Annotated in this window: 213 protein-coding genes, 4 tRNA genes, 1 other RNA gene and 3 pseudogenes (1 of these 221 running past the window's edge); 106 read left to right on the forward strand and 115 right to left on the reverse strand. The window is 59.1% G+C overall.

The genetic code is table 11. The features are described from left to right. Positions 1-29: 29 nt before the first annotated feature. Positions 30-698, reverse strand: a complete 669-nt coding sequence (locus FHL07_RS16895) for a phasin family protein (RefSeq protein ID WP_095000838.1) — start codon at positions 696-698, stop codon at positions 30-32. 144 nt (positions 699-842) lie between these two features. Continuing rightward, positions 843-1,118, reverse strand: a complete 276-nt coding sequence (locus FHL07_RS16900; RefSeq protein ID WP_095000837.1) for a polyhydroxyalkanoic acid system family protein — start codon at positions 1,116-1,118, stop codon at positions 843-845. Between the two features lie 106 nt (positions 1,119-1,224). Between FHL07_RS16900 and ubiE the strand changes: the two genes are divergently transcribed. The 12 genes and pseudogenes from ubiE (at position 1,225) to FHL07_RS16955 (ending at position 11,025) form a co-directional block, all read left to right on the forward strand. Continuing rightward, on the forward strand, positions 1,225-1,995 hold the full coding sequence (gene ubiE, locus FHL07_RS16905) for a bifunctional demethylmenaquinone methyltransferase/2-methoxy-6-polyprenyl-1,4-benzoquinol methylase UbiE (RefSeq protein ID WP_095000836.1): 771 nt from the start codon (positions 1,225-1,227) through the stop codon (positions 1,993-1,995). Then, positions 1,995-2,618: a ubiquinone biosynthesis accessory factor UbiJ gene (locus FHL07_RS16910; RefSeq protein WP_095000835.1), complete on the forward strand. Its 624-nt coding sequence runs from the start codon at positions 1,995-1,997 to the stop codon at positions 2,616-2,618. Before ubiE ends, FHL07_RS16910 begins: the two co-directional genes overlap by 1 nt. Then, on the forward strand, positions 2,615-4,219 hold the full coding sequence (ubiB, locus tag FHL07_RS16915; RefSeq protein ID WP_095000834.1) for a ubiquinone biosynthesis regulatory protein kinase UbiB: 1,605 nt from the start codon (positions 2,615-2,617) through the stop codon (positions 4,217-4,219). The genes FHL07_RS16910 and ubiB overlap by 4 nt, the downstream gene beginning before the upstream one ends. 79 nt (positions 4,220-4,298) lie before the next feature. Continuing rightward, entirely contained in the window at positions 4,299-4,700 is a 402-nt protein-coding gene (hisI, locus tag FHL07_RS16920) for a phosphoribosyl-AMP cyclohydrolase (protein WP_095000833.1), read from the forward strand. Then, positions 4,693-5,025 carry a phosphoribosyl-ATP diphosphatase gene (locus FHL07_RS16925; RefSeq protein WP_095000832.1) on the forward strand — a complete coding sequence of 111 codons (333 nt, stop codon included), beginning with the start codon at positions 4,693-4,695 and terminating at the stop codon, positions 5,023-5,025. The genes hisI and FHL07_RS16925 overlap by 8 nt, the downstream gene beginning before the upstream one ends. Positions 5,026-5,049: 24 nt before the next feature. Next, positions 5,050-5,328 carry a twin-arginine translocase TatA/TatE family subunit gene (locus FHL07_RS16930; RefSeq protein WP_019825245.1) on the forward strand — a complete coding sequence of 93 codons (279 nt, stop codon included), beginning with the start codon at positions 5,050-5,052 and terminating at the stop codon, positions 5,326-5,328. A gap of 10 nt (positions 5,329-5,338) precedes the next feature. Continuing rightward, positions 5,339-5,755: a Sec-independent protein translocase protein TatB gene (tatB, locus tag FHL07_RS16935; RefSeq protein WP_095000831.1), complete on the forward strand. Its 417-nt coding sequence runs from the start codon at positions 5,339-5,341 to the stop codon at positions 5,753-5,755. A gap of 4 nt (positions 5,756-5,759) precedes the next feature. Beyond that, entirely contained in the window at positions 5,760-6,557 is a 798-nt protein-coding gene (gene tatC, locus FHL07_RS16940; RefSeq protein WP_095000830.1) for a twin-arginine translocase subunit TatC, read from the forward strand. Further along, positions 6,554-7,264 carry a 16S rRNA (uracil(1498)-N(3))-methyltransferase gene (locus FHL07_RS16945; protein ID WP_095000829.1) on the forward strand — a complete coding sequence of 237 codons (711 nt, stop codon included), beginning with the start codon at positions 6,554-6,556 and terminating at the stop codon, positions 7,262-7,264. The genes tatC and FHL07_RS16945 overlap by 4 nt, the downstream gene beginning before the upstream one ends. Positions 7,265-7,443: 179 nt before the next feature. Then, a pseudogene (locus tag FHL07_RS24050) lies at positions 7,444-8,505 on the forward strand (methyl-accepting chemotaxis protein); the annotation flags it as partial. A gap of 141 nt (positions 8,506-8,646) precedes the next feature. Continuing rightward, positions 8,647-9,360: a methyl-accepting chemotaxis protein gene (locus tag FHL07_RS24055; protein ID WP_370688615.1), complete on the forward strand. Its 714-nt coding sequence runs from the start codon at positions 8,647-8,649 to the stop codon at positions 9,358-9,360. Positions 9,361-9,456: 96 nt separating this feature from the next. After that, complete coding sequence (locus tag FHL07_RS16955) at positions 9,457-11,025, forward strand: methyl-accepting chemotaxis protein (protein WP_095000827.1); 1,569 nt, start codon at positions 9,457-9,459, stop codon at positions 11,023-11,025. 61 nt (positions 11,026-11,086) lie between these two features. Here FHL07_RS16955 and FHL07_RS16960 read toward each other — a convergent pair whose 3' ends face one another. The 14 genes from FHL07_RS16960 to hutC form a co-directional block, all read right to left on the reverse strand. Beyond that, positions 11,087-11,821, reverse strand: a complete 735-nt coding sequence (locus FHL07_RS16960; RefSeq protein ID WP_095000826.1) for an amino acid ABC transporter ATP-binding protein — start codon at positions 11,819-11,821, stop codon at positions 11,087-11,089. Then, positions 11,814-12,773 (reverse strand): amino acid ABC transporter permease, encoded by a 960-nt coding sequence (locus FHL07_RS16965; protein ID WP_370688616.1) that lies wholly within the window; start codon positions 12,771-12,773, stop codon positions 11,814-11,816. Before FHL07_RS16965 ends, FHL07_RS16960 begins: the two co-directional genes overlap by 8 nt. 74 nt (positions 12,774-12,847) lie before the next feature. After that, positions 12,848-13,645 (reverse strand): transporter substrate-binding domain-containing protein, encoded by a 798-nt coding sequence (locus FHL07_RS16970; RefSeq protein WP_016783160.1) that lies wholly within the window; start codon positions 13,643-13,645, stop codon positions 12,848-12,850. Between the two features lie 284 nt (positions 13,646-13,929). Next, on the reverse strand, positions 13,930-16,482 hold the full coding sequence (mdoH, locus tag FHL07_RS16975; protein ID WP_095017735.1) for a glucans biosynthesis glucosyltransferase MdoH: 2,553 nt from the start codon (positions 16,480-16,482) through the stop codon (positions 13,930-13,932). Continuing rightward, the gene (locus FHL07_RS16980; RefSeq protein ID WP_138738719.1) at positions 16,475-18,205 is read right to left on the reverse strand and encodes a glucan biosynthesis protein; all 1,731 of its coding nucleotides are present in this window, start codon (positions 18,203-18,205) and stop codon (positions 16,475-16,477) included. The genes mdoH and FHL07_RS16980 overlap by 8 nt, the downstream gene beginning before the upstream one ends. Positions 18,206-18,436: 231 nt before the next feature. Continuing rightward, positions 18,437-18,874 (reverse strand): D-aminoacyl-tRNA deacylase, encoded by a 438-nt coding sequence (gene dtd / locus FHL07_RS16985; RefSeq protein ID WP_095000823.1) that lies wholly within the window; start codon positions 18,872-18,874, stop codon positions 18,437-18,439. After that, a complete protein-coding gene (pip, locus tag FHL07_RS16990) occupies positions 18,871-19,842 on the reverse strand; it encodes a prolyl aminopeptidase (RefSeq protein WP_095000822.1) in 972 nt (323 codons plus the stop codon). Before pip ends, dtd begins: the two co-directional genes overlap by 4 nt. A 220-nt stretch (positions 19,843-20,062) precedes the next feature. Then, on the reverse strand, positions 20,063-20,857 hold the full coding sequence (hutG, locus tag FHL07_RS16995; RefSeq protein ID WP_138738720.1) for an N-formylglutamate deformylase: 795 nt from the start codon (positions 20,855-20,857) through the stop codon (positions 20,063-20,065). Between the two features lie 10 nt (positions 20,858-20,867). Further along, positions 20,868-22,073 (reverse strand): imidazolonepropionase, encoded by a 1,206-nt coding sequence (hutI, locus tag FHL07_RS17000; protein ID WP_138738721.1) that lies wholly within the window; start codon positions 22,071-22,073, stop codon positions 20,868-20,870. 27 nt (positions 22,074-22,100) lie between these two features. Next, on the reverse strand, positions 22,101-23,504 hold the full coding sequence (locus tag FHL07_RS17005) for an amino acid permease (protein ID WP_095017738.1): 1,404 nt from the start codon (positions 23,502-23,504) through the stop codon (positions 22,101-22,103). A 74-nt stretch (positions 23,505-23,578) separates the two neighbouring features. Then, complete coding sequence (hutH, locus tag FHL07_RS17010) at positions 23,579-25,111, reverse strand: histidine ammonia-lyase (protein WP_138738722.1); 1,533 nt, start codon at positions 25,109-25,111, stop codon at positions 23,579-23,581. A gap of 117 nt (positions 25,112-25,228) precedes the next feature. Beyond that, entirely contained in the window at positions 25,229-26,926 is a 1,698-nt protein-coding gene (hutU, locus tag FHL07_RS17015) for a urocanate hydratase (protein WP_138738723.1), read from the reverse strand. Positions 26,927-27,280: 354 nt separating this feature from the next. Then, a complete protein-coding gene (locus FHL07_RS17020; protein WP_095000816.1) occupies positions 27,281-27,859 on the reverse strand; it encodes a HutD/Ves family protein in 579 nt (192 codons plus the stop codon). Continuing rightward, complete coding sequence (gene hutC, locus FHL07_RS17025; RefSeq protein WP_153326946.1) at positions 27,856-28,566, reverse strand: histidine utilization repressor; 711 nt, start codon at positions 28,564-28,566, stop codon at positions 27,856-27,858. The genes FHL07_RS17020 and hutC overlap by 4 nt, the downstream gene beginning before the upstream one ends. A 145-nt stretch (positions 28,567-28,711) precedes the next feature. Between hutC and FHL07_RS17030 the strand changes: the two genes are divergently transcribed. Then, positions 28,712-30,076, forward strand: coding sequence for a formimidoylglutamate deiminase (locus FHL07_RS17030; protein ID WP_095031392.1), 1,365 nt, complete (start codon positions 28,712-28,714; stop codon positions 30,074-30,076). A 119-nt stretch (positions 30,077-30,195) separates the two neighbouring features. Here FHL07_RS17030 and FHL07_RS17035 read toward each other — a convergent pair whose 3' ends face one another. The 3 genes from FHL07_RS17035 to FHL07_RS17045 all read right to left on the reverse strand — a co-directional run bounded on the left by FHL07_RS17035 (position 30,196) and on the right by FHL07_RS17045 (position 32,835). After that, a complete protein-coding gene (locus tag FHL07_RS17035; protein ID WP_138738724.1) occupies positions 30,196-32,133 on the reverse strand; it encodes a RecQ family ATP-dependent DNA helicase in 1,938 nt (645 codons plus the stop codon). Positions 32,134-32,258: 125 nt separating this feature from the next. Continuing rightward, positions 32,259-32,597 carry a type II toxin-antitoxin system RelE family toxin gene (locus tag FHL07_RS17040; RefSeq protein WP_095038729.1) on the reverse strand — a complete coding sequence of 113 codons (339 nt, stop codon included), beginning with the start codon at positions 32,595-32,597 and terminating at the stop codon, positions 32,259-32,261. Further along, complete coding sequence (locus FHL07_RS17045) at positions 32,566-32,835, reverse strand: type II toxin-antitoxin system Phd/YefM family antitoxin (protein WP_169916159.1); 270 nt, start codon at positions 32,833-32,835, stop codon at positions 32,566-32,568. The genes FHL07_RS17040 and FHL07_RS17045 overlap by 32 nt, the downstream gene beginning before the upstream one ends. Before the next feature lie 153 nt (positions 32,836-32,988). Between FHL07_RS17045 and FHL07_RS17050 the strand changes: the two genes are divergently transcribed. After that, positions 32,989-33,339 (forward strand): DUF1493 family protein, encoded by a 351-nt coding sequence (locus FHL07_RS17050; protein WP_095017744.1) that lies wholly within the window; start codon positions 32,989-32,991, stop codon positions 33,337-33,339. 176 nt (positions 33,340-33,515) lie between these two features. Here FHL07_RS17050 and FHL07_RS17060 read toward each other — a convergent pair whose 3' ends face one another. From FHL07_RS17060 to FHL07_RS17070, 3 genes are all read right to left on the reverse strand, one after another. Then, on the reverse strand, positions 33,516-35,057 hold the full coding sequence (locus FHL07_RS17060) for a phosphoenolpyruvate carboxykinase (protein ID WP_095017745.1): 1,542 nt from the start codon (positions 35,055-35,057) through the stop codon (positions 33,516-33,518). A 179-nt stretch (positions 35,058-35,236) separates the two neighbouring features. Next, a complete protein-coding gene (gene hslO, locus FHL07_RS17065; protein ID WP_095000809.1) occupies positions 35,237-36,139 on the reverse strand; it encodes an Hsp33 family molecular chaperone HslO in 903 nt (300 codons plus the stop codon). Positions 36,140-36,284: 145 nt separating this feature from the next. Continuing rightward, on the reverse strand, positions 36,285-36,692 hold the full coding sequence (locus tag FHL07_RS17070; protein ID WP_095000808.1) for an RNA-binding S4 domain-containing protein: 408 nt from the start codon (positions 36,690-36,692) through the stop codon (positions 36,285-36,287). Between the two features lie 235 nt (positions 36,693-36,927). On the opposite strand from FHL07_RS17070, the gene rimB reads away from it, so the two are divergent. Together rimB and rimK are read left to right on the forward strand one after the other, a co-directional pair. Further along, on the forward strand, positions 36,928-37,410 hold the full coding sequence (gene rimB, locus FHL07_RS17075) for a retropepsin-like aspartic endopeptidase RimB (RefSeq protein WP_095000807.1): 483 nt from the start codon (positions 36,928-36,930) through the stop codon (positions 37,408-37,410). Beyond that, positions 37,407-38,312 carry a 30S ribosomal protein S6--L-glutamate ligase gene (gene rimK, locus FHL07_RS17080; RefSeq protein ID WP_016783140.1) on the forward strand — a complete coding sequence of 302 codons (906 nt, stop codon included), beginning with the start codon at positions 37,407-37,409 and terminating at the stop codon, positions 38,310-38,312. The genes rimB and rimK overlap by 4 nt, the downstream gene beginning before the upstream one ends. A gap of 69 nt (positions 38,313-38,381) precedes the next feature. Here rimK and FHL07_RS17085 read toward each other — a convergent pair whose 3' ends face one another. Both FHL07_RS17085 and ompR read right to left on the reverse strand, forming a co-directional pair. After that, a complete protein-coding gene (locus FHL07_RS17085) occupies positions 38,382-39,695 on the reverse strand; it encodes an ATP-binding protein (protein ID WP_016783139.1) in 1,314 nt (437 codons plus the stop codon). 114 nt (positions 39,696-39,809) lie between these two features. Beyond that, on the reverse strand, positions 39,810-40,550 hold the full coding sequence (gene ompR, locus FHL07_RS17090; RefSeq protein WP_095000806.1) for an osmolarity response regulator transcription factor OmpR: 741 nt from the start codon (positions 40,548-40,550) through the stop codon (positions 39,810-39,812). 359 nt (positions 40,551-40,909) lie between these two features. On the opposite strand from ompR, the gene FHL07_RS17095 reads away from it, so the two are divergent. The 4 genes from FHL07_RS17095 to FHL07_RS17110 all read left to right on the forward strand — a co-directional run bounded on the left by FHL07_RS17095 (position 40,910) and on the right by FHL07_RS17110 (position 46,019). Beyond that, positions 40,910-43,231 carry a Tex family protein gene (locus FHL07_RS17095; protein ID WP_095026355.1) on the forward strand — a complete coding sequence of 774 codons (2,322 nt, stop codon included), beginning with the start codon at positions 40,910-40,912 and terminating at the stop codon, positions 43,229-43,231. Continuing rightward, positions 43,231-43,614 carry a PaaI family thioesterase gene (locus FHL07_RS17100; protein ID WP_095031396.1) on the forward strand — a complete coding sequence of 128 codons (384 nt, stop codon included), beginning with the start codon at positions 43,231-43,233 and terminating at the stop codon, positions 43,612-43,614. The genes FHL07_RS17095 and FHL07_RS17100 overlap by 1 nt, the downstream gene beginning before the upstream one ends. 198 nt (positions 43,615-43,812) lie before the next feature. Next, on the forward strand, positions 43,813-45,396 hold the full coding sequence (gene gshA / locus FHL07_RS17105; protein ID WP_095000803.1) for a glutamate--cysteine ligase: 1,584 nt from the start codon (positions 43,813-43,815) through the stop codon (positions 45,394-45,396). Positions 45,397-45,755: 359 nt separating this feature from the next. Beyond that, positions 45,756-46,019, forward strand: a complete 264-nt coding sequence (locus FHL07_RS17110) for a DUF3077 domain-containing protein (RefSeq protein WP_095000802.1) — start codon at positions 45,756-45,758, stop codon at positions 46,017-46,019. Positions 46,020-46,237: 218 nt separating this feature from the next. Here FHL07_RS17110 and argA read toward each other — a convergent pair whose 3' ends face one another. Both argA and argE read right to left on the reverse strand, forming a co-directional pair. Then, positions 46,238-47,536 (reverse strand): amino-acid N-acetyltransferase, encoded by a 1,299-nt coding sequence (gene argA / locus FHL07_RS17115; RefSeq protein WP_095017751.1) that lies wholly within the window; start codon positions 47,534-47,536, stop codon positions 46,238-46,240. 133 nt (positions 47,537-47,669) lie between these two features. Next, positions 47,670-48,812, reverse strand: coding sequence for an acetylornithine deacetylase (gene argE / locus FHL07_RS17120; protein ID WP_133143896.1), 1,143 nt, complete (start codon positions 48,810-48,812; stop codon positions 47,670-47,672). A 158-nt stretch (positions 48,813-48,970) separates the two neighbouring features. On the opposite strand from argE, the gene FHL07_RS17125 reads away from it, so the two are divergent. Then, on the forward strand, positions 48,971-50,359 hold the full coding sequence (locus FHL07_RS17125) for a CYTH domain-containing protein (protein WP_095023770.1): 1,389 nt from the start codon (positions 48,971-48,973) through the stop codon (positions 50,357-50,359). Between the two features lie 46 nt (positions 50,360-50,405). On the opposite strand, the gene FHL07_RS17130 is transcribed toward FHL07_RS17125, so the two are convergent. The 4 genes from FHL07_RS17130 to FHL07_RS17145 form a co-directional block, all read right to left on the reverse strand. Continuing rightward, on the reverse strand, positions 50,406-50,975 hold the full coding sequence (locus tag FHL07_RS17130) for a lipocalin family protein (protein WP_095000798.1): 570 nt from the start codon (positions 50,973-50,975) through the stop codon (positions 50,406-50,408). A gap of 21 nt (positions 50,976-50,996) precedes the next feature. Continuing rightward, on the reverse strand, positions 50,997-51,251 hold the full coding sequence (gene bamE / locus FHL07_RS17135) for an outer membrane protein assembly factor BamE domain-containing protein (RefSeq protein ID WP_016783130.1): 255 nt from the start codon (positions 51,249-51,251) through the stop codon (positions 50,997-50,999). A gap of 204 nt (positions 51,252-51,455) precedes the next feature. After that, on the reverse strand, positions 51,456-52,466 hold the full coding sequence (locus tag FHL07_RS17140) for a class 1 fructose-bisphosphatase (protein WP_016783129.1): 1,011 nt from the start codon (positions 52,464-52,466) through the stop codon (positions 51,456-51,458). Between the two features lie 223 nt (positions 52,467-52,689). Further along, positions 52,690-55,137: a glycogen/starch/alpha-glucan phosphorylase gene (locus tag FHL07_RS17145; protein ID WP_095000797.1), complete on the reverse strand. Its 2,448-nt coding sequence runs from the start codon at positions 55,135-55,137 to the stop codon at positions 52,690-52,692. A gap of 265 nt (positions 55,138-55,402) precedes the next feature. Here FHL07_RS17145 and FHL07_RS17150 point away from each other — a divergent pair, with 265 nt between their 5' ends. Beyond that, the gene (locus FHL07_RS17150) at positions 55,403-55,840 is read left to right on the forward strand and encodes a YkgJ family cysteine cluster protein (protein WP_095001087.1); all 438 of its coding nucleotides are present in this window, start codon (positions 55,403-55,405) and stop codon (positions 55,838-55,840) included. 228 nt (positions 55,841-56,068) lie between these two features. On the opposite strand, the gene typA is transcribed toward FHL07_RS17150, so the two are convergent. Both typA and thiI read right to left on the reverse strand, forming a co-directional pair. After that, positions 56,069-57,889: a translational GTPase TypA gene (gene typA, locus FHL07_RS17155; protein WP_016783126.1), complete on the reverse strand. Its 1,821-nt coding sequence runs from the start codon at positions 57,887-57,889 to the stop codon at positions 56,069-56,071. Positions 57,890-58,029: 140 nt separating this feature from the next. Continuing rightward, positions 58,030-59,484 carry a tRNA uracil 4-sulfurtransferase ThiI gene (gene thiI / locus FHL07_RS17160; RefSeq protein ID WP_095000796.1) on the reverse strand — a complete coding sequence of 485 codons (1,455 nt, stop codon included), beginning with the start codon at positions 59,482-59,484 and terminating at the stop codon, positions 58,030-58,032. Between the two features lie 332 nt (positions 59,485-59,816). Between thiI and glnA the strand changes: the two genes are divergently transcribed. The 4 genes from glnA to ntrC all read left to right on the forward strand — a co-directional run bounded on the left by glnA (position 59,817) and on the right by ntrC (position 64,739). Further along, on the forward strand, positions 59,817-61,223 hold the full coding sequence (gene glnA, locus FHL07_RS17170; RefSeq protein WP_138738725.1) for a glutamate--ammonia ligase: 1,407 nt from the start codon (positions 59,817-59,819) through the stop codon (positions 61,221-61,223). A gap of 174 nt (positions 61,224-61,397) precedes the next feature. Then, positions 61,398-61,814 carry a cupin domain-containing protein gene (locus FHL07_RS17175; protein ID WP_095023767.1) on the forward strand — a complete coding sequence of 139 codons (417 nt, stop codon included), beginning with the start codon at positions 61,398-61,400 and terminating at the stop codon, positions 61,812-61,814. Positions 61,815-62,223: 409 nt separating this feature from the next. Continuing rightward, positions 62,224-63,309 carry a nitrogen regulation protein NR(II) gene (gene glnL, locus FHL07_RS17180; protein WP_095000793.1) on the forward strand — a complete coding sequence of 362 codons (1,086 nt, stop codon included), beginning with the start codon at positions 62,224-62,226 and terminating at the stop codon, positions 63,307-63,309. After that, a complete protein-coding gene (gene ntrC, locus FHL07_RS17185) occupies positions 63,306-64,739 on the forward strand; it encodes a nitrogen regulation protein NR(I) (protein WP_088378458.1) in 1,434 nt (477 codons plus the stop codon). The genes glnL and ntrC overlap by 4 nt, the downstream gene beginning before the upstream one ends. A gap of 452 nt (positions 64,740-65,191) precedes the next feature. On the opposite strand, the gene FHL07_RS17190 is transcribed toward ntrC, so the two are convergent. Then, a complete protein-coding gene (locus FHL07_RS17190; protein ID WP_095017754.1) occupies positions 65,192-65,629 on the reverse strand; it encodes a hypothetical protein in 438 nt (145 codons plus the stop codon). Between FHL07_RS17190 and trmL the strand changes: the two genes are divergently transcribed. After that, positions 65,628-66,083, forward strand: a complete 456-nt coding sequence (gene trmL / locus FHL07_RS17195) for a tRNA (uridine(34)/cytosine(34)/5-carboxymethylaminomethyluridine(34)-2'-O)-methyltransferase TrmL (RefSeq protein ID WP_095000791.1) — start codon at positions 65,628-65,630, stop codon at positions 66,081-66,083. The two genes, FHL07_RS17190 and trmL, sit on opposite strands and share 2 nt — an antisense overlap. Before the next feature lie 142 nt (positions 66,084-66,225). Here the strand turns inward: trmL and secB are convergent, their stop codons facing one another. The 3 genes from secB to FHL07_RS17210 are packed head-to-tail and all read right to left on the reverse strand — an operon-like array spanning position 66,226 to position 67,423. Then, positions 66,226-66,711: a protein-export chaperone SecB gene (gene secB, locus FHL07_RS17200; protein WP_003438592.1), complete on the reverse strand. Its 486-nt coding sequence runs from the start codon at positions 66,709-66,711 to the stop codon at positions 66,226-66,228. A gap of 41 nt (positions 66,712-66,752) precedes the next feature. Then, positions 66,753-67,007, reverse strand: a complete 255-nt coding sequence (grxC, locus tag FHL07_RS17205) for a glutaredoxin 3 (protein WP_095000790.1) — start codon at positions 67,005-67,007, stop codon at positions 66,753-66,755. A gap of 2 nt (positions 67,008-67,009) precedes the next feature. Continuing rightward, entirely contained in the window at positions 67,010-67,423 is a 414-nt protein-coding gene (locus FHL07_RS17210) for a rhodanese-like domain-containing protein (RefSeq protein ID WP_086799305.1), read from the reverse strand. A 148-nt stretch (positions 67,424-67,571) separates the two neighbouring features. On the opposite strand from FHL07_RS17210, the gene gpmI reads away from it, so the two are divergent. The 4 genes from gpmI to FHL07_RS17230 all read left to right on the forward strand — a co-directional run bounded on the left by gpmI (position 67,572) and on the right by FHL07_RS17230 (position 72,725). Next, positions 67,572-69,107, forward strand: a complete 1,536-nt coding sequence (gene gpmI / locus FHL07_RS17215) for a 2,3-bisphosphoglycerate-independent phosphoglycerate mutase (RefSeq protein ID WP_095017755.1) — start codon at positions 67,572-67,574, stop codon at positions 69,105-69,107. A gap of 195 nt (positions 69,108-69,302) precedes the next feature. Beyond that, positions 69,303-70,589 carry a murein hydrolase activator EnvC family protein gene (locus FHL07_RS17220; protein WP_095000788.1) on the forward strand — a complete coding sequence of 429 codons (1,287 nt, stop codon included), beginning with the start codon at positions 69,303-69,305 and terminating at the stop codon, positions 70,587-70,589. Positions 70,590-70,624: 35 nt separating this feature from the next. After that, the gene (locus tag FHL07_RS17225) at positions 70,625-71,941 is read left to right on the forward strand and encodes a S41 family peptidase (protein WP_138738726.1); all 1,317 of its coding nucleotides are present in this window, start codon (positions 70,625-70,627) and stop codon (positions 71,939-71,941) included. 1 nt (position 71,942) lies between these two features. After that, a complete protein-coding gene (locus tag FHL07_RS17230; RefSeq protein WP_095017756.1) occupies positions 71,943-72,725 on the forward strand; it encodes a divergent polysaccharide deacetylase family protein in 783 nt (260 codons plus the stop codon). A gap of 70 nt (positions 72,726-72,795) precedes the next feature. On the opposite strand, the gene FHL07_RS17235 is transcribed toward FHL07_RS17230, so the two are convergent. From FHL07_RS17235 to FHL07_RS17265, 7 genes are all read right to left on the reverse strand, one after another. Further along, entirely contained in the window at positions 72,796-73,551 is a 756-nt protein-coding gene (locus FHL07_RS17235) for a substrate-binding periplasmic protein (protein ID WP_095000785.1), read from the reverse strand. Positions 73,552-73,623: 72 nt separating this feature from the next. After that, positions 73,624-74,394, reverse strand: a complete 771-nt coding sequence (gene hisF / locus FHL07_RS17240; protein ID WP_048383956.1) for an imidazole glycerol phosphate synthase subunit HisF — start codon at positions 74,392-74,394, stop codon at positions 73,624-73,626. A 10-nt stretch (positions 74,395-74,404) separates the two neighbouring features. Beyond that, on the reverse strand, positions 74,405-75,142 hold the full coding sequence (gene hisA / locus FHL07_RS17245; protein WP_088378464.1) for a 1-(5-phosphoribosyl)-5-[(5-phosphoribosylamino)methylideneamino]imidazole-4-carboxamide isomerase: 738 nt from the start codon (positions 75,140-75,142) through the stop codon (positions 74,405-74,407). A 39-nt stretch (positions 75,143-75,181) separates the two neighbouring features. Further along, positions 75,182-75,439 carry a DUF2164 domain-containing protein gene (locus tag FHL07_RS17250; protein WP_016783110.1) on the reverse strand — a complete coding sequence of 86 codons (258 nt, stop codon included), beginning with the start codon at positions 75,437-75,439 and terminating at the stop codon, positions 75,182-75,184. After that, positions 75,439-76,077 carry an imidazole glycerol phosphate synthase subunit HisH gene (gene hisH / locus FHL07_RS17255; RefSeq protein ID WP_016783109.1) on the reverse strand — a complete coding sequence of 213 codons (639 nt, stop codon included), beginning with the start codon at positions 76,075-76,077 and terminating at the stop codon, positions 75,439-75,441. The genes FHL07_RS17250 and hisH overlap by 1 nt, the downstream gene beginning before the upstream one ends. Continuing rightward, positions 76,077-76,670 (reverse strand): imidazoleglycerol-phosphate dehydratase HisB, encoded by a 594-nt coding sequence (gene hisB / locus FHL07_RS17260; RefSeq protein ID WP_016783108.1) that lies wholly within the window; start codon positions 76,668-76,670, stop codon positions 76,077-76,079. Before hisB ends, hisH begins: the two co-directional genes overlap by 1 nt. 214 nt (positions 76,671-76,884) lie before the next feature. After that, positions 76,885-78,546: an OFA family MFS transporter gene (locus FHL07_RS17265; protein WP_095023763.1), complete on the reverse strand. Its 1,662-nt coding sequence runs from the start codon at positions 78,544-78,546 to the stop codon at positions 76,885-76,887. A 291-nt stretch (positions 78,547-78,837) separates the two neighbouring features. Here FHL07_RS17265 and FHL07_RS17270 point away from each other — a divergent pair, with 291 nt between their 5' ends. The 6 genes from FHL07_RS17270 to FHL07_RS17295 all read left to right on the forward strand — a co-directional run bounded on the left by FHL07_RS17270 (position 78,838) and on the right by FHL07_RS17295 (position 84,148). Next, positions 78,838-81,045, forward strand: a complete 2,208-nt coding sequence (locus tag FHL07_RS17270; protein ID WP_138738727.1) for an AsmA family protein — start codon at positions 78,838-78,840, stop codon at positions 81,043-81,045. Then, positions 81,042-82,109: an A/G-specific adenine glycosylase gene (mutY, locus tag FHL07_RS17275; protein WP_095017761.1), complete on the forward strand. Its 1,068-nt coding sequence runs from the start codon at positions 81,042-81,044 to the stop codon at positions 82,107-82,109. The genes FHL07_RS17270 and mutY overlap by 4 nt, the downstream gene beginning before the upstream one ends. Further along, the gene (locus FHL07_RS17280; protein WP_003438557.1) at positions 82,106-82,378 is read left to right on the forward strand and encodes an oxidative damage protection protein; all 273 of its coding nucleotides are present in this window, start codon (positions 82,106-82,108) and stop codon (positions 82,376-82,378) included. Before mutY ends, FHL07_RS17280 begins: the two co-directional genes overlap by 4 nt. 104 nt (positions 82,379-82,482) lie before the next feature. Beyond that, positions 82,483-82,558, forward strand: a tRNA-Phe gene (locus tag FHL07_RS17285). A gap of 163 nt (positions 82,559-82,721) precedes the next feature. After that, positions 82,722-83,192 (forward strand): hypothetical protein, encoded by a 471-nt coding sequence (locus FHL07_RS17290; protein ID WP_095000780.1) that lies wholly within the window; start codon positions 82,722-82,724, stop codon positions 83,190-83,192. Between the two features lie 59 nt (positions 83,193-83,251). Next, a complete protein-coding gene (locus FHL07_RS17295) occupies positions 83,252-84,148 on the forward strand; it encodes an alpha/beta fold hydrolase (protein ID WP_138738728.1) in 897 nt (298 codons plus the stop codon). A 2-nt stretch (positions 84,149-84,150) separates the two neighbouring features. Here FHL07_RS17295 and FHL07_RS17300 read toward each other — a convergent pair whose 3' ends face one another. Beyond that, complete coding sequence (locus FHL07_RS17300) at positions 84,151-84,396, reverse strand: DUF1272 domain-containing protein (protein WP_095000778.1); 246 nt, start codon at positions 84,394-84,396, stop codon at positions 84,151-84,153. Positions 84,397-84,747: 351 nt separating this feature from the next. Here FHL07_RS17300 and FHL07_RS17305 point away from each other — a divergent pair, with 351 nt between their 5' ends. Then, complete coding sequence (locus tag FHL07_RS17305) at positions 84,748-85,353, forward strand: biliverdin-producing heme oxygenase (protein ID WP_095017762.1); 606 nt, start codon at positions 84,748-84,750, stop codon at positions 85,351-85,353. After that, the gene (locus tag FHL07_RS17310; RefSeq protein WP_095000776.1) at positions 85,350-87,587 is read left to right on the forward strand and encodes an ATP-binding protein; all 2,238 of its coding nucleotides are present in this window, start codon (positions 85,350-85,352) and stop codon (positions 87,585-87,587) included. Before FHL07_RS17305 ends, FHL07_RS17310 begins: the two co-directional genes overlap by 4 nt. Before the next feature lie 97 nt (positions 87,588-87,684). Here FHL07_RS17310 and gltS read toward each other — a convergent pair whose 3' ends face one another. The 4 genes from gltS to gabP all read right to left on the reverse strand — a co-directional run bounded on the left by gltS (position 87,685) and on the right by gabP (position 92,220). Further along, a complete protein-coding gene (gene gltS / locus FHL07_RS17315; RefSeq protein WP_095020136.1) occupies positions 87,685-88,893 on the reverse strand; it encodes a sodium/glutamate symporter in 1,209 nt (402 codons plus the stop codon). A gap of 57 nt (positions 88,894-88,950) precedes the next feature. Next, positions 88,951-89,889, reverse strand: coding sequence for a formimidoylglutamase (gene hutG, locus FHL07_RS17320; RefSeq protein WP_095000774.1), 939 nt, complete (start codon positions 89,887-89,889; stop codon positions 88,951-88,953). Positions 89,890-89,909: 20 nt separating this feature from the next. Beyond that, positions 89,910-90,635, reverse strand: a complete 726-nt coding sequence (locus FHL07_RS17325; protein WP_095000773.1) for an IclR family transcriptional regulator — start codon at positions 90,633-90,635, stop codon at positions 89,910-89,912. A 193-nt stretch (positions 90,636-90,828) separates the two neighbouring features. Beyond that, positions 90,829-92,220, reverse strand: a complete 1,392-nt coding sequence (gene gabP / locus FHL07_RS17330; protein WP_095017765.1) for a GABA permease — start codon at positions 92,218-92,220, stop codon at positions 90,829-90,831. A gap of 543 nt (positions 92,221-92,763) precedes the next feature. On the opposite strand from gabP, the gene FHL07_RS17335 reads away from it, so the two are divergent. The 5 genes from FHL07_RS17335 to FHL07_RS17355 are packed head-to-tail and all read left to right on the forward strand — an operon-like array spanning position 92,764 to position 96,934. Then, the gene (locus tag FHL07_RS17335; protein WP_088378475.1) at positions 92,764-93,537 is read left to right on the forward strand and encodes an ABC transporter ATP-binding protein; all 774 of its coding nucleotides are present in this window, start codon (positions 92,764-92,766) and stop codon (positions 93,535-93,537) included. Between the two features lie 13 nt (positions 93,538-93,550). Beyond that, a complete protein-coding gene (locus FHL07_RS17340; RefSeq protein WP_095000771.1) occupies positions 93,551-94,306 on the forward strand; it encodes an ABC transporter substrate-binding protein in 756 nt (251 codons plus the stop codon). Between the two features lie 57 nt (positions 94,307-94,363). Then, positions 94,364-95,056, forward strand: a complete 693-nt coding sequence (locus tag FHL07_RS17345) for an ABC transporter permease (RefSeq protein WP_095000770.1) — start codon at positions 94,364-94,366, stop codon at positions 95,054-95,056. After that, complete coding sequence (locus tag FHL07_RS17350) at positions 95,056-95,745, forward strand: ABC transporter permease (protein ID WP_095000769.1); 690 nt, start codon at positions 95,056-95,058, stop codon at positions 95,743-95,745. The genes FHL07_RS17345 and FHL07_RS17350 overlap by 1 nt, the downstream gene beginning before the upstream one ends. Further along, the gene (locus FHL07_RS17355) at positions 95,726-96,934 is read left to right on the forward strand and encodes a methyltransferase (RefSeq protein WP_138738729.1); all 1,209 of its coding nucleotides are present in this window, start codon (positions 95,726-95,728) and stop codon (positions 96,932-96,934) included. The genes FHL07_RS17350 and FHL07_RS17355 overlap by 20 nt, the downstream gene beginning before the upstream one ends. A 105-nt stretch (positions 96,935-97,039) precedes the next feature. Here FHL07_RS17355 and uraH read toward each other — a convergent pair whose 3' ends face one another. Both uraH and FHL07_RS17365 read right to left on the reverse strand, forming a co-directional pair. Further along, positions 97,040-97,450, reverse strand: a complete 411-nt coding sequence (gene uraH, locus FHL07_RS17360; protein WP_095017768.1) for a hydroxyisourate hydrolase — start codon at positions 97,448-97,450, stop codon at positions 97,040-97,042. Between the two features lie 27 nt (positions 97,451-97,477). Further along, positions 97,478-97,957 carry a GlcG/HbpS family heme-binding protein gene (locus tag FHL07_RS17365; protein ID WP_095000766.1) on the reverse strand — a complete coding sequence of 160 codons (480 nt, stop codon included), beginning with the start codon at positions 97,955-97,957 and terminating at the stop codon, positions 97,478-97,480. Positions 97,958-98,092: 135 nt separating this feature from the next. On the opposite strand from FHL07_RS17365, the gene FHL07_RS17370 reads away from it, so the two are divergent. From FHL07_RS17370 to FHL07_RS17380, 3 genes are all read left to right on the forward strand, one after another. Beyond that, complete coding sequence (locus tag FHL07_RS17370) at positions 98,093-98,767, forward strand: heavy metal response regulator transcription factor (RefSeq protein ID WP_138738730.1); 675 nt, start codon at positions 98,093-98,095, stop codon at positions 98,765-98,767. After that, positions 98,760-100,124: a heavy metal sensor histidine kinase gene (locus FHL07_RS17375; RefSeq protein ID WP_138738731.1), complete on the forward strand. Its 1,365-nt coding sequence runs from the start codon at positions 98,760-98,762 to the stop codon at positions 100,122-100,124. The genes FHL07_RS17370 and FHL07_RS17375 overlap by 8 nt, the downstream gene beginning before the upstream one ends. 186 nt (positions 100,125-100,310) lie before the next feature. Further along, positions 100,311-100,386: transfer RNA gene (locus tag FHL07_RS17380), tRNA-Thr, on the forward strand. Positions 100,387-100,485: 99 nt separating this feature from the next. Here FHL07_RS17380 and FHL07_RS17385 read toward each other — a convergent pair. After that, a complete protein-coding gene (locus FHL07_RS17385; protein ID WP_095025194.1) occupies positions 100,486-100,896 on the reverse strand; it encodes a type II toxin-antitoxin system HicB family antitoxin in 411 nt (136 codons plus the stop codon). Then, positions 100,893-101,090, reverse strand: coding sequence for a type II toxin-antitoxin system HicA family toxin (locus FHL07_RS17390; RefSeq protein ID WP_095017820.1), 198 nt, complete (start codon positions 101,088-101,090; stop codon positions 100,893-100,895). Before FHL07_RS17390 ends, FHL07_RS17385 begins: the two co-directional genes overlap by 4 nt. Positions 101,091-101,338: 248 nt before the next feature. Here FHL07_RS17390 and FHL07_RS17395 point away from each other — a divergent pair, with 248 nt between their 5' ends. The 3 genes from FHL07_RS17395 (at position 101,339) to FHL07_RS17405 (ending at position 105,337) form a co-directional block, all read left to right on the forward strand. Next, positions 101,339-101,839: a sigma-70 family RNA polymerase sigma factor gene (locus tag FHL07_RS17395; RefSeq protein WP_095000762.1), complete on the forward strand. Its 501-nt coding sequence runs from the start codon at positions 101,339-101,341 to the stop codon at positions 101,837-101,839. Next, the gene (locus FHL07_RS17400; protein ID WP_138738732.1) at positions 101,839-102,786 is read left to right on the forward strand and encodes a FecR domain-containing protein; all 948 of its coding nucleotides are present in this window, start codon (positions 101,839-101,841) and stop codon (positions 102,784-102,786) included. Before FHL07_RS17395 ends, FHL07_RS17400 begins: the two co-directional genes overlap by 1 nt. Before the next feature lie 112 nt (positions 102,787-102,898). After that, complete coding sequence (locus tag FHL07_RS17405) at positions 102,899-105,337, forward strand: TonB-dependent siderophore receptor (RefSeq protein ID WP_095000760.1); 2,439 nt, start codon at positions 102,899-102,901, stop codon at positions 105,335-105,337. A 109-nt stretch (positions 105,338-105,446) separates the two neighbouring features. Here the strand turns inward: FHL07_RS17405 and FHL07_RS17410 are convergent, their stop codons facing one another. Next, positions 105,447-105,854 carry a type II toxin-antitoxin system HicB family antitoxin gene (locus FHL07_RS17410; protein ID WP_138738733.1) on the reverse strand — a complete coding sequence of 136 codons (408 nt, stop codon included), beginning with the start codon at positions 105,852-105,854 and terminating at the stop codon, positions 105,447-105,449. A gap of 40 nt (positions 105,855-105,894) precedes the next feature. After that, positions 105,895-106,074, reverse strand: coding sequence for a type II toxin-antitoxin system HicA family toxin (locus FHL07_RS17415; RefSeq protein ID WP_095001085.1), 180 nt, complete (start codon positions 106,072-106,074; stop codon positions 105,895-105,897). A 233-nt stretch (positions 106,075-106,307) separates the two neighbouring features. On the opposite strand from FHL07_RS17415, the gene FHL07_RS17420 reads away from it, so the two are divergent. From FHL07_RS17420 to dsdC, 3 genes are all read left to right on the forward strand, one after another. Next, positions 106,308-107,648 carry a GntT/GntP/DsdX family permease gene (locus FHL07_RS17420; protein ID WP_138738734.1) on the forward strand — a complete coding sequence of 447 codons (1,341 nt, stop codon included), beginning with the start codon at positions 106,308-106,310 and terminating at the stop codon, positions 107,646-107,648. Positions 107,649-107,690: 42 nt separating this feature from the next. Beyond that, entirely contained in the window at positions 107,691-109,037 is a 1,347-nt protein-coding gene (dsdA, locus tag FHL07_RS17425; protein ID WP_133143910.1) for a D-serine ammonia-lyase, read from the forward strand. A gap of 83 nt (positions 109,038-109,120) precedes the next feature. Continuing rightward, entirely contained in the window at positions 109,121-110,080 is a 960-nt protein-coding gene (gene dsdC, locus FHL07_RS17430; protein WP_095038713.1) for a DNA-binding transcriptional regulator DsdC, read from the forward strand. On the opposite strand, the gene FHL07_RS17435 is transcribed toward dsdC, so the two are convergent. Both FHL07_RS17435 and FHL07_RS17440 read right to left on the reverse strand, forming a co-directional pair. Continuing rightward, positions 110,022-111,383, reverse strand: coding sequence for a sensor histidine kinase (locus tag FHL07_RS17435; protein ID WP_138738735.1), 1,362 nt, complete (start codon positions 111,381-111,383; stop codon positions 110,022-110,024). The genes dsdC and FHL07_RS17435 overlap by 59 nt on opposite strands. Next, on the reverse strand, positions 111,376-112,071 hold the full coding sequence (locus tag FHL07_RS17440) for a response regulator transcription factor (RefSeq protein ID WP_138738736.1): 696 nt from the start codon (positions 112,069-112,071) through the stop codon (positions 111,376-111,378). The genes FHL07_RS17435 and FHL07_RS17440 overlap by 8 nt, the downstream gene beginning before the upstream one ends. A 177-nt stretch (positions 112,072-112,248) precedes the next feature. Between FHL07_RS17440 and FHL07_RS17445 the strand changes: the two genes are divergently transcribed. Genes FHL07_RS17445 through FHL07_RS17460 form a run of 4 tightly spaced genes read left to right on the forward strand, consistent with a single transcriptional unit; the run spans position 112,249 to position 116,614 of the window. After that, positions 112,249-114,351, forward strand: a complete 2,103-nt coding sequence (locus FHL07_RS17445) for a TonB-dependent receptor domain-containing protein (protein WP_138738737.1) — start codon at positions 112,249-112,251, stop codon at positions 114,349-114,351. Positions 114,352-114,384: 33 nt separating this feature from the next. After that, positions 114,385-114,687 (forward strand): hypothetical protein, encoded by a 303-nt coding sequence (locus FHL07_RS17450; RefSeq protein ID WP_095000752.1) that lies wholly within the window; start codon positions 114,385-114,387, stop codon positions 114,685-114,687. Then, entirely contained in the window at positions 114,684-116,294 is a 1,611-nt protein-coding gene (locus tag FHL07_RS17455; RefSeq protein ID WP_138738738.1) for a PepSY-associated TM helix domain-containing protein, read from the forward strand. Before FHL07_RS17450 ends, FHL07_RS17455 begins: the two co-directional genes overlap by 4 nt. Continuing rightward, positions 116,291-116,614, forward strand: a complete 324-nt coding sequence (locus FHL07_RS17460) for a DUF3325 domain-containing protein (RefSeq protein WP_095031414.1) — start codon at positions 116,291-116,293, stop codon at positions 116,612-116,614. Before FHL07_RS17455 ends, FHL07_RS17460 begins: the two co-directional genes overlap by 4 nt. 6 nt (positions 116,615-116,620) lie before the next feature. Here the strand turns inward: FHL07_RS17460 and FHL07_RS17465 are convergent, their stop codons facing one another. From FHL07_RS17465 to FHL07_RS17480, 4 genes are all read right to left on the reverse strand, one after another. After that, entirely contained in the window at positions 116,621-116,929 is a 309-nt protein-coding gene (locus FHL07_RS17465) for an XRE family transcriptional regulator (protein ID WP_095017778.1), read from the reverse strand. Then, positions 116,922-117,287 (reverse strand): type II toxin-antitoxin system RelE/ParE family toxin, encoded by a 366-nt coding sequence (locus tag FHL07_RS17470; RefSeq protein ID WP_130872324.1) that lies wholly within the window; start codon positions 117,285-117,287, stop codon positions 116,922-116,924. Before FHL07_RS17470 ends, FHL07_RS17465 begins: the two co-directional genes overlap by 8 nt. Positions 117,288-117,503: 216 nt before the next feature. Further along, complete coding sequence (locus FHL07_RS17475; RefSeq protein ID WP_138738739.1) at positions 117,504-118,787, reverse strand: OprD family porin; 1,284 nt, start codon at positions 118,785-118,787, stop codon at positions 117,504-117,506. Positions 118,788-119,037: 250 nt separating this feature from the next. Then, positions 119,038-119,733 carry a DsbA family protein gene (locus FHL07_RS17480; RefSeq protein ID WP_095000746.1) on the reverse strand — a complete coding sequence of 232 codons (696 nt, stop codon included), beginning with the start codon at positions 119,731-119,733 and terminating at the stop codon, positions 119,038-119,040. Between the two features lie 257 nt (positions 119,734-119,990). Here FHL07_RS17480 and FHL07_RS17485 point away from each other — a divergent pair, with 257 nt between their 5' ends. Next, positions 119,991-122,069: a TonB-dependent receptor gene (locus FHL07_RS17485; RefSeq protein ID WP_095000745.1), complete on the forward strand. Its 2,079-nt coding sequence runs from the start codon at positions 119,991-119,993 to the stop codon at positions 122,067-122,069. A gap of 105 nt (positions 122,070-122,174) precedes the next feature. Here the strand turns inward: FHL07_RS17485 and aguA are convergent, their stop codons facing one another. Continuing rightward, positions 122,175-123,281, reverse strand: coding sequence for an agmatine deiminase (aguA, locus tag FHL07_RS17490; RefSeq protein ID WP_095024213.1), 1,107 nt, complete (start codon positions 123,279-123,281; stop codon positions 122,175-122,177). A 284-nt stretch (positions 123,282-123,565) separates the two neighbouring features. On the opposite strand from aguA, the gene rfbB reads away from it, so the two are divergent. The 5 genes from rfbB to FHL07_RS17515 all read left to right on the forward strand — a co-directional run bounded on the left by rfbB (position 123,566) and on the right by FHL07_RS17515 (position 129,355). Then, positions 123,566-124,648: a dTDP-glucose 4,6-dehydratase gene (rfbB, locus tag FHL07_RS17495; RefSeq protein WP_095000743.1), complete on the forward strand. Its 1,083-nt coding sequence runs from the start codon at positions 123,566-123,568 to the stop codon at positions 124,646-124,648. A 17-nt stretch (positions 124,649-124,665) separates the two neighbouring features. Next, on the forward strand, positions 124,666-125,538 hold the full coding sequence (gene rfbD, locus FHL07_RS17500; RefSeq protein WP_138738754.1) for a dTDP-4-dehydrorhamnose reductase: 873 nt from the start codon (positions 124,666-124,668) through the stop codon (positions 125,536-125,538). A 146-nt stretch (positions 125,539-125,684) separates the two neighbouring features. Continuing rightward, complete coding sequence (locus tag FHL07_RS17505; protein ID WP_095017781.1) at positions 125,685-127,499, forward strand: sensor histidine kinase; 1,815 nt, start codon at positions 125,685-125,687, stop codon at positions 127,497-127,499. Then, complete coding sequence (locus FHL07_RS17510; RefSeq protein WP_095000741.1) at positions 127,496-128,887, forward strand: sigma-54-dependent transcriptional regulator; 1,392 nt, start codon at positions 127,496-127,498, stop codon at positions 128,885-128,887. Before FHL07_RS17505 ends, FHL07_RS17510 begins: the two co-directional genes overlap by 4 nt. Positions 128,888-128,899: 12 nt before the next feature. Beyond that, positions 128,900-129,355 (forward strand): thioesterase domain-containing protein, encoded by a 456-nt coding sequence (locus FHL07_RS17515; RefSeq protein ID WP_095000740.1) that lies wholly within the window; start codon positions 128,900-128,902, stop codon positions 129,353-129,355. Positions 129,356-129,459: 104 nt separating this feature from the next. Here FHL07_RS17515 and cysQ read toward each other — a convergent pair whose 3' ends face one another. Both cysQ and nudE read right to left on the reverse strand, forming a co-directional pair. Then, positions 129,460-130,287: a 3'(2'),5'-bisphosphate nucleotidase CysQ gene (cysQ, locus tag FHL07_RS17520; RefSeq protein WP_095000739.1), complete on the reverse strand. Its 828-nt coding sequence runs from the start codon at positions 130,285-130,287 to the stop codon at positions 129,460-129,462. Then, positions 130,284-130,850: an ADP compounds hydrolase NudE gene (nudE, locus tag FHL07_RS17525; protein WP_095000738.1), complete on the reverse strand. Its 567-nt coding sequence runs from the start codon at positions 130,848-130,850 to the stop codon at positions 130,284-130,286. Before nudE ends, cysQ begins: the two co-directional genes overlap by 4 nt. Positions 130,851-130,937: 87 nt before the next feature. On the opposite strand from nudE, the gene yrfG reads away from it, so the two are divergent. After that, a complete protein-coding gene (gene yrfG / locus FHL07_RS17530) occupies positions 130,938-131,600 on the forward strand; it encodes a GMP/IMP nucleotidase (RefSeq protein WP_095000737.1) in 663 nt (220 codons plus the stop codon). Between the two features lie 76 nt (positions 131,601-131,676). On the opposite strand, the gene lysM is transcribed toward yrfG, so the two are convergent. Beyond that, positions 131,677-132,117: a peptidoglycan-binding protein LysM gene (lysM, locus tag FHL07_RS17535; RefSeq protein WP_095000736.1), complete on the reverse strand. Its 441-nt coding sequence runs from the start codon at positions 132,115-132,117 to the stop codon at positions 131,677-131,679. 103 nt (positions 132,118-132,220) lie between these two features. Between lysM and FHL07_RS17540 the strand changes: the two genes are divergently transcribed. From FHL07_RS17540 to FHL07_RS17560, 5 genes are all read left to right on the forward strand, one after another. Further along, positions 132,221-133,108, forward strand: coding sequence for a LysR family transcriptional regulator (locus FHL07_RS17540; RefSeq protein ID WP_095000735.1), 888 nt, complete (start codon positions 132,221-132,223; stop codon positions 133,106-133,108). Between the two features lie 94 nt (positions 133,109-133,202). Beyond that, positions 133,203-134,042 (forward strand): formate dehydrogenase accessory sulfurtransferase FdhD, encoded by an 840-nt coding sequence (gene fdhD / locus FHL07_RS17545; protein ID WP_138738740.1) that lies wholly within the window; start codon positions 133,203-133,205, stop codon positions 134,040-134,042. Further along, positions 134,039-136,387 (forward strand): FdhF/YdeP family oxidoreductase, encoded by a 2,349-nt coding sequence (locus FHL07_RS17550; protein ID WP_133143915.1) that lies wholly within the window; start codon positions 134,039-134,041, stop codon positions 136,385-136,387. The genes fdhD and FHL07_RS17550 overlap by 4 nt, the downstream gene beginning before the upstream one ends. 283 nt (positions 136,388-136,670) lie before the next feature. Further along, positions 136,671-137,144: a glycine zipper domain-containing protein gene (locus FHL07_RS17555; protein WP_095000732.1), complete on the forward strand. Its 474-nt coding sequence runs from the start codon at positions 136,671-136,673 to the stop codon at positions 137,142-137,144. A 240-nt stretch (positions 137,145-137,384) separates the two neighbouring features. Beyond that, positions 137,385-138,308, forward strand: coding sequence for a hypothetical protein (locus FHL07_RS17560; RefSeq protein WP_095000731.1), 924 nt, complete (start codon positions 137,385-137,387; stop codon positions 138,306-138,308). 164 nt (positions 138,309-138,472) lie between these two features. Here FHL07_RS17560 and FHL07_RS17565 read toward each other — a convergent pair whose 3' ends face one another. After that, positions 138,473-138,937: an Lrp/AsnC family transcriptional regulator gene (locus FHL07_RS17565; RefSeq protein ID WP_095000730.1), complete on the reverse strand. Its 465-nt coding sequence runs from the start codon at positions 138,935-138,937 to the stop codon at positions 138,473-138,475. A 127-nt stretch (positions 138,938-139,064) separates the two neighbouring features. Between FHL07_RS17565 and FHL07_RS17570 the strand changes: the two genes are divergently transcribed. The 6 genes from FHL07_RS17570 to FHL07_RS17595 all read left to right on the forward strand — a co-directional run bounded on the left by FHL07_RS17570 (position 139,065) and on the right by FHL07_RS17595 (position 144,540). After that, on the forward strand, positions 139,065-139,400 hold the full coding sequence (locus FHL07_RS17570) for a hypothetical protein (protein WP_095000729.1): 336 nt from the start codon (positions 139,065-139,067) through the stop codon (positions 139,398-139,400). A gap of 106 nt (positions 139,401-139,506) precedes the next feature. Further along, positions 139,507-141,276, forward strand: a complete 1,770-nt coding sequence (locus FHL07_RS17575) for a GspE/PulE family protein (RefSeq protein WP_138738741.1) — start codon at positions 139,507-139,509, stop codon at positions 141,274-141,276. Between the two features lie 95 nt (positions 141,277-141,371). Next, positions 141,372-142,292, forward strand: coding sequence for an SPFH domain-containing protein (locus FHL07_RS17580; RefSeq protein WP_095000727.1), 921 nt, complete (start codon positions 141,372-141,374; stop codon positions 142,290-142,292). Positions 142,293-142,295: 3 nt separating this feature from the next. After that, positions 142,296-142,745 carry an NfeD family protein gene (locus tag FHL07_RS17585; protein WP_095017786.1) on the forward strand — a complete coding sequence of 150 codons (450 nt, stop codon included), beginning with the start codon at positions 142,296-142,298 and terminating at the stop codon, positions 142,743-142,745. A gap of 66 nt (positions 142,746-142,811) precedes the next feature. Then, the gene (locus FHL07_RS17590) at positions 142,812-143,126 is read left to right on the forward strand and encodes a DUF2388 domain-containing protein (protein ID WP_095000725.1); all 315 of its coding nucleotides are present in this window, start codon (positions 142,812-142,814) and stop codon (positions 143,124-143,126) included. Positions 143,127-143,397: 271 nt separating this feature from the next. Then, positions 143,398-144,540 (forward strand): DegT/DnrJ/EryC1/StrS family aminotransferase, encoded by a 1,143-nt coding sequence (locus tag FHL07_RS17595; protein WP_095017787.1) that lies wholly within the window; start codon positions 143,398-143,400, stop codon positions 144,538-144,540. Positions 144,541-144,618: 78 nt separating this feature from the next. On the opposite strand, the gene gcvH is transcribed toward FHL07_RS17595, so the two are convergent. From gcvH to FHL07_RS17635, 8 genes are all read right to left on the reverse strand, one after another. After that, on the reverse strand, positions 144,619-145,002 hold the full coding sequence (gene gcvH / locus FHL07_RS17600) for a glycine cleavage system protein GcvH (protein WP_095000723.1): 384 nt from the start codon (positions 145,000-145,002) through the stop codon (positions 144,619-144,621). A gap of 62 nt (positions 145,003-145,064) precedes the next feature. Continuing rightward, positions 145,065-146,147: a glycine cleavage system aminomethyltransferase GcvT gene (gene gcvT, locus FHL07_RS17605; RefSeq protein ID WP_095000722.1), complete on the reverse strand. Its 1,083-nt coding sequence runs from the start codon at positions 146,145-146,147 to the stop codon at positions 145,065-145,067. Between the two features lie 153 nt (positions 146,148-146,300). Then, entirely contained in the window at positions 146,301-147,917 is a 1,617-nt protein-coding gene (locus FHL07_RS17610; RefSeq protein ID WP_138738742.1) for an ABC transporter permease, read from the reverse strand. A gap of 146 nt (positions 147,918-148,063) precedes the next feature. Further along, positions 148,064-149,065, reverse strand: coding sequence for an extracellular solute-binding protein (locus FHL07_RS17615; RefSeq protein WP_095024220.1), 1,002 nt, complete (start codon positions 149,063-149,065; stop codon positions 148,064-148,066). 94 nt (positions 149,066-149,159) lie between these two features. After that, a complete protein-coding gene (locus FHL07_RS17620; protein ID WP_169916203.1) occupies positions 149,160-150,377 on the reverse strand; it encodes a 2-octaprenyl-3-methyl-6-methoxy-1,4-benzoquinol hydroxylase in 1,218 nt (405 codons plus the stop codon). An 86-nt stretch (positions 150,378-150,463) separates the two neighbouring features. After that, a complete protein-coding gene (gene ubiH, locus FHL07_RS17625) occupies positions 150,464-151,651 on the reverse strand; it encodes a 2-octaprenyl-6-methoxyphenyl hydroxylase (RefSeq protein WP_138738743.1) in 1,188 nt (395 codons plus the stop codon). Continuing rightward, positions 151,648-152,970, reverse strand: a complete 1,323-nt coding sequence (gene pepP, locus FHL07_RS17630) for a Xaa-Pro aminopeptidase (protein WP_095000717.1) — start codon at positions 152,968-152,970, stop codon at positions 151,648-151,650. The genes ubiH and pepP overlap by 4 nt, the downstream gene beginning before the upstream one ends. A 29-nt stretch (positions 152,971-152,999) precedes the next feature. Beyond that, positions 153,000-153,557 carry a YecA/YgfB family protein gene (locus FHL07_RS17635; protein WP_095017790.1) on the reverse strand — a complete coding sequence of 186 codons (558 nt, stop codon included), beginning with the start codon at positions 153,555-153,557 and terminating at the stop codon, positions 153,000-153,002. 134 nt (positions 153,558-153,691) lie between these two features. On the opposite strand from FHL07_RS17635, the gene FHL07_RS17640 reads away from it, so the two are divergent. From FHL07_RS17640 to FHL07_RS17655, 4 genes are all read left to right on the forward strand, one after another. Then, entirely contained in the window at positions 153,692-153,901 is a 210-nt protein-coding gene (locus FHL07_RS17640; RefSeq protein WP_095000715.1) for a TIGR02449 family protein, read from the forward strand. Further along, on the forward strand, positions 153,898-154,215 hold the full coding sequence (locus FHL07_RS17645) for a cell division protein ZapA (protein ID WP_095000714.1): 318 nt from the start codon (positions 153,898-153,900) through the stop codon (positions 154,213-154,215). The genes FHL07_RS17640 and FHL07_RS17645 overlap by 4 nt, the downstream gene beginning before the upstream one ends. Before the next feature lie 31 nt (positions 154,216-154,246). Continuing rightward, positions 154,247-154,424: non-coding RNA, 6S RNA (ssrS, locus tag FHL07_RS17650), on the forward strand. A gap of 85 nt (positions 154,425-154,509) precedes the next feature. Continuing rightward, on the forward strand, positions 154,510-155,115 hold the full coding sequence (locus FHL07_RS17655) for a 5-formyltetrahydrofolate cyclo-ligase (RefSeq protein ID WP_095017791.1): 606 nt from the start codon (positions 154,510-154,512) through the stop codon (positions 155,113-155,115). A gap of 43 nt (positions 155,116-155,158) precedes the next feature. Here FHL07_RS17655 and FHL07_RS23695 read toward each other — a convergent pair whose 3' ends face one another. Then, positions 155,159-155,308, reverse strand: a complete 150-nt coding sequence (locus FHL07_RS23695) for a hypothetical protein (protein ID WP_095000712.1) — start codon at positions 155,306-155,308, stop codon at positions 155,159-155,161. Between the two features lie 196 nt (positions 155,309-155,504). On the opposite strand from FHL07_RS23695, the gene FHL07_RS17660 reads away from it, so the two are divergent. From FHL07_RS17660 to FHL07_RS17675, 4 genes are all read left to right on the forward strand, one after another. Beyond that, on the forward strand, positions 155,505-155,954 hold the full coding sequence (locus tag FHL07_RS17660; RefSeq protein WP_095000711.1) for an EVE domain-containing protein: 450 nt from the start codon (positions 155,505-155,507) through the stop codon (positions 155,952-155,954). Positions 155,955-156,200: 246 nt separating this feature from the next. After that, positions 156,201-157,166, forward strand: coding sequence for an HlyD family secretion protein (locus tag FHL07_RS17665; protein ID WP_095000710.1), 966 nt, complete (start codon positions 156,201-156,203; stop codon positions 157,164-157,166). After that, positions 157,163-159,895: a ribosome-associated ATPase/putative transporter RbbA gene (gene rbbA, locus FHL07_RS17670; RefSeq protein WP_095025177.1), complete on the forward strand. Its 2,733-nt coding sequence runs from the start codon at positions 157,163-157,165 to the stop codon at positions 159,893-159,895. Before FHL07_RS17665 ends, rbbA begins: the two co-directional genes overlap by 4 nt. After that, complete coding sequence (locus FHL07_RS17675; protein WP_095000708.1) at positions 159,895-161,013, forward strand: ABC transporter permease; 1,119 nt, start codon at positions 159,895-159,897, stop codon at positions 161,011-161,013. The genes rbbA and FHL07_RS17675 overlap by 1 nt, the downstream gene beginning before the upstream one ends. Positions 161,014-161,142: 129 nt before the next feature. Here FHL07_RS17675 and FHL07_RS17680 read toward each other — a convergent pair whose 3' ends face one another. After that, positions 161,143-161,547, reverse strand: coding sequence for a flagellar basal body-associated protein FliL (locus FHL07_RS17680; protein WP_138738744.1), 405 nt, complete (start codon positions 161,545-161,547; stop codon positions 161,143-161,145). Between the two features lie 62 nt (positions 161,548-161,609). Further along, positions 161,610-161,981, reverse strand: coding sequence for a hypothetical protein (locus tag FHL07_RS17685; RefSeq protein WP_095017821.1), 372 nt, complete (start codon positions 161,979-161,981; stop codon positions 161,610-161,612). Between the two features lie 359 nt (positions 161,982-162,340). Between FHL07_RS17685 and glpT the strand changes: the two genes are divergently transcribed. Then, the gene (gene glpT / locus FHL07_RS17690; RefSeq protein ID WP_095020106.1) at positions 162,341-163,696 is read left to right on the forward strand and encodes a glycerol-3-phosphate transporter; all 1,356 of its coding nucleotides are present in this window, start codon (positions 162,341-162,343) and stop codon (positions 163,694-163,696) included. Here the strand turns inward: glpT and FHL07_RS17695 are convergent. Beyond that, the gene (locus FHL07_RS17695) at positions 163,693-164,340 is read right to left on the reverse strand and encodes a gamma-glutamylcyclotransferase (protein WP_138738745.1); all 648 of its coding nucleotides are present in this window, start codon (positions 164,338-164,340) and stop codon (positions 163,693-163,695) included. The genes glpT and FHL07_RS17695 overlap by 4 nt on opposite strands. Before the next feature lie 314 nt (positions 164,341-164,654). Between FHL07_RS17695 and FHL07_RS17700 the strand changes: the two genes are divergently transcribed. Further along, complete coding sequence (locus FHL07_RS17700) at positions 164,655-165,137, forward strand: sn-glycerol-3-phosphate transporter (protein ID WP_095025175.1); 483 nt, start codon at positions 164,655-164,657, stop codon at positions 165,135-165,137. Here the strand turns inward: FHL07_RS17700 and FHL07_RS17705 are convergent. From FHL07_RS17705 to FHL07_RS17730, 6 genes are all read right to left on the reverse strand, one after another. After that, positions 165,134-166,102, reverse strand: a complete 969-nt coding sequence (locus FHL07_RS17705; protein ID WP_095000702.1) for a CDP-6-deoxy-delta-3,4-glucoseen reductase — start codon at positions 166,100-166,102, stop codon at positions 165,134-165,136. The genes FHL07_RS17700 and FHL07_RS17705 overlap by 4 nt on opposite strands. Then, positions 166,102-167,568 (reverse strand): 4-hydroxy-3-polyprenylbenzoate decarboxylase, encoded by a 1,467-nt coding sequence (gene ubiD / locus FHL07_RS17710; protein WP_095000701.1) that lies wholly within the window; start codon positions 167,566-167,568, stop codon positions 166,102-166,104. The genes FHL07_RS17705 and ubiD overlap by 1 nt, the downstream gene beginning before the upstream one ends. 69 nt (positions 167,569-167,637) lie before the next feature. Then, on the reverse strand, positions 167,638-169,632 hold the full coding sequence (locus tag FHL07_RS17715; protein WP_138738746.1) for an acyltransferase family protein: 1,995 nt from the start codon (positions 169,630-169,632) through the stop codon (positions 167,638-167,640). A 121-nt stretch (positions 169,633-169,753) separates the two neighbouring features. Beyond that, positions 169,754-171,013 carry a transcription termination factor Rho gene (gene rho / locus FHL07_RS17720; RefSeq protein ID WP_016783019.1) on the reverse strand — a complete coding sequence of 420 codons (1,260 nt, stop codon included), beginning with the start codon at positions 171,011-171,013 and terminating at the stop codon, positions 169,754-169,756. 233 nt (positions 171,014-171,246) lie between these two features. Beyond that, entirely contained in the window at positions 171,247-171,576 is a 330-nt protein-coding gene (gene trxA, locus FHL07_RS17725; RefSeq protein ID WP_016783018.1) for a thioredoxin TrxA, read from the reverse strand. A 120-nt stretch (positions 171,577-171,696) separates the two neighbouring features. After that, positions 171,697-172,404, reverse strand: a complete 708-nt coding sequence (locus tag FHL07_RS17730) for a FadR/GntR family transcriptional regulator (protein ID WP_095031426.1) — start codon at positions 172,402-172,404, stop codon at positions 171,697-171,699. Positions 172,405-172,661: 257 nt separating this feature from the next. Between FHL07_RS17730 and FHL07_RS17735 the strand changes: the two genes are divergently transcribed. The 5 genes from FHL07_RS17735 to ppx all read left to right on the forward strand — a co-directional run bounded on the left by FHL07_RS17735 (position 172,662) and on the right by ppx (position 177,168). Then, a complete protein-coding gene (locus FHL07_RS17735; RefSeq protein WP_095000698.1) occupies positions 172,662-173,447 on the forward strand; it encodes a transporter substrate-binding domain-containing protein in 786 nt (261 codons plus the stop codon). 21 nt (positions 173,448-173,468) lie between these two features. Next, entirely contained in the window at positions 173,469-174,134 is a 666-nt protein-coding gene (locus FHL07_RS17740) for an amino acid ABC transporter permease (RefSeq protein ID WP_138738747.1), read from the forward strand. Continuing rightward, positions 174,131-174,781 carry an amino acid ABC transporter permease gene (locus tag FHL07_RS17745; protein ID WP_169916205.1) on the forward strand — a complete coding sequence of 217 codons (651 nt, stop codon included), beginning with the start codon at positions 174,131-174,133 and terminating at the stop codon, positions 174,779-174,781. The genes FHL07_RS17740 and FHL07_RS17745 overlap by 4 nt, the downstream gene beginning before the upstream one ends. Continuing rightward, on the forward strand, positions 174,768-175,493 hold the full coding sequence (locus tag FHL07_RS17750; protein ID WP_095000695.1) for an amino acid ABC transporter ATP-binding protein: 726 nt from the start codon (positions 174,768-174,770) through the stop codon (positions 175,491-175,493). The genes FHL07_RS17745 and FHL07_RS17750 overlap by 14 nt, the downstream gene beginning before the upstream one ends. 172 nt (positions 175,494-175,665) lie before the next feature. Beyond that, entirely contained in the window at positions 175,666-177,168 is a 1,503-nt protein-coding gene (ppx, locus tag FHL07_RS17755) for an exopolyphosphatase (protein WP_095000694.1), read from the forward strand. Positions 177,169-177,229: 61 nt separating this feature from the next. On the opposite strand, the gene ppk1 is transcribed toward ppx, so the two are convergent. Further along, positions 177,230-179,467 carry a polyphosphate kinase 1 gene (ppk1, locus tag FHL07_RS17760; RefSeq protein ID WP_095000693.1) on the reverse strand — a complete coding sequence of 746 codons (2,238 nt, stop codon included), beginning with the start codon at positions 179,465-179,467 and terminating at the stop codon, positions 177,230-177,232. 454 nt (positions 179,468-179,921) lie between these two features. Here ppk1 and FHL07_RS17765 point away from each other — a divergent pair, with 454 nt between their 5' ends. Next, on the forward strand, positions 179,922-180,542 hold the full coding sequence (locus tag FHL07_RS17765; RefSeq protein ID WP_086799407.1) for a DedA family protein: 621 nt from the start codon (positions 179,922-179,924) through the stop codon (positions 180,540-180,542). Here FHL07_RS17765 and FHL07_RS17770 read toward each other — a convergent pair. Beyond that, entirely contained in the window at positions 180,520-181,758 is a 1,239-nt protein-coding gene (locus FHL07_RS17770) for a sterol desaturase family protein (protein WP_095020099.1), read from the reverse strand. The two genes, FHL07_RS17765 and FHL07_RS17770, sit on opposite strands and share 23 nt — an antisense overlap. 108 nt (positions 181,759-181,866) lie before the next feature. On the opposite strand from FHL07_RS17770, the gene elbB reads away from it, so the two are divergent. After that, positions 181,867-182,532: an isoprenoid biosynthesis glyoxalase ElbB gene (elbB, locus tag FHL07_RS17775; RefSeq protein ID WP_095017800.1), complete on the forward strand. Its 666-nt coding sequence runs from the start codon at positions 181,867-181,869 to the stop codon at positions 182,530-182,532. Here elbB and FHL07_RS17780 read toward each other — a convergent pair whose 3' ends face one another. Both FHL07_RS17780 and FHL07_RS17785 read right to left on the reverse strand, forming a co-directional pair. After that, positions 182,533-182,985, reverse strand: a complete 453-nt coding sequence (locus FHL07_RS17780; RefSeq protein WP_016783011.1) for a YaiI/YqxD family protein — start codon at positions 182,983-182,985, stop codon at positions 182,533-182,535. It abuts the gene before it with no gap. Positions 182,986-183,038: 53 nt separating this feature from the next. Then, entirely contained in the window at positions 183,039-184,937 is a 1,899-nt protein-coding gene (locus FHL07_RS17785) for a cytochrome c/FTR1 family iron permease (protein ID WP_095000690.1), read from the reverse strand. Positions 184,938-185,309: 372 nt separating this feature from the next. Between FHL07_RS17785 and FHL07_RS17790 the strand changes: the two genes are divergently transcribed. From FHL07_RS17790 to FHL07_RS17805, 4 genes and pseudogenes are all read left to right on the forward strand, one after another. Beyond that, entirely contained in the window at positions 185,310-186,707 is a 1,398-nt protein-coding gene (locus FHL07_RS17790; protein ID WP_095017802.1) for a COG3014 family protein, read from the forward strand. A 10-nt stretch (positions 186,708-186,717) separates the two neighbouring features. Further along, positions 186,718-187,089 (forward strand): YcfL family protein, encoded by a 372-nt coding sequence (locus FHL07_RS17795; protein ID WP_095000688.1) that lies wholly within the window; start codon positions 186,718-186,720, stop codon positions 187,087-187,089. 35 nt (positions 187,090-187,124) lie between these two features. Continuing rightward, positions 187,125-187,711, forward strand: a pseudogene (lpoB, locus tag FHL07_RS17800) (penicillin-binding protein activator LpoB). Positions 187,712-187,714: 3 nt separating this feature from the next. Then, positions 187,715-188,461: a penicillin-binding protein activator LpoB gene (locus FHL07_RS17805; protein WP_095024230.1), complete on the forward strand. Its 747-nt coding sequence runs from the start codon at positions 187,715-187,717 to the stop codon at positions 188,459-188,461. A gap of 38 nt (positions 188,462-188,499) precedes the next feature. Here the strand turns inward: FHL07_RS17805 and FHL07_RS17810 are convergent, their stop codons facing one another. The 5 genes from FHL07_RS17810 to FHL07_RS17830 all read right to left on the reverse strand — a co-directional run bounded on the left by FHL07_RS17810 (position 188,500) and on the right by FHL07_RS17830 (position 193,406). Next, positions 188,500-189,384 carry a LysR family transcriptional regulator gene (locus FHL07_RS17810; RefSeq protein ID WP_138738748.1) on the reverse strand — a complete coding sequence of 295 codons (885 nt, stop codon included), beginning with the start codon at positions 189,382-189,384 and terminating at the stop codon, positions 188,500-188,502. A 10-nt stretch (positions 189,385-189,394) separates the two neighbouring features. Further along, positions 189,395-190,084 carry a cysteine hydrolase family protein gene (locus FHL07_RS17815; protein ID WP_238705562.1) on the reverse strand — a complete coding sequence of 230 codons (690 nt, stop codon included), beginning with the start codon at positions 190,082-190,084 and terminating at the stop codon, positions 189,395-189,397. A 121-nt stretch (positions 190,085-190,205) separates the two neighbouring features. Then, on the reverse strand, positions 190,206-190,838 hold the full coding sequence (locus FHL07_RS17820) for a LysE family transporter (protein WP_095000684.1): 633 nt from the start codon (positions 190,836-190,838) through the stop codon (positions 190,206-190,208). Positions 190,839-190,938: 100 nt separating this feature from the next. Then, positions 190,939-191,496 carry a mechanosensitive ion channel family protein gene (locus FHL07_RS17825; protein ID WP_095000683.1) on the reverse strand — a complete coding sequence of 186 codons (558 nt, stop codon included), beginning with the start codon at positions 191,494-191,496 and terminating at the stop codon, positions 190,939-190,941. After that, positions 191,496-193,406 carry an ATP-binding cassette domain-containing protein gene (locus FHL07_RS17830; RefSeq protein WP_095000682.1) on the reverse strand — a complete coding sequence of 637 codons (1,911 nt, stop codon included), beginning with the start codon at positions 193,404-193,406 and terminating at the stop codon, positions 191,496-191,498. Before FHL07_RS17830 ends, FHL07_RS17825 begins: the two co-directional genes overlap by 1 nt. 50 nt (positions 193,407-193,456) lie before the next feature. Here FHL07_RS17830 and FHL07_RS17835 point away from each other — a divergent pair, with 50 nt between their 5' ends. Then, positions 193,457-193,921 carry a TIGR02444 family protein gene (locus tag FHL07_RS17835; RefSeq protein WP_138738749.1) on the forward strand — a complete coding sequence of 155 codons (465 nt, stop codon included), beginning with the start codon at positions 193,457-193,459 and terminating at the stop codon, positions 193,919-193,921. On the opposite strand, the gene FHL07_RS17840 is transcribed toward FHL07_RS17835, so the two are convergent. Next, entirely contained in the window at positions 193,918-194,874 is a 957-nt protein-coding gene (locus FHL07_RS17840) for an AlgP family protein (protein WP_138738750.1), read from the reverse strand. The genes FHL07_RS17835 and FHL07_RS17840 overlap by 4 nt on opposite strands. Before the next feature lie 248 nt (positions 194,875-195,122). On the opposite strand from FHL07_RS17840, the gene FHL07_RS17850 reads away from it, so the two are divergent. After that, entirely contained in the window at positions 195,123-195,788 is a 666-nt protein-coding gene (locus FHL07_RS17850) for an FKBP-type peptidyl-prolyl cis-trans isomerase (RefSeq protein ID WP_130872338.1), read from the forward strand. Positions 195,789-195,847: 59 nt separating this feature from the next. On the opposite strand, the gene rsd is transcribed toward FHL07_RS17850, so the two are convergent. The 8 genes and pseudogenes from rsd to FHL07_RS17890 all read right to left on the reverse strand — a co-directional run. Further along, on the reverse strand, positions 195,848-196,318 hold the full coding sequence (rsd, locus tag FHL07_RS17855) for a sigma D regulator (RefSeq protein ID WP_095017807.1): 471 nt from the start codon (positions 196,316-196,318) through the stop codon (positions 195,848-195,850). Positions 196,319-196,508: 190 nt separating this feature from the next. After that, positions 196,509-197,036, reverse strand: a complete 528-nt coding sequence (locus tag FHL07_RS17860; RefSeq protein WP_095017808.1) for a disulfide bond formation protein B — start codon at positions 197,034-197,036, stop codon at positions 196,509-196,511. A 220-nt stretch (positions 197,037-197,256) separates the two neighbouring features. Then, positions 197,257-198,498, reverse strand: a complete 1,242-nt coding sequence (locus tag FHL07_RS17865; RefSeq protein WP_095000675.1) for a heme biosynthesis protein HemY — start codon at positions 198,496-198,498, stop codon at positions 197,257-197,259. Further along, on the reverse strand, positions 198,495-199,622 hold the full coding sequence (locus FHL07_RS17870) for a uroporphyrinogen-III C-methyltransferase (RefSeq protein ID WP_095000674.1): 1,128 nt from the start codon (positions 199,620-199,622) through the stop codon (positions 198,495-198,497). The genes FHL07_RS17865 and FHL07_RS17870 overlap by 4 nt, the downstream gene beginning before the upstream one ends. 16 nt (positions 199,623-199,638) lie before the next feature. Beyond that, the gene (locus FHL07_RS17875) at positions 199,639-200,406 is read right to left on the reverse strand and encodes a uroporphyrinogen-III synthase (protein ID WP_133143929.1); all 768 of its coding nucleotides are present in this window, start codon (positions 200,404-200,406) and stop codon (positions 199,639-199,641) included. Further along, a complete protein-coding gene (gene hemC, locus FHL07_RS17880) occupies positions 200,403-201,344 on the reverse strand; it encodes a hydroxymethylbilane synthase (RefSeq protein ID WP_095000672.1) in 942 nt (313 codons plus the stop codon). The genes FHL07_RS17875 and hemC overlap by 4 nt, the downstream gene beginning before the upstream one ends. A gap of 126 nt (positions 201,345-201,470) precedes the next feature. Beyond that, on the reverse strand, positions 201,471-202,217 hold the full coding sequence (locus tag FHL07_RS17885; protein ID WP_095000671.1) for a LytR/AlgR family response regulator transcription factor: 747 nt from the start codon (positions 202,215-202,217) through the stop codon (positions 201,471-201,473). Further along, positions 202,214-202,345, reverse strand: a pseudogene (locus FHL07_RS17890) (sensor histidine kinase); the annotation flags it as partial. The gene FHL07_RS17885 and the pseudogene FHL07_RS17890, both read right to left, overlap by 4 nt. 257 nt (positions 202,346-202,602) lie before the next feature. On the opposite strand from FHL07_RS17890, the gene argH reads away from it, so the two are divergent. Beyond that, entirely contained in the window at positions 202,603-203,997 is a 1,395-nt protein-coding gene (gene argH, locus FHL07_RS17895; protein ID WP_095000670.1) for an argininosuccinate lyase, read from the forward strand. Positions 203,998-204,140: 143 nt separating this feature from the next. On the opposite strand, the gene FHL07_RS17900 is transcribed toward argH, so the two are convergent. Then, the gene (locus FHL07_RS17900; RefSeq protein WP_095000669.1) at positions 204,141-204,800 is read right to left on the reverse strand and encodes a glutathione S-transferase family protein; all 660 of its coding nucleotides are present in this window, start codon (positions 204,798-204,800) and stop codon (positions 204,141-204,143) included. 125 nt (positions 204,801-204,925) lie between these two features. Between FHL07_RS17900 and FHL07_RS17905 the strand changes: the two genes are divergently transcribed. Continuing rightward, positions 204,926-205,210: a hypothetical protein gene (locus tag FHL07_RS17905; protein WP_016782995.1), complete on the forward strand. Its 285-nt coding sequence runs from the start codon at positions 204,926-204,928 to the stop codon at positions 205,208-205,210. Between the two features lie 7 nt (positions 205,211-205,217). Here the strand turns inward: FHL07_RS17905 and dibA are convergent, their stop codons facing one another. Next, on the reverse strand, positions 205,218-207,140 hold the full coding sequence (gene dibA / locus FHL07_RS17910; protein ID WP_095017810.1) for a phosphodiesterase DibA: 1,923 nt from the start codon (positions 207,138-207,140) through the stop codon (positions 205,218-205,220). Positions 207,141-207,289: 149 nt separating this feature from the next. Here dibA and desA point away from each other — a divergent pair, with 149 nt between their 5' ends. Further along, a complete protein-coding gene (desA, locus tag FHL07_RS17915) occupies positions 207,290-208,474 on the forward strand; it encodes a delta-9 fatty acid desaturase DesA (RefSeq protein ID WP_178084395.1) in 1,185 nt (394 codons plus the stop codon). 73 nt (positions 208,475-208,547) lie between these two features. On the opposite strand, the gene FHL07_RS17920 is transcribed toward desA, so the two are convergent. The 3 genes from FHL07_RS17920 to gabD form a co-directional block, all read right to left on the reverse strand. Further along, positions 208,548-209,789, reverse strand: a complete 1,242-nt coding sequence (locus tag FHL07_RS17920; protein WP_095027099.1) for an HDOD domain-containing protein — start codon at positions 209,787-209,789, stop codon at positions 208,548-208,550. Between the two features lie 145 nt (positions 209,790-209,934). Then, positions 209,935-211,218, reverse strand: coding sequence for a 4-aminobutyrate--2-oxoglutarate transaminase (gabT, locus tag FHL07_RS17925; protein WP_095000665.1), 1,284 nt, complete (start codon positions 211,216-211,218; stop codon positions 209,935-209,937). A 177-nt stretch (positions 211,219-211,395) separates the two neighbouring features. After that, a complete protein-coding gene (gabD, locus tag FHL07_RS17930) occupies positions 211,396-212,838 on the reverse strand; it encodes an NADP-dependent succinate-semialdehyde dehydrogenase (RefSeq protein ID WP_095000664.1) in 1,443 nt (480 codons plus the stop codon). Positions 212,839-213,185: 347 nt separating this feature from the next. Between gabD and FHL07_RS17935 the strand changes: the two genes are divergently transcribed. The 5 genes from FHL07_RS17935 to FHL07_RS17955 all read left to right on the forward strand — a co-directional run bounded on the left by FHL07_RS17935 (position 213,186) and on the right by FHL07_RS17955 (position 217,869). After that, a tRNA-Arg gene (locus FHL07_RS17935) sits at positions 213,186-213,262 on the forward strand. 184 nt (positions 213,263-213,446) lie between these two features. Next, a tRNA-Ser gene (locus FHL07_RS17940) sits at positions 213,447-213,537 on the forward strand. A gap of 306 nt (positions 213,538-213,843) precedes the next feature. After that, on the forward strand, positions 213,844-214,362 hold the full coding sequence (locus tag FHL07_RS17945; RefSeq protein WP_095017812.1) for an RNA polymerase sigma factor: 519 nt from the start codon (positions 213,844-213,846) through the stop codon (positions 214,360-214,362). Further along, complete coding sequence (locus tag FHL07_RS17950) at positions 214,355-215,299, forward strand: FecR family protein (RefSeq protein ID WP_238705563.1); 945 nt, start codon at positions 214,355-214,357, stop codon at positions 215,297-215,299. The genes FHL07_RS17945 and FHL07_RS17950 overlap by 8 nt, the downstream gene beginning before the upstream one ends. 116 nt (positions 215,300-215,415) lie before the next feature. Then, a complete protein-coding gene (locus tag FHL07_RS17955; protein ID WP_232527666.1) occupies positions 215,416-217,869 on the forward strand; it encodes a TonB-dependent siderophore receptor in 2,454 nt (817 codons plus the stop codon). Between the two features lie 80 nt (positions 217,870-217,949). Here the strand turns inward: FHL07_RS17955 and FHL07_RS17960 are convergent, their stop codons facing one another. From FHL07_RS17960 to FHL07_RS18000, 9 genes are all read right to left on the reverse strand, one after another. Then, the gene (locus tag FHL07_RS17960; RefSeq protein WP_138738752.1) at positions 217,950-219,431 is read right to left on the reverse strand and encodes a YdgA family protein; all 1,482 of its coding nucleotides are present in this window, start codon (positions 219,429-219,431) and stop codon (positions 217,950-217,952) included. Between the two features lie 129 nt (positions 219,432-219,560). Continuing rightward, positions 219,561-220,205, reverse strand: a complete 645-nt coding sequence (locus FHL07_RS17965; RefSeq protein ID WP_095000661.1) for an NADH:ubiquinone oxidoreductase subunit N — start codon at positions 220,203-220,205, stop codon at positions 219,561-219,563. Between the two features lie 106 nt (positions 220,206-220,311). Then, a complete protein-coding gene (locus tag FHL07_RS17970; RefSeq protein ID WP_138738753.1) occupies positions 220,312-221,757 on the reverse strand; it encodes an efflux transporter outer membrane subunit in 1,446 nt (481 codons plus the stop codon). Beyond that, positions 221,754-222,656 carry an efflux RND transporter periplasmic adaptor subunit gene (locus FHL07_RS17975; protein ID WP_095000659.1) on the reverse strand — a complete coding sequence of 301 codons (903 nt, stop codon included), beginning with the start codon at positions 222,654-222,656 and terminating at the stop codon, positions 221,754-221,756. The genes FHL07_RS17970 and FHL07_RS17975 overlap by 4 nt, the downstream gene beginning before the upstream one ends. Then, entirely contained in the window at positions 222,653-222,862 is a 210-nt protein-coding gene (locus FHL07_RS17980; RefSeq protein ID WP_016782973.1) for a DUF1656 domain-containing protein, read from the reverse strand. The genes FHL07_RS17975 and FHL07_RS17980 overlap by 4 nt, the downstream gene beginning before the upstream one ends. Then, positions 222,859-224,946: an FUSC family protein gene (locus FHL07_RS17985; protein ID WP_095000658.1), complete on the reverse strand. Its 2,088-nt coding sequence runs from the start codon at positions 224,944-224,946 to the stop codon at positions 222,859-222,861. Before FHL07_RS17985 ends, FHL07_RS17980 begins: the two co-directional genes overlap by 4 nt. Continuing rightward, complete coding sequence (locus FHL07_RS17990) at positions 224,943-225,374, reverse strand: MarR family winged helix-turn-helix transcriptional regulator (protein WP_016782970.1); 432 nt, start codon at positions 225,372-225,374, stop codon at positions 224,943-224,945. The genes FHL07_RS17985 and FHL07_RS17990 overlap by 4 nt, the downstream gene beginning before the upstream one ends. Positions 225,375-225,474: 100 nt before the next feature. After that, the gene (locus FHL07_RS17995; RefSeq protein WP_095000657.1) at positions 225,475-225,732 is read right to left on the reverse strand and encodes a DUF2789 domain-containing protein; all 258 of its coding nucleotides are present in this window, start codon (positions 225,730-225,732) and stop codon (positions 225,475-225,477) included. After that, positions 225,713-225,743, reverse strand: partial view of a glycosyltransferase family 39 protein gene (locus FHL07_RS18000; RefSeq protein WP_095020085.1) — the 3' end only. 1,586 nt of this gene lie beyond the right edge of the window; only the last 31 of its 1,617 coding nucleotides appear in the window; the start codon falls outside the window, past its right edge — the gene reads right to left on this strand; its stop codon occupies positions 225,713-225,715. Before FHL07_RS18000 ends, FHL07_RS17995 begins: the two co-directional genes overlap by 20 nt.

The raw sequence follows: 225,743 nt of genomic DNA on the forward strand, positions 1-225,743 counted from the left end.
GGGCGCAGCCTCGCGCGGCTCGTCAGCGGCTACAAAGTGGAAGTCGTTCCCTTGGCATCAACCGCTGGCGCTTTAGGCGCTACTGGTTTCTTGGCCGCAGGTTTTTTGGCGGCCGGTTTGGCGGCTGCTGGCTTGCTCGCGGCCGCAGGAGCTTTAACAGCAGCGGGCTTGGCTGCAGGTTTGGCCGCAGGCTTGGCAGCCGCTTTGGCAACCGCAGGTTTTGCCGCAGCCTTGGCCGGTGCCGCCTTGCTCGCAACCGGCGCCTTGCTGGCCGCAACTTTGGCAGCCGCCGCAGTCAGCTTCTCGATATGCTTGGTCAGGGTCTCGACCTTGGCATGCAACGCCTTGACCTCATCACGGCTGGGGACACCCAAGCGGGTAATGGCGCTATTAAGGCGCTTGTCGAAAGCCTCTTCGAACTCGCCCCACTTTTCCAGGGCCAGATCCTTGACATCTTCAACCCGCGAGCGCGCGGACGATGTCGACGATTTAACGCCCTCGGCCACTTTGTGCCCGGCATCCTTGGCCAGTTTTTCGGCCTTTTCGCCATCCTTGACCAGGGTATCGAAGAGCTTGCTGCCATCGGTATCAATTTTCGAGTACACACCCAAACCAGCCAGCCAGATTTTTCGTGAGTACTCTTCCACCTTGCCTACCCAGGTGTTGCTGTCTTTAGCAGTCGGTTTTTTCGCAGCCATCGTGTTCCCCTCAATGTCATGTCGCGACGCCGGTGAGCAGGATCGTCGAATCATCAAGATGAACAAAGGTGCTCACCTGCATCAGGTTTAGACGTTAAACCGCCTTGTATCAAGGGCACGGCCGCTATTAGACCGGCAACACGACTACGCCAGCGCCTTATCCAGCGAGCGTTCGATTTCCGACTGGATCATGCCGCTCATCGCCGACATCAACAGGCCCAGTTCCACATCGACCTTGACGTTGTTGTCGCTGATTAGCAGGGTGCCATTCACTCCCGAGCGCTTCAGTTTTACCGTGTCGCCCGCCCAGGTAGGGGTCAGGCCATACTGGCTGGCCAGTTTCTCGACCAAAGGACGGGCTTTCTCACGTGCGGCCTCAAGGCCCAGACTGTGGGTACGTTCAACGCTGATACGCGCCATGGCGTGGCTCCTGATAAATAAAGCCGCCACTATACATTCACCCTCGCCAAGACAAAGCCGGCCACCGGGATTAGAATGGCCAGCATTCTCTTTTGGTGACAGCGATATGACTGATCAGCGCAAAGGCAGCGATGCCGAACCCACCACTCACTTCGGCTTCAAAAACGTACCGGAAAGCCAGAAGGCCGAGAAAGTCGCCGAGGTTTTCCACTCTGTAGCCGGCAAATATGACCTGATGAACGACGTTCTGTCAGGCGGCATGCACCGTCTGTGGAAGCGTTTTACCATCGAGCTGTCCGGCGTACGCCCGGGCAACAAGGTGCTGGACATCGCTGGCGGTACCGGCGATCTGGCCCGCAAGTTCTCCCATCTGGTTGGCCCTACCGGCCAGGTCGTGCTGGCTGATATCAACGCGTCCATGCTTAAAGTCGGCCGTGACCGCCTGCTGGACAAGGGCGTAGCCGGCAATATCGAGTTCGTTCAGGCCGACGCTGAAAAGCTGCCGTTCCCGGACAACTATTTCGATTGCGTGACCATCGCTTTCGGCCTGCGCAACGTGACCCACAAGGAAGACGCCCTGCGCTCCATGCTGCGCGTGCTGAAGCCGGGCGGCCGCCTGTTGGTACTGGAGTTCTCCAAGCCGACCAACGCGCTGATGTCCAAGGTCTACGACACCTACTCGTTCGCTTTCATGCCGATGGTGGGCAAGCTGATCCTCAACGACCCGGAAAGCTATCGCTACCTGGCAGAATCGATCCGCATGCACCCGGACCAGGAAACCCTGAAGTCGATGATGGTCGAGGCCGGTTTTGACCGCGTGACCTATCACAACATGACCTCAGGTATCGTCGCCCTGCATCGCGGCATCAAGCCCTGATGTTGCTGCGCGGCCTTCTCGCCAGCGTCGAACACGGCGTCAACCGCGTATTGCGGCTGGACAGCACGGCCCTGGCGCGTTTGCGCCCCTTGACCGGCAAGTTGATTGCCGTCGATTGCGCCAGCCCTTCGCTGCACCTGTTTATTCTGCCCAGCGAAGAAGGCCTGATGCTGGCGAGCCAATGGGCAGCCGAGCCTGACTGCACCCTGCGCGCGCCTGCCTCCAGCCTGTTGCGCCTTGCTCTGAGCAAGGACAAGAGCGCCATCCTGCACAGCCCTGAAGTCGAACTCGAAGGCGACAGCGCTGTGTTGATGGAATTGGCGGCGGTGCTGCAAGACCTGGAACTGGATTGGGAGTATGAACTTTCGAACTGGATCGGGCCTGTGGCAACGGCATTGATCGGTGGCCATGTACGCAGCCGCGCCAACTGGTATCAACAAGGTTTCGCCAGCATCAACCAGAACCTGGCCGAATACCTGAGCGAAGAAGCCCGCACTTTGGTCGGAGAACGTGAGGCGCAAGCGCGCTTTGACGAGCTGGACCAACTCAAACTCGACCTGGATCGCCTTGAGGCGCGCTTCGAGCGCCTTTGCCGATCCCTCAATTCCAGCGATAACGCATGAAGCTGCTTGCCATACGCCGTTTGTTCCGCATCCAGCGCGTCGTCATTCGCTACCGGCTCGATGACCTGCTGTTCGCCCTGCCCTTGCCGTGGTGGATGTTGTCCCTGCGCTATGCACTGCCGTGGCGCTGGTTCCCGCGCAAAAAACTGGAGCTGAGCCGCGGTGCCGCCCTGCGCCTGGCGTTGCAGGATCTGGGGCCGATTTTCATCAAGTTCGGCCAGATCCTTTCGACCCGCCGCGACCTGCTGCCCGCCGATATCGCCGATGAGCTGATGCTGCTGCAAGACCGCGTACCGCCGTTTGACCCGCAGTTGGCAGTCAAGCTGATCGAAGAACAGCTCGGCGCCCGGATCAGTGAAGTGTTCAGCCGTTTTGATATCGAACCACTGGCCTCGGCCTCGGTGGCCCAGGTTCACTCGGCCAAACTCAAGACCGGCGAAGAAGTGGTGGTCAAGGTTGTACGCCCGGGCCTCAAGCCGATCATCGGCTCCGACCTGGCCTGGCTGTTTATCCTCGCCCGCACTGCCGAGCGTTTGAGCGCAGACGCCCGCCTGCTGCATCCGGTGGATGTGGTCAGTGACTACGAAAAAACCATTTACGACGAACTCGATCTGTTGCGTGAAGCGGCCAATGCCAGCCAGCTCAAGCGCAACTTCGAAGGCTCGCCGCTGATGTATGTGCCGCAAGTCTACTGGGACTGGTGCCGCCCGAAAGTGTTGGTGATGGAGCGCATCTACGGGATCCAGGTCACCGACCTTGCGGCCCTGGCCGATCAGCGCACCGACATGAAAATGCTGGCCGAACGTGGCGTGGAGATTTTCTTCACCCAGGTGTTCCGCGACAGCTTCTTTCATGCCGACATGCACCCCGGCAACATTTTTGTCAGCACCGTGAACCCGTGGGCCCCGCAATACATCGCCATCGACTGCGGCATTGTCGGCAGCCTGACCCCCGAGGACCAGGACTATCTGGCGCGCAACCTGTTCGCCTTTTTCAAGCGCGATTACCGGCGCGTGGCGCAGTTGCACATCGATTCAGGCTGGGTACCGGCGCACACCAAGCTCAACGAGTTTGAAGCGGCGATCCGCACCGTCTGTGAGCCGATCTTCGAAAAGCCGCTGAAGGAGATTTCCTTTGGCCAGGTGCTTATGCGCCTGTTCCAAACTGCGCGACGCTTCAATATGGAAGTTCAGCCACAGTTGGTGCTGCTGCAAAAAACCCTGCTCAATATCGAAGGCCTGGGCCGCCAGCTGTACCCCGACCTGGATTTGTGGAGTACCGCCCAGCCGTTCCTTGAGCGCTGGATGCGTGAGCGCGTCAGCCCCAAGACCCTGCTGCGCAACCTGCACAGCCAGGTCGAGCAGATCCCGCATCTGGCCGGCATGACCCGCGACTTGCTCGAACGCATGTCGCAGCCCCATGCCCATAACAAACAATTGGTCGTGCGCGAACCCCGTGACAGCTGGTTCCTGCGCCTGATCGGTGCCGGGCATCTGGCCGCTGGCGCATTACTGGCCAGTATTGGCCCGCTACACACTGCAGGCTATTGGCCTGCCGGCATAATGCTGGCCGTGGGCTTGTATCTGATCGTGCGCCGATAGCCAGCCCCGGTCGAGGCTGGCAAACTGTTAATTCACCAGGCCTCAGCCACAGGGCTGAGGCAGGTTGTCGGAGTCGAACATGAAAGACTGGCTGGACGAGATCAAATGGGACAACGACGGCCTGGTGCCGGCGATTGCCCAGGACCACAAAACCGGGCGCGTACTGATGATGGCCTGGATGAACCGCGAGGCACTGAGCCTGACGGCAACCGAGAACCGTGCCATCTACTGGTCACGTTCCCGTGGCAAGCTGTGGCGCAAGGGCGAAGAGTCCGGCCATGTGCAAAAGCTGCATGAAATGCGCCTGGACTGCGACGCCGACGTGATCATCCTGATGGTCGAACAAATCGGTGATATCGCCTGCCATACCGGCCGTCAGAGCTGCTTCTACCGCGTGTACGAAAACGCCGAGTGGAAGATCGTCGACCCGGTACTTAAAGATCCGCACGCCATTTACCAAGCAGGGCACTCCCATGACTGACACTCTGAGCCGCGTAGCCCAAGTGCTCGAAGCGCGCAAAGGCGCAACCCCGGACAGCTCCTATGTGGCCAGTCTGTACCACAAGGGCCTGAACAAGATTCTGGAAAAGGTCGGCGAAGAGTCGATCGAGACCATCATCGCCGCCAAGGACGCTGCCATCAGCGGTGATTGCAGCGATGTCATCTACGAAACAGCCGATCTGTGGTTCCATAGCATGATCATGCTGGCCCAGCTGGGGCAGCATCCTCAGGCCGTACTGGATGAACTGGAACGTCGTATCGGCACCTCCGGCCATGTGGAAAAAGCCTCGCGGCCGTCCACCTAACCCTTATTTGCAAAGGAACAGATCATGGGCATTTTTGACTGGAAACACTGGATCGTCATTCTGGTAGTCGTAGTCCTTGTCTTCGGCACCAAAAAACTGAAAAACCTGGGCACGGATGTCGGCGAATCGATCAAGGGCTTTCGCAAGGCCATGAACGACGACGAAAAGCCTGCCGAGCCCGTGGTTCCACCTGCGCAGCCAACCGCCGCGCCGCAGCCGCACACCACTTCGACCCTGAACGAGCCGCACACCATCGACGTGCAGGCGCAAAAAGTCGAAGAGCCGACCCGCAAAGACGTGTGAGCCAAAACTAATGTTCGGTATCAGCTTCAGTGAACTGCTGCTCGTCGGCCTGGTGGCCCTGCTGGTGCTCGGCCCCGAGCGCTTGCCGGGTGCTGCACGCACGGCGGGCCTGTGGATCGGGCGCCTGAAACGCAGCTTTAATGCGATCAAACAGGAAGTTGAACGGGAAATCGGCGCGGACGAAATACGTCGGCAGCTGCACAACGAACATATCCTGTCGATGGAAGAGGAAGCCAAGAAAATTCTGGCTCCGCTGCAGGACGCTGTGAAGCCGTTAACGCCCACCGAGCCACCTGTCAGTACCGCTCCCGTCGCACACCCAGAGTCTGCGAGCGCTGCGCCCGTGACCCTGAGCAAAACCGCGTCCGCCCCTGCGCCGCAACCGGCAGCGCCACATGACCCCACCCTGCCACCGCGAGCCCCTTAAGCGCATGAGCGATAAGCCTGAACACGACCAGCCAATGCCGCTGGTTTCGCACCTGACCGAGTTGCGTACCCGCCTGTTGCGCTGCATCGCGGCGATTTTCATCATTTTTGCCGGGCTGTTTGCCTTTACCCAGCAGATCTACACCCTGGTCTCCACGCCGCTGCGTGAATACCTGCCGGTGGGTGCAACGATGATCGCCACCGACGTGGCCTCGCCGTTCCTGACCCCGCTCAAGCTGACCATGATGGTCTCGCTGTTTATCGCCATTCCGGTGATCCTGCATCAGATCTGGGGGTTTATTGCACCGGGCCTGTACAAGCATGAAAAACGCATCGCCGTGCCCCTGCTGGTGTCGAGCATTTTCCTGTTTTACGCCGGCATGGCCTTTGCCTACTTCCTGGTATTCCCGCTGGTGTTCAAGTTCTTCGCCGCTGCCACCCCGGAAGGGGTTGCGATGATGACCGATATCAGCAGCTACCTTGATTTCGTCATGACCCTGTTCTTTGCTTTTGGCGTGGCCTTTGAAATCCCCGTAGCCGTAGTGCTGCTGGTGTGGATCGGCATCGTCGATGTGCAATACCTGCGCAAGATCCGCCCCTACGTGATTATCGGCTGCTTCGTGGTCGGCATGATCCTGACCCCGCCCGACATTTTCTCGCAAACCTTGCTGGCGATCCCGATGTGGATGCTGTTTGAAATCGGCATCCTGTTTGGCAGCCTGGTCAGCAAAAACAAGCGTGGCGATGACGCAGACGAGCAACCGGCCGATAACGACGCCCAACCGCCAGCACCACAAGCGTGAACCTGCTGCTCCTCGAAGAGGCTGATTTCATTGCCGCCGACCGCGTGATCCTGCGTGACCGGCGCCTGACGCATATGCAGGAAGTTCACCGTGCTGCAGTGGGCGACAGCCTGCGCGTGGGGCGCATTGGCGGGCTGATGGGCAGCGCCGAACTGGTGCGTCTGGAGGCCAAAGAGGCTGAGCTGGTTATCCACAGCCTGGACCTGCCGCCACCCGCCAAACTGCCACTGACCCTGCTGCTGGCGCTGCCGCGCCCGAAAATGCTGCGCCGGGTGCTGCAAACCGTAGCCTCGATGGGTGTGCCCAAGATCATTCTGGTCAACAGCTACCGGGTTGAAAAAAGCTTCTGGCAGACACCGTTTCTGGAGCCCGAAGCCATCCGCGAACAGTTGATCCTGGGGCTGGAGCAGTCCCGTGACAGCGTGTTGCCCGAGGTCATCATCGAAAAACGCTTCAAGCCGTTTGTCGAAGACCGCCTGCCGGCGCTGGTGGAAGGCACCCTGGGCCTGGTGGGCCACCCGGGGGATTACCCGGCCTGCCCGCGCGGGCTGGATGAGGCCGTAACCCTGGCCATCGGTCCTGAGGGTGGCTGGATCCCCTACGAGATCGACTTGCTGGCCAAGGCGGGCTTGCAGCCAGTGCAACTGGGCGCACGCATCCTGCGGGTCGAAACCGCCGTCACGGCGCTGCTCGCCCGCCTGTTCTAGACCGCTCTGCAGGGCGCTGCGGGCGCATTCCAGCCCCGCAGCAGCCCCTGACATTTGTGTAGCCTCTTTTCCTCCTTAAGATTTGCTCGCTCGAGCCGATGCAGTAGCACTTCAATATCACTCAAGAAGCCATGGACGGCTGTTATCGATGCCAATCGATCAAAAAAAGGAACTCGTCCATGAACCATTGGTTGACTGCCACACTAGGCAATATCAGTGTCAATCGTAAGCTCGGCCTGGGCTTCGGCCTTGTGTTGCTGCTGACCCTGCTCATCACCATCACCGGCTGGAAGGGGCTGACCAGCGTGATTGAGCGGGGCGACAAGCTGGCCAATATTTCCCAGGTCATCGCCCTGATCAAGGATTTGCGCATTGCCCGCGTCACCTACGACAAGAACAACGGTGAAAACGGCCCGGGCGAGGTCAATGACCTGCTCAACAAGATCGGTAACCAGCTGGTCGCCGCCAACAAGCTGATGGTCCAGGCCAATGACCTGAGCATGAGCAAGGACGAAATCAGGGCCGTCGAGCAGTACAAGAGCATCTTCGCCACTATCGATGAGGCGACCCGGGCACGCGAAGTCAGCAGGGCCAAGCTCGGTGCAACATCCGTCGCCGCCCTCAGCCAGATTGCCGGGATCGAAAAGGACGTGCTCCAGAGTGAAAACCTGGCCGAGTTCAACAGCGTCAACCAGGTCAACCGGTCGCTGTTGCAGGCCCGCTTCGAGGTGCGCGGCTACACCCACACCGGCGACATCGATGCCGCGGTGCCTGCCGTGGAAGCCATCGATCAAGCGCTGGCAGAACTGGCCAGCCTCAGTAAGCGACTGCCCGCTACCTATGCCCCTCAATTCGAGCAGGCCATCGCTTCACTGAAGAACTACCGCGCTGCCTTTATCGACTTTCGCGATTCCCAAGTGAATAGCGACAAGCAATTATCACAACTGCAAGTACTGGGCGATGCACTGGTCGACCTGAGCAACAAACTGTCCCTGTCACAACTTGACCAACGGGATATCGATACCCGACACGCCAAAACCGCGCTGCTGGTCTGCGCATCATTGGCACTGGTGCTGGGCATTATCGCGGCCTGGATCATCACCTGGCAGATCGTTACGCCCTTGCGCGACACGCTCAATATTGTCCGGGCCGTGGCAGCCGGTGACCTCAGCCAGAGCCGCCCGACAACCCGCCGTGACGAACCCGGCCAGCTGCAGCAGGCCATTGAAGTCATGCGCGGGGGCTTGCACGAACTGATCTGCGGGATCGGCGAAGGCGTTAGCCAAATTGCCAGCGCAGCGGAGCAGCTGTCTGCCGTTACCGGGCAAACCAGCGCAGGGGTCAACAGCCAGCGCATCGAAACCGATCAGGTCGCCACTGCCATGAATGAAATGGCCGCCACCGTGCATGAAGTCGCGCGCAATGCCCAGGAAGCGTCCAAAGCCGCGATCACCGCCGACCTGCAAGCTCAGGAGGGTGACACCGTGGTGGCCCAGGCCATTGAGCAGATTGGCCGCCTGGTGGCGGAAGTGCAGCTATCCACTGATGCAATGGCACATCTGAAGCACGAAAGTGACAAGATCGGTAGCGTACTGGATGTCATCAAGGCTGTTTCGCAACAAACCAACTTGCTGGCCCTCAACGCCGCAATTGAAGCCGCCCGTGCCGGAGAGGCAGGTCGTGGTTTTGCCGTGGTGGCCGACGAGGTACGCAGCCTGGCGCAGCGCACGCAGAAGTCCACGGAAGAGATTGAAGTGCTGATCACGGGCCTGCAAACCGGTACGCAACAAGTATCCAGCAGCATGGACAGCAGCCGGTTGCTGACGGACAGCAGTGTCGAGTTGACCCGGCGGGCGGGTGACTCTTTGAGCACCATTACCCGTACGGTATCGACCATTCAAGGTATGAATCAGCAGATTGCGGCCGCGGCCGAGCAACAAAGCGCGGTGGCCGAAGAGATCAACCGCAGTGTGGTGAATGTGCGCGACGTGTCAGAGCAAACTGCCACCGCCAGCAAGCAGACCGCCGCCTCCAGCATTGAACTCGCACGGCTAGGCACACAGCTGCAAACCCTGGTGGCCCGTTTCAAGGTCTGACCAGGAGCGGTGCGACTTTCGTCACACTAACGGCAACTGTCCTTCAGTTCCGGGCCACGACGCCGATGACCTGATACCCCTCCAAGGAGTATCACCATGTACCGTCAGCTGGCCCAACTGCTGGGCAATATCAGCGTCAACCGCAAACTCTGCCTGGGCTTCGGCCTGGTGCTGGTGCTGACCCTGCTGATTGCCGGCACGGGCTGGAACGGCCTGGTCTCGGTGATCGACCGGGGCGACAAGCTGGCCAACATTTCGAAAATCATCAGCCTGACCAAAGACCTGCGTATTGCCCGCCTCGAATATGAACGCCAGCCCGGGGAAAGCGCACTTGCCGGCGTTACCAACCAACTGAGCGAACTGGACAACGCACTGGCGTTGTCGCGCAAACAACTGACCTCTCCCGACGACCTGGCCCTGGTTGAGCAGCAGCTCAACGCCGTGGCGGAGTACAAACGTGCCTTCGCCGACCTGATCCAGGGTACGCAGGCCAGTGATCAAGCCGTTGAACGCATGCACCAGCAGGGCAATGTCCTGATCGAGCAAAGCCAGAAGCTCTCGACCCTGCAGGCCACCAAACGCAACAACGAAAGCCGCCAGGCTACCAACCTGCTGATCGGCTGCACACTGCTGGCACTGGTACTGGGCATCATTGCTGCCTGGGTTATTACCCGCCAGATAGTCATACCGCTGCAACGCACCCTCAAAACCGTTGAGCGCATTGCAGCAGGCGACCTGACCCACGACCACCCGACCGACCGCCGCGACGAGCTGGGCCAGCTACAGCAAGCCATACAGCGCATGACTGCCGGCCTGCGGGAATTGATTGGCGGTATCAGCGACGGCATAACGCAAATCGCCAGTGCCGCCGAAGAACTCTCGGCGGTCACCGAGCAAACCAGCGCCGGGGTCAACAACCAGAAGGTCGAGACCGATCAGGTCGCTACCGCCATGCACGAAATGGCGGCAACCGTGCAGGAAGTGGCGCGTAATGCCGAAGAAGCTTCCGAGGCTGCGCTCGCGGCCGACCAGCAGGCGCGTGAAGGCGACACAGTGGTCGCGCAGGCCCTGGCCCAGATCGAGAAGCTGGCCATCGAAGTCGGCCATTCCACCGACGCCATGGGCCATCTCAAGCGCGAGAGCGACAAGATCGGCAGTGTGCTTGACGTGATCAAGTCCGTGGCTCAGCAAACCAACCTGCTGGCGCTCAACGCGGCGATTGAAGCGGCACGGGCGGGTGAAGCCGGTCGCGGCTTTGCCGTGGTGGCCGATGAGGTACGCAGCCTGGCGCAGCGCACGCAAAAATCCACGGAGGAGATCGAAGAGCTGATTGCCGGGCTGCAAAGCGGCACCCAGCAGGTCTCCAGCAGCATGGACAGCAGCCGCGCCCTGACTGACAACAGCGTTGAGCTGACCCGTCGAGCAGGCGAATCACTGGGCAATATTACCCGCACGGTGTCTACGATTCAGGGCATGAACCAGCAGATTGCCGCAGCCGCCGAGCAGCAGAGCGCGGTGGCGGAGGAAATCAACCGCAGTGTATTGAATGTGCGTGATGTGTCTGAGCAAACCGCCGCCGCCAGCGAAGAGACAGCAGCCTCCAGCGTTGAACTGGCGCGCCTGGGTACGCATTTGCAGACATTGGTGGGGCGGTTCAAGGTTTAGAAACCTCTGCCCCTGTGGGAGCGGGCAAGCCCGCTCCCACAAAAGCAGGCAGGCCCTGCTCTTAAAGCACCTGACGCAAAAACGCCTGGGCGCGCAGGTCTTTGGGCGAGGTGAAGAAATCTTCCGGGGCGGAATCTTCCAGTAACTTGCCGTGGTCGAAGAACAGCACGCGGTTCGCCACTTCACGGGCAAAGCCCATTTCGTGGGTCACGCAGACCATGGTCATGCCTTCGCGGGCCAGGGTCTTCATCACGTCCAGCACTTCGCCGACCATCTCCGGGTCGAGCGCCGAAGTCGGCTCGTCAAACAACATCACCTTGGGTTCCATCGCCAGCGCACGGGCAATTGCCACACGCTGTTGCTGGCCACCCGAGAGACGTGACGGGTACTCATTGGCTTTTTGCCCGATCCCGACCTTGTCCAGCAATGCCCGGGCCTTGGCTTCGCGCTCGGTCTTGCCGCGCTTGCGCACAACCTTCTGCGCCAAGCACAGGTTTTCCAGCACGGTCATATGCGGAAACAGGTTGAAATGCTGGAACACCATGCCGACTTCACGCCGGTAGGCGTTCACGTCGGTCTTGGGGTTGGCCAGATCCAGGCCGTCGATGCTGACGGATCCCGAGTCGAAGTCTTCCAGGCCGTTGAGGCAGCGCAGGAAAGTCGACTTGCCGGAACCCGACGGGCCAATCACCACCAGCACTTCGCCCTGGGCGACGGTGGTGCTGACGTTGTCCACGGCGCGCACGATATGGCCGCGGGTGTCGAAGACTTTTACCAGTTCGCGAACTTCAATCACTTTGCGCGAGCCTCCGCTCAAGCCGGCTGGCGAAATGCGACAGCGGCAGGTTGATCAACAGGTACAGGCCCGCTACGCAGAACAGGATTTCGAACGGCGAAAACGAGGTAGTGATGACTTCCCGACCGCTTTTGAGCAGTTCGGTAATGGCAATCACCGACACCAGCGAAGTGTCCTTGACCAGGCTGATAAATTGCCCGGCCAATGGCGGCAGCACCCGCTTGAACGCCTGCGGCAACACCACATAGCGCATCGACTGGCTGCCGTTGAGGCCCAGCGAGCGGGCCGCTTCGTTTTGCCCGCGAGCAATGGACTGCACGCCCGAGCGGATGATTTCAGCCACATACGCACCGGTGAACAGCGACAGCGCGGCAATACCGGCAAATTCGCGGGACAGGTTGAGTACGGTGCCGATAAAGAAGTAGAAGATAAAAATCTGCACCAGCAACGGCGTGCCACGGACCAGTTCGACGTACAGTGTCGAGAGGTCGCGCAGGGTCGGGTTGTTCGATAGCCGGCACAGGCCCGTAACCAGCCCGATAATCAAGCCCAGTACGCCAGACACCAGCGACAGCCAGACGGTCGTCCACAGGCCCCACAGCAGCGGCCCCGCAGCCCAGTGGCGGTTGACGCCGATCACATCGCCTTCGTCGACTTCGTCACCTTCGGCCAGTTGCAGGCTATTGCCGGCAACGCTCACCCGTTGTTCATTGCCATCATCACCGCGCAGCAGCACTTCGGCAGTGTCGCCCTTGCGTACCAGTTCGATGATGGTCGAGTGCTCAGCAGCCCGCTGGGCTTCTTCGGCCTGATAAGCGAAATACTGGGGGACGCGGTTCCAGCGCCATTCGTAAGACATCAGCGAGGTGGCGTAATACAAAGCCCCCGCCAGGCCGATGAGCACCAGCACGGTCAATACGTGCCAGGGCCACTGGGCTTTTTTTTGTTTGATCACTTTCAGGTTCCACGTCTTGTATCGCTAGGGAGGCCGTCATCGCGGGCAAGCCCGCGATGATTCAATCAGCCTTATTCCATGTCCTTGAGCCAGGCGGTGTCTTTGAACCACTTGTCATGGATGCGATCGTAAGTGCCGTCTTCGTGGATCTGGTGCAGGAAGTTGTTGATGAAGTTGATGCTGTCGTAGTCACCCTTCTTCAGACCGAAGGCCAGTGGCTCGTAGGTGAATGGCTGGTCAAGGAACACCAGTTTGCCGTTACCGAACTTGTTGACGGCTACAACGTTGTAAGGCGCGTCGTATACAAAGGCATCAGCCTTACCGTTAACCACGTCCAGCACACCTTCAGGCTCGTTGTCGTAGCCGTGGTACTGGGCTTTGGACATCAGCTTGCGGGCGATCATTTCGCCGGTGGTGCCGATTTTCGAGGTCAGGCGGTATTGCGGGTCGTTGAGATCTTTGTAGGACTTGATCTTGTCAGCCAGTTCCTTGCGTACCAGCAGGGTTTGGCCCACAACAATGAAGGGTTCGCTGAAGTTCAGGCGCAAGTTGCGTTCCTGGGTCAGGGTCATGCCGCTGCCGATCATGTCGAACTTGTTGGTCATCAGGGCCGGGATGATGCCGTCGTAACCGGTAGACACCAGCTCCAGCTTGACACCCATGGACTTGGCCATCGCTTTGAGCAGGTCAACTTCGAAGCCAATGATCTGGCCACGCTTGTTGGTCATTTCAAAGGGCATGTAGGTAGGGTCCATGCCCACCTTTAAGGTGCCACGCTTGACCGCATCATCAATTGCGCCTGCATGGGCTGCGCTGATCGCCAGCAGTGCAGTGACACCGCACAGCAGTTTCGAGACAAACTTCTTCATCATCAACTCCCCCTCACCTACTCAATTAAGGTGTTGGCCTGCGGCTGGCTTGAAGCAAAAAGCCAATAAAGCCGGGCGCTCACCCATTCGAAAACGGATGCTAACTCACTGAGGGTTGTGAGACGAGTTTTGAAACAGAAAAGGCCAATGGCCGGGGGATACAGTCACTGTGGGAGCGGGCTTGCTCGCGATACAAGCGACGCGGTGCAACAGGTATTACGAGGTGATGCAATCGCGAGCAAGCCCGCTCCCACTTAAAGCGGAAACGGGTTGCTCACGAAGGATCAAGCTGCAGGCTGCAACGGCAACAGCGGTGCGTGAGGGTCGGCAGCAACCGACTCACGCCAGGCGTTCAGCCAGCCTTCGTGCCCCTCGCTCCACACCAGCGCATGCAGGCGTGCAAGGGCAACCGGGTCGCTCAACAACTGCATGCGCTCGTTGTTGGTAACGCCCTCTGGACCGACTTTGAGTGCATGACGCACACGCTCGGTACGCAACCACTCAATCGGCTCGGCTTCCCGGTGACGCGAGGTCGCCAAAGCACAGGCCAATGCGTTCTGCTGCGGATCAACCACGGCCCGGACAAAACCGTCATGCAGCGCATGGTAGCGATTTTCATGGGTGTATTCGGCGGTAGCCGACAACTCACGGGGCGGCGCATATTCCTCAGGAATCAGGAACAGGCTTTCGTCACGGGTCTTGAGGCCCAGTTTCACCCGACTGGAGATCACGGAAACCGGGATCGACAACATCAGTGAACCGACAATCGGTACCAGCCACCACAAAAAGCTCGGGTTCAACCACAGCACCAATGCAGCCCATGCAGCACCCAGCAGGGTTTGCGGGCCATGACGGCGTACGGCTTCGCTCCACGGCGTGGAGTCGTCGTCACGCTGTGGCGAGTTCCAGGTCGCCGCCCAGCCCAGAAACGCGGCCAGTACAAAGCGGGTGTGGAAGATCATGCGCACCGGTGCCAGCAGCACCGAGAAGAGCATCTCAAGCAGCATCGACAGCGTTACTTTGAACTTGCCACCGAACTCTTTGGCACCCTTGGCCCAGATCAGAATGATGCTCAGCAGCTTGGGCAGGAACAACAAGACGATGGTGGTGGAAAACAGCGCCACGGCTTTTTCCGGGTGCCACTGTGGCCACAACGGGTACAACTGCCGTGGTTCCAGGAAGTACTGTGGCTCCATCAGCGTGTTGACCGCCAGCAGGGCCGTCGACAACAGCAGGAAGAAGAACCACAACGGTGCCGACAGGTACGACATCACCCCGGTCAGAAACACCGCACGGTGCACCGGGTGCATACCCTTGACCAGAAACAGGCGGAAGTTCATCAGGTTACCGTGGCACCAGCGACGGTCACGCTTGAGTTCATCCAGCAGGTTAGGCGGCAATTCTTCATAGCTGCCCGGCAAGTCGTAGGCAATCCACACCCCCCAACCGGCACGTCGCATCAACGCGGCTTCCACGAAGTCGTGGGACAGGATCGCGCCCGCAAAAGCGCCTTTGCCCGGCAGCGGCGCCAGGGCGCAGTGCTCGATAAACGGCTTCATGCGGATAATTGCGTTGTGACCCCAGTAGTGGGATTCACCCAACTGCCAGAAGTGCAAGCCGGCGGTAAACAGCGGGCCGTACACACGGGTGGCGAACTGCTGCATGCGCGCATACAGCGTGTCCATGCCCGAGGCTCGTGGCGCGGTCTGGATGATACCGGCGTCCGGCGTAGCTTCCATCAGGCGTACCAGGCTGGTCAGGCACTCACCGCTCATCACGCTGTCTGCGTCGAGCACCACCATGTACTTGTAATCACCGCCCCAGCGACGGCAGAAGTCGTCGAGGTTGCCGCTTTTACGTTTTACACGGCGGCGGCGACGGCGGTAGAAGATCCGCCCGAAGCCTTCGGTTTCGCGGCATACATCCAGCCACGCCTGTTGCTCGGCAACGCAGATATCGGGGTCGTTGCTGTCACTGAGGACGAAGAAGTCGAAGCGGTCCAGGTCGCCGGTAGCGGCCACCGACTCGTAAGTCGCGCGCAAACCCGCGAATACACGGGTGACGTCTTCGTTGCAGATCGGCATCACCAGCGCGGTACGCGCTTGTTCCGGGATCGGTTCATTACCGGCGCTGGCGCCGGAAATACGGTATTTGTCGTGCCCGGTCAGCAGTTCCAGAAAGCCCATCAGGGCGGTCCAGAAACCCGCCGACACCCAACAGAACAGAATCCCGAACAGGATCAGGATGCTGGTTTGCAGGGCATAGGGCAGCACTTGCTGGGCCGTTTGCATCAACGGCTGGTGCAATACTTCTTCAAGGTCAACGAACGACCAGCCCTGGTACGGCATGATGCCTTTCATGTACCAGCCCGCAACGATGGTCTGGCCGAGCATCAATACCAGCAGGATGTAGCGGCGGATCGAACCCACCGTACGCCAGCGGGCCTTGGGCAGGACGCGTTCGTCGATTTCCGGCTTGGGCGGGTTGCTGCGCCCGGTCAGGCGCCGCCAGCCACGCACCAGGATATTGGTGCGCCATGGCTCTGGCACTACCTTGGTACGGCGAATCGGCGGCGTAGCCTTGAGCATGACCCGGCCGCTGGCGTCGAGGGCGAGCATTTCTGCTTCCTCAAGTTCAGCCGCCGAAGTCAGGTTCAGACGCGTGCCCACCGAAGCCTGAGCGGCCTCGGCAGCATCCACGTCGCTCTGCGCCGACAAGCGCGCATGCAACTCGGCGAACGAGGTGCAGTTCGCCAGTTCCGCGCGCTGCTCATCGCTCAGTGGTAAATGCGCCAGGTACTCGCTGAGCGAGGCCGGGTGGGGCTGAGCATTACTCATCGGCTGGCAACTGGTAGCTCCAGGTCTCGGTCAGCACTTTTTCAGTCTTGACCGGCTCCGGAGTGGCTGGGGTCGCTTCAGGCGCCTTGGCGTCCTTGGCTGCGTGGTCTTTCTTGTCCTGTGCCTTGGCCGCAGCTTTCTCGGCTTTGGTCTCAGGTGCCTTATCCGCTTTGGCGGCCGCAGCCGGCTCAACGTCCTGGACCAGCGCTGCACGCATTTCCGTGGCCTTGCTCGGGTCTTTGATTTTCAACCGCAGGGTCAAACGCCAGCCCTTGGTTTCAGGGTTGTAACGCACGTTGTTTTCAACCAGTTCGGCGTTGTCACCCACACTGACCTGGCTGCGTACAGCAGAATTTTCCGGCAGAGCCTTGAGGGACGGGCCTTCGAAGTCCACCAGATACGCCACACTGCCGTCTGGTTGGCGGATCAGGTTGGATTGCTTGACGTCACCGGTCGAACGCAGGGTCTGTTGTGCCCAGGCGCTGTCGGCCGGGTGCAGAGCTGCTTCATCCATGGTCCAGTGCAGGCGATAAGCGAAATCAAACGGCTTGAGCGGCTCCGGCAGGGTGTCCGGGCTCCAGAAAGCAACAATGTTGTCGTTGGTTTCGTCAGCGGTTGGAATTTCTACCAGGTCAACCGAGCCTTTGCCCCAGTCGCCCTGTGGTTCGATCCAGGCGCTTGGACGCTTATGGTAGTTGTCATCCAGGTCTTCGTAGTGGCTGAAATCACGGCCACGTTGCAGCAAGCCGAAACCACGCGGGTTTTCAACGGCGAAGTTGCTTACCGACAAGTGTTTCGGATTGTTCAGCGGACGCCAGATCCACTCGCCGTTACCGGCGTGAATGGCCAGGCCCGACGAATCGTGCAGTTCGCGACGGTAGTTGAGGACCTTGGACGGCTGGTTGGCGCCAAACAGGTACATGCTGGTCAGCGGAGCGATGCCAAGCTTGCCGACCTTGTCACGCAGGAACATCTGCGCTTTGACGTCCACTACCGTATCCACGCCCGGGCGCAGGGTAAAGCGGTAAGCACCGGTAGCCCGTGGCGAGTCCAGCAGGGCGAAGATCACCAGATGCTTGTCGTTAGGCTTGGGTTTTTCGATCCAGAATTCGGTGAAGCGCGGGAACTCTTCGCCCGACGGCAATGCCGTGTCGATCGCCATACCACGGGCCGACAGACCATAGATCTGGCCCTTGCCCACAACGCGGAAGTAACTCGCGCCGAGCATGGTCATGATCTCGTCCTGTTTGTCCGCCTTGTTGATCGGATACAGCACGCGGAAACCCGCCCAACCGAGGTTTTCGGTGGCTTTAGGATCGAACTTGACGTCACCGAAGTCGAAACGGCTCGGGTCGTACTTGATCTCTTCAACCGTGGTGGCGGTCACTTCGTTGATTTTCACCGGCGTGTCGAAATGCATGCCCTGGTGATAGAAGGACAGTTTGAACGGGGTTTTGTCACCCGCCCACTGGGCCTTGTCACGGTTGAACTGGATTTTCTGGTAGTCCGCGAACTTCATGTCGCGGAATTCCTTTGGCAAATTGCTGCGCGGCGCTTGGTACTTCTGCTCGGCGAGGGTTTTAGCCTCAGCCGCCACGTCATCCAGACTGAATGCCCACAGTTGACCCGCACCGAACAAGCAAAAGAGCGCAGAGCCCGTCACCAGTGCGTTACGCAACCGCTTGGCAGACATTTTTGGTGCATTTAATGGACTAACAATCACGAGCAAACCTCGCCGAAAACAGATGATGAAACCAACGGCCAGCGATCTAAATGCCAGGTTGGCGAGCACTGTTCCGACCGTCAAAGGAATAAATGATTCCCCGGACGTGTCGGATTAGTCTCTGTGTAGCGCAGGATTATCTAGTAGCCCGCGTTACAACGCATCTACTGTCAGCAAGTATTTCTCGCTAAAACCCCCTGTTTTCAGACGAAAACACGGTTTTTCAGGGTTTTAGGTTTGTAACAAAAATGTCACAGGGCCATCATTGATCAAATGCACCTGCATATCAGCGCCAAAACGCCCCGATTCGACGCTGGGGTGAAGTCGTTTTGCCGCTTCAAGCAGCTGATTGAACAACGCCTCGGCCAATGCCGGTGGTGCTGCCGTGGAAAAGCTCGGACGCAGGCCGCTCTTGGTGTCTGCCGCCAGGGTAAATTGCGAAACCAGCAGCAAGCCGCCGCCGATATCGGCCAGTGACAGGTTCATTTTGCCTTCGGCATCGCTGAATACTCGATAGTTGAGCAGCTTATGCAGCAACTTGGCGGCGCTGGCTTCGGTATCCCCGGGCTCGACGGCAACCAGCACCAGCAAGCCCTGATCGATTGAACCGACAATCTCCCCCGCTACCTCTACCCGCGCGCCACTGACGCGCTGCAACAGCCCCTTCATGCTTCGTCAGGCTGCAAGTTGAGCAGACGACGGGCCATTTGCTCGGTGGCGCGCACCAGGGCGTCGGTAATGCCGGGCTCGGAAGCGACGTGCCCGGCTTCACGGATGATTTGCAGCTCACTGCCCGGCCAGGCCTGGTGCAGCTCCCAGGCGTTATCCAGCGGGCAGATCATGTCGTAGCGGCCATGCACGATCACGGCCGGCAGGTGGGCAATCTTGTGCATGTCCCGCAGCAGCTGATTGGGCTCAAGGAACGCATTGTTCATAAAGTAGTGGCATTCGATACGGGCAATGGACAATGCCCGGTGCGGGTCGCAGAAGCGCTCGACCACCTGCGGGTTGGGCCGCAGGGTGGCGGCGCGGCCTTCCCAGGTCGACCATGCCTTGGCCACATGCATCTGGGCAATCTGGTCGTTGCCCGTGAGGCGCTTGTGAAAGGCACTCATCAGGTCGTCACGCTCTTCCTCAGGGATCGGCGCGATATAGTCCTGCCAGTAGTCGGGGAAAATCCGGCTGGCCCCTGCCTGATAGAACCATTCGATTTCCTGCGGCCGCGCCAGAAAGATCCCACGCAAAATCAGGCCATGTACTTGCGCTGGATGGCTTTGCGCGTACGCCAGTGACAGGGTCGAGCCCCACGAACCGCCGAACAACACCCACTTGTCGATGCCCAGGTACAGGCGAATCCGCTCCATATCGGCGACAAGATCCCACGTGGTGTTGCTGTCCAGGCTGGCGTGCGGTGTCGAGCGACCACAGCCGCGCTGATCAAAGGTGATGATGCGATACAGGCCCGGATCGAAATAGCAGCGGCTGTTGGCATCGCAACCCGACCCCGGCCCGCCGTGGACAAACACCACCGGCAGGCCGTCTGGCGAACCGCTCTCGTCAACGTAGAGCACATGCGGGCCATCGACCGCCAGTTCATGCCGGGCGTAGGGTTTGATCTGCGGGAACAAGGTCTGCATTACGCACTCCAGGGAGGGGTCGAAAGAGATTGCCGTCAGGCATCATAAACCCGATTGGAGGTATTGAGCATGCCCTTACTAAAAGGATGGGGTTTGGATCGGTGGCGCGCCTCCAACCCTCTCCTGTAGGGCGAGGAGGGCTGATTGTCGGTGTTCTTGAGGCCGCGCGCACTCTGTCCCCTCTCCCTCCGGGAGAGGGCTAGGGTGAGGGGCTTTTGACTTAACGTTCCCGGCCCCACTCAATAATCCGCGCCAACAATTGCTTGAGTACCACCCGGGTCGGTGCCGCAAGGTCTTCGCGATAGTTGAACGGCTCGAACTCTTCCATATAGGTGCACTGCGCCAGTTCCAGTTGCACAGCATGGATGTTGTCCACCGGACTGCCGTAATGACGGGTGATATGGCCACCCTTGAAGCGTCCGTTCAGTACATGACTGTAGGCTGGATGCTCGGCACAAATGGCTTCAAGATCGCGGGCCAGCGTCGGATCGCAACTGGCACCATTGAAGGTGCCCAGATTGAAGTCCGGCAGACGGCCGTCAAACAGATGAGGGATTTGCGAACGAATGGAATGCGCATCAAACAGCAGCGCATAGCCAAACTCGTCTTTCATGCGTTTGAGTTCCTGTTGCAAGGTCTGGTGATAGGGTTTCCAGATCTGCTCCAGGTACGTCGCACGCTCCTCTTTCGTAGGCACCAGCCCTTCACGAAACAATGGCACGCCATCAAATAGCGTGGCCGGGAACAAACCTGTGGTGGCGCTCACATACATCGGCGCATCGTCCTGCGGGCGATTGAGGTCAATCACAAACCGCGAATACTCGGCTGCCAGGGTGCTGGCACCCAGCTCGCTGGCAAAGTCGTACAGCTGCGGGATATGCCAGTCGGTGTCCGGCAGGCTTTGCGCCTCAGGGATCAGCCCGGCCTTGACTGCCGGAGTCAGTTTCAGACCAGCATGGGGCATGCTGATCAGCAACGGCACGCGGCCTTGTTTGAATGTCAGAACCTTGTCCACAAGCTTTCTCCTAAAGCGTTACGTCAACGCCGCTACGCACGACGCGTTTGTCCAGATCACCGCCCAGCCAATAAGCCAGGTCTGCCGGACGATCAATGTTCCAGGCGACAAAGTCGGCCACCTTGCCGGGCTCAAGCGAGCCGTGGGTCTCGCCCATGCCCAATGCCGTTGCCGCGTGCAGGGTGACCCCGGCCAGGGCTTCTTCGGGGGTCATACGGAACAGGGTGCAGGCCATGTTCAGCATCAGGCGCAACGACAGTCCCGGCGAGGTTCCCGGGTTGAGGTCACTGGCAATGACGATTTTTACCCCGTGCTTGCGCAGGGCCTCCATCGGCGGCAACTGGGTTTCACGCAAGAAGTAAAACGCACCAGGCAAGAGCACGGCCACGGTGCCGGAGGCGGCCATGGCAATGGCGTCTTCTTCGGTCATGAATTCCAGATGATCGGCCGACAGCGCCTGATAGCGCGCCGCCAAGCTGGAGCCATGCAATGAAGACAGCTGCTCGGCGTGCAATTTGACCGGCAGGCCCAATTGCTGCGCTACCTTGAACACCCGCTCGACCTGGGCCGGTGAGAACGCCAGGTATTCGCAGAACGCATCCACAGCGTCCACCAGCCCTTCGGCTGCCAGCGCGGGTAGCATCTCGTTGCAGATATGCTCGATATAGTCATCGGCGCGATCCTTGAACTCCGGCGGCAAGGCATGGGCGGCCAGGCAGGTGCTGCGCACCGTGACCGGCAATGCTTCGCCAAGACGGCGGATCACCCGCAAAATTTTGCGTTCACTCTCCAGGCTCAGGCCATAACCAGACTTGATCTCGACACTGGTCACGCCATCGCGCAGCAAACACCGCAAACGCTGACGGGCACTGTCGAACAACTCGTCCTCGCTGGCCGCGCGGGTCGCACGCACAGTGCTGGCAATACCGCCTCCGGCCGCGGCGATTTCGGCATAGCTCACGCCTTGCAGACGCTGCTCGAACTCACCGCTGCGGTTGCCGCCAAACACCGTGTGCGTATGGCAATCGATAAGCCCCGGCGTTACCCACGCGCCTTCAAGGCCGTGGGTTTGCCCATATTCGCCCGTCGGCAACTGCTGACGCGGGCCAAGCCACTCAATGTAGCCGTCACGGGTGACGAGGGCGGCATCCTCGATGATCGAGTACGTGCCGTTGGCCATTGTTGCGACATTGCAGTGCTGCCAAAGGGTTTTCATCGCGTCACTCCGTCAATGATCAAAAACTCAGGAAAGCTCGGGAGCCACTTCAATTGCCCGACCCGCTGCAGGTTTTACCCACAGCAGATAAGCCACAACCAGCATGAGAATCCAGACCACACCTACCATTAGCGCGGCTTGTGTCTCAGGGAAGTAACCCAGTACGCCGAAGATAAACACCATGAACACAATGGCGGCAATCGGCGCATACGGCCAGAACGGCACCGGGAACTTGAGTTCGGCCACTTGTTCACGGGTCATGGAACGACGCATGGCCACCTGGGTGACCAGAATCATCAGCCATACCCATACCGTGGCAAAGGTCGCAATCGAGGCGATTACCAAAAAGATGTTTTCCGGGATCAGGTAGTTAAGCACCACACCCACCAGCAAGGTGGCGCCCATTACCAGCACGGTCATCCACGGCACGCCGTGTCTGGAAATTTTGGCAAAGCCCTTGGGCGCCTGCCCTTGCTGGGCCAGCCCGTACATCATGCGGCCTGCACCGAAGATGTCGCTGTTGATCGCCGACACTGCCGCCGAGATCACCACAATATTGAGGATGGTGGCCGCCGAGCTGATACCCAGACTGTCAAAGATCTGCACAAACGGGCTGCCCTGGCTGCCGATCTGAGTCCACGGGTAAATGGCCATCAGTACAAACAGAGTCAGTACATAGAACAGCAGAATGCGCAGCGGCACCGCGTTGATCGCTTTAGGGATCACACGCTGCGGGTCTTTGGCTTCGCCAGCGGTGATACCAATGATTTCAATGCCGCCAAAGGCAAACATCACCACGGCAAACGAGGCGATCAAACCGCCCACGCCATTGGGCATGAAGCCGCCGAAGGACCACAGGTTGCTGATGCCGGTCGCCACCGCATCGGAGCTGCCCGAGGTGCCAATACCAAACAGCATGATGCCGAAGCCGGCCAGGATCATCGCCACGATGGCAGCAACCTTGAGCAGCGACAGCCAGAACTCCATTTCACCGAAGACTTTAACGCTGCACAGGTTCAGGCCGCCAATCAGCAGCACGATACCCAGCACCCAGATCCAGCGCGCCACTTCCGGGAACCAGAAGCCCATGTAAATACCGAACGCGGTGACATCGGCCAGACACACGATGATCATCTCGAAGGCATAGGTCCAGCCGAGAATAAAGCCCGACATGGGCCCCAGATAGGTGCTGGCGTAGTGACCGAAGGAACCGGACACCGGATTGTGCACGGCCATTTCGCCCAGTGCGCGCATGACCATGAAGACCGCCGCGCCACCAATCAGGTAAGCCAGCAGCACAGCAGGTCCAGCCATCTGGATGGCAGCAGCTGAACCATAGAAAAGACCCGTCCCGATCGCTGAACCCAGCGCCATGAAACGGATGTGGCGAGCGGAAAGCCCGCGTTTCAAACCTTGAGTCTGGTTTTGCATTTCGCGTCCTTGATTATTTTTGTCGGCGAAAACAGAGACGCAGAGAGCCCGTAGGCCCTCTGCGTTTTTTTGGATTACAGGCTTGGCAGAACGTGTGCAGGCAGCAGTGCGTTCAGGCAACGGGACGCCAGCAGTTGCATGGCGATTTCGATGTCCGGCGCGAAGAAACGGTCTTTTTCATAATGCGCGACTTTGCTGCGCAGGGTGGTGCGAGCGATTTCCAGCTTGGCGGACGTTTTCAGGCCATCACGCAGATCCAGGCCCTGGCACGCGGCCAGCCATTCAATGGCCAGAACACCGCGAACGTTTTCGGCCATTTCCCACAGACGCTTGCCCGCAGAAGGCGCCATCGATACGTGGTCTTCCTGGTTGGCCGAGGTAGGAATGCTGTCCACGCTATGCGGGTGGGACAACGCCTTGTTCTCGCTGGCCAGGGCCGCAGCCGTCACCTGGGCGATCATGAAACCGGAGTTGACGCCGCCATTGGCCACCAGGAACGGCGGCAGTTGCGACATGTGCTTGTCCATCATCAACGAGATGCGACGCTCACTCAGCGAACCGATTTCGGCAATGGCCAGGGCCATGTTGTCGGCTGCCATCGCCACTGGTTCGGCGTGGAAGTTACCGCCAGAGATCACGTCGCCCTGTTCGGCAAATACCAGCGGGTTATCCGACACTGCGTTGGCTTCAATGCCCAGCACTTCGGCGGCCTGACGGAACTGGGTCAGGCAGGCGCCCATGACTTGTGGCTGGCAGCGCAAGGAGTACGGGTCTTGTACCTTGTCGCAGTTTTTGTGCGACTCGGACACTGCGCTGCTGGTGCCCAGCAGATCGCGATAAATCGCCGCCGCGTCGATTTGACCGCGTTGGCCGCGGGCAGCATGAATGCGTGGGTCGAACGGCGAGCGCGAACCCAGAACGGCTTCAACGGTCAGGCCGCCACAGGCCATCGCAGCGGCAAACAGGTCTTCGCCTTCAAACAGACCGCGCAGAGCGTAGGCCGTCGATACTTGAGTACCGTTAAGCAGGGCCAGGCCTTCCTTGGCAGCCAGGGTCAGCGGCTCAAGACCGGCTTGTTTCAAGGCAGTGACGGCATCCAGCCACTCGCCTTTGTAACGGGCCTTGCCTTCACCCAGCAGCACCAGGGACATATGCGCCAGGGGTGCCAGATCGCCCGATGCGCCCACCGAACCTTTGAGCGGAATATGCGGGTAAACCTCGGCATTGATCAGGGCGATCAATGCGTCGATGACCACGCGACGAATCCCGGAGAAACCACGGCTCAGGCTGTTGACCTTGAGCACCATGATCAGGCGCACCAGGTCATCGCTGATCGGTTCGCCGATACCGGCGGCGTGGGACAGCACCAGCGAACGCTGGAGGTTTTCCAGGTCTTCACTGGCGATTTTGGTCGAAGCCAACAAGCCAAAACCTGTATTGATACCGTAGGTGGTGCGGTTATCGGCAAGGATCTGCTCAACGCACGCCACGCTGGCATCGATCTGCGCCGAGGCGCTCGCGTCCAGGCTGAGGGTAACCGGCTGCTGATAAATGTCACGCAGTTGGGCAAGGCTCAGTTGGCCGGGGATCAGGTTTAACTCAAGCACGTTAATACTCCTTCACGCGTGTTACCGAAATTATAGAAATCTTTAACAACCATGTGGGAGCGAGCCTGCTCGCGAAGGCCGTTCGCGAGCAGGCTCGCTCCCACGGGAGACCAGAGGTCAGCCGTTGATCATCGGCAGGTTCAGGCCCTGCTCGTTGGCGCAATCGATGGCGATGTCGTAACCGGCATCGGCGTGACGCATTACACCGGTGGCCGGGTCGTTGTGCAGGACACGGGCGATGCGCTCAGCCGCTTCGTCGGTACCGTCACACACGATCACCATGCCCGAATGCTGGGAGAAGCCCATGCCGACGCCGCCGCCGTGGTGCAGCGACACCCAGGTCGCGCCGCTGGCAGTATTGAGCAAGGCATTGAGCAGTGGCCAGTCGGACACGGCATCCGAACCGTCCTGCATGGCTTCGGTTTCGCGGTTCGGGCTGGATACCGAGCCGGAGTCCAGGTGGTCGCGGCCGATCACGATCGGGGCCTTCAGCTCGCCGCTGCGCACCATTTCGTTGAACGCCAGGCCCAGCTTGGCACGCTGGCCCAGGCCGACCCAGCAGATACGTGCCGGCAGCCCCTGGAAGCTGATGCGCTCGCGCGCCATGTCCAGCCAGTTGTGCAGGTGAGCGTCGTCGGCGATCAGCTCCTTGACCTTGGCATCGGTCTTGTAGATATCTTCGGCATCCCCCGACAGCGCGACCCAGCGGAACGGCCCTACACCACGGCAGAACAGTGGGCGGATATAAGCAGGGACAAAACCCGGGAAGTCGAAGGCGTTTTCTACGCCAACTTCTTTAGCCATCTGACGGATGTTGTTGCCGTAGTCGAAGGTCGGCACGCCAGCTTTCTGGAATGCCAGCATCGCTTCAACGTGCTCACCCATTGACGCTTTGGCAGCTTTGATCACAGCAGCCGGATCGGTCACGGCGCGGTCGCGGTACTGCTCCCAGGTCCAGCCTTTTGGCAGGTAGCCATTCAGCGGGTCGTGGGCGCTGGTCTGGTCGGTGACCATGTCCGGGCGCACACCACGGCGAACCATTTCTGGCAGCAGTTCAGCAGCGTTGCCGCACAGGGCAATGGAAATCGCTTTGCCTTCAGCGGTGTATTTGGCAATACGCGCCAGTGCGTCATCCAGGTCCGCGGCTTGCTCGTCGACATAACGGGTGGCCAGACGGAAATCGATACGGCTTTGCTGGCATTCGATGTTCAGCGAGCAGGCACCGGCCAGAGTTGCTGCCAGTGGTTGGGCGCCGCCCATGCCGCCCAGGCCTGCGGTCAGTACCCACTTGCCGACCAGGCTGCCGTTGTAGTGCTGGCGACCGGCCTCGACGAAGGTTTCGTAGGTGCCCTGGACGATGCCCTGGCTGCCGATGTAGATCCAGCTGCCGGCGGTCATCTGGCCGTACATGGCCAGGCCCTTGGCGTCGAGTTCGTTGAAGTGCTCCCAGGTGGCCCAGTGCGGTACCAGGTTGGAGTTGGCGATCAGTACCCGTGGCGCGTTGCTGTGGGTTTTGAACACGCCGACCGGCTTGCCCGATTGCACCAGCAGGGTTTCGTCATCGTTTAGGTTGGTCAGGCTTTCGACGATTTTGTCGTAGCACTCCCAGTTGCGCGCTGCCCGGCCAATACCGCCATACACCACCAGTTCAGTCGGGTTCTCGGCCACTTGCGGGTCGAGGTTGTTCATCAGCATCCGCAGGGGTGCTTCGGTCATCCAGCTTTTGGCAGTGAGCTGGGTGCCGCGGGCGGCGCGGATCTCACCATCACGGTGACGGGTGAACTCGGCAGGCGATTTTGGGGTAGTTGAAGTCACGGGTAACTCCTCAGCGTTGGGCAGATGCGTCGGGTGTGAGAAGAGGATCGACGCACACTTATGTACTTGTACATACAAGCATATGCAAGTTAGCGGCCAATCTGAAAATTTTCCTGATGAAAAAGCTGCAAGCCACGGAAATAAAGGTGCGCAACCGCAAGAGAAGGTTCTTGGTGAAGAGGGAGAAATTAGCGAGGGGTGTTACTGAAGTAGATGTGTGCGCTGATTTGGGGCGTTTGGTAACGCATGTGTTCTGTGGGAGCGGGCTTGCTCGCGATCGCATCACTGCGACCCGCCAATAAACCGAGTCACCTGCATCGCGAGCAAGCCCGCCCCCACCTGATCAGGACGGTGTCAGACCGCGCTCAACTCAATCACGCAACACAGCCCGGTTAGCGTGATTTCCAGCAACTCGCGATTGCCGCTTAGTTGCAGGCAGTCGTAGCGGCCCAGGTGTTCATGGCAGGTGTTACCCAGGCCAACATGCACCTGCTCGCCCGCACTGAACACCAATACGGTCTGCGCCGAACTGAACAGGCGTTGCGGCACGGTTGCATCCAGCCATTGCAGACGTGCTGCGTAGCGCTGCGGGGCGTAGATCAGGTTGAAGTCACGGATCGGCCCATCAATCAGGGTGCAGGAGACGGTGCTTTCACCCTTGAACGCAAATGCATCAAAGGGTAACAGTGCCCGCGTGCTCGCCCCGTCAACTTGCAAGTTCATGCCCGCGCCTTGCAGCACGCTGATAATCCGCTGATAACCCTCAAAACGCGAAAAGCCGCCTGATTCGCCAATATCGGCAATCGACAGGCGCCAGCCAAAACCGACAAGGCCTTCACCTGCGTCACGGGTGATTTCTTCAGTGCTGCCGCCGCCGTTTTTCCACGGCATGCGTGGATAATCGACGGCACGTAAAACAACGGGCTGGCTCATTTATTGAAGCGTCCTTCAAGACGATGACGGGAACCGGGGTGGATCAGCCGGGCGGCGGTCACAGGCTGACGGCCCGACCAGGTGCGGCGGCGAATCAGCAGGCACGGCTCGCCTGGCTCGATTTGCAGCAACTTGCACTCTTTGGGGTCAGCCAGAATCGCTTCGACCACATGCTCGCCTTCGGTCAGCGGTGCGACCTGAGACAAATAGGCATACGGTGTTTGCAGGGTGAAATCCTGCTTGAGGTAGTCCGGCGCCACCTGTGCATTCACGAAACGGTCTTCAATTTGCACGGCAATCCCGTTTTCGTAATGCACGATCAGGGAATGAAAGACCTTTTGCCCTTCACGCATATCGAGCACGGCGGCGCGTTCCGAGCCGGCCATTTCTTCACCCAGGCTGATGACCTTGCAGGTGTGAGTGTGCCCGCGGGCAGCAATTTCATCAGCGATGTTGTTGACTTCAAACAGCGCGGACTGTGTCTTGGGCTCGGCCACAAAGGTACCGACACCCTGCATGCGCACCAGCAAGCCGTCGGCGGTCATTTCACGCAGCGCACGGTTGATGGTCATGCGGCTGAAACCCAGCTGGGTCACCAGTTCGCTTTCAGATGGCACACGGTAATGCGGCGGCCAGTTTCCACTCTGGATCTGTTGAGTGATCATTTGCTTTACGCGGGCGTAAAGCGGGGCCGGGCTGTCGCCCATGTGGGCGGCCAGCGGGGACACGACAGGCGGAGTCGACACAGGCAATCCTTGTTCATGAGTAAAGGGCGTAGCTTGCCGGAGTTTACCGGGCAGGCAAACGTCTGTATATGTATATACAAATAACAAGCTTTGGGGTACCGAACCGATGTCTGTCTTCTTTGCCGAGCGCGCCCTGCTACCGACTGGCTGGTCTGCCAATGTCCGAATCGAGGTGGGTGCCGATGGTCGCCTGACACAAATTACAGCCAATGCCGACGCGCACGGGGCAGAACGTTTGAGCGGCCCGCTGTTGCCGGGCATGCCGAACCTGCACTCTCACGCGTTCCAGCGGGCCATGGCCGGTTTGGCCGAAGTGGCGGGCAACCCCAATGACAGCTTCTGGACGTGGCGCGACTTGATGTATCGGCTCGTCGGAAAAATCAGGCCTGAACAACTCGGCGTCATTGCCCGTCAGTTGTACATCGAGATGCTCAAGGCCGGTTACACCTCGGTGGCGGAATTCCATTATGTCCATCACGATCTGTCAGGGCAGCCCTATACCAACCCGGCTGAGCTGGCACTGCGAATTAGCGAAGCTGCACGCTCCACCGGCATTGGCCTGACGTTGCTGCCGGTACTTTATAGCCACTCGGGTTTTGGCGGCCAGGCACCCAACGACGGTCAGCGGCGGTTTATCAACAGCACCGAGCAATACCTCAAATTGCAGCAACAGCTCAAGCCGCTACTGGCGCAACAGCCAGCGCAGACCCTGGGGCTGTGTTTTCACTCGTTACGCGCCGTTACTCCCGGGCAAATAAACGCAGTGCTGGGCGCCAGCGACACAACCTGCCCGGTGCATATCCATATTGCCGAGCAACAAAAGGAAGTCGACGACTGCCTGAGCTGGAGCGGCAAGCGTCCGATCCAGTGGCTATATGACAATGTCGAAGTCGATTCGCGCTGGTGCCTGGTGCATGCCACCCACGCCAACGCAGACGAAGTTCAACTGATGGCGCAGAGCAAGGCCGTCGCCGGATTGTGCCTGACCACTGAAGCCAATCTGGGTGACGGTATTTTCCCGGCGGTGGATTACCTCGCTCAAGGCGGGCGCATGGGCATCGGTTCGGACAGCCATGTGTCACTGAGCGTGGTCGAGGAACTGCGCTGGCTGGAGTACGGCCAACGTTTGCGCGACCAACGCCGCAACCGGATGTATCGCAGTGATCAGCCGATGGTCGGGCGTACGCTGTACGACGCCGCCCTGGCGGGTGGTGCACAAGCGATGGGGCAAGCAGTCGCTGGCTTGGCCGTTGGTCAACGCGCCGACTGGCTGGTGCTTGACGGCAACGACCCGTACCTGGCCACCGCACAGGACGACGCCATTCTAAACCGCTGGTTGTTTGCCGGCGGCGACCGCCAGATACGCAACGTGATGGTTAACGGCCAATGGGTAGTTCGCGACGGGCATCATGCCGATGAAGAGGCCAGCTGCCGCAACTTCACCCGTGTGCTACGCGAGTTGTTGGGGTAGGTGCATAACACCTTGTGGGAGCGGGCTTGCTCGCGATGGCTACGACGCGGTCTATCTGTCAAACCACGGCGATCCAATCGCGAGCAAGCCCGCTCCCACAACACCCACAGGTAGTTGGATTACAGACCGTTCAGATGCTTCGCAGCCCAATCGCGAACCTCGGCATAGGGATAATTTTCCAACGCTGCAAACCCCGGAATGGCCCGCGCTTTCATCTTGGTGAACATCGGCACACTGATCCCGCATAAAAACCGGGTCAGGCGTTCTGCCGGGGGATAACTTCCTGCGTATTCCTGATGCCTGTGGATAAATACGCCACACAGTACTTCAACGTTTTTATCCACAAGCGGCGCCAGCGCGGGGGCCTCCGGTAAACGCGCCACCTGCCCTGCGCATACCGAGCAATGCCCGCACTGCCGAGGTGCCTGGTCATCGCCAAAATACCGGGCCAGTCGGTAGCTCAGACAGGTATCACTGGCAAACAGCGCCAGCATTGCGTGAATCCGCTTGATCTCGCCGCTCTCGTGGGCACAGAAGTAAGCATGCAGCTCCTGGCTTAATGCCTCGGCATCAAAATCGCTCACCAGCAGGCTGTAGACCTCGCTCATCTGCTTGCTTTCAAGCTCGATCCAACCCTTCTCCTGAAAATAATCCAGCGCCTTGACCACCCGATTGCGATCGGCCTGATGCTGCCCGTACAGGGTGTCGAAATTTACCGTGGCCCAGGTTCTGGCGCGGGTGGAGGTCTGAATGATGGCCGAGACAAATTGCTGACGTTCACCTTCGAATTTGGCCAGTAATACCTCGGGCTCGATCAGGAATTTGAAACGATACTCGGCAAAGTAGGCATAGCGCGGTGCTATCAAGCCGCGCAACTCCAGCTGCACCAGCAAGGTTTTAAGTGGTAGCTGACGAATATTGCTCTGATCGGACAACGGCAGCAGCATAAATTCCCACTGCCCTTCAGGTATTGCCCCACGCAACTCCTCAAGTACACAGCGAATACCCGCAAGCTCGGGCGTGTCGCCATACACAAAGTTTTCCAGCACGTTAAGGCTGTCGCGGTTGGCCAGCACCAGACAGTCGGAGGGCTGGCCATCACGCCCGGCGCGACCGATTTCCTGGCTATAGTTTTCAATCGATTTGGGCAGGTCGAAATGCACCACATTGCGGATATCGCTTTTATCGATACCCATCCCGAAGGCGATGGTGGCGACGATGCAGTTCAGCTGCCCGCCCATGAACTGGCGCTGAATGCCCTCGCGCTGCTCATGGGGCAAACCGGCGTGATAAGCATTGGCACTGATACCGTGCTGGCTGAGGTGCTCGGCAATCTGCTCGGCGGTCCGTTGCAATGTGACATAGACGATGCTCGGCTGGCCGATGCGCCCGTTCATCCACTGCACCAGGCGCTGGCGCTTTGCCGCGCCGCTGACCGGCTCAACCCACAGGTTGAGGTTGGCGCGATAGAAGCCGGTGGTGATCACATCCGTCTCGGCAATCGCGAACTTGGCCTGCATGTCCGCGATCACATTGGGCGTGGCGGTCGCTGTAAGCAGCAAGGCTTGGGGGATATTGAACTGGCGCTGGTAGTCTGGAAGTTTCAGATAATCAGGGCGAAAGTTATGCCCCCATTCAGAAATACAGTGGGCTTCATCCACCACCAGCAGTGAAATCGGTACTTGCTGCAAAAAGTTACGGAAGCGCTCGTTTTTCAAGCGCTCGACCGAAATCATCAGGATCTTCAATTCGCCCGCTTTGGCCCGGGCCATCACGGCACTGGCGTCCTCACGACTTTGCGCGGAATCAATACTGGCGGCGGCAATGCCGTGGCGCTGCAAAAAAGCCAGTTGGTCCTGCATAAGAGCCAACAGCGGCGAAACCACCAGCGTCAGGTGGGGCAACAGCAGCGCCGGCAGTTGATAACACAACGACTTGCCCGAGCCCGTGGGGAAAATCGCTGCCGCCGAACGCCCGGCCAAAACAGCACTGACCACCGCCTCTTGCCCGGCACGAAATTGTGGATAACCGAAAACCTGTTCCAGGGTGTTGTACATCACTGTCACTCCATTGACCGCCACACGCGCAAAACTTTAACGCCAAGTTTGCAGACGATCGAGAAAAGGTTGGGGGCAAATTGAGAGAGGATGATACAGGTGTGTTTTGAAATTACCCGATATCACTAGTGCAGACGCTTCTTCGCGGCGATATAGACAGCATTGTCATCACGACGACCGACACCAAGCACCAGAACTATCAGACGGTTATCAATCACTTCATACACCAGCCTCACCCCGCTGGCACGCAGCTTTATTTTGTAACAGTTCGGCATATTCCTGAGCCCGGCGGCTGGAACCTTTGGGGACAACAAACGGCACTTGAGCTTCTTTAGTAGCTGGATCTGGAGCACCTTATCCAGCTTTTCCAGCTCCTTTTTTGCTTCAATTTCGAACTCAAGGGTATAAGTCTTGATTGCATCTGCCTGCGACTCAGTTTTTCTCGGCAGTTGCGATGAGCTCATCAATTTCGACCTTGATTGTAGGATTGCCACGCCGCTCTTTGACCAACCTGGCCAATTCAGCGTCGTCGATCATCTCCAGCAACAGCTCGTAGCGCTCAGGGGAAAGAATATAAAACGCAGGTTCGTTACGATTGAGAATGACCATTGGGTCACCACCGCTTTCACGATAAGTACCCATAGGGTCTTTTTTCAGATCTGTTACTGACGCAGCGACTTTAGCGAGCATGGCGAATGTCATGATATGGCCTCATGCCTATGTATACGGAAAGACTCATCTGCTAAATCTGTAAGCTGCTGAGCCAACACAATCAAGCACTAAAAATAGCACTTTTAACAGCGCCATAAAAGACACTCCAACAAACGCTCACACTGAAAATCGGGACAATGAATAATGAACCTCGCCCCAGACCTCCCGGATACCCCAACCCTGCGTGAGCTGCTGCAGCTGCTGCACGAAGAAATCGGCTTGCCGGAACACAAGACCATCAGCCTCAAGACCGCGATCAATGCTGATTTGGGCTGCAATGGCGCGGATGCCCAGCATTTGATAGAAGCCCTGGAAGAACGTTTTGGCCTGGAACTGGCGGACTACGATGCCTATCGCTATTTCCAGCCCGCCGGTAATGACCCGCACCTCAAGCGCAAGGCCAAGGGTCGGGAAAGCAAAGTACCGCTGACCATCGGTATGCTCTACGCGGCGATCTGCAGCGGACAGTGGGATACCCAAGGCCTGGAGGCCTAGGCATGTGGGAGCAGGCTTGCTCGCGATGCAGACGCTGCGGTTTTGTCTGATTCACCGCCGCGATGCCATCGCGAGCAAGCCCGCTCCCACAGGATGTATACCCACAGAAAAATTCAGGCACAAAAAAGCCGCCTTTTCAGGCGGCTTTTTTGTGGATCAACACACTGACCGAATACTTACGCCTTCGGGCCGGCTGCCTTGATCGCGTCGCTGACGTCGAACTTCTTGAAGTTCTCTACGAACAGGCCAGCCAATGCTTTGGCAGCTTCGTCGTAGGCAGTTTTGTCAGCCCAGGTGTTGCGCGGGTTGAGCAGAACAGTCTCAACGCCCGGTACGGCTTTAGGCACGTCCAGGTTGATGATGTCCAGGTGCTCGGTTTCAGCGCCGATCAGAGCACCGCTCTGGATCGCAGCAATCACCGCACGGGTGGTCGGGATGTTGAAGCGCTTGCCAACGCCGTAGCCACCGCCGGTCCAGCCGGTGTTAACCAGGTACACCTTGGAGCCGAAGCCACGGATGCGCTTGATCAGCAGCTCTGCGTATTCACCGGCCGGACGCGGGAAGAACGGTGCGCCAAAGCAGGTGGAAAAAGTCGACTTGATGCCGCTGCCTGAACCCATTTCAGTCGAGCCCACCAGTGCGGTGTAGCCAGACAGGAAGTGGTAGGCCGCTTGCTCTTCGCTGAGGATCGACACAGGTGGCAGTACGCCTGTCAGGTCGCAGGTCAGGAAGATCACAGCGTTTGGTTCGCCGCCCAGGTTCTTCTCGGAACGCTTGGCAACGTGCTCCAGCGGGTAAGCGGCGCGGCTGTTCTGGGTCAGGCTGACATCGGCATAGTCAGGGTGACCGGCAGCGTCGAGCACAACGTTTTCCAGAACAGCGCCGTGCTTGATGGCTTTCCAGATAACCGGCTCGTTCTTCTCCGACAGGTCGATGCACTTGGCATAGCAACCGCCTTCGATGTTGAACACCACACCCTCGCCCCAGCCGTGTTCGTCGTCACCGATCAGGTAACGGCTTTCATCGGCGGACAGGGTGGTTTTACCGGTGCCGGACAGACCGAAGAACAGGGTCACGTCGCCTTCTTCGCCAATGTTGGCAGCGCAGTGCATCGGCAGTACGTCAGCAGCAGGCAGCAGGAAGTTCTGTACCGAGAACATGGCTTTTTTCATTTCACCGGCGTAACGCATGCCGGCGATCAGCACTTTTTTCTGGGCGAAGTTGATGATCACGCAACCGTCAGAGTTGGTGCCATCACGCTCAGGCACGCACTCGAAGTTGGCCACGTTAAGCACTTGCCACTCATCACGACCGGCTGGGTTGTATTTAGCCGGGTTGATGAACAGGCAACGACCGAACAGGTTCTGCCAGGCAGTCTGGGTGGTCATTTTCACGGCCAGGTAGTGGTCTTCGGAAGCACCTACATGCACGTGGGAAACGAAATGCTCTTGCGCGTTGTTGAACGCCTCGACGCGGTCCCACAGGGCATCGAACTTGTCGGCCGGGAACTTGCGGTTGATCGGGCCCCAGGCAATGGCAGCCTGAGTGGACGGTTCTTCAACAATGAAGCGGTCAGCCGGCGAACGGCCTGTACGGTGGCCAGTTTCGACAACCAGTGCGCCATTGTCGGCAAGCACGCCTTCACCACGGTTCAGGGCTTCTTTGACCAGATCGTCGATGCTCAGATCGGTGTACACGGCGTTATTAGCTTGCGTCATGAGGTTCCCCGTCGGCCATTGGCCGAGTGCGCCAAACGTTTTGTAGTAGAAAAGTTTGCACTACTACCGCGAAAAAAGTGGGCCGGATTATGCCAGAAAACCCCAAAAAGAGTAGGCCCCACCTGTCAGAACCGCGCAAGAACGGGCTTTGACAGGTGTTTTACCTGAGCTGAAACGTTTTAGTGATGAGTGCCTGAAGGGGATTCAACACCTGCGCCAGCGAACAATTGATCGACATCTGCTGCATCAAACAGGTAACGCTCGTTGCAGAACTGGCAATCGATTTCGATATGACCGCCATGCTCGGTCACCAGATTGAGCGCATCGGCATGACCCAGGCTGGTCAGGGCATTGCCCGAACGCTCACGGGAGCAACTGCACTTGAATTCAATGGCCTGATTATCAAACAGGCGCACGGTTTCTTCGTGATACAAACGGTGCAGGATGGTCTCGTTATCCAGCCCCAGCAGCTCTTCTGATTTGAGCGTATCGCCCAGCATCAGCAGGCGGTCCCAGCTGTCGACGCGCTCGTCTTCATCCTTGACCACATCGGCAGGCAACTGCTGCAGGAACATGCCCCGCGCACGCTGGCCATCAGCAACCAGCCAGAAGCGGGTCGGCACTTGCTCGGACATCACGAAGTAATTGGTGAAGCAGTCAGCCAGGGTTTCGCCGTTCAGGTCCACGATGCCCTGGTAGCGCTTGCCGACCACCGGATCGATGGTAATGGCCAGTACGCCGTTGGGCAGCAGGTCAGCCAGCGTGGCATCGGCAGCAATTTGGTCGGCGTCAAAACGGGCCAGGCCGCGTATTTCCCGGTCGCTGGTGCATTCGATCATCAGCAGCGGCACCGGGCCTTCGGAACGGGCCTGCAGGCTCAGCAAGCCATCGATTTTCTGGTTGCCCACCAGCAACGCAGCCGCAGCCATCAGCTCGCCCAGCAATTGCTGGACCGGCTGTGGATAAGCGTGCTTGGCCAACACGTCAGCGTAGCTGTGCTCCAACGAGGCCAGTTCGCCGCGGGCGTCGCTGGTATCGAACATAAAGCGTTGTGTGGCATCGGTTTTGTGTAAGTCGGACATAAGAATAGAGTTCTGAATTGGTGACAAAATGTGTAAGCGCCATTAAATATCGTGCAGGTCTGATGACCCTATATGGCGCCATACCTGAATGATTACAAGCTATGCAGCCACGGACTCGACGTACGGCTTGCGGGCCCTGGCCAGCTCACTCGCCCCCACTGGCGTCATGAAACTGATGCAGTTGGCGCCGCTGCTTCTTGGTCGGTTTGCCATCAGTCGTGATGCCCATGGCCCCGGATTTGCGCATGGCAGCCGCGTTTTCGCGCTTGGCGATGCTTTGTTCGGTTTCGGCGTACAGCAATTGGGCTTCAGGGGCGCCACGGCGGACCACAGACAGCGCTTTGACTTCGACAGTGCGCTCTTCAAGGCCAACACGAATTTGCAGTTCATCGCCCAGGCGAGGTTCTTTGCTCGGCTTGCAGCGCTCACCCCGGCAATGCACCTTGCCGCTTTCAATCGCGGCCTTGGCCAGTGCCCGGGTCTTGTAAAAACGCGCCGCCCAGAGCCACTTATCCAGGCGAACCTTGTCGTCCTCTTCCTGCTTTTGCGCCACTGGAATTCCTCTTCACTTGAATAGTCAGAACTGTACTACTACTTGCAATGAACAACTGAAGCATTCGCCCCGATAGAATGCCTGCCTGCCGAGTAGCGGACACGCAGATAACTGTCGCCATTTGCTGAATATTCTGCGTGAATGCTCTTTGTACATTGCCAAATCGGCATCGCCGATTGCTTTACCTGCAGGGTTCCTCCTGCGGCCTGAATACGTTAATCGCTGGTTACTTATATTGAAGACTTTTGATCACTTGACCGTTGTCGGTCTGCGCGAGTGGGTGGCGCTTCCCGATTTGGGAGTCGCCGGCCTGCGCGCGAAAATCGACACCGGTGCCAGTACTTCCAGCCTGCACGCTACCGAAATCGAGCCTTTTGTGCGCGACGGTGTCGAGTGGGTACGTTTCAATGCCCACCTGGGCACCCTGGTACAACTGCGTCACCGTCACTGTGAAGCGCCTTTGGTGGCAATTAAAACCATTAAAAGCTCCAATGGCCACACCCAGGTTCGCTATGTGATCCGCACCGGCCTGGCGCTGGGTGATAGGGTCTGGCCGGTCGAGTTCACCCTCGCCTGCCGCAAATCGATGCGTTATCGCTTGTTGCTGGGCTCAAAAGCGTTGATCGACGGCCAATTGGTCGTCAACCCTGCACTAAAATATGTACAAGACAAGCCGGAATTCCCGGTCACTACTACCTCTGCCACAGGTGTTGCATGAAGATCGCTGTGCTGTCGCGTAACCCGCGTCTGTATTCCACTCGTCGTCTGGTTGAAGCCGGTACCGAACGAGGCCATGAGATGGTAGTGATCGATACCCTGCGCGCCTATATGAACATAGCCAGTCATAAGCCGCAGATTCACTATCGCGGCAAGCCGCTGGAAGGCTTTGATGCTGTGATCCCGCGCATTGGCGCGTCAGTCACGTTCTATGGCTGCGCAGTGCTGCGCCAGTTTGAAATGATGGGCGTGTTTCCGCTCAACGAATCGGTGGCAATTGCTCGCTCGCGGGACAAATTACGTTCGTTGCAGCTGTTGTCCCGGCGTGGCCTGGGTTTGCCGGTAACCGGTTTTGCCCACTCGCCGGATGATATTCCCGACCTCATCGAAATGGTCAACGGCGCCCCGCTGGTCATCAAGGTGCTGGAAGGCACCCAGGGCATCGGCGTGGTGCTGTGTGAAACCGCTACCGCCGCCGAGTCGGTGATTGAGGCCTTTATGGGCCTCAAGCAAAACATCATGGTGCAGGAATACATCAAGGAGGCCGGGGGTGCCGATATTCGCTGCTTCGTGGTCGGTGACAAGGTGATCGCGGCCATGAAACGCCAGGCCAAACCTGGAGAGTTCCGCTCCAACCTTCACCGGGGCGGCAGCGCCAGCCTGATCAAGATCACCCCCGAAGAGCGCATGACCGCCATTCGTGCGGCCAAGGTCATGGGGCTGAGTGTGGCGGGTGTCGATATCCTGCGCTCCAACCACGGCCCGCTGGTGCTGGAGGTCAACTCATCGCCAGGCCTGGAAGGCATTGAAACCACCACCGGCAAGGATGTGGCCGGGATTATCATCCAGCACCTGGAAAAAAACAGCAGCCCGCATATGACCCGGACCAAGGGCAAAGGCTGACAGCGCATCAACCCTTGGGTGAGCAGACTTGTTGTGGGAGCGGGCAAGCCCGCTCCCACAGGGTCAAAGCTATACCGCCCCTCTTGGCAACATAAGCCCCAGCGGCAAACGTACACGGGCTTCAAGCCCTCCGCCGCTGCGGTTACGCAGCTCGACATTGCCACCATGCATGGAGGCAATCCGCTTGACGATCGCCAGCCCCAGCCCCGTACCTTTACCGCCACGGGCACGGTCACCGCGGATAAACGGGTTGAAGATATCTTCCAGCTCCGCAGGATCAATCCCTGCCCCCCGGTCCATCACGCTCAGCACCACATACGGCGCGCTGACATCACCCGATACGTAAGCCGCAACCTCCACGTCTTCGCCAGCATGGTGCAAGGCATTGCCGATCAGGTTGTTGAGCAAACGCTTCATCGATACCCGACGTAGCGCAAACGGCTGAATCGGCTGCAGACGCAGGCGCACCTGCTCTCCGTTCTGGTTATAGGGTGCCACCACTTCACGGATCAATTCACACAGATCAACCTCTTCAACCGGCTCGTCACGGCCGTCACGGATAAAGGCCAGGAACTGGTCGAGAATCGCGTCCATGTCCTCAATATCACGCACCATGTCGTCGGTCAGGTCGTTGTGGTTGCCCATCAGCTCCAGAGACAGACGCAAACGGGTCAGCGGGGTGCGCAGGTCATGGGACACGCCTGCAAGCATCAGTTCTCGCTCGCGGCCCGCCTGTTCGACGTCTTCAGCCATCTGATTGAAGGCGCTGTACACCTCCGTCATTTCGCTGGGCGTGTCGCCGACAGGCAAGCGCACGCTGCGCCCCTGCCCCAACTGGCGAGCTGCATACACCAGACGCTTGAGGGGCTGATTGAGCTGGCTGACGAAGATCCACGCCGAAGCAGTGGACAACAAGCCGATGGCTAAAAACCAGCCCAGTACATTCCAGATTTTTTGCCCACGCAGCGGGTGCGGATACAACGGCACTTTCAACCAGCCATCCCCCAGGCTCGGGGCACGCACCCACAGCGCAGGGGATGTGTGCATACGCAAGCGCACCTCTGTATCGGGGCCAAGCTCGGCCTGCATCTGACGCTGATAAATCTCGCTGTAAGGCCAGTGCTGTTCACCCTCGGGTACACCTCCGCCCACGACGCGAACCAAATCAACGGCATCGATGATCTTATTGCGGTTTTCCTCATCGGCGGCCCAATAGGCACGCAGGGTCAGCGCCACGCCGTGGCTGTACTGGCGGTCAACCAGCACGTCCTCGTTCATAAGCAGATAAACCAGCGTCAGGGCCTTGGAAAACAGCACAACAATCAGGACAAGCCAGAGTGTGCGCGAGAAGAAACTTTGGGGGAACCAGACAGGGGTTTTCATAGACAGCCGCTTTTATACTTTGCAGGAGCGAGCCCCGAGGCCCGAAAAAAAGATAAATCGCGAGCCACACGGTACCAGACAGCACCAGTGCGACTCGCTCCTACAAATGATCTGTCATTTGGTTGCGTTGCCATCCGGCACGAACACATAACCCACGCCCCAGACGGTCTGGATATAGCGGGGCTTGGACGGATCCGGCTCGATCATGCGGCGCAAACGGGAAATCTGGACATCGATTGAACGCTCCAGCGCATCCCACTCACGACCACGGGCCAGGTTCATCAGCTTGTCGCGGGTCAATGGCTCGCGGGCATGCATGACCAGGGCTTTAAGTACCGCAAACTCACCCGTGGTGAGCATGTGAACTTCGTCGCCACGTTTGAGTTCGCGGGTTGCCAGGGACAACTCGTAATCACCGAATGTCACGCTTTCGTCTTCGCTACCCGGCGCACCCGGCACCGGCGGCGCCTGACGACGCAATACCGCACGCACACGGGCCATCAGCTCATCGGGGTTGAAAGGCTTGGCCAGATAATCGTCGGCACCCAGTTCCAGGCCCTTGATACGGCTAAGTTCATCACCTTTGGCTGTCAGCATGATGATCGGCACGCGATTGCCCGCTGCACGCAAACGGCGACAGGCTGACAGGCCGTCTTCGCCGGGCAGCATCAGATCCAGCACCACAAGGTGGTACATTTCGCGGGCCAGCCGACGATCCATGTCCGCTGCATTGGTCACGGAAGTGGCGCGATAACCCTTGCTGGAAAAGAAACGTACCAGCAAGTTGCTCAGCCCAGGATCATCATCAACGATAAGGATTTTTTCGCCTTCAGACGTTTGTGCAGTGCTGCTCATTAGGATGCTCCTGTGATCTCGGCGCGCATTATGGCTCAGCCGCTGCGATACGCATTGTGTGCATTGTTAGCAGATTTTTCTTCCTTAAACATTAGACCAGGTAATGAGACCACCGCGCGCAATCCCCTGAATCCGGGAACGCTGGTTATAATGCGCGGCCTTTTGTGTCGGGCAATCTCGAACTTTCAATGGTTGTGCCAGTATTTATTTTTTCAACATCTGGCGTAATCAGCTGACTTCACGGGTCAACAGGCTGCCCTTTTGGCCCAGGCAGCGGCCCCTTCCGGGCTGCTCAACCAGCCTCGCAAGCCTTCAAGCCCGGGCCTGCGAGCCTGCATCACATTTTGTCAGGTGGTTTTATGGACAGCATCAACAGCCGCATCGCCGAAGAACTCGGCGTGCGCCCGCAGCAGGTCGAAGCGGCCGTCGCTCTTCTGGATGAGGGCTCCACCGTACCCTTCATCTCTCGGTATCGTAAGGAAGTGACCGGCAGCCTGGATGACACCCAGTTGCGTCACCTCGAAGAGCGCCTGCGCTACCTGCGCGAACTCGACGAGCGGCGCGTCAGTATCCTCGCCAGCATCGAAGAACAAGGCAAGTTGACCCCCGAACTGGCCCGCGACATCAAACTCGCCGACACCAAGACCCGCCTTGAAGACTTGTACCTGCCGTACAAGCAAAAGCGCCGCACCAAGGGCCAGATCGCCCTGGAAGCCGGCCTCGGCGAGCTGGCAGACGGCCTGTTCAACGACCCGACACTCACGCCAGATGCCGAAGCTGCCCGTTTTGTCGACACTGAAAAAGGTGTGGCTGACGTCAAGGCAGCCCTTGATGGCGCCAAGTACATCCTCATGGAGCGCTTCGCCGAAGACGCCAGCCTGCTGGACAAGCTGCGCAGCTTCCTCAAACAGGAAGCCATCCTCAGCGCCCGCGTAATTGCCGGCAAGGAAGAGGAAGGCGCCAAGTTCCGCGATTACTTCGAGCACGATGAACCGCTCAAAAGCATGCCATCGCACCGCGCACTGGCGATTTTCCGCGGTCGCAACGAAGGCATTCTGAGCTCGTCGCTCAAAGTCGGTGAAGAATTGCCCGGCACGATGCACCCTGGCGAAATGATGATTGCCCAGCGCTTCGGTCTGGAAAATCAAAACCGCCCGGCTGATAAATGGTTGAGCGAAGTGGTGCGCTGGACCTGGAAGGTCAAGCTCTACACCCACCTCGAAACCGACCTGCTGGGTGAATTGCGCGACGCCGCTGAAACCGAAGCCATCAATGTATTCGCCCACAACCTGCACGACCTGCTGCTGGCCGCGCCGGCTGGCCCGCGCGCCACCCTGGGCCTGGACCCGGGCCTGCGCACCGGTTGCAAGATTGCCGTGGTCGATGCCACCGGCAAGCTGCTGGAGTACGCCACCGTGTACCCGCACGTGCCGCACAACAAGTGGGACCAGACCATTTCGGTCATGGCCGCCCTGTGTGCCAAGCATTCGGTCGATCTGATTGCCATTGGCAACGGCACTGCCAGCCGCGAAAGCGACAAGCTGGTGATCGATCTGATGAAAAAATACCCGGCCCTGAAAGTCACCAAAGTGATGGTGTCCGAGGCCGGTGCTTCGGTGTACTCGGCATCGGAACTGGCAGCCAAGGAATTCCCGGATCTGGACGTTTCGATCCGTGGCGCCGTATCGATCGCCCGCCGCCTGCAAGACCCGCTGGCCGAACTGGTGAAAATCGACCCTAAATCCATCGGTGTCGGCCAGTACCAGCACGACGTGTCCCAGCTCAAGCTGGCACGCGGCCTGGACGCTGTGGTTGAAGACTGCGTGAACGCCGTGGGCGTGGACGTGAACACGGCTTCGGTAGCACTGCTCGCGCGAATTTCGGGCCTCAATGCCACACTGGCGCAAAATATCGTGGCTCACCGCGACGAAAACGGTGCATTCAAAACCCGTGCAGCGCTGAAAAAAGTCAGCCGTCTGGGCGAAAAAACCTTCGAGCAGGCGGCAGGTTTCTTGCGCGTGATGAATGGCGACAATCCGCTGGACAGCTCGGCGGTTCACCCCGAAGCCTACCCGCTGGTCAAACGCATCGCTACGGACACCGAGCGGGACATCCGCTCGCTGATCGGCGACGCCGGGTTCCTCAAGCGTCTTGATCCGAAGAAATTCACCGACGAGACCTTCGGCCTGCCGACGGTGACCGATATTCTCCAGGAGCTGGAGAAACCAGGCCGCGACCCGCGCCCGGAGTTCAAGACCGCCGAGTTTCAGGAAGGTGTCGAAGACCTCAAAGACCTGCAACTGGGAATGATCCTGGAAGGCGTGGTGACCAACGTGACCAACTTCGGGGCTTTCGTCGATATCGGCGTGCACCAGGACGGTCTGGTGCATATCTCGGCCTTGTCCGAGAAATTCATCAAAGACCCGCGCGAAGCCGTTAAAGCCGGTGATGTGGTCAAGGTCAAGGTCATGGAAGTCGACATCCCGCGCAAACGCGTAGGCCTGTCGATGCGCATGAGCGACACCCCGGGCGAGAAAATCGACGGTGCTCGCGGCGCACGTCCGGGCTCGGCCCCGCGCCAGCAAAGCTCGGCACCGCGCAAGGAGAGCGTTGCCGCCGCACCGACCAATAACGCCATGGCCTCGTTGTTCGCCAACGCCAAACAGTTGAAGAAACGCTGATGGCCCTCCCGGACGGCCTGACCCAAAGCGCCTTCAGCCAGTTGCTCGGCTGCCGCGTGCAATCGCTGGAAGACGGTGTGGCGCATGTTGCGCTGAGCCTGGAGCCGCAATTGCGCAACCGGGCAGGCAAGTTGCACGGTGGTGTGTTGTTCAGCCTGGTGGACATCAGCATGGGCCTGGCCTGTTCCAGCACCCATGGCTTCGATCAGCAGAGCGCGACCATTGAGTGCAAAATCAACTACATTCGCGCGGTGGCTGAAGGCGAAGTGCTATGTATCGCCAAGGTCATCCACCCCGGGCGACGCACGCTGGTCGTCGAAGCGGATGTTATGCAGGGCGACAAGCTGGTCGCAAAAGCACAAGGCACGTTCGCTGTCCTGTAGCGGCCAACGGCTGATTTGAGTTAATTTCGGCACTGCCAATGCAGTGCCGAAATGCGCTTGGAGCGCCGCGGCGCCGAATCAGGGACGGAACTGAGCGATGCCAACAAAACCAGGCGACCACGCCAGTTTCAACTTCACCCTTGTAGACCGTCCTGACCACCCCCATATTGGGGCGACTGACGCGTGAAGGAATCCAACTTGAGCCAACTTCTCAACCGCCGCCTGGCTCTGCTCAGCGAGCGCGCCAACCTCTCTCTTCTGGAGCAGTGCCTGCACGGCATCGAGCGCGAATGCCTGCGCGTCACGGCCGATGCTCGCCTGGCGCAAACCCCGCACCCGGAAGAACTGGGCTCGGCCCTGACCAACGATCAAATCACCACCGACTATTCCGAGTCGCTGCTGGAGTTCATCACCCCGGCCCTGCCTGATCCGGCGCAGACGCTGGCCAGCCTCGACAAGATCCACCGCTTTGCCTACAGCAAGCTCGGTAACGAGTTCCTGTGGAGCCCTTCGATGCCGTGCCCGTTGCCGGCCGAAGAAGATATTCCGATTGCCTACTACGGCACGTCCAATATCGGACAGCTCAAGTACGTTTACCGCAAGGGCCTGGCCCTGCGCTACGGCAAGACCATGCAGTGCATTGCCGGCATCCACTACAACTTCTCCCTGCCAGAGGCCCTGTGGCCAGTGCTGATGCAGGCAGAGGGTTTTGTCGGAACCGAGCGCGATTATCAGTCCGACGCCTATATCGCCCTGATTCGTAACTTCCGTCGCTACAGCTGGCTGCTGATGTACCTGTTCGGTGCTTCGCCTGCGCTGGATGCGGGCTTTTTGCGCGGTCGTTCGCACCAGTTGGAGCAACTGGACGCCGACACGCTCTACCTGCCCTATGCCACCAGCCTGCGCATGAGCGACCTGGGCTATCAGAGCAACGCCCAGGCAGGCCTGACGCCGTGCTACAACAACCTCGACAGCTACACCGACAGCCTGCGCAAGGCAGTGGCCACACCTTATCCGCCGTATGTAGAAATCGGTACGCACAAGGATGGCGAGTGGGTGCAGTTGAACACCAACATCCTGCAGATCGAAAACGAGTACTACTCCAACATTCGCCCCAAGCGCGTGACCTACACCGGCGAGCGGCCGATCCAGGCCCTGGTGTCCCGTGGCGTGCAGTACGTTGAAGTGCGCCTGCTGGATATCAACCCGTTTCTGCCGGTGGGCATCGATTTGCCTGAAGCGCGTTTTCTGGACGCCTTCCTGCTGTATTGCGCGCTGCAAGACAGCCCGCAGTTCGACAGCGCAGGCTGTGGCAGCTGCTCTTCCAACTTCCTCAGCGTAGTCAAGGAAGGTCGCCGTCCGGGCCTGCAATTGCAGCGTGATGGCGCAGCCGTTGACATGAAGGAATGGGCTACCGAGCTGCTGGAAAAAATCGCGCCGCTGGCCGCCTTGCTCGACCAGAGCCAGGGTGGCGATAACCACAGCAAGGCAGTCGACGAACAGCTGGCGAAGATCAAGGACGTGTCGCTGACGCCGTCTGCCAAAGTGCTGGCCAGCATGGCCGAGCACAAGGAGAGCTTCGCTCAGTTCTCGATGCGCCAGAGCCTGGCCCATGCCGAGTTCTTCCGCAGTGAACCGTTGAGTGCTGAAGATCAGGCTGCGTTTGAAGAGAAAGCGCGCAAGTCACTGCTCGAGCAGGCCGAGACCGAACAAACGGAAGAAGGCGACTTCGACCTGTTTGTGGCTTCGTACCAGGCGAGTATTTTGGCGATCAGTAACTAGGCAGATCAAAAGCCCCTCACCCTAGCCCTCTCCCGGAGGGAGAGGGGACAGACCGGTGGTGTTCGTGCGAGCGCGGGCGGTCAGTTCCTACGCCCACTGAGGCAAGGGACGGCTTACGGGTTTTACAGCAAAGCGTACTGTGCACCGTCACTGAAAAAACAGTGACCGGGCCTGGAAACCCGGGTAACAATATTCGCCTTAATGCCATCAATCCCTGTTTTTATGTGCTATGGCGGCTGTACGCGGGAGGTCTTCGGACCTGCCGGGTTCCTATTGTCCCGGTTTCCAGCCTGCGTACAGCTGCCACCTTCGCCTGGAAACGAAAGTGACAGCTCTTAAGTACTTTAGGAGCGCGCTAAATGGCTGATCATCCCCCAATCAAAACTCTCGGCACTGTCACCTTCGGCCCCTGCGGCCAGGACAACCACGAGCTGTTCCGCGTCAACCCCGACATACCGCTGCGCCAGGCGCTGGAGCAGGTGTCGGCGTTGCTTTATTGCGCAAAAAAACTGGCGCTGGATGCCGCGCTGGACAAGAACTGCGAGCGCCATGCCTGGGCTTCACATTACTTGTGCGACATGGGCAAGGCGGTAATAGATGATGTGTGTTTGCGGGAGTTTTGACGGGGCTTGTTGAGCACCGCAGTTGCAGTTATCCGTAGCAGCTGACGAGTGGAACGAGGCTGCGTTCGGTTGCGCAGCGACCGTAAAACCAGAGTTCCAAGTTTAACTGGCACACCACGGTGTTTGACTTTACGACGGCTTCGCCGCCGAACGCAGCCTCGTTCCACTCGTCAGCTGCTACGAATCTTCTCCAGCCCAGAGCCTGAACAGCTGGCGCCTTACAGCGCTTTCTCAAAGATCTTCGAGTTACGCTGGTAGTTGTACAGCGACGCCCGCGCCGCCGGCAGGCGCTCTACACCGCTAGGCTCAAACCCGCGCTCACGGAACCAGTGAGCAGTGCGCGTGGTTAACACGAACAAGGTTTTCAGCCCCTGGGCACGGGCGCGGTTTTCAATACGTTCGAGCAACTCATCGCCACGACGGCCATGACGGTACTCCGGGTTCACCGCCAGACACGCCAGCTCCCCCGCATCCGAATCGGCAATCTGGTACAGCGCCGCACAGGCGATGATCATGCCTTCGCGCTCCACCACACTGAACTGTTCGATCTCACGCTCCAGCACTTCACGCGAACGACGCACCAGGATCCCCTGCTCTTCCAGCGGGCTGATCAATTCAAGCAGGCCGCCGACGTCTTCAATCGCCGCCTCCCGCGTAACTTCAAATTGTTCTTGCGCCACCAGCGTACCGCCACCGTTACGGGTGAACAGCTCGGTCAACAGCGCACCGTCTTCGGCATAACTGACGATATGGCTACGAGCCACGCCGCCACTGCAGGCCTCGGCGGCGGCTTCCAGCAATTCGGCCTGGTAGTCACTGCCCAGACGTTTCATATGCGCCGGCACCTGTTGTGGACGCAACTCACGCACCAACCGCCCTTCGGCATCGAGCAAACCCGATTCAGCACCAAACAGCAGCAGTTTGTCCGCCGCCAGGTCGATGGCGGCACGGGTGGCGACGTCTTCACAGGCCAAATTGAAAATCTCACCGGTGGGCGAGTAACCCAAGGGCGACAGCAGCACAATCGAACGCTCATCGAGCAGGCGGTTGATGCCCTTGCGGTCCACCCGGCGCACTTCGCCGGTATGGTGAAAATCCACACCGTCGAGCACGCCGATCGGCCGCGCAGTGACCAGGTTGCCGCTGGCTACGCGCAGACGCGAACCCTGCATTGGCGAAGACGCCATGTCCATCGACAAGCGCGCTTCAATCGCAATGCGCAGTTGCCCGACAGCATCGATCACGCATTCGAGCGTTGATGCATCGGTGACACGCATGCCCTTGTGGTAATACGGCACCAGGCCTCGTGCCTCAAGGCGGCTGTCGATCTGCGGGCGCGAACCGTGGACCAGTACCAGACGCACACCCAGGCTGTGCAACAGCACCAGGTCGTGGACGATATTGCCAAAGTTGGGGTGTGCCACACCGTCGCCAGGGAGCATGACAACAAAGGTGCAATCGCGGTGGGCATTGATGTAGGGAGACGCGTGACGCAGCCAGTTAACGTAATCGTGCATAACCAGAGCCTGTAGAAAATAAATCGCCTAAAAAGGGCTAGAACAGCAAACGCACAACGGGCTGATGGCTATCGTCGAAACATTGTTGGCAACACGCGGCTCTCCTTGTGGATAAATCGTATGGGTATCTTCACTATTTCAGACAATAGTGTTCGATCAATTGAGTCAGTAGACGTACTGTCGGCTGCAAACGTGACATTTCCAGGTATTCCCCTGGTTGATGCGCACAGGCGATGTCACCCGGGCCCAATACCAGCGTTTCGCAACCAAGCTGCTGAAGATAAGGCGCTTCGGTGCCAAACGCTACTGCTTGCGCACGATGCCCGGTGAGGCGCTCAGCCACGCGCACCAACTCGGCATCGGCATCCTGCTCGAAGGGCGGCACTCCGGCGGCAATGGGCGCGAAATCGATCTTCACCTGATGACGCTCGGCCAGGGGTTGCAGCTTGCTGCGGATAATGGCCCGCAGCGCATTCGGGTCCATGCCCGGCAGCGGGCGCAGGTCAAATTCAAGCGAGCACTGGCCGCAAATCCGGTTGGGGTTGTCGCCGCCATGGATACAGCCAAAGTTAAGGGTCGGTTGCGGCACGCTGAACTGCGGATTGCGGTACTCATTGAGCCACTGCTGACGCAACCCCTTAAGTTCGCTGATCGCGTCGTGCATGGCCTCCAGCGCGCTGTGGCCCAGGCTTGGGTCGGATGAGTGACCGCTCTGCCCGAGGATCTCGATGCGCTCCATCATCACGCCCTTGTGCATGCGGATCGGCTTGAGCCCGGTCGGTTCACCAATCACCGCAGCACGGCCCAGCGGGCGACCAGCTTCGACCAGCGCCCTGGCCCCGGCCATCGAAGTTTCTTCGTCACAGGTGGCCAGAATCAGCAGTGGCTGCTTGAAGGGCTGATCGAGCAAAGGCCGCACTGCTTCGATCACCAGCGCAAAAAAGCCCTTCATATCGCAACTGCCAAGGCCAACCCAGCGGTTATCGACCTCTGTCAGCTTGAGCGGATCGGTCTGCCACAGCGCTTCATCGTAGGGCACGGTGTCGCTGTGCCCGGCCAGCACCAGCCCGCCGGGGCCACTGCCAAAACTGGCGAGCAAATTGAATTTGCCGGGGCTGACCTGCTGGATATCGCAGTTGAAACCCAAATCGCCAAGCCAGCTGGCCAGCAAATCGATCACCCCGCGGTTGGACTGATCCAGTGTCGGCTGGGTGCAACTGACCGACGGTGCGGCGATCAAGGCAGCGAACTGCTCTTTCATGGAAGGTAAGGGCATGCGCTGACTTCCTGTAGGCGGGGCGAGGCCCATCATAGAGCTATCTGCGCCGCAGAATAAACCCTCGCGGCCCGCCGGGGCGGCGAGTCCTGTACACTGCACGGCCTTGGCAGCCACACTTTTTCCCGGCTGCGCAACCGTTCCTGGATTTTCCGGCCATGCAAAAAGAAACCGAAATCAAACTGCGCGTCAGCCGCGAAACCCTCGCCGCCTTGCGCGAGCACCCTTTGCTGAAAAAGCGCAACAAAAGTGGCTGGGAAAGCCGTGAGTTGTTGAACCAGTACTTCGATACACCTGAGCGCGACCTGGCCAAGGCCAAGGTTGCCCTGCGCCTGCGCCGTGATGGCGAAGACGTGATCCAGACCCTCAAGACCCGCGGCGAAAGCGTTGCTGGCCTGTCCGTACGCAACGAGTACGACTGGAACCTGCCCAAAGCCAAGCTCGATATCAAGAAGCTCGACGGCGAATGCTGGCCACAAGAGCTGGCCGAGCTGGACAAAAAAACTCTCAAGCCCATTTTCACCACGGATTTCGTACGCGAACGTGCTGAAATTTCCTGGGGCCGTGGCAAAGCCAAAGTGGTCATCGAAGCCGCTCTGGACCTGGGCCATGTGATTGCCGGCAAGCAGAAGGAAGAAATCTGCGAGCTGGAGCTCGAACTGCGCGAAGGCGAGCCGTCTGCCCTGCTGGAACTGGCCGCCGAACTGGCCGAGAAGCTGGCCCTGATGCCGTGTGATATCAGCAAGGCCGAGCGCGGCTATCGCCTGTTCGACGCCAACAGCTACGCCGTCACCCTGCCAGCCCCGGTGCTGGCGCCAGAAACACCCCTGGACGATGCCTTCGCCGCCCTGGCCTGGCACTTGCTGGGCAATAGCCAGCGCCTGGCCGAGCAGTATCGCTTCAATGGCCACTGGCGTTTGCTGCAAGACTGGGTTCAGCAATTGATCGACCTGCGTGCACTGGTCAGCAGCCTGGGTCAAGCCGCACCACGTCAGTCCACCAGCGCCTTGCGCGCTGCGCTGGACGCCCTGCTGGAAGACTGGCGCCCGCTGGTGCAGATCGGTCAGGACGACGAAGATGTGCGCAAAGCCGCACCGGAGCAGTTCCTCGAGGAACTGGAAGACCCGCGCTGGGGCCAGTTCTCCCTGAACACTTCGCGCTGGTTGATGGAGCGCAGCTGGACTGTGGACCGTGGCACCACCCGGGGCAACCGCCAGGGCGCTGCGCAGCTGCAAAGCTGGTTGCCACGGTTGTTGTCGGACGAAGCGATTGCCTTGCGTCTGAACCGCTACCAGCAGCAACCCGAAGACCTGGCCGAGCAACTGCCGCGCATCGAGCGTATTCAGGCCTGGCTGCGTCTGGCGCGTAACGTGCTGGAAATCCCGGAACTGGACCGTCTGTACGGCGAGATGAACAAGCTGCAGGAACTGGCCAACCTGCCGATTTCTGAAGACGCCGAGAGCAACGACGAACTGCTCAACGCCCGCAAGCAGCAAGCCATCGCCGTGTACCAGAACCGCGCCTGGAAGACCCTGCTGCGCGCTTAAGCGCCCGGCCTGTGTCCCTCAGCGCCTGCTGAGGGACATTCCTGCCTTACTTCGTGCCCTTGGGCATGTCCGCATCTGGCGTGCGCCAGATCAAGCGTGTGGTGTCATAGCCCTGCTGCTGGGCCTTGCTGAGCAACTCATCACGGGTTTGCTGATCAACCTGCGGTTTACGCGACAGCAACCACAAGTATTTACGGTCGGGATTGCCTACCAGCGCCGTGCTGTAGTTGTCGCCCAGGTACAACACCCAGTAATCGCCCTTGGTCACACCCGGCAAAAGTGTCGATACCCAATTGTCGAACTCGACCCACAGCTTGTCGGTCTTGCCCTCCACTTGCGGCGTTGCCGTGCCCCTGGCCTCCTCCCACTTGCCCTCTGCGGTGCGGCAACGGTTCAACACCGCCACGTCGCCATCCGGCTTCAAGCTGTAATGGGCTTCGGACTGCGCGCAATTGCGCTGGAAGAACATCGGCAACCGCGCCAATTCATACCAGGTGCCCTGATAGCGCTTGAGGTCGACACTGGAGACGGTGTTGGGCGCCAGCGAATCGCTGCTGGAACTTGCACACCCGCCCAATAACAGCGCAGCCCCGAGACTGACTAAAAGACGTTTCATCGTAAACGCTCCTGATCGGTCTTACTTCAAACCCTGGCCAGAGAAAATCAGCACTTTGTCGCCTGCGTACTGCACGCTGATAAAGCTCTTCTGATCGCCCCAGGTGCAGCTCGACATGCCCAGCGCGCCGGAGCAATCGGTCGGGGTGCCCAGCAACTGCTCGACTTCGGCCTTGGTCATGCCGGTCGACAGTTTCGAGTAGTTTTGCTGATTGATTTTGCTGCACGCGGCCAGCAAGACACAGAACGACAACAACGCCAGAGAACGCAACTTCATGGAAAGCTCCTGAGAAAGAAAGTCGGCAGTGCCGCTTGATCCAAGCTTAGAAGAGAAAAGCGCAGGCTGGTTCCCGCAGGACGCAGGGATTTATTTCAGGAGGGATAACAACAGTGGGAACGGGCTTGCTTGCGATACAGGCAACCCGGTATGCCTGACATACCGGGTCGATGCTATCGCGAGCAAGCCCGCTCCCACAGGGGCTTACGCTTTGTGGTAAGCGGTGATGCGTGCGACTTCTTCTTTCGAGCCCAGGTACACGGCTACACGCTGGTGCAGGCCTTCTGGCTGGATGTCGAGAATGCGCTGATGGCCATCAGTCGATGCGCCGCCAGCCTGTTCCACCAGGAACGACATCGGGTTGGCTTCGTACATCAAACGCAATTTGCCCGGCTTGGACGGCTCACGGCTGTCGCGCGGGTACATGAACAGACCACCGCGGGTCAGGATACGGTGCACGTCGGCAACCATGGCGGCAATCCAGCGCATGTTGAAATTCTTTTTCAACGGACCTTCTTCACCTGCCAGCAGTTCGTCAACGTAGCGCTGTACCGGGGCTTCCCAGTGACGCTGGTTGGACATGTTGATGGCAAATTCCTGGGTAGCGTCAGGAATGGTGATGTCTTCGTGGGTCAGTACGAAGCTGCCCATTTCGCGGTCCAGGGTAAAGCCTTTGACGCCGTCGCCCAAGGTCAGAACCAGCATGGTCTGCGGGCCGTAGATGGCGTAACCGGCAGCGACTTGCTGAGTGCCTGGCTGCAGGAAGGCCTTTTCATTCAAAGGTTCGTTCTGGGTCAAGTATTCGTTCGGGCAACGCAGTACCGAGAAGATAGTGCCAACTGGTGCGTTGATGTCGATGTTCGACGAGCCGTCCAGCGGGTCGAATACCAGCAGGTACGCGCCTTTCGGGTATTTGCCCGGGATCTGGTAGGCATTGTCCATTTCTTCGGACGCCATGCCGGCCAGGTGACCGCCCCATTCGTTGGCTTCAAGCAGGATCTCGTTGGAGATCACATCGAGCTTCTTCTGCACTTCACCTTGCACGTTTTCGGTGCCCATGCTGCCCAGAACACCACCCAGGGCGCCTTTGGATACGGCGTGGCTGATCTCTTTGCAAGCACGCGCCACCACTTCGATGAGGAAACGCAAATCAGCAGGCGTGTTGTTGCTGCGGGTCTGCTCGATCAAATAGCGACTCAGGGTAACGCGGGACATGTAAGGCTCCGAACAAGGGGGAGGGGGCGAAAAACCCGCGCAGTTTAGCGCGTGTTGCCGTGCAAATCTTCTAATCAGACTCAGAACTGGCCGAACGGGTTCCAAAACAGCCACCAGAGACCCTGTGGGAGCGGGCTTGCTCGCGATGCAGGCCACGCGGTTTTCAGCTCAACCGCGTCGCCTGCATCGCGAGCAAGCCCGCTCCCACAGCGCGTGAAACTTCCTACAACGCTTTCCAGATCTCGGTCGCGTATTCGCGAATGGTCCGGTCCGATGAGAACCAGCCCATGCGTGCCGTGTTCAACACGGATTTGCGCCACCACTCTTCCCTGTCGTGCCACAGGTGCTCCACGCGCATCTGGGCATCCCAGTAGGCATCGAAGTCGGCACACACCAGGAACCGGTCATATTCGATCAGCGAATCCACCAGGCCGGTGTAGCGCGCAGGGTCGTCGTGGGAGAACACCCCGCCACGAATCGCCTGCAACACGTCATTGAGCCTGTGTGAGGCCGCGACATCCGGTGCTGCATGGAACTCGCCATTGCGCTTGCGCGCTTCGACCTGCTGCGAGCTCAGACCAAAGATAAACATATTGTCGGCACCCACCCGCTCGCACATTTCGACGTTGGCGCCATCCATTGTGCCAATGGTCAGCGCGCCGTTAAGGCCGAACTTCATGTTGCTGGTGCCCGACGCTTCGTAGCCTGCCGTGGAGATCTGTTCGGACAAGTCAGCCGCCGGAATGATGCTTTCGGCCAGGCTGACGTTGTAGTTGGGGATAAACACCACCTTGAGCAGACCGCGTACGGTGGGATCGTTGTTGACGGTACGGGCGATGTCATTGGCCAGTTTGATGATGAGTTTGGCCTGTTCATAACTGGCCGCCGACTTGCCGGCAAAAATCTTCACCCGTGGCACCCATTGGTTGCCCGGCTCGGCCCGAATGGCCTGATACAGCGCTACGGTGTGCATCAGGTTGAGCAGTTGGCGCTTGTACTCGTGAATCCGTTTGACCTGCACATCGAACAGGGCTTCAGGGTTGACCACGACCCCCAGGCGCTCATAAATCAGCGCCGCCAGGGTGCATTTGCTTTGCAGGCGCTGTTCGGCGAAGCGTTTGCGAAAATCGGAGCGCTCGGCAAAAGGCTCCAGCCTGATCAGTTTGTGTTCGGTTTCATCAAGCACATCCGGGCCCAGCACATCCACCAGCATGGCGGTCAATGGCGGGTTGGCCTGGAACAGCCAGCGGCGGAAGGTCACGCCGTTGGTTTTGTTGTTGATGCGCTCCGGGTAGAGCTTGTGCAACTCGGCGAACACGGTGCTGCGCATCAATTGCGTATGCAGCCCGGAAACGCCATTGACGCTGTGGGAACCGAGAAATGCCAGGTTGCCCATGCGTACCCGGCGGCCGTGGTCTTCCTCGATCAGCGAAACGGCACGCAACACGTCAAAATCATGAATGCCCTTGGCCCGCAGCGCATCGATATGGTGTGCGTTAATCAGGTAGATGATCTGCATATGGCGCGGCAACAGCCGCTCCATCAAGCCCACAGGCCAGGTTTCCAGCGCTTCCGGAAGCAACGTGTGGTTGGTATAGGACAAGGTGTCGACGGTGACCTGCCACGCCGCATGCCATTCAATGCCGTGCTCATCAACCAGGATACGCATCAGCTCGGCCACGGCGATCGAGGGGTGGGTGTCGTTGAGCTGGATCGACACATGCTCGGCCAGGTTCAGCAGCGTCTCATGGACGTGCAGATGGCGGCGCAGCAGGTCTTGCAACGAGGCCGAGACAAAGAAGAATTCCTGGCGCAGACGCAGCTCCTGGCCAGCCTCGTTGCTGTCAGCCGGGTACAGCACGCGGGAGATGCTCTCGGCCCGTACCACTTCGGCCACCGCCCCCAAATGATCGCCTGCGTTGAAGCGGCCCAGGTTCAGATCGTGCAGGGCCCTCGCCCGCCACAGACGCAGGGTGTTGACGCTGGCCCCGCGCCAGCCCACAACAGGCGTGTCATAGGCAATAGCCCGCACCGTCTCGCCCGGCCACCAGATCTGCCGCAGCTGGCCTTGTTCATCCTGTTTGGTTTCAACCGAACCGCCAAAACCCACCGAGTACAGCACTTCAGCACGCTCGAACTCCCACGGGTTGCCGAAATCCAGCCAGTTCTCGGTTTGTTCCTGCTGCCAGCCATCGACAATGCTCTGGCGAAACAGCCCGTGCTCATAGCGGATGCCATAGCCGTGGGCGGCAATGCCCAGGGTCGACATGCTTTCCATAAAGCACGCCGCCAGCCGACCCAGGCCACCATTACCAAGGGCCGCGTCCGGCTCCAGGACACGGATGCGCTCCAGATCCACGCCTAGCTCGCCCAGTGCCTCACGCGCCACCTCCAGCAACCCCAGGTTGCTCAGGCTGTCGTACAGCAGGCGACCGATCAGAAACTCCAGCGACAGGTAGTACACCCGTTTCTGGTCCTTGCGATAAATCTGCCGGGTGCTGTCCATCCAGTGCTCGACCATATGGTCGCGGGCGGCCAGGGCTATGGCCTCAAACCAGTCATGGTCAAACGCGTGTTCCGGGTCCTTACCCACCGCGTAAGTCAGCTTGGCTACTACAGCGGCACGGAAAGCCGCCACCTGTGCGTCACGAACAAGCGGTTCCTGGGGCATCGATACAACCTCAATCGAGATGGGGCGATTTGAAGAGCGAGTGGTGTCAGCCTAGACGCTTCAACAGAAACAAAGTGCTTTGATTCGGGCTTTTTTCGGCGATTATTTAAAAAAAGCTGACAAAGTGAATGCCGCCCCAAAACGAGGCACATTCGCAGTTGAACGCTTTAAAACATGGCTCTGATCGAAAAACCGGCAAATGGTTGTTCACTCCTTCAGCAACCCCGGTATGATCGCGCGCCCTGATGCACGCTGGAATACAAGTCTGATGAAGTCCAACCTGATCGCCGCCGCGGAAATCGACCGTCTCGATACCTGGGCCAAATACTCCGCGCCCATGTGCGGCTCCTGCATTTCCAGCTGCTGCACCTTGCCGGTCGAGGTCAAAATCAAAGACCTGATCCGCATCGGCATCGTTGACGAGTTCGAGATGGGCGACCCGCCGAAGAACATCGCCAAGCGCCTGCAAAAGGAAGGGATCGTTGAGCGCTTCAACCAGAAGTCCGGGATTTTCACCCTGCAGCGCATGAGCAATAACGACTGCCTGTACCTGGACCGCAAATCGCGCATGTGCACGATTTATGAGATTCGCCCGGATACCTGCCGCAACCATCCGCGGATTGGCCCGCGCCCAGGTTACTGCGCGTATGTGCCCAAGGCCGTTGAGCGCAAGAACAGCAGCGTCAAGCTGATGGATTTTTAACCTGCAGCGCAGAATCGACTGACAGATCGTTTCGCGGGCAAGCCCGCTCCCACAATTACCACAGCCCCCTGTGGGAGCCGGGCTTGCCCGCGATGGCCTGTACGCAAATGACCTGACAGACCGCGCTCGCCGCAGCACGGGCAGCGATGAACGAGTCAAATCCCGACCATAAAAAAACGCCCCCGACCGCAAGGTCGGGGGCGTTTTTGTAACCGCTAACTAAGTAACTTAGTTTTTGGCCTTTTTAGCAGCGCGGGTACGCTCGCCTTCGTCCAGGATCTTCTTACGAAGACGGATGGACTTAGGAGTCACTTCGCACAGCTCGTCGTCCTGGATGAATTCCAGAGCCTGTTCCAGAGTGAAGCGAACAGGTGGAACCAGAGCGATGGTTTCGTCTTTACCCGAAGCACGCATGTTGTCGAGCTTCTTGCCCTTGGTAGGGTTAACGCCCATGTCGGTGTCACGGCTGTTCAGACCAACGATCTGACCGTTGTAGATCTCTTGACCGTGCTCAACGAACAGCTTGCCACGCGCCTGCAGGGTTTCCAGGGAGTAGGTCAGCGCCTTGCCAGTTTCAACCGATACCAGAACGCCGTTCTGACGGCCGGACATGTGGCCCGACTTCATCACGTCGTAACGGTCGAAGATCGAGGTCAGGATGCCAGCACCGTTGGTCAGGGTCAGGAACTGGTTACGGAAACCGATCAGACCACGAGCAGGGATGTTGTATTCCAGACGCACACGGCCTTTGCCATCCGGCACCATGTTGGTCAGGTCGCCCTTACGCAGACCCATCTCTTCCATCACCTTGCCCTGAGATTCTTCAGGCAGGTCGATGGTGACGTTTTCGAACGGTTCGTGCTTGACGCCGTCAACCAGGCGGATGATCACTTCTGGACGACCAACGCCCATTTCGAAGCCTTCACGACGCATGGTTTCGATCAGTACGGACAAGTGCAGCTCGCCACGGCCCGATACTTTGAATTTGTCAGCCGAGTCGCCTTCTTCAACGCGCAGAGCAACGTTGTACAGCAGCTCTTTGTCCAGACGTTCCTTGATGTTACGGGAAGTCACGAACTTGCCTTCTTTACCGCAGAAAGGCGAGTCGTTTACCTGGAAGGTCATGGAAACGGTTGGCTCGTCAACGGTCAACGGCTTCATCGCTTCAACGTTCATCGGATCACACAGGGTGTCGGAGATGAACAGCGAATCCATACCGCTGATGCAAACGATGTCGCCTGCCGAAGCTTCTTCAACGTCTACACGGTGCAGACCGTGGTGACCCATCAGCTTCAGGATACGACCGTTGCGGCGCTTGCCGTCAGCGTCGATGGCAACAACCGGGGTGTTCGGCTTGACGCGACCACGAGCGATACGGCCAACACCGATAATGCCCAGGAAGCTGTTGTAGTCCAGTGCCGAGATTTGCATCTGGAACGGACCGTCACGGTCTACGGCTGGTGCTGGTACGTTGTCGACGATCGACTGGTACAGCGGGGTCATGTCTTCAGCCATGTCGGTGTGGTCAAGACCAGCAATACCGTTCAGGGCAGAGGCGTAAACCACTTTGAAGTCCAGCTGTTCTTCGGTAGCACCCAGGTTGTCGAACAGATCGAAGATCTGGTCCAGAACCCAGTCCGGACGTGCGCCCGGACGGTCAACCTTGTTGATGACCACGATTGGACGCAGGCCGGCTTCGAAAGCCTTCTTGGTCACGAAACGGGTTTGCGGCATAGGGCCGTCTTGAGCGTCAACCAGCAGCAGAACGGAGTCAACCATCGACATTACGCGTTCAACTTCGCCGCCGAAGTCGGCGTGGCCCGGGGTATCCACGATGTTGATGTGGTAGCCGTTCCAGTTGATGGCGGTGTTTTTCGCCAGAATGGTAATACCGCGCTCTTTCTCCTGGTCGTTGGAGTCCATTACGCGTTCGTCGTTAAGCTCGTTGCGCTCCAGGGTGCCGGATTGACGCAAGAGTTTGTCTACCAGGGTGGTTTTACCGTGGTCAACGTGAGCAATGATGGCGATGTTACGTAGATTTTCGATCACTTGTGTATCTCGATCAGAGGATTCGGTGTGCTGACTGAGTCCAGGCAGCGATTAACAGTAGAGTCCGTGCAAGCCGTTACAGCTTGACGGCGGCGTCGGGGGGCCGGTGACGCAGGCCACAGGCATACAGCCCCGGGCTCTTAGCTCGGTCGATAAACGCGCACATTGGCATGTCCCTCACTGAGCAAATGGTGAGCATGCAGGCGACTCATCACGCCTTTGTCGCAATACAACAGGTACTGACGGGTGTCATCCAGTTCCTTGAAGCGGCTGTTCAAAGCATAGAACGGCAACGCTTGTACTTCGATGCCAGCCAGTTCCAGCGGTTGATCTTCCTGAGCATCCGGGTGACGGATGTCGATTACGATCTGGCCCGCCAGCACTTCGCTGACTTCTTCGACTTGCAAGTCCTGGCCCAATTCATCGATTACCCGATCAATCGGCACCAGTTTGGCCCGCTCGAGCGCACGCTCAAGCACGGCCATATCAAACTGTTGTTCTTCATACTCCACGCGGTTGCGCTTGGCGTGGGTCTTGGGGTTGACCGAAATCACCCCGCAATATTCAGGCATATGCTTGGCGAAGTCGGCCGTACCGATTTCTTCTGCCAGATCGATGATGTCCTGCTTGTGGCTGGCGATCAGCGGGCGCAACACCAGCTTGTCTGTAGCCGAATCAATCAGCGACAAGTTGGGCAGCGTCTGGCTCGACACCTGGGAAATCGCTTCACCGGTCACCAGCACTTCGATATCGAGGCGTTCGGCAATACGCGTTGCAGCGCGCAACATCATACGCTTCAAAATGACGCCCATATGACTGTTATCGACTTTGCCGAGAATTTCGCCCAAAACTTCTTCGAACGGAACGCTCACAAACAGCACGCGCTGGGAGCTGCCGTACTTCTTCCATATGTAGTGCGCGACTTCCATCACGCCCAGTTCATGGGCACGTCCGCCCAGGTTGAAGAAGCAGAAATGGCTCATGAGGCCGCGACGCATGATCTGGTAGGCCGCCACGGTAGAATCGAAACCACCGGACATCAGCACCAGGGTCTGCTCGAGCGAACCCAACGGGTAGCCACCAATACTGTCGTGCTGGTTGTGAATCACAAACAACCGTTGGTCGCGAATTTCAATGCGAACTTCGATTTCTGGCTTTTTCAGCTCGATTCCGGCCGCACCGCACTCACGACGCAGCTTGCTGCCGACGTATTTCTCGACTTCCATCGAGGTAAACGGGTGCTTGCCGGCGCGCTTGCAACGCACCGAAAAGATCTTGCCCGCCAGCGCATCGCCGAAGTGCAATTTGCACTTTTCAACGATGTCGTCGAAGTCGCCCAACGGGTACTCGTCAACCTGCAGAAAATGCGCGATGCCCGGCATGCAGCTCAGGCGTTCGGTCATTTCTTTCAAGGCTTTAGGGTCACTTACGCGCGTTTGCAGCTCGATGTTGTCCCACACGCCCGTCACCACCACAGCCGGGTCCAGATCGCGGAGCACAGTACGGATGTTTTTGGCCAATTGACGGACGAAACGCATCCGAACCGGACGGCTCTTGATAGTGATTTCGGGGAAGACTTTAACGATTAGTTTCATGAAAACAGCGCGCGAGCAGCCTGCCAAAAAAGGGGGGCGCGGATTATAGCGGAAATTGCTCAAGGTTTAACCAGTTATCGTACAAACGGTTTTCATCGCACCAAAATAGAACATAAACGCCAGATTTCGCTTCATTTGGGTGCGATAAACGCGGCTAATCGGTAGTCTGCCCCGCTTACCTGCTTGAGATTGGCGCATTACGCCCAAGTCGGGGCACTGGCATGCAATTTGCTCCCTTGTGAGGCAGGTTGCCTTGGCAGAGTATTCGCGCCGGCATCAACCACTTATTAAGGGCATTCCACTACCAGCCCTAAGCCACCCCGGAGGACACTATGTCGAAGTCGGTTCAACTCATCAAAGATCATGACGTCAAGTGGATTGATCTGCGCTTCACTGATACCAAAGGCACTCAGCACCACGTGACCATGCCGGCCCGTGATGCGCTGGATGAAAACTTCTTCACCGACGGCAAAATGTTCGACGGCTCCTCCATTGCTGGCTGGAAAGGCATCGAAGCGTCCGACATGATCCTGCTGCCAGACGACAGCACGGCTGTTCTGGACCCGTTCACCGAACAGCCTACGCTGATCCTGGTGTGCGACATCATCGAACCGTCGACCATGCAAGGCTATGACCGCGACCCACGCGCCATCGCTACCCGTGCCGAGGAATACCTGAAGTCCACCGGTATCGGCGACACCGTTTTCGTTGGCCCGGAGCCAGAGTTCTTCATCTTTGACCAGGTGAAGTTCAAGTCCGACATTTCCGGCTCCATGTTCAAGATCTACTCCGAACAGGGTTCGTGGATGTCCGACCAGGACGTGGAAGGCGGCAACAAAGGCCACCGTCCTGGCGTCAAAGGCGGTTATTTCCCGATTCCGCCGTTCGACCATGACCACGAAATCCGTACCTCCATGTGCAACGCCATGGAAGAGATGGGCCTGGTTATCGAAGTTCACCACCACGAAGTGGCAACTGCTGGCCAGAACGAAATCGGCGTGCAGTTCAACACCCTGGTGAAAAAGGCTGACGAAGTTCAGACCCTGAAATACTGCGTACACAACGTGGCAGATGCCTACGGCCGTACCGCTACCTTCATGCCAAAGCCTCTGTACGGCGACAACGGCTCGGGTATGCACGTTCACATGTCCATCTCCAAAGATGGCAAGAACACCTTCGCAGGCGAAGGCTATGCCGGCCTGTCCGACACTGCCCTGTTCTTCATCGGCGGTATCATCAAGCACGGTAAGGCCCTGAACGGCTTCACCAACCCGGCTACCAACTCCTACAAGCGTCTGGTACCAGGCTTCGAAGCACCGGTAATGCTGGCCTACTCGGCTCGTAACCGTTCGGCTTCGATCCGTATTCCTTACGTGTCCAGCCCTAAAGCTCGCCGTATCGAAGCACGCTTCCCGGATCCGGCAGCCAACCCGTACCTGTGCTTCGCGGCACTGATGATGGCTGGTCTGGACGGTATCCAGAACAAGATCCACCCTGGCGACGCAGCGGACAAAAACCTGTATGACCTGCCGCCTGAAGAAGCCAAAGAGATCCCGCAAGTGTGCGGCAGCCTGAAAGAGGCCCTGGAGGAACTGGACAAAGGTCGCGCGTTCCTGACCAAAGGCGGCGTTTTCAGCGACGACTTCATCGACGCGTACATCGCCCTGAAAAGCGAAGAAGAAATCCAGGTTCGTACCTTCGTACACCCACTGGAATACGAGCTGTACTACAGCTGCTAATCCGGTGACGCCTGCGCAAGCGGCGTGATTTGAAAAAGCCTCCTTCGGGAGGCTTTTTTGTGGGCGCCGTCTTACACAAGCATCGGATCAGAGCTTCTGGATTCGTGCCTGCACCTGACAGCCACCCTGCTGAGTGACCGGTAGTTTGTCGCCACTCAACCAATGGAGACTGACATGCACCCCTTACTCGCCCTCAAAACCCTGCTGCTGGCATGCGCCTGCCTGCTCATGCTGGGCTGCAACAGTTCACCCACTGCGGTAACGGTCGAACAACTGCTCAAGACAGGCCAATCCTGGACAGGCACCCCTTACACCTGGCCGGACGGCAAGCCGGAATTCACCGTGGTCAAAATCACGCTCCCGGCCAACACCGCACTGAAATGGCACACGCACCCCATGCCCAATATCGCCTACGTGGTCGCTGGCGAACTGCTGGTCGAAACCGAAGACGGCATGCACAAAACCACGCTCAAACCTGGCCAGGTACTGCCCGAGATGGTCAATACTTCCCATCGAGGCACCAGCGGCAAGGCCCCGGTAGAACTGATCGTGTTCTATGCAGGCACGCCCGGCATGCCGCTGTCCCATTAACCACGCAAGGCCCGTAGCAGGTACCGGAAGCTGCGTTCGAAACTCAAAACGGTGGTCACCTCAGAGTGGGCGCTGCCTATGTCGCATCGCGCACTCGGGGCTTATGACCGGTGTGCGCTCGAACGCGGCACACAACCTCTGGCTGCACCCATAGCAAATATCCCGCGCACATTTTCAGGCAACTGAATCCATTCATCTAAATTGCACTATATTGGTGCGACTATAGTTTGATAGTGCACTTACCAGCCCAATTTGGTTCATAAACACTCGCATGCCGGGCTGCGGCGATATGCGCCCAGCTTGTAAACGTCTATTTCAGGGGAGCGACGCTTCTTTTCGGAGCCTTGGTTTGGTTTTTGCATTTTCCTTGCACCAGCGCTTCACCGCGCACGCAATCCGGGATCGGCCCATGACCATCAGTGACGCCCTGCACCGACTGTTACTCGACAACCTGACCACTGCCACGCTTTTACTCAATGCTGATTTGCGCCTTGAGTACATGAACCCGGCGGCAGAGATGCTGTTGGCGATCAGCGGTCAACGCAGTCACGGCCAGTTCATCAGCGAGCTCTTTACGGAGTCCACCGAGGCTCTGCACTCGCTGCGCCAGGCAGTTGAGCAAGCGCACCCGTTTACCAAACGCGAAGCCATGCTGACCTCGCTGACGGGCCAGAACCTGACGGTGGACTATGCCGTAACGCCCATCTTGAGCAATGGCGGCACCATGCTGTTGCTTGAGGTACACCCCCGCGACCGTCTGCTGCGCATCACCAAAGAAGAAGCCCAGCTGTCCAAGCAAGAAACCAGCAAGATGCTGGTGCGCGGCCTGGCCCACGAGATAAAGAACCCTCTGGGAGGCATTCGCGGTGCGGCCCAGCTGTTGGCCCGGCAATTGCCCGACGAAAACCTGCGCGACTACACCAACGTCATCATCGAAGAAGCAGATCGCCTGCGTAATCTGGTCGACCGGATGCTGGGTTCCAACAAACTGCCGTCGCTGGCCATGACCAACGTCCACGAAGTACTGGAGCGCGTGTGCAACCTGGTCGAGGCCGAGACCCAGGGCAGCATCACTTTGGTGCGTGACTATGACCCCAGCCTGCCTGACCTGCTGATCGACCGTGAACAGATGATCCAGGCAGTACTCAATATCGTGCGCAACGCCATGCAGGCCATCGGCAGCCAGAATGAGCTGCGCCTGGGCCGCATCAGCCTGCGCACCCGCGCCATGCGCCAGTTCACCATTGGCCACATACGCCACCGGCTGGTGACAAAAATCGAAATTATCGACAACGGCCCGGGCATACCGTTCGAGCTGCAAGACACCCTGTTTTTCCCGATGGTCAGCGGCCGCCCGGACGGTACCGGGCTTGGCCTGGCCATCACGCAAAACATCATCAGTCAGCACCAGGGGTTGATCGAGTGTGAAAGCCACCCCGGCCACACACTCTTCTCGATCTTTCTACCACTGGAACAAGGAGCCGCATCGACATGAGCCGAAGTGAAACCGTGTGGATCGTCGACGACGACCGTTCAATCCGCTGGGTACTGGAAAAAGCCTTGCAACAGGAAGGCATGACCACACAAAGTTTCGACAGTGCCGATGGGGTCATGAGCCGACTGGCTCGCCAACAGCCTGACGTGATCATTTCCGATATCCGCATGCCCGGCTCCAGCGGTCTGGACCTGCTCGCCAAAATCCGCGAACAGCACCCGCGCCTGCCGGTCATCATCATGACCGCTCATTCCGATCTGGACAGCGCGGTAGCGTCCTATCAGGGCGGCGCATTCGAATACCTGCCCAAGCCGTTTGATGTCGATGACGCCGTGTCTCTGGTCAAGCGCGCCAACCAGCACGCCCAGGAACAGCAAGGCCTGGCCGTGGCGCCGACGCTGGCCCCGACGCCGGAAATCATCGGCGAAGCCCCGGCGATGCAAGAGGTGTTTCGTGCCATTGGCCGCCTGAGCCACTCCAACATCACGGTGCTGATCAACGGTGAATCAGGTACCGGCAAAGAGCTGGTGGCCCACGCCCTGCACCGCCACAGCCCGCGGGCCGCGTCGCCATTTATCGCATTGAACATGGCTGCGATCCCCAAGGACCTCATGGAATCCGAGCTATTCGGCCATGAAAAAGGCGCTTTCACTGGCGCTGCAAACCTGCGCCGGGGCCGTTTTGAGCAGGCCGATGGCGGCACCCTGTTCCTCGATGAGATCGGCGACATGCCGGCGGACACCCAAACCCGGTTGCTGCGGGTACTGGCCGATGGCGAGTTCTACCGGGTTGGCGGGCACACGCCGGTCAAGGTCGATGTTCGCATCATCGCAGCCACACACCAGAACCTTGAAACCCTGGTGCAGGCCGGCAAGTTTCGTGAAGACCTGTTCCACCGTCTGAACGTAATCCGCATCCATATTCCGCGCCTGTCAGACCGCCGCGAAGACATCCCGACCCTGGCCCGGCACTTTCTCAGCAGCGCCGCGCAAGAACTGTCCGTAGAGCCAAAACTGCTCAAGGCCGAGACCGAGCAGTACCTGAAAAACCTGCCCTGGCCAGGCAACGTGCGCCAGCTGGAGAACACCTGCCGCTGGATCACGGTGATGGCTTCGGGTCGCGAAGTGCATATCGGCGACCTGCCTCCCGAGTTGCTCAACCTGCAACAGGACGCCTCCCCTGTCACCAACTGGGAGCAGGCACTGCGCCAGTGGGCTGACCAGGCGCTGGGGCGTGGCCAGTCCAACCTGCTCGACAGTGCAGTGCCGACCTTTGAGCGGATCATGATCGAGACGGCGCTCAAGCACACCGCAGGCCGCCGTCGCGACGCTGCCGTGCTGTTGGGCTGGGGCCGCAATACCTTGACCCGCAAGATCAAGGAACTGGGCATGAAGATCGATGGCGACGAGGATGAGGGCGACGAGGCTTGAAGCCGTTCAAAAGCGCCCTCACCCAACCCTCTCCCGGAGGGAGAGGGAGCTGATGGGTGGTGTTTCATAAATCTGCTTTTGCCTTTAGTCCCCTTTCCCTGCGGAAGAGGGTTAGGGGCTCTTGATCTGACCGCACCACCCTCAAGCAACCCGCCCCAATATCGTGCACAGCTCTAGCTCAAGGGTTTTCGCCAAACCCGGGAACAAAATCAGCCCCCAAACAAAAGCCCCGGATTCCGGGGCTTTTGCGTACTCAAGGGGCAATTTTTACAAAAAATCAAAAACTGGCACGCGCCCTGCAATACCTATTACACGCAACACCGCTTTAGGGGACCTTGATACAGGCAGGTCAAGACTCCCCACTTTTACACCGCAGCCTTGATGCCTTTTGCATCAACGCGCACAGCGCTTTTGGGGAACCCGGTACAGGCAGGCTGGAATTCCCTCTTTTATTACTCTCGCAGGTTTACCTGCAACCGCCAGCGTCCATCTTGCGACGCCCCGGCCCAGTCGCCCTTCAAGGCACGGGCCGCCACCAGGGTCAGCAGCAACCCGCCATCCGTATCACGCACCCGCCAGTTCACGCTCTTGCCGTTAAACGTCAACTGGCCGCTCTGCACCTTGCCCCTGGCATCAAACAGCAACCCCAGCGTGCCGTCGACCAGCTCACCATGCAGCTTGGGCTCGGCGCTGAACCACACCACCAGGCCGCCGGGCAGCACGTCCACCTGCTGCAGCTCCACAGGGGTTGGCGCGGTCAATCGACCGATCATCATCCCCACCATCACACCGACTATCGCCAAAGAACCTAAAACCCGTGGCCATAGTTTCGGTCGCGGGTCCTCTTCAAGCGTAGAATGCTGTCCATCTTTAAGTTCGGAGCCGTGCATGTTTCACGTCATCCTTTTTCAACCAGAAATTCCGCCGAATACCGGCAACATTATCAGGCTGTGCGCCAACAGCGGCTGCCACCTGCATTTGATCGAGCCTATCGGTTTTGAGCTGGACGACAAGCGCTTGCGCCGTGCCGGGCTCGATTACCACGAGTATGCGCCGCTCAAGCGTCATGCCGACCTGGCCAGTTGCCTGGAAAGCCTGGGCCATCCGCGCCTGTTCGCCTTTACCACCAAAGGCTCCAGGCCGTTCCACGACGTGCAGTTTGCCGAGGGCGATGCTTTTCTCTTCGGCCCTGAAAGCCGTGGCCTGCCGCCCGAAGTGCTCGACAGCCTGGACGGCGAGCACCGCCTGCGCCTGCCTATGCGCGAAGGCTGCCGCAGCCTGAATCTGTCTAACACCGTAGCGGTCGCCGTGTATGAGGCCTGGCGCCAGCTAGGCTTCAAGTAAACACACACCCTGTGGGAGCGGGCTTGCCCGCGATGAAAGCTACGCGATGTACCTGTTGCACCGCAGCGATTCAATCGCGAGCAAGCCCGCTCCCACACACAAAAAAAGCGCCCTCAGGCGCTTTTTTTTGGCAATCGGCTGTTTATTGAACAGTCGGGCTGCCTTCTTCCTGCATGCGCTGCAGTTCTTGCGCGTACAGGGCATCGAAGTTCACCGGAGCCAGCATCAACGCAGGGAACGAGCCACGTGTCACCAGGCTGTCCAGGGTTTCGCGGGCATACGGGAACAGGATGTTCGGGCAGAACGCGCCCAGAGTGTGGTTCATCGACGCTGGATCAAGGTTTTTGATCAGGAAGATGCCAGCCTGTTGCACTTCAGCAATAAAAGCCACTTCGTCGCCGTTTTTAACGGTAACCGACAGGGTCAGAACCACTTCGTGGAAGTCGCCTTCCAGCGGCTTTTGACGGGTGTTCAGGTCCAGGCCAACGCTCGGTTCCCACTGCTGACGGAAGATCGCCGGGCTTTTTGGCGCTTCGAACGACAGGTCACGCACGTAGATGCGCTGCAGGGAGAATTGTGGTGCGGTGTCTTCATCGCTAACAGCGGCGGTGTTCTGTTGGTCAGTCATCACAGATCCTTGTTGATCTTGGGGCTTATAGAGAATGAGAGTCAGACGTTCAGCAGCGCATCCAATTTACCTGCGCGCTCCAGAGCAAACAGGTCATCGCATCCGCCAACATGCTTGTCGCCAATCCAGATTTGCGGAACCGACGTGCGGCCTGCCTTCTGAGCCATCTCGGCACGTACCTGTGGCTTGCCGTCGACTTTGATCTCTTCGAAGGCAATACCCTTGTTCTCAAGCAGAGCCTTGGCACGCATGCAATAAGGGCAATAGTCGCTGGAGTAAACGATGACCTTGGACATAGTTACTTCACCACTGGCAGGTTGTCAGCGCGCCAGCTGGAAATGCCGCCAGACAGCTTGGCAGCATTGTAACCAGCCTTGAGCAGCTCACGGGCATGGCCGCCCGAGTGCTGGCCGGCAGCGTCGACCAGAATGATGGTCTTGCCCTTGTGCTTGTCCAGCTCGGCAATGCGCGCCATCAGTTTGTCTTGCGGGATATTAATAGCACCCACGATGTGGCCGGCGGCAAAATCCTTGGCCGGGCGAATATCAATCACCACACCTTCGTCGCGATTGACCAGGCCGGTCAGTTCGCCCGTGCTGATGCTGCGCCCGCCACGGCTCATCTCGTGGGCGATCAACAGCGCCAGCAGGATGACAAACGCGCCTACAAGCAGGTAGTGGGAAGTCGCAAATGCAATCAGGTGCTCAACCATCAGAAGGTTCCAGGGTCGTAAAATGTGGGCCAGTATACACAGCCACCTTGGTCGGCCAAACCCCGCCCGGCGGTGACGCCACATGAACTTCGCTTTAAACTGCGCGTCCTCTGTATACCTTCTTATAAACCAGCCACGAGTGGGATCTATGACTACCACGCCTAAACCTTTGGTCCTGATCATCCTGGATGGCTTCGGTCACAGTGAAAGTCACGAATACAACGCCGTTTATTCGGCCAAGAAACCGGTGCTGGATCGTCTTTGCGCGAGCATGCCGAACGGCCTGATCTCGGGTTCGGGCATGGATGTCGGGCTGCCTGACGGCCAGATGGGCAACTCCGAGGTCGGCCACATGAACCTGGGCGCCGGCCGCGTGGTGTATCAGGATTTCACCCGTGTCACCAAATCCATCCGCGATGGCGAGTTCTTTGAAAACCCGACCATTTGCGCCGCGGTCGACAAGGCCGTGGCTGCAGGCAAGGCCGTGCACATCCTGGGCCTGCTGTCCGATGGTGGTGTTCACAGCCATCAGGACCACCTGATCGCAATGGCCGAGCTGGCATTCAAGCGCGGCGCAGAAAAAATCTACCTGCACGCCTTCCTTGATGGCCGCGACACCCCGCCAAAAAGTGCCTCATCTTCCATTGAACTGCTGGACGAAGCGTTCAAGGACCTGGGCAAAGGCCGTATCGCCAGCCTGATCGGCCGTTACTTCGCCATGGACCGTGACAATCGCTGGGACCGCGTAGAGCAGGCCTACAACCTGATCGTCGACGGCAAGGGCGAGTTCAACGCCGCTACTGCCCAGGAAGGCCTGGAAGCTGCCTACGCACGTGGCGAAAGCGACGAATTCGTCAAAGCCACGACCATCGGCGAGCCGGTGAAAGTGGAAGACGGCGACGCCGTGGTCTTTATGAACTTCCGCGCCGACCGCGCCCGCGAGCTGACCCGTGTATTCGTTGAAGATGACTTCAACGCCTTCGCCCGCGCCCGCCAGCCAAAACTGGCCGGTTTCGTGATGCTGACCCAATACGCTGCCAGTATCCCGGCACCCAGCGCATTCGCGCCCGGCAGCCTGGAAAACGTACTGGGCGATTACCTGGCCAAAAACGGCAAAACCCAGTTGCGCATTGCAGAAACCGAGAAGTATGCCCATGTGACCTTCTTCTTCTCGGGCGGCCGTGAAGAGCCGTTCCCGGGTGAAGAGCGCATTCTGGTGCCGTCGCCGAAAGTCGCCACCTACGACCTGCAACCGGAAATGAGCGCCCCCGAAGTCACCGACCATATCGTCGATGCCATCGAAAACCAGCGTTATGACGTGATCGTGGTCAACTACGCCAATGGCGACATGGTTGGCCACAGCGGCGTATTCGACGCAGCCGTCAAGGCAGTTGAATGCCTGGATGCCTGCGTGGGCCGTATCGTGGAAGCACTGGACAAGGTCGGCGGCGAAGCCCTGATCACCGCTGACCACGGCAACGTGGAGCAGATGGAAGACGAGTCCACAGGCCAGGCGCATACCGCCCACACCTGTGAGCCCGTGCCGTTTATCTATGTAGGAAAGCGCTCGCTCAAAGTTCGCGAAGGCGGCGTGCTGGCCGACGTGGCACCCACCATGCTCAAACTGCTGGGGCTGCCACAGCCGCAAGAGATGACCGGCAAATCGATTCTGGTCGACGCTTAAAACAACGCAATGCCTGTGGGAGCGGGCTTGCTCGCGATACCGGCGACGCGGTGCATCAGGCATTGCGTGGTGATGCTATCGCGAGCAAGCCCGCTCCCACAGGATCAACGGCTACAATTTCACCTTCATCCATTTCTTATAGGTGACGAGGGCGGGCATACTAGGCCGTCCCGTTCCCCAGGTGTCGCCCGCCCCATGCTTCGCGCCCTTATAGCCTTGACCCTCGCATGCATGCTCCAACCGGCGTTTGCCGACGAGCGCGCGCAAACCCAACAGCAGCTGGATGCCACGCGCCAGGATATCAGCGAGCTGAAAAAGCTCCTGGGCAAGCTGCAGGAAGAAAAGTCCGGCGTGCAGAAAGACCTGCGCGGTACCGAAACCGAAATCGGCAAGCTGGAGAAGCAGGTTGAAACCCTGCAACAAGAACTAAAAAAGAGTGAAGGCGAGCTGCTGCGCCTAGATAGCGAGAAAAAAAAACTCCACAGCGCAAAACTTGAACAGCAACGCCTGATCGCCATTCAGGCCCGCGCCGCCTATCAGGGTGGGCGTCAGGAATACCTGAAGATGCTGCTCAACCAGCAAAACCCCGAGAAGTTCGCCCGAACCCTCACTTATTACGACTACTTGAGCGAAGCCCGTCTGGCCCAGCTCAAAGGCTTCAACGAGACACTGCGCCAACTGGCCAATGTCGAGGCCGATATCAACTTGCAGCAAGCGCAACTGCTGACCCAGAAAAGCAGCCTGGACACCCAGCGCGCCGAGCTCGACAAGGTGCGTGCAGAGCGCCAGCAAGTGCTGGCCAAGCTCAATACCGACGTAAAGGACCGCGACCAGAAGTTGCAGGCCCGCGAGCAGGATCAGGCCGATCTGGCTAAAGTCCTCAAGACCATCGAAGAAACCCTCGCCCGCCAGGCCCGCGAAGCCGAGCAGGCGCGGCAAAAAGCCCTGATTGCGCAGCAGGAAGCCGAGAAAAAACGCCAGCGCGAGGCTGCATCGGTCGTTACCGATGCCCCGCGAAAACCGGTGCAATCCACACCGGGGCCATTGGTCTCCAGCGCAGGTGCGTCTTACGGCGGTGCTTTTTCTCAAGCCCGGGGCAAACTTCCATGGCCAGTTGATGGTCGACTGCTTGCACGTTTCGGTGAAACCCGTGGCGACGACTCGCGCACCAAGTGGGACGGCGTGATGATCAGCGCCGGTGCCGGCACCCAGGTACACGCCGTACACGGCGGGCGCGTGGTGTTTGCCGACTGGCTGCGCGGTGCAGGCCAACTGGTGATTCTGGACCACGGTAATGGTTTCTTAAGCTTGTATGGCCACAATCAGACGTTGCTCAAGTCTGCCGGCGACGTTGTAAAAGCCGGTGAGGTGATTTCCACCGTGGGCAACAGCGGTGGGCAGGCCACGCCAGCACTGTATTTTGCTATTCGTCAGCAGGGACGCCCAAGCGACCCTGCACAATGGTGTCGCACTCAGGGATGAGTCCATCACCTTTAATACGTAGGAGTTCGCTCAACATGCCGCATTTGTCCCGCCTCAACTCGCTGGCCCTGACGATCGCTCTGCTGGTCGGCTCGCCATTGGCATTTGCTGCCGAGCCGAGCATTCCGCCAGCCGGGGCTGCTACCAGCGCCAAGGCACCGCTGCCTCTGGAAGAGCTGCGCACATTTGCCGAGGTCATGGATCGGATCAAGGCCGCCTATGTTGAGCCGGTAGACGACAAAACCCTGCTGGAGAATGCCATCAAGGGCATGCTCAGCAACCTCGACCCGCATTCTGCCTATCTGGGGCCGGAAGATTTCGCCGAGCTGCAGGAAAGCACCAGCGGCGAATTTGGCGGGTTGGGCATTGAAGTCGGCACTGAAGACGGCAACATCAAGATCGTCTCGCCGATCGACGACACCCCTGCCAGCAAAGCCGGCATCCAGGCCGGTGACTTAATCGTCAAGATCAATGGTCAGCCCACCCGTGGCCTGAGCATGACCGAGGCCGTAGACAAAATGCGCGGCAAGATCGGTCAGAAAATCACCCTGACCCTGGTACGCAACGGTGGCGCACCGTTTGACGTAACCCTGACCCGGGCCAATATCCAGGTCAAGAGCGTCAAGGCCCAGCTGCTTGAAGACGGCTACGGCTACATCCGCATAACCCAGTTCCAGGTCAAGACTGGCGAAGAAGTGGCCGCTGCGCTGTCCAAATTGCGCAGGGAAAACGGCAACAAGCGCCTCAAGGGCATCATCCTTGACCTGCGCAACAACCCGGGCGGCGTGCTGCAATCGGCAGTTGAAGTGGTAGACCATTTCATCACCAAAGGTCTGATCGTCTACACCAAGGGCCGTATCGCCAACTCTGAGCTGCGTTTCTCGGCTACCGGCAAGGATCTGAGCGAAGGCGTGCCATTGGTGGTACTGATCAACGGCGGCAGCGCCTCGGCGTCAGAGATCGTCGCCGGTGCCTTGCAGGATCAGAAGCGTGGTGTGGTGATGGGCACCACCAGCTTCGGCAAAGGCTCGGTGCAAACCGTACTGCCGTTGAACAATGACCGCGCGCTGAAGATCACCACAGCGCTGTACTTCACTCCGAACGGGCGCTCGATCCAGGCCCAGGGCATTGTTCCGGACATCGAAGTCAGCCGCGCCAGGATCACCCGCGAGCAAGACACCGAGTACTACAAAGAGGCCGACCTGCAAGGTCACCTCGGCAATGGTAACGGCGGTGCCGACAAGCCGACCGGCTCCGGCCCCAAAGCCAAGCCGATGCCCCAGGACGATGACTTCCAGCTGAGCCAGGCCCTGAGCCTGCTTAAAGGCTTGAGCATCACACGCGGCAACTGAGGTGCGTCTTTCCCTGGCCCTCACCCTGCTCTGCTGCCTGACCGGTACCGCCCACGCGGCACCGGTCAGCGCGCCCGCCACACCGCACAAGGCTTACCTGAGCCTGATTATCGATGACCTTGGGCAAAACCTGCCCCGGGACCGCCGCGTGCTGGCGCTGCCCGGCCCGGTCACCACCGCCGTGATGCCCGACACCCCCCATGCTGCCGAATTTGCCCGCGAAGCCCACAAGGCCGGCAAGATCGTCATTTTGCACATGCCAATGGACCCGGCCACCGGGCCCTTTGCCTGGCACCCGGACCTGCCTGTCGACGAACTTGAAAAGCGCCTCAACGCCGCGTTCAAGGCAGTGCCCTACACCAGCGGTATCAACAACCACATGGGCAGCCGCATGACCTCCCAGCCACAAGCGATGGCCTGGCTGATGGGCAACTTGCAGCAACGTCACAAATTCTTTGTCGACAGCCGCACCAGCGCGCAGACGGTCGCGGCGGCCGAGGCGCAAAAAATCGGCCTGGCCAGTGTTTCGCGGGATGTGTTTCTCGATGACGTACGTACCGAGCAGGCGATCACCACACAACTGCACACCGCGATCAATCTGGCGCGCAAGCAAGGTTCGGCGGTGATGATCGGCCATCCCTACCCGCAAACCCTCGCCGTGCTTGAACGGGAGCTGCCCAAGCTCAAGGCCCAGGGCATTGACTGGATCGATATCAGGCAAATGATCGGCGTGCGCAGCAACAAGGCGATGGCCGGACATGGGAAGGATGGGGTTTATCGCTGAGACCCGTGCCATTTGTAGCCGCTGAGGAGCGCAGCCTTCGTTCCTCGTCAGCGGCTACACGCTCTGTGTGTTACAGGTACTTTGCGCGGATTTTCTCATCCACGCCTTCTGCCTTTAACTCATCCAGCGCCTTCTGCAACTTGCTCACCACCTCGTCCGGCACGTCTTTGTTCAGCGCCAAAAACAGCTCGGCCTGATTGAAACGCAACACCGTCTTGAACCCTGAAATCCCTACCTGACGCGCCAAAAATTGGCCAGCTGGAGCACCTGTGGCCCACAAGTCGATTTGCCCGGCCTGCAACTTGCGGGCGTTGTCCTGATCGCGCAGCACAATCACCGGCGCCAGCCCCTGCTTCTCTAGGGACAAGGCAATGGCGTCGCCCTTGTAAGCGCCCACCCGATACTGGCGGGCCTGTTCGAGGGACGTCAGGGTAATCGGGCTATCCCCTCGGGCCAGCAACACCCAGTCATCAGGACCAATAGGGCCGACCCACTTGAACAGCTTTTCACGCTCGGGCACGCGGGCGGTGACAAACACACCGTATCCGGGTTTTTCGAGGGCAAGGTGGTAGATACGCTCCCAAGGGAAACGCAGGGTCATGCTGTAGGGGATGCCGGCACGTTTAAAGGTTTCACGCAGGATATCGACGGCGATACCTTCAATATTATCGTTCTGCGCAAAATTCTTGCCGTTTTTGGCCATGTTGTACGGCGGGAAGTTTTCAGTCAGTAACACGATCGATGAGTTCGACGTATCAGCCGCAAAAGCGGTACTCGCCAGCCACATGGTGGAACTGACGAGAATAGGCACAAAGCGTTTAAACATGACAGGCGACCTGAATCCATGGCGTGCTCAAGAGTGCCGTGGGCACGCCATGCTGTCCAGTAGCCTTTGGCCTTAGCGAACCACGATTCCGCGCTCTGCCATGTACGCCTTGGCCTCTGGCACCGTGTATTCACCAAAGTGGAAAATACTCGCCGCCAGCACTGCACTGGCGTGACCTTCCAGAATGCCGTCAGCCAGATGCTGGAGGTTACCGACACCGCCCGAGGCAATCACCGGAATGCCCAGTGCATCACTGATTGCGCGGGTAACACCCAGATCGAAGCCGTTTTTCATGCCGTCCTGATCCATGCTGGTCAGCAGGATTTCGCCGGCGCCCAGGCCTTCCATCTTCATGGCCCACTCGACCGCGTCGAGCCCGGTTGGCTTGCGCCCGCCGTGGGTGAAAATTTCCCAGCGCGGGGTTTCGCCCGGCAAGGAGACTTTCTTGGCATCAATGGCGACCACAATGCACTGCGAGCCAAAATGTTGCGCCGCTTCGCCCACAAACTCCGGGTTAAACACCGCTGCGGTATTGATCGAGACTTTGTCGGCACCGGCATTGAGCAGGTTGCGTATGTCCTGGATGCAGCGCACCCCGCCACCTACGGTCAACGGGATAAACACCTGACTGGCCATGCGTTCGACTGTATGCAGCGTGGTGTCGCGCCCATCGACGCTGGCAGTGATATCGAGAAAGGTAATCTCGTCAGCACCCTGCTCATCGTAACGACGGGCGATCTCTACCGGGTCGCCGGCATCGCGAATGTTCTCGAACTTGACGCCCTTTACGACCCGGCCGTTATCCACGTCCAGGCAAGGGATGATGCGTTTGGCCAGCGCCATGGGTCTCTCCTCAGGCCTTGTAGCTGTCGCAGAAGGCTTGCGCCTCGGCCACATCCAGCGTGCCTTCATAGATGGCGCGACCGGTAATGGCGCCCACGATGCCCGGCGCCTTGGCGTCCATCAGGGCCTTGATGTCACCCAGGTTGTGGATGCCGCCCGAAGCGATCACCGGAATGCTGGTGGCAGCGGCCAATGCGGCGGTGTAGCTCACGTTGCAGCCCTGCATCATGCCGTCCTTGGCAATGTCGGTATAAACGATGGCCGACACGCCGTCTGCTTCAAATCGTTTGGCCAGGTCGATGACCTGCACGGTGCTCACTTCAGCCCAGCCGTCAGTGGCCACAAAGCCGTCTTTTGCATCCATGCCGACAATGATCTTGCCCGGGAACGCGCGGCAGGCCTCGGCCACGAACTCAGGGTTTTTCACTGCTTTGGTGCCCAGGATCACATAGCTCACGCCCGCTTTGACGTAATGCTCGATGGTTTCCAGGGAGCGAATCCCGCCACCGATCTGGATCGGCAGGTGCGGGTACAGCTTGGCAATGGCAGTGACCACTTCGCCGTTGACCGGCTGGCCTTCAAAGGCGCCGTTGAGGTCGACCAGGTGCAGACGGCGGCAACCGCCCTCTACCCATTTGGCAGCCATGCTCACCGGGTCATCGGAAAATACCGTGGAGTCTTCCATGCGGCCCTGGCGCAGACGTACACAGGCACCGTCTTTAAGATCGATAGCGGGAATAATCAGCATGTGGCAAACCTTCAAATTCGGGAGTCTGAGACTCGGAAATCAGTTCTTCTCGAGCGCCCACAGGTCGCTTTCGATGCTCTCGAACCTCTCTTTGAGGTGCGCCTGCACATCGAAAATCGCCCGATTGTAGTAATGCGGGGCGATTTCGCGGGTGAACAGCTCAAGGATTTCAGCCGCCTCGAACGAACCCAGGTCCAGTTCGAAGCGGTCTTCCATAAAGCGTTTGATCTTGCTGTTGGCTTCGCTCTCTTGCTCAGGGGTGAGCGTGAGAATCGGCGGCTTTTTGCGCGGCGCCATTACCAGCGGCCATCCCAGGCCGCAAAGTTTTCCAGCAGCTGCAAGCCGTGGGTATGGCTTTTTTCCGGGTGGAACTGCACCGCGAAGCGCGAGCCCTCGGCCAGCGCTGCGGCGAAATCAACACCGTAATGCCCGCCACCGACTACCTGGCGAGGATTGCCCGCCGCAATGTAGTAGCTGTGTACAAAGTAGAAACGCGCCAGGTCGGGGATGCCGTGCCACAGCGGGTGATCCACTTTTTGCTGCACTTCGTTCCAGCCCATGTGCGGCACCTTGAGATGCTCGCCGTCTTCGTGCAGGTCCTTGCCGAAGAACTTCACGGCGCCCGGGAACAGGCCGATGCAATCAACACCGCCGTTCTCTTCGCTGCTGTCGAGCAAGGCTTGCATGCCGACACAAATACCGAGAAACGGACGATCCTGACTGACTTCACGCACCAGCGAGTCAAAACCCAGGCGACGGATTTCGGCCATGCAATCGCGGATCGCACCCACACCAGGGAACACTACGCGGTCGGCTTCGCGAATCACGCTGGCATCGCTGGTAATCAGCACCCGACCGGCGCCAACGTGCTCCAGCGCCTTGGCCACCGAGTGCAGGTTACCCATGCCGTAATCGATTACCGCCACTGTCTGCATCAGAGCACGCCCTTGGTAGAAGGCATTTGCCCGGCCATCCGCTCATCCAGTGCAACGGCCATGCGCAGCGCGCGGCCGAAAGCCTTGAACACGGTTTCGATCTGGTGGTGGGTGTTGGTGCCGCGCAGGTTGTCGATGTGCAGGCTGACATTGGCGTGGTTCACGAAGCCCTGGAAGAACTCCTGAAACAGGTCAACATCGAAGCCGCCGACGGTGGCGCGGGTGTAGGGAACATGCATTTGCAGACCAGGACGACCGGAAAAGTCGATGACTACACGGGACAGCGCTTCGTCCAGCGGGACGTAAGCGTGACCGTAGCGGGTCATGCCTTTTTTATCGCCGACTGCTTCGCTGAAGGCTTTACCCAGGGTAATGCCGACATCTTCGACGGTATGGTGATCGTCGATATGCAGGTCGCCTTTGCACTCGATGTCCAGGTCGATCAACCCATGTCGGGCGATCTGGTCGAGCATGTGCTCAAGAAAAGGAACACCGATATCGAATCGGGCCTTACCGGTACCATCCAAGTTGATCGAGGCTTTAATCTGGGTTTCCAGAGTATCGCGCTCGACTGACGCCTTACGTTCGGCCATCACCAGCTCCGCAAAATCATTGGGCGAAAAAGGTGGCCATTATAGGCACGGGTCAGGCAAACAGAAACATTAAGGGTGCGGTGGCTGACGTAATGCGCGTTGACGCACAGGCCGCGCCGCCTGAATCGCGAGCAAGCCCGCTCCCACAGAGACGCAATCCGTCTGTGGGAGCGGGCTTGCTCGCGATGGCGTCAGCGCTGACTCAACACGTCAATCAGTGAAACAACACCGCCGTCTTCTGCACCGTTACCCACACGCCCCACAACAAGGGAATGCCCACGGCCAGCCAGGCTGCAATCACCAATGGCTGACTGCCCGGTGCGGCTTTCCACTCCAGCGACGTACTGGCGTCCGCGCCCTTGTCGTGCCCCAGTGCCTGTTCGGCGGCCAGCTCGGCGTCGGTCATGAAGTATTTGTCGGCCACCGGGCGTACCAGCAGGTTGCAGATAAAGCCCAACACCAGCAGCCCGGCGAGGATGTACAAGGTGATGTCATACGCCGCCGCACGCTCCACCCCGATGCTCAACTGATACTCGCGCAGGTAGTTGACCAGCACCGGCCCCAGCACACCCGCCGCCGCCCAGGCGGTCAGCAGGCGACCGTGGATCGCGCCGACCATCTGCGTACCGAACAGATCGGCCAGATACGCTGGCACTGTGGCAAACCCGCCGCCGTACATCGACAGAATGATGCAGAACGCCGCCACGAACAGCGATACGTTGCCCAGATGGCCCAGGTTCGGAATCATCGCGTACAGCGCAAAACCCAGGGCGAAGAACACAAAGTAGGTGTTTTTGCGGCCCAGGTAATCCGAGAACGACGCCCAGAAAAACCGCCCGCCAATATTGAACAGACTCAGCAAACCGGTGAACCCTGCTGCAATCGCGGCGATCTGCGCCAGCTGCGCTGCATCCAGCTGGCTGAAGGTCAGATCATTGCCCAGCAACTTGCCCGCGAAGACTTCCTGCAGCAATGGCGAGGCCATGCCCAGAATGCCGATACCGGCCGATACGTTAAGGCATAGAACCAGCCATACCAGCGCAAATTGCGGAGTTTTCCACGCCACACTTACGTGTACATGGCGCTGGGTGATCATCGCGTTGGCCGCTTTTTTTGCCGGCGCCTTCCAGCCCTCAGGCTTCCAGCCGGTCGGTGGTACGCGATAAGACAACGCGCCGCCGATCATGAACACGAAGTAAATCGCCGCCATTGCGACAAAGCTCTGCCACACGCCCACACCGTCCGGCCCGGCAAAATGGTTCATCAATGCGGCAGCCAACGGTGCGCCCACCATTGCCCCGCCACCAAAGCCCATGATCGCCATGCCCGTAGCCATGCCACGCTTGTCCGGGAACCACTTGATCAGTGTCGACACCGGCGAGATATAACCCAGCCCCAGGCCGATACCGCCGATAACCCCAGAACCCAGCCACATCAGCCAGATCTGATGGGTATAAATACCCAATGCAGAAATCAGCAAACCGCCGCACCAGCACAAAGCCGACACCACACCGGCCTTGCGTGGCCCGGCATGCTCAAGCCAGCCGCCCCATACCGCGGCCGAGCAACCGAGGAAGATAAAGAACAGGGTGTAGATCCAGCCGAGCATCGAAATCGGCCAGTCGCATTGCGACGAAAACACTTGCGCGATAAAGCTCATGTCTGGCGCACAAGCCACAGGTGCAGTCACGCCCAGGGCTTTGGACAACGGCAGCCAGAACACCGAAAAGCCATAGGCCATGCCGATGCACAGATGGATGGCCAGAGCAGCTGGCGGCACCAGCCAGCGGTTGAAGCCGGGTTTGGCGATGATGCGCTCCTTGGACAGGAACGCAGGCGGCGAAGCAGAACTGCCCGCAGCAATGCTGATACTCATAGGTGTTTCCCCCAGGTAATGAAGTTATTTCCCCGGCACGCTCGCTCCCTGACTTTGGCGCTCTGTGGCACACAGTCGTTTTTATTGGATCGAGACGCGGCAATGTGCCGCAGAAGGCCCGAAAAACAAGCAAAGATTACCATTTGATCGCCAGCCTGGCCCTAACCTGATGTGGTCTTTGGCCAAGCAACTGATCCGCTACTATCCACCCCCCAGTCGGCATGCGCGTGGCGCTATACTCTGCGGCTGAATTTAAAACTTACTCTCACACAGACTTACAAGGACTCGCCCATGAAAGCGTTCGGCAAAATCCTGGGTCTGGTGCTTCTCGGATTGTTGCTGATCATCGTGGCCCTGGGCTTTGCCCTCAGCCATCTGTTCGATCCCAACGACTATAAAGACGAGATCCGCCAGATAGCCCGTGACAAAGCCCACATTGAGCTGACCCTCAATGGCGACATCGGCTGGAGCCTCTTCCCCTGGCTTGGCCTGGAACTGCACGACGCCAGCGTTGCCACTCTCGCAGCGCCGACCCAGCCTTTCGCCGATCTTCAGATGCTCGGCCTGTCCGTGCGCGTACTGCCGCTGCTGCGCAAAGAAGTGCAGATGAGCGACGTGCGTGTCGAAGGCCTGAACCTGCGCCTGACCCGCGACAAGGACGGCCACGGCAACTGGCAGGACATCGGCAAGCCGGCCACCGCCGCCGCGCCAACCACCGGCACCGAGCCCGCTGCGAGCAACAAGCCTGAAAGCGCTGGCCAGCCCCTCAAGCTCGATATCGACAGCCTGACCGTGAACAACGCCCGGGTTGAATATAACGACGAGCAAAGCGGCAAGCAGTTCAGCGCCGAGAGCATCCAGCTGAGCACCGGCCCGGTTCACGAAGCTACCAGTATCCCGGTCAAGCTGACCGCCTTCCTGGGCACCAACCAGCCGGTGATGCGGGTCAAGACCGAAGTTGACGGCAAGTTGCGCTTTGACCGTGTACTCAAGCGCTATCAGTTTGAAGACATGAAGGTCACCGGCGAAGCCTCCGGTGAGCCGCTGCAGGGCAAGACCATGACGTTCGCCGCACAGGGGCAAATTCTGGTTGATCTGGCTGCGAACGTCGCCGAATGGAGCAGCCTGAAGATTTCAGCCAACCAGTTGCGCGCCCTGGGTGAGTTCAAGGCCAACAGCCTCGATACCACTCCGCAAATCAGTGGCGGCCTGTCGATTGCCCAGCTTGATCTGGCCCGGTTCCTCGACAGCATCGGCCACCCGCTACCTGCCATGGCGCCGAACAGCCTGAGCAAGGTCGAACTGGTCAGTCGCCTTTCGGGCACGCCCAGCAGCGTGACCTTTGACGAGCTGAACCTGAAAGTCGACGACAGCACCTTCACCGGCCTCGTCGCCATTGACGATTTCGCCAAACAAGCCGTACGTATTCAGCTCAAAGGCGACACATTCGACGCTGATCGCTACATGCCGCCCAAGTCGGCCGAAGCCAGCAGCGCCAGCGTTGCGCGCAAGGCTGAAGTGCAGAGCAGCGAAGCCGGCGCCCTGGCCGCATCGGGCGATACGCCGCTGCCGGAGGCACCGACCAAAAGCGGCTGGAGCACCGCCAGGATCATTCCGGTCACCCGCCTCAAGGCGCTCGACCTGAATGCTGATATCAGTTTTGGCCAACTGACCCTGAGCAAACTGCCGATACAAAACGCGGTGCTCAAGGCCAACAGCAAAGCCGGTGTCCTGACCCTGGAAAACCTCAGCGGTAACCTTTACAAAGGCAGCTTTGCCGCCAATGGCAGCCTGGACGTACAACCCATGCTACCGGTGGTCAAACTGCAGACCCGTATTACCAATGTGCCGGTGGAAAAAATCCTGCAAAGCCAGGGGCAAAAACCACCGGTGACCGGTCTGCTGACCCTCAACAGCAACGTCACTGGCAGCGGCAACAGCCAGAGCGAGCTGATTTCCAGCCTCAACGGCACCGCCAGCTTTATGCTTAACGATGGTGTGCTGCTCAACGCCAACCTTGAGCAACAGCTGTGCAAGGGTATTTCGGTACTCAACCGCAAAACCCTGAGCGGCGCGCCCATGGGCAAAGACACGCCATTCAAGGAGCTCAAGGGCACCCTGGTGTTCCGCAACGGTGTGGCCAGCAACCCGGACATGATCGTGCGCATCCCCGGCCTGAGCGTCAAAGGCGATGGCGACATCGACCTGCGCGTACTGGGCATGGATTACCGCATCGGCATCATCATCGAAGGCGACACCCGCGCCATGCCGGACCCGGCCTGCCAGGTCGGCAAGAACTTTGTCGGCATCGAGCTGCCATTACGCTGCCGTGGCCCGCTGGAGCTGGGGGCCAAGGCCTGCCGTCTGGACAAGGAAGGGCTGGGCAAGGTTGCCGCCAAAGTGGCGGGCAACAAGCTCACTGACAAACTCGAAGAAAAGCTCGGTGACAAGGTCAGCCCCGAGCTCAAGAACGCGCTCAAAGGGCTTTTCAACCGATGAGAGATGAGCAGTTTTCAACCGCGGTGCTGGACTGGTATGACCAGCACGGTCGCCACGACCTGCCCTGGCAACAGGGCATCACCCCGTATCGGGTATGGGTCTCGGAAATCATGCTGCAGCAAACCCAGGTCAGTACCGTGCTGAACTACTTCGACCGTTTTATGGCTTCACTGCCGACGGTCGAGGCCCTGGCCGCTGCACCGGAAGACGAAGTACTGCACCTGTGGACCGGCCTGGGCTACTACACCCGTGCGCGCAACCTGCAAAAGACCGCCAAAATCGTTGTCGCCGAATATGACGGCCAATTTCCGCGGGATGTGGAAAAACTGGTCGATTTACCCGGTATCGGTTTATCCACAGCCGGTGCGATTGCCAGCCTGAGCATGGGTCTGCGGGCGCCGATTCTGGACGGCAACGTCAAGCGGGTACTGGCGCGCTACACGGCGCAAGAGGGCTACCCCGGCGAGCCCAAGGTGGCCAAACAGCTGTGGGCCACTGCCGAGCGCTTCACCCCCCACGACCGCGTCAACGCCTACACCCAGGCGATGATGGACATGGGCGCCACGCTCTGCACCCGCAGCAAGCCCAGCTGCCTGTTGTGCCCGCTTGAAAGCGGCTGTGAAGCGCACTTGCTGGGCCTGGAAACCCGCTACCCGATCCCCAAACCGCGCAAGGTCATCCCGCAAAAGCGCACGCTGATGCCAATGCTGGCCAATGCCGGGGGCGAAATCCTGCTTTACCGCCGTCCGTCGACCGGCTTGTGGGGCGGCCTGTGGAGCCTGCCCGAGCTCGATGACCTGCAGGACATCGAGCATCTGGCGCTGCAACACTCGCTGGCCCTGGGCGCGCAACACGAACTGACCGGCCTGACCCATACCTTTAGCCATTTCCAACTGGCCATCGAACCCTGGCTGATCCACGTCAAGGAGTCCGGTCATCACGTGGCCGAGGCCGACTGGCTCTGGTATAACCTCGCCACCCCGCCGCGCCTGGGCCTTGCCGCCCCGGTCAAGAAGCTGCTCAAACGCGCAGCCGACCTATTGAACGCTGGAGAGACGTCATGACCCGCACCATCATTTGCCGCAAGTACAAAGAAGAACTGCCTGCCCTTGAGCGCGCTCCGTTTCCGGGCGCCAAAGGCCAGGACATTTTTGACCACGTTTCGGCCAAAGCCTGGGCTGACTGGCAAAAACACCAGACCCTGCTCATCAACGAAAAGCGCTTGAACATGATGAACGCCGAAGACCGTAAATATTTGCAGGGCGAAATGGACAAGTTCTTCAGCGGCGAGGAATACGCACAAGCCGAAGGCTACGTTCCGCCAACCGAATAAACCCCGGTTTTAAAGGCTTTGATCCGTAAGCGACGGTAATAATTAAATATTTTTCAAAAAAGTGTTTGACGGGTTATCGAAAAAGGCTTCTAATGCGCCCCGTTGCCCAGATAGCTCAGTCGGTAGAGCAGGGGATTGAAAATCCCCGTGTCGGCGGTTCGATTCCGTCTCTGGGCACCACATTCAGTTTTGATGTGGTGTTCACACCACGCCAAAACAAAGAAAACCCGCCTAGTGCGGGTTTTTTTTTGGCCGTTATTTATACCCGGCGGCGCCACCTCTCTTGGCGATTGCAAAGAGATGGGGTTCAATCCTCTCATCAGCCTGCAAAGGACACACCTTCATGTCATCGCCAAAAAAGCAGCAAAAAAACGCGCAGCGGGCCAAAACCAAGGCCAAGCAGAATCGCGTGGGCAAACCGGCCAAAGCCTCGGCTGGCGCCCTGATCGACAACCCGTTCGATGACGTGAAAATCGACCTCAGCACCTTCAACTTCCAGGACATCCTAGACAACGGTTTTGACCCCGCTGACTACGATGACCTGTTCCAGGCCATGAAAGCCGCCGAAGCCATCAACCTGCAAACCCTGTGTGCGGTATTCCTGCAGTACCCGGTACTGGAACTGGTGATCTCGGAAGAAGAGGAAGAGCCGGCCACCGATTTTCTGATGGGCTTGCTGATCGAATACCGCATTGCCGTACATGGCGATGATGAAGACAGCGCCGTGGCCTGGATCGAAACCCCGGCATTCCAGAAAGCCTACGTCGAAGCTTCACGGCTACTGACAGAACGCAACGCCCGGAGCGCGCACTGACAGCAGCCCTGCCCGAACCTGTCAGCCGGGCGTTCACCGAGCCTGCTGCTGACGGTTACCTGCTGGGCGGTTTCGAATGGCGCCAGCGCATACCGGACAGCACGCGAGCAGTGATCATCATCAACGCCGCCACCTCGGTGCGTTGCCAGTATTACTCGCGGTTTGCCGAATACCTGTTCCGCCAGGGCATGGACGTGATGCTGTTCGACTACCGCGGCATCGGCGCCTCACGCAGCGGATCGTTGCGCGGTTTTACGGCCTCCTGGTCGGACTGGGGCACGCTGGACGCAGAAGCGGTGCTCAAGCGCGCACAGCGCGAGTACCCCGGCCAGCCGATCGACGTGGTGGGCCATAGCTTTGGCGGTTGTGCGGCGGGCCTGGCGGCTTCCGGGCTGGCGATTCGCCATTTGGTCACAGTCGGTGCGCAATATGCCCACTGGCGCGACTACGCACCCGCACAGCGCTGGCAGATGCTCGCCAAATGGCACGGGGTCATGCCGTTGCTGACCCGCATGTGCGGCTACTTCCCGGGCAAGCGCCTGGGCTGGCTCGAAGATACCCCGGCGGGGGTGGTCAAGGACTGGGGCGCCTTCAGTACCCGCTACGAAAAACTCCCCAGCGCCCGAAGCTTCACTGCCCTGCCCTTTTGCTCGGTTACGGCCAAAACCCTCGCCATCAGCTTCACTGACGATCCTTTCGGTACTGTCGCGGCCATCGAACGCCTGCTGAACTACTTCAGTGCCAGCTCGCGTACGCATCTGCGTATCCAGCCGCAAGACATTGGCGAAACAGCCATAGGTCATTTCGCGTTTTTCCATAGCCGCTTTCAGGACAGCCTATGGCCGATTGCCTTGCAGTGGTTGCAACGCGGGGAATTGAACGGGGATGTCCCGGGGCAGACAGTCTCTATAAAAGCACCCTCTCCCTCGGGAGAGAGCCAGGGTGAGGGGCTTTAAAATCAACGCGCAGCACAGCCTTCAGGTTTGTACACCCGCTCACTGGACGGCGGATTGCTCGCCAACTTGCTCACCGGTCTACGCGGCCGGACCAACAGCTCGCCCCCGCAATTGGGGCAAAGACCACCTAGATGCTGCTCCGTACATGTCGCACAAAAGGTGCACTCGAATGAGCAAATCCGCGCTTGTGCTGAATCTGGCGGCAAATCGCAATCACAGCATTCGCAATTGGGGCGTAATTCGAGCATAAGCACCTCACATTGAACCGGTAATTTTCATCTTTACATTTAAGACGCTTCCTACGAAAAACCAACCCCGATCTAAGCCAAGAGAGCTGAATTCGGGAATGGCCTAAATGTATCCAACCTGCGATACACATCCTCGCCATTGCAAACCTTCGAAGCTGTGACGCAGCGCGTCACGAATTGAGCCTACCCAATAAGCATCCTGCTAAGGGGAGAAGTCGAGCCTGTGCGCACTCAAACAACCACTGTTCTGCCCGGTTTTGTAGCAAAATAATTGCACTTTTTTATTACCATGACCTCCTACAGTTATGAGCGCCTAATTCACGCGCCACACAGAGAGCCGTCCTACAAGGCATGTCAGAAGACCAACCTTTATCAGCGGTATCGCCCGTTCTGCACGAGCTACGCGCTGGCACTCATACACGCCATGTAGCCCTTGAAAAACGCCTGCCGTTCTTCAGCAATACACTCGACCTTGAACGCTACACGCGCCTGTTGAGCGCTTACTACGGCTTCTATCACGAGCTGGAGGAGCGACTGCAACACAGCCCCTGGATGACCCACGATTTCGACCTGCAGGCACGACTCAAAACACCCGCGCTGCGTCGGGATCTGCAGGCCCTGGGGGTCAGCATCCAGTCGCTTGCACTGTGCGAAACCCTTCCGGCATTGCACAGCCCCGCCTGCGTACTGGGTGTGTTGTATGTGCTGGAAGGCGCCACTCTGGGCGGCAACGTGCTGCGCAAGCAGATGTCGCAACGACTGGGCCTGGAGGGACACAACGGCTGCGCTTTCCTTTACGTGTACGGCGAGGCCACCGGGCGGCAATGGAAGGCATTCCTGGAGTTTCTGGGCAGCGTGCCCCTGGACGCCCAAGCGCGAGACCAGGCCGTACAGGCTGCCAGCTCAACATTTAGCTGTTTCGAGCACTGGCTCGAACGTCAGGAGGTTTTATTATGACCCCACAGGACCCTCAAGCCTTTGAACGCTTGCTGGCCAATTGTGCTGATGAACCCATTCGCTTTCCCGGGGCGATCCAGCCCCACGGCCTGCTCGTGACACTGACGGAGCCGGGGCTGCAGATCCAGCAGGTCAGTGCCAATGTGCTGACCCTGTTCGGCGTCAGTGCCGAATCACTGCTGGGCCTGCCACTGGCCGCCCTCAGCGGCTCCGAAGCCGCCAACGCAGTGCAGCAGGCCGCCGTCTACACCACGCTGGCCGATGCTCCGCCTTTGGCCCTGAACCTGCTGGGGCGTGAATACGAAGGCCTGCTGCACCGTGACCAGGGCATTCTGGTTCTGGAGCTGGAACTCAAACCCGATGACTCAGAAATTCACAGCACCATGGGCAAGGTGCGCAACCTGAGCCGTATGCTGCAACGCCTGCAAGGGGCCAAGACCCTCACCGCACTGTATGAAATCTGCGTGCGCGAGATCCAGGCACTGACGGGCTACGACCGGGTTCTGATCTACCGTTTTCAGGATGAAGGCCACGGCCAGGTCATCGCGGAAGCCTCCTCGCCAGCGATGGAATTGTTCAACGGCATGTTTTTCCCTGCCTCCGACATCCCTGAACAAGCCCGCGAGCTGTACCGCACCCACTGGCTGCGCATTATTCCGAACGCCGATTACCAACCTGTGCCGCTGATTCCCACATTGCGCCCGGACACCGGCGAGGCACTGGATCTGAGCGGGGCCGTATTGCGCAGCGTGTCTCCGATTCACTGCCAGTACATGAAGAACATGGGCGTGCTGTCGTCCATGAGCATCTCGCTGATGGATGGCGAGCGCCTGTGGGGACTCATCAGTTGCGGGCATCGCCAGACGCTGCATGTCCCCCATGAACTGCGCATGGCCTGCCAGACCATCGGTCAGGTGCTGTCCCTGCAGATCAGCGCCCTGCAAACCCTGGAAATCAGCCGTCAGCGCGAAGCCAAGATGGATGCCCTGGTGCGCCTCAACGCCGCCATGGTGCAAAGCACCGCAGCCGTGTTTGAAGGCCTGGCACAAATGCCCGAAGCCTTGATGGATCTGACTGGCGCCAGCGGCGTGGCGATTCTGGAAGACAAGGTGCTGCACCGTTATGGTCAGTGCCCCTCCCCGGAAGACACTCGCGCGCTGTACCAATGGTTCAAGGACAGCGGCCAGCCAGTCTTCTCCAGCCACAACCTCAGCACCCTGCACGCCCCGGCAGCACAGTACAAGGACATCGCCAGCGGCCTGCTGGCCATGACCCTGCCCAAGCCCGTGGACAACGCCGTGCTGTGGTTTCGCCGCGAAGTCAAAGAAAGCATCCAGTGGAGCGGCGACCCCAATAAACCGCTGAACCTGGAAGCCGGCAGCAACGGCCTGCGCCTGAGCCCGCGCACCTCGTTCGAAATCTGGAAAGTCGAGATGGACGGCATCTCCAGCAAATGGAGCCACGGCGATCTGTTTGCTGCCAATGACCTGCGCCGCTCGGCCCTGGAAAACGACCTGTCGCGCCAGGTGCTGCGCGAGCAACAGGCCGTGCGCGCACGCGACGAGCTGGTGGCGGTGGTCTCCCACGACCTGCGCAACCCCATGACCATCATCTCGATGCTCTGCGGCATGATGCAAAAGGCCTTCAGTAGCGACGGCCCGCACACATCGCGACGCATCACCTCGGCCATCGACACCATGCAGCAGGCCAGCAGCCGCATGAACGTGCTGCTCGACGATTTGCTCGACACCTCGAAAATCGAAGCCGGTCGCTACACCATCAGCCCGCAGCCACTGGAAGTCAGCCAGATTTTTGAAGAGGCACTGTCGTTGCTCGCGCCGCTGGCGCTGGACAAAGCCGTGGAACTGACTTTCCACGCCGAGCCCGACCTGAAAATCAGCGCCGACCCCGAACGCCTGTTCCAGGTGCTTTCCAACCTGATCGGCAATGCGATCAAGTTCACCCCCGCACAGGGCAAGATCGGCGTAGCAGCCATGTCCAACGGGGACGATATCGTGTTCAGCGTGCGAGATTCGGGCAAGGGCATAGCCCCCGAACAGCTGCCACATATCTTCGACCGCTACTGGACGGCTAAAGAAGGCAACGCGCTGGGCACGGGCCTGGGGCTGTACATTTCCCAGGGCATCATCAAGGCCCATGGCGGCCAGCTACTGGCCGAAAGTACACCGGGAGAAGGCAGCGAGTTTCGCTTCACGGTCCCAAGAATGGTCTGATGGTTAACAGCACAATGCCCTGCAGCTATCACACCTGAATGCTGCATAAAAACGGCCGCCTCCTTGACGGGAGAGCGGCCGTTTTACATTCAACCCGTCAGCTGAAGGCGTTGATAAACCAGGTGATCATCGGGATCGCCACGATATCGATCAGCACCGCCCCACACAGCGGCACGATGATAAAGGCCTTGTACGAGAAGACTTTGTAGTGATCGCAGATGGCCCCCATATTGGCCACGGCATTGGGCGTCGCGCCCAGCCCGTGCCCCATGAAACCAGCGCACAAGACCGCGGCGTCGTAGTTGCGGCCAAACAGGCGGAACAGGACGAACACGCACAGCAGGATCATGATCACCACCTGCACCACCAGAATCACCAGCAACGGCAAGCCGAGCTTCTCCAGCTCCCAGAACTTCAAGCTCATCATGGCCATGGTCAGGAACATGCCCAGGCACACATCACCGATAGTGCTGACGGCATGGTCGGGCACCTCGATCAGCTGGGCCCGGTCATTGAGGTTGCGCAGGATGATCGCGACGAACATGGCCCCCACATAGCTCGGCAAGACGATACCCAGTTGCTGCTGCAAGCTGGAGCCCAGCCAGAACCCCAGCACCATAATCACCACAATGCAGGTCAGCAAACGCAGCAGGGTTGCGGCATCCAGCGCGGCCACAGGGGTGTGGACCACGTCTTCGAACGCCTTGAGACTGCCCGCGGCTTCGGCCTTGACCACCAGTTTGTTGCGCTCGATCAACCAGCGCGCCAGCGGGCTGCCGAGCAAACCGCCGGCCACCATGCCAAAGGTTGCAGCGGCGAGCGCGGCAGTCGTAGCCCCGACCGCCCCCAGGTTTTCAGCAATCGGCCCAAAGGCTGCCGCCGCACCAAAGCCGCCCTCCAGTGACACCGCCCCGGCCATGATCCCCAGCAGCGGGTCGATGCCCAGCAGCTTGGCCACACTCACTCCCACCACGTTTTGCACCAGCGCCAGGCCCCAGCACGCGCCCAGGTAGATAAACAGCAGCTTGCCGCCCTTGCGCAACAACCCCAGGCTGCCACCCAAACCCACGGTGGTGAAGAACGCCACCATCAGCGGGGTTTGCAGGCTGGTGTCGAGGCTCAGGTTGAGCAGTTGCTGATCCCGTAATAACCAGATCACCAAGGCAAACCCAAAACCACCGATGACCGGTGCAGGAACACACAATTGACGCAGCCAGTAGCTGCGCTTTTTCAGTTGGGCACCCAGGCCCAGCAGGAGCAACGCGAGAGCAAGGGTGCTCAGCGCATCCAGTTCGAATGTCAGCATGGCGAATTTCTCTTTTTCTTATGATTCAACAAGCGGTTTCAGGGATTTGCGCAAAACTTAATCAATCAGGCTGGCGAGCAGACGCGCGCCAATGCGGGCGGTTCGGTTGTCGATGTCCAGGCTCGGGTTGAGCTCGGCGATGTCGGCCATGCGCAATTTGCCGCTGGCTTTGGCGTGGCGTACCAGGTGCTCGACGATCTGCATGTCCACCCCATGGGCAGACGGCGCACTGACGCCGGGGGCCTGGCTGGCGGGCAGGACATCAAGGCAAAGGGTCATGTAGAGGTGATCGACGTCTTGCAGAAAATCATCGATCAACGCTTCGCAGGCGGGGATGTCCCAGCTGTTCATTTGCCGGTCGAGGCGGTAACGCACATTCAGGCGCCCGGCCTGTTCAAACAGGGCCTGGGTATTGTTCAACTGGCTGACACCCAGGCAGCAATAGGTGAACGGCATATCGAAACGCTGGCAAGCCTCGGCAATCTGCCGGAAGGGTGTGCCTGAGCTGCTTTGTTCGGCGTGGCGCAAATCGAAATGCGCATCGAAATTGAGAATGCCAATGCGTGGCTGCGGGTGCTTGCGGCGCAAGTGATCAACCAGACCACTGAAACTGGCAAAGGCGATTTCGTGCCCGCCACCCAGGCCCAGCGGTAAATGCCCCTGGTCGAGCAAATGGCTGACCTGTTGGCCATAGCCTTGCTGCGCGCCCTCCAGATCATCGCCCGCGCAGCTCACATCACCGGCGTCGTACAGCGGCGCGTGACCGTGCCATGCCAGATTGGCCAAGGCCTTGCGCAAGGCCACCGGCCCCTTGCGGGCACCGGTACGGCCCTGATTGCGCCTGACCCCTTCATCGCTGGCCAAACCAATCAATGCAGCCCCCGCTGGCAGGCCATCGGCCACAGGCTTGACCCATTGATGCCAGCGCAACGCGCCCTGCCCTTCAGCGGCATCAATACGGCCTGTCCACAAGGACATGTCGGGTACAACCGTCATGTTTGAAACTCCAGTCAAATTCAGTCGAGCCGGGCGCTCAGGCGCAGGGCAACGTCCTGGGTCCAGCGGATCAGGCGTTCACTGCGGGTGTGTGCCCTGGTAGCCGGGGCCATAAGGCTGATGGCGCCTTGCAGGCGATTGCGGCTGTCGAGCAACGGCGCGCTGATGCCCCAAATACCGTCGTCGATCTCACTCACACTCACGGCATAACCGGCAGCACGGATCTGGGCAAAGCTGCGCTGATAGGTGGCAACTTCTTCAGGCTCGACGCCTTGCGCCAGAAGCGCCGACACACTGTGCGCTTCATCCATATACGCCAGCAGCACCCGCGCAGAAGCGCCGACCAGCAGCGGCTGGGCCAGCCCCTTCTGGTAACAGCAGCGCAGCGGCTGCGGGCTGTCGACCAGCTCAATGCAAATCGCCTGACCGTTGCTCGGCACCATCAAGGCCACGCTCTCCTGGCTTTGCTCGGCCAGACGCTTGAGTTCAGGTTTGGCCAGCGTTACCAGCACCGCTTCGCGGTCAAATTTTTTCGCCAGCTGCAAACAGGCTGGCCCTGGCAGATAGCGGCCCTGGCCGTTCTCTTCGGCCAGGCCCCAACGCAACAGGGTGTTGAGGTGGCGATAGGTGCTGCTCAGCGGTTGCCCCAGTTGCTCGGAAAGCGCCTTGGCGGAGATCGCCTCGGCGGATTGCCCCAGGCTGACGAGGATTTGCAGCAAGCGATCAGTTGGCGTGTTGTAGTTCATTATCGGCCCCATGCTCTTGCCTGCATGGTGCACGGTGTTTCCCATTAGCTGAAATTCGATTCCCACTGAATGGGAAAAAACCGCCAGATAGTGATCAGCGGTCGCAAATTGCCCCCCTTACAGGCACAAAAAAACCGCCATCCCGAAGGATGACGGCTTTTCTGGGTATTCAACCGCGAGAACCGTCCTGGCCTCAGTTGAGTACCGGTGCCCCCAACTTCTCAATGCGACGACGGCGTGCCACCAGCAGGCCTGCCACCACCACCAGAATGCTCAGCATACCGGTCGCCATGATTTCAACGCGATGCGCTTCCTGGAACAGCATGACCGTCAGAATAGCCACGATAAAGACGATTACCGCATAGGTCAGGCCCGGGAACAGCCACATCTTGAACGAGATGTTCTCGCCCAGGGCCGTACGCTTCTGGCGCATGCGCAGTTGCGACACGGCAATCACCAGATACACCAGCAGCGCGATCGCGCCAGAGCTGGCCAGCAGGAACTCGAACACGGCAGCCGGCGCCACATAGTTGGCAAATACCGCTACAAAAGCTGCACCCGTGGACATCATCACCGCCCAGTAAGGCGTGCCCGCAGCATTGGTGCGCTTGGCCGCAGCCGGTGCATCACCACGCTTGCTCAGGGAGTAGAGCATGCGCGAAGAGGTGTAGAGCGCCGAGTTCAGGCAGCTGGTTACGGCGATCAGTACCACGATATCAACGATCAGCTTGGCATTCGGGATGCCCATGCGATCAAGTACGGTCTGGTAGGAACCCAACTGCGCCAGGCTCGGGTCGTTCCACGGCACCAGGGCCACAACGATGAAAATCGATACCAGATAGAACAGGCCAATACGCCAGATCACCGAATTGGTGGCCTTGGTGATCTGCTTGCTCGGATCTTTGGATTCCGCCGCCGCGATGGTGACAATTTCAGTGCCCATGAACGAGAACATGGTGGTCAGCATGGCAGCCAGAACAGCGCCCATGCCATTGGGCATAAAGCCGATGGTATCGGACAGATGCGCGACACCGCTGACCTGGCTGGTAGGCAGATAGCCGAAAATGGCCAGCAGACCCAAAATGATAAAGCCAATAATCGCCAGCACCTTGACCAGCGCAAACCAGAACTCGAACTCACCGTAGTTCTTGACGCTGAACAGGTTGGTGGCGGTCAGCAACAGGGTGATGACCAGGGTAAACACCCAGATCGCCGTACCCGGGAACCAGGCATGCAGGATGGTACCTGCGGCGACAGCTTCCAGCGGGATCACCAGGACCCAGAACCACCAGTACAGCCAGCCAATGGTAAAACCAGCCCAATGCCCGATGGCACGGTCGGCGTAAGTGGAGAACGAACCGGTATCAGGCGAGGCAACGGCCATTTCGGCCAGCATGCGCATCACCAGCACGACCAAGGTGCCTGCTGCGGCATAAGCCAGCAACACGGCAGGGCCCGCTTGGGCAATCGCGTGTCCGGAACCGACAAACAAACCGGCGCCGATAACACCGGCAATCGACAGCATGGTCACATGCCGTGGTTTGAGCCCTTGTTCCAGGCCGCTAGAGGATTGCGTATTGCTCATTGGGACTACCTTTCATTGAAGCCATTCCGAGCACCCGCGTTGACTTTCGTAAAAAGTAACCAACGGGACGTTTAGAATCCTTGACGCAATAACTGAGCCAGAATGTGACACATGCACGGTTTCCGCGGGCTGCAACGATTTGCAACAGACATTGCAAGCCATTGAGCGCAATGGCATTTCGCCAAGTCGTTACCGAAACACTCAGCTACAAGGGTCTCGACGCACCAAAAATACCCAAAACACCCCATATGGCCCAAAAGCAGTGCACATCTTTAACCTTTAGTAGGTTCGCGCTTCCAACACCGGGCCAAAGCTGGCAACATCGCGACCTTTTTTAAGCGACACCTGTCTGGCCGAACGGCGAATTACAGGGTCGGTTGTTGTCGGCGCGACACTCTGCTGTAGCGATGCGACAAACTGCCACCCTCGCGCCTTTTGTGTCTTCAGGGCGGCTGGTTGCCTCTGCAACCCTATGCTAGCTTGGCCTGCGCCAGGAAGGCCGCCCAACAGCAGGATCGCACCCGAACACAAAGAGGAACGCACATGGCTTTGGCCACGCCCGCGCTTGAAATCCGCAACTTGCACAAACGCTACGGCGAGCTTGAGGTACTCAAGGGTATCTCGCTGACCGCACGCGACGGCGACGTGATCTCGATCCTGGGTTCTTCCGGTTCCGGCAAGTCCACTCTGCTGCGCTGCATCAACCTTCTGGAAAACCCCCACGAAGGCCAGATCGTGGTCGCCGGGGAAGAGCTCAAACTCAAGAAAGCCAAAAATGGCGAACTGATCGCGGCCGACGGCAAGCAGATCAACCGCATGCGCAGCGAACTGGGTTTTGTGTTTCAAAACTTTAACCTGTGGCCGCACATGACCATCCTCGACAACATTATCGAGGCGCCACGTCGCGTACTGGGGCAAAGCAAGGCCGAGGCCATCGAAGTGGCAGAAGCATTGCTGGCCAAAGTCGGCATTGCGGAAAAACGCCATGCCTATCCGTCCGAATTGTCCGGTGGCCAGCAGCAACGCGCAGCGATTGCCCGCACCCTGGCCATGCAGCCCAAAGTGATTCTGTTCGATGAACCGACATCGGCACTTGACCCGGAAATGGTTCAAGAAGTACTTAGTGTGATCCGCGCACTCGCCGAAGAAGGTCGCACTATGCTGTTGGTCACCCACGAAATGGGCTTTGCCCGTCAGGTGTCCACCGAAGTAGTGTTTTTGCACCAGGGCCTGATCGAAGAGCAAGGGTCGCCAGAACAGGTGTTCGACAACCCGGTTTCGGCGCGCTGTAAACAATTCATGTCCAGCAACCGCTAACGGAGCAACACGAATGCAGAACTATAAAAAGCTTCTCATGGCCGCTGCCGCCACACTGGTTTTCAGCGCCAACGCCTTGGCTGCAGACAAGTACAAAGTCGGCATTGAGGGCGCTTACCCACCGTTCAACAACAAGAACGCCAGTGGTGAAGTCGTGGGCTTCGACCCGGATATCGCCATGGCCCTGTGCGCCAAGATGAAAGCCGAGTGTGAAATCGTCACCTCCGACTGGGACGGCATCATCCCGGCACTGAACGCCAAAAAGTACGATTTCATCGTGTCGTCGCTGTCGATCACTGACGAACGCAAGCAGGCGGTGGACTTCACCGACCCGTACTACTCCAACAAGCAGCAGTTCATCGCGCCGAAAAAAGTCGACTTCAAAACCGATCTCGCGTCCCTCAAGGGCAAGGCCCTGGGCACTCAGCGTTCAACCCAGGCTGCGACCTGGCTGGATGACAACCTGGGTACCGACGCCACCATCTCCCTGTACGACACTCAGGAAAACGCCTACCTCGACCTGACTTCGGGCCGTGTAGACGCGCTGCTGGCTGACAAGTACGCCAACTACGACTGGCTGAAAAGCCCGGCTGGCCAGGCATACGAGTTCAAGGGTGAACCGGTCAACGAAGACGACAAGGTCGGCATCGCCCTGCGCAAAGGCGACAACGAACTGCGTGCCAAGCTGAACCTGGCCCTCAAGCAAATCGTTGAAGACGGCACGTACAAGAAGATCAACGACAAGTACTTCCCGTTCAGCATCTACTGACCTGCCTGACCGGTGCGCCTGTAGGCGCGCCGGTCCCTAGCAAAGCCTGCCTACCCCATGACTATCGATTTATACGGATTCGGCCCGGCGCTTGCCGCTGGCGCGCTGATGACCGTCAAACTGGCACTTACCGCGCTGTGTCTGGGCCTGGTGCTCGGATTGCTCGGTGCCTTGGCCAAGACCTCCCCCTTCAAACCGCTTAGATGGTTGGGCGGCGCCTATTCGACCCTGGTTCGCGGCGTGCCCGAACTGCTCTGGGTGTTGCTGATCTACTTTGGCAGCGTGAACCTGGTGCGCACCATTGGCGAATACATCGGCATGCCCGACCTCACCCTCAGCGCCTTTGCGGCGGGTGTACTCGCGCTGGGCCTGTGCTTTGGTGCCTATGCCACCGAAGTGTTCCGCGGTGCCATCCTGGCCATTCCCAAGGGCCACCGCGAAGCGGGCATGGCACTGGGCCTGTCCAAACCGCGGATTTTCACCAAGCTGGTGCTGCCGCAAATGTGGCGCATTGCCCTGCCCGGCCTGGGTAACCTGTTCATGATCCTGATGAAGGACACCGCGCTGGTGTCGGTCATCGGCCTTGAAGAAATCATGCGTCAGGCGCAAAACGCCGTGACCTTCGCCAAACACCCGTTCACCTTCTACATGGTGGCAGCCGTGATGTACCTGGGCCTTACCGTACTGGCCATGGGCACCATGCACGTGCTTGAAAAACGCGCAGCGCGCGGCTTCGTGAGGAGGACGTAATGGAGTGGGAAGTAATCCTCAAGTGGCTGCCCAAGCTGATGCAGGGTGCGACCCTGACCCTGGAGCTGACCGCCATCTCGGTGATCGCCGGTCTGATCGTGGCCATCCCGTTGGGCATCGCCCGCTCATCCAAGCTCTGGTATGTGCGCTCACTGCCCTACGCCTACATCTTTTTCTTCCGCGGCACGCCGTTGCTGATCCAGCTGTTTCTGGTCTATTACGGCCTGGCGCAGTTCGATGTGGTGCGTGACAGCGCGTTGTGGCCGTACCTGCGCAGCCCGTTCTGGTGCGCGATCATCACCATGACCCTGCACACCGCTGCCTACATTGCCGAGATCCTGCGCGGCGCGATCCAGGCCATCCCGCCAGGTGAAATCGAGGCAGCACGGGCCCTGGGCATGTCGCGTTTCAAGACCCTGGTGCATATCGTCCTGCCACGCGCTGCACGCATCGGTCTGCCGGCCTACAGCAACGAAGTGATCCTGATGCTCAAAGCCAGCTCGCTGGCGAGTACCGTGACCCTGCTGGAACTGACCGGAATGACCCGCACCATCATTGCCCGCAACTACCAGACCGTGGACATGTTCCTGGCTGCCGGGGCAATTTACCTGGTCATGTCGTTTGTGCTGATCCAGGGCTTCAAACTGCTGGAGCGCTGGTTGCGCGTCGATGCCTGCCAAGGGCGCTGACCTGCTTGCCCGCTTCGAGGCGCTGGACGGGTTTCTGCAAAACCACCAGCACCTCTGGCGCCCACGGCCCTTCACTCAGTTGAACGTGCCGTGGGAAGCGCAAAACCCGAAACTGGCGCAGTGGTTGCGCCAGCGTTCGCTGCAAGACGCCGAAGCCAGCCACAACCACCCCCAACACCTGCCCGCCCCTGCGCCGTTCCCTGAACTGGCGGCGACTTCCCTTGCCCTGAGCGCAGTGCCACGACTAGCGGCCCAAGCCCTTGCGCCCGTAAACCCGCGCTTACAAGTGGATGTACCCGGGCGCAAATGGCAACAGATCGAGGCCTTCGCCCAGAGCCTGACCTTTGCACAAGCGCCAACCCACTGGCTGGACTGGTGTGCGGGCAAGGGGCATTTGGGGCGCCGGCTGTTAAGTGCCGGGCAACAACTGACGTGCCTGGAATATGATCCGGCATTGATCGAATCCGGCCAACACCTGAGCCAGCGTCATCAACTGGCGGCCCGTCATGTTCAGCAAGATGTGCTCGCTGAAGCAGCAGCCCGGCAGCTCACACCCCAAATGACACCCGTGGCGCTGCACGCCTGCGGCGATTTGCATGTGCGCCTGCTGCAACTGGCCAGCGCGGCGGGTTGTGCACAACTTGCCGTATCCCCCTGCTGCTACAACCGCATCGGCGGGTCGCACTATCAAGCGTTATCCACAGCCGCCAAGGCATCTTCCCTGCAACTGTCGCTGGAAGACCTGAGCCTGCCCATGAGCGAAACCGTGACCGCCGGCACCCGCGTGCGCCTTCAGCGTGACCAGTCGATGGCACGGCGCTTGGGTTTTGATCTGTGGCAGCGCCAGCGCCGTCAGTGTGATGAGTACTTATCCACACCCTCGCTGCCCAGCAGTTGGCTGAACAAGCCGTTTGCCGAGTACTGCTCGGACTTGGCGGCGCTGAAGAACTTATCCACAAGTGGCGAAGAAGACTGGCCGGCGCTGGAAGCCGCAGGCTGGGAGAGGTTGGCGCAGGTGCGCAACCTGGAATTGGTGCGCGGGCTGTTTCGCCGCCCGCTGGAACTGTGGTTGGTGCTCGATCGGGCGCTCTACCTGGAGGAGAACGGCTATGCAGTGCAGGTTGGCGAGTTCTGCGACAGCCAGCTGACGCCGCGCAATTTGATGGTGCTTGCGCAGCGCTGTGGATAACCCTGTGGGAGCGGGCTTGCTCGCGATTCAGGCGCTGCGGTCTGACAGTTAAACCACAGCGATCTCATCGCGAGCAAGCCCGCTCCCACAAAGGGTTTCGCAGGACTACGACCCGCGATATGTCGAAAAACCATAAGGGCTGAGCAACAACGGAATGTGGTAATGCTGATCCACATTCTTCACTTCAAAAATCACCGGGATTTCCGGGAAGAACGTGTCACGCCCTGCCTTCTTGAAATAATCGCCGGTCTTGAATACCACCCGGTACTCCCCCGCCTCGAACGCCTGTTTGCCCGGGAACAACTCGCCAATACGTCCCTGCTCATTGGTCACGCCTTGCGCCAGCGGCTGCCAATCCTTGCCCACATGCTTTTCCAGGGTCACATTGACCCCCGGGGACGGCAGACCGTTTTCAAGATTCAGCACATGCACGCTCAACGGATTGCCGGCAGCCAGCGCCAGGCTCGACACAGCGCTCAGGCTTAAAGCCGCCAGGGTGATTCGCAACGATTTCATGGTAAGTCCTCAGTGGTTAAAATCTGATCAACGTTGAATGGTCAGGCCAACTTGCCCGGCAGCCTTGATCGCGCAGGCTTCGTCCTGCTCAGCACCGCCCGCCCCGGCCACGCCCAGCGCGCCCACCAGTTCACCTTCGGCGAACAACGGCACACCGCCGCCCAGCAGCAACAGCTCGGCAATGGAGTTGAGATTGGCGGCCTCGGGGTTGTTACGCGCACGCTCGGCAAACAGCCGGGTCGGGGTTTTGGTCGACAGCGCGGTATACGCCTTGCGCTGGCTCGCCAGCAGGTTGTGCGGGCCAACGCCTTCCGGACGCTGCGCCATCAGCACGTTGCCACCCCGGTCGAGCACGCTCAGCGCCCCGGTGCAGTGCTTGAGGGTCGCGTCGGCCAACTGGCGGGCGGTGGCCAGGTCCAGATCGGCATGGCGCGCCAGATTCGGCGCCGCCTGGGCCACGCCGGCAACGCCAACGGCAGTCCACAACAACAAGGTTTTCAACATCATGGGCAAGCTCCTGTACGAATGGGCCCACCTTAACCAGCGCTCCTCGTCAGAACCCCGTCAGTTGCATTACAAGTTTGTAATAGGCAACACCGACGAAGGCGCCTAGCCTGTGCAGACGATTGATCGAGGTGTGCGATGCGTTTGCTAGTGGTTGAAGATGAAGCCAAGACCGCCGACTTCCTGGCCAAGGGCCTCAAGGAGTCCGGCTTTGCCGTGGATGTGGCACTCAACGGCCTGGACGGGCGCTATTTTGTCGAACAGCAGGAATACGACCTGATCATCCTTGACGTGATGCTGCCGGGGCTCAATGGCTGGCAACTGCTGCAACTGATTCGCCAGCGCGGCGCCACACCGGTGCTGTTTTTGACCGCCAGGGATGCTATCGAAGACCGCGTGCGCGGCCTGGAGCTAGGCGCCGACGATTACCTGCTCAAACCTTTCGCCTTTGCCGAGTTGCTCGCCCGGGTGCGCACGCTGCTGCGTCGCGGCCCGCTACGCGAGGCCGAGTCGTATGCCATCGCCGATCTTGAAATCGACGTGCTGCGCCGTCGCGTCAGCCGGGGTGGCCAGCGCATCAGCCTGACCAACAAGGAATTCGCCCTGCTGCAACTGCTGGCCAGCCGCCCGGGCGAGGTGCTGTCCCGCACCCTGATCGCCTCCCAAGTGTGGAACCTAAATTTCGACAGCGACACCAATATGGTCGAAGTCGCCGTGCGTCGCCTGCGGGCCAAGGTCGACGATCCCTACATGCCCAAGTTGATCCACACCGTGCGCGGCGTTGGTTATCAACTGGAAGCACCCGATGAGTAAATCCATCGCCTGGCGTCTGGCGCTGGCGATCGCCATGACCTGCGCGTTGGTACTGAGTGTGATCGGGGTGTTTCTGTATCGATCGCTGGCCTCGGAACTGGCGTTTCGTGATGACCAGGCGCTGCTCGGGCGCTTTGAACAAGTGCGCGCCCTGCTGCATGACAGCGATAGCCTCGAAGCCCTGCAGGAGCGCCCGCGCCTGTACCAGAACATGCTGGGCAACCTGGACAGTGTGCTACTGGTCAAGCGCGCCGATGGCAGCCCTCTGATCGCCATCAACCCTCATCAGCAAACCTTGCCGGATATGCAGCCCATTGCCCAGGGACGCGCACCGCAGCGTGCAGATATCAGAACGCTGGACCAGACAGTATTGCTGGTCGGGATGGCCCAGGGGCCCGCCGGTGAAACTCTGAGCGTGACCGTAGGCAAGCGTCTTGACGAGCGTGAGCAAATGCTCGCCAGTTATCGCCTGCGCTTGTATGGCGCTGTGGGTCTGGGCGCGCTGCTGGCTTTCGGCCTTGGCCTGTTGCTGTTGCGTCGCGGCCTTGAGCCTTTGCGTGAGCTGGCCCACGCCATGGCTGGCATCGATCCGCGCAGCCTTGACCAGCGCATGGCCACACATGACGTGCCTGCCGAACTCAAGGAGCCGGTACAGGCTCTCAACGCCATGCTGACACGCCTGGAAGACAGCTTTGCGCGGCTGTCACAGTTCTCCGCCGACCTGGCCCATGAAATCCGCACGCCGTTGCACAACCTGCTGGGCAGCAACAGCCTGGCACTGAACCAGTCACGCAGCCCGACTGAGTACCAGGAAGTACTTGCGTCGAATATCGAAGAGTACGAGCGGCTCAACCGTATGGCCGAAAACCTGATGTTTCTCGCCCGCGCCGAACACGGCCAGCGCCCGTTGCAGTTGCAAGTGCTGGACCTTGGTGAGGTGGGCGACGAGCTGTGCGATTACTTCGAAGCACTCGCTGAGGACCGGCAGCTGCAGTTGGACAATCAGCTCAGCGGCTCGCTGATGGCCGATCAACAGCTGCTGCAGCGGGCACTGGGCAATTTACTGGCCAATGCCGTGCGCCATGCTCAACCGGGCTCTACCGTACGCTTGCAGCGCCATGACGATGCCGGGTTTTGCTGGATCGGTGTGCACAACCCTGGCCCGCCGATTGAGGCGCAGCATCTGGGCAAGTTGTTTGACCGTTTTTACCGGGTCGATCCTTCACGGGCCCAACCGGGGGACTCGGGCGGGCTCGGGTTGGCGATTGTGCATTCGATCATGCAATTGCATGGCGGCCAGGTGCGGGTGGTCAGTGATACCAGCGGCACGCTGTTTGAACTGGGGTTTGCTCAATAACCTTTTTAGTTTTCCTGTGGGCGCGGCGGTGCGACGAAGTGTCGGCGCTGACCAATTCGGCGAAAAATCGGGTCACGACGGAGCGCTTGCCCCCCTCCTTCACCGAGCGCCGGTCAGAAACGTGAAAATAGTCTGTTATCAGGGGTTTACAAGCCCAAACATCCGGGTATACTCGTCGCCCATAACGCCGGTATAGCTCAGTTGGTAGAGCAACTGACTTGTAATCAGTAGGTCCCGAGTTCGACTCTTGGTGCCGGCACCATACGCAACACCAGAAGAGGCTCACCGAAAGGTGGGCCTTTTTTGTTTTCAGGGTTTGGAGAAGACTCAAGAGCACCACATGGTGATGGTCTTGAGCCGATTAAAAATTCTGAACGCTCAGCTCGCGCAATGCAGCTGTTGCTAGAAACCCCGAACGGGATGCATAGCGGTGGTCCCTGCTCACTCGTTCATCAATGCGCTGCAACAGGTTTTCTGGCAAAGAAGCGTTGAACCGAACCGACTTGCCAAGGTAAGGCGTCAAATCGAAGTCAACGATTGCCCATATTCCACCGACAAAATCCGGGTTCTCCAGGTGGGCATCCACGTCCTTGCCCTGCGGCAGCTCGCCGCCGTCCGCAACAATGCCTTCCAGATGCAAAGCCAATGCTTCCTGCACGTTATCCAGCGCTTGCGAAAAAGTGCTCCCGGCAGAAAAACAGCCTGGCACATCAGGCACCGTTACGCTGAATTCGGAATCTGCGTCTTTATGTATGACCACTGGAAATTTCATGACCGTAACTCTCCCTTGAGACCTGCGGATTTGAGAATGTTGTGCAGCGTCCCTATGGCAATTTCTGACTTGGGATGTGGAACCGTTACCCGACCCGCTTTGGCTGGATGCTTGAACTGATGGTGACTTCCCTTGATTGCGATCTCAAACCATCCATCTGCCACCAATAATTCAATAAGCTCACGACTTCGCACTTGATCACCACGCATTGTGTGTACGCTACACACCATTGAAAAATGGTGCAATCGTAAAATACACACACTACACACCAAAAAACGCGATCGGCTTAGAGTTGTGTTACACCCTGTGCACCCGAACGACTCTATCTCCAGCAGTATTATCGCTGTCCGCCCCCCCCCCCCCAATGAACCTCCCCCTTGCATAAATACTGTCCCATCACAATAATGCGATCGATTACCAATTACATTTTGGTTGCATCATTATGTCGGCGCTCGACCCTTCAGCTCTTCATCGGTTGTACAGCGATCACAACAGTTGGCTAAAGGGCTGGTTGCGCGTGCGCCTGGGCAATACGGCGGATGCCTGCGACCTGGCCCAGGACACGTTCCTGCGGGTCATGACTGCACGCCATGACACACCCATTCGGGAGCCCCGTGGTTATCTGAGCGCCATTGCCCGCTCGCTGTTGATCGACAAAGTGCGCCGCCGCACCATCGAGCAAGCCTATCTGCAGGCGCTGGCACTCAAGCCCGAGCCTGTGGATATTTCGCCAGAAATACGCCTGTCGATTATCGAAACGCTGATTTCGATCGACAGCCTGCTCGATGAGCTGGGCCCCAGAACGCGGGAAATTTTCCTCGCCGTGCAGCTCGAAGGCTTGAGTTATGTTGCCGTCGCCGAGCGTTTCGAGGTGTCGGTTACCACGGTGAAAAATCATTTGATTCGCGCCATGACCCGCTGCCTGTTGCTGGTCGACAATTGATGTCCCCTGCCCCGGATCTCAAGGCGCTGGAGGCTGCTGCCACCTGGTATGTACAACTTAATGACGGCACCACCGACGAGGCTCGCACCCGGGACTGGCAGGCCTGGTTGAGAGCCTGCCCACAACATGAAGCGGCCTGGGCACGGCTTGAGAGGTTCCAGCGCCAATGGGCATTGATGCCCCAGGAGGCCGCTCTCTCCAGCCTCGACGCCGCAAAAACCCAACGCCGTGATGTGCTGAAAATCCTTGGCATGCTGCTGGCCGTTGGCAGCGGTACCTGGCTGGCGGCCGAGCAGGTGCCCTATCGCTCGATGCTTGCGGGGCAGCGTACCGCCGTCGGTGAGCGGCGTTCGCTGCGCCTTGAGGATGGCTCACAACTGGAGCTGAACGCCAACACTGCGCTGGATATCCACTTCGACGCCAAACAGCGTGTGATTCGTCTGCACCAGGGTGAAATCTTGATTCAGACCGCCAAGGATCCTGAGCAGCGTCCCTTTATCGTGCAGACCGAGGACGGCAGCGTGCGCGCCCTTGGCACCCGTTTCAGCGTGCGCCAATTGCCCGAGCACACACGAGTCGGGGTGCTGCAATCCGCCGTGGAAATTCGCCCGCTTGAGCTGATCCATCAGCCCCTGCGTCTGGAGACCGGACAACAAGTCACTTTCGATAGCAATGCAATCGGCAGGGTTCAGCCTTTGCCTGCGGCCTCAACCGCCTGGGTACAGGGCATGTTGAGCGTGGACGACTGGCGCCTGGGCGATTTTATCGAGGAGTTGGGCCGTTATCGTCCGGGCGTGCTGCGTTGTGCAACAGCCGTTCAGCATTTACGCATCTCGGGGGCCTTTCGTATCGATGACACCGATACGGTGCTGGAGAATCTGGGTAAAACCCTGCCAGTCAACGTTCGCTTCTTCACCCGCTACTGGGCCAGCATCGAACCGGCATAAGCTCAGGTGCAAATGGTTTGAACTTTAACCTTGCTGATTTAGATTCTCATCCGTCAATGACATAAGCCGCGACTACAGCGCGTTTGTGCCATGACCACGCAAGGATCATCGAATGCCCCCGCTCCCCCTCAATACCACCACCAAAATAGCCCGCGCTGTGCGCCTGGCGGTATTTGGCGCGTCCCTCGCCAGCCTGTCCGGTCTGGCGCTGCTACCGGCCCAGGCCGCAGCGCAAAGCCAGGCGCAGTACCAGATTGCCCCTGGCCCTCTGGGCAGCGCCCTGACCCGGTTTGGTGTGCAGGCTGGGGTTACGATTTCGTTTGATACCGAACAGGCCCGTCACCTCAAGACCGGCGGGCTTGAAGGTTCATACAGCGTCGAGGAAGGCCTGGAGCGCTTGCTTGCCAATAGCGGGTTGCAAGCCGAGCGCCAGAGCAACGGGGGTTATGTACTGGTCGCTAGCAACAGTGAAGCCGCGCTGGAGCTGGGGGCCACTCAAGTTGTCACCAACCAGTTGGGTACCGTTACCGAAGGCACCGGTTCCTACACGCCGGGCGCTATCGCCACGGCCACTCGCCTGGTGCTCACACCGCGGGAAACGCCGCAATCGATCAGCGTAATCACCCGCCAGCATATGGATGACTTCGCCCTCGACAATGTTGACGACGTGATGCGCCATACACCGGGCATTACCGTCTCGGCCTACGACACGGACCGCACCAACTACTACTCGCGTGGTTTTTCGATCAACAACTTCCAGTACGACGGCATCCCCTCCGCCGTACGCAACGTTGCCTATTCAGCGGGTAATACCCTGAGCGACATGGCTATTTATGACCGTATCGAGGTACTCAAGGGCGCTTCAGGTTTGCTCAGCGGGGCGGGGTCCCTGGGCGGCACCATCAACCTGGTGCGTAAAAAACCCACCCATGATTTTCACGGCCATATCACCGCAGGCGCAGGCTCGTGGGACAACTACCGGACTGAAGTAGACCTCAGCGGCCCATTGACCGAAACCGGTAATGTGCGCGGTCGTGCGGTAGCGGCCTATCAGGACCGGCAATCGTATATCGACCGCTACTCCAACCAGAGTTCGGTGTTCTACGGCATCCTCGAAGTCGACCTGACGCCAGACACCTTGCTGACCGTGGGCGCCGATTATCAGGACAACAAACCCCAGGGCTCCACCTGGTCGGGGAGCTTCCCGCTGTACAACTACGCGGGCGAGATCAACAGCGCCAAACGCTCATTCAGCAACGCCACCGACTGGAGCAGCTGGCAGCAATACACCCGCACGGTGTTCGCGACCCTGGAACAGGACCTGGGCAGAGGTTGGGTGGGCAAGCTGCAACTGGACCACAAGATCAATGGCTACGATGCCCAGCTGGGAGCGATTCAGTTCAACCAGCCTGCGGCTGATGGCACCGCCAATATCAATGCTCAACGTTACAAGGGCGAAACCACCAGCGACGCGGCCGACCTCTATGTCAGCGGCCCCTACGAGTTTCTCGGCCGTGAACACGATTTGGTGTTGGGCGGCTCCATCAGTACCGCCAACTGGAAAGGCAAAGGCTATTGGGACGTGACCTTCTCCACCCCCAATCTGGTGGATTACTTCAACTGGGACGGCCATCTGGCCAAACCTGACTGGGGCAACGCATCTCAAATCAGCGATGACACCGTGCGCCAGACCGGCATGTATGCAACCACGCGCCTGAATGTCACAGATGAGCTGAAAGTGTTTCTGGGCGGGCGGGTGGTCGACTACACCCTTACGGGTACCACCAATACCTATCGCGAAACAGGACGCTTGATTCCCTATGCGGGCATTACTTATGACCTGACCGATTACCTGACGGCCTATGCCAGCTACACCGATGTATTCATGCCCCAGGAGTTCTACAACCTGGATCGCAACAGCAAAATGCTTGACCCAGACGAGGGTGAAAACTACGAGATCGGCCTCAAGAGCGAGTTCTTCGATGGCCGCCTGAACGCCAGCCTGGCGTACTTTGAGGTCAAGGAAAGCAACCGTCCCATCCCCGACGATGCCTGGAACAACCTGCAACCCACCCCGCCCAACTATGCCTTCAAGGGCACTGCGGCTAAAACCAAGGGCTACGAGCTGGAGATATCCGGCGAGCTGAGCCCGGGCTGGAGCCTGCAGGCCGGTTACACGCACAAGGTGGTACGCGATGACAACGGTAAAAAGATCTCGACCTTCGAACCCGAAGACCAACTGAGCTTCTACACCATCTACAAACTGAAGGGCGACCTCAACAAAGTCTCCGTGGGCGGTGGCGCACGCTGGCAGAGCACGGCCTGGCAAGAGATGTTCAACGGCCCCAAGGACAGGTACGAAGACTTCTCGCAAAAGCCCTACTGGGTGGTGGACCTGATGACCCGTTATCAATTCACGGAAAACCTGTCGACCACGCTTAACGTCAACAACGTGTTCGACAAGTATTACTACACCAATATCGGGTTCTATAACTCGGCGATTTATGGCGAGCCGCGCAACTTTATGCTGACCACTCGCTGGGATTTCTGACACGCATATCCAATTGTGGGAGCGAGCCCGCTCGCGAAGGCCTGCAGAGCTTCGCAAGCAGGGTAGCCCCCACGATTTTGGGGCTTCGCGAGGTGGCCTTTACTCCGGCCTACGCTTGTTGCAGAACCTTTAATGCTGCCGAAGCCAGAAATCCTGAACGGCTCTTTTGCTCAGGATGATGCTTCACATAATCATCGATCCGATTCAGCAAGATTGCGGGCAAGGTGATATTCAGCTTTTCCGCCTTTCCGAGGTATCTGGTGATATCGATATCGACCAATGCCCAGATGCAGCCCTCATACTCGGGGTTGGAAACATGAGCGCTTACAGGGGTTGCAACAGGAATTCTGGCGCAATCCTCTGCCAAAATCTCCAGATGCCCTTCAATGGCTTCGCGTGCCATGACCATCGCGTCGTCAAGATCCTCCCCCGCAGAGAAGCACCCAGGGATATCCGGCACGTCTACACCCCAGGCATGTTGTTCATCGCCAGGGCGAATCGCTATTGGGTAAAGCATGTTCAAAACCTCCACAGGGCGGGTTAAAGCAGCCTGCTAGTCAAAGCTGAGCTTGCTTCAAAATACTGTTGATCGTTTTGGTCAGTAAATCTTTCTTCGGATGAGGAATCGTTACCAGCCCCGGCTTCGTCGGGTGCTTGAAGTGGTGATGACTTCCCTTGCTCCGTACCAGATACCAACCGTCAGCTTCTATTGCGGTTATCAGCTGTCGGCTATTCAAATTCGCCATCTCCAATAGTGGTTACTATAACCACCGCATTCATAAAATGTCATCCCCAATCATGGCTCCGGTAGCCTTTGCGCATGGATACCTCCTGACAGATGACCCCACATCATCTGTACCGTGAAAAACCATCCTTTGTCAGCCTACGGAGATGTAACCTCTAATTGCCGGAAGCAAAGTGACGACGATCACTTATTTCAACAATAAAAGCGCTTCCCGGAGCACCTCCCATGCACAGCGGTCCCACTCTTTTGCTGGTGTTGTTTTGCGCCATCGCGCTGATCATTTTCCTTATCGTCAAAGTCCGCGTTCATGCCTTTCTGGCCTTGACCGCTGCGAGCTTTGTGGTGGGAATCGGGTCAGGCATGCCGTTGGTAAAAATTGCTTCGTCGTATGAAGCCGGTGTCGGCGGAACCCTCGGGTTTCTGGCAACGATCATTGGCCTGGGCGGGATTCTGGGCAAGATGCTGGAGGAGTCCGGCGGTGCGGAGCGCATCGCTCAGACGCTGTTGAACACCCTGGGCAAGGACCGCGCTTCGTGGGCGATGATGCTCGTCGGATTTATCGCAGGCATCCCGGTGTTTTTCGAGGTGGGGTTCGTGCTTCTGATTCCGCTGATTTATGTAGTGGCCAAAGAGACTCGCATCAACCTGCTGTACTTGGGCGTACCTCTGGCGGTGTCGCTGATGACGGTGCATTGCATGTTGCCGCCACACCCTGCTGCGATGGCGATCACCGGGATGCTGGGCGCCGATGTCGGCAAAGTAATCATGTACGGTCTGATTGTCGCGCTGCCGACCGCCATGATTGCCGGGCCGCTGTGGGTCAAACTGGTGTGCAAGACCGAAGCACCAGCCACTCAGGAAGCTTTTTTGAACGAGCATTGCGATGACAGCAAAACCCGCGACCTGCCAGGCCTAGGCGTCACCCTGCTGACCATCGCCCTGCCGTTGCTGCTGATGGTCGGTAAAAGTTTCGCTGCCGGCCTTCCCCATGAATCCACCGCATTCAGCGTGATTTCGTTTATGGGCACCCCGCTGATCGCACTGTCGATTGCCGTGGTATTCGCTTATTGGGCACTGGGCTTGCGCCGCGGTTTGACCATGGCCGACCTGCTGGCTTACACGCAAAAGAGTTTTCCGCCGCTGGCCAGTATCCTGCTGATCATCGGTGCCGGCGGGGCATTCAATGGCATTCTGATCGACAGTGGCGTGGGTAGCGCGCTGTCCGCCTCGTTGACCCAATTGAATATGAACCCCATCGTGCTGGCCTGGCTGGTGGCCGGTTTGATGCACTTCGCGGTCGGCTCGGCAACAGTGGCCATGATCAGCGCCGCAGGCATGGTATTGCCTATGCTGGGAGCTCACCCGACCGTGAGCAAGGAGATCATCTGCATCGCCATCGGCGCCGGAGCCATGGGCTGGACCCATGTCACGGATTCGGCCTTCTGGGTGGTCAAGGAGTACCTGGGTGTATCCCTGACCGACGCCCTGAAAACCTTTACCACCGCCACCGTACTGGCTTCATCGATCGCGCTGGGGCTGACCCTGCTGCTGTCGCGCTTTGTTTGATTCAAACCGTATATTCAGACTTATCGTTTAAAGGACCCCGCCATGATTTTGGGCAGAACACTTGAAAACTGGTGCGCCAGCTTCCCGCTGATCCGCGAACTGGTCGCGTTGCAAGAAACCACCTGGTTCAACCCCGGGGTGGCACCGGTAGCGCAGGCGCTTGGCGATACAGGCCTGACCAGTGCCGACGTGGCCGATGCCAGCGCACGCCTTGGGCGGTTTGCTGCCTACCTGCGGGTTGCCTTCCCTGAGACAGAGGACAGTGCTGGCATTATCGAGTCGGACATCCTGCCCCTGACGCATTTGCAGCCGTTGCTCGGCGAGCGTTACGGGCAAAGCCTCAATGGCGCGCTGTGGCTCAAGCGCGACAGCCATCTGCCCATCTCCGGCTCGATCAAGGCCCGCGGCGGGATCTATGAAGTGCTCAAGCATGCCGAAGACCTGGCCCTGGCCGGTGGCCTGATTAAGCTCGACGACGACTACGCGCTGCTGCACAGCGACAAGGCCCGGGCCTTTTTTGGCCAGTACAAAATCGCCGTCGGCTCCACCGGCAATCTCGGCATGTCGATCGGCATCATGGGTGCTGCGCTGGGCTTTCAAGTGACCGTGCATATGTCAGCCGATGCCCGGCAATGGAAGAAAGACAAGCTGCGCTCCCACGGCGTTACTGTGGTGGAGTACGAAAGCGATTACAGCGTGGCCGTGGCCCAGGGTCGCCAGCAGGCTGAGTCCGACTCGAGTTGCCATTTTGTCGACGATGAAAACTCGGTCAATCTGTTCCTCGGCTACGCAGTGGCCGGCGAGCGTTTGAAACAGCAGTTCGCGGCGGCGCAAATCACCGTGGATGCCCAGCATCCCCTGTTTGTGTACCTGCCCTGCGGTGTGGGGGGCGCTCCCGGCGGCGTGGCTTTCGGCCTCAAGCTGGCCTTTGGTGATGCAGTGCATTGCATCTTCGCCGAACCGACCCACTCGCCCTGCATGCTGCTGGGTGTGTACACCGGGATGCACGACGAAGTCAGCGTGCAGGATTTCGGCATCGATAACGTCACCGCCGCAGACGGCCTCGCCGTGGGCCGCGCTTCCGGCTTTGTCGGCAAGGCCATGCAGCGCATGCTCGACGGCTTCTACACCGTCAGCGACGAGGAAATGTACAGCCTGCTGGCCCTGATGGAACGCAGTGAAGGCTTGCGCCTTGAGCCTTCCGCACTGGCAGGTGTGCCAGGTATTGCCCGGGTACTGGGCGAGCAGCAAGGCTATCTGGCCCGCGCTGGCCTGAGCCCGCAGGCCATGGCCAACGCCACCCACCTGGTGTGGGCAACGGGAGGAAATATGGTGCCTGCGGCCGAGATGGACGCCTATCTGGCCAAGGGTCGTGAGTTACTGGGCTGACTCAGGCGTAAAGCGGATGTGGCAAGATGGACTCATTGCCACATTCTGCAAGAAGTCGGCCTTTGGCTTGAGGGCAAACTACCGTGCTTAATCTTCCTCCCCGCATCAGCTCACGGCTCAACAGCAGCCAGTTCGCCAACCTTCATACCTTTCTGGTGGCCGCCCGACACCTGAGTTTTGCCCGCGCTGCGCAGGAACTTTGCCTGACCGCCAGCGCCGTCAGCCACCGCATCAGCCGGCTGGAAACGGCGTTGAATATGAAGCTGTTCCAGCGCCTTACCCGCCAGGTCAGCCTGACTGACGAAGGCGAGCGAATTTTCGAAATTCTGCAAAGTGCGATGGGGGAATTGTCCGAAGCCCTTGAACGCTCGTCACAGCCAGAAATTGCCGGAGCCATTGCGCTCTATGCCAGGCCATCGGTGGCCCAATGCTGGCTGGTGCCCCGGCTGGCCGACTTTATCGAGCGCTATCCGCTGGTCTCACTGGACCTGCGGGTGGGCAATGACAATGTCGACTTTCGCACACGCAAAATAGATCTGGCCTTGTACTACGCCAACGGCGAATTCCCCGGCCTCACCAGCCAGCGGCTGATGCGCGAATGCATGGCGCCGGTGTGCAGCCCGGAATATGCGCAGCGTCACCGTCTGCACGAAAACCCGCAAAATCTGAGCAACTGCACCACCCTGCACGACTCCCTGGCCTGGGACCATGCCGCCTATGATGCCGAGTGGACCCTGTGGGCCGAACAACACAACCTGCTCGCGGAACTGCCCAAACGTACCCTGACCTTCGACCGTTCGGACCTGTGCGTCACGGCCGCTATGAGCCACGCGGGGATCGCCATCGGGCGCCAGCAACTGGTGCAAAAACGTGTTGATCGCGGCGAACTGGTGCTGCCTTTTGGCGGTTTCAGGCAGTACGGTCACTATGATTATTATCTGGTGCACCCACCGCTCAATGTGGTGCCCAAGCGCTTGCAGGTGTTTATGAACTGGTTGCACATGTGCGCTCAGGAACAGACGATTGAGCAACGGCCAAACTGACCCTGATGGTGGTGTTCGGCGCCTGTACGAACGCTACATGACCACCTGCGTTTTGCACGATCTGACGCACAATCGCCAGCCCCAACCCGGTACCTTCGCTGCTTTGCCGGCCCTTGCGAAAGCGCAGGAACATGGCTTCGCGCTCCTCTGGCGCAATACCCTGCCCCTGGTCGCTGACCTCCAACTGCAAGTGCCCGGCCACCTTGCGCAGGGTCACCTGAACAGTGCCCATGCCGTGGACCAGCGCGTTTTCCAGCAGGTTGCCCAAAGCTTCACGCAACTGATCGGGATTGCCCCGGCATTCGCAACCTGCGGTGATATCCACCTCGATTACCCGACCACTGGCCTCAAAGAGCGGTAACAGCGCGGCACAGACTTCGCGAGTGAGACGCGAGAGATGGGTGCGCTGCTGCCCGTTATGGCCTTGGGCGGCCTCGCCTTCCTGACGCGCCAGTTCCAGTAGCTGAGTCACCAAACGGCGCATCTGGCGCATTTCCATGTCCAGCGCAGGCCACTCGACCTGCCCTGTGCGCCGGGCTGCTTGCAAGCGCAAATCCAGCACGGTCAACGGCGTGCGCAGTTCATGGGCTGCGTCGGCCACGAAACGCCGTTCGGCAGTGTAGGCCGCAGCCAAACGATCAAGCGCCGTATTGGCCGCAGCCGCCAGGGGCTGGATTTCACTCGGCAGGTTGTCCAGCGGGATACGTTGTTCTGGGTTTGCCGGCCCGATACTGCGCGCCAACTTGGCCGCCACCCGCACCGGACGCAAGGTCCAGTGCAGCAATAAAAGGATCAGACCCAATGACAGCAAACCGATAGGTACCATCATCACCAGGCTCTGGCGCAAGCGGGCCGCCAGCAGGTTGCCAATCACTTCGCGCTCAAGATTGTCCTGCTTGGCCACCATCAATATGGCACCGTCGGGCAACTCCACCGGCACGCTGACCACCCGCCCGCTGAAAGCGCTCCAGCGCATCCAGCCCGGGTTCGCACCTGGCTGCTTGAGCCGACGGGGATGTTTGAGGTTTTCGGACTTCCACAACAATCGACCATCGGCCGAGTACAACGAATAAGACAGTTCGCCACCGGCATAGTGGCGCGGCAGGCTGGCAGGGTCGCTGTCCACCCGAAAACCATCGGCAATCACCTGCGCTTCAATAGTCATTACCCCGCGGCGCAATTCGTCGCGGGTGCCATACAGGTAAATCGCCAGGTTGCCAAAACCCAGGGCGAACACCAGCAGCATGGCGGTCAACAGCCGCCAGCGCAGGCTGCGCAGGCTGCGCAGGCTGCGCTTAATCATGGGCGGGATCGAGGTTAAGCAAGCGATAGCCCAGCCCGCGTACGGTCTCGATCCGGCTATGAGCACCCGCCTCAGCGAGTTTGCGCCGTAGTCGTGAGACCAGTGCTTCGATGGCATTCAGGGTCACAGGCTCATTGAAGGCATACAGCCGCTCTTCGAGTTGCTCCTTGATCACGATACGCGGTGCGATGCGCAGCATTTCTTCCAGCAGCATGGCTTCGCGTCGGGCCAGCACCAGCACCTCGGGGTGGCCATCCACGCTCAAGTGCCGGGTTTCAGGCTCGAATGTCAGATTGGCGCAGCGCAACGAGGTACTGACACGGCTTCCGGGACGGCGCAAGACTGCGCGCAATCGCGCCTCCAGTTCCTGCATGTCGAAGGGTTTGAGAATGTAGTCGTCCGCGCCTGCATTCAGCCCGTTGACCCGGCTTTGCAGGGCATCCCGCGCAGTCAGGATGATGCACGGCAAATCGGCATTGGCGCTGTGCTGACGCATGGCCAGCAGCGACATGCCGTCCATGTCCGGCAAGCCAAGATCCAGGATCATCGCGTCATAGCTGCCGACTTCCAGCAAAGCCTGGGCCGTGCGCCCATCTTCGGCGCCATCCACGGCAAATCCGGCTTGCAGCAGATGCTCGATCAGCAAACCGCGCAGTGCCCGGTGATCCTCAACAACCAGCACTTTCATTTACTTCAATCCACAAAAAGGTCAGCCACGACGATAAAAAACGGCGCAGCGGGAAATCAACGAGGGCTCGTCAGGTTCCGGTCAGGTTGAGCTGGCAACATTCGCAAACAAGAAACGCAACTGAGACAGCTTATTATTTTCATTTGCGCAATAGCAAGAATCCCAGGAACGCTGTTTATGAACTGCCACCGCTGCAGCACCGTTGCCCCCTCTCCTTTTGCCCGCAAGCCTCTGGCTATTTTTACCGCACTGGTCAGCCTTGGCCTGCCCCTGACGGCAGTTTGCGCCGATGAAGAAGAACTACCTTCCGGGGCAACGGCCAATGCCGCGCCACTGGAGGTCGGCTCAACGGTGGTTACGGCTTCGGGCTTCAGCCAGGACGTGCGCGATGCACCCGCCAGCATCTCGGTGATTACCCGCGAAGAGCTGGAAAACAAGCAGTTCCGCTCACTTGCCGATGCCGTTCGCAATGTTGAAGGCGTGAGCATCATCGGCGGTGACAAGGGCGAGATTTCCATTCGCGGCATGGAGTCCAGCCACGTCCTGATCCTGATTGACGGTCGTCGCCAGAACACCAGCCAGGTCACGCTCAAGGGCGGCACCTCCGAAGGCCTGGGCATGAACTGGATACCGCCCGTCGAAGCGATTGATCGTATTGAGGTGGTGCGCGGCCCGATGTCCACGCTCTACGGCTCCGAAGCACTGGGCGGGGTGATCAACGTCATCACTCGCAAAGTGGCGCGGCAATGGTCAGGGTCGGTATCCGCGGACCACACCTTCCAGGACAGCTCCAAAGCAGGTGACAGCACGCAACTGGACGGGTACGTGTCCGGTCCGCTGGTCGAAGACCGTCTCGGCATTCAGCTCTGGGGCTACGACAAGCAACGCGACGAGGACAAAATCCTCAACGGCTTCTCCAAATCGACCCGCCACAGCGGCACCGCACGCCTGTGGCTGACCCCTGATGAGCAACAGGAGTTCATGCTCGAAGCCGGCCGCACCGAGCAGGAGTTCTGGAACAACCCGGGCAAAAGCCTGGCGCCTACAGCCGCGAAAAACAACAACCAGTACACCCGCGATACTTATGTTTTGGCCCACACCGGCAACTGGGATTTCGGTACTACCGATATCAGCCTGTATCGCGAAGAAGCGACCCGCGCCAGCGATGTCCAGACCGGCAATCAGAGCGTCACGCCTGAAGTCACCAACTCGGTATTCGAAAGCAAAATCAGCCTGCCGTTTGACCGCAACGTCTTTGTTGCCGGCGCCCAGTGGAAAAAAGACGAGCTGGAGGCGGACGGTTATTACGCCAGCCCGCAGGGTGCTGGGATTGGCACTTCGATGACAGAAAAATCGCTGTTCGCCGAGAACGAATGGAGCGTGACTGACAGCTTCAGCCTGACCACCGGTATTCGCATGGACGACAACGAGTTCTTCGGTCGCCATTGGACACCACGCTTTTACGGCGTATGGCGCCTCAATCCGGACTGGACGCTAAAAGGCGGCGTGGCCAAGGGCTTCAAGTCGCCGACCATCACCCAGACCAACCCCAATATCGGCCTGCCGCAACGCGGTGGTGCTTACACCTGGGGCAACCCGGATTTGAAACCGGAAGAAAGCGAAAACCGCGAAATCGGCCTTTACTACGACGCCGGTGGAAAATTCAGCGGTAATGTCACGCTGTTCGACACCGACTACGAAAACAAGATCGCCAACACCGGCACCCGCCAGCTGTACTACCCGGACGGCAGCCCGGTACCTGCAGACCCGATCACCGGGCGCATCTACAGCACCTATTTCAATATCACCGGTGCCACGGTGCGCGGCATCGAGACCGCTGCCCGTTATCGCTTCAACGACCGGGTGCAGCTCAAGGGCGAGTACACCTACCTGCACTCCAAAGTGTCCAGCGGCGAGGCAACCATTCTAGGCTTTGGCTACCCACTGGCCGAGGGCCAGCCCCTGGTGGCCACGCCCAAGCACTCTGGCAGCGCGACGCTGGACTGGCAAATCATCGACTCGGTTTCCAGCTTCGCCACCGTCAGCTATCGCGGTGAAGAAACCAGCATTGCCTGGGGTCAGGGCGGCGCCGTGTCACAAAGCGAGCAAGCCATCACTACCGTGGATGTGGGCGCCACCTGGCAAGCTACCCAGGATCTGTCCTTGAGCCTGGTCGGCTATAACCTGACCAATCAGGTCAGGGAGCAGGATGTGGACTCCGATTATTCCTATGCCGAAGACGGCCGACGCTTTTGGGTCAAAGCCAACTATACGTTCTGACCCTGAACCGGGCTGCGCGCCCAAGGTATTCATATGAGCGATGCCCTTAATCCTGCGCCGCAGACGGCCTACCGTCTGGCCATTGCCGCACGCACCGTACTGGCCATTTTTGGCAGTTACCTGTTTGCCGCCTTGGCGGCGGCGAGCCTCAGTCTGTTGCTGCCCGGGCCTCGGGCGCAGGCAGTGCTGAGCGCCACCATGCTGGCCTTTGCGCTGTATTGCGCGATGGCAATCTGGGCATTTAGCGCCGCATCTGCAATCCGGGCCTGGCTTGTTGCCTTGGCTTGCTGCGTGCCGCCGGCCCTCCACCTGCTGCTGCGGGAAGTCATGCCATGAAGGCCCTCGGTTTTCGTCAGGCCAACGCCTGGCTGCACACATGGGTCGGGCTGTTACTCGGCTGGTTGCTGTATGCCGTGTTCCTGACCGGTACCCTGAGTTTTTTTCAGGAAGAAATCACGTTCTGGATGAAACCTGAACTGCACGCCTCTGTGCCCGACAACCAGACCGCGCAGCGCCTTGCGCAAGCCATGCAAAGCCTGGCGCCCAACGCTGCGCAATGGACCCTCACCCTGCCCGGCGAACGCAATGCCGGGGCGCAGGCACAGTGGTTCGACATCGGCCAGCCGGTCGTCAAAAGGGGCGGCCAAAGCGTGGCCCTGGATGCGGGCACGGCCGAACCGGTGACCCCGCGGGAAACCCGTGGCGGCGGTTTTCTTTATCGTTTTCACTTTGAGCTGTACGGCATGCCGCAAGTGCTGGCGCGCTGGATCGTCGGTATTGCGACCATGGTGATGCTGGTGGCGATTGTCAGCGGGGTGATCACCCACAAAAAAATCTTTAAGGAGTTCTTCACTTTTCGTCCACGCAAGGGACAACGCTCATGGCTGGACGCGCACAATGCCACTGCAGTGCTGGCCCTGCCGTTTCACTTGATGATCACTTACAGCGGTTTGTTGCTGCTGATGTTTATGTTGATGCCCTGGGGCGTTGAAAGCGCCTATCGCGGTGATACCCAAAAGTTCTTCAACGAAAGCGGCGGACGCGGTGCCCGTACTGCGCCAGCAATGGGTGCAGGCGATCAGCCATTGGGCGAGCAGGTGCCACTGACGGACGTTGCCCCCCTGCTGGCCCAGGCCGAGCAGCGCTGGCCCCGAGGAGTCAGCAGCATCAGCGTGACCCGGCCCGGCACATCGGATGCCGTCATCGAACTGCGTGAACGCGGTGGCGACAGCCTGATCGACCGGGGCAACAGCGAACGGCTGCGTTTTGACGGTGTGAGTGGTGCTTTGTTGAACAGCCCACCCGCCCCTGCGATCAGCACGCCCAACGCGATCTATAACGTGTTGTCCAGCCTGCACCTGATCCGCTTTGCCGGTGCTCCGCTGCGCTGGTTTTTCTTTATCAGCGGGGTCGTGGGTACGGCAATGATTGCCACCGGGCTGGTGCTATGGGTGGTCAAACGCCTGCCGGAACGGCAGAAACTGGGGCGCACCCCCATCGGCCATCGTCTGGTCGAGGTGCTCAATGTCGGCACGGTTACGGGTCTGCCGCTGGCCATTGCCGCCTATTTTTGGGCTAATCGGTTATTACCCGTGGACATGACCCAGCGCAGCGCCTGGGAAATTCGCAGCTTCTTTATCATCTGGTTGCTGTGCCTGGTTCATCCACTGCTGCGCAGCCACAAACGAGCCTGGCTTGAACAGCTCTGGGTAGCTGCAGGGTTATTTGCAGCCTTGCCGCTGTTCAGTTTCGGCCTTGCACACAGCCATCTGCTGGCCAGCCTTGCACAGGGCCAATGGTTGCTGGCGGGCATGGACCTGACCTTGCTCGCCAGTGCAGCGCTGCTTGGCTACGCGGCCTGGAAACTCAACCGCCATCAACCGCTGCAACGGCCACAGCGCCAACCGCGTACGGTCAACACCCGACAAGAGAGCGCAGCATGATCTGGATATGCCTGGCGTTGAGTTTCAGTGGTTTCAGCGCACTCAGCCTGAGTACCGAGCGCCATCATGGGCAGGTGTTTGCAGACAAAGGCGGCCCGTTCAAGCGCCAGCTATTGCGCCTGCTGGGCTGGCTGCTGCTGGTTGGAGCGGTGATCCCCGGCGTTATCGAACTGGGCCCGTCAGTGGGTATCGCCTTGTGGGCGGCAGTGCTCAGCGTTGCGGCTGGCGGGCTGGTGATATTGCTGACATACCGGCCGCGCCTGATCGTGCCGCTGGCCGTTGCAGGGCCTTCAATGGCATTGGCGGTTTGGGTATTTTAGAACGCGTTATTTGTGCGCGAAGTTTTCTATTTTTACCTGACCATCCGGGAAAGTCGCGATGATTTCCAGCTCGCCACCCATGGCTTGAATGTAATTACGCAACGTACTGATATACATATCAGTGCGCCGCTCCATTTTGGAAACTGCCGCCTGGTTGATATTCAGCGCTTTGGCCAGTGTCTCCTGGCTCAGCGCCTGAGCTTTGCGCAACTCGTGCAAAGGCATTTCCTGCAAATGCTGATGGTATAAAGCCTGGGTTTGCTCACGCGCCTCTGGGGACATGCGCGCTTCAAGCTCGGCAAATTTTTTAGCCATTTTCCTGGCCCTCTTCAATCAGTGTCTGCAAATGGACTTCGTAGAGAATTTCCGCCAAAGGGACATTCTCTTCATACCATCGGTCGTGACCGGTCTTGTGACCGCCCGTTAACAGCAAGGCGCAGCGGCGTGGGTCAAAGGCATAAAGCACCCGGTAGGGGCGACCTCCATGCTGCACGCGTAGTTTGCGAAGGTTACCGTAGCGTGCCCCCTTGATATCGCTGCAATGGGGGAAGCGCAGGGCCGGACCGAGCAGCTCTAGCAATTTGACACTGGCCGCCACGCTGACCTGTTCCTTTTCACTGAGCGTTTCCCACCATAGGCCAAATTCGTCGGTGTACTCAACGTTCCATGTCATGCTCAAAATATTCCACCAAAGGAATATAATCTCAAGGGAATAATCTTAAACACTTCAGATAATGGCCAACTAGTTCTCGGTCCAACCCAAGTGTGAGTGATGGTTTCATCCGGATGCGTTCCTCACGCCGCGGTTAATCGCGGCCAAAAAAAAACGCCCCGAACCAGTCGGGGCGTTTTTATTCAGATGTCCAACCTGTTCAACAGGTCGGTCGCATCAGAAAATGCTGATCGGGTAATCAACAAATACACGTACTTCGTTGCCGCCCACGTTGTAGTCGCTGGCGTTGTTCGATACGCGCAACCACGAGCCACGCAGACGCACGCTCAGGTCTTTGACCGGGCCGCTTTGTACGACGTACTTGGCCTGGTTGAAGATTTCGCGCTCAGTACCACGGCCACGGTCGGAACCGTCGTCGATGTTGGTGCCGCGCACGTAGGCGATGTTGTAGGTCAGACCCGGAATACCAACGGCACCGAAGTCGAAGCCATAACCCAGCTGCCACGAACGTTCGTCCTTGGCATTGAAGTCGGACCAGTAGGAGTTGGCCAGCAGGATGGTGTTGCCACCGTCGCCCACGCCGCCTGCGTTGCGATAGCCGCCGTACGGGTAGCCGATTTCGCCGGTGCTGCTCTGGTACGCCAGGGTCACCGTGTGCGCGCCGAAAGCGTAGGTGCTTGCCAGGCTCCAGATCTTGTTGTCCTGGCCGTCAACCTTCAGCACGTCACGGGCGTAGTCTTCTTTTACGTGAGTACGGTAGCCGTTGAAATCAAACGTCAGGGACTGTTTGTCTTGCAGCGGGATTGCGTAGGTTACGCCCACGTATTGCTTGTTCAGCTCGTCTTCCATCTCGGAGCCGTACAGGGACGCCGACAGGTTGTCGGTGAACTTGTAGCTACCGCCGAACACGTTGATGCTTTTCAAGTCACCGCTGTCGCGTGCTTCAGCACTTTTACGCGACTCTGCAGTGAAACGACCGACGTTGATTTCCAGACCGTTGATCTCCTTGGAGGTCAACAGGGTACCGGTGAAGCTTTCCGGCATCAGACGCGAATTGTCATACATCAACACCGGCAGCGCAGGCATTTGATCGCCGTACTTGAGCACAGTGTTGGACACGCGAACCTTCACCGCAGCGCCAGCCTTGGCGATGTCGTCAGCCGCTTTACCGCTGGCGCCCTGCTTGAAGAAATCGATACCGCCCGCGCCGCTGTTGCCGCGACCGCCATCCAGACGCAGTGCGTAGATGCCGAAAGCATCCACACCCACACCTACGGTGCCCTGGGTGAAGCCCGAAGTGAATGTGCCGAGGAAACCCTGGCCCCATTCAGCTTTGTCTTGTTGGTGGTTTTTGTAGTCACGGCTGATGTAGGCGTTGCGCGCCAGTACATTGAGGTGGCTGTCTTCTACAAAACCTTTTGCGTCAGCTTGATCGTTAGCCATAGCCTGGGTAGCACTGAGTACGCCCAGAGCGAGAAGACCTATCCGTTTGTTCAACATATTATTTTCCTTATTTCTGAATAGAAGCGCGCTGTGGGGTTCAAGCTGAAACATTGAGTGGTGGTTGCTTCACATAAACAAAAAGACCCGCACGAAGACTGTGTGCAGGTCTTTCGAAAAGTTGGTGTATGGCTTATCGCCACAGGCGTTGGCAGGGATCCTAGCTGCCGTGAAGGCGAGGTGTCAATTTCGTGAAAAATTTGTTAATTGCCAAGGCTTTTCAAAGCTTTGACCGAAGTGTCAGAAATTGTTACTGACAACCATCCAGGCCACAGGCTGGCGCTGAAACGATTGTGTCTGTACCGGTGACGCCAGCGCACTGGCGCAACCAGGCAGCAAAAGCTTCAGGCTTGCCCAAATACTCCCCAAGGTCGATCACCTGATACTGGCCGGACTGCTCCAGTACAACAGTCGGAAAGCCCTGCCCAGCAACCCGGGACAACAATGCCCGGCTGGCCTTGAAGTGGGCCTGCGTTACATCGCCGCTCATCGCAGCGTAAGCGGCGCGGAATGCATCGACATCCAGGCCCATTTCGGTCGCCACTGCCAGCAATACGTCTTTATCGGCAATCCGCCGCCCTTCTGCGTAATGCGCCGTTTGCAGGCGCCCCAACAGCTCCAGGCCGCGCCCGGCCAATTGTTCGGCAACCAGCACGGCGGTGGTCGGCGGCGCCGAATCGAATACTGCCGTGGTGTCGCGCAGCAAGCCTTCGAAGTACCCCTCGCCAAATGGTTGCCCGGTGCATTGGGCAATGCGCTGGTCATGGGGCATCACGTAATCGCGCAGTTGCGCCGACACAGCTCGGCGATGTGCGCCTGCCATCATCCCGCCACCGTGGGCCACGACCGGCAAAATATCGCGCGCGGCGTCGATCAGCGGCTTGGCGCCATAGCACCAGCCGCACAGGGGGTCGTAGATGTAATGCAGGACAGGTGTAGCGGTCATGTAGGGCTCCGGGTCATCACTAAAACAGAACGCCAGCCTAGTCTTGCAGGGCCAGGGGAAAAACATCGGTATGCCTTTTAGTGTGTTGCGCGAACCGGGCGAATCAGGTGCTGTAAGGGCTGCAGGGCAGAGAAACAAACAGAAACATATTTGCAGGTCACGTTATTGGTAATTCTTAACATAAGGCAACAAGAACTATTACCATTCACGCCCTAAAAATATAACGACCCTCTCAACCGCCCGGACACCCCTCAACCATGCTCTCCCCCTGCCGTTTAACACCCTTGAATCTGGGGCTGTGTGCCTTGCTGTACGCCGGATTCAGTAACGCCACCACTGTGCTCCCGGAGCTGTCGATCAGCGCCAGCGAAGCTGAGGCCGATGACCCACGGGTCAAGGATGTCACCACCGCTACTCGCACCTCGACTCCGGCGCGTTATGTGCCGCAAGCCATCGACTCGGTAAAAACCAGCAACGTCCTCGATTACGGCATCAACAGCATCGGCGAAGCCCTGAGCGGGATTCCCAACGTCAGCAGCACTGCCGACACCCGTTTTGACAGCCTGCGCATCCGCGGCTTTGACGCCAGCAACGACTTTTATCTGGACGGTATTCGCGACGACAGCCAATACGTACGCGACCTGCACAATATCGAACGTATTGAAGTGCTCAAGGGCCCGGCGGCCGTGCTGTATGGCCGTGGCAGCCAGGGCGGGATCATCAACCGCGTCAGCAAGATGCCCCAGTCCGGCCGCCAGTCGAGCATTCAGGCCCAGGGCGGCAGCGAGGATTTGCGCAGCCTGTATGCCGACCTTAGCGCTGACCCGAGTGACACCGTGAGCCTGCGCCTGAACATGGGCAACGAAGACAAAAACAGCTTTCGCGATCACGTCAGCGGTAACCGTCAGCTGTTCGCGCCATCGATAAGCTGGCAAATTACCCCCGACCTGAACTGGCTGGTGCAATACGAATACAACCGCTACAACCGTACCCCGGATCGCGGCATTCCGAGCATCGACGGGCGCCCGGCGGATGTCAGCCGTGGCACCACCTACGGCGGGCAAAACGATTTTATCGACGATAAAGTCCAGAACCTGCGCTCGCGCCTGAGCTATGAACTGAGCGACAACTGGCAACTGCGCCATACCCTGGGCGTGTTCAAGCTCGACAGCCAGTTCGAAAACACCTACCTGACCGGCTACGACCCGAAAATCAACAAGGTCAACCGCCAGAGCTGGCAGCAGGACATGACCACCCGCAATATTTTCAACAACCTCGAAATCGAAGGCGGCTTTGACACCTTTGGCCTGGAGCACCGCCTGCTGACCGGGCTGGAACTCGGCAGCCAGCGCCGCGACCCCAAACTCTACAAAGCCGGGGGCGTACCGCCAGTAGATGTGTACAACCCCGATCGTAGCCTGCGCCCGACCGGGCCGATGGTAATTTCCAGCGACAACCACACCGAAGTCGAGAGCCAGGGCCTGTATGTCCAGGACCAGCTTCGCCTCAACGATCAATGGCAGGTACTGGCCGGCTTGCGTTACGACCGCTTTAACGTCGAGACCACCAACCATCTCAGGCCCTTGATCCCGACCGAAGAACGCCAAAGCCACAGCACCAGCCCGCGCCTTGGCGTGGTCTGGACGCCGCTGCAAAACCACTCGTTCTACGCCTCGTGGACCAAGACCTTCTCACCGGTGGGCGGCGGCCTGATCGGCATCACCCCCGGTGCTGCAGGCAACACCAACGACCTGAGTCCGGAGCTGACCAAGCAAAAGGAAATCGGCGTCAAAAGCGACTGGCTGGATGACCGTCTGAGCACCACCCTGGCGGTGTATGAGCTGGAACTCTACAACCGCCGCACCAAGGACCCGGACGACCCGACCATCACCCTGCTCTCCGGCCTGCAACGCTCACGCGGCATCGAACTGACCGCCAGCGGCAAGCTGGGCGGCAACTGGTACATGCGCGGCGGCGTGGGTGTGCAGGATGCAACGGTGGTCAAGGACAACAACGGGCTTGAGGGCAAACGCATCAATGGCGTGGCCAAGCACAATGGCAGCCTGTTTATTACCTGGAAGCCGGAGATGGGCTGGTACGCCGAAACGGGCCTGACCCTGGTGGGCCAGCGTTATGCCGATAACCAGAACACCGTGGTATTGCCGGGCTACGGGCGCTGGGATGCGTTGGCGGGGTATCGCGAAAAAGACTGGGATGTGAGCGGTGCTCTGACCAACCTGACCGACCGTTACTACTATGCGTCGGCCACCAGCGCCGCGCAGATCATGCCGGGCGAGCCGCGCAGCCTGGTGATGACGGGGACGTACAAGTTCTGAATAAGTACTGACCCTGTGGGAGCGGGCTTGCTCGCGATTGAATCACTGCGGTATGTCAGACAGACCGCAGCGCATTTATCGCGGGCAAGCCCGCTCCCACATCCCTCAGATTTTGTACGGCGCAGGCTGCTGCTGGGTCAGGCAATGGATATTGCCACCACCCAGCAGCAACTCACGACCCGGCACCATCACCACTTCGTGCTGCGGGAAAATTTTCTGCAGAATGTCTTTTGCCTGCGCATCCATAGGGTCATTAAAGCTCGGTGCGATGATGCCACCGTTGACGATCAGAAAGTTCACATAGGAACCGGCCAGACGCTCAGTCGGATTACGGTCCTGGCTGCCAGCCACTTTATCAACACCGTCACACTCTTCCTGGGTCGCATACATCGGCCCCGGGATCGGCATTTTGTGCACCACAAACGGCCGCCCCTTGGCGTCAGTGCTGGTCGCCAACACATTCATCGCCGCATGGCAGCGCACGTAGTTAGGGTCACGCTCGTCGTCAGTCCAGGCCAGCAATACCTCACCCGGAGCAACGTAGCAGCAGAAGTTATCCACATGGCCGTCGGTTTCGTCGTTGAACAGGCCGTCCGGCAGCCAGATGATCTTGTCCACAGCCAGATGCGAGCGCAGCACGTCTTCGATTTCTTCGCGTGACAGATGCGGGTTGCGGTTGCGGTTCATCAGGCATTCGGCCGTGGTGATCAGCGTGCCTTCACCATCGACGTGGATTGAGCCGCCTTCAAGCACAAAACCTTCGGTGTAGTAACGCGGGCAACGTTCGATTTCCAGTACCTTGCTGCCCACTTGCTGGTCACGGTTCCACGGGAAGTACAAACCACCGTCGAAGCCGCCCCAAGCGTTGAAATCCCAGTTTACGCCGCGCACTTCGCCACTGCGGTTGATCACGAAGGTCGGACCGCTGTCGCGTACCCAGGCATCGTCGCTGGATATTTCGACCACACGAATATTCGGCACATCGAGCTGAGCGCGGGCGTTTTCGTACTGGGCTGCCGACACCCCGACGGTCACCGGTTCAAAACGCGCAATGGCCTTGGCCACAGCCGCGTGCGCCGCCTGTGCCGGCTTGCCGCCCAGGCGCCAGTTGTCCGGACGTTCAGGCCAGATCATCCACGTCTGGGTCTGCGCAGCCCATTCGGCAGGCATGTAAAAGCCGTCAGCGCGCGGCGAACTGTGCAAAGTGGTCATCTGGACTCCTGGAAAACGTCTTGGGTTTTGAGTGCGAAACAAACAGGACAGTGGACGCAGCTCAGCTTTGCGTCAACGGCGAGCACACTTATAGCCGATAAATATCGGCAACAAAAACACTTTATAAGTTTTAACGCGTATTTAAACCGTGAATAAACAGATATTAATCTGCATTTTTATCCCTACCGCTATTTTCCCGACAGCTCCCACTTGCACCCCCCGGCGCATCCCCACAAGCTATACCTCATACGTTTAAGTGCCTTCGGGGAATAAGGGATCACCACATGCGCATTTTAGTCACCGGCGGCGCCGGTTTTATTGGTTCAGCGTTGATCCGTCATCTGATCAAAAATACCGGGCATGAAGTGCTCAACCTCGACAAGCTGACCTACGCCGGTAACCTGGAATCGCTGCAAAGCATTGCCACCGATACCCGCTACGAATTCGTGCAGGCCGATATCGTCGATCAGGCAGCGGTCAGCGCGATCATTGCGCGTTTCCAGCCGCAGGCGATCATGCACCTGGCGGCCGAGTCACACGTTGACCGCTCCATCGATGGCCCGTCGGACTTTATCCAGACCAATATCGTCGGTACCTACAGCCTGCTGGAAGCCACCCGCGCTTACTGGTTGACCTTGCCTGAGCCGGAAAAAAGCGCATTTCGCTTCCACCATATTTCCACCGACGAAGTGTATGGCGACCTGCACGGCGTCGACGATCTGTTCACCGAGACTACCCCCTACGCGCCAAGCTCGCCGTACTCGGCCAGCAAGGCGGCGTCCGACCATCTGGTCCGCGCCTGGAACCGTACCTACGGTTTGCCGGTGTTGCTGACCAACTGCTCGAACAACTACGGGCCGTTCCACTTCCCGGAAAAACTGATCCCGCTGGTGATCCTCAACGCCCTCGCCGGCAAGCCGCTGCCGGTGTATGGCAATGGCCTGCAAGTGCGTGACTGGCTGTTCGTCGAGGATCACGCCCGCGCCCTGCTGAAAGTCGTGACCGAAGGTGTCGTAGGCGAGACCTACAACATCGGCGGGCATAACGAGCAAAAGAACATCGACGTGGTGCGCAGCATCTGCGCCCTGCTCGAAGAACTGGCGCCCGAGCGTCCGGCGGGCGTCGCGCAGTTTGCCGACCTGATCACCTTCGTCCAGGACCGCCCGGGCCACGACCAGCGCTACGCGATCGACGCCGGCAAAATTGAACGCGAGCTGGGCTGGGTGCCCGAAGAAACTTTCGCAACCGGCCTGCGCAAAACCGTGCAGTGGTACCTGGACCATCTGGAGTGGTGCCAGCGCGTGCAAGACGGCAGCTATCAGGGCCAGCGCCTGGGCTTCACCGAGCCCAGGGACCTGATCGCGTGACTGACCTTAAAACCCCGCTGAACATCCTTATCAGCGGCAAAACCGGTCAGGTTGCCGTTGAGTTGCAAAAGCACCTTGCCGGTCTGGGCAACCTGATTGTGCTGGGCCGCGATGTACTCGATCTGAGCCAGCCCGAGCAAATCCGTGCCCAGGTGCGGGCGCACAAGCCGGACTTGATCATCATTGCCGCAGCTCACACTGCCGTGGATCAGGCTGAAAACGAGCAGGAACTGGCCTTTGCCATCAACGCCACCGCACCGGGTGTGTTTGCTGAAGAAGCGGCGGCCCTGGGCATCCCCTTGATTCACTACTCCACCGACTACGTGTTTGATGGCAGCAAACCTGCGCCCTACACCGAAGACGACGCCACCAACCCGCTCGGCGTATACGGCAAAAGCAAGCTGGCGGGAGAACTGGCCATCGCGGCGAGCGGTGCCCGACACTTGATCCTGCGCACCAGTTGGGTGTACTCGACCCATGGTAAAAACTTCCTGCTGACCATGCAGCGCTTGCTGCAAGAACGCCCGGAATTACGCGTAGTGGCTGACCAGATCGGCGCACCGACCTGGGCCGGCACCATAGCCCGAAGCACGCGGGCATTGATCGAGCGCTGGCAAGCCGGTGAAACCGGGGCATGGGGCACCTACCACCTGACTGCTCAGGGTGAAACTTCGTGGTTTGGCTTTACCCAGGCCATCGCCGCGCACCTGAGCGCCCAGGGCAAGGCCTGCGCGACGCTGGAACCCATTCCTGCCAGCGCCTACCCGACACCCGCAGCACGGCCGCAAAACTCGCGCCTGGATTGCAGCAAGCTGGCCCGCGAATGGCAAGTCACCCAACCCGAATGGACCGCCGCGCTGAGCGATTGCGTGGCCGAGCAACCACGCTAACGCCAATCCCCTTGTGGGAGCGGGCTTGCTCGCGATGACATCACTGCGGTCTGCCTGACAAACCGCGCCGTTTGCATCGCGAGCAAGCCCGCTCCCACAGGGTTCGTTGGGTATACTGCAACGTATTCTTGCAGCGCAGCTCAACGATGATCACCTCTTCCTCAGTTCCTCGCAGACCCCGCTGGCGTAGCCTGGCCTTATTGGCGCTGTGCCTGGCGCCTTTGCTGTGGCCGCTGCAACACCTGGCCGAGCGCTATTACCGCAGCGAACTGGCCGGGCAAAACCGCCAGACGCTCGACCTGTACGTGGCCAACCTGCTGGGCACGCTGCATCGCTATGAGGTGCTGCCGCAGATTCTGGGCCAGTTGCCTGACCTGCGCGAGCTGCTGGCTGACCCGGAAAGCCCGCAAGCCCTGAGTAAAGCCAATCAGTTGCTCAGTGAAATCACCAGCCAGACCGGCGCTGAAGTCATGTACCTGGTGGATGCTCATGGTGACACTATTGCGACGTCGAACTGGAATAAAAGCGATAGTTTTATCGGACGTAACTTTGCCTTCCGCCCCTATTTCAGCGAAGCAATGCAAGGCAAGCTCGGGCGCTTCTTCGGCCAGGGCACGACCTCCGGAAAACGCGGCTACTACTTCGCAGCACCGGTTGAGGTAGACAACCAAAAGCTTGGCGTACTGGTGGTCAAGGTCGACCTCGACCACACCGAGCGACTCTGGGGCAAAACACCGGAACAACTGTTGCTGACCGACAGCAATGGGGTGGTCATTCTCACTTCGCGCCCTGAATGGCGCTTCAGGTCCACCCGTGATCTGTCTGAGGAAGAACGTCAGGCCATTTTCGCCATTCTCCCCTACCCCACCAGCGACCCCAAGCCCCTGGCGCTCGACCCCAGTGCCTGGCTGGTACAGACGCAGACCATCGACGAAACCGGCTGGCAGGCGAACATTCTTGCCCCTCGCACATTGATCGACCGCTCGGTGCGCACCGTGCTGGCCATCGGCGGCGCCACCTTGCTGGTGGTCATGCTGTTGATCGGTTTAATGATGCAGCGTCGGCGTCATTACCTGGATCGCATTGCATTTGAAGCCAAGGCCCGCCGCGAGCTGGAAATGCGTGTGGCAGAGCGCACCAGCGACCTTGAAGGGCTAAACCGGCGTCTGCGTGAAGAGGTACTGGAGCGCGAACATGCGCAACAGGAACTGGTGCGCGCCCAGGACGATCTGGTGCAGGCAGGCAAGCTGTCGGCGCTGGGCACCATGTCGGCCAGCATCAGCCACGAACTCAACCAGCCGCTGGCGGCTATCCGCAGTTATGCCGAAAACGCCGAAGTGTTGCTCGACCACCAACGTATCGACGATGCCCGCGGCAACCTCAAGCTGATCAACGAACTGACCGGCCGCATGTCCTCCATCATTGCCCACCTGCGCGCCTTCGCCCGCCGCGATCGCCACGCACCGGAAAGCGTCGCCCTGCAACCGGCGCTGGACGATGCCCTGGCGTTGCTGGCCAAGCGTCGACGCAGCATGGAAGTCGAACTGATCCGTGACTTGCCCGCCGCCACGCTCTGGGTTGAAGCCGGTGAAACACGCCTGCGTCAGGTACTGGGTAACCTGCTGGCCAACGCCCTCGATGCCTTGACCGAAAAAGGCCCGCCCCGGCGCTTGTGGCTAAGTGCCCAATCCACGCCGGAAGGCGTCACTGTGTACATTCGCGACAACGGCCCGGGTTTTTGCATGGAAGCGCTGGGCCGCGCCGGTGAGCCGTTCTATACCACCAAGACCCGTACTCAGGGGCTGGGCCTGGGGCTGGCCATTTGCGACACACTGATCCGCGCCTTTGGTGGCGAATTGTTGTTCGCCAACCACAAAGAAGGCGGCGCCTTAATTACCTTACGCCTGCGCGCAGGTGCGCCAGGTGTGAGCTTGCAAGCTTCAGAGGACTCCAGGTCATGAGCCAGCCCATCGATCCGCACGTTCAGGTCATCCTGATCGATGATGACCCGCATCTGCGCCAGGCTTTGTATCAGACCCTGGACCTGGCCGGGCTCAAGGTGCTGCCACTGGCCGAAGCCAACGGCCTGGCCGAGCGTATCGGCCGGGACTGGCCGGGTGTGGTAGTCAGCGATATCCGCATGCCGGGCATGGACGGCCTTGAGCTGCTGGCGCAACTGCATGGCCAGGACCCGGAACTGCCGGTGCTGCTGATTACCGGTCACGGCGATGTGCCGCTGGCGGTGCAGGCCATGCGTGCAGGTGCCTATGACTTTCTCGAAAAGCCCTTTGCCAGTGACGCCCTGCTCGACAGCGTGCGTCGTGCTCTGGCCTTGCGCGCCCTGGTTATGGACAACCGCAGCCTGCGCCTGGCTCTGAGCGATCGCCAGTTGCTGAGCTCGCGGCTGGTGGGGGTATCACCGGCCATGTTGCGCTTGCGCGAGCAAATCGGCGCTCTGGCCGCCACCAAGGCCGATGTGCTGATCCTCGGCGAGACCGGCTCGGGCAAAGAAGTGGTTGCACGGGCGCTGCATGATTTATCGGCGCGGCGTAACGGCCCGTTTGTGGCGATCAATGCCGGGGCCCTGGCTGAATCCGTGGTTGAGAGCGAACTGTTCGGGCATGAGCCGGGAGCCTTTACCGGCGCGCAGAAGCGGCGCATTGGCAAGTTCGAGTTCGCCAATGGCGGCACCCTGTTCCTCGACGAAATCGAGAGCATGAGCCTGGACGTGCAGGTCAAATTGCTGCGTTTGCTGCAAGAGCGCGTGGTCGAGCGCCTGGGTGGGAACCAGCTGATCCCGCTGGATATACGGGTGATCGCCGCCACCAAGGAAGACCTGCGCCAGGCCGCCGATCAGGGCCGCTTCCGCGCCGACCTGTATTACCGCCTCAACGTAGCGCCCTTGCGCATCGCCCCCCTGCGTGAGCGGGGTGAAGATGTGCTGATGTTGTTCGATTATTTTGCCGGCGAAGCCAGCGTGCGCCATGACCTGACGCCCAACGTGCTGCAACCGGCGCAGCGGGCTTTATTGTTGCGCCACACCTGGCCTGGCAACGTGCGCGAGCTGCAAAACGTCGCCGAGCGCTTTGCCCTGGGCCTTGAATTGGCTCTGGATAACTCCGCTGAAGGCCAGCCAGCAGCGGGCAATGAAGTAGCTGGCGGCTTGAGCGAGCAGGTCGAGCACTTCGAGAAAAGCCTGATCGCCGCCGAGCTTGAACGCACCCACAGCTCCATGCGCAGCCTGGCCGAAGCACTGGGTGTGCCGCGCAAGACCCTGCACGACAAGCTGCGCAAGCACGGGCTGAACTTCGACAGCGCCAGCCATCCACACCCAGATGAACTTGATTAAAGAGGCCGCAGCATGAACCGCGACAGTCGTTATCTGGAGTCAGTTCTTCATCACGACATCCCGCTGACCCGGGAAATGGGTCTCAAGGTACTGGGCTGGCAAGACCGGCAGTTGCGTCTGCAGTTGCCGCTTGAAGCCAATATCAATCACAAGAGCACCATGTTCGGCGGCAGCCTGTACTGCGGCGCAGTGCTGGCGGGCTGGGGCTGGCTGCATTTGAGCCTGCGCGAAGCGGGAATCGAAGACGGGCATATCGTGATTCAGGAAGGTCATATCAGCTACCCGCTGCCCGTGACCGAGGACGCCATTGCGTTATGTGATGCGCCAGATGATGCGCAATGGAACAGGTTTTTGGCCATGTACAAACGCCACGGCCGCGCGCGGCTGACCCTGGAAACGCGGGTAGTCAATGTTCAGGGCGGGGAAGATGCGGTGAGGTTTAGCGGGCAGTACGTGTTGCACCGCTAACTCGATTTTTGTGGGAACGGGTTTGCTCGCGATGGCCGCGGCGCGGTCTGGCTGAAAGACCACAGCGTTTGCATCGCGGGCAAGCCCGCTCCCACAGGGGTGGACTAGCGTTGTGCCAGATCCAGCAATTTTTCACGCCACGGCGCCTGCGCCGGCAACGCCAGAAACGACTGATTGAGCAGCGACTCACGGGCCGGATAACTGAACGGTTCACCATCCAGTTGCAGCACCACACCACCAGCCCCTTCCAGCACACCCTGTGCCGCTGCCGTATCCCACTGCGAAGTCGGCGCCAGGCGTGGATAACAATCAGCCGCTCCTTCAGCCAGCAAACAGAACTTCAAGGAACTGCCCACGCTGACCAACTTCAATTCGCCCAGATGCTCACTCAGCCCGGCCAGCAAGTGCTCCTGCTCAGGGCTGGAATGGCGGCGGCTGGCGACTACGGTCAACGCCTCACCCGCAGGCGGTGTGTTTCGCACGCTGATGGGCACAGGTTCATCACCCTCCGCCCGCCAGGCCCCCAGGCCCGCGCCGCCGTAGTAGCAACGACCGCTGGTGGGCATGGATACCACGCCAAACACCACACGACCCTGCTCGATCAACGCAATGTTGACGGTGAACTCTTCACTGCCGCAAATGAATTCCTTGGTGCCATCCAGCGGGTCAACCAACCACCAGCGCGTCCAACCCGCGCGCACGTCTTGCGCGATATTGGCGTCTTCCTCCGACAGTACCGGAATACTCGGGGCCAGCGCGGTGAGGCCATCAAGCAGGATGTGATGGGCGGCCAGATCAGCGGCCGTGACTGGCGAATCATCGGCCTTGGCACTGACTTCAACGCCCGCTCGCCAGAACGGCAAAATCGCGTCGCCAGCGGCATGGGCCAGTTTGATCACGCCTTCAAGCAAAGGATGGGGCAAGACACTCACGGCTGGAATGCTCCACGCTGGGTCAGCAGATCGCGGGCCAGATACAGCGCGGCCAGGGCACGACCTTCGCTGAACTGCGGGTTAAGCACCAGGCTCGACAGCTCACGCAGGTTGACCCGATCAACGCGCATCGGCTCAGGTTCGTCGCCTTCCAGATGCTCTTCGTAAAGATCGGTAGCCAGGACCACCTGAATTTTTTGACTCATATAGCCGGGGGACAGGGACAGCTCGGTCAAATGCTCGAGCTGGCGAGCACCGAAACCGGCCTCCTCCTTGAGCTCTCGTTCAGCCGCAGCCAACACATCTTCGCCCGGCTCGATCAGGCCCTTGGGCAGCGAAACTTCGTATTCATCAGTGCCGCCGCAATATTCTTCAACCAGAATCGCGTGCTCAGCATCGATCATGGCCACAATCATCACTGCGCCATAACCGTTGCCGCGCCCCACCAACCGTTCGTAAGTGCGCTCTACTCCATTGGAGAAGCGCAGTTGCACTTCTTCAACCCGAAACAATCGGCTACTGGCAACAATTTCACGGGCAAGTACGGTGGGTTTTTGGCGCATAGCGGCTCCTCAATATGAACGGGGTACTATACCCCGGCTTTTCCGATTGTCTGTGTCGGAAATTTTTACCTGTGGGAGAAGTTTTGCATGACCGTTTTACCTTGGCGCGACATTGATACCGTGCTGCTCGACATGGACGGCACGCTGCTCGACCTGCACTACGACAACCATTTCTGGCTGGAGCACCTGCCCCAACGCTATGCCGAGCTGCATGGCATCAGCCGGGCGATGGCGGATCTGGAACTGACGCCGCTATTTGAAGGCAACGCGGGCCAGTTGAAATGGTACTGCCTGGATTTCTGGAGCCGCGAGCTGAAGATCCCGGTGCGCGAACTCAAACTCGAAACCGCTCATCTGATTGCCTTGCGCCCCGATGCCGATACTTTTCTGGCAGCCATCAACAAAGCTGGCAAGCGGGTGATCATGATCACCAACGCGCACCGTGATTCGCTGTCGTTGAAAATGGAGCGCATTGAGCTGGCCCCGTATTTCGAGCGACTTATCAGTTCCCACGACTACGGTTATCCCAAGGAAAGCCCGGCGTTCTGGGATGCCCTGCAAGCAGATATCGGTTTTGACCCAGCCCGCAGCCTGTTTATCGACGATACCCTGCCAATTTTGCGCAGTGCCCGTGATTTTGGGGTGGCTCACTTGCTGGCAGTGAAACAGCCCGACAGCCAAAAAGGCCCGAAAGACACTGCAGAATTTGCTGCGCTGGGGGACTATCGCGAGTTGCTGGAAGGGCTGTGAATCTCTGAACCCGTGGGAGCGAGCCTGCTCGCGAAGTGCATTCGCGAGCAGGCTCGCTCCCACAGGGTAAAACGGTTTACTCGGGAATACGCAGCGTCTGGCCCGGATAGATTTTGTTCGGGTCCTTGAGCAACGGTTTGTTGGCTTCGAAAATCTTGTTGTACAGATTGGCGTTGCCGTACACCTGCAGCGAAATTGCGCTCAGGGTGTCGCCCTTTTTCACCACGACAAAACGCGAAGCCACAACAGCCGGGCCGGTCACGGTGATCTTGTCTTCAACACTGGCCACGCCTGCGATATTACCCGCCGCCAGAATGATTTTTTCTTTCTCTTCCTGGGTGGCCACTTCACCGCTGACTGTCACTTTGTCGCCTTCCACGGTAGCGGTGATGTTCGGATTGCCCAAGCCCACTTCCTGTACGTGCTTCTTGAGCTCCTCGCCCGCATTGGCGTTGCCCGGTGTCAGCAGGTCGATCAATTTTTCGCCGGCTTCTTTCACAAAGCTGAAAATACTCATACATCACGCTCCTAGGTTGGAAGATCCAGACTCAAGAGCGTAGACCATCTACGCCATGTGCAAGCGCGCTAGAATCGCCCGCTGAATTGCACCCGGAGCGACGATGGACATCAAACAGCTGAAATTCCTCATTGCCCTCGACGAAACCCGACATTTCGGTCAGGCCGCCGCGCGTTGCCATATCACGCAGCCCACCCTGTCCATGCGTTTGCGCAGCCTTGAACAGGAACTGGACTTGCAACTGGTCAATCGCGGACAGCGCTTCGAAAGCTTTACCGCACCTGGCGAGCGGGTGCTGGCCTGGGCCCGTACCGTGTTGGCCGCCTACGACGGTTTGCAGGCCGAAGCTGCTGCCTGTCGCGGTAACCTGATCGGTACTCTGCGCCTGGGCGTGGTGCCGCTGTCGAGTTTTGACCCCCTGCCGCTGTTGCAGCGTCTGCATCAGGAACATCCCGATCTGCGCTTCGAATTGTCAGCACTGAGCTCGGAACAAATCCTTGAGCAACTGGCCAGCAACCGGCTGGACGTGGGTGTCTCCTATCTTGAACGCCTTGACCAGGAACGTTTTGACTCCCTGGCCCTGGGCGAAACCCGCATGGGCCTGCTATACGACCAGCGGTATTTCAACTTCGGTGACCAGCCGCTTAGCTGGGAGGCGCTGACCAGCTTGCCGCTGGGCCTGCTCAGCAGCGGCATGCACTTTCGCCAGTCCATCGACCACAACTTCCACAGCCGGGGGCTTACGCCACAACCCCTGTTGCAAACCGATGCCGTTCATCAACTGTTACAAGCTGTCCACGGCGGGCTTTGTTGCGCGGTGATGCCCCTTGAGGGCGGGCTGGAAGCCCTGACCGACCACCTGCGCCTGCACCCCATAGAAGATGCACGCACCTTGGCCCGCCTGGGTTTGATCATGCGTCGTGAGGCACCGCGCTCAGCGCTGGCCGAAGCCTGTTTCGCGCTTTATCAGAAATCACCAAGCTCTTCTTGATCGACGCCATCTATCAATAGATCAGCACTAGCGATTAGACGCGACACTGTGTCGCGCCTAGGCTTAGAGCTCAATTGATTGTCGGTACTGCCTTATGAACGCCAAGCGCCCTCTGTGCGCGGCGCCTGCTTCTGTCACGCCCGCGCCTGCTGCCAGCCAGAGCTATGACTACGTCAACCTGGACCACAGTGGTGGTGCGCAAACTGCACTGGCCGAAGAGGTCGCCCTGGCGATTGCCTATAACAGCATCAGTCAGGCCGTGATGCTGGTCACACCCACTGACCTTGAGGACTTTATCGTCGGCTTCAGCCTGGGCAGCGGCATCATTCAAGACGCCAGCGAAATCTACGACCTCAAACTGACCGGTGCAGGGTCTGCCCAATACGCTCAGGTCGAAATCGCCAGCCGGGCGTTCTGGAACCTCAAGCAGCAACGCCGCCAACTGGCCGGCACCAGTGGGTGCGGGCTGTGTGGGGTGGAAGCGGTGGAACAGGCCTTGCCCGATCTCCAGGTATTGCCCGGCGCGCCTTTGCCACCGGCGCAGTGGCTGGAAGGCCTGCGCCAGCGCATCAGCGACTTTCAACCCTTGGGCCAGCACTGCGGCGCCGTACACGCTGCAGTCTATATGGACGGCCAGGGCCAGCTGCTGCTGGGTCGTGAAGACATCGGCCGGCACAACGCCCTCGATAAATTGATCGGTGCTCTGGTACGCCAGCAAATCGATCTGACGGGTGGCGCAGCAATCGTCACCAGCCGTTGCAGCCTGGAACTGATTCAAAAAGTGCTGCGCGCCGGCATCCAGACCCTGATCAGCCTGTCCTCGCCCACGGGCCTGGCGCTGCAATGGGCGCGGCGGCACAACCTCAACCTTATTCATCTGCCACAAAAAAGCGCGCCCAGGGTCTACAGCCCCGCGCAGGAGAAACAACCGTGAGCACACACCATCAAGCCGACAAAACCCCGACTCCCCGCTACAAGCCCTACAAAGGCCCGGCCGGTGGCTGGGGCGCGCTGATCAGTGTGGCGCAAGCCTGGTTGACCAGCGACAACGCACTGAAAAACCTGCGCATGATGCTCAAAACCAACCAGAACGGCGGCTTCGACTGCCCGGGCTGCGCCTGGGGTGATTCGCCGGAAAGCGGCCTGGTCAAGTTTTGCGAGAACGGCGCCAAGGCAGTGAACTGGGAAGCTACCAAGCGCCGGGTCGATGCGGCGTTTTTCGCCAAGCACAGCGTCAGCGCGCTGCTGGAGCAAAGTGATTACTGGCTCGAATATCAGGGCCGCCTGACCGAGCCCATGAGCTATGACCCGGAAACCGACCGCTACGTCCCCATCAGCTGGGATGCCGCCTTCGCCTTGATCGCCAGGCACTTGCTCAACCTGGCCAGCCCCAACGAAGCCGAGTTCTACACCTCAGGCCGGGCCAGCAACGAAGCGGCGTATTTGTACCAACTGTTTGTGCGCGCGTTTGGCACCAACAACTTCCCGGATTGCTCGAACATGTGCCACGAGGCCAGCGGCGTGGCCCTGGCGCAAAGCATCGGCGTGGGTAAAGGCACCGTGACCTTTGATGATTTCGAGCACGCGGATGCGATTTTTGTATTGGGGCAAAACCCCGGCACCAACCACCCGCGCATGCTCGAACCACTGCGCGAGGCGGTCAAGCGCGGCGCCCAGGTAGTGTGCGTCAACCCGCTCAAGGAGCGCGGGCTGGAACGTTTCCAGCACCCGCAGCATCCGTTGGAAATGCTCACCAACGGCGACCGTCCGACCAACACGGCCTACCTGCGCCCGGCACTGGGCGGCGACATGGCGCTGTTGCGCGGCATGGCCAAGTTCCTCCTGCAGTGGGAGCGTGATGCCCAGGCCGCAGGCGAACCGGCCGTGTTCGATCATGCATTTTTGAATGAGCACACTGCGGGCATTCTCGATTACATCTCCAGCCTCGACGACACCTCGTGGGACCATATCGTGGAGCAATCGGGCCTGACCCTTGTTGATATCGAACGCGCCGCACGCATGTACCTCAAGGGCAAGAACGTAATCATGTGCTGGGCGATGGGCATCACCCAGCATCGTCATTCGGTGCAGACCATCCAGGAAATCGCCAACCTGATGCTATTGCGCGGCAATATCGGCCGCCCCGGCGCCGGCCTGTGCCCGGTACGCGGCCACAGCAACGTACAGGGCGACCGCACGATGGGCATCAACGAACGCCCGCCGGTGGCCTTCCTCGATTCGTTGGAGCGTCGCTTCCAGTTCAAGGTGCCCCGTGAAAACGGCCACAACGTGGTTGAAGCCATCCACGCCATGCTTGAAGGCCGAGCCAAGGTGTTTATCGGCCTGGGCGGCAACTTCGCCCAGGCCACTCCGGACAGCCCGCGCACTGCACAGGCCCTGCGCAATTGCGCCCTGACTGTACAGATCAGCACCAAGCTCAACCGCAGCCACCTGATGCACGGCAAACAAGCGCTGATCCTGCCATGCCTGGGCCGTACCGATATCGACATTCAGGCAGAAGGCCCGCAAGCGGTGACCGTGGAAGACTCCTTCAGCATGGTCCACGCCTCCAATGGCCAGTTGCAGCCACTGTCCAGGCAGATGCGCTCGGAGCCCGCAATCATTGCCGGCATTGCTGCGGCCACACTGGGCACCCACCCGATTGACTGGAACTGGGTCGTCGCTGACTACCGACGCATTCGCGACTTGATTGCCGACACCATTCCCGGTTTCAAGGACTTCAACACGCGCATCGAACACCCGGGCGGCTTCTATTTGGGCAACTCGGCCGGTGCGCGACAATGGAACACGCCGTCCGGGCGCGCCAACTTCCGCCCCAACGCACTGCCTCAAGACCTGGTAGATGCCCGCACCCGCGCTACAGGCCGGCTGCCCGACCTGATCTTGCAGTCCATGCGCTCTCACGATCAGTACAACACCACTATCTATGGCCTCGATGACCGCTATCGCGGGGTCAAGGGCCAGCGTGATGTGCTGTTCGTCAACGAAGCCGACATCATCCGCCTGGGCTTCAAGCCGGGGCAGAAGGTCGATATCGTTTCGATCTGGGATGACCGGCACGAGCGCAGGGTGAAAAATTTCACCCTGCTGGCGTTTGATATTCCTGCCGGGCAAGCTGCGGCGTACTACCCGGAGGTCAACCCGCTGGTGCCTCTGGAAAGCACGGGCGATGGCAGCCATACGCCTACGTCCAAGTTCGTGGCGATTTGCCTGGAGGCAGCCAGCCCGTCAACGCTGATCATGGCCAAAGCGGGATAAGTCAAAAGCGCTCTCTGTAGAGCGCTTAAGGCCGCGTACGATCAAGCCCCTATCCCTCCGTGAGAGGGCTAGGGGCTCTTCAAATTTCAGGCACAAAAAAGGCCGTTTTCCTACGAAAACGACCTAACCGAACTAGCTAACAGACCCTCGAAAACAGATTAAGTTCCCTAGTAAAAACAACAACTTATAGAATTGTGTACAACTCGTGCTACTCGTCGGATTTCGATTGTCACCAACCGCTTGCAGCCTCAGGATCGCGCCGTCATCTCTTTGAGGCTCATCCATGAAGCTCACCTCGATTCTCTTGTTGTCCCTTGGCCTGGTCAGTGGCGTAGCCTCGGCCGGTGGCACCACCGAAGCCGGTGTAGGCGGCGCATTAGGCGGGGTTCTTGGCGCCGTTGTTGGCCAACAGCTCGGCGGCTCGACCGGTTCTGCGATTGGTGCAGGTGTGGGTGGTGCGGCAGGTAGTGCCGTAGGTGCCGACAAACGCAGCCGTGGTGAAGCCGCCATTGGCGGCGCACTGGGTGCTGCAGGCGGTAACGTGCTGGGCCGCAGTGTCGGCGGCAGCACAGGCGCACTGGTGGGCTCGGCCGCTGGCGGTGGTGCCGGTGGCGCGCTGGGCAACTATATGGGCAATAAAAGCGACAGCGACGATCGCCGCTATCGTGACCGCGATAACCGTCGCTACTACCGCGACGATCATCGCGGCCGTGGCCACGCGTATGGCCATCGCAAAAACAAGCATCGTCACGACTGATGCGTACAACGGGAGCCGAAAGGCTCCCGTTTTTTTTACCTGCGCCTGCTCCGGGCAAATTGTTTCAATGCATTACGCCCGCCTGTTTTGCCCCTGATCATGCAATCTGCATGCACCGAAAAAACCAACCATTTGCAAGCCATTGAAAGATATGGAATTACCTGCAACACAGGGTTGGCACATCCCCTGCAATTACCTGAATGAACGCTGCACTTCCTACCATTCAGGAGCACAACAACAATGATCGGGACAACTGAACACTATCCCGCAGCCCTGCAAGATTCCTCCGGTCAATCCGGTGTTTCCTGGGCCGCCATCTTTGCCGGCGCCGCCACTGCTGCCGTCCTCTCCCTGCTGCTGCTGATGCTAGGGGCGGGGCTTGGGTTTTCTGCGGTTTCTCCGTGGGCCAATGAAGGGGTGGGCGCCAAAGGCCTGGGTATTACCGCCATCGTCTGGCTGGCCGTTACCCAGATCATTGCTTCCGGCATGGGCGGTTATCTGGCCGGTCGTTTGCGGGTCAAATGGACCAACCTGCATGGCGATGAAGCCTACTTTCGCGACACCGCCCATGGTTTTCTGGCATGGGCCGTGGCCACGCTGGTAACCGCTACCCTGGTTGCAGGCTCGGTCAGCAGCGTGATCGGCAGCGGCGTTCAAGCCGGGGCCAGCGTAGCTTCAGGCGCCGCAACGGCGATCAGCAGTGCAGCCGGCAGTGCCGCAGCCAACAATGGCGACAAAGGTTCGGACTATTTTATCGACAGCCTGTTTCGCGATGACCGCGGCACCGCTGTCAGCGAAGACGCAGCCCATGGCACCGTGGCCCGCATCTTCGCCCACAGCCTGGCCAATGACGGCCAATTGAGCAGTGAAGACCGTACCTACCTGGCCCAAATCATCGCCCAGCGCACCAACCTCAGCCAACCTGAAGCCGAGCAACGGGTCGACCAGGTCTACGCCAAGGCCCATCAGGCTGTTGAAGAAGCCAAGGTAAAAGCCAAGGAAGCCGCTGATACCGCTGCCAAGGTCGCCGCCTGGTCCACCTTGTGGATGTTTATCACACTGCTGATCGGCGCTTTCTTTGCCAGCCTGTGCGCCACCTTTGGCGGCCGTCGCCGGGATGCCGTGACGTATCTGACCCCCACCACCACAACCCCGCTGGTTTAACCCGGGCTATTCGTTGACTGGAGAATAAAATGCGCTCACTTCTGCTGTTTTTCCTCGGTATTCCAATTCCGATCATTATTCTGATTGCGTTGTTTGTTCACTGATAACAGTGCGCAAACCCAGCCGACGGCCTTCCTTGAGAAGGCCGTTTTGTTTTCCGGGATTCAGACCGGCAGGCAGGTGGTGGACTTGATCTCGGACAACGCCACAATCGAATTCACCTCTTGAATGCCCGGCACCATCGACAGTTTCTCAAAGAAAAACCGCTCGTAGGCTTCGATATCAGCCGTCACGATACGCAGCAGAAAATCTACCGCTCCCATCAGCACATAGCATTCCAGCACTTCGGGGAAACCGCGGATCGCGTCAGTAAACTCGGTGAAGTTTGAGCGACCGTGTGCATTGAGTTTGATCTCGGCAAAAATTTGCGTATTGAGGCCGATTTTCTTGCGATCGAGCAAGGTGACCTGGCCACGAATGATGCCCTCGTCCTTCATCTTCTGGATCCGCCGCCAGCAGGGCGATTGCGAAAGCCCCACCTTCTCCGCGATCTGCGCGCTGGACAGCGAAGCGTCCTCTTGCAGCAGCGCCAATATGCGTCGGTCGTAAGCATCCAGCTCGCTTTGCATAAAAATACCCATTAATGAATAAGCTGAGACTTGTTCGAGTCTATTTATCGTCAATTCAAAACATCTTAGATAAAAAAATTCTCCCGCGACGTGTAAATATTTCTCCAGTCTGAACAGGAGCCATTGCATGCCGCATCTTGAAGTCATTACCCACGCCCCTCGCCCCGACGTATGGGCCAGCAATGCAGCCCCTTGCCAGGTGCTTTTCCGTATCCAGGCCGAAGCCGATGCCGACGTGCTGTGCCGGGTGCTCAATCTGTTTGCCCTGCAGCAACTGATCCCGCAGCAAGTGGATGTGGTACGTGACGGGGACACCTTGAGCATTGACATCCGCAGTCACGAACAGAGCTGGCACCGTGCCCGGATCATCGGCGAAAAACTGCGCAGCCTGATCAGCGTCTTCGACATGCAGCTGCAACCCGTGCAGGCCGCCAAGGACCCGGCAATGCAAGCTTGCGGGTAATAGTTCGCAACCATTGGTGGCAGGCGGGCCAACACGGCGCAACTAGGCTTTATCAGGTACATGGCCAGACAAGGACCTGTCTGCGCCGATGCCTCAAGGAGCCGTTATGCGCATCACCCCGTCCCATGACCGGTGGCTGAACCTCAACAATCTGTTATCCGCGCTGTTGGCGCAAAATCGTATCCAGCAAAGCTGCGCCACGCAGGCAATGGTACGCAGTCGCGAAGCGTCCAGTGCCACCCTCCACCCCCTGGTATTTCTTGCGCAGCAACAATTCTGCGATCCCGATCGGGGAGGCAGGATTCTCGATCTTGAAACCCTCACTGCCTGGCTCGCCAACCATGCAGGGCAACCCTACCTGCGCCTTGATCCGCTCAAGGTCGATGTCGCCACCGTGACCGGAGCAATGTCCTTTGCCTTCGCCCAGCGGCATGGAATCATCGCGGTGGCGGCCGATGCCTCAGCCATCACAGTTGCCAACACCCAGCCCTGGGTCAGCAGTTGGGAGGCCGATTTGCGCCAGTCGCTCAAGCGCCCTATCAGACGTGTCATTGCCAACCCCCTGGAAATCCAGCGCCTCAACGTAGAGTTTTTCCAGCTGGCCAAATCGGTCAATGGGGCTGTACTCAACGATCAGAAGACCAGCCCGCCGGCCAATTTCGAACAACTGCTGACCTTGGGCGCAGGCGAGCGGGAACCGGATGCCAACGATGCGCACATCGTCAATATCGTCGACTGGCTGTTTCAGTACGCCTTTGAACAACGCGCCAGCGATGTCCACCTGGAGCCCCGCCGTGAGCAAGGTTGCGTGCGCTTTCGGATCGACGGCGTGCTGCATGATGTTTACCACTTCCCGCCACAGGTAACGATGGCCGTTGTCAGTCGCCTCAAGAGCCTGGGCCGGATGAATGTTGCCGAAAAACGCAAACCCCAGGACGGCCGGATAAAAACCCGCCTGCCCCAGGGTGCTGAAGTGGAACTGAGGCTCGCCACCCTGCCCACCGCCTTTGGCGAAAAAATGGTGATGCGTATTTTTGACCCGCAGGTCCTGCTCAAAGATTTCGACCAGTTGGGCCTCTCCCCGAACGACTTGCAACGCTGGCAGCACATGACCACCCGGCCCAACGGCATTATTTTGATCACCGGCCCCACCGGCTCGGGTAAAACCAGCACCCTGTATGCAACGCTCAAGCAACTGGCCACCCCCAAAATCAACCTGTGCACCCTCGAAGACCCCATCGAAATGATCGAGCCGGCGTTCAATCAAATGCAGGTTCAGACCAACATTGACCTGACCTTCGCCAACGGTGTGCGGGCGCTGCTGCGCCAGGACCCGGATATCATCATGCTCGGTGAGATACGTGATCTGGAAACCGCCGAAGTGGCTATTCAGGCTGCACTCACCGGGCATCTGGTGCTCTCGACCCTGCATACCAACGACGCTCCCGGCGCCATCAGCCGCCTGCAAGAACTCGGGGTTGCCCCCTATCTGATAAAGGCCACATTGCTGGGTGTCATGGCCCAGCGACTGGTCAGAACCTTGTGCCCGGAGTGCAAGACCGAACATCCGCCGGCTCCCGACGAATGGCAGGATTTTGCCCCGGCCTGGGCCGGGGCAGCACCGGACACAATCTGCCGGGCCGTTGGTTGTGCGCAGTGCCGCGAAACCGGTTACACCGGGAGGGTCGGTGTTTACGAAGTCATGGTCATAAGCGAAAAACTCAGGGGGCTGATTGGCCGCGATACCGACCTCAACGCCATTCGTCGCCAGGCGGGTGCACAAGGAATGCTCAGCCTCAGGCTTGCTGCGGCCCTAAAAGTTGCAGACGGGGTGACCTCACTGCAAGAAGCACTGCGAGTCACCCCGCATGCTTGAGTTGTTTTGACTAAAATCCAGGGAGTTGGACAATTTTCTAGATCGCTACGCTTCACGCTCGTTTGTTTCTTACACCTCAAAAACAAGGAATGGTTATGCAAGTGGGTACTGTGATCCTGTTATTTGTCGCCCTGGCCATTGCCGTGCTCTTTATGGGCTTCAAGGTGGTGCCGCAAGGTTATCAATGGACGGTGGAACGCTTCGGGCGATACACCAATACCCTCAAGCCGGGCCTGAATATCATCATCCCGGTGATGGATCGTATCGGACGCAAGATCAACGTCATGGAAAGCGTGCTGGATATCCCCCCACAAGAAGTGATTACCGCCGATAACGCCACAGTACAAATCGATGCCGTGTGTTTCTTCCAGGTGGTCAACACGGCGCAAGCCGCCTATGAGGTCAACAACCTCGAGCATGCCATTCGCAACCTGCTGCAAACCAACATCCGCACCGTGCTGGGTTCCATGGAGCTGGATGCCATGCTCAGCCAGCGTGACGGCATCAATGAAAAACTGTTGCGCACAGTCGATGAAGCAACGGCACCGTGGGGCATCAAAATCACCCGTATCGAGATCAAGGACATCAGCCCGCCGGCCGACCTGATGGCCGCCATGTCCGGGCAAATGAAAGCCGAACGTATCAAGCGTGCGCAAATTCTTGAAGCTGAAGGGCTAAGGGCCGCAGCAATCCTCACCGCCGAAGGCAAAAAACAGGCACAGATCCTCGAAGCCGAAGGGGGCCGCCAGGCAGCGTTCCTCGAAGCCGAAGCCCGCGAACGCCAGGCCGAAGCCGAAGCCCGCGCCACACAAGTGGTGTCGGAAGCCATTGCCTCAGGCAACGTACAGGCGATCAACTATTTTGTTGCACAAAAATATATCGATGCGCTGGGCAAACTGGCTTCTGCCAACAACAGCAAGGTCATCCTCATGCCGCTGGAAGCCAGCCAGGTGATCGGCGCCGTGGGAGGCATCAGCGAAATCGTCAAAGCCACCTTTGATACCAGGAAGGCCTGATACATGTGGGAGTTTCTGCAAGACCTGAACTTCTGGGACTGGCTGGCTCTTGGCACGGTACTGCTGATTCTGGAGGTATTCGGCGCCGGTGGTTATCTGCTGTGGGTGGGCCTTGCTGCCCTGATTGTGGGCGGCTTGACGTTCCTGGCCCCGGAGCTGCCCTGGACACTGCAATTGCCGCTGTTTGGCGTGCTGGCGATCCTCACGGCGGTATTCTGGTGGCGGCGCCAACGTGGCACTGGGGAGAGTGGCGACCAGCCGAACCTCAACCGCCGCGGTCATGAGCTGATCGGTCGTACTTTTATCGTGCAACAGGCGATTGTCGAAGGGCGGGGCAAAATCAAGGTAGGGGACAGCGTATGGATGGCAGTAGGGCCTGACGCTCCGGTGGGAACATCGGTACGCGTAACCGAACAAAACGGAGCCGTGTTGAGCGTAGAAATTGTGCCGTAAGGTTACGGAACTCCTGCGCACTATTGGCAATCAAATACTATAGCTAATCTATCCGGAGTCACCGTCATGCGTCTCAAATATGCTGTTGCCGCTATCGCCTTGCTGTCCCTGCCTGTTGGTTCGGCCATGGCCGACAGCTTCTGGCGTAATGTGCTGTCTTCCGGCGCAACCACCGGGTCCACTTACCTGACCTTCAAAAAAGACCGCAAAGTCATCGCAGCTCAAGATGACGCCGGCAGTTTTGTCGCCAGTAACGGATCAATTCGTGGCCCGTACCTGGAGTCGGCCATGCAACAAGTGCGCGCCGATAACCCGAACCTGAAAGTCAGCGATATGGACCTGGCTAACGCGATTCTGGTTAAAAACGCCACGGCTGAGTAAACACCTCCATCTGTGGATTCTCTGTTGCAGGTCAAGCCTTATTGTGGGAGCGAACCTGCTCGCGAACGACCTTCGCGAGCAGGCTCGCTCCCACAGTTGCAGTTTTACTGTAGCAGCTGCCGAAAGCAGCTGCTACGCAATACGGCCCTTGCTCATTCAGCCGCCATACAGAATTTTCACCAGCTGTGAGTGATCCTGCGGGTATGATCTTGAGCGCTATGCTGTTGCTCTTTGGTTACTCAAATTCACTCACATCGGACGTCATGCCTCTATGAGCTCGCTGCCTTTCCTGCCGTTTTCCAAACCCACCATTGATGAAGCCACCATTGCTGCCGTGGGCGACGTGTTGCGCTCGGGCTGGATCACCAGCGGGCCCAAGGTGCAGGCATTCGAAGCACAATTGTCCGAGTATTTTGGCGGGCGCCCGGTGCGCACTTTCAACTCCGGCACTTGCACCATGGAAATCGCTCTGCGCATTGCCGGAATCGGAGCCGGCGATGAAGTCATCACCACGCCTATTTCATGGGTCGCTACTGCCAATGTGATTATCGAAGTCGGTGCCACGCCGGTGTTTGCCGATATCGACCCGGTAACCCGCAATATCGATCTTAACAAGCTCGAAGCAGCCATTACCCCGCGCACCAAGGCCATCATTCCGGTGTACCTGTCGGGCCTGCCAGTGGACATGGACGCGCTCTACGCAATTGCCAAAAAGCATAACCTGCGCGTGGTTGAAGATGCGGCCCAGGCCCTGGGCTCCAGCTGGCAAGGTGAGCGCATTGGCGCACGCGGCGATTTCGTTTCTTTCAGTTTTCAGGCCAACAAGAACATCACCTCATCCGAAGGTGGTTGCCTGGTACTGAACAATGAAGAAGAAGCGCGGCTGGCCGAAAAATACCGCCTGCAAGGCGTTACCCGTACCGGTTTCGACGGCCTGGATGTCGACGTGCTGGGTGGCAAGTTCAATATGACCGACATTGCGGCTGCGATTGGTCTGGGCCAGTTCGCCCATATCGAAACCATCACCGCCCATCGTCGGGCGCTGGCCAAGCATTACTTTGAGTGCTTCGGGTCGGATTTTGAAGCGGAATACGGCGCGCAACTGCCGGTGGCGGATTTCAACAACACCAACTGGCATCTGTTCCAGCTCGTGCTGCCTGAGCGCAAGGATGGTCAACCGGCGCGGGCGACCTTTATGAAAGAAATGCAGGCATTGGGCGTGGGCATCGGTTACCACTACCCGCCAATTCACTTGCTCAGCCTGTACCGCGCGCAGGGCTTTAAAGAAGGGATGTTCCCGGTGGCCGAACGTGTCGGGCGCCTGATCGTATCATTGCCGATGTTTACGGCGATGACCAAGGCCGATGTAGAGCGTTCGGTGGCAGCGGTGAAAGCAGTTCTGCAAAACGCCTGACCTCCCTGTGGGAGCGAGCCTGCTCGCGAAGCTTGTTCGCGAGCAGGCTCGCTCCCACAGTTGATATTCTTTTGCTCGTTACTCGCCGATTGCAGCCTTGTAGCCGGCAGCGTCCAGCAGTTTTTCCAGCTCGGCGGTGTTGCTTGGCTTGAGCTTGAAAATCCAGCTGGTGTACGGCTCGCTGTTCAGCGACTCAGGGCTGTCAGCCAGCGCTTCATTGACGGCAATCACTTCGCCCGACACCGGCGAGTAGATGTCGGAAGCGGCTTTTACCGACTCCACAACACCCGCGGTATCGCCAGCAGCGAATACTTTGCCAACTTCAGCCAGCTCAACAAACACCACATCCCCCAAGGCTTCCTGAGCGTGATCGCTGATGCCTACGGTAACCGTGCCATCTGCTTCCAGACGGGCCCACTCGTGACTTTCAGCAAAGCGCAACTCGGCAGGGATCAGGCTCATATTCAGTGTCCTCAAGTATAAATGTCAGCGGCATGCACTCTGTGCACGCCCGCCAGTAAACGTTAGATCAAGGCTTTGCCAAGACGAACAAAAGTCGGTTTGACTACGCGAACCGGGTACCACTTGCCACGAATCTCAACCTCGGCACGGTCAGCCGTTGCCATCGGAACTCGCGCCAGAGCGATCGATTTGCTTAGCGTGGGAGAGAAACTACCACTGGTGATCTCTCCTTCGCCAACATTGGCGATGCGAACCACCTGATGGGCGCGCAAAACACCCCGCTCTTCAAGCACCAAACCCACCAGTTTGAGCTGCACGCCACCGGCCTTTTCGGCCTCCAGCGCTTCGCGCCCCACGAACTTGCGTGAAGCAGGCTCCCAGGCAATGGTCCAGGCCATATTGGCGCAAAGGGGGGACACCGACAGGTGGATATCCTGCCCGTAGAGGTTCATGCCGGCTTCCAGGCGCAAGGTGTCGCGGGCGCCAAGGCCGATCGGTGAAATACCGGCGCCGACCAGATCGTTGAAAAAAGCCGGGGCCTGATCGGCCGGAAGCACGATTTCAAGGCCGTCTTCGCCGGTGTAGCCGGTGCGGGCAATAAACCAGTCGCCACAGCTCTGCCCTTCAAAGGGCTTGAGCTGCTGGATCAGTTGGGCACGGGCCTGGCTCACCAGTTCGGCGACCTTATGTCGCGCCTGTGGCCCCTGAATGGCCAGCAGGGCCAACTCTGGACGCTCCTGCAGTTGCACGTCATAGCCCTTAAGCTGAGCCTGCATCCAGGCCAGATCCTGATCGCGAGTGGCGGCGTTGACGATAAGCCGATAACCGCCAGGCATCAGGTAGACGATCATGTCGTCGACCACGCCGCCCTGCTCGTTGAGCATGGCGCTGTACAAGGCGCGACCGGGGGTGTTCAGTCGTTCGACATCGTTGGCCAGCAAATACTGCAACCATTGCTTGGCCTGAAGCCCGGTGATGTCGATCACGGTCATATGCGAGACATCAAAAACCCCACAGTCGCGGCGCACCTCATGGTGCTCCTCAACCTGCGAGCCGTAATGCAAAGGCATATCCCAACCGCCAAAATCGACCATCTTCGCGCCTAGGGCGAGATGCAGGTCATACAGAGGCGTACGCTGTCCCATGGGTTTCTCCTTCCGGGCTTGGCGAAGGTGCGGACAGGCTGCGGAGCATTTCAAGCCAAACAAGCGGCTTTTTTACATCACGCAGAAACCTGGCCTGACAGACAGACCGCACCGAATGCCGCGCATTGTAGCCGCATGCAGGAGGACTGACACCTAACCGATGCGATGGGCCGAGCGTCGAATCAAACCGATGACCGGTAACAAACCGACCAGTACCAGGGTCAAGGCCGGCAGCGAAGCCCGCGCCCACTCACCCTCGCTGGTCATCTCGAAGATGCGTACGGCCAGCGTATCCCAGCCAAACGGGCGCATCAGCAAGGTCGCCGGCATCTCCTTGAGCACATCAACAAACACCAGCAGCGCAGCGCTCAAGGTGCCCGGCAGCAGTAATGGCAGATACACCTTGAAAAACAGTCGCGGGCCACTGACGCCCAAACTGCGGGCGGCTTCGGGCAAAGACGGACGAATCCGCGCCAGGCTGTTTTCCAGCGGCCCATAGGCCACGGCAATAAATCGCACCAGATACGCCAGCAACAGGGCCGACAGGCTGCCCAGCAGCAACGGTTTGTCCGCACCGCCCAGCCACCCCGAAACAGGGATCACCAGTTCGCGGTCCAGATAACTGAACGCCAGCATGATCGACACCGCCAGCACCGAACCCGGCAAGGCATAGCCCAGGTTCGCCAGGCTGACCCCGGCACGGATAGCCGGGGTTGGCGCCTGGCGTCGGGCAAAGGCCAGCACCAGCGCCACGCTGACGGTAATCAGCGCCGCCATTGCCCCCAGATACAGGGTATGCACGATCAAACCGACATAACGCTCGTCCAGATCAAAGCGCCCGCGCTGCCAGAACCACACCACCAGTTGCAACATCGGGATCACGAATGCACAGGCAAACACCAGCAGACACCAGCCACTGGCCAGCCATGCCTTGGGCCCGCTCAGGTGGTAAAGGGCAGTGACCCGTGGTCGCTCGTTGCTGGCACGGCTGGCCCCCCTGGCGCGGCGCTCGCCGTAGAGCACCAGCATGACCACCAGCAACAGCAAACTGGCCAGTTGTGCTGCCGTCGACAGACTGAAAAAACCGTACCAGGTCTTGTAAATAGCCGTGGTGAAGGTGTCGAAGTTGAACACCGACACAGCACCGAAATCAGCCAGGGTTTCCATCAAGGCCAGCGCTACGCCGGCACCAATTGCCGGGCGCGCCATCGGCAATGCCACGCGCCAGAATGCCTGCCACGGGCTTTGCCCCAGCACCCGTGCCGCTTCCATCAGGCCTTTGCCCTGGGCCAGAAACGCCGTGCGCGCCAGCAGGTAGACATAGGGGTAGAACACCAGAATCAGCACGGTGATCACCCCCCCGGTTGAGCGCACCCGAGGCAGCCGCAAGCCCATGCCGAACCACTCGCGCAGCAGGGTCTGTATGGGCCCGGCGAAGTCCAGCAAGCCCACAAACACAAACGCCAGCACATAGGCGGGAATCGCAAACGGCAGCATCAACGCCCAGTCCAGCCAGCGCCTGCCAGGGAACTCACAGAGGCTGGTCAACCAGGCCAGGCTTACGCCCAACAGCGTGACGCCGATGCCCACACCGACGATCAGTGTAAGGGTGTTGCCCAGCAGGCGCGGCATCTGCGTGTCCCACAAGTGGCTCCAGATCTGGGCATCAATGCTTTGCCAGGACAGCAGCAACACGCTCAGCGGCAGCAGCACCAGGGCAGCAATGACAAAAACCAGCGGGTACCAGCGACGTTGGGCAGGATGGGCCACGAAAAACTCTCGGAGGTGGATGGGACGACGTGAAAACAAATGTGGGAGCGGGCTTGCTCGCGATGCAAACACCGCAGTTTCCAATGAAACCCCGGCGATGCTATCGCGAGCAAGCCCGCTCCCACAGGTATTACTTCAGATTTTGATCAGTTCCAGCCAGCACGGTCCATCATGCGGATCGCTTCAGCCTGGCGCTTGCCTGCCACTTCAACCGGCAGTGCATCGGCCTTGAAGCTACCCCAGCTCGCCACTTCCGCCGAAGGTGGAACGCTTGGGTTGGCCGGAAATTCCTGGTTTACGCCAGCGAAAATCGATTGGGCTTCAGGGGTGGTCATCCACTCCACCAATGCCTTGGCCGCTTCAGGATGCGGCGCGTACTTGGTCAGGCCAATACCCGACAAGTTGACGTGAACGCCACGATCCGCCTGGTTGGGCCAGAACAGCTTCACCGCCAGATCGGGCTTCTGCTTGTGCAGGCGACCGTAGTAGTAAGTGTTGACGATGCCCACGTCACATTGCCCGGCGTTGATGGCTTCAAGCACGGCGATGTCATCCGAGAACACGTCTGTGGACAGGTTGTTGACCCAGCCCTTGAGGATTTCTTCGGTTTTATCGGCGCCATTCACTTCGATCATGGTGGCGGTCAGCGACTGGTTGTAAACCTTCTTGGCAGTGCGCAGACACAAGCGACCTTCCCAGTTCTTGTCGGCCAAAGCCTCATAGGTCGACAGTTCTTCTGGTTTAACCCGGTCCGTCGAATAGGCGATAGTCCGTGCGCGCAGGCTCAGACCAGTCCACTCGTGAGAAGAAGAGCGATATTGCGGCGGGATATTTTTGTCGATCACCTCGGAGGTGAACGGTTGCAGGATGCCCATTTGCTCAGCTTGCCAAAGGTTACCGGCATCCACGGTTAGCAACAGATCGGCTGTGGCGTTTTGCCCCTCGGCCTTGATGCGCTGCATCAGCGGCGCTTCCTTGTCGGTGATGAACTTGACCTTGACCCCGGTTTTCGCGGTGTAGGCATCAAATACCGGTTTGATCAGTTCGTCGATACGCGAGGAGTAAACCACCACCTCATCGGCAGCAGAAACACCGCTCGCAAAAACGGTCAGGGCCAGGGCAGTCAGTAGACGCTTGCGTGCCAACATGAGGGGCGGTCTCTCTTAATGCGAATCGGGCGTAAATGGTAGTGAATCACATTTGCCATCTCAACCTAACTCGCCCCGGAGGAGTTACCAGATGTTACGGCCTGGCCAGCGGCGGCAGGTCGCCACTCAGGCCCAGTGCCTGACGCACAAACAAGGCCTTGGCCTCGGGCATTTTATCCACCCATTTCAAACCGGTGTTGCGCAACAGGCGGGCGGTCAGGGAGTCGGCCTGGAACAAGCGTTCAAAGCCCTCCATCGCCGCCATCAGCGCCAGGTTGTGGGGCATGCGCCGCCGCTCGAAACGGCTCAGCACACGCACATCCGCCAAACGTTCGCCACGGTCCACCGCGTGCATCAGCACATCGGCCAGCACTGCTGCATCCAGGAAGCCCAGGTTCACGCCCTGCCCGGCCAGCGGGTGGATGGTGTGCGCCGCATCACCGATCAACGCCAGGCCTTCGGCGACATAGCGTTTGGCATGGCGCTGGCGCAGTGGCACGCATACCCGTGGATCGGCACTCAGCACACTGCCAAGACGACCTTCAAAAGCCAGCTCCAGCTCACGACTGAACGCTGCGTCATCCAGCGTCATCAGGTATTGGGCTTGTTCGGGGGTGGTCGACCATACGATCGAGCACCAGTCCTGCTGACCGTCACGCTCGAGCGGCAAGAATGCCAGCGGCCCCTGGTCGGTAAAACGCTGCCAGGCGGTCTGCTGGTGCGGTTCTGCACACCGTACGCTGGTGACGATAGCGTGGTGCTGGTAATCCCACTCACGGGTTTCACAGCCGGTGAGGCGACGTACGGCCGAGTTGGCGCCATCAGCGGCAATCACCAGCGGCGCCCGCAAGGTGCGGCCATCGGCCAGGGTCAGCAGCCAGTCGTCGCCGGAACGGCGCATCTGCTCCAGGCGTGCATTGGCCAGCATTTCAATACAACTGCCCTGCAGGCACTCCAGCAGTGCGTCCTGCACCACACGGTTCTCGACGATATGGCCCAGCACGTCCGCGTGCACGCTGGCTGCCGAAAAGTGGATCTGCCCGGTGCCGCTGCCATCCCACACGTGCATATGCGAGTACGGGCTGGCACGGCGGTGGATGATGCCGTCCCAGGCGCCCAGACGCTGCAAAATGCGCTGGCTGGCCGCCGACAGGGCACTGACCCGAGGCTCGAACGGCGCTTCGCTGGCAAACGGCTTGACGCTCAGCGGGCCACCGTCGAGCAGCAGGATTTTCAGCCCGCTGTCCTTGAGCGCCAGCGCCAGTGCGCTTCCGACCATTCCGGCCCCAACAATCAGCAGATCTGCGCGCATTTCCATGCTTTAAGCCTGTCTCGCTAGCGGCGTACGCCGCACCTGAAAAAATGGATCGACACGGGGCAAGCTCGCCCCGGTCGTCATCAACTGTCTGCGCGGGTGCCCAGGCCCATTGCCTGACGGGCAAACCAGCGCTTGGCCGGTGGCAACAGGTCAAGGCCTAGAAGGCCCAGGTTGCGACCAAAGGACACCAGTGGCTGCTCACTGCCAAACACCCGCGTCACCTTGTCGGAGAAGCCGATGGTCAGTTGCTGGTCGAGTTGCTGCGCCTGTTGATAACTCAGCAGGGTGGCGAAATCCCCGGGTTGCTTGTCACTGCCCAACAAGGCATCGGCCAGCGCCCGGGCATCGCGCAGGGACAGGTTGAAACCCTGTCCGGCAATCGGGTGCAGGCTGTGGGCCGCATTGCCCAGCACCGCCAGATGAGGACGTACCTGCTCCTGCGCTTCAATCAGCGTCAAAGGATACAGGTGCCGCGCGCCCACTCGTTTGAGGGGGCCCAGACGATAGCCAAATACGCCCTGCAACTCGCTGAGAAAGCTGCGCTCATCCAGGGCTGCCAGACGCTGCGCGTCCATCCCCAAACGCGTCCACACCAGCGCGCAGCGGTTGTCAGGCAATGGCAGCAGAGCCATCGGGCCTTCTTCTGTAAAACGTTCGAACGCCATGCCAGCATGGGGCTGGCTCGGCGTGATATTGGCTATCAGCGCGCTCTGGTTGTAGGGCTGCTGACGCACATGGATGCCCAGTTTCTCGCGCAAGCCCGAACGCCCGCCATCAGCCAGGACGGCGAGATCGCAGTCCAGCGTGGTTTCGTCGTTGAGGGTCAGGCGATAGCCATCATCCAGCGGTTGCATGTGGATAACTTCAGCCGGGCAACGCCAGCTGATCACGTCCGGGTCCAGGCTTTTCCACAGGCACTGGCCCAGCCAGGCGTTTTCGACCACATACCCCAGCGCCGGAACGCCTTCTTCACTGGACGACAAGCGAGCCGTCGAGAAGCGCCCGCGATCGGATACATGAATATCCTTGATCGGCTCACCGCGTTCAGCAATAGCCTGCCACAGGCCCAAGTGTTCATAGATCAGCCGGGCACCATAGCTGAGCGCCGAAGAGCGGGCATCGTAGCTTGGCTGATAGGCGTTGCCGGGGGCGAACGGCTCGATCAATACGATTTTCCAGCCACGGGCCCTGGCCCCGGCCTGCAACGCCAGCGCCAGGCTCGCCCCCACCAGACCGCCACCGATGATGGCCAGATTGACGCGGCTCATGCCGCGCCTGCCATCAACGCTTCGATCTCGGCGACAGTTTTTGGCACGTCGCCCGTCAGGATTTCACAGCCATGTTTGGTGACCACTACGTCGTCCTCGATTCGCACGCCGATGCCGCGCCATTTTTTCGCGACATCGAGGTTGCCGGGGCTGATATAGATACCCGGCTCGACGGTCAGGGTCATGCCCGCCTCCAGCACGCGCCACTCACCCTCGACCTTGTATTCACCCACGTCATGCACATCGAGCCCAAGCCAGTGGCCAGCACGGTGCATGTAAAACGGCTTGTAGGCCTCGCTGGCGATCAGTTCGTCAACGTCACCCTGCAATAGCCCCAACTCCACCAGCCCGGCGGTAATTACCCGGACTGTGGCTTCATGGGCCTGATTCCAGTGTTTATCAGGGGCAATTTCGGTAAATGCCGCCTCTTGTGCAGCCAGAACCAGCTCGTAGATCGCTTTCTGTTCCGCTGAAAAACGGCCGTTGACCGGGAACGTACGGCTTATATCGCTGGCGTAGCAGTCGATCTCGCAGCCAGCATCAATCAACACCAGATCGCCGCTTTTGAGCAGTGCATCATTCTCCTGGTAATGCAGGATGCAGCTGTTATCGCCAGAGGCGACGATCGAGCCATAGGCTGGCATTTTTGCCCCGCTTTTACGAAATTCGTAATCCAGCTCTGCCTCCAGGCTGTACTCATGCAAACCGGCGCGGCTGGCCTGCATTGCACGCACATGGGCGCGAGCCGAAATTTGCGCCGCATGGCGCATGACCTTGAGCTCTGCCGCCGATTTATACAGGCGCATGTCATGCAGCAGATGATCCAGAGCAACGAATTCGTTGGGCGGCTGGGCACCGAGGCTGGCCTTGGAGCGGATCGCGTTGATCCACTCCATCAGATTGCGATCGAATTCGGGATTGCCGCCCATCGCCGAATACACCCGGCTGCGGCCTTCGATCAGGCCCGGCAGGATGTCGTCGATATCGGTAATCGGGAACGCGTCGTCAGCACCGAAGTCGCGAATTGCGCCTTCCTGCCCGGCCCGCAGGCCGTCCCACAATTCACGCTCGGCGTTGCGCTCGCGACAAAACAGCACGTACTCGCCATGTGCCCGGCCCGGAATCAGGACGATCACGGCCGCAGGCTCGGGAAAGCCGCTCAGGTACTGGAAATTGCTGTCCTGGCGGTAAACATGTTCGACATCGCGATTGCGAATGGCCACCGCCGCAGCGGGCAGGATCGCAATGCTGTTGGGCTCCATCTGCGCCATGAGTGCCTTGCGGCGACGTGCGTATTCCGATTTCGGGATATGGATCATGGGCAGACGGTTTCCCTCTTGTCGATCAATCAGTGCAGCGAAGGCTTGGCTGGCGCGGCGTCAGCAGTTTTTTTGGTTTCGGTGAACAGCAACAGCGGCGCGACGCGCAGGTATTCCATCACTTCCATATAGTCGCTTTCGCCGTCTTCAGACTCTTCCAGGGCATCTTGCACCTGAGCGATGGCGGCCAGGTCGCGCAGCACTTCGTTGGCTTCATCGCTCAGCGAATAGGCGCGGCGGGTCAGACCGAAACCGGACAGGAAACCCTGGCACCACTGGCCCAGGGCAGCAGCGCGCTCGGTCAATGGTGCGTCGTCGGTCGGCAGCAACAGCACGACGGTCATGTCGTCACTGGTCAGCTCGCCCTTGACCATCTCTTGCAATCCGATCAAGGCATTGCGTACGTTGTCTTGTGGCTCACCAGCCAACAGTTCGGCAGCTTCGACCAGCCAGGCGTCGGCATCGAAACCGGCACCGGCACAGCTGCGACCCAGCAGGTGGCCATGCAGTTCGGCAGGCGAGACGGAGTGGCCGTTGGCGGTCAGCAGGGTTACAAAGGCTTGATACGGGGAATTCTGAATAGGCATGGTCAGCTAGGCGCCAAGCGGCGCTATGTCTAGAATGGAGGGCTTGTATCCTAGCATCGGCAGCCGTGCCAGACCATCGAGGCGTCAACTCGTTTGACAGTCACCGCCCATCAGAAAATACACAGTAGGACACAATGGAAGACACCGACCTGCATGCACTGATGGCTAGACTCGAGTTGCTGATTAGCCGAGTCGAGCAACTTAACCGTCAAAACGCACTCTTAACTGCTCAGGAAAAGACTTGGCGCGAGGAACGCGCGCACCTCATTGAAAAAAACGAAATCGCCAGAAACAAGGTGGAATCGATGATTTCGCGCCTCAAAGCCCTGGAGCAAGACTCATGAGTTCAAGCAGTAGCGTCACCGTGCACATCCTCGATAAAGAGTATTCGATCATGTGCCCCCAGGAAGAACGCAGCAACCTGGTGAGCGCCGCCCGCTACCTGGACGGCAAAATGCGCGAAATTCGCAGCAGCGGCAAAGTCATTGGCGCCGACCGTATCGCCGTAATGGCTGCGCTGAATATTACCCATGATCTGCTGCACAAGCAGGAAGTCGCCGAAGTTCAGACCAGCAGCACTACCCGAGAACAGGTACGCGACCTGCTCGATCGCGTTGATCTGGTGCTGGCCACTGATCCGAACGAACGCCAAAGCTGATTCAAATCGTTACTTTGGGGTATACTCGCGCCACTCCCTGGAGTATTCGCCAGTTAGCGATGTCCCTGAGCCGATTCGCACTACCCTGGAGCTTGCACGTTGGGCCGGTGTGCATGTCCGCTAGACGGAAAGCCTTAAGGTCTACTGCAACTTCCACCTTGAACTTTCGGGTTCAAGGGCCAAGCCGACAGCGGTACGTCGGGGAGCCTGATTTCCTAGCGCAATGCCAGCCAACTGCTGGCATTGGCTTGCACGAGCCACCACCCGGTGTCTCGATCCTGAACAGCACGCCATATGAACGAACCTGCGCCGCCTTCCCGCCCGCAACTTCGCCGAATCCTGCGCAAAGCCCGCCGCGACCTGTCGCCCTGCGAGCAACGCCAGGCAGCCCGTGGCCTGTACCGGCAACTGGCGCAACACCCGCTGTTTCGCCGCGCCAAACACATTTCGCTGTACCTGCCCACTGACGGTGAAATCGATCCGCGCCTGCTGCTGCGCGAAGCTCAGCGTCGGGGCAAAATCACCTACCTGCCGGTTCTCAGTGCCTGGCCGAAAACTAAAATGGTCTTTCAGCGGGTCGCCCCCGGCGAAAAGCTGATCCCCAACCGTTTCCGCATTCTTGAACCCCGTATCAACCGCGCACGCCAACGCAAGGTCTGGGCGCTGGACCTGGTGCTGCTACCACTGGTGGGGTTTGATGCGACGGGGGGACGGCTGGGCATGGGCGGCGGTTTTTATGACCGCAGCCTGGCCTATCAGGCAAGACGCCAAAGCTGGCGCAAGCCGACACTGTTGGGGCTGGCCCACGAATGTCAGAAAGTGGCGTGCCTGGACCAAGCCAGTTGGGATGTCCCTTTGCAGGGCACGGTCTCGGACAGACAGTGGTACGTCGCCCACTGACAATCAAGGCATCACTGACAAAGCGATGCCCAGGAATCAGTTTTTAGCGTTTGAAGGGTTGTACTTGCTGTTGCGCCAGCTCAATCGGCGCGTCTGTCGAATTTGACCAGAGACTTTGCGCGTAGCCTGTTGTAACCACACCCAAACCGAACAAAATAACCAGCATCCACAGTAAATCCGGTTTGCGTTTCATCGATTGCCCTCCTTCAGGCAAATCAACACGATGACAGCAACGGTTTTTGTTATAGGCCGTGCAGCAGCGTCAAGCTTAAAAGGCGGGCATTTTGCGGCAACACGCACACGCAAGCAAACGCTGACGTCAACCGACTGTCGGTTTAGCAAAATGTTGCCGGACAAAATAATCACAGCATGTTTCTGGAGTATAGAAGATGGCTTATTGGCTGATGAAATCCGAGCCTGACGAATTTTCGATCAAGGATTTGCAAAAGCTCGGCGAAGCTCGCTGGGACGGTGTGCGCAACTATCAGGCGCGCAATTTCATGCGAGCCATGGCGGTGGGTGACCTGTTCTTTTTCTACCACTCCAGTTGCCCCGAGCCAGGGATTGCCGGAGTAGGCCGAATCGTCCAGGCCGCTTATCCGGACCCGACGGCCCTGGACCCTGAAAGTCATTACTTCGACCCCAAGGCCAGCGTCGAGAAAAACCCGTGGAGCGCACTGCAGGTCGCCCATGAGCAGACCTTTCCCCGGGTGATCAAACTCGACTACCTCAAACAGCAAAGCGCTCTGGCCGAAATGCCGCTGGTGCAAAAAGGCAGCCGCCTTTCAGTGATGCCAGTGACGGGCGAGCAATGGGCTGTGGTGATGGGGTTGCTGTAAAGCGGATCGCTGTGGGAGAGGGCTTGGTGTGGGAGCGGGCTTGCTCTCGATTCAGACGGTGTGGTTTATCAGGTGAGCCGCAGCGATCCCATCGCGAGCAAGCCCGCTCCTACAACACTCCGGCTCTGCACCTGACAAGCAGCATCCGATTTTAGCGTCTACGCTCTGGACTTCCTTTGACTGGCATCAAGTCGCAATCGGCTTGAAACCGTCAAACTAGAGCGCTCTGTGACACAGGATGTTGGCATGTCTAGCAATCACCGTATTTCCCATTATTTCGTTATCCCTTTGGCTGTCTTGCTGATCGCAGCGGGCGGGTTCGGTTATTGGAAATCCCAGCACGACCGCCTCCCCGAAGGCATCAGCATGGGCAACGGCCGCCTCGAAGCCACAGAAGTGCAAATCGCAGCAAAAATCCCCGGGCGTCTGGCTGAAGTGCTGGTTGACGAAGGCGACCGGGTAACCCAGGGCCAACTGCTGGCCCGCATGGACACCCGCACCCTGGAAGCCAGTCGTGCGCAAGCTGAAGCCGAAGTGCTGCGCGCCCGCCAGACCCTGGCCGCCAACGAAGCCAACGTGCAACTGCGCCAGAGCGAAAAACTGCTGGCCAGCCAGGAACTCAAGCGCTTTCGCCAACTGTCCCAGCGCGGTTTTGCCAGCGGTCAGCAACTGGATCAGCAACAAGCCCGATTCGACACCAGCAACGCAGCAGTAGTCGCCGCCCAGGCCCAGGTAGCGGCTGCCAAGGCCGCGATTGGCTCATCCCAGGCTCAGGTCGCACAGCTGACCAGCGAAATTGACGACAGCAGCCTGCGCGCACCGATCAACGGCGTGATCCAGCTGCGCCTGGCCGAACCTGGCGAAGTCCTCGGCTCGGGCGGCCGGGTATTTATGATGATTGACCCCGGCGACCAGTACATGAACCTGTACATGCCCGCTTCGGTGGTCGGCAAATTGACTGTGGGTTCTGAGGCACGCATCGTGCTCGACGCCCTGCCCGACCGGGCGCTGCCGGCCAAAATCACTTTTGTCGCAGCCAAATCCCAGTTCACCCCCAAAGAAGTTGAAACCCGCGACGAGCGACAAAAACTGGTATTCCGGGTAAAGCTGCGCCTCACCGACCCGGGTGCCGTGCCCCAGGCCAAACCGGGCATGCCGGGTGCCGGTTATGTGCGAACCGCCGATGTACCATGGCCGGCTAATCTGCAATGAATGATCTGGCGCTAAACGCCAGTGGCATCAGCCACAGGTACGGCAGCCAGCAGGCGCTGCTGGACATCACGTTCAGCCTGCCCAAAGGCACGCGCTGCGGGTTGATCGGCCCTGATGGTGCGGGCAAGTCGAGCCTGCTGGGGCTGATTGCCGGGGTCAAGAAGCTCCAGGAGGGCACCCTTGAGGTGCTCGGCGGCCCGATTGATAACCGCCGGCATCGCAACACCCTGTACCCGCTGATCGCGTTTATGCCCCAGGGCCTGGGTGGCAACCTTTACCCGGAACTGTCGATCAGCGAAAACATCCGCTTTTTCGGCACCCTGTTTGGCCTGTCGAAAGACGACTGCGAGCAACGCATGGCCGAACTGCTCAAGGCCACCGACCTTGAGCGTTTTGCCGAGCGCCCGGCGGGCAAGCTCTCGGGCGGCATGAAACAAAAACTTGGGCTGTGCTGCGCATTGATTCACGAGCCCGACCTGCTGATCCTCGACGAGCCCACCACAGGTGTCGACCCGCTGTCACGCCGACGCTTCTGGGAGCTGGTGGAAGATGTGCGCCGCCAGCGCCCGCAACTGACGCTGCTGGTGGCGACGGCCTACATGGAAGAGGCCGAGCAGTTCGAACACTGCCTGATGCTTGATCGCGGCAAGTTGATTGCCACCGGTCTGAGCCAGGAACTGGCGGCAGTCACCACAACCGGCAAGCTCGACGAGGCCTTCACCCACTATCAGGGTGACAGCGGCCACAGCAGCGAGCCACTGGTGATTCCGCCGCGCACCAGCGACAACAGTGATATCGCCATTGAAGCCCACGACCTGACCCTGAAATTCGGCGATTTCACCGCAGTGAACAACGTCAGCTTTGCCATTGGCCGGGGCGAAATTTTTGGCTTTTTGGGCTCTAACGGTTGCGGCAAAACCACCACCATGAAGGTCCTCACCGGGTTGATGCCGGCCACCGAAGGCAGCGCCAAATTGCTGGGCAACCCGGTGAACGCCAAGGATCTGGCCACCCGCAAGCGCGTGGGTTTCATGTCGCAAAGCTTCTCGCTGTACGGCGAGTTGAGCGTGCGCCAAAACCTGGTGCTGCACGCACAACTGTTTGACTTGCCCAAGGCCGAAAGCGAGCCGCGTATCGAAGAATTGATCGAGCGTTTCGATCTCGGCGACGTGGCCACACAACAGTCCGGCGAGTTGCCCCTGGGTTTGCGCCAGCGCCTGTCTCTGGCGGTGGCTGTGCTGCATCGCCCGGAAGTGTTGATCCTCGATGAGCCCACTTCCGGCGTGGACCCGGCCGCCCGCGATGATTTCTGGCGCTTGCTGATCGAGTTGTCCCGCGAGCAAGGGGTGACCATCTTCCTGTCCACACACTTTATGAACGAAGCCCAGCGCTGCGACCGTATCTCGTTGATGCACGCCGGCAAGGTGCTGGCCTGCGACACGCCCGATGCGCTACAACACCAGTTCCACGGCGATACGCTGGAAGCGGCGTTTGTCACCTGCCTGGAACAGGCCCAGAACGACCAGGACGCCAGCGCGGCCTCTTCTCCCGAGCCTGTCGCCACGCCTGCGGTCAATTCGCCGCCACCGGTCAGCAAAAGGGGTTTCAGCCTGACCCGGCTGATTGCCGTGGCCAGTCGCGAATCCAAAGAGTTGCTGCGCGACAAGGTGCGCATGGCCTTTGCCTTGCTGGGCGCGCTGTTCATGATGGTGATTTTTGGCTACGGCATTTCGCTGGACGTGGAAAACCTCGCCTTCGCCGTCTACGACCAGGATCAGAGCCCGCAAAGCCGCGCCTATCTCGAGGCATTCCGCGGCTCCCGGTATTTCGAAGAACACACGCCGATCCGCAGTGCAGATGAGTTGCACAAACGCCTGCAACGCTCGGAAATAAAAATTGCCCTGGAAATCCCCCCGGGGTTTGGCCGGGATTTGTATGCCGGGCGCCAGCCTACGGTTGCCGCATGGCTTGATGGCGGCATGCCATTTCGCGCCGAAACCAGCCGCAGTTATGTGCAGGCCGTGCATCAGGCCAACCTGGAACAATTGGCCACATTGAGTAGCCAGGCACAAAACCGGCAAGCCTCAGTCAAACTGGAAACCCGTTTCCGCTACAACCAGGATGTGATCAGCGTCAATGCCATCGGCCCCGGCGTGATGGCGCTAATCCTGGCGTTTATCCCGGCCATGCTGACCGCGCTGGGCATTGTGCGAGAAAAAGAGCTGGGCTCCATCACCAACTTCTACGCCACACCCCTGACACGCCTTGAATTCCTGCTGGGCAAACAGGCGCCTTATCTGGCGGTGAGCCTGGTCAACCTGGCGTTGCTGGTGGCCATGAACCGCTGGCTGTTTGGCGTACCGTTCAAGGGCAGCGGCTTGACCCTGGCGCTGGGCGGGCTGCTGTATGTACTGTCGACCACCAGCATGGGCCTGCTGATTTCCGCCTTCACCCGCACCCAGATCGCCGCGATCCTGGGCACCATGATCATCACCAGCCTGCCGACCATTCAGTTTTCCGGGTTGCTGGTGCCGCGCTCCTCACTCGAAGGAGCCTCGGCGGTAATGGGCATGCTGTTCCCGGCCGGGCATTTCCTTGATATCGCAGTAGGCACCTTCACCAAAGCGCTCGACCTGCGCCAACTGTGGCCGCAATGCCTGGCATTGTTCGGCTTTTTTGTGGCGTTTACCGGGTTGAGCCTGATCATGCTCAAGAAGCAGGAGGTTTGATGCACAAGTTCTCGCACATCCTGCGCCTTGGCCTTAAAGAACTGACCAGCCTGCGCCATGACAGCGTGCTGCTGATGTTCTTGCTCTATGCCTTTACCGTGGCGATTTATATGCCAGCATCGAGCTCGATCATCGGCGTGCACAACGCCAGCGTTGCCATCATTGATGAAGACCATAGCCCTCTGTCACGCAAGCTCAGTGAGTCGCTGCTGCCCCCGGAGTTCAAAACCCCACAAGCCTTGCCTTATGACCAGCTCGATCAGGCCATGGATAACGGCCAATACACCTTTGTGATCAATGTACCGGCCAACTTCCAGGCCGACTTGCTGGCAGGCCGCCAACCCGGCCTGCAGGTCAACGTCGATGCCACCGCCATGAGTCAGGCCTTTATGGGCGCAGGGTATATCGGGCAGATTTTCCAGCGTGAGCTGCTCAACTATGCCGGCCAGGGTGACGCAGCGGCGAAAGCCCCGGCGTTGATCTCCAGCCGGGCATTGTTCAACGCCAATCTGGAAGGCGGATGGTTTTTGGCGGTGATACAGATCGTTAACAACATTACCATCCTGGCCATTGTGCTGACGGGCACCGCGTTGCTGCGCGAGCGCGAACACGGCACCCTCGACCATTTGCTGGTACTGCCGCTGACGGCGCTGGAAATCATGCTGGCAAAAATCTGGAGCAACATGCTGGTGGTGGTGCTGTGCACCTGGGTGTCGCTGGAAGTCATCGTGAAATGGGCGCTGGGCGTGCCACTGTCGGGGTCGCTGACCCTGTTTTTGCTGGTTACCGCGCTGTACCTGTTTGCCAGTACCGCACTGGGGATATTCCTTGCGACCCTGGCCCGCTCAACACCGCAGTTCGGTTTGCTGGCCATCCCGGTGATCATCCCGATGCTCTTGCTCTCGGGCGGCAGTACGCCGCTGGACAGCATGCCTGTGTGGTTGCAATGGGTGATGCAGTGCTCGCCGTCGACCCACTTTGTAAGCCTGAGCGCGGCGATACTGTTTCGCGGTGCGGGTGTGAACGTAGTGTGGCCAGACTTGCTGGCCCTGGCCGGCATCGGCCTGGTGTTCTTCGCCATTGCCCTGGCGCGGTTTCGCAAGAGTCTGGCGTCGTAAGCACGGGCACGGGTTATGTGGGAGCGGGCTTGCTCGCGACAGCTTCACCTCGACGCACCTGAAGCACCGAGGCGCTTGCATCGCGAGCAGGCCTGCTCCCACACAAAGGCCAAGCCCGTAGCTGCGCCTTTACTGAACGATCAAATTGTTGAACAACAGATCGTCCACCATCGGCTTGCCGGTTTCATCGCTCATCACCTGCCGGATCTGCTTCAAGGCTTCCTGGCGCAGCTTCTCCTTGGCCTCGACACTGCCCAGGGTTTCGCTGGTCTGCTGGGTAAACAACCCCACCAGTTGATTACGAATCAACGGGGCATTGGCTTTGACCGCCCTGGCTGCATCGGCACCCGTCACGCGCAAGGAAATATCAGCCTTGTACACCTTGAGCCTGGAACTGCCATCCAGACCGTAGTTACCCACAAATGGCGGGCTAAGACTGATGTAGCTGACCTTGTCGCCACCTTCCTGCGCCTCTTCCCCGACCGCCGCCATCGGCAAAGCCAGGGCCAGCATCAACATGATCCACGCTTTCACAATTCGCTCCTTCATTCGGTGTGGAGGCAAGCATACGGGGCTGCTTGAGGGCCTATCTACCGTTATCGGCCAGCGGGTGACTTACTTGTGCCTGTGGTTGCCATCAGCAGTTTCTGAACGCTCGCGGGCAACATGTCCACAAATGGACGACTGCCTATGCGCCGGCAGGTCTTGACCACCTTTTCCACATCCCTCGATAGCTCGTACATGGCAGTCGATAGCTGGTCGCGTGAATACAGCCCGTCCTCAAACCCTTCAATCAACCGGTTGCGGGTTTGCCTGAACAGCGTCAACTCAGCCAGAGGCAGGTCGACCCCGCGACGAATATAGCCCCTGATTTCCCGGTTTAACTTCAGGCAGGTGAAACTGTTGATATCTGGCGCAGGTTCGCCAGCCCACGCAGTAAACGCCACAAACCCCAGCACAAGCTTCATAGCCTTCCCCCGGCGGCGCACCCCCATAGGGCTGCAAAGGGGAAATTCTATTGATGTGCAGGCCAATAGCTCAGTCCTGGAGCTCCGATTCCAGCGTGGGATTGCTCCTATTGAACTTGCATTTAAACCCTACGAAAACATTTGTTGCCGCTGTATTCGCCGAGCCTGTGGATAGTTTTCAGATAGACCCGAGCAGCGAAGCCAGCCTGCTTAGGGTTTTATACCCAGGCGACATGTTCATAAGCGAAAATCGCATGTGGGATTTTTCCTTCAGCTCTAAAGGGCAAGGCCTGTCATTTTCAGTAACGAAAATGTAACGTTCGGCACCGCCGATATAACAAGAAATTTGGAGCTCTTGAATGTTTGCTTTTTTCCGACCTGCCGTACACCAGGCGCCTCTGCCTGAAGAAAAAATAGACAGCACTTACCGACGACTGCGCTGGCAAATCTTTGCCGGTATCTTTTTTGGCTATGCGGGTTACTACCTGCTGCGCAAAAACTTCTCTCTGGCCATGCCCTACTTGATCGATGAGGGCTACACCCGAGGTCAACTGGGTGTCGCAATGTCAGCGATTGCCATTGCCTACGGCTTATCCAAGTTCCTCATGGGGCTGGTGTCCGACCGCTCTAACCCGCGCTTCTTTTTACCCTTTGGCTTGATGATCTCAGCGGGAGTGATGTTCATTTTCGGTTTCGCACCTTGGGCAACGTCCAGTGTGACCATGATGTTCATTTTGCTGTTTATCAACGGCTGGGCGCAGGGCATGGGTTGGCCTCCCAGTGGCCGTACCATGGTGCACTGGTGGTCGCAGAAGGAACGCGGCGGTGTGGTATCGGTGTGGAACGTGGCCCACAACGTGGGCGGTGGTCTGATCGGCCCGCTGTTTTTACTGGGTATGGCCTGGTTCAACGACTGGCACGCGGCCTTCTATGTGCCTGCCACGGTGGCGCTGCTGGTGGCGCTGTTTGCGTTTGTCACCATGCGCGACACCCCACAGTCCGTTGGTTTGCCGCCGATCGAGCAGTACAAGAATGATTACCCGGCGGGTTACGACGCCAGCCATGAAGACGAATTCAGCGCCAAAGAGATCTTCGTCAAATACGTGCTGCGTAACAAAATGCTCTGGTATATCGCCCTGGCCAACGTGTTCGTCTACCTGCTGCGCTACGGCGTGCTGGACTGGGCGCCGACCTATCTGAAGGAAGCCAAGCACTTCACGGTGGACACCACCTCGTGGGCTTACTTCTTCTACGAGTGGGCGGGAATTCCGGGCACGCTGCTGTGCGGCTGGATGTCGGACAAGATTTTCCGCGGCAATCGCGGGCTGACCGGCATTGTCTTTATGTCGCTGGTGACCGTCGCAACCCTGGTTTACTGGCTTAACCCGCCAGGCAACCCGACCGTGGACATGATCGCGCTGTTTTCAATCGGCTTCCTGATTTACGGGCCGGTAATGCTGATCGGTTTGCAGGCACTGGAACTGGCACCGAAGAAAGCCGCAGGTACTGCCGCAGGCTTTACAGGGCTGTTCGGCTACCTGGGTGGCTCGGTGGCGGCCAGTGCGGCCATGGGCTATCTGGTTGACCACTTCGGTTGGGATGGCGGCTTTGTGCTGCTGATCAGCGCGTGCCTGCTGGCCATCGCATTCATGATCCCGACGCTGCGCCACAAGAACCAGGCCAGCGAAGAACGTGCGATAACCGCTCCCGCTTAAGGCGCAATCGGTACGCAGCGCTTGAGCCGCGCCTCCAGGTTTCGATCTGGCATGGCGTGGCTGCGCAGGGCACTTACGGTCTGCTCGACATAATCGCGAGTAGTGCCGTAGCGCCCGGTGGCGTTGGCCAACACCTGGCTCAACACGTCATCCGGCAGGTTGCCCGCATAGCTGGGCAAATGCCGCTCCAGCACAAAGCCCAGGGCCTGCACCTGGCTGCCATCGTCCAGTCTGCACGTCAGCCAGTGCGGGCGATACGAGGGCACCGGCATTTCGCGAAGCCACAAGGCATGCAGTGAGGCGTCCAGGTTTTCTTCTGGCAAGCGATAGGCAAAGCCACTGCACGACCCCCCTCGATCCAGACCAAAAACCAGACCTGGCCACTGCGGTGTGCCGCGATGCTCGTGAGACCACAGATACAGCCCGCGATGGTAGCCATGCACCCGCCCACGCACGCGCTCGACCGCCGTGCACTCAGGGCGCCAGATCAATGAACCATAAGCAAATAACCAGACCGGCCCGCCCTGATGGCGCGCCATGGTGCTGTGCACGGAGTTGAGCAGTTGCTCTGGAGTCAACGGTGCCCCGAGATCAAGCTGCGGGGGGTAGATCGAGCTTAAACCAGCAGATTCAATAACAGTCATAACGGGGAAATGGATCCTGCAAACATGACGTAACAGAAACTAATCCACCAATCTTATATCACTGCACACTCAATGATCTGACCAACCGGACAGGCTGCTGACAGGCGCGAAACAGGATAATCAAGCCAGCGACTCAAACCAGGCGAGAATCGGTTACGCGCCAAATAAGCACAAACACCCAATAAGAAAAAGAAAATTCCTACAAGCATATATGACATTGCTTAGGTACTGCCTACACCAATTAAAACAGGATAGGTACCTCTGGATAGCTGTGCACCCTACGCACACTTCAAATAACCACCAGAAGGTGCAAAATGCGAAAAAAAGTTCTCTGCTACTGTTTACCGATACTTGCATACGCCAGCACAACCCTGGCGCAAGACAATACAACACAGGACGACAAAGGGTTCTGGTATCTGCAAACCAGCGTGTATACCCGGCACTTTTCACCTGACTCCAAGCACAACAACAATCAGGACTTGATTGGCATTGAACGCAATGAAGATTCGGGGCTGGTCTATGGAGTGGCCACCTTTCGCAACTCATTCAGCCAGCGATCGTTTTACACCTACGCGGGCAAACGCTTTGATAGCGACACTTATCCTGTTTACTTGAAGTTGACGGGCGGCCTGCTGCAAGGTTACCGCGGCGAGTACAAGAACAAGATTCCCCTCAATCGCTTCGGCATTGCGCCGGTGATCATTCCCTCAGTCGGCGCCCACTACGGCCCGGTAGCCGCCGAGCTGGTGTTGCTCGGCTTCAATGCCGCCATGATTACCACTGGCGTGCGGTTTTAAGGTCGTGGGCAGTAGGCAAACACGTCGGCACGCATCTGGTGCGCGTCCATGCCGGCAGCTACCAACGCGTCGAGAGTACCGTAGATCATCGCCGGCGAACCGCTGGCATATACATGCACACTGGCCAGGTCACTGATGTCTTCGCACACAGCCTCATGCAACATCCCGCAGCGCCCTTCCCAGCCACAAAGGTCACTCACCACCTTGTGCAGAAAGAGGTTGGGCGTTTTCTCCCATTCGGCCCATTCATCCAGGGTGTAGAAGTCTTCAGGGCGACGCACGCCCCAATACAGATGCACCGGATGCTTGAAACCCTTGGCACGGCAATGTTCGATCAGGCTGTGCATTTGCGCCATGCCGGTGCCCGCCGCGATCAGCACCAACGGCCCGTCCGGCAATTCAGACAAGTGCGTGTCACCAAACGGCAGCTCCAGGCGAACCATCCTGTTGCGCTGCAACTGCTCGATCAGCTTGCGGGCGCTGTCTTCACGCACCAGTACATGCAACTCCAGGTCGCGCCCCGAGTGCGGTGCGCTGGCCAGCGAGAATGCCGACTTGTCACCGTTTTCACGCTCCAGCATCACGTATTGCCCGGCGTGATAACGCGGCGGCTTGCCCGCAGGTGCGCGCAAGCGCACCCGCCACACATCGCCACCCATATCGACACACTCGGTCAACTGACACGCCAGGCTACGCACCGGTAATTCTCCCAACGCAAGCACGCCATCCCACAACACCACACAGTCTTCAAGCGGGGCCGCCAGGCAGGTATAAAACTCGCCATGATCACGCACGTCTCCCGCCTGCTCGACCTGGCCTTCAACCAGCAAGGCCGCACACACGTGGCAATTACCATTGCGACAGCTCTGCGGGCATTCATAGCCCAGACGCTGCGCCGCATCCAGAATTCGCTCGCCAGGCAAGGTTTCCAGTACCGCACCTGAAGGCTGCAAGGTTACACGCATCAATCTATTCCTAATTGATTCCAGATGTCATCGATCCGGCGAGTGACCGCCTCATCCTTGACGATGACCCGACCCCATTCACGGGTGGTTTCACCCGGCCATTTGTTGGTTGCATCCAGGCCCATCTTCGAACCCAGGCCGGAAACCGGTGAGGCAAAGTCGAGATAGTCGATTGGCGTGTTGTCGATCATTACCGTGTCGCGCTTGGGGTCCATACGCGTGGTAATGGCCCAGATGACGTCGTTCCAGTCTCGGGCATTGATGTCGTCGTCAGTCACGATAACGAATTTGGTGTACATGAACTGGCGCAAAAACGACCACACACCCAGCATTACGCGCTTGGCGTGCCCCGGATACTGCTTTTTCATGGTCACGATGGCCATGCGGTACGAGCAGCCTTCGGGCGGCAAGTAGAAGTCGGTGATTTCAGGGAACTGCTTTTGCAGGATCGGTACAAACACTTCGTTTAGCGCCACGCCCAAAATCGCCGGCTCATCCGGTGGACGGCCAGTGTAGGTGCTGTGATAGATCGGCTTAACCCGATGGGTGATGCGCTCGACGGTAAACACCGGGAAGCTGTCCACTTCGTTGTAGTAACCGGTGTGGTCGCCGTACGGGCCTTCGGGGGCCATCTCGCCAGGGTGGATCACGCCTTCAAGGATGATTTCGGCAGTGGCCGGCACTTGCAGGTCGTTGCCGCGGCACTTCACCAGTTCGGTACGATTGCCCCGCAGCAAGCCGGCAAAAGCGTATTCCGACAGGCTGTCGGGCACCGGGGTCACGGCGCCGAGAATGGTCGCCGGGTCTGCGCCCAGGGCCACGGATACCGGGAATGGCTGGCCGGGGTGTTTTTCGCACCAGTCGCGGTAATCCAGCGCACCGCCACGGTGGCTCAACCAGCGCATGATGACCTTGTTGCGGCCAATCACCTGCTGACGATAGATACCGAGATTCTGCCGGTCCTTGTTAGGGCCTTTGGTCACGGTCAGGCCCCAGGTAATCAGGGGCGCCACGTCGCCCGGCCAGCAATGCTGCACCGGCAGCATGGCGAGGTCTACGTCATCCCCCTCAATGACCACTTCCTGGCACACCGCGTCCTTGACGACTTTCGGCGCCATGGCAATGATCTTGCGGAAGATCGGCAACTTGGACCACGCATCCTTCAGACCTTTAGGCGGCTCGGGCTCCTTGAGGAACGCCAGCAGCTTGCCGATTTCCCGCAACTCGCTGACAGACTCGGCGCCCATGCCCATTGCCACGCGCTCTGGCGTGCCGAACAAATTGCCGAGCACCGGAATCGTGTGGCCAGTCGGGTTTTCGAACAGCAAAGCCGGGCCTTTGGCACGCAGCGTGCGGTCGCAGATTTCAGTCATCTCCAGGACTGGAGAAACGGGAATCTGGATGCGTTTCAATTCTCCGCGCTGCTCTAGCTGCTGCACGAAATCCCGAAGATCCTTGAATTTCATTGACGGTGGCACCCCTAAAATAGGCGTACATCCTACCTGCTATGCCGGCCGCTGGCAGCTTATCGCTGCTCAGCGGGCGGTATTGGCCTGCTCCGGGGCACGCAACGCCAGATCATCGAACAGCGGGGCCAATGCCGGGAGAACCAGGCGAGCGCCGATTTCGGACAGATGATTGTCATCGGTATACAACGAATGACCGTCCTGTTCGGCCCGGCACAACCCCGAGGCATCACACAACTGCGGGGTCGGGTCCAGTACCTGCACATTGGAATCAGCAGCCGCGATATCGGCAAACAGCCGGTTGATAAACGCTTTTTGCCTGAGGTGGTCTTCAACCGGCATGCCGACTTCGGCGGTTGGCTGGTGCAGCATCGCCAGGCGGCTCAGGCGGTACGGCGGATTGAACGGTTGCAACGGCGCCTCCTTCATCAGCCATACGCGGTACCCGGCCTTGCGCAATTGCTCGACCCTCGCCCGCAAGCCATCGGCCAACCGTTGTTCGGCGACCGCGCGGTCATAGTGGCCATTGCCATCGCGCAACGCATGGCCGTGATCGCCCTTGGCATCGCCATACAAGTACAGGCTCCAGCGGGCTACCAACAGGATGTCGCGCACTGGCTCGGTCGCCAGGGTGCGCTCGACACGACGGTTGTAATCGGCGCACCGCGTACCGTGCTCCAGCCCCTCAAGCGGCAGGCAACCGGCCGAACTGGCCAGCATCACATTGACGCCATGCTGGCGGGCGCTTTCTTCCAGTGCCGGGATCAGGGCCGTGGCGTGGCTGTCGCCCCACACCAGCAACTGAGCCGGCGCGGCGGGCGATAGTCCGTAACGGCAGAACGGCGTGTCGGCCGGGCTCTTGTCATCGGTGATGCAGGCCATCAGCTCAGGTCGCCATTCGCTGGCCCGCGCATATTGCAACGCCTGCTCGGACAAACGCGACGGCAGGCCATCGGTCCAGCGCAGCGCCTGGCCGGCGATACCCAACACCAGAATGCCCAAGCCCGCCGCGATGAGAATCTGACGACGGCCAGCCAATATTCGACGCTCACGAAACGGCGTTTCGACAAAACGCCAGGACAGATAGCCGAGGATCAACGTCAGCGAAATCAACCCGCCCGTCAGCACGGGACCAAACTCCTCCGCGCCGGCATAACTGCCAAACACGAAAACCGGCCAGTGCCACAAATACCAGGAATAGGAAATCAGCCCGAGCCCGACCATTAGCCGCGTGCTCAACACACGCCCGACCCAGGTGCTCTGATGCTCATTGGCCCAGATCAGGGCCACCACGCCCAGCACGGGCAGCAACGCTGCGGCACCCGGGAACGGTGTGCTGTTGTCATAGCCGAACACGGCAACAAGAATCAGCCCCATGCCCAACAGGCTGATAGCTTGCGCTGCCGCCGGGGTCAGGCGCTTCTGGCTGGCAGGCGCAATCGCCAGCATGGCACCGGCCAGCAGTTCCCATGCCCGCATCGGCAACAGGAAAAACGCTTTCTCGGGATGCTGGGCCACGGCCCAGACGCTGAGCCCGAACGACACCAGCAACAGGCTGAACAAAGCCAGCCGCCAGTGCTTGAATCGGCTGGACAGCAGGGTCAGCAGCAAGGGAAAGACAATATAGAACTGTTCCTCAACCGCCAGCGACCAGGTATGCAGCAGCGGTTTTAGATCGCTGGCCGCATCGAAATAGCCCTCCTGGCGCATAAACAGCAGGTTGGAAACGAACATCACCTGGTAGCGCACCGAACGCCCCAGCTCTTCGTAGTCCTTGGGTGCCATCAGGAACCAGCCCACAGCCAGCACGGCGGCCATCATCACGAACAAGGCCGGCAGGATTCGCCGCGCGCGACGGGCCCAAAACTCGACAAAACTGAAGCGTGCCGCCTCACGCTGGCGCCAGATGATCGAGGTAATCAAATAACCGGAAATGACGAAGAACACATCGACGCCAACGAATCCGCCTGAAAAACCCGGCACACCAAAGTGGAACAGTACTACGGCAATCACGGCAACAGCTCGCAGGCCATCAATGTCCCTGCGATAAACAAGAGAAGTCATATACGCTCAATTTCGCTAATACATTGTTTTTATTGACCGAAGTTAAGCACAAACCTTCCTTTTTTTTGGCATAAAAAAAGGCGCCCTCGCGGGGCGCCTGATTTTTGTGCGAGAAACCGTGTTACTTGCGTTTCATCGACAAGAAGAACTCATCGTTGGTCTTGGTCTGCTTAAGCTTGTCGACCAGGAACTCGATGGCTGCAACTTCGTCCATCGGGTGCAACAGCTTGCGCAGGATCCACATGCGTTGCAACTCGTCGTCTGCAGTCAGCAACTCTTCACGGCGGGTACCGGAGCGGTTGATGTTGATCGCAGGGAAGACGCGTTTTTCAGCGATCTTGCGGTCCAGAGGCAGTTCCATGTTGCCAGTGCCTTTGAACTCTTCGTAGATCACTTCATCCATCTTCGAGCCGGTTTCAACCAGCGCGGTAGCGATGATGGTCAGCGAGCCGCCTTCTTCGATGTTACGCGCAGCACCGAAGAAACGCTTTGGCTTCTCAAGGGCGTGAGCATCGACACCACCGGTCAGTACCTTGCCGGAGCTCGGGATAACGGTGTTGTAGGCACGGGCCAGACGGGTGATGGAGTCGAGCAGGATAACCACGTCCTTTTTGTGTTCGACCAGGCGCTTGGCCTTCTCGATCACCATTTCGGCAACCTGCACGTGGCGGGTTGGTGGCTCGTCGAAGGTGGAAGCAACCACTTCGCCGCGAACGGTACGCTGCATTTCGGTTACTTCTTCAGGGCGCTCGTCGATCAACAGAACGATCAAGTGCACTTCAGGATTGTTACGCGAAATGTTCGACGCGATGTTCTGCAGCATGATGGTCTTGCCCGCTTTTGGCGGAGCAACGATCAGACCACGCTGACCTTTACCGATCGGAGCACAGAGGTCGATCACGCGACCGGTCAGATCTTCGGTGGAACCGTTACCGATTTCCATCTTCATGCGTACGGTCGGGAACAACGGGGTCAAGTTCTCGAAGAGAATCTTGTTTTTCGCGTTCTCGGGACGATCGTAGTTGATCGTGTCGACTTTCAGCAGTGCGAAGTAACGCTCGCCTTCTTTTGGCGGGCGGATTTTACCGACAATGGTGTCGCCGGTGCGCAAGTTGAAGCGTCGAATCTGGCTAGGCGAGACGTAGATATCGTCAGGGCCTGCCAGGTACGAGGCGTCAGCGGAGCGAAGGAAGCCGAAGCCGTCCTGGAGAATCTCCAGCACGCCATCACCGGAGATTTCCTCGCCGCTTTTCGCGTGCTTTTTGAGCAGGGAGAAAATCACGTCCTGCTTGCGCGAACGGGCCATATTTTCTATGCCCATCTGTTCGGCCAATTCGAGCAGTTCGGTAATCGGCTTTTGCTTGAGTTCAGTCAGGTTCATATAGGAATGACGTAATCATTTATGGGGAGGGAAATTAAGCTTTGGGCTTAATGAGGCCGCGCCGCAGAGAAGGCGACAGGATCGCGTACTAATTCGATAAGGAGTGCGTCGGCGACGGCTTGCAGGGGGCAATGGAGAAACCAGTGCGGGGCCGAATGTACCACTTGAGTTTCATAGCGTCTAGTCCTTGAGCCATGAAAAAGCCCCGCATTTAGCGGGGCTTTTATCGACGCTTAGATATTGGCGTCGAGGAATGCAGCCAACTGCGACTTCGACAGCGCACCGACCTTGGTGGCTTCAACGTTGCCGTTCTTGAACAGCATCAGCGTAGGAATACCGCGTACGCCGTGCTTGGCCGGGGTTTCCTGGTTTTCATCAATGTTCAGCTTGGCAACAGTCAGCTTGCCTTTGTAAGTCTCTGCGATCTCGTCCAGAACCGGCGCGATCATTTTGCAAGGGCCACACCATTCAGCCCAGTAGTCGACCAGTACAGCGCCTTCAGCCTTGAGAACATCGGCCTCAAAGCTAGCGTCGGTGACGTGTTTAATAAGATCGCTGCTCATGGAAGTCTCCGTGGTTGTAAGCAAAAACGTAGCACATCATAGCTGTCATCACCGCGTTCAGGAAGGTGAGGGACGATTGACTCTCACTATAGTGGTGCATGAGTGCAGATATCGCCCGTTTCAGGAGCCGTCGGGGGTGACGAAGGCAATCCCGGTTCGCGAGGCAGCCTGGCGAATGTGCTCGCTCATGGCCTTTTGCGCAGGGCCGCTGGCATGACGGGCCAGGGCCCGGAGGATTTTGCGGTGCTCCTGCCAGGTTTCCATGGCCCGCTCCGGGCGGATAAACGGCAGCTTCTGGCTTTCCAGAAAAATATCGCCACGGGTGATCAGCATAGTGGCCATTGCCTGATTGCCACTGGCACGCAGGATCAGTTGATGGAACTCGAAGTCCAGCTGCGCGGCACGCTCAAAATCCCCGGCGCGTAACTCATGGCGCATTGCCTCGACATTGTCCTGCAACACATCCAGTTGGTCGCGGGTCAAGCGCACCGCCGCCAGCCCCGCAGCGAAACCTTCCAGTGCGTATCGCAGCTGGAAAATATCCTGCGGGCAAGCCTGGGCTGCATAGGGCCAGTCCGTAACCGGAACAACCGGGACATCTGCTTGCGCGGCCTGCACATACACGCCTTTACCCGGCTGCACACTGATCACGCCCAGGGCACTGAGCGAAGATAGCGCCTCGCGCAGCGATGCCCGGCTGACCCCCAACTGCACCGCCAGCTCGCGCTGCGACGGCAAGGCATCTCCCGGCGCAAAAGCGTTTTCGGCGATCAATTTACGAATGGCCAGCAATGCCACTTCGGGTACGGCCCGTGCGCTTGAATTCATCACAACTCGGCTTGATCGGCTCAGGAAAGGCGTAGTTGTAAAGCTATTGCCAACGCTCGGCAAGTCACGCCCCAAGCCGGTTCAAGCCCTGTGAGAAACGCCCGATAGAGGTGCAAAAAACGTCATCACTGTTCAGACCAGTCAGACCGCCGCATGCCTTTTGAAATCAGCCCTGGCGGTCATAAAAGCCCTGTTGGCATGGCCTGTGCTCTGGCTCAACGGCGCACACCACCGCGCGCCCTTTCCGGAGAATTGCCATGACCCAGCGTTACAGCGCCTTGATTTGCGCCTTGTTCGCCAGCCTGATGCTGAGCCAGGCCCCGGCCCACGCCAGTGACCTCGATGAGGTGATGGCACGCGGCACCCTCAAGGTCGCAGTCCCCCAGGATTTTCCGCCCTTCGGCTCGGTCGGCCCGGACATGCAGCCTCGCGGGCTGGATATCGACACCGCCAAATTGCTGGCCGATCAGCTCAAGGTCAAACTTGAACTGACGCCCGTAAACAGCACCAACCGTGTGCCCTATCTGACCACCGGCAAAGTCGATGTAGTGATTTCCAGCTTGGGCAAAAACCCGGATCGTGAAAAAGTCATCGATTTTTCCCACGCTTATGCGCCGTTCTACCTTGGCGTATTTGGCCCGCCAGACGCGCAGATCAAGACCCTGGATGACCTCAAGGGTAAAACCATCAGCGTGACCCGTGGCGCCATCGAAGACATCGAACTGACCAACGTGGCGCCAGCCGGCGTGACCATCAAACGCTTCGAAGACAACAACTCGACCATCGCCGCGTATCTGGCAGGCCAGGTGGACCTGATCGCCAGCGGCAACGTGGTGATGGTCGCCATCAGCGAACGCAACCCCAAGCGCATCCCGGCCATGAAACTCAAGCTCAAGGATTCACCGGTCTACGTCGGCGTGAACAAGGGCCAGCCCGAGTTGCTGGACAAGGTGAACCAGATTCTGGCCACGGCCAAGGCTGACGGCAGCCTGGAAAAAAACGCGCTGCAATGGCTTAAAGAGCCGCTGCCAGCTGACCTCTGACACTTTGCGACGGGGTCAATCATGGCTTATCAGTTCGACTTTTTACCGGTGCTGCAAAACAGCGACCTGTTATTACGCGGCGCCCTGTTTACCCTTGAACTGACAGCGATCGGCACAGTATTCGGCGTCAGCCTGGGGATTGTCGGCGCCGTGGTCCGGGCGTGGAATATTCGACCTTTCGCTGCGTTGTTCGGGTTGTATGTCGAGTTGATCCGCAACACGCCGTTTCTGGTGCAGCTATTTTTTATCTTTTTCGGCTTGCCGGGCCTGGGTGTGCATATCAGCGAGTGGCAGGCCGCGGTGCTGGCGATGGTGATCAACCTGGGTGCCTATTCCACGGAAATTATCCGCGCAAGTATTCAGGCGATCCCCAAAGGCCAGCTGGAAGCAGCATCTGCACTGGCCATGAGCCGATTCGAGGCGTTCCGCCATGTGGTCCTGCAACCGGCGCTGGCCAAGGTTTGGCCAGCTCTGAGCAGCCAGATCATCATCGTGATGCTCGGCTCGGCGGTCTGCTCGCAAATTGCCACTGAAGAGCTGAGCTTTTTTGCCAATTTCATTCAGTCACGCAATTTTCGCAGCTTCGAAACCTACGTCCTGACCACCCTGATTTACCTGTGCATGGCCTTGTTGATCCGCCAGTTACTGAACTGGTTCGGCCGCCGCTACCTGAGCAGGAGTCGCTGATGGATTTCACGTTCTGGGACATCGTGCGTAACTTGCTGACGGGTTTGCAGTGGACAGTCGCCCTGTCTCTTGTTGCGTTTATCGGCGGCGGCTTTATCGGCTTGCTGGTGTTGCTGATGCGCATTTCCAAAAGCCGCTTCGCCCGCACTCTGGCGCGCGGTTATATAGAGCTGTTCCAGGGTACGCCCCTGCTGATGCAGCTGTTTTTGATCTTCTTTGGCATTGCCCTGCTGGGCATCGATATTTCGCCGTGGATGGCCGCGGCCCTGGCGCTGACATTGTTCACCAGTGCCTACCTGGCCGAGATCTGGCGCGGCTGCGTCGAGTCGATTGCCCACGGCCAGTGGGAGGCCTCGGCCAGCCTGGCACTCAGCCCGCTGGAGCAATTGCGCTACGTGATCCTGCCGCAAGCCTTGCGGGTCGCCATCGCGCCGACCGTAGGCTTTTCGGTGCAGGTCATCAAAGGCACTGCCGTGACCTCGATTATTGGATTCACCGAATTGACCAAGACCGGCAGCATGCTGGCCAATGCCACCTTCGAGCCTTTCATGGTCTATGGCCTGGTGGCTCTGGGTTACTTCCTCTTGTGCTACCCCCTGTCGCTCAGTGCGCGCTATCTGGAAAGGAGACTGCATGCCTCTGCTTAGAGTTACCGCCCTGCATAAATACTACGGCGACCACCACGTGCTCAAAGGCATCGACCTGACGGTCGAACAGGGCCAGGTGGTCGCTATCATTGGCCGCAGCGGCTCGGGCAAGAGTACCTTGCTCAGAACCCTGAACGGGCTGGAGTCCATTAACGACGGGGTGATTGAGGTCGATGACGAATACCTGGATGCCGCCCGCGCAGACTTGCGAAGCCTGCGCCAGAAGGTCGGCATGGTGTTTCAGCAGTTCAATCTGTTCCCGCACCTGAGCGTGGGCGAAAACGTCATGCTGGCCCCGCAAGTGGTGCAAAAGGTGCCCAAAGCCAAGGCCGCCGAACTGGCGCGCCAGATGCTGGAACGGGTGGGGCTGGGCGACAAGTTCGACGCCTTCCCGGAGCGCCTGTCGGGCGGTCAACAGCAGCGGGTGGCGATTGCCCGGGCTTTGGCCATGTCACCCAAGGTGCTGTTGTGTGATGAGATCACCTCGGCCCTCGACCCGGAGCTGGTCAATGAAGTGCTCAGCGTGGTGCGTCAGCTGGCCCGTGAAGGCATGACGCTGATCATGGTCACCCACGAGATGCGTTTTGCCCGTGAAGTTGGCGACAAACTGGTGTTTATGCACCAGGGCAAGGTGCATGAAGTGGGTGACCCCAAAGTGCTGTTCGCCAACCCGCAAACCCCGGAACTGGCGAATTTCATCGGAACGTTGTAGTCACTGACGAGGTACGAGGCTACGGGAATCGCAGAGCCTGAAAACACGAGGCCTCGGATAACAGCTAACCTCATTGCTTTCGTGCTCCACATCAAGGCAGGTGATATCACGCGTTGGCGCGAGCCTTTGATCGTGGCACGATGGCCGGGTTATCGACCGAGACCCCTCAACCATGCCCCAATCCCAAGCAAGGAATCCGTCCCTGATCGCCGCCATTGATCTGGGTTCTAACAGCTTTCACATGGTGGTGGCCAAGGCCCAGAACGGCGAAATCCGCATACTTGAGCGTCTTGGTGACAAGGTGCAGTTAGCTGCCGGCATCGACGAAGAACGCAAGCTCAGCGAAGAATCCATGCAGCGCGGGCTCGATTGCCTCAAGCGTTTCGCCCAACTGATCAACGGTATGCCGTTGGGTGCCGTGCGTATTGTGGGAACCAACGCATTGCGCGAGGCGCGCAACCGCAACGAGTTTATCGTGCGTGCCGAAGAGATCCTGGGTCACACCGTTGAAGTGATTTCCGGTCGTGAAGAAGCGCGCCTGATCTACCTGGGTGTGTCCCACACCCTCGCCGACACGCCAGGCAAACGCCTGGTGGCCGACATCGGCGGCGGCAGTACCGAGTTCATCATTGGCCAGCGTTTTGAGCCCCTGCTACGCGAAAGCCTGCAAATGGGCTGCGTCAGCTTTACCCAGCGCTATTTCCGCGACGGCAAGATCACCCCGGCACGCTACGCCCAGGCCTACACGGCTGCGCGCCTGGAAATCATGAGCATCGAGCACGCCCTGCACCGCCTGACCTGGGATGAGGCCATCGGCTCTTCGGGTACCATTCGGGCCATTGGCCTGGCGCTCAAGGCGGGCGGTCATGGTAACGGCGAAGTAAACGCCGAAGGCCTGTCCTGGCTCAAGCGCAAGCTGTTCAAGCTGGGCGACGCGGACAAGATCGACTTCGAAGGCATCAAGCCCGACCGTCGCGCCATCTTCCCGGCCGGGCTGGCGATTCTTGAAGCAATCTTCGACGCCCTTGAACTGCAACGTATGGATCACTGTGACGGCGCCCTGCGCGAAGGCGTGCTGTACGACCTTCTGGGCCGCCATCACCACGAAGACGTGCGTGAGCGCACCCTCAGCTCGCTGATGGACCGTTACCATGTCGATCGCGAGCAAGCGGCACGGGTTGAACGCAAGGCGCTGCGCGCCTTCGATCAAGTGGCCAAGTCGTGGGGCCTCAAGGACGGTGTATGGCGTGAACTGCTGAGCTGGGCGGCCAAGGTGCATGAAGTCGGGCTGGACATTGCCCACTATCATTACCACAAGCACGGCGCCTACTTGATAGAGCACTCCGACCTGGCTGGTTTCTCACGCGAAGACCAGCAAATGCTCGCGCTGCTGGTGCGCGGCCATCGTCGCAACATTCCTAAAGACAAGTTCGCCGAATTTGGCGAAGACGGCATCAAGCTGATTCGCCTGTGCGTGCTGTTGCGCTTTGCGATCCTGTTCTACCACATCCGTGGCAACCAGGAAGCCTCGCAGGTGAAGCTGCGCGCCGAGGGCGATCACCTGGACGTCATCTTCCCCGACGGCTGGCTGGAACAGAACCCGCTGACCCAGGCTGACTTCGAACAAGAAGCGCAATGGCTGACCCGGGTCGGAATTGTGCTGACGGTTTCCTGACCGGGCACAACTCAAACCAACTGTGGGAGCGAGCAGGCTCGCTCCCACAGTCGTTACAGCGTTATACCGATGGCCCGGTACTCACGGCCAGTACCGGCAGGCTCAGACGCTCAAGCAGCGTGGCTTGCGCACTGCGCGGGTTCTGGTTGCCCGTTGGCGTATTGCGGATATACCGCCCGTCCGACTGAAGGCTCCAGCTGTGGGTGTTGTCCGTCAGATAGCACTCAAGCTCCTTCTTGACCCGCAGAATCAGCTTTTTACCCTCGACCGGGAAGCACGTCTCAACACGCTTATCGAGATTGCGCTCCATCCAGTCGGCACTCGACAGGAACATCTGCTCCTCGCCGCCATTGAGGAAGTAGAACACCCGTGTGTGCTCCAGGAAGCGACCGATGATCGAACGCACATGAATATTGTGCGAAACGCCGGCAATCCCGGGACGCAGGCAGCACATCCCGCGTACCACCAGATCAATACGCACGCCGGACTGACTGGCCTTGTACAGCGCACGGATGATTTTCGGATCGGTCAGCGAGTTGAACTTGGCGATGATATGCGCCGGTTTGCCTTCAACAGCGAACTGGGTCTCGCGGGCAATCATGTCCAGCATGCCCTTTTTCAAAGTGAAAGGCGCATGCAGCAGTTTTTTCATGCGCAGCGTCTTGCCCATGCCGATCAACTGGCTGAACAACTTGCCGACGTCTTCACACAGCGCGTCGTCGGAGGTCAGCAAGCTGTAGTCGGTGTAAAGCTTGGCGTTGCCGGCGTGGTAGTTGCCGGTACCCAGATGCGCGTAACGCACGATCTCCCCCGCCTCACGGCGCAGAATCAGCATCATCTTGGCGTGGGTCTTGAAACCGACTACGCCATAGATCACTACCGCACCGGCAGCTTGCAGGCGACTGGCCAGTTGCAGGTTGGACTCTTCGTCAAAGCGCGCACGCAACTCGATCACCGCGGTCACTTCTTTACCGTTACGCGCCGCATCAACCAGCGCATCAACGATTTCCGAGTTGGCGCCGCTGCGGTACAGGGTCTGGCGTACGGCCAGCACATGCGGATCCTTGGCAGCCTGGCGAAGCAAGTCGACGACCGGAGTAAACGACTCAAACGGGTGCAGCAGCAAGATGTCCTGTTTGCTGACCACGCTAAAAATGTTCTCGCTGTTCTGCAACAGCTTGGGAATCGCCGGGGTAAACGGCGTGTATTGCAGCTCAGGGTGGCTGTCGAGGCTGGTGATGCTGAAAAGGCGTGTCAGGTTGACCGGACCATTGACCTGATACAACTCGGTCTCATGCAGGCTGAACTGCTTGAGCAGGTAGTCGGACAGATGCTTGGGGCATGTGTCGGCCACTTCCAGGCGTACGGCATCGCCGTATCGACGCGAGAACAACTCGCCACGCAGCGCACGGGCCAGGTCTTCAACATCTTCGGTATCAACCGCCAGATCGGCGTTACGGGTCAGGCGGAACTGGTAGCAGCCTTTCACCTTCATGCCTTGAAACAGGTCATCGGCGTGGGCGTGAATCATCGACGACAGGAACACATAGTTGTCGCCTGCCCCACCCACGTCTTCAGGCAGTTTGATCACGCGTGGCAACAGACGCGGTGCCGGGATGATCGCCAGGCCTGAATCACGACCAAAGGCATCGATGCCTTCCAGCTCGACGATAAAGTTCAGGCTCTTGTTCACCAGCAACGGGAACGGGTGCGTCGGGTCCAGGCCAATCGGCGTGATGATCGGCGCGATTTCGTCGCGGAAGAACTTGCGTACCCACGCCTTGATCTTGGTGTTCCAGTGCCGGCGACGGATAAAGCGCACCTGATGCTTTTCAAGCTCGGGCAACAGAATGTCGTTGAGGATCGCGTACTGGCGATCCACATGGCCGTGGACCAGTTCGCTGATGCGGGCCAGCGCCTGATGCGGCTGCAAGCCATCGGCACCGGCCTGCTCACGGGCGAAGGTGATTTGTTTTTTCAGGCCTGCGACACGAATTTCGAAAAACTCATCCAGGTTGCTGGAAAAAATCAGCAGAAACTTCAAGCGTTCAAGCAGCGGATAGGACTCATCCAGCGCTTGTTCCAATACGCGAATGTTGAACTGTAATTGCGACAACTCACGATGGATGTACAGGCTGCTGTCATCAAGGCCAGGAACGGCAATCGCCGGATGCACCGCCGCGTGCGACTCGGCCGCAGCAGGCGCATGGGCTTGCTGTTCAGGCGGGGTTTCAGGGACTGGCTCAACAATCGGCTGAGCTTCAGTGGCAACGATTTCAGCAAGTCCTTCGGTATTCATTGAATGTTCCTGTAAGAGCGGGTTTGACTCTCGTAACAGTTAAGCGATACCAGCAGTCAAGTTGTCAGAATGCCATCAACGCTTGTGGGTTTAAACCGCTCCCGGGCGCTTTATGCGGGCCAGAGACTGGTTAGAGGCCGATTTGTCGAAATTGTTTCCTGATCAACCGACGCAGACACTGCGGGAGCGGACTTGCTCGCGATTCAAACACCGCAGAGTTTCAGATTGACTGAGTCAACCCCATCGCAGTCAAGCCAGCTCCCACAGGTTCGAAGCAATAATCACCTGCGCGCATGGTTATAACGCTTCGCCATGAACACTAGATGACAACGCTAATGATGTAGGTCAAATACACATGATTTGTAGGACTTGTTAACGCAAAGTCACATTTCGATACTTTCCCGAACGTCCCTTAAGGCGTAGGCTGCGCGTTCATTTCGCCAGCATCCAGACAATGCTCCAACAATTTCTTCAAGAATTCGGCTACTTCGCCCTGTTTCTAGGGACGTTCTTTGAAGGTGAGACCATTCTGGTTCTCGCAGGCTTCTTGGCGTTCCGCGGATACATGGACCTCAAACTGGTCATGATCGTGGCATTCCTCGGCAGTTATGCCGGAGATCAGCTGTGGTACTTCCTGGGGCGCAAGCACGGCCGCAAACTGTTGGCGCGCAAACCGCGCTGGCAACTTATGGGCGACAAGGCGCTGGAGCACATTCGCAGGCACCCGGATATCTGGGTCCTGAGTTTCCGTTTCGTCTACGGCCTGCGTACCGTCATGCCCGTGGCAATCGGCCTGTCAGGCTACCCTCCGGGCCGCTATTTGCTGCTCAACGGCATTGGTGCGGCCATCTGGGCCATTGCCCTGGCTACCGCCGCCTATCACTTTGGCGCCGTGCTCGAAGGCTTGCTGGGCAACGTCAAGAAATATGAGCTGTGGGTGCTCGGTGCCCTGCTCCTGATCGGCCTGTGCCTGTGGGCCCGCCGCCGCTTCAAGAATGCACGCCTGGCCAGACAGACCGCTCTTGAAGAGAAAAACAAGAGCAACGCCGAAGTCAGCAACCCGCCAGCCGAGTGATACGGTTTCTGCACACGTAGAGCCCCATCACGCTCAACAGGGTGTAACTGGACAGGCCGACCCAGCCCAATGCGCTGGCCGGCCATAGACCGGCCACAGGGGCCAGCCAGACCAGTGGCAGGTTGAGCGCCAGGCGCAGCCACTCAAGTTTCAGCGCCCAGGGCCGGTTCTCCAGACCTGCCCCCAGCACAAACAGCCCCAACGCCATATACCCCCAGCCCAGCATCAGCGCCTGGGGCGACAACGTCTCGCCCAGATTCAGCAAATAACTGCCCAGCGCCAGATAAACTGCAAATTGCGCCGCGATATACACCTGTTGGCGCCGTGCCAGTGGCACCTCGAATTTTACAAACCGGCTCAGGTCCGGCTTGTTTATCGGGTACTTCGCCGCTACATCCGCCGGACGCCAGCCCGTGGGCATAAACCAGATCCTCAGCTTGTCCCGCCAGCGCTCGGTGCGCTGCGCATCAGCCAGCAACTGGCCATAGAACTGCCAGTTGGCCCACAGCGGATTCCAGCTTTGCAGCGGCGTGGTCACGCCGAAAATCACCGGCTCGGCGTCGTCTTCTTCCTGAAAAGTGCCGAACAAACGGTCCCAGACAATGAACACTCCACCGTAATTGCGATCCATATACAGAGCATTCTGCGCATGGTGAGCCCGATGATTGGAAGGTGTCACAAACAACCACTCGAACCAGCCCAGCTTGGGCACATGGCGGGTATGGACCCAGAACTGATAGAGCAGGTTGACGGTGGCCACGGTGACAAATACCGGCAGCGGCACACCCAGCACCGCCATTGGCAGGTAAAAGACCCAACCAAGCACAAACCCGGTGCTGGTTTGGCGCAGGGCGGTGGACAGGTTGTAGTCTTCGCTCTGATGATGCACCGAATGCGCGGCCCAGAGCACGTTGCGCTCATGCCCCAGGCGGTGGTGCCAGTAGTAGCAAAAATCGTACAAGACAAACGCAAACAGCCACACCCACAGGCTGTCTTCGGGCAATTGCAGCAGCGCCAGATATTTCAATGCCAGCGCGTAGGTGATCAGCCCCACGCCTTTGGTCAGCAAACCGGTGGTGGTCGACAGCACACCGGCGCTCAGGCTGCTGATAGTGTCAGCCAGGCGATAGGTGTGCATTGCGCGCCAGCGGTCGGCCAGCAGCTCGACAGCAATCAGCACAAAGAAAAACGGTACGGCATACAGAATCAGCTTCATGGCACACCCCGAGCGGTATTCCATCAAGCGTAGGCGCACTTGCTGCGAAACCCTATGGCATCAAGCGCCAAATCAGGCGACATTAATGCCATGAACAAGGAGATCGACATGACCACTAAAAAAGTTGCCGTGATTCTTTCCGGCTGCGGCGTCTATGACGGCGCCGAGATCCACGAAAGCGTGATCACCCTGCTACGCCTGGACCAGCGCGGCGCCAAAGTACAGTGCTTTGCCCCCGACATTGCACAACTGCATGTCATCAACCACCTGACCGGCGAGCCAATGCCCGAGTCACGCAACGTACTGGTGGAGTCAGCGCGGATTGCCCGGGGCGAGATCAAGGATGTTCGTGAGGCCAAGGTCGAGGATTTTGACGCCCTGATCATACCGGGCGGGTTTGGTGCCGCCAAAAACCTCTCCAGCTTTGCCACCGATGGTGCTGCGTGCTCGGTTCAGGCTGATGTGCTGAGCCTGGCCGAAGCCTTTGCCGAAGCTGGCAAACCGATTGGCCTGATGTGCATCTCACCTGCCATTGCCGCCAAGATTTATGGCCCAGGCGTGATCTGCACCATCGGCACCGACGCAGATACCGCTGCAGCCGTCACCAAAATGGGTGGCACCCACCAAGAGTGTGAAGTGTCGGAAATTGTCGAGGACAAGGCCCGCAAGCTGGTCAGCACCCCGGCCTATATGCTCGCCAAATCCATCAGCGAAGCAGCGTCAGGGATCAACAAGATGGTTGACCGCGTGCTTGAGCTGACGCAAAAAAACTGATCAACCCCGTGCCAGCCGGGTCAGGATACGGTCCAGGGCATTGGCGAACGCCTGCTTGTCGCGTTCGCCATAGGCACCCTGCCCGCCGCTGACCTGGCCTTGCTCGCGCAGATCGGTAAACAGATTACGCACCGCCAGGCGCTCGCCCATGTTTTGCGGGTCAAACTCCTTGCCGCGCGGGTCCAGCGCGGCAACGCCCTTTTTGACCAGCCGGTCGGCCAACGGCACATCGCTGCAAATCACCAGTTCGCCGGGCACGGCGTGCTCCACCAGATAATCATCCGCCGCATCCGGGCCGCTGGGCACCACAATCAGTTTGACCAGGGCGTAGGTCGGTTTGATCTGGCTCTGCCCTGCCACCAGCACCACCTCAAACTGACGCTTGAGAGCGAACTTGATGACCTGATCCTTTGCCGCCTTGGGGCAGGCGTCTGCGTCGATCCAGACACGCATAGAGAATTACTCCTGAGTGTTGCCGCTCCCACTGAGGGGAGGTGTATAAGGATTTAAGAAGCCTGCACCCGACGCTTTTCCGCCAGTTTGCTTCGGCCGTACAACACGATAATTGCCAAAATGGCTACGGCCTGCGCACTCAGCGAGTACGCATCTGCATGAATACCCAGCCAGTCGAAGTCGAAGAACGCGACAGGCCGCGTGCCAAAGATGCCCGCCTCTTGCAGCGCTTTCACGCCATGCCCGGCGAATACCACCGACAGGGCGCAGAGCAAAGCCGCGTTGATGCTGAAAAACAGCGCCAATGGCAATTTGGCCGAGCCACGCAGGATGATCCACGCCAGGCCCATCAGCAAGACCAGTGCCGTGGCGCCGCCCGCCAGTACCGCGTTGTGGCCCGCCGGGCCGGCTTGCAGCCACAGGGTTTCGTAGAACAGGATCACTTCGAACAGTTCGCGGTACACCGAAAAGAACGCCAGTATCGCGAATCCAAAACGACCGCCACCGCTGACCAGGCTGCTTTTGATGTAATCCTGCCACGCGGCGGCGTGACGACGGTCGTGCATCCATACCCCCAGCCACAGCACCATGACGCTGGCGAACAACGCAGTACAACCTTCCAGCAGTTCACGCTGGGCACCGCTGACGTCAATCACATAGGCCGCCAGCGCCCAGGTCGCCAGCCCGGCCACCAGGGCCAGACCCCAGCCGACGTTGACACTGCGCACCGCCGATTGCTGGCCGGTATTGCGCAGGAAAGCCAGGATCGCGGCCAGCACCAGAATTGCTTCCAGGCCTTCACGCAGCAAAATCAGCAGGCCGGAGATATAGCTCAAAGTCCAGCTCAGGCCATCGCTGCCCAGCAGCCCGGCAGATTCCTTGAGCAAGACTTTGGCCGCTTCCAGTCGCTGCTCGACCTGCTCGATCGGCAAGCCGTCCTGCAGCGATTGCCGATAGGCCATCAGGGCTTTTTCAGTGTTTTTGCGCACATTGGCGTCAACGTTATCCAGCGAGCTTTCAACGAGTTCAAAACCTTCCAGATAAGCCGCCACCGACAGGTCGTAGGCTTGCTCACGGTCACCGGCGCGGTAAGCCGCAAGGCTTTTATCCAGGGTGGCGCTGGTGTAGTCGAGCAGCTGCGCCGGGCCGCGTTTGACTTGCGGCGGCTGCGCCCGCTGGGCACGGAACGTTGCGGTCGCCTCGGGGCCTTCAGCCGCCAGCACTTCATTCGGGGTTTGACGGGCAAGGTCCGCCAGGTTGTAGGTTTTGTCTGCCTTGCTGGCACTCGGGTCGGCACTCAGCCCGGCGATGTAGGTGGCCAGGTCCCAGCGCTGACGCTCGTCCAGCTGATCAGCAAACGAAGGCATATCGGTGCCTTCAACCCCCAGGCCAAGGGTGTTGTAGATCGCGTAGAGGCTCAGCCGGTCCAGGCGCTGCGCGTCACGCAGGTTCGCAGGCGGCGGCGTCATACCGACACTGGCAGGGCCGTCACCGGCGCCGGTTTCACCGTGGCACACCGAGCAATGCTGGGCATACAAGGGTGCGCCACGGGTAGGGTCAGGGGTAATGGCGGGGGCCTGGCTGACCTCGTAGGCCACCGCCAGTTTGGCACCCAACTGACGTGCTTCATGCGCAACGGCGGTGCCGTCTACACGCTGTTCGATGGCGCTTTGCAGGGCGTTCACGCCTTGCAGCAGCTCCTCACGCTCAGGGCGTTGCGGCAAGTCCGCGAGCAGGCCTTTGAGCACGGCCAGAAACTCGAGTTGCTCGCGGTATTCGGTCTCATCAATAACCTTGCCGTTTTCAACTGTAGGCGGATAGTCAGCACCAATGTAGTCAATCAGGTGCAGCGCTTGTGAGGCGCCTTCCGGGGTGTTGGCAGAGGCAACAAGGCTGCACAACGCGAGCACGGGCAACAATAGCCATGCCAAAAAACGCGAGCGGGAGGTCATCGATCAATCCGGATGGAAATGAGAAGTAACATATTGTTTACCGTTACTGGCCGCCGACTCAAGACCCTCGTATGCGATCGCGCCGTAAATCAGCGAATTGCAATTCTGCGATTGAACTGGCTAAACATAGCGAGCCTTGGAGATTGATAGCCCCTTTATTGCAAGTGCTTGTGGGTTAACTATCGCCACAAATGTAGGCAATTTCCCAAAGTGATTAAACACAGCCATCACGCCCTGATTAAGGCTACTTCCCCTCCGCCGACGCTGCTAAAAATACCGATCCTTCACCACAACTGATCACCCGTACTCGGGCCCGGTCTCTGCGGTATCGACAAGTATTTATGGTTTACACGCCCGGGGACACTCATACCCATGACCGCTCGCGCCCTTAACGCTCTCATTTTGAGCGTGCTCACCTTACTGACTGGATGCTCGGTATTTCGTAGTTATGACAGCGAACTGCAAGCCACCAACCAGCAGTTGTCGGCTGGCAATGTCGATGGCGCACTGGTCCTGCTCGAACAAAACAACAGCAGCCAGAACAAAGACCTTCTCTACTACCTGGAAAAAGGCGAGTTATTGCGCGCAAAAGGCGACCTTGCTGCAAGCCAGAAGGCATGGCGCAACGCTGACAAATTGATATATGCCTGGGAGGAGTCGGTCAGGCTCGATACCGCCAGGTACCTCGCACAGTTCTCCAGTTTTCTGGTCAACGACAAAGTCCGCCGCTATGAAGGCCATGACTACGAGAAAGTCTGGTTGAGTACGCAAATGGCTCTGAATCTGTTGAACCTTAACGATTTCGAAGGTGCCCGCACGGAAATCAAAAAAACCCATGAACGCGAAGCCCTGATCACTGAACTTCGGGACAAGGAATACTTGAAACGTGAGCAGGAAGCAGAACGCAGGGGAGTACGGGCCCGGCTCAAGGATTTGCGTGGCTACCCGCTGGAAAGTCTTGATGCACCCGACGTACTGGAGCTGAAAAATAGTTATCAGAGCGCCTTTAGTCATTATTTGGCGGGCTTTGTTTACGAGGCTTTGGGAGAACGAAGCCTTGCCGCACCAGGCTATCGAAAGGCCGCAGAACTGCGCCCCAACACACCTCTGATCGAGCAAAACCTGCTGAACCTGGACAAACCAGAGGCCCGCAGCGATGAAAGCGAAGTTCTGATAGTGCTGCAAAATGGCTTTGCACCGGCGCGAGACTCAATACGTCTCCCACTGCCATTAACCATCAGCAACAACCTCGTCATTACGCCGCTGTCATTTCCGGTGATCAGGCCTTACACCCCCAATACGCCCCTCACCCATGTCGTCGTCAACGGCCAGCTTCATCCCCTCACCTTGCTTAACACCACCACGACCATGTCGCGTCGCGCCCTGCGCGATGAACTGCCGTGGATCCTCCTGCGTAGCAGCGCGCGGGCTGTCACTCGAGGCGTCGCACAAAAACAACTCAATGACGACAACCCGCTGGCCGGCCTGCTTCTGGGAGTTGCTTCGACTGTGCTGGAAGACGCGGATACGCGCACCTGGCGCACCCTGGCAGACAACACATATGTGGTGCGTTTACGCCTCAACCGTGGTGAGCATCAAATTAGTCTGCCCGACATCCCGGGCAGTACGCCGATACGCATAAGGGCCGAACGCGGCTATCAGGTCATCACGATACGCACGATCGGTAATCGCGTTTTCCACCATGCCGCCGCTGGCAGTACTACACCCGTCACCCCCCCGCTGGCTTTCATAAGCCGACAAAAACCCTGAGGAACCCACGATGCGATATTTGCTCTCGGGCGCTCTGGCGCTGTTTTTACTGATCGGCTGCGCCACACCGTCACCTCCACAACCCAACAGTGCAGCAAGCAAGATTACGGTCATGGGCAAGTTCAAACATATCTCTGCCGGAGCGATCCGCGTAGCGCGTGTAAATGGCTTCATGACCGTAAACGCCCAGATGACCAACACCAGCCGCCACAACCGAATGGTTTATTACCGATTTACCTGGCTGGGCAAGGACGGTTTTCCCGTTGCCAATGAAGAAGGCTGGAAAACCATCACCCTGTACGCCAAACAAAACACTTTTATTCCTGCTATTGCACCAGTGCCCCAGGCCAGGGATTTCCGTTTGGAAGTGAAAACGCCCTGAACCCATAACTTTTGTCACTCCTGGAGAGCTATTCCATGCTTGCACGCACTTCATTACTCGCCCTTATGCTGATTCTGATCAGCGGGTGTTCCAACACTTCGCCAGTCATCGGCGGCAAAAACATAGCTTATGGCGACACCAAGGCTGTGGAACTGATCACCAATGAATTTGGCTCGACTGACCTGCAGATGATCGCCGAAAGCATGACACGCTCCCTTGCGCAGTCCGGCATTCTTCAGGGAAGACCGGTGGTGCAGGTCTACGATGTGAAAAACAAAACCAGCGAGTACATCGACACCCGCCAGATAACAACGTCGATAAAAACCCAACTGATGAAAACTGGCACCGTTCGTTTTGCGAGCGACAACACCGACATGCAAAGCCAGGTCGACCAACTTCAGTTGCAAAACCAAAGCGGCCTGTACAAAAAACGACGATCAGCAAGACCGGCAACATGATCGCAGCCAAATACCGCCTCGAAGGCTCCATCACCTCGATTGTGAAGCGCAGCAAGGACTTCAAAGATGTTTTCTACACATTCAACCTGCAACTGGTCGATCTCGAAAGCGGCCTGGCGGAATGGATGGACGAAAAAGAAATCCGCAAAACAACGGAGCGCTAAGCGATGCGTATCTGGATATGCGTTATCAGCCTGCTCTGTATCTGGGAAGTTCAAGCTGCCCCCAAAATAGCCGTGACCGACCTGGCTTATGAGACCCGCGTACAGCAATACGTCCAGTCAACCACTGCACGTAACCGTTTTCAGTCCGGCCCGTACAACGCCAATGGCTCGGCGAGCTACCAAACGTACGAGAACCGCAACAGCTACATCCAGCAAAACGAGTTGCGCAATTTCAGTGGCGATATCAAAGGAAAGATTCTCAAATCCGGGTTGTTCCGACTGGTGCAGGCCACGCCTTACAAAGCCAGCGACAAAACGGATGTTTATGACGTCATCAAGCGCATAAAGGCCGGTCATTTCAAAGGCGCCGACTACGTTCTGTTTGGCACGGTGTCTGACATTGATTTCACCCGGGACCTCAACGCACTGGCCAATACCAGGAGTTATTCGGCGATACTGGGGTTGACGCTGGTTGCTGACTTCAGCCTGATCAACACCCGTACCCTTGAGGTCACCTCAGCATTCACTGCCATGGGTAAAGGGGAGGACATCAAACTGACAAACCGCCACGATCTCAGAGTGTCCCTTAACCGGCCCCAGGTTATACGCGACGTAGCCGCAACCCTTGGCGAGGACGTGGTACGGCAACTACAAGAGCAACTGACAGGCATTGCACCTCAGCCGCCAAAGAGCGCGCCAGCACCACTCAACAGACTACCCGAGGATGAAGCTGCGGTGATTCTGCGCTGAGCCCTGAGCACAAGCCAGTTGTCGCTCAACAGCCGAGATCAGACCGACGTGTAATGCTGAGCCATGAACTCGACAAAAACACGCACTTTGGGGGCCAGAAGGCGGGCGTGCGGATAGAGGGCAAAGTAATGACGCTGGCCTGCGTTGTAGTCGGGAAGAATCTGTACCAACTGGCCGCTTTGCAAGTTCTGTTGCACCGTCGCCCGTGTGAACGCGGCAATGCCCAGACCGGCCAACGCGGCGCTGTGGAGGGAGGTAATGGTGTCGGTTTTGAAACGTCCGTTGAGCGCCACCACCACGGTATCAGCCCGCGCCGAATTCAACCGCCACTCATTGCTCCCCGTAAAACCGAGTAACTGATGGGTAGCCAGCTCGTCGACCTGGCGTGGCAAGCCTTGGCGACTGACATAACCGGGTGCAGCCACCAGAATCAGATCGGATACGGTCAGTTTCTTGGCCACCAGCGAGGAGTCTTCCAGGGGGCCGCTGATGCGCAGTGCAAGGTCGAAGCGCTCAGCCACCAGATCAACAAAACGGTCCTCGCAGGACAGGTCTACCCGGATCTTGGGGTAGCGTTGCTGGAACCCGGGCAACCAATTGCCCAACTCCAGCGTCCCGATCACCAAAGGCACGCTGATACGCAGAGTCCCTGACGGTTCGCTGCCATCGTCGGCAACAGCCAACGCCGCTTGGTCGAGCCGCTGCAAAATGTCGAGGCAGGCCGCGTGATAGCGCTCCCCTGCCTCAGTCAGGCTCAAGTGCCGGGTTGTGCGGTTGATCAACCGCACACCGAGTTGTGCCTCCAGATGCTGTAAATGCCGGGACAATGTCGAAGACGTGATTTCCCATTGCTCGGCTGCTGCCGAAAATCCACGATTCTCGACGATGCAGCAAAACGCCCGCATGGCCAGCAACTGATTCATCGATTGAGCTTCACTTTAGAGGCAATTTAACGATCTGCGCCGTAGTCATGACGTCGCCAAAGGTGTCTTCGACTGAAGCCAGGGCTGCGCGGTGCAGGCTATTTGCATCAATGCTCGAGCCGTCTGCCCGGGTAATACTGCGGGTAGCGGAAGCATCAGATGCTACCACGACCTGGTACCCCAGCGGCGCAGCGTCCCGAGCGCCGCCGGCCACGCAGGCATGGGTCATCAGGCCGGCAATAATTACCGTCTTGATGCCTTTTTCCTTCAGCAGGCGGTCCAGTTCAGTGCTGCCAAAAACGCTCACGGTGGTTTTTTGCAACACCGTATCACCCGCGCGAGGCAGCATCTGCGGGTGGAATTTCACACCTTCGCCGTCCAGCGCAAAAACCGCTGAGCCCGCCGGGGCGATATGCTGAATCTGATAAACCGGAATCCTGGCCTTGTCCGCGAATGCAATAAGCTCGCGAGCCTTGTTGAGTGCCTTCTGGCCGTCCGGGATCGGCAACCGGCCGGTGAAGTACTCCTGCTGAAAATCAATCACCAGTAAAGCCGTAGAGGCCGGGTCAAGACGATCAATCGGAACAGCGCCAGACATGGCACGGATAGTGGGGTTGGGATTGACGGCAGGCTCAGCCGCGAGGGCTGAAGTTGCCGCCAGACTCAGACAGGCGAGCAATGAGGACAGTAGTTTGGGCATTGTAAAAGTCATATGAACCTCTGGTTTGGAATGATGCAACGGAGGGTAAAAGTCTAAAAAGACCGATACCTCGCAACAACGCCAGGGCGCGCATATGACTTATGCGCTTTTTGCACAGATTTCAGTTTGTAGCGCGATGCAACGTCGCCAGAAAACCCGCCGCGCCAACAAACAGACCGGCAAAGGTGCGGTTCATCCGGCGCTGTTGTTGCGGCGTACGCAGCAGACGCAGGACCTTGGACGCCAACCCTGTGTAACCGGCCATGACGATCAGGTCGACGCAGATCATGGTCACGCCCAACGTCAGGTATTGGGACACCAGCGGCGCTGCCGGGTTTACGAACTGCGGCAGCACCGCGAGCATGAACACCAGCGCCTTGGGGTTGCTGACGTTGACCAGAAAGCCGCGAAATACGAGAGCCAGCGGCTTGCCGATGGGACGCACGGCGGCGTCATCGCTCAGATCAGCCGGCAGGGCACGCCACTGTTTGACGGCGAGGTAAACAAGGTAAGCCACGCCGAACCATTTGATGGCATAGAAAGCGGTAGACGAGGCTGCAAGGATGGCGCCGACACCGGCTGCGACAATGGCGATTTGCAACGCCAGGCCCAGTTGCAGGCCCAGGGCATTCCAGTAACCGCGCCAGAAACCATACTGCAGACCGCACGACATCGAAGCAATCGCGCCAGCGCCGGGGGACAGGCTGATCACCCAACAGGCAGCAAAAAAGGCCAACCACGTTTCCAACGACATCGCACACCTCGGACAAGATCTGTAACAAGTCCCTTAAGCTAATGCGTTGGTTGAAAATTGACCACAAATTTCTGAGGGTAGTTTTGACTCTGCGGGAGCGTTACAGGTCGCTTTCTCGCCAGCGGCGTACCGAGCGCTGGAAGAACAGACTGTTGGGGACTTGCACCATGCTGCTACCACTGCCCGATTCAGCGGGCTCGATCAGCGTGGTGTAAAGCAGATTGATGGCCACCACACGACCTTTGACGCCGGGCTTGTCCAGCGTGTCGAGCAACTCCACCACGTCGCCAATGCGAAACGGCCCCACAGTAAAGATCAACACTGCACACAGCAGATTGGAAAGCACGCTCCACATGGCGAAGAAGGCAATCGCCGCCACCGCCACAAAGCCCGACAGCGCCGTCCACAACACGGTGGCCGAAACCCCCAGACGCTCCAGCACGACGATCACTGCGCTGCCCATGATGAACCAGCGCAAGCCGCCGCGCAGCGGCATCATCAGCTGTGGCGGGAACGGATAACGCTCGCCCAGCCGCGTCAGGAAGCGCGCCACGACACGTTGGGAGAAGTAACCCGCCAACAGAATCAGCAAAATCTGCACACCGATCCACAGCGGTGCGATCAGTTCGGCGGGCACTGGCAAGTGCAGGGCTTCCATCAGGACAGGGCTTCCAGTTCTGCTTGCATGGACTCAAGCAATTCCAGCGCTTCCATCCACCGCTCTTCCAGCTGGCTTTCGAGCACTTTGAGCTTGGCCTGTTCCGCCAGCAGATCACGCAATTCATCTTTGCGCGCAGCTTCGTAAACGGCACTGTCGCCCAGGCTGGTTTCGATTTTCGCCAGCTTTTCGTTGACCTTGCCCAGCTCGCTCTCAAGCTTGTCAGCTTCGCGTTTATGCGGTGCCAGCTGCTGACGCAACGCTGCAGCGGCCTGACGTTGAGCCTTTTTATCGGTCTTGTCAGGGTTGACCAGCGTGGTGCTGACCGGCGCATTGCGCAAACGGTAGTCGGCCAGCCAGCGCGCGTAGTCTTCGAGGTCGCCGTCAAATTCCTGAACCTTGCCATCGGCAACCAGCAGGAACTCATCCGTAGTGCTCTTGAGCAGATGGCGATCGTGGGACACCACCAGCACCGCGCCGCTGAACTCTTGCAGAGCCATGGTCAGCGCCAGACGCATTTCCAGATCGAGGTGGTTGGTCGGTTCGTCGAGCAGCAACAGATTCGGGCGGCCCCAGGCTATCAATGCCAGCGCCAGGCGGGCTTTTTCGCCACCGGAGAAGTTCAGTACCGGCTCGTCGATCCGCGCACCCCGGAAGTCGAAACCACCGAGGAAGTCGCGCAGGGTCTGTTCGCGCTCGGTCGGCGCCAGACGCTGCATATGCAGCAACGGGCTGGCCTTGGAATCCAGTGAGTCGAGCTGATGTTGGGCAAAATAGCCAACCACCAGATTCTCGCCACGGGCCAACCGACCCGACAGTGGCTCCAACTCGCCTGCGAGGTTTTTGATCAGGGTCGACTTACCCGCGCCGTTTGGCCCGAGCAAGCCAATACGGGCGCCCGGAACCAGTTGCAGCTTGACCTTCTCGAGGATGGTTTTGTCGCCATAACCCAGGCGCGCATCGGACAAGTCGAGCAACGGGCTGGAGAGCTTGACCGCTTCGCGGAACACGAAGTCGAACGGCGAATCCACATGGGCCGCGCTCAGCTCTTCCATACGCTCAAGGGCCTTGATCCGGCTCTGCGCCTGACGGGCCTTGGTGGCCTGGGCCTTGAAGCGGGCGATATAGCTTTCCATGTGCGCACGTTGCGCCTGTTGCTTTTCGTAGGCCTGCTGCTGCTGGGCCAGACGTTCGGCACGGGCACGCTCAAATGCGCTGTAACCACCGCGATACAGGGTGATTTTGCGCTGATCGACGTGGGCAATGTTGTCGACCACGGCATCCAGGAAGTCCCGATCGTGAGAGATCAGCAGCAAGGTGCCAGGGTAATTCTTGAGGAAGTCTTCAAGCCAGAGAATGGCGTCGAGATCCAGGTGGTTGGTCGGTTCATCGAGCAACAAAAGATCCGACGGGCACATCAGGGCCTGAGCCAGGTTCAGGCGCATCCGCCAGCCACCGGAAAAATCGGCAACCGGGCGATCCATCTGTTCGTTGGTAAAGCCCAGTCCGGCGAGCATTTTGCGCGCCCGTGCATCGGCGGTGTAGCCGTCGGCGCTGTCCAGCTCGGAGTGCAGGCGCGCTTGCGCAGCACCGTCCTCGTCAGCTTCGGCCCTGGCCAGATCGGCCTGCACCTGGCGCAATCGCTGGTCGCCATCGAGCACATAGTCGATCGCAATGCGGTCGAGGGTGTCGATTTCCTGGCGCATATGGGCGATCCGCCAGTCGGCCGGGAGCAGACAATCCCCGGAATCAGGCGTCAACTCACCCAGCAGCAAGGCGAACAAAGTGGATTTACCGGCGCCATTGGCGCCGACCAGACCGGCTTTGTGGCCGGCGTGCAGGGTCAGCTCGGCGTCTTCTAGCAGACGTTGCGGGCCACGCTGTAAAGTCAGGTTCTGAAGTCGGATCATAATGGCGGCGGAGTCTACCAGCTTCCCTCTCAACTGGCGCGAATTGCACTATGCAGACTGACCTGTGGAATTACTGTTTGAACCTCTATGCCCGACCTGGGGTGGAGCAGGCCTGCCTGCACTTGCAGGACCAGGGTGTGGATGTGTGTGTGCTGCTGTGTGCAGCCTGGCTTGAGGAGCGCGGCGTGGCCTTCGACAAGGCGCGCCTTGGGCAACTGAATGCCTGTGCCGGACCCTGGCAGCACGAAGTGGTTCAGCCGTTGCGACAACTGCGAACACGCTGGCGCGAAGCAGCCGCGCACGACGATGCACTGGCGACGCTGCGCGTGCAGGTCAAGGCATTGGAGCTGGAGGCCGAACGGATGTTGTTGCGGCGCCTGGAATCCGTGACTCAGGGCTGGTCGAAAACGCAATCGCAGGATACCTGCGCCTGGCTGCAGAAGATGACGGTCGATGCCGGTCACCCTGATTGCGACGCGCTGCATACGCTGCGCGTCGCAATCAATCGCGCTTAAGAAGCGCTGGCTGGGGTCGTAGCCGAGTTTGTAGCGGTTACCGGAGTTGACGCCGGGGTTGTAGCGGGTGCCGCGGCGGCGGACGTCACGGCGGGCTTGGCCGGAGCCGTGGCCGGTTTGGCAGCTGCTGGCCTTCTTGCGGCAGGCTTGGCTGCTGCAGGTTTAGCCGCTGCGGGTTTTGCCGCAGGCTTGGCCGCTGCAGGTTTGGCCGTTGCGGGTTTTGCCGCAGGCTTGGCCGTTGCGGGCTTGGCCGCTGCGGTTTTAGCGGCAGGTTTGGCCGCTGCAGGTTTAGCAGCAGGTTTGGCCGCCGCTTTTACCGGGGCTTTTGCTGGTACTGGTTTGGCTGCTGCGGGTTTGGCGGTCGGTTTTGCCGCAGCCGTTTTGGACACTGACGGCTTGGCCGCTACGGTTTTTGCAGCAACTGGCTTGGTCGCAGGCTTAGCCGCCGCTACTTTGCCGGCAGGCTTGGCGGCTGCTTTGGCCGGAGCTTTGGCCGGAGCCTTGGCAACCCCTTTGGCAGCCGGTTTTTTCGCTGCCGCTGCAGGCTTGGCATCGCGACTCGACAAAGCCTTGCCAACAGCCTCTTTGACTCGACCGATACCTTGGGCCAACTTCAGGCTTTCTTGAGCATCACGTTTGAGTTGCAGAATATAAGTGCGCGTTTCGCTTTGACGGTCTTTGAGTGAGTCGAGCAGTTGCTCGAGCTCTTTGACCCCAGACTTGGCCTTGGCCTGAGCCTTGGATTTTCCGGCGTTGGCGGCGTCTTGCAGTTTTGCACGTGACTTGTGCAGTTTTTCCTGCGCTTTACCGCGCTGCTTTTCAAGCTTGGCGAGCAGTTTCTCAGCATCAGCCAACGCTTGGGAGCAAGCGTTTTCCAAATGCTCAAGCAGACTGCCTGAGAGCTGTTGGAGCAAGTGCAACGGCGTATTTACGGGCTTCTTATTGGCCGACATGGTTTACCTCCTGGCTGAAGTGAGTGCGGCTCATACTAGACCTCTGCAACTACCGCCGCTAGGGCATGTTGACACTAAGGATAGCTGCACGTTGCATGACGTCGAAAAACTTGTGCTGGATCAATCTTTAACGGCCAAGCCAGCTAAATTCAAAGAGTGCCCAAACGTCTTTTAGCCCCTTCGAATTAAAACATCGGTGCCGCTCGGGCGCTGGCATAATCGCTCGCACATCACGCCGGAGAACCCCCATGCCGCGTTACATGTTTTGGATGTTGTTGTGCCTTGCGCCTGTGGCTGACGCAGCCCCCTCTCCCTCCCCCGACGACGCCCGCGATCTGGCCTACAGCATGGGCGCCAGCCTGGGCGAACGCTTGCGCCAGGAAGTCCCCGAGCTTCAAATCCAGGCACTGATCGAGGGCCTGCACACCGCCTACCAAGGCAAACCGCTGGCCCTGACGGATGAGCGCATCGGCCAGATTCTGGCGCAGCATCAGGCTCAAACAGATCCCGGGCAGGCCTCGTCAGGCATCAACGCCGCCCTGAGCGCTGAAGAAGTTTTTTTGCTGGTCGAAAAACAGCAACCCCAGGCTCGCCAACTGGCCGACGGCATCATCCTGACCGAACTAAAACCCGGCAAAGGCGCCAAGCCCGGCCCACAGGATTCGGTGTATGTGAGCTATGTGGGCCTACTGCCCGATGGCACCGTGTTCGACCATAGCACCCAACCACAATGGTTTCGCCTGGGCAGCGTAATCGCCGGCTGGCGCAGTGCATTGGTACAGATGCCGGTGGGTGCGAAATGGCGGCTGGCGATACCTTCAAGCCAAGCTTACGGCACCCAGGGGGCCGGGGATCTGATTGCCCCCAATACACCACTGGTGTTTGAAATCGAACTGTTCGCTACCCGAAAGTAACCGTCCCGGAAATAAAAAACGGCGCGCCATTGCGCACCGTTTTTTAAATGGATTGTTGCTTAAGCCTGAGCGGCTTCTTTCTGCTTGTGCGCGCTGTGCAGCACTTCGATCAAGCAGTCTTCAAGCTCAAAACGCTCATCAAGCAGAGCGCCCAAAACCTTGATCTCTTCTGCCAGCTTGTCACAGTCAGGGCGATGGGCCTTACCATCACAATGATCGTTGAAAGCCAGGGCGGCCTCGGTAATCACGTTGATACGCGGGTAGATGGTCTCTGCCAGGGCAAGCCCGCGCTCGTCATTGAAGGCCTTGGCCTCCTGATTCAGCTGCTCGTAAATCTCGAAATGGCCTGCGGACACATAATCGACCAGCAGCTGGCAAAACTCTTTTTGAGGCCCGCGTTTGGGATTGTTTTGCTGCTCCAGCAGAGCCGCATAAGCCTTCACAAGTTTACGGCGCTCAAGCAACCAGCGGTCTACCAGTTGGTGGACGCCGTTGAATCGTTCCTGAGCACTCTCGCATCTTTCGAGCATGATGATCTCTCTTCCCTTGTGGGCCCATGCCACCCGACATCAGCCAGGCCTGTGTGAACCAAAACCTGCACGATTGCACGGGCATTGGGCGGCATAACTCCGTGATACGTGCGGGCCAGATTATGCCCGCTTGCCAACTGCTTCAAGGTACCCACGAGAGAAAATTCATACAAGTGTTTAATCCCAAGTGCTACTTCACGTCGCAGTCACGGGGTAATTTGTCCCTGGCAATCGAGCGACTGATCTGAAAGATGGCAAGAACAAGCAGCCCGATAAAGGCCAGCAAGCTCAACTCGGGAATGCTCAAGTCAAAGATGGTCCAGTGAATATGTGTGCAGTCCTCACTGCCACGATAAATCATCGAAATGATTTCACTCGGCGACATGTCGCGCCAGATGCAGGCCAGCTCTGGCTGACAGAGCATCAGTTGATCTGGCGCCAGCTCTTGCAGCCATACCTGCCTCAAGGCACTCGCCGCGCCACCCAGCGCGAACAACATGGAGGCAAGGGAGTAACACAACATGCCAAAACCTTTGGGGCCATGGGCAAAAGCCACCAGGTTGACGAGGCAGAAATCCAGCAAGAAAAAACGCTGAACCTGACATAGCGAACAAGGCTTGAGCCCGGGCCCGTACTCGAGATAAAAAGTGCCGCCCATTACCAAGGCGCCTACTACAAAGGCTAAAAAGAAAATAAAACGTGAAGCTGCCAAGAACATGGCTTTTCCATGACAAAAGAGACAGTTGGTTACGGTAGATGAAAGCCATTAGCCCTTTCAAGGTGACCCTAAGCGGATAGTTCTCGAAGAAACCAAGGAAACCCCAACAGAAACACTAAGCCTTTAGAACAAATCATGTAGGAAAAGGCAGATTGCCCCTCGCTCGCTCAATACTGCAGGCAGCCCCACGTGTGCCGAAACACACGCCAGGCTGGCCTCTTCACAGGGTCGTGGCAGTGACTGGCAAGGGGGATGCGAGCAAACGCTCATCCAGCAAATTCAGCCCTTCCTGAAAAAGCTGATTACTGCGCCCCGTATCTCCCAACTGGGCCAGCAGTCGTGCCAGCTCGGCACAGGTTTCGGGGTTGCGCTCCACCTTGAGGCTGCTTTCAAGGTAATCCCGCGCTTTGCCCCACAAGCTGTTTTGCAGGCACAGGCGACCCAGGGTCAACAGCAGGCTGGCATCGCCGGGATGGCTCTTGAGCCAGCCTTCAGCGGCCTGCAACTGCTTCACCGGGTCACTGCCGCGCAGCAGGCCATAGAGGCGCACAAGATGGCTGTCATAACTGCGCTTGAGCGCCCCGCGCAAGACTTCTTCGGCTTCAGTTTGCGCGCCCAGCTGGCGCAATTGCTCGGCATAGGCCAGCACGAGCGCGGGCTCCTGGCGCTGGGCCGAGGTAAGCTGTTGCCAGGCGCGTTGAAGTGACTGCAACCCGGCCTCGCCTTCGCTTTCACGCTGGGCCGCCAGGCTCAGATTCTGCCCCCAGGCCCGTCGTTCCAGCTCGGCCAGCTCCTTGGGCGGCAATACCTTGTCCTTGCGCAGCTCTGGCAACAGGCGAATCAACGCCGTCCAGTCGCCACGCTGCTGGTGCAGACGCTGCAGCTGGCGCAACACCTGAACATTGTGTGGATGGCGCTCATGCATGGCCTGCAAGGTCACCAGCGCGCCCTCGGTGTCAGCACGGTCCACCTGCAACTGGGCATGGCTCAGGGCAATGGCCAGTTCGGCCTGAGGCTGGCGTTCCAGCGCTCGCTCCAGCAGGTTGTCGCTTTCTTCGTAGTGCCCCTGCTCGTTGGCCGCTCGTGCAGCCCCCAGGTAGTAGAGCAATGGCTGCGGCTCGGCTTCGGCGGCACGGGCCAGATGCTTCTGTGCGCTGGCCCAGCGGCCCTCGGCAAGGTCCATCTGGCCTTGCTCGATGGCGATCTGCACTCGACGGCTGCGGTTGCGCCGCGACCACGGGTTGACCAGCCCTGTAGAAGCCGTCACCAGCTCCACCAGCAGCTTGACTCCCCACACCAGCAGCCACAGGACGGCCAGCAGCGCGAGCGTTGCCCAGACACTGGATTCGTAACGGAAATTTTTATAGGCGATCAGCACATAGCCCGCATCTTCAGCAATTGCCAGGCCGATGCAGGCCGCAGCTGCAATCAACAAGAACACAATCACGTAGAAGCGCTTCATGGAAGTGCCTCCTGCGCCGGGCTGGCAGCCGCTTTGACCGGCTCTTGCGCACGCACATGCCGACGCTCAAGGTAGGCCTGTACCGCGCTCAAGGCAGCCGCAAGGTCCGGGGTTTTTACCGTAACCGGCTGCTTGCCGAGTTCAATCACTTGCTCGAGGATTTTTTTGCTCTGCGGGTTATCCGCATTGAAGTTGCCCTTGAGCACATCTTGCGCCTGCGCCAGGGCCTGGGTGTAAACCGACTCCTGGCCATTGAGCGCCGCCCACTGGGCTTGCTCCAGCGCCAGGCTCAAGGCCAGGCGAACCTGGGTCAGGCTTTGGCCAGCCAACAGGGGGCGCACATTTTTGTCGGCATTGAAGTCGATGCGGATGTAGTGCGAGATCTCCTCCCACCACCGGGACCAACGGCTCGCGCCATCGCCATCAGCGGTGAGGCTGGCCAGCGAGTCACCCTGGTTCTGATAGGCCGGGGCCAGCGCACTGAGTTGCGCCACTTGATCACGCAAGGCCGCCAACTGCAAAAACAGTCCGGTGCGGTCCGGTTGCTCAACACTGCGCAATGCAGTCAGGCTTTTGGCCAGTTGCTCACGAGCGGCGAATGAACCCGGATCGTTCTGCTCGCGCAAAATCGCGTCCGCGCCCTGTACCAGTGCCTGGGCGCTGGTGACGTCTTGCAGGGCCGACAAGCGCAAGGTGGCAAGACGCAACAAGTGCTCGGCCTCGGCCAGGCGCCAGTCTTTGCGGCTTTCGCCCAGCACGGTTTCCAGGCGCTGGTTCAGGCGCTGCTGATCGCCTTGCAGCTGCACGACCAATTGGCGCTGATTATCCAGTTCACTGGCCGAAGGCAGTTGGTTGAGCCGCGCCAGCAGCTTCTGCTCGCCCTGCTTGATCGAAAGCGTTTGCGCGGCCAGGGCCGGTACGTCGCTCAACTGCTCTGCGGTGGCAGCTTGCAGTTGACGCACCTGCCATACCCCCCAGCCGCCGACAGCAACACCGGCGGCGCCGAGCAACAGGGCGAAAACCGCCAGGCCATTGCCTCGACCCTGTGGTGCAGGTTCGGTTTTTTTAGCCGGCGCTTCTGGCGCGGGCTGCACGTGTTCTTTGGACAAGACTGTTTCGCTCACGAATCCATCCTTTGCATTAGAAAGCAGGTGCGGGATGCTCCCGCAGCGCCGCCAGCAAAGCCGTGGCGCTTGCACCACGACAATCCACAACATGTTGCGCCCCGGCGCTGCGAGCCAGCTCAGCAACCCGCGGGCTTGGAACAAACAACGGCAGGCACCCAAGCATGGGCCAGGAATCGCCTGCCATCTGCCGTAAATGTTCAAAACCCTGCCCACTGCTGACCACCAGCGCGTTCAGGCGTTCCACTTCAACCCGCCGGGACAGGGTTGCAGGCGGGTATGACGGCAGTACGCGGCGGTAGATTTCAAGGTAGTCGACCTGCGCGCCAATGCTGCGCAGACGATCCGCGAGCAACTCGCGACCACCCTCCCCACGCAGGATCAACACGCTGGGCTGATCCCCCCCCACTGCAGACTTGAACTCGGGCATCGCCAGCAGCGCCTCGCTGTCATCACCCCGTTGAGGGTAGCTAACATCGAGGCCGTAATCGGCGAGAATCTGCGCCGTCGCGGCGCCAACGCTAAACCACTTCTGCCGGGGCGCATGCGGCCAGTACTGGCTGACCAGCTCAAGCCCCAGGCGCGCCGCAGGCTTGCTGACCACAATCACTGCGCAATACCGGTCAAGACCCGCAATCAGCGCACGCTGAGCATCAGTCATAGTCAACGGGCTGATCGCCAGCAGTGGCAAGCTGCTGCTATATATCCCGGCAGCCGCCAGCTCAGCGGCCAGCGCGGCCGATTCCTCGGCTGGCCGGGTCAGCAGCAAGCGCCAGCCTGTCACTCGTGACCTGCCTCACCATAAACGGCTTTGAGAATATCCCCAGCCCCTTGGGCCAGCAGAGCCTCAGCCACTTGCACACCCAACTCACTGGCGTGTGCACGCGGCGCACGGGCGTCGGCACTGAGCAACACACCGCCACTCGGCTCGCCGACCAGGCCGCGCAGCCAGATTTGCTCGCCTTCAAGCACGGCATAACAGGCAATCGGCACTTGGCAGCCACCGTTGAGATGCTTGTTCAGCGCACGCTCGGCCGTAACGCGCACGGCCGTATCGGCGTGATGCAAAGGCGTCAGCAGGGCATGGATTTCGGGATCTGCGCTGCGGCATTCGATACCCACTGCGCCTTGGCCACCGGCTGGCAAGCTGTCTTCGATGCTGATGGGTGATGTGATGCGCTGTTCAAAACCGAGGCGAATCAGGCCGGCAGCCGCGAGGATAATGGCGTCGTATTCACCTGCATCGAGCTTGGCCAGACGGGTATTGACGTTGCCACGCAGAAAGCGGATTTGCAGGTCCGGACGGCGAGTCAGCAACTGGGCCTGACGGCGCAGGCTCGACGTGCCGACAATGCTGCCCTGAGGCAAATCGTCGAGGCTGGCATAGGTGTTGGAAACGAAGGCGTCACGCGGATCTTCGCGCTCGCAAATGCAAAACAGACCCAGGCCTTCAGGGAAGTCCATCGGTACGTCTTTCATGGAGTGCACGGCGATGTCTGCTTCGTTTTCGAGCAGGGCTGTTTCCAGCTCCTTGACGAAGAGCCCCTTGCCGCCAATTTTCGACAGCGGCGAGTCCAGCAGCTTGTCACCACGGCTGACCATGGGCACCAGCGTCACCAAAATACCGGGGTGAGCCTGCTCTAAACGGGCTTTAACGTATTCGGCCTGCCAAAGAGCCAGGGCGCTTTTACGGGTAGCGATGCGGATTTCGCGAGAGGACATGGATCAATCCGTACTGAAAAGATACGGCTGATAATAACAGCTCAGCCAAAACAGCTTTGACTTGTATCAGAAAGTCCTCGGCCTCCCTGGCCCAAAAACGGCGTATCCACGCCTTTTGAGCACGAATTACAGTTGCTGCATCATCTTGCGAACACCCGCCACATGCCTGCGGCTCACAATCAGCGCATCCCCGTTCAGGCCGCGCAGGAACAGCTGGAAATGCCCAAGGGGCGTGCGTTGCAAGCGCTCGATGCGGTCTCGGGCCACCAGTGCATTACGGTGAATACGCACAAAGCGTTCACCAAACTCGTCTTCGAGTGCCTTGAGCGGCTCGTCGAGCAGAACTTCACCGCCAGCGTGACGCAATGTCACGTATTTATGGTCAGCGATAAAGTAGATCACCTGGTCGATAGGGATCAGCTCAATGCCTTTTCGGGTTCTGGCACTGATATGACTGCGTGGGCCACTGCCGGTTTGCGCGGCAGGCCGGGTGAGTGCAGCCAGCTGGATGCGGTTGGGCCGGTGCGCCTCTTTCAGGGCAGCACGCAGGGCATCTGCGGTGACCGGCTTGAGCACATAGCTGACACCGCTCTCTTGCAGGGCCTGTACGGAAAACTCGTCAGGCGCCACGCAAAACACCACCGAAGGCGGTAGCTCGCGCTCGCACAATTTGGCTGCAACCTGCAACCCGTCGAGGCCTGGCAGGCGGATATCGAGCAAAACGACATCCGGTTTCAGGCTTTCGATCAGGTTAAGTGCCTCTTCGCCATTAGTGGCGCCAGGCTCCAGCAACGTATAGCCCCCGAGCGTGCTGAGCAAATGGCTCAAATGCTCGCGGGCCAGGGTTTCGTCATCAACGATCAGGACATTCATATAGCGCTGTATTCCTGCGTGAGTCTCGCACAAGGATAGCGTAGACAGGTGATGTGACGACTGTCACGGCGATCCACGCTAAGACTAGCGCGAAGGCCAAAAAGTGCCGCAAACCTCACAGCAATATTCACCTGCCTCGATTGCTCGATTTAATACCGGATACGTCTGGCAATCTACAAAGACCTGCTATGACTGATCCATACGACCAACTGTAGACGGTTGCAAAGGCTAAAGTATTCAAACGATACATTTCCTTTCGGAAATTTATTTATACCGCACTTCACACAAAAACCTGCCGAGCTGCGTCAACGCCATGAATGGCAACCCTGTTATGATTCGCGGTAACTATTTGTGTAACTCCCCTCAGCCGATTACGAGCGAATCCATGAGCACCGACAAGACCAATCAGTCCTGGGGCGGCCGCTTCAGTGAACCCGTCGACGCCTTCGTTGCGCGTTTCACCGCCTCCGTCACTTTCGACCAGCGCCTTTATCGCCATGACATCATGGGCTCCGTGGCTCACGCCACGATGCTGGCCAAGGTCGGCGTGCTGACCGATGCCGAACGCGACAGCATCATCGACGGCCTCAAAACCATCCAGAGCGAAATCGAAGCCGGTACGTTTGACTGGCGCATCGATCTGGAAGACGTGCACATGAACATCGAGGCGCGTCTGACCGACCGCATCGGCGTGACCGGCAAAAAACTGCACACCGGCCGTAGCCGTAATGACCAGGTTGCGACCGATATCCGCCTGTGGCTACGTGACGAAATCGATCTGATCCTGGCCGAGATCACCCGCCTGCAAAAAGGCCTGCTGGAACAGGCAGAGCGTGAAGCCGAGACCATCATGCCCGGCTTTACCCACCTGCAGACCGCACAGCCGGTAACATTTGGTCACCATATGCTGGCCTGGTTCGAGATGCTCAGCCGCGATTACGAGCGCCTGGTCGACTGCCGCAAACGCACCAACCGCATGCCTCTGGGCAGCGCCGCACTGGCGGGCACCACCTACCCGATCGACCGCGAATTCACCGCACAACTGCTGGGCTTTGACGCCGTGGGCGGCAACTCGCTGGACAACGTCTCCGATCGCGATTTCGCCATCGAATTCTGCGCCGCCGCCAGCATCGCGATGATGCACTTGTCGCGCTTCTCCGAAGAGCTGGTGCTATGGACCAGCGCGCAATTCCAGTTTATCGACCTGCCCGACCGCTTCTGCACCGGCAGCTCGATCATGCCGCAAAAGAAAAACCCCGACGTGCCGGAATTGGTACGTGGCAAAAGCGGCCGTGTATTCGGTGCGCTGATGGGCCTGCTGACCCTGATGAAAGGCCAGCCATTGGCCTACAACAAGGATAACCAGGAAGACAAGGAACCCCTGTTCGACGCCGCCGACACCTTGCGCGACTCGCTGCGCGCCTTTGCCGACATGATCCCGGCGATCAAGCCCAAGCACGCGATCATGCGTGAAGCGGCGCTGCGTGGTTTCTCCACCGCGACCGATCTGGCCGACTACCTGGTGCGCCGTGGCCTGCCGTTCCGTGACTGCCACGAAATCGTCGGCCACGCTGTGAAGTACGGCGTTGAAACCGGCAAGGACCTGGCGGAAATGAGCCTCGAAGAACTGCGTCAGTTCAGCGATCAGATCGAAGACGATGTGTTTGCCGTACTGACCCTTGAAGGTTCGGTCAATGCCCGTGATCACATCGGCGGCACTGCGCCGGCGCAGGTGAAAGCGGCAGTAGTTCGCGGCAAGGCGCTGCTGGCCAGCCGTTAAACCTCAAAGCGGCGCCCCTGTGGGAGCGAGCCTGCTGGCGAAAGGTGTTATGGATAACGCGTTTTGCTGGATAAACGCGATGTTCTTGAGACCTTCGCGAGCAGGCTCGCTCCCACAATAGGGGGCGACACCCTGTGTACTGGTTATTTCTTGCTGCTGATCCACGCCAGAAACTGCGGCATGGCGGCGTCCTTGTCCGCGGCGATTTTCTGCACGTGCGGGTTTTGCTGCAGACGCTCCAGCAATGCCTTGGCACCCGGCATGTCGGCCAGCAGGTCGAGACCAAACACCTTGTGTGCGACGCCACAGGCCAGATCAACGCTGAAGGCGAAGTAGATATCCGCCACGCTCAGGGTCTCGCCCGCGACATAAGGCGCGAACTTGCCGTGACGGCCCAGGGAGGCGATACCGTCGAGCAGCTCGGTGCGGGCCTTTTCCTTGATCGCGTCGGGCACTTGCATGCCGAAAAACGCCTCGGGGTAACAGGCGCGGGCAGGCAACTCGATATACAGCTCGATTTCCTTGGCCAGTGCCAACACCTGCGCACGCTCAAACGGATCCACTGGTAGCAGCCTGAGGCCCGATTGGGTTTGCTCGATATATTCCAGGATCACGCTGGTTTCGTTGATAAACCCTTGTTCAACGCCCAGTGCCGGGACTTTGCCGCGGGGGCTGATGGCCAGCGCCTCAGGGGTCTTGCCAGCGAAAAACGGCACTTCTTCAAAGGGCACGCCCTTTTCCAGCAGCGCCAGCTTGACCATGTTGTAGTAGTTGCTGACTGCGAATCCATAAAGCTTGAGCATTACAAAGCCTCCAGGCCGTGTTGGGGTTGGCAGCAGCTGTTATAGAGCTTCGCCATCAGGCTGGCTAGCAGCATCAGCATCCTGAATACCGTTAGACTGCCAACCTTTACCCAAGGAGCCTGCCCATGAGCGAGCCAACCGATATCGACAACGAAGAAGAAGAGTTCGCCGAATCCACCCTGATTCAGGCGATTGAAAACCAGATTGAAAGCGACAACCCGCCTGCTGCCAAAGCCACGTTCAACAAACTGACCCTGGTCGGCTACGAGCGCGACGATATTCTGCAGATGATGGCCCATGTGTTGGCCGTGGAGATTGACGCGATCCTCGAAGAAGACCGCGCCTTTAACACTGAGTGGTACGAAGCCGCACTGCGCGCGCTGCCGACCCTGCCGCCAGAAAAGGACTAAGCCCGGTTCAGGGGCGAATTGCCGGCGCCCGCTGCCAGTCCAGATCCTTGGCAGGCATCGGACGCCCAAACCAGTAGCCCTGGCCCAGGTTGCAGTCAAGGTCGAGCAGGAACTGCGCCTGCTCAACCTGCTCTATCCCTTCGGCATGCACCTCCAGGCCCATGCTTTGACCCAGTGCGATAACCGCTCGCACGATCGCCACATCATCATTGTCCCCAGGCAAGCCGGCGACAAAGCCCTGATCGATTTTCAGCTTCTGCACAGGCAGGCGCTTGAGTCGCAGCAAAGATGAAAAACCGGTGCCGAAATCATCGATGGCCAGGCGCAAACCCAGCACCCGCAGACGATGCATCTGCTCCAGGGCCACTTGCGAGTTGTCCATCACCGCACTTTCGGTCACTTCAAGCTCCAGCAAGGCCGGATCCAGCCCGGTGTCTGCCAGTACCGTTGAAACCAGCGAAAACAGCTCGGGACGGGCAAACAGTCGGCTGGAAATATTCACCGCCACAAACGACAGTTCCACACCTGCAGCCTGCCACTGAACCATCTGCCAACAGGCTTGTTCCAGCACCCAGGCGTCAATCTCGGCGATCAACCCGGTACGTTCCGCAATCGGGATGAACTCACCCGGTGACAACAGCCCCCGCAGCGGGTGCTCCCAGCGCACCAGTGCTTCAACGCCAATCAGGCGGCTGGTTTTAAGGTTGTGCACCGGCTGGTAGTACACGCGCAGCTCGTGCTGCTCCAGGGCGCGGCGCAGATCGCTGGCCACCTCAACCCGGTATTGGGCATGGGCCGTCAGCTCCTCGGTGTACAAGGCATAACCCTCGCGTCCCGAACTTTTGGCCTTGAACAAAGCCGAGTCGGCATTGCGCAGCAATTGCTCGGCGTTCAGAGCATCGCCGGGGAACACGCTGATGCCGACGCTGGCGCTGATAAACAGTTGATGCCTGTCGACATCGAACGGGCCTTTCATGACCTCCAGCACCTGCTGCGCAAGCCCGGCGGCCTGGCTCGCGTGCTCACAGCTGTCGACCAGCACGGCGAACTCATCACCGCCCAGCCGAGCCACGGTAAAGCCTTTGCCGAACACCCTGAGCAAACGCTCGGCCACCGCCTTGAGCAGCAGGTCACCGACGTTGTGGCCCAGGCTGTCATTGATGATCTTGAAGTGATCGAGGTCGATCATCAGCAGAGCACAGCCGGTCTGGTGGCGTTGCGCAGAAGCCAGCGCCTGCTCGGTGCGGTCGGTGAACAGCAGACGGTTGGGCAGGTCAGTCAGGGGATCATGGTGAACCAGACGTGCGAGCTCGGTCTGGGAGTTCTTGATCGCGGAGATATCCGAAAAAACCGCGACATAGTGACTGACCTGGCCCTTGTCATCGGTAATCGAGCGCACGGTCTGCCACTGCGGGTAGACCTCGCCGCTTTTGCGCCGGTTCCAGATTTCGCCGTGCCACTCGCCGCGCTCATCGATCGTCTTGAACATTGCCTGATAAAACGCGGGGCCGTGGCGACCCGACTTGAACATGTTCGGGCGTCGGCCAAGCACCTCTTCGGCCGGGTAGCCGGTTATTTCAACCAAGGCACGGTTGACGTGAACGATCACCCCGCGGCTGTCGCTGACCAGCACCCCTTCACGGGTGCAGTCAAACACCACCGCTGCCTGACGCAAGCGCTCCCTATCCTGAAGCTGGCGCTTCAGACCGGGGTTCATCCCCAAAAAATCGAACAAACGGGCCCGGGCGAAAAAAATCAGTACGGCGCTGAACAGGGCAAAAACATAGCCATTTACCTGCTGCCACCGCACCAACTGTGCTGAATCATCGAAATAACTGTTCAATAAATGATCAGTCACCAGCAGCCAGAAAACCGCTAGCAGCCCGTATAACAAGGCCGTACGCAAGGCATCGCGAGAAGAAACAGACATAAGAAAGTTAATGCGCCTACAAAAAAGTGGGAATTATAGTGTAAGAAACATCCGGGCACTCTTATCTGAAAGGCCGACTGGTTTTATCTGGCTGCATGGTGATAATGCGTGTTGCAGTTTTTTTCATCTTCCCGAGGGCCAAACAGCCTATGTGGTACAACGGTTTTCTCGACTTGTCAGCCTGGCAACTGGTGGCAGTCACTCTGTTGATGACCCACGTGACCATTATCGGTGTCACGGTTTATCTACACCGCTACTCAGCCCACCGCTCGCTTGAGCTCAATGGTGGCCTGAAACACTTTTTCCGCTTCTGGCTGTGGCTGACCACCGCGCAGAATACCCGTGAGTGGACAGCCATCCACCGCAAGCACCACGCCAAATGCGAAACCGTCGATGACCCGCACAGCCCGGTTATCAAAGGGTTATCGACCGTTTTGCGAAAAGGTGCAGAGCTGTATCGTGAAGAAGCGCAAAATCCTGAAACATTGCGTATTTATGGCAAAAACTGCCCTGAAGACTGGATTGAGCGAAATCTTTATTCGCGTTACAAAATGCTCGGCGTGGCGCTCATGCTGGTCATCGACCTGTTGCTGTTCGGTGCTATCGGCCTGACTATCTGGGCCATCCAGATGATGTGGATCCCGGTGTGGGCGGCAGGTGTGGTCAACGGTTTGGGTCACGCGGTGGGTTATCGCAACTTCGAATGCCGCGACGCAGCCACCAATCTGGTGCCTTGGGGCATCATCATTGGCGGTGAGGAGCTGCACAACAACCACCACACCTACCCCAACTCGGCCAAGATGTCGGTCAAGAAGTGGGAGTTCGACCTGGGTTGGGCCTGGATCAAGGTCTTCAGCTTTTTGCGCCTGGCCAAGGTTCAGCGTGTTGCGCCTATCGCCCACCGGGTGGAAGGCAAGGGCAATCTGGATATGGACACCGCCATGGCGATCCTCAACAACCGTTTCCAGATCATGGCCCAGTACCGCAAGCTGGTGATTGCACCGCTGGTGCAGCAAGAGCTGGCCAAGGTCGATCATTCGGTGCGTCATCAGTTCCGCCGCGCCAAGCGTCTGCTGTCGCGCGAAACCAGCCTGCTTGAAGACCGCCACCATCAGCGTATTGAAAAGATGCTGGAGCATAGCCACTCACTGAAAGTGATTTACGAGAAGCGGCTGGCCCTGCAACAGATCTGGGTCAAAACCAGCACCAACGGTCACGACATGCTGGCGGCGATCAAGGAATGGATTCACGAGGCAGAAGCCAGCGGGATCCAGTCGCTGCGCGACTTTGCCCACCAGCTCAAGACCTACTCGCTGCGCCCTGCAGCGGTTTAAGAGCAAGCGCCCTCACCCTCTCCCGGAGGGAGAGGGTGCTGATCTTCAATGTGACGAAAATCCGCTTTTGCCTTTAGTCCCCTCTCCCTCCGGGAGAGGGTGAGGGGCTCTTGATCAACTGCGAAAGCTGCGACATACCCACCCGCAACAAGCGCGCCGTCTTCCCGCCGGCCACCTCGGCAATCCCCTCTTCCGACTCCAGATTGGCCACTTGCGCCGCCAGGTTCATCACCAGCGCTTCTCGCGAGTACACCCCGCCACCCAGGTGATACATCGCCGCAATCAACTCCCGCAGCTCCAGCGGCAATCGCCAGCGCGTGCGCAAGGCTGAACCATAGGCTGCGCCAAACTCGGCCAGAGAAGCATCAATAGCCTGGGTATCCAGCTCCCCACCCGCCTGGCGCCACTCCTGCAAGCAACGCACCAAGGCCAGATCACCCAGACAGTGCAACAACCCGGCGCAGAAACAACGCTCCTGATCCAGATTCAACATGCCTGCCAATGTGCGGCCATAGTCTGCCGCGCGCTGGGACAACGCCCAGTAACGCTCGGCGTAGTCCGCCAGGCAAGGATCGCTCAACTGCGCGCTGTACTTGAGAGTAAGCCCCTGGACCAGGTTCACGCTTTGCGCAGGCCCCAGCCGCTGCATGGCTTGCGCAAGGGTCTGGGCCGGGCTCACAAGGTGCTGCGCCGCACTGTTGGCGGCCGCAATCAGCACCGCCGTAATTTGTGGATCGATGCGTACTTGCTGCTCAAGCCGTGCCAGGTCCACCCCTTCAGGCGTGAGGCTGCCCTTGAGCGCCGATTGCGCATCCACTCTTAGCGGCGCGCCATCTGAAGACGCGCGGCGCTGCTCCAGAAAACGCTTGAGGGTCATGCCTGGCGCCAGTGCCGGTACGTCACACGAAATCTCTTGCCCCGCCGAGAGCAGCAGGCTCTTGAGGCGCCTGGTCAGGCCGGCAATATCCAAGGGTGTGGTCAGATAAGCCGTTGGCGCCAGCGGCAAGGCTTCGCGCACACTGGCGCTGTCATTACGTGCACTCAACAAAATAAATGGCTGCGCTGCAACCGCGCGGCGTTGGCGCACAGTGCGCAACAGATCCAGACCACCTACACCCGGCAGCTCACGGTCAGCAATCACCAGGCCATAAGTTTTCCTGCCCAACTGCGCAAGCGCCTGCTGACCGTCACCACAGACATCCAGTTGAGCGTCGCAACGTACCGTCAGCACCACTTGCTTGAGCAAATCCCGAGTCCAGGGATCGGCCTCGGCAATCAATACAGTGGGTGCTGCCATTAAATCTACAACCGTCATCCAGTTTGCTCCCCGTGCGATACAGGCACCTTAGTCAAAGGGCGCACGCGGATACAGGCCAAAACACCCAAATAGACGCTTCAGACGCAAAAAAACCGCCGAAGCGGTTTTTTTGTCTATCAGGTCACACCGTCAGGTGTGCAGCTCACGCCAGTTCAGCGAAGCACTCCTCGATGATGGCCAGACCTTTGTCCAATTGCTCGTTAGGCGAGGTCAGCGGTACCAGTACACGCAGGACGTTGCCGTAAGTGCCGCACGACAGCAGGATCAGACCCTTGTCGCGAGCCTTGGCAACCACTTGTGCCACTGCCGTCGGATTTGGCTTGTGCGAATCGCCGCCTTCGAACAGCTCGACCGCGATCATCGCGCCCAACGCACGCACATCACCGATCACCGGGTGCTTGGCCTGGATAGCCTTGAGGCCGGTTACCAGGCGCTCGCCGACTTCCTTGCAACGGTCCAGCAGGTGCTCTTCTTCAAACACATCCAGTACCGCCAGCGCTGCTGCGCAAGCAATCGGGCTACCGGCATAGGTGCCGCCCAGACCGCCTGGAGCGATGGCGTCCATGTACTCGGCCTTACCGCACACACCGGCCAGCGGGAAGCCGCCAGCGATGGACTTGGCGAAGGTGGTCAGGTCGGCCGTTACGCCCATCTGTTCCATAGCGAAGAACGTGCCGGTACGGCCAGCGCCGGTTTGCACTTCGTCCGCGATCAGCAGGATGCCGTGCTTGTCGCACAGCTCGCGCAGACGGGCCATGAACGCTTTCGGCGCCACATAGAAACCACCTTCGCCCTGTACCGGCTCGATGATGATGGCAGCGATGTCTTTAGGCTCGGCGTCGTTCTTGAAAATGCGCTCGATGCTGGCGATGGAGTCATCCACGCTCACGCCATGCAGTTCGCACGGGTACAGCGCGCGGAAGATACCGCCTGGCATCAGACCCATGCCTGCCGAGTACGGTACGACTTTCCCGGTCAGGCCCAGGGTCATCATGGTACGGCCATGGTATGCGCCAGTGAAGGCGATCACGCCGGCACGGCCAGTTGCGGCACGGGCGATTTTCACGGCGTTTTCAACGGCTTCGGAACCGGTGGTGACCAACAGGGTTTTCTTGTCGAAATTGCCCGGGACCTTGGCGTTGATCTTTTCGCACAGCTCGACGTAAGGCTCGTAAGCCAGTACCTGGAAGCAGGTGTGGGTCAGCTTGGTCAGTTGCTCTTGAACGGCGGCAATGATTTTCGGGTGCAGGTGACCGGTGTTCAGTACCGCGATACCGCCGGCGAAGTCGATGAACTCGCGGCCTTCAACGTCGGTAACGGTGGCGTTAATCGCCGATTCGGCGAAAATCGGGTGGATCTGGCCAACACCGCGCGGAACAGCGGCTTCACGGCGTTTCATCAGGGATGCGTTGGTCTTGTTGCTCATGGTGTTCCTCATTCGCCGCTGATCAAGCGGCGTGGTTCAAGGCTGACGCGCCAGGCAGACACCCATGCCAGCATGCGATGATCGACTGGCATGGCGCTCCCGGCCACAAAAATTAACAGTTTGAAACGCAGGGGAAGCATCGCTCTCGTGCCCCCTCTGCTTGAACCACCCGCCGGGTTAGATGCCCAGGCAGAGATATTTGATTTCCAGGTAGTCTTCGATGCCGTACTTGGAGCCTTCACGGCCCAGGCCCGACGCCTTGATCCCGCCAAACGGCGCGACTTCGTTGGAGATCAGGCCAGTGTTGACGCCCACCATGCCGTACTCCAGGGCTTCAGCCACACGGAATACACGGCTCAGGTCGCGGGCATAGAAGTACGACGCCAGGCCGAACTCCGTATCGTTGGCCATCGCGATCACTTCAGCTTCGTCCTTGAAACGGAACAGCGGCGCCAGCGGGCCGAAGGTTTCTTCCTTCGCCACAGCGGCGTTTTTCGGCACGTTCACCAAAATGGTCGGCTCGAAGAAGCTGCCTTCCAGGCTGTTGCCGCCGGTCAGCAGGGTCGCGCCCTTGCTCAGTGCGTCAGCGATGTGCTCCTTGACCTTGGCCACGGCCTTGTCATCGATCAGGGGGCCTGTGGTGGTGCCTTCGTCCAGACCATTGCCGATCTTGAGCTTGGCCACCGCTACTTTCAGTTTTTCTGCGAATGCGTCGTAGACCGAGTCCTGAATGTACAGGCGGTTGGCACATACGCAGGTCTGACCGTTGTTGCGGTATTTGGAGATGATCGCGCCTTCTACGGCTTTATCCAGGTCCGCATCGTCGAACACGATAAAAGGTGCGTTGCCGCCCAGCTCCAGCGACACTTTCTTGATGTCCTTGGCGCATTCGGCCATCAACTGGCGACCGATTTCGGTCGAGCCGGTGAAGGACAGCTTGCGCACGATCGGGTTGCTGGTCAGCTCGCCGCCGATATCGCCGGCACTGCCGGTTACAACGCTCAACACGCCTTTAGGGATGCCGGCACGGTGCGCCAGCTCAACCAGGGCCAGGGCCGAGAACGGGGTTTGCGAAGCTGGCTTGATCACCATGGTGCAACCGGCGGCCAGGGCCGGGCCGGCTTTACGGGTGATCATGGCTGCCGGGAAGTTCCACGGGGTAATGGCAGCGGTCACGCCGATCGGTTGTTTGATCACGATCAGACGTTTGTCCGGCTGGTGGCCCGGGATAACGTCGCCATAAATACGCTTGGCTTCTTCAGCAAACCACTCGATAAACGAAGCAGCGTAAACGATTTCGCCCTTGGCTTCGGCCAGTGGCTTGCCCTGCTCCAGGGTCATCAGGCGGCCGAGGTCGTCCTGGTTTTCGATCAGCAGCTCAAACCAGCGACGCAGCTTGGTTGCACGCTCTTTGGCGGTCAGGGCACGCCAGGCTGGCAACGCTTTGTCTGCGGCTTCAATGGCACGACGGGTTTCAACCGCGCCCATCTTTGGCACTGTGCCGATGATTTCACCGGTAGCCGGGTTGTTGACCTTGATGGTCTGGCCACCGTCCGCATCAACCCAGGCACCATCGATATAGGCTTGCTGGCGGAACAACTGTGCGTCTTTGAGCTGCATGTGGGCTTTCCTTAACAGCACCGCGCAGGCGCGGAGCGAATTATTAAAGTAGAAAGGCGCCGTGGAAGGCTGCCGTCAGGAAGTCATTCACTGCCAAAGTATCTAAATGACGCACAAAGAACATGCCGTGCGATTCAGCACCCAGACAAGAGCGTTTGAAATCTCAAACGAATCCTAGGGATAAAGGGGGTAAAGGACAATAGCCTGTTCGAAAAAAAGAACAAGCTGCCAGACTTCACCGTTTTATCGCCCGGCCCCCATTAATAGCCCATAACGCGTAAGGAAACACCTCACGAATCAGCGGCATGGACGACTGACACGCAGATGAGTATGATGGCGGCCGCGTCGCACCAGTAGCTCAGCTGGATAGAGTACTGCCCTCCGAAGGCAGGGGTCGTGGGTTCGAATCCCGCCTGGTGCACCATTCTTTTTCCCTTGCTCAAGGGAATCGCGTCAAAACCCTGTAACCAACAGCATTTTGCCTCCCACCGAGAACCCGGTGAGCGATCGCACGCCTGTTTTTTGAGCTTTTCTGCGCAAAACGCAGATCCGGTTAAATTTTCTATGGGCAACTGACGAAAGGCTGGTTACTATACGCGGCGTTTCGCGGAGAGCTGGCCGAGTGGCCGAAGGCGCTCCCCTGCTAAGGGAGTACACCTCAAAAGGGTGTCGGGGGTTCGAATCCCCCGTTCTCCGCCATTATTTGTGGCACCTGAATGCGTTCCCTTGTTCAAGGGAACCGCGTTTTCCCCCCTACCCAATCAAACCCGATGTGCACCTGCGCAAGGTTTTGTCGCGTCCGCAGAAAACTGTGGGAGCGGGCTTGCTCTCGACTCAAGCGGCGCGGTCGTCCTGCCAGACCGCGTTGATGCCATCGCGGGCAAGCCACACTCCCACAAGACTTGTCGACCGCTATAACTCAATGCTCACCCCAGCAAGAGTCGTTGCGCCATCGGGTTCAATCGTTAATGATACGGCTTCTCATTAACGCCTGAGCCCTGCTCCATGCCCTCGCCTTCACCCTCCAGCCTGCTGGCCAGTTTTCAGGAGCACTACGACGATCTGTTGTCGTTCCTGACCCGGCGCCTGCGTGACCGGCATCGGGCAGCGGATGTGGCGCAGGAAACCTGGATCAAGCTGGCAAAAATCGACCCCGAGGCGGTCACGGTACTTAATGACCGGCACTTTATTTTCAAGGTGGCGGGCAACCTGGCCATCGATGCCTTGCGCGTGGATCAGCGCCAGACACGCAACCTGAGCGGCGAACCGCCTTCACTGCAAATCGCTGATCCGGGGCTGCCGCCCGAAGGTCTGCTGCTGGCCACCGAGCGCATCGGCATTCTGGATGAGGCGCTGCAACAACTGTCGCCCAATGCCCGCCAGGCGTTACTGCTGAGTCGCATCGACGGCATGACCCAAGCCCAGATCGCCGTCGAACTGGGCGTGTCGCCAAGTATGGTGGCAAAATACATTGGCCAGGCCTTGCGCCACTGCCGTGACTGGCTAAAAGACAACCATGCCTGAGCGTGCCGTGATGCCTTCAACGCCCTCCCCTGACGATCTCGACGATCAGGCCATCGACTGGCAGACCCTGCTGCACTCGGGCGAAGCCAGCGCACGCCAGCGCCTGGACTATCAGCGCTGGCAACAGTTGAGCCCGGCGCACAAAACCGCGGCCCAAGAGGCCGAAGCGCTATGGGCGGATATCGGTCTGACCGCCAGCGCCGAGCAACATCGCGCAAGACCGCGCCGCCGGGCTTATCGCTGGGCCAACGGGCTGGCGGCGGGGTTGCTACTGGCCGTACTCGGGTATGGCGCTACGGACTATGTACCAAGCTGGTCCGACACTCATCACACCGGGGTCGGTCAGCGCCAGCAATGGCTGTTGAGCGATGGCACGCGTGTCACGTTGAACAGCGCCACGGCGTTGTCGGTCGACTTCACGGGCAATCAACGTAGCGTCATCTTGCGCAAGGGTGAAGCCCTGTTCGAGTTGGCCGATGATCCGTCGCGCCCCTTTATCGTCCAGGCCGGGCAAGACCGGGTGGCGGCTAAAAACGGGGCCTTCAGCGTGCGCCGCGATGCAGTTCAGACCCGTGTACTGGTCGCCTCGGGCGCGGTGCAAGTGCAGCACCAGACGCAAACCCTGGAGCTGCAACCCAACCAGCAGGCACTGTATCAACCAGGCCAGGCTGTCGCCGAGCGCCAGCAGGTTGATGCCAATGCCATCACCGCCTGGCACCGCGGCAAGCTGATCTTCAACCGCAAACCCCTGCAGGACGTACTCGCCGAACTGGAGCGCTATCAATACGGCCGTATCGTGCTGCCCGATGCAACACTCGGCGCCATGCAGATCAGCGGCGTGTTCGACCTCAACGATCCACAGAACCTGCTGCATACCCTGGAACAGCGTTACGGCCTCAACATCACCTACCTGCCCTTTGTGGCGTGGGTGCACTGAAAATAATTTCGCACAGGCACTGCAAGATCCTGTCGGGCATATCGTCGTAGTAAGACCAGGAACGAATCCGTTCCCATTCGCGATATAAAAAACCTCGAACAAGGATCAAAAACGCAATGGTCGAGCACGTCAAGAAGCCGCGTGGCGCACACCTAAACGAACAGCGACTGCGCCAGGTATTCGTAGCCACAGCCTTGCTGGCCAGCCTGGGAGGCCCGCTGCAAGCCAGTGCCCAGACCGCAACTGCGGCCACGCCCGGCACGTCCCAGCACACCCGCCAGGTCAGCGTGGACGTCAGGGCCCAGGACCTCGATCAGGCGCTCACCCAGTTTGCCGATCAAGCCGATTTGCACCTGCTGTTTACCTCAGCCGAAGTCGCCGGCTTGCACAGCCAGGCGCTGCGGGGGGAGATGAGTGTTGAACAGGCCCTGCAATCGCTACTCAAAGACAGCGGTCTGGTCTGGCAATTCAGCGATGCCCGCACCGTCATCTTGGGTAAACCTCAAGCCCCCGCTCAGAGCCTGCAACTCAAGGCCCTGGAAGTCAGCGTCGGCGCCCGTACCAGCACCTCCATCAGTGAAATCCCGGGCACCGTGTGGGTGGTCGACCAGGTGCAGTTGCAGGAGCAACTGGACACTGGTGTCACCCTCAAGGAAGCCATCGGCAAACTGGTGCCGGGGCTCGACCTGGCGCCCGAAGGGCGCAGCAACTACGGCCAGAACATGCGCGGGCGCAACGTGCTGGTGATGATCGACGGCGTCAGCCAGAACAGCTCGCGAGGGCTGTCGCGCCAGTTCGACAGCATCTCGCCGTTCAACGTAGAGCGGATCGAAGTGCTGTCCGGCGCCAGCGCGCTGTACGGTGGTGGCGCCACAGGCGGGATCATCAATATCGTGACCAAAAAGGGCACCCCCGGCCCCGCGCAATTCGAAACAGAGCTGTCCGCCACCAGCGGTTTCAACAACAGCGACGACCTCTCCAGCCGCATTTCACAATCCGTCAGCGGGGGCACTGATCGGGTCTATGGCCGCCTGGGGATTTCCGGTGAACAGAACGAAGCCTTTTACGATGGTAAAGGCGATCAGGTATTTATCGACAACACCCAGACCGACCTGCAATACAACCGCACCCTGGACCTGATGGGCAGCCTGGCAATCAAGCTCGATGACGTACAGGACCTGGACTTGCTGGCCCAGTACTATGATTCGGGGAACAACGGCAGCGTCGGGATTTACTTCCCCAACCTGCACGACAAAGCACCGTCCAATCTCGAAGACGCCGAAATCCGCAGCGGCTACGACACCGACCTGGAGCCGCGTTCCAAGCGCCTGCTGTTCAACGCCAACTATCACCACGCCGACCTGCTGGGCCAGGACTTCTACTTGCAGGGCTCGTACCGCAAGGAAGACAACAATTTCTATCCGTTCCCGTACTACAACGCCGGTAAACCGCAGGGTTCCAAGGGCGTGTACTTCGCCGCTTCGCAGCAGAACTTCGAAGTCACCAGCCTCAAGGCGCTGTTTGCCAAACAATGGGACAGCCTGAAGCTGACCTATGGCGTAGACCTCGACCGCGAGCGCTTCAATGCCGAACAAAGCGTGTTCGATTCGGCCATTTCATCCGAAAGCGGCGGCCTGGACCTGGTCACCCAAAGCAAGTCCCCGCGCTACCCAAGTTACCGGGTTGATGGGCATTCGGCCTACGCCCAGCTTGACTGGAAACTTACCGATGCCCTGACCCTGTCTGGCGGCGCGCGGCGCCAGCAAATGGACGTCGATGTCGGTGTGTTCAAGGGCATTGCCGGTGGCAGCAACGACTACGCGGTCAACCTGTTCAACCTGGGCGCCATTTATGACTTCAAGAATGGCCATCAAACCTGGGTCAACTACAGCGAAGGCTTTGATTTGCCGGACCCGGCCAAGTACTACGGCAAGGCGGGGCTGAGCGTCAAAGACAACCCGTTGGCCGGGATCAAGAGCCGTCAGGTCGAAACCGGCTGGCGCTTTGCCGATGTGGATTGGGACGCGCAGGCGGCGATCTATTACATCTGGTCTGACAAGGTCATCACCACGGACGCTGCCACGCTGACGATTGATGTAACCGACAAGAAGAGCCGTGATTTTGGCTTTGAAGGCGCGCTGACCCGTCACTTCAATAACGGTTGGGACGCAGGCGGCACCTTGCATCTGGTGCGTTCAGAGGAAGAGGACGCGCAAGGCGACTGGATGAAGCGTGACGCCCGGTATGCGTCATTGTCCAAATCCACCGCGTTTGTTGGCTGGCACGGTGATGGGCGCAATGTGCGCTTGCAGGGTAACCATGCCTTTACGCTTAAAGACGATTCCGACCACAAGATCAGCGGTTACACCACGTTCGACTTGATGGGCAGCCAGGAGACTGAATTCGGCACGTTCAGCGCCGGCATCCAGAACCTGCTGGACAAGGAGTACAGCACGGTCTGGGGCCAGCGTGCGGCGCTGTTCTACTCGCCGACCTACGGCCCGGAGTATCTGTATGACTATCAGGGCCGTGGCCGCACATACACCATGACCTGGTCATTGGCTTATTGAACAGAGCAAGACAGTGGGAGCGAGCCTGCTCGCGAAGATCGTTCGCGAGCAGGCTCGCTCCCACAGTTTAAGTCGCGGCTTTACTGGCTGGCCACACCACCAAAGCGGGTACTCATCGCAGTGATGAAGTCTTCAAGGCTCATTTTCTGGCCATTGAGATCCACCTGGCCATCAGCGTAATTGAGCGAAGCCAGGATGTTGTTGCCCTCCACTTTGGCCAGCCCGGTTTGCACCGCCATCACGCCTGCCATCTCGCTGTTCATGCTGGCCATCTTGGCAATGGCTTGCGGATCGGTCTGGCCAACCAACTGTGCCTGCACCGCTGACAAATCAGCAATCATCGGCTTGGACAGCAACAGCTTGGCATCCAGCGCGGTCAGCATCTGCTTGGTAACGTCAACTGGCGGCTGCTCAAATGAGGTCGGCTTGGCCAGCCCCATGACAACGTTGAGCTGGCTTTCACCATTGGCGGTCTTGATCGTGAATTTCTCCAACGCCAGTTGCGGTTTGGCAGCCAGAATTTTTTCAACCTGAAGCTGCATCTGCACTTGCTCCGCCGGGGTCAGCGGGGTTTGCGGCAGGGTACCGTCGGCCTGAGGCTGGAACTTGTTCTGATAAATCTGCAGCAGCGCCTGCATGGCCGGGATATCCAGGCTGCTGGCAGTCAGTACCATTTGCGCACTGCCCACCGGCTTGCCATCCAGGGTGATATCACCGACGTTATAGGCCAGACGCCCGGACATCAGATTGCCATTGGCGGAAGCAGAATCCGTGTACTCAAAGTTCTTGAGTTTGATCACCGATTGCTTGACGCCATAAGTCAGCTGACCTTCGCTCAGCGCCATCACGTTCTGCCCGAGATAGAAGCCAAAGTCGGTCTTCTTCAGGTCACTGGCCAGGGTCAGGCCGTTGAGCTCGACCGTTACCGGCGGGTTCTCAATCGTGATCGCATTGAGCTTGAGGTGGTCCATATAGCCTTTGGCCTTGAGGTTCTGGCCATCGGCATCGGTCTGGGCTTGCATGGTCATGCCCGAGAAGCTGAAGGTGGAGTGCTCGTCCAGCTGGATCTCCAGTGCCATCAGCTCCATATGACCGTCAACCGAGCGGTCGTAACCCAGGGTGACCTGACCTTTGAGCGGAGCCTGATCCTTGGTTGCGGCAAACCACTTTTCGGTAAATGGGGTTTTTTCCAGCGAGTAATTGCTGACCGCCATCACTGGCATCCACTTGAACGTCTTGATACGCGACCACGGCAATGGACCATGCTCGATATTATCGACAAACAGCAATTCCACCGGCTTCGCATCCGGGCCCGCCTTGTCGTCCTGGATCTTCAGGCGATAGTGCGCGGTGCTGCTGTAGAGTTTGCGCTCAATGGAAACCAGCTCAATAGTGCCGTGAGTGGTGGTGCCTTGCAGCTGCTTGGCCAGCTCCTGGTTGGTCTGCTCGATCGAGGTCTGCAACACACCCTCGATTTTGCTGCCGGTATACCACGCGCCAGCGGTATTCAGCGCCCCGGCGACAACAACGATCCCTACCAGCACACCTAATGGTTTATTCATCAATTGACCCGTTCAATGTCCGTTATGTTGAAAGTAAAGCGGTCTTTGCCAAGCCCTTCATGGGCCGAAAAGTGCTAGCAGATTAACACTGGCAGCAGAGCAGACGCTCCTCCAACGTGATACCTGGCTTTATGCAGGTTGGGCGTAACGCTGGTCAATTTCGTCGAGCTGGTGGTCGAAACTCTTGAGACTGGCACTCCAGGTGTACACCAGCACTTCCAGATCATGGTCGATGCATGTTTCTCCTACAGAATTAAAAGAAACGTCCGAGTAATCCAGCTGATAACGCTCACGCGCCATCGCTGCCGCGACATTCGAGAGCTCACGCGCAGTGTCGAGCCATTGGCGCTCTTCGGATGGCAGGGCCTTGTCGAGTTTCAGGCATTGGGTCTTGAGGGCTTCGAGGCTTTTTTCCAGCGGGGTGCCGGTAAGTTCGCCCATAAACTCCTGGAAGGTCCGGCCCGGTTGCCAGTAACTGCCCCAGAAATAGCGGTCAAATACCGTCTCTACCCGCCGCAGGGCAACCTTGGTGTCCCAGATCAGGACGCGGGTCTGGCCCTGGTTGATCTGGCGTTTTTTGATCTGCCGGGTTTGCACCGAGGCGCAGGCCACCACCACTATGGCCAGAACGGCAATCAACGCACTCGCGCTATCGAGAAAGATCATTGCCTTGTCGATCTGGTGCGCCAGCATGATGCCGTAGAAGTAGGTCGCCGAAAGCAGCACCACGGCTGCCACTGCACACCAGAAGCCGGGAGCATAAGGGTTTTTCATTATTAGTATCCCCATCAGGCATGGTCTGCACGATGAGGAGGGCTACAGACCGCAAACGCCCTGAACCATCGTTCTGATACCGATAATTCAGAGCATAGCAACGCTGTCAGGGTTTGGCGTTTGTCGCCGCTTGCGTTCGTCCACTTTCCCAGCCCCCACCCAGGGCCAGGAACAGATCGATCTGACTCATGGCAACCTGGGTGTTGGCCGCCGACAATTGCGCGCGCATGTCAGTGTAGGTGCGGGTTGCCTGCAGATCGGCCAGGAATGACTCGCGCCCCGCCTGGAAGAACTGATGGGTCTGGTCGGCCGCCGTTTTGGCCGACAACTCGGCCTCTGCCAGGGCATCACGGCGCTGCAGCAACGCCGTGTATTGCACCAGGCTGGTCTGGGTTTCACGGATGGCATTGAGCACCACACCGTCAAACTTGGCCAAAGCGCCTTGAGTCACCGCCTCGGCCTCACGAATTCGGGCTCGCGAGCCATTGGTCGGAATCGTCCAGCTCAGCATCGGGCCGAAGCCCCAGCGGTTAGTAGGGGCCGTGCCCAGGTTGTCGATAATCCCCACTGTGCCAATGCTGGCACCGATGCTGATGTCCGGGTACAGCGAACCTGTGGCCACACCGATTTCGGCGGTGGCGGCGGCCAGATGGCGTTCGGCCTGACGAACGTCGGGACGGCGTTTAAGCAGTGCTGCACCGTCCCCCACGGGCAGCAATTGCGCGATATGCGGCAGCTCGGCGCAGGTAGCCACACCGGCGGGCAGTTGATCCAGCGGCCTGGCCAGCAACATCGACAAACGGAACAGGCCGGACTGGCGCAATGCTTCGTAACGGGGCAATTCTGCGCGCAACGATTTGAACTGGGTTTCAGAACGGGTGACCTGGGTTTCATCACCGCGACCCGCATCACGCAGGCGCTGGGTCAGGCTGGTACTTTGCGCTTGCAGCTTGAGGGACTCTTCTGCGATGTGGTGTTCCTCATTGGCTGCGCACACTTGGGTGTACGCCCGCACCACATCCGCCACCAGAGTGATGCGCGCGGTGTCGGCGGCAGCCTGAGTCGCGTCGGCGTTGGCCTGTGCCGCTTCGATCCCGCGCTGCAAAGTGCCCCACAAGTCGAACTGGTATGAAGTGCTGATACCCAGATCACCGACATTGGCTACCGGCACCTTGTCCGCCAGCAGGAACGCTTCACCGGACTCCTGCAGGCGCTGGGCGCCCGCCTTCACAGAACCACTCCAGCCACCGGCCGACTGTGCCTGCTCAACCTGGGCCCGCGCCCGCGACAGGTTCGCCGCAGCGACCCGCAGATCAGTGTTGGAGGCCAGCGCCTGGCGCACCAGTTCATTGAGCTTGGGGTCCTCATAGAGCTTCCACCAGTCAACTGGAACCGGGGCGGACACCACGTTGGCGCCCTCGCCAGCCAGTTGGCCCTGCAAGTCCGGGCGCTGCATGGCCGCGTCTTTGGGCAATTGGTAATCAGGGCCAAGCAGTTGGCAACCGGACAGCAGCAGCCCAAGTCCTACGGCTGCCAGGCGAACGGCTTTCATTGCGCGCGCTCCGGGGCAGGCTGGGCTTTGGCCGAATCTTCGATGATGGACACGGTCGCGGTGCGCCCGGCAATCATGCGAAAGTCTTCAGGCACGTCGTCAAACACGATGCGTACCGGAATCCGTTGCGCCAATCGCACCCAGCTGAACGCAGGGTTGACGTTGGGCAGCAGGTTCTGGCCACTGGTGCGGTCACGGTCTTCGATGCCCGCCACAATGCTTTCAACATGCCCGCGCAAACGTGCGTTATCACCAATGACACGGATATCGACGCTTTGGCCGACATGGATGCCATCGAGTTTGGTTTCTTCAAAATAGCCGTCGATATGGAACGAGCTGCTGTCGACGATCGACAAGACCGGCCGCCCCGCCGTGACGAACTCATTGACCCTTGGAGCCCGGTCGTTGACGTAACCATCGACGGGGCTGCGCACCACCGTACGATCCAGATTGAGCTGGGCGCTGTCCACGGCCACTTGGGCCTCTATCAGTGCGGCCTGGGCGCGCATTTCACGGGACTGGCTTTCTTCGAGCTGTTCGCGGGCGACCAGGTTGCCCAGGCCTTTGTTACGGCGGCTCTCACGTTGGGCCTGGGCCAGGGTCTCCTTGCGATCGGCCACGGTGGCTTCGGCCTGACGCAGCGCCAGCTTGAAGCGCTCCTGGTCGATGACAAACAACACCTGATCACGGCTGACGGGCTGGTTGTCACGCACATCCACCTGCTTGATCAGGCCCGACACGTCGGGGGCGATTTGCACGATGTCGGCGCGAATGTGGGCGTCACGGGTCCAGGGAGCAAACATGTAGTACATGGTCATGCGCCAGACCACGACGCAGGCAAACGTCACCACCAATAAGGTGAGAACGACACGGCCCAGGGTCAGTAAAGGTTTTTTCATGTCATCAGATATCGACTGAACGAATCCACAACGCCGAGTAACAGAGCGTAGAGACCGACGTTGAACAAAGCCCGGTGCCAGACCAGGCGGTAAAAGTGCACACGGGTGAGTAACCCGTGAACCACCAGAAACAACAAGTAGGTGATGCCCATCAGTACCAGGAGCGTGGGCAGGAAAACCCCGCTGATATCTACGTCACCGATCATAGCGGCGCTCCCTCAATGTGGGCCTGGGGATGTGGCCGGTCGTCGTTGTCGACAATAAATTCGACACCGGGCAGCAGCGCCAGACGCAGGCCGCTGAGGGCGTGCAACAGATGCACCCGGGCCTCGCCTTCGGCTTGCAGGTCATTGGCGTTGAGGGCGCGACGCGTGCGGTCCATGGTCATTTGCAGGCCCATTGGCATTGGCAGGCGCTCACCCGCCTTGAGGCAGGCACAAAAGTAGTCACCCACATCACTGACCACCTGGCGCAGCAACAGTTGCGGCCCGCCCGTAACCCTGGGTGCGTAGGCCAGCAGATCGAGCAGGTTGAGGGCCACCCGCAGGTCACGCAAGGCGCTGCCGGTGTCCTGCCCGGTCAGGGCCAGACGCGGCAAGTGCTGCATCAGGCGGTCGAGCATTTGCGCGCCCATTTGCCGGTGTTCGGCCAGGGTGGCGGGCTGGGTCAGGCTGACAATGTCACGCCAGCTGAAGCGGGTCAGGCGCTTGGCCGCCAGTTCGGCACCGAACGGGCGCGCGATCAGGGTCCAGACGAAGGCAAACAGCAGGCCGACGGGGCCGGCCAGGTTGGCGTTCATAAACACCATGAAGTCCGCGTCGTAGGCGCCCTGGATACTGATAAACGAGGCGGTGTTGACGATAGTCAGCAAGGTGCCCAGGTAAAAGCGCGGTTGCACGGTCAGGGTGCCGACGCAGATAAACGGCACGGCAAACGCCAGCACCAGCATCGGGAAGTCATGCAGGTTGGGCAGGATCACAAACAGGTAGAGGCTGGCAAACAGCACCGACAGCGAGGTCCAGAAAAAGAACCGGTAGATCTGTGGCGCCGGATCGTCCATCGCGGCAAAAAAGCTGCAGGCCACGGCGGCCAGAATCACCGCACTGGCGCCGTCAGTCCAGCCGAGCAGAATCCACAACACCGAGGCGACGACAATCGCGGTGACGGTAGAGAACGCTGAATAAAGCATCAGCCCGCGATCCAGGAACGGCGTCAGGCGACCCAGGCGCCAATGCCGATAGACTGCACGCCAGACATCCTGGTTACCGGTCGAGATGGCCTCTTGCAGGCTGCGGCAGTCTTGCCACAGGTCGATCCACTCACCCAGCCGGTACAGCACGTTGGAGAGCACCAGTTGGCGCCGATCATCCAGGGCGGCGGCACTGGGCTGCAACGCTTCAAGTTCATGGCGCAATGCTTGCCACTGCTGGATCGAGGCGCCCTCACGGGTGCGCTCAAGCCATGCCTGGGCGTGGTCGAGCAATGGCGTGACCTTGTCGAGCAGCTCCGGAGCGCGACGCTCCAGCGCATAGAGTGCATCGTCCAGGGCATCGACCACCGGCAGCAGGTGGATCATGCGTCCACGCAGCTCTTTGGTGTTGCGCACGGTCTGCGGGTGCGCGCCCTCATGGGGCAACTGGCCAATCATCATTTCAAGGCTGTTGAACGTCGCCACCATTGATGAACGCAGGCCACTGGCTTTGCTGGGTTCGACATCGCGGGCCAGAAAGTGCTTGCTGTAATTGCTCGCATCGGCAAACCACTTGGCCGCCGCGTCGATAAATACCGGCGTCAGGCGCCGAGGCCAGAACATGCTGCCTACGACCGCCGCGCAGACGATACCGAGCATGATTTCTTCAGTACGCGAAACGGCGATGTCGAACACATTCAGCGGGTTATCCACAATCGGCAGGGCGATCATGGGCATGGTGTAGCCGGCGAGCATGAACACGTAGCTGTTGGCGGTGCGCAGGTGCAGCGACAGGAACAACAAAATGCCCGTCCAGAGGGCAATCACCAGCACCAGCAAGAACGGTGTCTGGACAAACAGCGGCACAAAAAATACCGCTGCAGCAGCGCCTATCAGCGTGCCCAGGGCTCGGTACACGGCCTTGGAGCTGGTGGGCCCGACAAAGGGGCTGGAGACGATATAGACCGTAGCCATGGCCCAGTAAGGGCGAGGCATTTCCATCAGCAAGGCGATATACAGCGCGATCATCGACGCGGCGAAGGTACGTACCCCGTAGAACCAGTCGCGGGCAGGCGGCATGCTGCTGAAAAAACCGTTCAAGAGGCAGCCCCGTCAGGCAGTTGTCCGGCAGCTTCGAAGGCTTTGATCACACGCAACGCAGCTTCCTGGTCAGCCACTGGAATATCGGCCAGAGCGGCCCTTCTCAGTTGTACAAGCTGAGCTTCAATCGATTGCACCAGAGCACGCCCGGTGTCGGTCAGGCTCAGGGTTTTGGCGCGGCGGTCACTGGCATCTTCACAGCGGCGCACATAGCCAGCCTTACACAGTTGATCGAGCAAGCGCACCAGCGACGGGCTTTCCATCCCGGCAGCGTGGGCCACGGTGACTTGCCGCACACCCTCACCCAGGCGGCCGATGATCAGCAGCGGCATGGCGCAGGCTTCGGAAATACCATAGTTGACCAGCGTGGCCTGGCAGACGCGACGCCAATGGCGAGTCGCAACCACCATGCCGGTGCTGATGCTCATTTGCAGTGGATCGAGAGTGTCAGGCAAGAGGCGTCACATAATGTTAGTTTGCTAACTATTAATATTGCGCGGCCAGATGAGCACAGTCAAGTGTTGCTATTTATTTCTTAGGACCCGTGACAGGTTTTTGCCGCAGCATCAGATTCAATTGGTCGACAACTTCAGCCCAGTCAGCGTCTTCAAGATGCTCCTCACGCAAAAAAGCCGCTTGGGCGGGCGTCCAGAAAAAAGCATCTTCAAGCTTGAGGTCAGGCTTGAGTGGCGAGTGGGTGGTGACAAACTTTTCGATATCTTCCGGGCTGGACGGCAGGCCCAGCTGCTTGAACAAGGATGGCAGGCTATGGGTTGGCTTTTGCATCGAGTTGACTC

Source organism: Pseudomonas sp. FSL W7-0098, assembly GCF_005930585.1.
GTDB classification, from domain to species: Bacteria; Pseudomonadota; Gammaproteobacteria; order Pseudomonadales; family Pseudomonadaceae; genus Aquipseudomonas; species Aquipseudomonas bubulae.

What these genes read in the sequence shown, in the direction of transcription:
- FHL07_RS16895 (WP_095000838.1), bottom strand. Translation starts at nt 698, where the DNA reads ATGGCTGCGAAAAAACCGACTGCTAAAGACAGCAACACCTGGGTAGGC.
- FHL07_RS16900 (WP_095000837.1), bottom strand. Translation starts at nt 1,118, where the DNA reads ATGGCGCGTATCAGCGTTGAACGTACCCACAGTCTGGGCCTTGAGGCC.
- ubiE (WP_095000836.1), top strand. Translation starts at nt 1,225, where the DNA reads ATGACTGATCAGCGCAAAGGCAGCGATGCCGAACCCACCACTCACTTC.
- FHL07_RS16910 (WP_095000835.1), top strand. Translation starts at nt 1,995, where the DNA reads ATGTTGCTGCGCGGCCTTCTCGCCAGCGTCGAACACGGCGTCAACCGC.
- ubiB (WP_095000834.1), top strand. Translation starts at nt 2,615, where the DNA reads ATGAAGCTGCTTGCCATACGCCGTTTGTTCCGCATCCAGCGCGTCGTC.
- hisI (WP_095000833.1), top strand. Translation starts at nt 4,299, where the DNA reads ATGAAAGACTGGCTGGACGAGATCAAATGGGACAACGACGGCCTGGTG.
- FHL07_RS16925 (WP_095000832.1), top strand. Translation starts at nt 4,693, where the DNA reads ATGACTGACACTCTGAGCCGCGTAGCCCAAGTGCTCGAAGCGCGCAAA.
- FHL07_RS16930 (WP_019825245.1), top strand. Translation starts at nt 5,050, where the DNA reads ATGGGCATTTTTGACTGGAAACACTGGATCGTCATTCTGGTAGTCGTA.
- tatB (WP_095000831.1), top strand. Translation starts at nt 5,339, where the DNA reads ATGTTCGGTATCAGCTTCAGTGAACTGCTGCTCGTCGGCCTGGTGGCC.
- tatC (WP_095000830.1), top strand. Translation starts at nt 5,760, where the DNA reads ATGAGCGATAAGCCTGAACACGACCAGCCAATGCCGCTGGTTTCGCAC.
- FHL07_RS24055 (WP_370688615.1), top strand. Translation starts at nt 8,647, where the DNA reads ATGAATGAAATGGCCGCCACCGTGCATGAAGTCGCGCGCAATGCCCAG.
- FHL07_RS16955 (WP_095000827.1), top strand. Translation starts at nt 9,457, where the DNA reads ATGTACCGTCAGCTGGCCCAACTGCTGGGCAATATCAGCGTCAACCGC.
- FHL07_RS16970 (WP_016783160.1), bottom strand. Translation starts at nt 13,645, where the DNA reads ATGAAGAAGTTTGTCTCGAAACTGCTGTGCGGTGTCACTGCACTGCTG.
- mdoH (WP_095017735.1), bottom strand. Translation starts at nt 16,482, where the DNA reads ATGAGTAATGCTCAGCCCCACCCGGCCTCGCTCAGCGAGTACCTGGCG.
- dtd (WP_095000823.1), bottom strand. Translation starts at nt 18,874, where the DNA reads ATGAAGGGGCTGTTGCAGCGCGTCAGTGGCGCGCGGGTAGAGGTAGCG.
- pip (WP_095000822.1), bottom strand. Translation starts at nt 19,842, where the DNA reads ATGCAGACCTTGTTCCCGCAGATCAAACCCTACGCCCGGCATGAACTG.
- hutI (WP_138738721.1), bottom strand. Translation starts at nt 22,073, where the DNA reads ATGAAAACCCTTTGGCAGCACTGCAATGTCGCAACAATGGCCAACGGC.
- FHL07_RS17005 (WP_095017738.1), bottom strand. Translation starts at nt 23,504, where the DNA reads ATGCAAAACCAGACTCAAGGTTTGAAACGCGGGCTTTCCGCTCGCCAC.
- FHL07_RS17020 (WP_095000816.1), bottom strand. Translation starts at nt 27,859, where the DNA reads ATGAGCCAGCCCGTTGTTTTACGTGCCGTCGATTATCCACGCATGCCG.
- hutC (WP_153326946.1), bottom strand. Translation starts at nt 28,566, where the DNA reads ATGGGCGACAGCCCGGCCCCGCTTTACGCCCGCGTAAAGCAAATGATC.
- FHL07_RS17030 (WP_095031392.1), top strand. Translation starts at nt 28,712, where the DNA reads ATGTCTGTCTTCTTTGCCGAGCGCGCCCTGCTACCGACTGGCTGGTCT.
- FHL07_RS17035 (WP_138738724.1), bottom strand. Translation starts at nt 32,133, where the DNA reads ATGTACAACACCCTGGAACAGGTTTTCGGTTATCCACAATTTCGTGCC.
- FHL07_RS17040 (WP_095038729.1), bottom strand. Translation starts at nt 32,597, where the DNA reads ATGAGCTCATCGCAACTGCCGAGAAAAACTGAGTCGCAGGCAGATGCA.
- FHL07_RS17045 (WP_169916159.1), bottom strand. Translation starts at nt 32,835, where the DNA reads ATGACATTCGCCATGCTCGCTAAAGTCGCTGCGTCAGTAACAGATCTG.
- FHL07_RS17050 (WP_095017744.1), top strand. Translation starts at nt 32,989, where the DNA reads ATGAACCTCGCCCCAGACCTCCCGGATACCCCAACCCTGCGTGAGCTG.
- FHL07_RS17060 (WP_095017745.1), bottom strand. Translation starts at nt 35,057, where the DNA reads ATGACGCAAGCTAATAACGCCGTGTACACCGATCTGAGCATCGACGAT.
- hslO (WP_095000809.1), bottom strand. Translation starts at nt 36,139, where the DNA reads ATGTCCGACTTACACAAAACCGATGCCACACAACGCTTTATGTTCGAT.
- rimK (WP_016783140.1), top strand. Translation starts at nt 37,407, where the DNA reads ATGAAGATCGCTGTGCTGTCGCGTAACCCGCGTCTGTATTCCACTCGT.
- FHL07_RS17085 (WP_016783139.1), bottom strand. Translation starts at nt 39,695, where the DNA reads ATGAAAACCCCTGTCTGGTTCCCCCAAAGTTTCTTCTCGCGCACACTC.
- ompR (WP_095000806.1), bottom strand. Translation starts at nt 40,550, where the DNA reads ATGAGCAGCACTGCACAAACGTCTGAAGGCGAAAAAATCCTTATCGTT.
- FHL07_RS17095 (WP_095026355.1), top strand. Translation starts at nt 40,910, where the DNA reads ATGGACAGCATCAACAGCCGCATCGCCGAAGAACTCGGCGTGCGCCCG.
- FHL07_RS17100 (WP_095031396.1), top strand. Translation starts at nt 43,231, where the DNA reads ATGGCCCTCCCGGACGGCCTGACCCAAAGCGCCTTCAGCCAGTTGCTC.
- FHL07_RS17110 (WP_095000802.1), top strand. Translation starts at nt 45,756, where the DNA reads ATGGCTGATCATCCCCCAATCAAAACTCTCGGCACTGTCACCTTCGGC.
- argA (WP_095017751.1), bottom strand. Translation starts at nt 47,536, where the DNA reads ATGCACGATTACGTTAACTGGCTGCGTCACGCGTCTCCCTACATCAAT.
- argE (WP_133143896.1), bottom strand. Translation starts at nt 48,812, where the DNA reads ATGCCCTTACCTTCCATGAAAGAGCAGTTCGCTGCCTTGATCGCCGCA.
- FHL07_RS17125 (WP_095023770.1), top strand. Translation starts at nt 48,971, where the DNA reads ATGCAAAAAGAAACCGAAATCAAACTGCGCGTCAGCCGCGAAACCCTC.
- FHL07_RS17130 (WP_095000798.1), bottom strand. Translation starts at nt 50,975, where the DNA reads ATGAAACGTCTTTTAGTCAGTCTCGGGGCTGCGCTGTTATTGGGCGGG.
- bamE (WP_016783130.1), bottom strand. Translation starts at nt 51,251, where the DNA reads ATGAAGTTGCGTTCTCTGGCGTTGTTGTCGTTCTGTGTCTTGCTGGCC.
- FHL07_RS17140 (WP_016783129.1), bottom strand. Translation starts at nt 52,466, where the DNA reads ATGTCCCGCGTTACCCTGAGTCGCTATTTGATCGAGCAGACCCGCAGC.
- FHL07_RS17145 (WP_095000797.1), bottom strand. Translation starts at nt 55,137, where the DNA reads ATGCCCCAGGAACCGCTTGTTCGTGACGCACAGGTGGCGGCTTTCCGT.
- thiI (WP_095000796.1), bottom strand. Translation starts at nt 59,484, where the DNA reads ATGAAACTAATCGTTAAAGTCTTCCCCGAAATCACTATCAAGAGCCGT.
- glnA (WP_138738725.1), top strand. Translation starts at nt 59,817, where the DNA reads ATGTCGAAGTCGGTTCAACTCATCAAAGATCATGACGTCAAGTGGATT.
- FHL07_RS17175 (WP_095023767.1), top strand. Translation starts at nt 61,398, where the DNA reads ATGCACCCCTTACTCGCCCTCAAAACCCTGCTGCTGGCATGCGCCTGC.
- glnL (WP_095000793.1), top strand. Translation starts at nt 62,224, where the DNA reads ATGACCATCAGTGACGCCCTGCACCGACTGTTACTCGACAACCTGACC.
- ntrC (WP_088378458.1), top strand. Translation starts at nt 63,306, where the DNA reads ATGAGCCGAAGTGAAACCGTGTGGATCGTCGACGACGACCGTTCAATC.
- trmL (WP_095000791.1), top strand. Translation starts at nt 65,628, where the DNA reads ATGTTTCACGTCATCCTTTTTCAACCAGAAATTCCGCCGAATACCGGC.
- FHL07_RS17190 (WP_095017754.1), bottom strand. Translation starts at nt 65,629, where the DNA reads ATGCACGGCTCCGAACTTAAAGATGGACAGCATTCTACGCTTGAAGAG.
- secB (WP_003438592.1), bottom strand. Translation starts at nt 66,711, where the DNA reads ATGACTGACCAACAGAACACCGCCGCTGTTAGCGATGAAGACACCGCA.
- grxC (WP_095000790.1), bottom strand. Translation starts at nt 67,007, where the DNA reads ATGTCCAAGGTCATCGTTTACTCCAGCGACTATTGCCCTTATTGCATG.
- FHL07_RS17210 (WP_086799305.1), bottom strand. Translation starts at nt 67,423, where the DNA reads ATGGTTGAGCACCTGATTGCATTTGCGACTTCCCACTACCTGCTTGTA.
- gpmI (WP_095017755.1), top strand. Translation starts at nt 67,572, where the DNA reads ATGACTACCACGCCTAAACCTTTGGTCCTGATCATCCTGGATGGCTTC.
- FHL07_RS17220 (WP_095000788.1), top strand. Translation starts at nt 69,303, where the DNA reads ATGCTTCGCGCCCTTATAGCCTTGACCCTCGCATGCATGCTCCAACCG.
- FHL07_RS17225 (WP_138738726.1), top strand. Translation starts at nt 70,625, where the DNA reads ATGCCGCATTTGTCCCGCCTCAACTCGCTGGCCCTGACGATCGCTCTG.
- FHL07_RS17235 (WP_095000785.1), bottom strand. Translation starts at nt 73,551, where the DNA reads ATGTTTAAACGCTTTGTGCCTATTCTCGTCAGTTCCACCATGTGGCTG.
- hisF (WP_048383956.1), bottom strand. Translation starts at nt 74,394, where the DNA reads ATGGCGCTGGCCAAACGCATCATCCCTTGCCTGGACGTGGATAACGGC.
- hisA (WP_088378464.1), bottom strand. Translation starts at nt 75,142, where the DNA reads ATGCTGATTATTCCCGCTATCGATCTTAAAGACGGTGCCTGTGTACGT.
- FHL07_RS17250 (WP_016783110.1), bottom strand. Translation starts at nt 75,439, where the DNA reads ATGGCGCCGCGCAAAAAGCCGCCGATTCTCACGCTCACCCCTGAGCAA.
- hisH (WP_016783109.1), bottom strand. Translation starts at nt 76,077, where the DNA reads ATGCAGACAGTGGCGGTAATCGATTACGGCATGGGTAACCTGCACTCG.
- hisB (WP_016783108.1), bottom strand. Translation starts at nt 76,670, where the DNA reads ATGGCCGAACGTAAGGCGTCAGTCGAGCGCGATACTCTGGAAACCCAG.
- FHL07_RS17265 (WP_095023763.1), bottom strand. Translation starts at nt 78,546, where the DNA reads ATGAGTATCAGCATTGCTGCGGGCAGTTCTGCTTCGCCGCCTGCGTTC.
- FHL07_RS17270 (WP_138738727.1), top strand. Translation starts at nt 78,838, where the DNA reads ATGAAAGCGTTCGGCAAAATCCTGGGTCTGGTGCTTCTCGGATTGTTG.
- mutY (WP_095017761.1), top strand. Translation starts at nt 81,042, where the DNA reads ATGAGAGATGAGCAGTTTTCAACCGCGGTGCTGGACTGGTATGACCAG.
- FHL07_RS17280 (WP_003438557.1), top strand. Translation starts at nt 82,106, where the DNA reads ATGACCCGCACCATCATTTGCCGCAAGTACAAAGAAGAACTGCCTGCC.
- FHL07_RS17290 (WP_095000780.1), top strand. Translation starts at nt 82,722, where the DNA reads ATGTCATCGCCAAAAAAGCAGCAAAAAAACGCGCAGCGGGCCAAAACC.
- FHL07_RS17300 (WP_095000778.1), bottom strand. Translation starts at nt 84,396, where the DNA reads ATGCTCGAATTACGCCCCAATTGCGAATGCTGTGATTGCGATTTGCCG.
- FHL07_RS17305 (WP_095017762.1), top strand. Translation starts at nt 84,748, where the DNA reads ATGTCAGAAGACCAACCTTTATCAGCGGTATCGCCCGTTCTGCACGAG.
- FHL07_RS17310 (WP_095000776.1), top strand. Translation starts at nt 85,350, where the DNA reads ATGACCCCACAGGACCCTCAAGCCTTTGAACGCTTGCTGGCCAATTGT.
- gltS (WP_095020136.1), bottom strand. Translation starts at nt 88,893, where the DNA reads ATGCTGACATTCGAACTGGATGCGCTGAGCACCCTTGCTCTCGCGTTG.
- hutG (WP_095000774.1), bottom strand. Translation starts at nt 89,889, where the DNA reads ATGACGGTTGTACCCGACATGTCCTTGTGGACAGGCCGTATTGATGCC.
- FHL07_RS17325 (WP_095000773.1), bottom strand. Translation starts at nt 90,635, where the DNA reads ATGAACTACAACACGCCAACTGATCGCTTGCTGCAAATCCTCGTCAGC.
- gabP (WP_095017765.1), bottom strand. Translation starts at nt 92,220, where the DNA reads ATGAGCAATACGCAATCCTCTAGCGGCCTGGAACAAGGGCTCAAACCA.
- FHL07_RS17335 (WP_088378475.1), top strand. Translation starts at nt 92,764, where the DNA reads ATGGCTTTGGCCACGCCCGCGCTTGAAATCCGCAACTTGCACAAACGC.
- FHL07_RS17340 (WP_095000771.1), top strand. Translation starts at nt 93,551, where the DNA reads ATGCAGAACTATAAAAAGCTTCTCATGGCCGCTGCCGCCACACTGGTT.
- FHL07_RS17345 (WP_095000770.1), top strand. Translation starts at nt 94,364, where the DNA reads ATGACTATCGATTTATACGGATTCGGCCCGGCGCTTGCCGCTGGCGCG.
- FHL07_RS17350 (WP_095000769.1), top strand. Translation starts at nt 95,056, where the DNA reads ATGGAGTGGGAAGTAATCCTCAAGTGGCTGCCCAAGCTGATGCAGGGT.
- FHL07_RS17355 (WP_138738729.1), top strand. Translation starts at nt 95,726, where the DNA reads ATGCCTGCCAAGGGCGCTGACCTGCTTGCCCGCTTCGAGGCGCTGGAC.
- uraH (WP_095017768.1), bottom strand. Translation starts at nt 97,450, where the DNA reads ATGAAATCGTTGCGAATCACCCTGGCGGCTTTAAGCCTGAGCGCTGTG.
- FHL07_RS17365 (WP_095000766.1), bottom strand. Translation starts at nt 97,957, where the DNA reads ATGATGTTGAAAACCTTGTTGTTGTGGACTGCCGTTGGCGTTGCCGGC.
- FHL07_RS17370 (WP_138738730.1), top strand. Translation starts at nt 98,093, where the DNA reads ATGCGTTTGCTAGTGGTTGAAGATGAAGCCAAGACCGCCGACTTCCTG.
- FHL07_RS17375 (WP_138738731.1), top strand. Translation starts at nt 98,760, where the DNA reads ATGAGTAAATCCATCGCCTGGCGTCTGGCGCTGGCGATCGCCATGACC.
- FHL07_RS17385 (WP_095025194.1), bottom strand. Translation starts at nt 100,896, where the DNA reads ATGAAATTTCCAGTGGTCATACATAAAGACGCAGATTCCGAATTCAGC.
- FHL07_RS17395 (WP_095000762.1), top strand. Translation starts at nt 101,339, where the DNA reads ATGTCGGCGCTCGACCCTTCAGCTCTTCATCGGTTGTACAGCGATCAC.
- FHL07_RS17400 (WP_138738732.1), top strand. Translation starts at nt 101,839, where the DNA reads ATGTCCCCTGCCCCGGATCTCAAGGCGCTGGAGGCTGCTGCCACCTGG.
- FHL07_RS17405 (WP_095000760.1), top strand. Translation starts at nt 102,899, where the DNA reads ATGCCCCCGCTCCCCCTCAATACCACCACCAAAATAGCCCGCGCTGTG.
- FHL07_RS17410 (WP_138738733.1), bottom strand. Translation starts at nt 105,854, where the DNA reads ATGCTTTACCCAATAGCGATTCGCCCTGGCGATGAACAACATGCCTGG.
- FHL07_RS17420 (WP_138738734.1), top strand. Translation starts at nt 106,308, where the DNA reads ATGCACAGCGGTCCCACTCTTTTGCTGGTGTTGTTTTGCGCCATCGCG.
- dsdA (WP_133143910.1), top strand. Translation starts at nt 107,691, where the DNA reads ATGATTTTGGGCAGAACACTTGAAAACTGGTGCGCCAGCTTCCCGCTG.
- FHL07_RS17435 (WP_138738735.1), bottom strand. Translation starts at nt 111,383, where the DNA reads ATGATTAAGCGCAGCCTGCGCAGCCTGCGCAGCCTGCGCTGGCGGCTG.
- FHL07_RS17440 (WP_138738736.1), bottom strand. Translation starts at nt 112,071, where the DNA reads ATGAAAGTGCTGGTTGTTGAGGATCACCGGGCACTGCGCGGTTTGCTG.
- FHL07_RS17445 (WP_138738737.1), top strand. Translation starts at nt 112,249, where the DNA reads ATGAACTGCCACCGCTGCAGCACCGTTGCCCCCTCTCCTTTTGCCCGC.
- FHL07_RS17450 (WP_095000752.1), top strand. Translation starts at nt 114,385, where the DNA reads ATGAGCGATGCCCTTAATCCTGCGCCGCAGACGGCCTACCGTCTGGCC.
- FHL07_RS17455 (WP_138738738.1), top strand. Translation starts at nt 114,684, where the DNA reads ATGAAGGCCCTCGGTTTTCGTCAGGCCAACGCCTGGCTGCACACATGG.
- FHL07_RS17460 (WP_095031414.1), top strand. Translation starts at nt 116,291, where the DNA reads ATGATCTGGATATGCCTGGCGTTGAGTTTCAGTGGTTTCAGCGCACTC.
- FHL07_RS17465 (WP_095017778.1), bottom strand. Translation starts at nt 116,929, where the DNA reads ATGGCTAAAAAATTTGCCGAGCTTGAAGCGCGCATGTCCCCAGAGGCG.
- FHL07_RS17470 (WP_130872324.1), bottom strand. Translation starts at nt 117,287, where the DNA reads ATGACATGGAACGTTGAGTACACCGACGAATTTGGCCTATGGTGGGAA.
- FHL07_RS17475 (WP_138738739.1), bottom strand. Translation starts at nt 118,787, where the DNA reads ATGTTGAACAAACGGATAGGTCTTCTCGCTCTGGGCGTACTCAGTGCT.
- FHL07_RS17480 (WP_095000746.1), bottom strand. Translation starts at nt 119,733, where the DNA reads ATGACCGCTACACCTGTCCTGCATTACATCTACGACCCCCTGTGCGGC.
- FHL07_RS17485 (WP_095000745.1), top strand. Translation starts at nt 119,991, where the DNA reads ATGCTCTCCCCCTGCCGTTTAACACCCTTGAATCTGGGGCTGTGTGCC.
- aguA (WP_095024213.1), bottom strand. Translation starts at nt 123,281, where the DNA reads ATGACCACTTTGCACAGTTCGCCGCGCGCTGACGGCTTTTACATGCCT.
- rfbB (WP_095000743.1), top strand. Translation starts at nt 123,566, where the DNA reads ATGCGCATTTTAGTCACCGGCGGCGCCGGTTTTATTGGTTCAGCGTTG.
- FHL07_RS17505 (WP_095017781.1), top strand. Translation starts at nt 125,685, where the DNA reads ATGATCACCTCTTCCTCAGTTCCTCGCAGACCCCGCTGGCGTAGCCTG.
- FHL07_RS17510 (WP_095000741.1), top strand. Translation starts at nt 127,496, where the DNA reads ATGAGCCAGCCCATCGATCCGCACGTTCAGGTCATCCTGATCGATGAT.
- FHL07_RS17515 (WP_095000740.1), top strand. Translation starts at nt 128,900, where the DNA reads ATGAACCGCGACAGTCGTTATCTGGAGTCAGTTCTTCATCACGACATC.
- nudE (WP_095000738.1), bottom strand. Translation starts at nt 130,850, where the DNA reads ATGCGCCAAAAACCCACCGTACTTGCCCGTGAAATTGTTGCCAGTAGC.
- yrfG (WP_095000737.1), top strand. Translation starts at nt 130,938, where the DNA reads ATGACCGTTTTACCTTGGCGCGACATTGATACCGTGCTGCTCGACATG.
- lysM (WP_095000736.1), bottom strand. Translation starts at nt 132,117, where the DNA reads ATGAGTATTTTCAGCTTTGTGAAAGAAGCCGGCGAAAAATTGATCGAC.
- FHL07_RS17540 (WP_095000735.1), top strand. Translation starts at nt 132,221, where the DNA reads ATGGACATCAAACAGCTGAAATTCCTCATTGCCCTCGACGAAACCCGA.
- fdhD (WP_138738740.1), top strand. Translation starts at nt 133,203, where the DNA reads ATGAACGCCAAGCGCCCTCTGTGCGCGGCGCCTGCTTCTGTCACGCCC.
- FHL07_RS17555 (WP_095000732.1), top strand. Translation starts at nt 136,671, where the DNA reads ATGAAGCTCACCTCGATTCTCTTGTTGTCCCTTGGCCTGGTCAGTGGC.
- FHL07_RS17560 (WP_095000731.1), top strand. Translation starts at nt 137,385, where the DNA reads ATGATCGGGACAACTGAACACTATCCCGCAGCCCTGCAAGATTCCTCC.
- FHL07_RS17565 (WP_095000730.1), bottom strand. Translation starts at nt 138,937, where the DNA reads ATGCAAAGCGAGCTGGATGCTTACGACCGACGCATATTGGCGCTGCTG.
- FHL07_RS17570 (WP_095000729.1), top strand. Translation starts at nt 139,065, where the DNA reads ATGCCGCATCTTGAAGTCATTACCCACGCCCCTCGCCCCGACGTATGG.
- FHL07_RS17575 (WP_138738741.1), top strand. Translation starts at nt 139,507, where the DNA reads ATGCGCATCACCCCGTCCCATGACCGGTGGCTGAACCTCAACAATCTG.
- FHL07_RS17580 (WP_095000727.1), top strand. Translation starts at nt 141,372, where the DNA reads ATGCAAGTGGGTACTGTGATCCTGTTATTTGTCGCCCTGGCCATTGCC.
- FHL07_RS17585 (WP_095017786.1), top strand. Translation starts at nt 142,296, where the DNA reads ATGTGGGAGTTTCTGCAAGACCTGAACTTCTGGGACTGGCTGGCTCTT.
- FHL07_RS17590 (WP_095000725.1), top strand. Translation starts at nt 142,812, where the DNA reads ATGCGTCTCAAATATGCTGTTGCCGCTATCGCCTTGCTGTCCCTGCCT.
- FHL07_RS17595 (WP_095017787.1), top strand. Translation starts at nt 143,398, where the DNA reads ATGAGCTCGCTGCCTTTCCTGCCGTTTTCCAAACCCACCATTGATGAA.
- gcvH (WP_095000723.1), bottom strand. Translation starts at nt 145,002, where the DNA reads ATGAGCCTGATCCCTGCCGAGTTGCGCTTTGCTGAAAGTCACGAGTGG.
- gcvT (WP_095000722.1), bottom strand. Translation starts at nt 146,147, where the DNA reads ATGGGACAGCGTACGCCTCTGTATGACCTGCATCTCGCCCTAGGCGCG.
- FHL07_RS17615 (WP_095024220.1), bottom strand. Translation starts at nt 149,065, where the DNA reads ATGTTGGCACGCAAGCGTCTACTGACTGCCCTGGCCCTGACCGTTTTT.
- FHL07_RS17620 (WP_169916203.1), bottom strand. Translation starts at nt 150,377, where the DNA reads ATGCGCGCAGATCTGCTGATTGTTGGGGCCGGAATGGTCGGAAGCGCA.
- ubiH (WP_138738743.1), bottom strand. Translation starts at nt 151,651, where the DNA reads ATGAGCCGCGTCAATCTGGCCATCATCGGTGGCGGTCTGGTGGGGGCG.
- pepP (WP_095000717.1), bottom strand. Translation starts at nt 152,970, where the DNA reads ATGATCCATATCCCGAAATCGGAATACGCACGTCGCCGCAAGGCACTC.
- FHL07_RS17635 (WP_095017790.1), bottom strand. Translation starts at nt 153,557, where the DNA reads ATGCCTATTCAGAATTCCCCGTATCAAGCCTTTGTAACCCTGCTGACC.
- FHL07_RS17640 (WP_095000715.1), top strand. Translation starts at nt 153,692, where the DNA reads ATGGAAGACACCGACCTGCATGCACTGATGGCTAGACTCGAGTTGCTG.
- FHL07_RS17645 (WP_095000714.1), top strand. Translation starts at nt 153,898, where the DNA reads ATGAGTTCAAGCAGTAGCGTCACCGTGCACATCCTCGATAAAGAGTAT.
- FHL07_RS17655 (WP_095017791.1), top strand. Translation starts at nt 154,510, where the DNA reads ATGAACGAACCTGCGCCGCCTTCCCGCCCGCAACTTCGCCGAATCCTG.
- FHL07_RS23695 (WP_095000712.1), bottom strand. Translation starts at nt 155,308, where the DNA reads ATGAAACGCAAACCGGATTTACTGTGGATGCTGGTTATTTTGTTCGGT.
- FHL07_RS17660 (WP_095000711.1), top strand. Translation starts at nt 155,505, where the DNA reads ATGGCTTATTGGCTGATGAAATCCGAGCCTGACGAATTTTCGATCAAG.
- FHL07_RS17665 (WP_095000710.1), top strand. Translation starts at nt 156,201, where the DNA reads ATGTCTAGCAATCACCGTATTTCCCATTATTTCGTTATCCCTTTGGCT.
- rbbA (WP_095025177.1), top strand. Translation starts at nt 157,163, where the DNA reads ATGAATGATCTGGCGCTAAACGCCAGTGGCATCAGCCACAGGTACGGC.
- FHL07_RS17675 (WP_095000708.1), top strand. Translation starts at nt 159,895, where the DNA reads ATGCACAAGTTCTCGCACATCCTGCGCCTTGGCCTTAAAGAACTGACC.
- FHL07_RS17685 (WP_095017821.1), bottom strand. Translation starts at nt 161,981, where the DNA reads ATGAAGCTTGTGCTGGGGTTTGTGGCGTTTACTGCGTGGGCTGGCGAA.
- glpT (WP_095020106.1), top strand. Translation starts at nt 162,341, where the DNA reads ATGTTTGCTTTTTTCCGACCTGCCGTACACCAGGCGCCTCTGCCTGAA.
- FHL07_RS17695 (WP_138738745.1), bottom strand. Translation starts at nt 164,340, where the DNA reads ATGACTGTTATTGAATCTGCTGGTTTAAGCTCGATCTACCCCCCGCAG.
- FHL07_RS17700 (WP_095025175.1), top strand. Translation starts at nt 164,655, where the DNA reads ATGCGAAAAAAAGTTCTCTGCTACTGTTTACCGATACTTGCATACGCC.
- FHL07_RS17705 (WP_095000702.1), bottom strand. Translation starts at nt 166,102, where the DNA reads ATGCGTGTAACCTTGCAGCCTTCAGGTGCGGTACTGGAAACCTTGCCT.
- ubiD (WP_095000701.1), bottom strand. Translation starts at nt 167,568, where the DNA reads ATGAAATTCAAGGATCTTCGGGATTTCGTGCAGCAGCTAGAGCAGCGC.
- FHL07_RS17715 (WP_138738746.1), bottom strand. Translation starts at nt 169,632, where the DNA reads ATGACTTCTCTTGTTTATCGCAGGGACATTGATGGCCTGCGAGCTGTT.
- rho (WP_016783019.1), bottom strand. Translation starts at nt 171,013, where the DNA reads ATGAACCTGACTGAACTCAAGCAAAAGCCGATTACCGAACTGCTCGAA.
- trxA (WP_016783018.1), bottom strand. Translation starts at nt 171,576, where the DNA reads ATGAGCAGCGATCTTATTAAACACGTCACCGACGCTAGCTTTGAGGCC.
- FHL07_RS17730 (WP_095031426.1), bottom strand. Translation starts at nt 172,404, where the DNA reads ATGAATTCAAGCGCACGGGCCGTACCCGAAGTGGCATTGCTGGCCATT.
- FHL07_RS17735 (WP_095000698.1), top strand. Translation starts at nt 172,662, where the DNA reads ATGACCCAGCGTTACAGCGCCTTGATTTGCGCCTTGTTCGCCAGCCTG.
- FHL07_RS17740 (WP_138738747.1), top strand. Translation starts at nt 173,469, where the DNA reads ATGGCTTATCAGTTCGACTTTTTACCGGTGCTGCAAAACAGCGACCTG.
- FHL07_RS17750 (WP_095000695.1), top strand. Translation starts at nt 174,768, where the DNA reads ATGCCTCTGCTTAGAGTTACCGCCCTGCATAAATACTACGGCGACCAC.
- ppx (WP_095000694.1), top strand. Translation starts at nt 175,666, where the DNA reads ATGCCCCAATCCCAAGCAAGGAATCCGTCCCTGATCGCCGCCATTGAT.
- ppk1 (WP_095000693.1), bottom strand. Translation starts at nt 179,467, where the DNA reads ATGAATACCGAAGGACTTGCTGAAATCGTTGCCACTGAAGCTCAGCCG.
- FHL07_RS17765 (WP_086799407.1), top strand. Translation starts at nt 179,922, where the DNA reads ATGCTCCAACAATTTCTTCAAGAATTCGGCTACTTCGCCCTGTTTCTA.
- FHL07_RS17770 (WP_095020099.1), bottom strand. Translation starts at nt 181,758, where the DNA reads ATGAAGCTGATTCTGTATGCCGTACCGTTTTTCTTTGTGCTGATTGCT.
- elbB (WP_095017800.1), top strand. Translation starts at nt 181,867, where the DNA reads ATGACCACTAAAAAAGTTGCCGTGATTCTTTCCGGCTGCGGCGTCTAT.
- FHL07_RS17780 (WP_016783011.1), bottom strand. Translation starts at nt 182,985, where the DNA reads ATGCGTGTCTGGATCGACGCAGACGCCTGCCCCAAGGCGGCAAAGGAT.
- FHL07_RS17785 (WP_095000690.1), bottom strand. Translation starts at nt 184,937, where the DNA reads ATGACCTCCCGCTCGCGTTTTTTGGCATGGCTATTGTTGCCCGTGCTC.
- FHL07_RS17790 (WP_095017802.1), top strand. Translation starts at nt 185,310, where the DNA reads ATGACCGCTCGCGCCCTTAACGCTCTCATTTTGAGCGTGCTCACCTTA.
- FHL07_RS17795 (WP_095000688.1), top strand. Translation starts at nt 186,718, where the DNA reads ATGCGATATTTGCTCTCGGGCGCTCTGGCGCTGTTTTTACTGATCGGC.
- FHL07_RS17805 (WP_095024230.1), top strand. Translation starts at nt 187,715, where the DNA reads ATGCGTATCTGGATATGCGTTATCAGCCTGCTCTGTATCTGGGAAGTT.
- FHL07_RS17810 (WP_138738748.1), bottom strand. Translation starts at nt 189,384, where the DNA reads ATGAATCAGTTGCTGGCCATGCGGGCGTTTTGCTGCATCGTCGAGAAT.
- FHL07_RS17815 (WP_238705562.1), bottom strand. Translation starts at nt 190,084, where the DNA reads ATGCCCAAACTACTGTCCTCATTGCTCGCCTGTCTGAGTCTGGCGGCA.
- FHL07_RS17820 (WP_095000684.1), bottom strand. Translation starts at nt 190,838, where the DNA reads ATGTCGTTGGAAACGTGGTTGGCCTTTTTTGCTGCCTGTTGGGTGATC.
- FHL07_RS17825 (WP_095000683.1), bottom strand. Translation starts at nt 191,496, where the DNA reads ATGGAAGCCCTGCACTTGCCAGTGCCCGCCGAACTGATCGCACCGCTG.
- FHL07_RS17830 (WP_095000682.1), bottom strand. Translation starts at nt 193,406, where the DNA reads ATGATCCGACTTCAGAACCTGACTTTACAGCGTGGCCCGCAACGTCTG.
- FHL07_RS17835 (WP_138738749.1), top strand. Translation starts at nt 193,457, where the DNA reads ATGCAGACTGACCTGTGGAATTACTGTTTGAACCTCTATGCCCGACCT.
- FHL07_RS17840 (WP_138738750.1), bottom strand. Translation starts at nt 194,874, where the DNA reads ATGTCGGCCAATAAGAAGCCCGTAAATACGCCGTTGCACTTGCTCCAA.
- FHL07_RS17850 (WP_130872338.1), top strand. Translation starts at nt 195,123, where the DNA reads ATGCCGCGTTACATGTTTTGGATGTTGTTGTGCCTTGCGCCTGTGGCT.
- rsd (WP_095017807.1), bottom strand. Translation starts at nt 196,318, where the DNA reads ATGCTCGAAAGATGCGAGAGTGCTCAGGAACGATTCAACGGCGTCCAC.
- FHL07_RS17860 (WP_095017808.1), bottom strand. Translation starts at nt 197,036, where the DNA reads ATGTTCTTGGCAGCTTCACGTTTTATTTTCTTTTTAGCCTTTGTAGTA.
- FHL07_RS17865 (WP_095000675.1), bottom strand. Translation starts at nt 198,498, where the DNA reads ATGAAGCGCTTCTACGTGATTGTGTTCTTGTTGATTGCAGCTGCGGCC.
- hemC (WP_095000672.1), bottom strand. Translation starts at nt 201,344, where the DNA reads ATGTCCTCTCGCGAAATCCGCATCGCTACCCGTAAAAGCGCCCTGGCT.
- FHL07_RS17885 (WP_095000671.1), bottom strand. Translation starts at nt 202,217, where the DNA reads ATGAATGTCCTGATCGTTGATGACGAAACCCTGGCCCGCGAGCATTTG.
- argH (WP_095000670.1), top strand. Translation starts at nt 202,603, where the DNA reads ATGAGCACCGACAAGACCAATCAGTCCTGGGGCGGCCGCTTCAGTGAA.
- FHL07_RS17900 (WP_095000669.1), bottom strand. Translation starts at nt 204,800, where the DNA reads ATGCTCAAGCTTTATGGATTCGCAGTCAGCAACTACTACAACATGGTC.
- FHL07_RS17905 (WP_016782995.1), top strand. Translation starts at nt 204,926, where the DNA reads ATGAGCGAGCCAACCGATATCGACAACGAAGAAGAAGAGTTCGCCGAA.
- dibA (WP_095017810.1), bottom strand. Translation starts at nt 207,140, where the DNA reads ATGTCTGTTTCTTCTCGCGATGCCTTGCGTACGGCCTTGTTATACGGG.
- desA (WP_178084395.1), top strand. Translation starts at nt 207,290, where the DNA reads ATGTGGTACAACGGTTTTCTCGACTTGTCAGCCTGGCAACTGGTGGCA.
- FHL07_RS17920 (WP_095027099.1), bottom strand. Translation starts at nt 209,789, where the DNA reads ATGACGGTTGTAGATTTAATGGCAGCACCCACTGTATTGATTGCCGAG.
- gabT (WP_095000665.1), bottom strand. Translation starts at nt 211,218, where the DNA reads ATGAGCAACAAGACCAACGCATCCCTGATGAAACGCCGTGAAGCCGCT.
- gabD (WP_095000664.1), bottom strand. Translation starts at nt 212,838, where the DNA reads ATGCAGCTCAAAGACGCACAGTTGTTCCGCCAGCAAGCCTATATCGAT.
- FHL07_RS17945 (WP_095017812.1), top strand. Translation starts at nt 213,844, where the DNA reads ATGCCCTCGCCTTCACCCTCCAGCCTGCTGGCCAGTTTTCAGGAGCAC.
- FHL07_RS17950 (WP_238705563.1), top strand. Translation starts at nt 214,355, where the DNA reads ATGCCTGAGCGTGCCGTGATGCCTTCAACGCCCTCCCCTGACGATCTC.
- FHL07_RS17955 (WP_232527666.1), top strand. Translation starts at nt 215,416, where the DNA reads ATGGTCGAGCACGTCAAGAAGCCGCGTGGCGCACACCTAAACGAACAG.
- FHL07_RS17960 (WP_138738752.1), bottom strand. Translation starts at nt 219,431, where the DNA reads ATGAATAAACCATTAGGTGTGCTGGTAGGGATCGTTGTTGTCGCCGGG.
- FHL07_RS17965 (WP_095000661.1), bottom strand. Translation starts at nt 220,205, where the DNA reads ATGAAAAACCCTTATGCTCCCGGCTTCTGGTGTGCAGTGGCAGCCGTG.
- FHL07_RS17970 (WP_138738753.1), bottom strand. Translation starts at nt 221,757, where the DNA reads ATGAAAGCCGTTCGCCTGGCAGCCGTAGGACTTGGGCTGCTGCTGTCC.
- FHL07_RS17975 (WP_095000659.1), bottom strand. Translation starts at nt 222,656, where the DNA reads ATGAAAAAACCTTTACTGACCCTGGGCCGTGTCGTTCTCACCTTATTG.
- FHL07_RS17980 (WP_016782973.1), bottom strand. Translation starts at nt 222,862, where the DNA reads ATGATCGGTGACGTAGATATCAGCGGGGTTTTCCTGCCCACGCTCCTG.
- FHL07_RS17990 (WP_016782970.1), bottom strand. Translation starts at nt 225,374, where the DNA reads ATGAGCATCAGCACCGGCATGGTGGTTGCGACTCGCCATTGGCGTCGC.
- FHL07_RS17995 (WP_095000657.1), bottom strand. Translation starts at nt 225,732, where the DNA reads ATGCAAAAGCCAACCCATAGCCTGCCATCCTTGTTCAAGCAGCTGGGC.